At 65.3% G+C, this 225,579-nt stretch carries 223 protein-coding genes, 1 other RNA gene and 1 riboswitch (2 of these 225 cut by a window edge); of the genes, 101 read left to right on the top strand and 123 right to left on the bottom strand.

Annotated features, from left to right (window positions below; all coding sequences use genetic code 11):
- Nucleotides 1-852: the 3' portion of an NADH oxidase gene (locus O9281_RS02155; protein ID WP_298182256.1), read on the top strand. The gene continues 261 nt to the left of window position 1, outside the view; 852 of the gene's 1,113 nt are visible here — the last part of the coding sequence; its start codon lies off the left edge, out of view; the stop codon is at nt 850-852.
- 103 nt (nt 853-955) lie between these two features.
- A complete protein-coding gene (locus O9281_RS02150; protein ID WP_298182593.1) occupies nt 956-4,255 on the top strand; it encodes an amidohydrolase family protein in 3,300 nt (1,099 codons plus the stop codon).
- A gap of 106 nt (nt 4,256-4,361) precedes the next feature.
- On the opposite strand, the gene O9281_RS02145 is transcribed toward O9281_RS02150, so the two are convergent.
- Genes O9281_RS02145 through cobS form a run of 5 tightly spaced genes read right to left on the bottom strand, consistent with a single transcriptional unit; the run spans nt 4,362 to nt 8,583 of the window.
- On the bottom strand, nt 4,362-4,892 hold the full coding sequence (locus O9281_RS02145; RefSeq protein ID WP_298182253.1) for a thioredoxin family protein: 531 nt from the start codon (nt 4,890-4,892) through the stop codon (nt 4,362-4,364).
- 23 nt (nt 4,893-4,915) lie between these two features.
- On the bottom strand, nt 4,916-5,800 hold the full coding sequence (locus O9281_RS02140) for a hypothetical protein (RefSeq protein WP_298182251.1): 885 nt from the start codon (nt 5,798-5,800) through the stop codon (nt 4,916-4,918).
- Nucleotides 5,797-6,195 carry a hypothetical protein gene (locus tag O9281_RS02135; RefSeq protein ID WP_298182249.1) on the bottom strand — a complete coding sequence of 133 codons (399 nt, stop codon included), beginning with the start codon at nt 6,193-6,195 and terminating at the stop codon, nt 5,797-5,799. Before O9281_RS02135 ends, O9281_RS02140 begins: the two co-directional genes overlap by 4 nt.
- Nucleotides 6,117-7,583 (bottom strand): NAD(P)/FAD-dependent oxidoreductase, encoded by a 1,467-nt coding sequence (locus O9281_RS02130; RefSeq protein WP_298182247.1) that lies wholly within the window; start codon nt 7,581-7,583, stop codon nt 6,117-6,119. Before O9281_RS02130 ends, O9281_RS02135 begins: the two co-directional genes overlap by 79 nt.
- Nucleotides 7,584-7,587: 4 nt before the next feature.
- The gene (cobS, locus tag O9281_RS02125) at nt 7,588-8,583 is read right to left on the bottom strand and encodes a cobaltochelatase subunit CobS (protein WP_298182245.1); all 996 of its coding nucleotides are present in this window, start codon (nt 8,581-8,583) and stop codon (nt 7,588-7,590) included.
- Nucleotides 8,584-8,678: 95 nt separating this feature from the next.
- Here cobS and O9281_RS02120 point away from each other — a divergent pair, with 95 nt between their 5' ends.
- Complete coding sequence (locus tag O9281_RS02120; RefSeq protein WP_298182243.1) at nt 8,679-9,326, top strand: glutathione S-transferase family protein; 648 nt, start codon at nt 8,679-8,681, stop codon at nt 9,324-9,326.
- A gap of 36 nt (nt 9,327-9,362) precedes the next feature.
- On the opposite strand, the gene O9281_RS02115 is transcribed toward O9281_RS02120, so the two are convergent.
- Nucleotides 9,363-9,941 carry a DnaJ domain-containing protein gene (locus O9281_RS02115; RefSeq protein WP_298182241.1) on the bottom strand — a complete coding sequence of 193 codons (579 nt, stop codon included), beginning with the start codon at nt 9,939-9,941 and terminating at the stop codon, nt 9,363-9,365.
- A gap of 39 nt (nt 9,942-9,980) precedes the next feature.
- Between O9281_RS02115 and O9281_RS02110 the strand changes: the two genes are divergently transcribed.
- From O9281_RS02110 to O9281_RS02090, 5 genes are read left to right on the top strand one after another with little or no spacing between them, the layout of a single operon-like run.
- Complete coding sequence (locus tag O9281_RS02110) at nt 9,981-10,253, top strand: BolA family transcriptional regulator (RefSeq protein ID WP_298182239.1); 273 nt, start codon at nt 9,981-9,983, stop codon at nt 10,251-10,253.
- Between the two features lie 2 nt (nt 10,254-10,255).
- Nucleotides 10,256-11,137, top strand: a complete 882-nt coding sequence (locus tag O9281_RS02105; protein ID WP_298182592.1) for a pirin family protein — start codon at nt 10,256-10,258, stop codon at nt 11,135-11,137.
- A 23-nt stretch (nt 11,138-11,160) separates the two neighbouring features.
- The gene (locus O9281_RS02100) at nt 11,161-11,985 is read left to right on the top strand and encodes an SDR family NAD(P)-dependent oxidoreductase (protein ID WP_298182237.1); all 825 of its coding nucleotides are present in this window, start codon (nt 11,161-11,163) and stop codon (nt 11,983-11,985) included.
- The gene (locus O9281_RS02095) at nt 11,985-12,890 is read left to right on the top strand and encodes an alpha/beta hydrolase (protein ID WP_298182235.1); all 906 of its coding nucleotides are present in this window, start codon (nt 11,985-11,987) and stop codon (nt 12,888-12,890) included. Before O9281_RS02100 ends, O9281_RS02095 begins: the two co-directional genes overlap by 1 nt.
- Nucleotides 12,883-14,154: a low temperature requirement protein A gene (locus O9281_RS02090; RefSeq protein ID WP_298182233.1), complete on the top strand. Its 1,272-nt coding sequence runs from the start codon at nt 12,883-12,885 to the stop codon at nt 14,152-14,154. Before O9281_RS02095 ends, O9281_RS02090 begins: the two co-directional genes overlap by 8 nt.
- Here the strand turns inward: O9281_RS02090 and O9281_RS02085 are convergent.
- On the bottom strand, nt 14,138-15,220 hold the full coding sequence (locus O9281_RS02085) for a DUF2332 domain-containing protein (protein WP_298182231.1): 1,083 nt from the start codon (nt 15,218-15,220) through the stop codon (nt 14,138-14,140). The two genes, O9281_RS02090 and O9281_RS02085, sit on opposite strands and share 17 nt — an antisense overlap.
- A 47-nt stretch (nt 15,221-15,267) precedes the next feature.
- Here O9281_RS02085 and hisG point away from each other — a divergent pair, with 47 nt between their 5' ends.
- The 4 genes from hisG to thiL are packed head-to-tail and all read left to right on the top strand — an operon-like array spanning nt 15,268 to nt 18,528.
- Nucleotides 15,268-15,921 (top strand): ATP phosphoribosyltransferase, encoded by a 654-nt coding sequence (hisG, locus tag O9281_RS02080; protein ID WP_298182229.1) that lies wholly within the window; start codon nt 15,268-15,270, stop codon nt 15,919-15,921.
- Nucleotides 15,921-17,216 (top strand): histidinol dehydrogenase, encoded by a 1,296-nt coding sequence (gene hisD, locus O9281_RS02075; protein WP_298182227.1) that lies wholly within the window; start codon nt 15,921-15,923, stop codon nt 17,214-17,216. The genes hisG and hisD overlap by 1 nt, the downstream gene beginning before the upstream one ends.
- Nucleotides 17,213-17,656 carry a transcription antitermination factor NusB gene (gene nusB / locus O9281_RS02070; protein WP_298182226.1) on the top strand — a complete coding sequence of 148 codons (444 nt, stop codon included), beginning with the start codon at nt 17,213-17,215 and terminating at the stop codon, nt 17,654-17,656. The genes hisD and nusB overlap by 4 nt, the downstream gene beginning before the upstream one ends.
- Nucleotides 17,653-18,528: a thiamine-phosphate kinase gene (gene thiL / locus O9281_RS02065; protein ID WP_298182591.1), complete on the top strand. Its 876-nt coding sequence runs from the start codon at nt 17,653-17,655 to the stop codon at nt 18,526-18,528. The genes nusB and thiL overlap by 4 nt, the downstream gene beginning before the upstream one ends.
- On the opposite strand, the gene O9281_RS02060 is transcribed toward thiL, so the two are convergent.
- Nucleotides 18,525-19,490, bottom strand: coding sequence for a fatty acid desaturase (locus tag O9281_RS02060; RefSeq protein ID WP_298182224.1), 966 nt, complete (start codon nt 19,488-19,490; stop codon nt 18,525-18,527). The two genes, thiL and O9281_RS02060, sit on opposite strands and share 4 nt — an antisense overlap.
- Nucleotides 19,487-19,681, bottom strand: coding sequence for a hypothetical protein (locus tag O9281_RS02055; RefSeq protein ID WP_298182223.1), 195 nt, complete (start codon nt 19,679-19,681; stop codon nt 19,487-19,489). Before O9281_RS02055 ends, O9281_RS02060 begins: the two co-directional genes overlap by 4 nt.
- 221 nt (nt 19,682-19,902) lie before the next feature.
- On the opposite strand from O9281_RS02055, the gene O9281_RS02050 reads away from it, so the two are divergent.
- The 7 genes from O9281_RS02050 to O9281_RS02020 all read left to right on the top strand — a co-directional run bounded on the left by O9281_RS02050 (nt 19,903) and on the right by O9281_RS02020 (nt 29,295).
- The gene (locus tag O9281_RS02050) at nt 19,903-22,011 is read left to right on the top strand and encodes a sodium-translocating pyrophosphatase (protein ID WP_298182221.1); all 2,109 of its coding nucleotides are present in this window, start codon (nt 19,903-19,905) and stop codon (nt 22,009-22,011) included.
- 169 nt (nt 22,012-22,180) lie between these two features.
- Nucleotides 22,181-24,283 (top strand): prolyl oligopeptidase family serine peptidase, encoded by a 2,103-nt coding sequence (locus tag O9281_RS02045; protein WP_298182220.1) that lies wholly within the window; start codon nt 22,181-22,183, stop codon nt 24,281-24,283.
- An 88-nt stretch (nt 24,284-24,371) separates the two neighbouring features.
- A complete protein-coding gene (locus O9281_RS02040; protein ID WP_298182218.1) occupies nt 24,372-25,547 on the top strand; it encodes a GNAT family N-acetyltransferase in 1,176 nt (391 codons plus the stop codon).
- Nucleotides 25,544-26,383 (top strand): cupin-like domain-containing protein, encoded by an 840-nt coding sequence (locus O9281_RS02035; RefSeq protein WP_298182216.1) that lies wholly within the window; start codon nt 25,544-25,546, stop codon nt 26,381-26,383. The genes O9281_RS02040 and O9281_RS02035 overlap by 4 nt, the downstream gene beginning before the upstream one ends.
- Before the next feature lie 55 nt (nt 26,384-26,438).
- Entirely contained in the window at nt 26,439-27,332 is an 894-nt protein-coding gene (locus tag O9281_RS02030) for an acyl-CoA thioesterase II (RefSeq protein WP_298182215.1), read from the top strand.
- Between the two features lie 29 nt (nt 27,333-27,361).
- Nucleotides 27,362-28,564 carry a serine hydrolase gene (locus tag O9281_RS02025; protein WP_298182213.1) on the top strand — a complete coding sequence of 401 codons (1,203 nt, stop codon included), beginning with the start codon at nt 27,362-27,364 and terminating at the stop codon, nt 28,562-28,564.
- Complete coding sequence (locus tag O9281_RS02020) at nt 28,561-29,295, top strand: methyltransferase domain-containing protein (RefSeq protein ID WP_298182211.1); 735 nt, start codon at nt 28,561-28,563, stop codon at nt 29,293-29,295. Before O9281_RS02025 ends, O9281_RS02020 begins: the two co-directional genes overlap by 4 nt.
- Here the strand turns inward: O9281_RS02020 and uvrC are convergent, their stop codons facing one another.
- A complete protein-coding gene (gene uvrC, locus O9281_RS02015) occupies nt 29,296-31,242 on the bottom strand; it encodes an excinuclease ABC subunit UvrC (protein ID WP_298182209.1) in 1,947 nt (648 codons plus the stop codon).
- Between the two features lie 139 nt (nt 31,243-31,381).
- Between uvrC and O9281_RS02010 the strand changes: the two genes are divergently transcribed.
- Genes O9281_RS02010 through O9281_RS02000 form a run of 3 tightly spaced genes read left to right on the top strand, consistent with a single transcriptional unit; the run spans nt 31,382 to nt 34,781 of the window.
- Nucleotides 31,382-32,959, top strand: coding sequence for a wax ester/triacylglycerol synthase family O-acyltransferase (locus O9281_RS02010; protein WP_298182207.1), 1,578 nt, complete (start codon nt 31,382-31,384; stop codon nt 32,957-32,959).
- Nucleotides 32,960-33,016: 57 nt separating this feature from the next.
- On the top strand, nt 33,017-33,814 hold the full coding sequence (locus O9281_RS02005; RefSeq protein WP_298182205.1) for an alpha/beta hydrolase: 798 nt from the start codon (nt 33,017-33,019) through the stop codon (nt 33,812-33,814).
- A 7-nt stretch (nt 33,815-33,821) separates the two neighbouring features.
- A complete protein-coding gene (locus O9281_RS02000) occupies nt 33,822-34,781 on the top strand; it encodes an alpha/beta hydrolase (protein WP_298182203.1) in 960 nt (319 codons plus the stop codon).
- A 6-nt stretch (nt 34,782-34,787) separates the two neighbouring features.
- Here O9281_RS02000 and O9281_RS01995 read toward each other — a convergent pair whose 3' ends face one another.
- The 36 genes from O9281_RS01995 to O9281_RS01820 form a co-directional block, all read right to left on the bottom strand.
- On the bottom strand, nt 34,788-35,297 hold the full coding sequence (locus O9281_RS01995) for a hypothetical protein (RefSeq protein WP_298182201.1): 510 nt from the start codon (nt 35,295-35,297) through the stop codon (nt 34,788-34,790).
- Nucleotides 35,298-35,402: 105 nt separating this feature from the next.
- Nucleotides 35,403-36,020 carry a hypothetical protein gene (locus O9281_RS01990; protein WP_298182199.1) on the bottom strand — a complete coding sequence of 206 codons (618 nt, stop codon included), beginning with the start codon at nt 36,018-36,020 and terminating at the stop codon, nt 35,403-35,405.
- Nucleotides 36,021-36,130: 110 nt separating this feature from the next.
- The gene (locus O9281_RS01985; RefSeq protein ID WP_298182197.1) at nt 36,131-38,341 is read right to left on the bottom strand and encodes a prolyl oligopeptidase family serine peptidase; all 2,211 of its coding nucleotides are present in this window, start codon (nt 38,339-38,341) and stop codon (nt 36,131-36,133) included.
- A gap of 102 nt (nt 38,342-38,443) precedes the next feature.
- Entirely contained in the window at nt 38,444-38,857 is a 414-nt protein-coding gene (rplQ, locus tag O9281_RS01980; protein ID WP_298182195.1) for a 50S ribosomal protein L17, read from the bottom strand.
- A gap of 108 nt (nt 38,858-38,965) precedes the next feature.
- Entirely contained in the window at nt 38,966-40,024 is a 1,059-nt protein-coding gene (locus tag O9281_RS01975; protein ID WP_298182193.1) for a DNA-directed RNA polymerase subunit alpha, read from the bottom strand.
- Between the two features lie 123 nt (nt 40,025-40,147).
- The gene (rpsK, locus tag O9281_RS01970; RefSeq protein WP_088307824.1) at nt 40,148-40,537 is read right to left on the bottom strand and encodes a 30S ribosomal protein S11; all 390 of its coding nucleotides are present in this window, start codon (nt 40,535-40,537) and stop codon (nt 40,148-40,150) included.
- A 55-nt stretch (nt 40,538-40,592) separates the two neighbouring features.
- The gene (rpsM, locus tag O9281_RS01965) at nt 40,593-40,961 is read right to left on the bottom strand and encodes a 30S ribosomal protein S13 (RefSeq protein ID WP_298182190.1); all 369 of its coding nucleotides are present in this window, start codon (nt 40,959-40,961) and stop codon (nt 40,593-40,595) included.
- Nucleotides 40,962-41,157: 196 nt separating this feature from the next.
- On the bottom strand, nt 41,158-41,748 hold the full coding sequence (locus tag O9281_RS01960; RefSeq protein WP_298182188.1) for an ATPase: 591 nt from the start codon (nt 41,746-41,748) through the stop codon (nt 41,158-41,160).
- Nucleotides 41,749-41,766: 18 nt separating this feature from the next.
- Nucleotides 41,767-42,414, bottom strand: a complete 648-nt coding sequence (locus O9281_RS01955) for an adenylate kinase (RefSeq protein WP_298182186.1) — start codon at nt 42,412-42,414, stop codon at nt 41,767-41,769.
- Nucleotides 42,415-42,435: 21 nt separating this feature from the next.
- Nucleotides 42,436-43,803 carry a preprotein translocase subunit SecY gene (gene secY, locus O9281_RS01950; RefSeq protein ID WP_298182185.1) on the bottom strand — a complete coding sequence of 456 codons (1,368 nt, stop codon included), beginning with the start codon at nt 43,801-43,803 and terminating at the stop codon, nt 42,436-42,438.
- Between the two features lie 121 nt (nt 43,804-43,924).
- Nucleotides 43,925-44,404 carry a 50S ribosomal protein L15 gene (rplO, locus tag O9281_RS01945; protein WP_298182183.1) on the bottom strand — a complete coding sequence of 160 codons (480 nt, stop codon included), beginning with the start codon at nt 44,402-44,404 and terminating at the stop codon, nt 43,925-43,927.
- A gap of 71 nt (nt 44,405-44,475) precedes the next feature.
- Entirely contained in the window at nt 44,476-44,652 is a 177-nt protein-coding gene (gene rpmD / locus O9281_RS01940) for a 50S ribosomal protein L30 (RefSeq protein ID WP_101795881.1), read from the bottom strand.
- A gap of 6 nt (nt 44,653-44,658) precedes the next feature.
- Nucleotides 44,659-45,381 carry a 30S ribosomal protein S5 gene (gene rpsE / locus O9281_RS01935; RefSeq protein ID WP_298182180.1) on the bottom strand — a complete coding sequence of 241 codons (723 nt, stop codon included), beginning with the start codon at nt 45,379-45,381 and terminating at the stop codon, nt 44,659-44,661.
- A 1-nt stretch (nt 45,382) separates the two neighbouring features.
- On the bottom strand, nt 45,383-45,724 hold the full coding sequence (rplR, locus tag O9281_RS01930; RefSeq protein WP_298182178.1) for a 50S ribosomal protein L18: 342 nt from the start codon (nt 45,722-45,724) through the stop codon (nt 45,383-45,385).
- Entirely contained in the window at nt 45,724-46,260 is a 537-nt protein-coding gene (gene rplF, locus O9281_RS01925) for a 50S ribosomal protein L6 (RefSeq protein WP_298182177.1), read from the bottom strand. Before rplF ends, rplR begins: the two co-directional genes overlap by 1 nt.
- Complete coding sequence (gene rpsH, locus O9281_RS01920; protein ID WP_298182175.1) at nt 46,260-46,655, bottom strand: 30S ribosomal protein S8; 396 nt, start codon at nt 46,653-46,655, stop codon at nt 46,260-46,262. The genes rplF and rpsH overlap by 1 nt, the downstream gene beginning before the upstream one ends.
- 9 nt (nt 46,656-46,664) lie before the next feature.
- The gene (rpsN, locus tag O9281_RS01915; RefSeq protein WP_298182173.1) at nt 46,665-46,970 is read right to left on the bottom strand and encodes a 30S ribosomal protein S14; all 306 of its coding nucleotides are present in this window, start codon (nt 46,968-46,970) and stop codon (nt 46,665-46,667) included.
- A gap of 23 nt (nt 46,971-46,993) precedes the next feature.
- Entirely contained in the window at nt 46,994-47,572 is a 579-nt protein-coding gene (gene rplE / locus O9281_RS01910) for a 50S ribosomal protein L5 (RefSeq protein ID WP_298182171.1), read from the bottom strand.
- Nucleotides 47,565-47,885 carry a 50S ribosomal protein L24 gene (gene rplX / locus O9281_RS01905; RefSeq protein ID WP_298182169.1) on the bottom strand — a complete coding sequence of 107 codons (321 nt, stop codon included), beginning with the start codon at nt 47,883-47,885 and terminating at the stop codon, nt 47,565-47,567. The genes rplE and rplX overlap by 8 nt, the downstream gene beginning before the upstream one ends.
- Nucleotides 47,885-48,253, bottom strand: a complete 369-nt coding sequence (gene rplN / locus O9281_RS01900) for a 50S ribosomal protein L14 (RefSeq protein ID WP_147091444.1) — start codon at nt 48,251-48,253, stop codon at nt 47,885-47,887. The genes rplX and rplN overlap by 1 nt, the downstream gene beginning before the upstream one ends.
- Before the next feature lie 64 nt (nt 48,254-48,317).
- Nucleotides 48,318-48,587 (bottom strand): 30S ribosomal protein S17, encoded by a 270-nt coding sequence (gene rpsQ, locus O9281_RS01895; protein WP_298182167.1) that lies wholly within the window; start codon nt 48,585-48,587, stop codon nt 48,318-48,320.
- Between the two features lie 10 nt (nt 48,588-48,597).
- Complete coding sequence (gene rpmC / locus O9281_RS01890) at nt 48,598-48,801, bottom strand: 50S ribosomal protein L29 (protein WP_298182165.1); 204 nt, start codon at nt 48,799-48,801, stop codon at nt 48,598-48,600.
- Complete coding sequence (gene rplP, locus O9281_RS01885; RefSeq protein WP_021233439.1) at nt 48,798-49,232, bottom strand: 50S ribosomal protein L16; 435 nt, start codon at nt 49,230-49,232, stop codon at nt 48,798-48,800. The genes rpmC and rplP overlap by 4 nt, the downstream gene beginning before the upstream one ends.
- A 3-nt stretch (nt 49,233-49,235) precedes the next feature.
- A complete protein-coding gene (gene rpsC, locus O9281_RS01880) occupies nt 49,236-49,946 on the bottom strand; it encodes a 30S ribosomal protein S3 (RefSeq protein ID WP_298182160.1) in 711 nt (236 codons plus the stop codon).
- Between the two features lie 2 nt (nt 49,947-49,948).
- Nucleotides 49,949-50,326: a 50S ribosomal protein L22 gene (gene rplV / locus O9281_RS01875; protein WP_298182158.1), complete on the bottom strand. Its 378-nt coding sequence runs from the start codon at nt 50,324-50,326 to the stop codon at nt 49,949-49,951.
- Nucleotides 50,326-50,604 carry a 30S ribosomal protein S19 gene (gene rpsS, locus O9281_RS01870; RefSeq protein ID WP_147091450.1) on the bottom strand — a complete coding sequence of 93 codons (279 nt, stop codon included), beginning with the start codon at nt 50,602-50,604 and terminating at the stop codon, nt 50,326-50,328. The genes rplV and rpsS overlap by 1 nt, the downstream gene beginning before the upstream one ends.
- 6 nt (nt 50,605-50,610) lie before the next feature.
- Nucleotides 50,611-51,447, bottom strand: a complete 837-nt coding sequence (gene rplB / locus O9281_RS01865; RefSeq protein WP_298182156.1) for a 50S ribosomal protein L2 — start codon at nt 51,445-51,447, stop codon at nt 50,611-50,613.
- 9 nt (nt 51,448-51,456) lie between these two features.
- Nucleotides 51,457-51,762: a 50S ribosomal protein L23 gene (locus O9281_RS01860; protein ID WP_298182154.1), complete on the bottom strand. Its 306-nt coding sequence runs from the start codon at nt 51,760-51,762 to the stop codon at nt 51,457-51,459.
- A complete protein-coding gene (gene rplD / locus O9281_RS01855) occupies nt 51,755-52,381 on the bottom strand; it encodes a 50S ribosomal protein L4 (protein ID WP_298182152.1) in 627 nt (208 codons plus the stop codon). Before rplD ends, O9281_RS01860 begins: the two co-directional genes overlap by 8 nt.
- 3 nt (nt 52,382-52,384) lie before the next feature.
- Nucleotides 52,385-53,143 carry a 50S ribosomal protein L3 gene (gene rplC / locus O9281_RS01850; RefSeq protein ID WP_298182150.1) on the bottom strand — a complete coding sequence of 253 codons (759 nt, stop codon included), beginning with the start codon at nt 53,141-53,143 and terminating at the stop codon, nt 52,385-52,387.
- Nucleotides 53,144-53,375: 232 nt separating this feature from the next.
- Nucleotides 53,376-53,687, bottom strand: coding sequence for a 30S ribosomal protein S10 (gene rpsJ / locus O9281_RS01845; RefSeq protein ID WP_298182149.1), 312 nt, complete (start codon nt 53,685-53,687; stop codon nt 53,376-53,378).
- A 307-nt stretch (nt 53,688-53,994) separates the two neighbouring features.
- A complete protein-coding gene (gene tuf, locus O9281_RS01840; RefSeq protein WP_298182147.1) occupies nt 53,995-55,185 on the bottom strand; it encodes an elongation factor Tu in 1,191 nt (396 codons plus the stop codon).
- A 91-nt stretch (nt 55,186-55,276) separates the two neighbouring features.
- Nucleotides 55,277-57,349 carry an elongation factor G gene (gene fusA / locus O9281_RS01835; protein WP_298182145.1) on the bottom strand — a complete coding sequence of 691 codons (2,073 nt, stop codon included), beginning with the start codon at nt 57,347-57,349 and terminating at the stop codon, nt 55,277-55,279.
- A gap of 81 nt (nt 57,350-57,430) precedes the next feature.
- Complete coding sequence (gene rpsG / locus O9281_RS01830) at nt 57,431-57,901, bottom strand: 30S ribosomal protein S7 (RefSeq protein WP_298182143.1); 471 nt, start codon at nt 57,899-57,901, stop codon at nt 57,431-57,433.
- A 138-nt stretch (nt 57,902-58,039) separates the two neighbouring features.
- Nucleotides 58,040-58,411, bottom strand: a complete 372-nt coding sequence (gene rpsL / locus O9281_RS01825; RefSeq protein ID WP_169492430.1) for a 30S ribosomal protein S12 — start codon at nt 58,409-58,411, stop codon at nt 58,040-58,042.
- Between the two features lie 278 nt (nt 58,412-58,689).
- Nucleotides 58,690-60,315, bottom strand: coding sequence for an MBL fold metallo-hydrolase (locus tag O9281_RS01820; protein ID WP_298182139.1), 1,626 nt, complete (start codon nt 60,313-60,315; stop codon nt 58,690-58,692).
- 113 nt (nt 60,316-60,428) lie between these two features.
- Here O9281_RS01820 and O9281_RS01815 point away from each other — a divergent pair, with 113 nt between their 5' ends.
- Nucleotides 60,429-61,109 (top strand): helix-turn-helix domain-containing protein, encoded by a 681-nt coding sequence (locus O9281_RS01815; RefSeq protein WP_298182137.1) that lies wholly within the window; start codon nt 60,429-60,431, stop codon nt 61,107-61,109.
- A 240-nt stretch (nt 61,110-61,349) separates the two neighbouring features.
- On the top strand, nt 61,350-62,318 hold the full coding sequence (locus O9281_RS01810) for a GGDEF domain-containing protein (RefSeq protein WP_298182135.1): 969 nt from the start codon (nt 61,350-61,352) through the stop codon (nt 62,316-62,318).
- Between the two features lie 22 nt (nt 62,319-62,340).
- Here O9281_RS01810 and O9281_RS01805 read toward each other — a convergent pair whose 3' ends face one another.
- Together O9281_RS01805 and O9281_RS01800 are read right to left on the bottom strand one after the other, a co-directional pair.
- On the bottom strand, nt 62,341-63,609 hold the full coding sequence (locus O9281_RS01805) for a methyl-accepting chemotaxis protein (protein ID WP_298182133.1): 1,269 nt from the start codon (nt 63,607-63,609) through the stop codon (nt 62,341-62,343).
- 12 nt (nt 63,610-63,621) lie between these two features.
- Complete coding sequence (locus O9281_RS01800; protein WP_298182131.1) at nt 63,622-64,029, bottom strand: EAL domain-containing protein; 408 nt, start codon at nt 64,027-64,029, stop codon at nt 63,622-63,624.
- A gap of 37 nt (nt 64,030-64,066) precedes the next feature.
- Here O9281_RS01800 and O9281_RS01795 point away from each other — a divergent pair, with 37 nt between their 5' ends.
- Nucleotides 64,067-64,696 (top strand): hypothetical protein, encoded by a 630-nt coding sequence (locus tag O9281_RS01795; RefSeq protein WP_298182130.1) that lies wholly within the window; start codon nt 64,067-64,069, stop codon nt 64,694-64,696.
- A 20-nt stretch (nt 64,697-64,716) separates the two neighbouring features.
- Here O9281_RS01795 and O9281_RS01790 read toward each other — a convergent pair whose 3' ends face one another.
- The 4 genes from O9281_RS01790 to O9281_RS01775 all read right to left on the bottom strand — a co-directional run bounded on the left by O9281_RS01790 (nt 64,717) and on the right by O9281_RS01775 (nt 69,814).
- Complete coding sequence (locus tag O9281_RS01790; RefSeq protein WP_298182128.1) at nt 64,717-65,808, bottom strand: LLM class flavin-dependent oxidoreductase; 1,092 nt, start codon at nt 65,806-65,808, stop codon at nt 64,717-64,719.
- A gap of 87 nt (nt 65,809-65,895) precedes the next feature.
- Nucleotides 65,896-66,810 (bottom strand): aldo/keto reductase, encoded by a 915-nt coding sequence (locus O9281_RS01785; protein ID WP_298182125.1) that lies wholly within the window; start codon nt 66,808-66,810, stop codon nt 65,896-65,898.
- Entirely contained in the window at nt 66,807-67,820 is a 1,014-nt protein-coding gene (locus tag O9281_RS01780; RefSeq protein ID WP_298182123.1) for a LacI family DNA-binding transcriptional regulator, read from the bottom strand. The genes O9281_RS01785 and O9281_RS01780 overlap by 4 nt, the downstream gene beginning before the upstream one ends.
- Complete coding sequence (locus tag O9281_RS01775; protein ID WP_298182121.1) at nt 67,817-69,814, bottom strand: alpha-glucosidase; 1,998 nt, start codon at nt 69,812-69,814, stop codon at nt 67,817-67,819. Before O9281_RS01775 ends, O9281_RS01780 begins: the two co-directional genes overlap by 4 nt.
- Nucleotides 69,815-69,994: 180 nt before the next feature.
- On the opposite strand from O9281_RS01775, the gene O9281_RS01770 reads away from it, so the two are divergent.
- The 3 genes from O9281_RS01770 (at nt 69,995) to O9281_RS01760 (ending at nt 74,771) form a co-directional block, all read left to right on the top strand.
- On the top strand, nt 69,995-72,331 hold the full coding sequence (locus O9281_RS01770; RefSeq protein WP_298182119.1) for a TonB-dependent receptor: 2,337 nt from the start codon (nt 69,995-69,997) through the stop codon (nt 72,329-72,331).
- 90 nt (nt 72,332-72,421) lie between these two features.
- Complete coding sequence (locus tag O9281_RS01765; protein WP_298182117.1) at nt 72,422-73,654, top strand: MFS transporter; 1,233 nt, start codon at nt 72,422-72,424, stop codon at nt 73,652-73,654.
- 13 nt (nt 73,655-73,667) lie between these two features.
- A complete protein-coding gene (locus O9281_RS01760; RefSeq protein ID WP_298182115.1) occupies nt 73,668-74,771 on the top strand; it encodes a putative sulfate exporter family transporter in 1,104 nt (367 codons plus the stop codon).
- On the opposite strand, the gene O9281_RS01755 is transcribed toward O9281_RS01760, so the two are convergent.
- Entirely contained in the window at nt 74,768-75,064 is a 297-nt protein-coding gene (locus O9281_RS01755; protein ID WP_298182113.1) for a DUF1330 domain-containing protein, read from the bottom strand. The genes O9281_RS01760 and O9281_RS01755 overlap by 4 nt on opposite strands.
- Nucleotides 75,061-75,816, bottom strand: coding sequence for a hypothetical protein (locus O9281_RS01750; protein ID WP_298182111.1), 756 nt, complete (start codon nt 75,814-75,816; stop codon nt 75,061-75,063). Before O9281_RS01750 ends, O9281_RS01755 begins: the two co-directional genes overlap by 4 nt.
- Before the next feature lie 83 nt (nt 75,817-75,899).
- Between O9281_RS01750 and O9281_RS01745 the strand changes: the two genes are divergently transcribed.
- Together O9281_RS01745 and O9281_RS01740 are read left to right on the top strand one after the other, a co-directional pair.
- Complete coding sequence (locus tag O9281_RS01745) at nt 75,900-76,361, top strand: nuclear transport factor 2 family protein (protein ID WP_298182109.1); 462 nt, start codon at nt 75,900-75,902, stop codon at nt 76,359-76,361.
- A 107-nt stretch (nt 76,362-76,468) separates the two neighbouring features.
- Nucleotides 76,469-78,601 carry a S46 family peptidase gene (locus O9281_RS01740; RefSeq protein ID WP_298182107.1) on the top strand — a complete coding sequence of 711 codons (2,133 nt, stop codon included), beginning with the start codon at nt 76,469-76,471 and terminating at the stop codon, nt 78,599-78,601.
- 21 nt (nt 78,602-78,622) lie between these two features.
- Here the strand turns inward: O9281_RS01740 and O9281_RS01735 are convergent, their stop codons facing one another.
- From O9281_RS01735 to O9281_RS01690, 10 genes are read right to left on the bottom strand one after another with little or no spacing between them, the layout of a single operon-like run.
- Nucleotides 78,623-78,931, bottom strand: coding sequence for a YciI family protein (locus O9281_RS01735; protein WP_298182105.1), 309 nt, complete (start codon nt 78,929-78,931; stop codon nt 78,623-78,625).
- A complete protein-coding gene (locus O9281_RS01730) occupies nt 78,931-79,827 on the bottom strand; it encodes a hypothetical protein (RefSeq protein WP_298182103.1) in 897 nt (298 codons plus the stop codon). Before O9281_RS01730 ends, O9281_RS01735 begins: the two co-directional genes overlap by 1 nt.
- On the bottom strand, nt 79,827-80,579 hold the full coding sequence (locus tag O9281_RS01725; protein WP_298182101.1) for an enoyl-CoA hydratase-related protein: 753 nt from the start codon (nt 80,577-80,579) through the stop codon (nt 79,827-79,829). The genes O9281_RS01730 and O9281_RS01725 overlap by 1 nt, the downstream gene beginning before the upstream one ends.
- Nucleotides 80,576-81,442: a polysaccharide deacetylase family protein gene (locus O9281_RS01720; protein ID WP_298182100.1), complete on the bottom strand. Its 867-nt coding sequence runs from the start codon at nt 81,440-81,442 to the stop codon at nt 80,576-80,578. The genes O9281_RS01725 and O9281_RS01720 overlap by 4 nt, the downstream gene beginning before the upstream one ends.
- Nucleotides 81,442-82,254, bottom strand: a complete 813-nt coding sequence (locus O9281_RS01715; protein ID WP_298182098.1) for an SDR family NAD(P)-dependent oxidoreductase — start codon at nt 82,252-82,254, stop codon at nt 81,442-81,444. Before O9281_RS01715 ends, O9281_RS01720 begins: the two co-directional genes overlap by 1 nt.
- A gap of 2 nt (nt 82,255-82,256) precedes the next feature.
- Complete coding sequence (locus O9281_RS01710) at nt 82,257-82,562, bottom strand: REDY-like protein HapK (protein ID WP_298182096.1); 306 nt, start codon at nt 82,560-82,562, stop codon at nt 82,257-82,259.
- A 13-nt stretch (nt 82,563-82,575) separates the two neighbouring features.
- The gene (locus O9281_RS01705) at nt 82,576-83,733 is read right to left on the bottom strand and encodes an amidase (RefSeq protein ID WP_298182095.1); all 1,158 of its coding nucleotides are present in this window, start codon (nt 83,731-83,733) and stop codon (nt 82,576-82,578) included.
- Complete coding sequence (locus tag O9281_RS01700) at nt 83,733-85,091, bottom strand: phenylacetate--CoA ligase family protein (RefSeq protein WP_298182093.1); 1,359 nt, start codon at nt 85,089-85,091, stop codon at nt 83,733-83,735. The genes O9281_RS01705 and O9281_RS01700 overlap by 1 nt, the downstream gene beginning before the upstream one ends.
- Complete coding sequence (locus O9281_RS01695) at nt 85,088-86,365, bottom strand: MmgE/PrpD family protein (RefSeq protein ID WP_298182091.1); 1,278 nt, start codon at nt 86,363-86,365, stop codon at nt 85,088-85,090. The genes O9281_RS01700 and O9281_RS01695 overlap by 4 nt, the downstream gene beginning before the upstream one ends.
- Nucleotides 86,362-87,594, bottom strand: coding sequence for an MmgE/PrpD family protein (locus tag O9281_RS01690; RefSeq protein WP_298182089.1), 1,233 nt, complete (start codon nt 87,592-87,594; stop codon nt 86,362-86,364). Before O9281_RS01690 ends, O9281_RS01695 begins: the two co-directional genes overlap by 4 nt.
- Nucleotides 87,595-87,638: 44 nt before the next feature.
- Here O9281_RS01690 and O9281_RS01685 point away from each other — a divergent pair, with 44 nt between their 5' ends.
- The gene (locus O9281_RS01685; protein ID WP_298182087.1) at nt 87,639-88,382 is read left to right on the top strand and encodes a GntR family transcriptional regulator; all 744 of its coding nucleotides are present in this window, start codon (nt 87,639-87,641) and stop codon (nt 88,380-88,382) included.
- A gap of 6 nt (nt 88,383-88,388) precedes the next feature.
- Here O9281_RS01685 and O9281_RS01680 read toward each other — a convergent pair whose 3' ends face one another.
- The 6 genes from O9281_RS01680 to O9281_RS01655 all read right to left on the bottom strand — a co-directional run bounded on the left by O9281_RS01680 (nt 88,389) and on the right by O9281_RS01655 (nt 95,952).
- On the bottom strand, nt 88,389-89,474 hold the full coding sequence (locus tag O9281_RS01680) for a CoA transferase (protein ID WP_298182086.1): 1,086 nt from the start codon (nt 89,472-89,474) through the stop codon (nt 88,389-88,391).
- Between the two features lie 11 nt (nt 89,475-89,485).
- Nucleotides 89,486-90,697 carry a CoA transferase gene (locus O9281_RS01675; protein WP_298182084.1) on the bottom strand — a complete coding sequence of 404 codons (1,212 nt, stop codon included), beginning with the start codon at nt 90,695-90,697 and terminating at the stop codon, nt 89,486-89,488.
- Nucleotides 90,694-91,881, bottom strand: coding sequence for an acyl-CoA dehydrogenase family protein (locus O9281_RS01670; RefSeq protein WP_298182082.1), 1,188 nt, complete (start codon nt 91,879-91,881; stop codon nt 90,694-90,696). Before O9281_RS01670 ends, O9281_RS01675 begins: the two co-directional genes overlap by 4 nt.
- 11 nt (nt 91,882-91,892) lie before the next feature.
- Nucleotides 91,893-92,402, bottom strand: coding sequence for a MaoC family dehydratase (locus O9281_RS01665; protein ID WP_298182080.1), 510 nt, complete (start codon nt 92,400-92,402; stop codon nt 91,893-91,895).
- Nucleotides 92,403-92,404: 2 nt separating this feature from the next.
- The gene (locus tag O9281_RS01660; RefSeq protein WP_298182077.1) at nt 92,405-93,217 is read right to left on the bottom strand and encodes a CoA ester lyase; all 813 of its coding nucleotides are present in this window, start codon (nt 93,215-93,217) and stop codon (nt 92,405-92,407) included.
- Between the two features lie 209 nt (nt 93,218-93,426).
- Nucleotides 93,427-95,952 carry a TonB-dependent receptor gene (locus O9281_RS01655; protein ID WP_298182075.1) on the bottom strand — a complete coding sequence of 842 codons (2,526 nt, stop codon included), beginning with the start codon at nt 95,950-95,952 and terminating at the stop codon, nt 93,427-93,429.
- 117 nt (nt 95,953-96,069) lie between these two features.
- Here O9281_RS01655 and O9281_RS01650 point away from each other — a divergent pair, with 117 nt between their 5' ends.
- The 11 genes from O9281_RS01650 to O9281_RS01600 all read left to right on the top strand — a co-directional run bounded on the left by O9281_RS01650 (nt 96,070) and on the right by O9281_RS01600 (nt 109,478).
- Nucleotides 96,070-96,729 carry a GntR family transcriptional regulator gene (locus O9281_RS01650; protein WP_298182074.1) on the top strand — a complete coding sequence of 220 codons (660 nt, stop codon included), beginning with the start codon at nt 96,070-96,072 and terminating at the stop codon, nt 96,727-96,729.
- 41 nt (nt 96,730-96,770) lie between these two features.
- Entirely contained in the window at nt 96,771-97,697 is a 927-nt protein-coding gene (locus tag O9281_RS01645; protein ID WP_298182073.1) for a hydroxymethylglutaryl-CoA lyase, read from the top strand.
- A 6-nt stretch (nt 97,698-97,703) separates the two neighbouring features.
- Complete coding sequence (locus O9281_RS01640) at nt 97,704-99,752, top strand: hydantoinase/oxoprolinase family protein (protein WP_298182071.1); 2,049 nt, start codon at nt 97,704-97,706, stop codon at nt 99,750-99,752.
- A 13-nt stretch (nt 99,753-99,765) separates the two neighbouring features.
- Nucleotides 99,766-101,652, top strand: a complete 1,887-nt coding sequence (locus tag O9281_RS01635; protein WP_298182070.1) for a hydantoinase B/oxoprolinase family protein — start codon at nt 99,766-99,768, stop codon at nt 101,650-101,652.
- 3 nt (nt 101,653-101,655) lie between these two features.
- Nucleotides 101,656-102,849: a CaiB/BaiF CoA-transferase family protein gene (locus tag O9281_RS01630; RefSeq protein WP_298182069.1), complete on the top strand. Its 1,194-nt coding sequence runs from the start codon at nt 101,656-101,658 to the stop codon at nt 102,847-102,849.
- A complete protein-coding gene (locus tag O9281_RS01625) occupies nt 102,849-103,484 on the top strand; it encodes an isochorismatase family protein (protein ID WP_298182068.1) in 636 nt (211 codons plus the stop codon). The genes O9281_RS01630 and O9281_RS01625 overlap by 1 nt, the downstream gene beginning before the upstream one ends.
- A 59-nt stretch (nt 103,485-103,543) precedes the next feature.
- Nucleotides 103,544-104,974 (top strand): aldehyde dehydrogenase family protein, encoded by a 1,431-nt coding sequence (locus O9281_RS01620; protein WP_298182067.1) that lies wholly within the window; start codon nt 103,544-103,546, stop codon nt 104,972-104,974.
- A 10-nt stretch (nt 104,975-104,984) separates the two neighbouring features.
- Nucleotides 104,985-107,318 (top strand): transketolase, encoded by a 2,334-nt coding sequence (locus O9281_RS01615; protein ID WP_298182066.1) that lies wholly within the window; start codon nt 104,985-104,987, stop codon nt 107,316-107,318.
- A gap of 70 nt (nt 107,319-107,388) precedes the next feature.
- Entirely contained in the window at nt 107,389-108,309 is a 921-nt protein-coding gene (locus O9281_RS01610) for a DUF1838 family protein (RefSeq protein ID WP_298182064.1), read from the top strand.
- A gap of 3 nt (nt 108,310-108,312) precedes the next feature.
- Complete coding sequence (locus tag O9281_RS01605; RefSeq protein ID WP_298182063.1) at nt 108,313-108,837, top strand: DUF3598 domain-containing protein; 525 nt, start codon at nt 108,313-108,315, stop codon at nt 108,835-108,837.
- A complete protein-coding gene (locus O9281_RS01600; RefSeq protein WP_298182062.1) occupies nt 108,834-109,478 on the top strand; it encodes a hypothetical protein in 645 nt (214 codons plus the stop codon). Before O9281_RS01605 ends, O9281_RS01600 begins: the two co-directional genes overlap by 4 nt.
- A 61-nt stretch (nt 109,479-109,539) precedes the next feature.
- Here O9281_RS01600 and O9281_RS01595 read toward each other — a convergent pair whose 3' ends face one another.
- Together O9281_RS01595 and O9281_RS01590 are read right to left on the bottom strand one after the other, a co-directional pair.
- Nucleotides 109,540-112,083, bottom strand: a complete 2,544-nt coding sequence (locus tag O9281_RS01595) for a TonB-dependent receptor (protein ID WP_298182061.1) — start codon at nt 112,081-112,083, stop codon at nt 109,540-109,542.
- A gap of 144 nt (nt 112,084-112,227) precedes the next feature.
- The gene (locus O9281_RS01590; RefSeq protein WP_298182060.1) at nt 112,228-112,911 is read right to left on the bottom strand and encodes a hypothetical protein; all 684 of its coding nucleotides are present in this window, start codon (nt 112,909-112,911) and stop codon (nt 112,228-112,230) included.
- Between the two features lie 163 nt (nt 112,912-113,074).
- On the opposite strand from O9281_RS01590, the gene O9281_RS01585 reads away from it, so the two are divergent.
- From O9281_RS01585 to O9281_RS01550, 8 genes are read left to right on the top strand one after another with little or no spacing between them, the layout of a single operon-like run.
- Entirely contained in the window at nt 113,075-115,549 is a 2,475-nt protein-coding gene (locus O9281_RS01585) for a TonB-dependent receptor (RefSeq protein ID WP_298182059.1), read from the top strand.
- Nucleotides 115,549-116,577 carry a VOC family protein gene (locus O9281_RS01580; protein ID WP_298182058.1) on the top strand — a complete coding sequence of 343 codons (1,029 nt, stop codon included), beginning with the start codon at nt 115,549-115,551 and terminating at the stop codon, nt 116,575-116,577. The genes O9281_RS01585 and O9281_RS01580 overlap by 1 nt, the downstream gene beginning before the upstream one ends.
- Nucleotides 116,567-117,295 (top strand): hypothetical protein, encoded by a 729-nt coding sequence (locus tag O9281_RS01575; RefSeq protein ID WP_298182057.1) that lies wholly within the window; start codon nt 116,567-116,569, stop codon nt 117,293-117,295. Before O9281_RS01580 ends, O9281_RS01575 begins: the two co-directional genes overlap by 11 nt.
- Complete coding sequence (locus O9281_RS01570; RefSeq protein WP_298182056.1) at nt 117,292-118,527, top strand: MFS transporter; 1,236 nt, start codon at nt 117,292-117,294, stop codon at nt 118,525-118,527. The genes O9281_RS01575 and O9281_RS01570 overlap by 4 nt, the downstream gene beginning before the upstream one ends.
- The gene (locus tag O9281_RS01565) at nt 118,524-120,074 is read left to right on the top strand and encodes an FAD-binding oxidoreductase (protein WP_298182055.1); all 1,551 of its coding nucleotides are present in this window, start codon (nt 118,524-118,526) and stop codon (nt 120,072-120,074) included. Before O9281_RS01570 ends, O9281_RS01565 begins: the two co-directional genes overlap by 4 nt.
- A complete protein-coding gene (locus O9281_RS01560) occupies nt 120,071-121,129 on the top strand; it encodes a nitrilase-related carbon-nitrogen hydrolase (protein WP_298182054.1) in 1,059 nt (352 codons plus the stop codon). The genes O9281_RS01565 and O9281_RS01560 overlap by 4 nt, the downstream gene beginning before the upstream one ends.
- On the top strand, nt 121,129-121,854 hold the full coding sequence (locus tag O9281_RS01555; RefSeq protein WP_298182053.1) for a hypothetical protein: 726 nt from the start codon (nt 121,129-121,131) through the stop codon (nt 121,852-121,854). The genes O9281_RS01560 and O9281_RS01555 overlap by 1 nt, the downstream gene beginning before the upstream one ends.
- Nucleotides 121,854-122,852, top strand: coding sequence for a zinc-binding dehydrogenase (locus O9281_RS01550; protein WP_298182052.1), 999 nt, complete (start codon nt 121,854-121,856; stop codon nt 122,850-122,852). The genes O9281_RS01555 and O9281_RS01550 overlap by 1 nt, the downstream gene beginning before the upstream one ends.
- On the opposite strand, the gene O9281_RS01545 is transcribed toward O9281_RS01550, so the two are convergent.
- Together O9281_RS01545 and O9281_RS01540 are read right to left on the bottom strand one after the other, a co-directional pair.
- Nucleotides 122,849-123,847 carry an aldo/keto reductase gene (locus O9281_RS01545; protein ID WP_298182051.1) on the bottom strand — a complete coding sequence of 333 codons (999 nt, stop codon included), beginning with the start codon at nt 123,845-123,847 and terminating at the stop codon, nt 122,849-122,851. The two genes, O9281_RS01550 and O9281_RS01545, sit on opposite strands and share 4 nt — an antisense overlap.
- A gap of 15 nt (nt 123,848-123,862) precedes the next feature.
- On the bottom strand, nt 123,863-124,882 hold the full coding sequence (locus tag O9281_RS01540; protein ID WP_298182050.1) for an NAD(P)-dependent alcohol dehydrogenase: 1,020 nt from the start codon (nt 124,880-124,882) through the stop codon (nt 123,863-123,865).
- Nucleotides 124,883-124,987: 105 nt separating this feature from the next.
- Between O9281_RS01540 and O9281_RS01535 the strand changes: the two genes are divergently transcribed.
- Nucleotides 124,988-126,154: an FAD-dependent monooxygenase gene (locus O9281_RS01535; protein WP_298182048.1), complete on the top strand. Its 1,167-nt coding sequence runs from the start codon at nt 124,988-124,990 to the stop codon at nt 126,152-126,154.
- Here the strand turns inward: O9281_RS01535 and O9281_RS01530 are convergent.
- Genes O9281_RS01530 through O9281_RS01500 form a run of 7 tightly spaced genes read right to left on the bottom strand, consistent with a single transcriptional unit; the run spans nt 126,151 to nt 131,004 of the window.
- Nucleotides 126,151-126,399 (bottom strand): hypothetical protein, encoded by a 249-nt coding sequence (locus O9281_RS01530; RefSeq protein WP_298182047.1) that lies wholly within the window; start codon nt 126,397-126,399, stop codon nt 126,151-126,153. The genes O9281_RS01535 and O9281_RS01530 overlap by 4 nt on opposite strands.
- Nucleotides 126,396-127,583: a class I SAM-dependent methyltransferase gene (locus O9281_RS01525; protein WP_298182046.1), complete on the bottom strand. Its 1,188-nt coding sequence runs from the start codon at nt 127,581-127,583 to the stop codon at nt 126,396-126,398. Before O9281_RS01525 ends, O9281_RS01530 begins: the two co-directional genes overlap by 4 nt.
- Entirely contained in the window at nt 127,580-128,089 is a 510-nt protein-coding gene (locus O9281_RS01520; protein WP_298182045.1) for a DUF1330 domain-containing protein, read from the bottom strand. The genes O9281_RS01525 and O9281_RS01520 overlap by 4 nt, the downstream gene beginning before the upstream one ends.
- Nucleotides 128,086-128,541 carry a hypothetical protein gene (locus O9281_RS01515; protein WP_298182043.1) on the bottom strand — a complete coding sequence of 152 codons (456 nt, stop codon included), beginning with the start codon at nt 128,539-128,541 and terminating at the stop codon, nt 128,086-128,088. The genes O9281_RS01520 and O9281_RS01515 overlap by 4 nt, the downstream gene beginning before the upstream one ends.
- Nucleotides 128,538-129,449, bottom strand: a complete 912-nt coding sequence (locus O9281_RS01510; RefSeq protein WP_298182041.1) for a polysaccharide deacetylase family protein — start codon at nt 129,447-129,449, stop codon at nt 128,538-128,540. Before O9281_RS01510 ends, O9281_RS01515 begins: the two co-directional genes overlap by 4 nt.
- The gene (locus O9281_RS01505; protein WP_298182039.1) at nt 129,446-130,324 is read right to left on the bottom strand and encodes a polysaccharide deacetylase family protein; all 879 of its coding nucleotides are present in this window, start codon (nt 130,322-130,324) and stop codon (nt 129,446-129,448) included. The genes O9281_RS01510 and O9281_RS01505 overlap by 4 nt, the downstream gene beginning before the upstream one ends.
- Nucleotides 130,324-131,004, bottom strand: coding sequence for an isochorismatase family protein (locus O9281_RS01500; RefSeq protein WP_298182037.1), 681 nt, complete (start codon nt 131,002-131,004; stop codon nt 130,324-130,326). Before O9281_RS01500 ends, O9281_RS01505 begins: the two co-directional genes overlap by 1 nt.
- Before the next feature lie 80 nt (nt 131,005-131,084).
- Here O9281_RS01500 and O9281_RS01495 point away from each other — a divergent pair, with 80 nt between their 5' ends.
- Genes O9281_RS01495 through O9281_RS01465 form a run of 7 tightly spaced genes read left to right on the top strand, consistent with a single transcriptional unit; the run spans nt 131,085 to nt 137,600 of the window.
- Nucleotides 131,085-132,470, top strand: a complete 1,386-nt coding sequence (locus O9281_RS01495) for an alpha/beta fold hydrolase (RefSeq protein WP_298182035.1) — start codon at nt 131,085-131,087, stop codon at nt 132,468-132,470.
- Between the two features lie 10 nt (nt 132,471-132,480).
- Nucleotides 132,481-132,963 (top strand): DUF3598 domain-containing protein, encoded by a 483-nt coding sequence (locus O9281_RS01490; RefSeq protein WP_298182033.1) that lies wholly within the window; start codon nt 132,481-132,483, stop codon nt 132,961-132,963.
- Between the two features lie 9 nt (nt 132,964-132,972).
- Nucleotides 132,973-134,340 (top strand): 3-isopropylmalate dehydratase large subunit, encoded by a 1,368-nt coding sequence (locus O9281_RS01485; protein ID WP_298182031.1) that lies wholly within the window; start codon nt 132,973-132,975, stop codon nt 134,338-134,340.
- Nucleotides 134,337-134,942 (top strand): 3-isopropylmalate dehydratase small subunit, encoded by a 606-nt coding sequence (gene leuD / locus O9281_RS01480; RefSeq protein WP_298182029.1) that lies wholly within the window; start codon nt 134,337-134,339, stop codon nt 134,940-134,942. Before O9281_RS01485 ends, leuD begins: the two co-directional genes overlap by 4 nt.
- A complete protein-coding gene (locus tag O9281_RS01475; RefSeq protein ID WP_298182027.1) occupies nt 134,939-135,856 on the top strand; it encodes a hydroxymethylglutaryl-CoA lyase in 918 nt (305 codons plus the stop codon). Before leuD ends, O9281_RS01475 begins: the two co-directional genes overlap by 4 nt.
- Nucleotides 135,853-137,034, top strand: coding sequence for a CaiB/BaiF CoA-transferase family protein (locus O9281_RS01470; RefSeq protein WP_298182026.1), 1,182 nt, complete (start codon nt 135,853-135,855; stop codon nt 137,032-137,034). The genes O9281_RS01475 and O9281_RS01470 overlap by 4 nt, the downstream gene beginning before the upstream one ends.
- Complete coding sequence (locus tag O9281_RS01465) at nt 137,034-137,600, top strand: VOC family protein (RefSeq protein WP_298182024.1); 567 nt, start codon at nt 137,034-137,036, stop codon at nt 137,598-137,600. The genes O9281_RS01470 and O9281_RS01465 overlap by 1 nt, the downstream gene beginning before the upstream one ends.
- A 49-nt stretch (nt 137,601-137,649) precedes the next feature.
- Here the strand turns inward: O9281_RS01465 and O9281_RS01460 are convergent, their stop codons facing one another.
- The 7 genes from O9281_RS01460 to O9281_RS01430 form a co-directional block, all read right to left on the bottom strand.
- Entirely contained in the window at nt 137,650-138,324 is a 675-nt protein-coding gene (locus tag O9281_RS01460) for a hypothetical protein (RefSeq protein WP_298182023.1), read from the bottom strand.
- Between the two features lie 39 nt (nt 138,325-138,363).
- Entirely contained in the window at nt 138,364-138,720 is a 357-nt protein-coding gene (locus tag O9281_RS01455) for a hypothetical protein (protein WP_298182021.1), read from the bottom strand.
- The gene (locus O9281_RS01450; protein ID WP_298182018.1) at nt 138,717-139,931 is read right to left on the bottom strand and encodes a class I SAM-dependent methyltransferase; all 1,215 of its coding nucleotides are present in this window, start codon (nt 139,929-139,931) and stop codon (nt 138,717-138,719) included. Before O9281_RS01450 ends, O9281_RS01455 begins: the two co-directional genes overlap by 4 nt.
- A gap of 165 nt (nt 139,932-140,096) precedes the next feature.
- Nucleotides 140,097-141,467 (bottom strand): deoxyribodipyrimidine photo-lyase, encoded by a 1,371-nt coding sequence (locus tag O9281_RS01445; RefSeq protein ID WP_298182016.1) that lies wholly within the window; start codon nt 141,465-141,467, stop codon nt 140,097-140,099.
- Nucleotides 141,468-141,525: 58 nt separating this feature from the next.
- Nucleotides 141,526-142,500 carry a metal-dependent hydrolase gene (locus O9281_RS01440; protein WP_298182014.1) on the bottom strand — a complete coding sequence of 325 codons (975 nt, stop codon included), beginning with the start codon at nt 142,498-142,500 and terminating at the stop codon, nt 141,526-141,528.
- Between the two features lie 21 nt (nt 142,501-142,521).
- Complete coding sequence (locus tag O9281_RS01435) at nt 142,522-143,553, bottom strand: 2-oxoacid:ferredoxin oxidoreductase subunit beta (protein WP_298182012.1); 1,032 nt, start codon at nt 143,551-143,553, stop codon at nt 142,522-142,524.
- Complete coding sequence (locus O9281_RS01430; protein WP_298182010.1) at nt 143,550-145,418, bottom strand: 2-oxoacid:acceptor oxidoreductase subunit alpha; 1,869 nt, start codon at nt 145,416-145,418, stop codon at nt 143,550-143,552. Before O9281_RS01430 ends, O9281_RS01435 begins: the two co-directional genes overlap by 4 nt.
- 199 nt (nt 145,419-145,617) lie before the next feature.
- Here O9281_RS01430 and O9281_RS01425 point away from each other — a divergent pair, with 199 nt between their 5' ends.
- The 8 genes from O9281_RS01425 (at nt 145,618) to O9281_RS01390 (ending at nt 151,234) form a co-directional block, all read left to right on the top strand.
- Entirely contained in the window at nt 145,618-146,568 is a 951-nt protein-coding gene (locus O9281_RS01425; RefSeq protein ID WP_363321458.1) for an alpha/beta hydrolase, read from the top strand.
- A 10-nt stretch (nt 146,569-146,578) separates the two neighbouring features.
- The gene (locus O9281_RS01420) at nt 146,579-147,082 is read left to right on the top strand and encodes an RNA pyrophosphohydrolase (RefSeq protein WP_298182008.1); all 504 of its coding nucleotides are present in this window, start codon (nt 146,579-146,581) and stop codon (nt 147,080-147,082) included.
- Between the two features lie 81 nt (nt 147,083-147,163).
- Nucleotides 147,164-147,496, top strand: a complete 333-nt coding sequence (locus O9281_RS01415) for a helix-turn-helix transcriptional regulator (protein ID WP_298182007.1) — start codon at nt 147,164-147,166, stop codon at nt 147,494-147,496.
- A complete protein-coding gene (locus tag O9281_RS01410) occupies nt 147,493-147,981 on the top strand; it encodes an ArsI/CadI family heavy metal resistance metalloenzyme (RefSeq protein ID WP_298182004.1) in 489 nt (162 codons plus the stop codon). Before O9281_RS01415 ends, O9281_RS01410 begins: the two co-directional genes overlap by 4 nt.
- Before the next feature lie 20 nt (nt 147,982-148,001).
- Nucleotides 148,002-148,991 carry a TauD/TfdA family dioxygenase gene (locus tag O9281_RS01405; protein ID WP_298182002.1) on the top strand — a complete coding sequence of 330 codons (990 nt, stop codon included), beginning with the start codon at nt 148,002-148,004 and terminating at the stop codon, nt 148,989-148,991.
- Nucleotides 148,988-150,031, top strand: coding sequence for an NAD(P)-binding domain-containing protein (locus O9281_RS01400; RefSeq protein WP_298182000.1), 1,044 nt, complete (start codon nt 148,988-148,990; stop codon nt 150,029-150,031). Before O9281_RS01405 ends, O9281_RS01400 begins: the two co-directional genes overlap by 4 nt.
- A 13-nt stretch (nt 150,032-150,044) precedes the next feature.
- Nucleotides 150,045-150,554 (top strand): arsenate reductase ArsC, encoded by a 510-nt coding sequence (locus tag O9281_RS01395; protein WP_298182589.1) that lies wholly within the window; start codon nt 150,045-150,047, stop codon nt 150,552-150,554.
- Nucleotides 150,551-151,234, top strand: a complete 684-nt coding sequence (locus tag O9281_RS01390; protein WP_298181998.1) for an MIP/aquaporin family protein — start codon at nt 150,551-150,553, stop codon at nt 151,232-151,234. Before O9281_RS01395 ends, O9281_RS01390 begins: the two co-directional genes overlap by 4 nt.
- A 26-nt stretch (nt 151,235-151,260) precedes the next feature.
- On the opposite strand, the gene O9281_RS01385 is transcribed toward O9281_RS01390, so the two are convergent.
- Nucleotides 151,261-152,304: a phosphotransferase gene (locus tag O9281_RS01385; protein WP_298181996.1), complete on the bottom strand. Its 1,044-nt coding sequence runs from the start codon at nt 152,302-152,304 to the stop codon at nt 151,261-151,263.
- A 298-nt stretch (nt 152,305-152,602) separates the two neighbouring features.
- Here O9281_RS01385 and O9281_RS01380 point away from each other — a divergent pair, with 298 nt between their 5' ends.
- The 3 genes from O9281_RS01380 to purQ all read left to right on the top strand — a co-directional run bounded on the left by O9281_RS01380 (nt 152,603) and on the right by purQ (nt 155,732).
- Nucleotides 152,603-154,654, top strand: a complete 2,052-nt coding sequence (locus O9281_RS01380) for a winged helix-turn-helix domain-containing protein (RefSeq protein WP_298181994.1) — start codon at nt 152,603-152,605, stop codon at nt 154,652-154,654.
- A gap of 167 nt (nt 154,655-154,821) precedes the next feature.
- A complete protein-coding gene (gene purS, locus O9281_RS01375; RefSeq protein WP_298181992.1) occupies nt 154,822-155,058 on the top strand; it encodes a phosphoribosylformylglycinamidine synthase subunit PurS in 237 nt (78 codons plus the stop codon).
- A complete protein-coding gene (gene purQ, locus O9281_RS01370) occupies nt 155,055-155,732 on the top strand; it encodes a phosphoribosylformylglycinamidine synthase subunit PurQ (RefSeq protein ID WP_298181990.1) in 678 nt (225 codons plus the stop codon). The genes purS and purQ overlap by 4 nt, the downstream gene beginning before the upstream one ends.
- 15 nt (nt 155,733-155,747) lie before the next feature.
- Here the strand turns inward: purQ and O9281_RS01365 are convergent, their stop codons facing one another.
- The 5 genes from O9281_RS01365 to glmU all read right to left on the bottom strand — a co-directional run bounded on the left by O9281_RS01365 (nt 155,748) and on the right by glmU (nt 161,943).
- Complete coding sequence (locus O9281_RS01365) at nt 155,748-158,051, bottom strand: EAL domain-containing protein (protein ID WP_298182587.1); 2,304 nt, start codon at nt 158,049-158,051, stop codon at nt 155,748-155,750.
- 108 nt (nt 158,052-158,159) lie between these two features.
- Complete coding sequence (gene glmS / locus O9281_RS01360; RefSeq protein ID WP_298181988.1) at nt 158,160-159,983, bottom strand: glutamine--fructose-6-phosphate transaminase (isomerizing); 1,824 nt, start codon at nt 159,981-159,983, stop codon at nt 158,160-158,162.
- A 15-nt stretch (nt 159,984-159,998) separates the two neighbouring features.
- On the bottom strand, nt 159,999-160,367 hold the full coding sequence (locus O9281_RS01355; protein WP_298181986.1) for a PIN domain-containing protein: 369 nt from the start codon (nt 160,365-160,367) through the stop codon (nt 159,999-160,001).
- Nucleotides 160,364-160,549, bottom strand: a complete 186-nt coding sequence (locus O9281_RS01350; RefSeq protein ID WP_298181985.1) for a ribbon-helix-helix protein, CopG family — start codon at nt 160,547-160,549, stop codon at nt 160,364-160,366. The genes O9281_RS01355 and O9281_RS01350 overlap by 4 nt, the downstream gene beginning before the upstream one ends.
- 41 nt (nt 160,550-160,590) lie before the next feature.
- Complete coding sequence (glmU, locus tag O9281_RS01345) at nt 160,591-161,943, bottom strand: bifunctional UDP-N-acetylglucosamine diphosphorylase/glucosamine-1-phosphate N-acetyltransferase GlmU (protein ID WP_298181983.1); 1,353 nt, start codon at nt 161,941-161,943, stop codon at nt 160,591-160,593.
- Between the two features lie 59 nt (nt 161,944-162,002).
- Here glmU and O9281_RS01340 point away from each other — a divergent pair, with 59 nt between their 5' ends.
- Nucleotides 162,003-162,665: an HAD-IA family hydrolase gene (locus tag O9281_RS01340; protein WP_298181981.1), complete on the top strand. Its 663-nt coding sequence runs from the start codon at nt 162,003-162,005 to the stop codon at nt 162,663-162,665.
- 2 nt (nt 162,666-162,667) lie between these two features.
- On the opposite strand, the gene O9281_RS01335 is transcribed toward O9281_RS01340, so the two are convergent.
- The gene (locus O9281_RS01335) at nt 162,668-164,287 is read right to left on the bottom strand and encodes a porin (RefSeq protein ID WP_298181979.1); all 1,620 of its coding nucleotides are present in this window, start codon (nt 164,285-164,287) and stop codon (nt 162,668-162,670) included.
- Nucleotides 164,288-164,506: 219 nt separating this feature from the next.
- On the opposite strand from O9281_RS01335, the gene O9281_RS01330 reads away from it, so the two are divergent.
- Entirely contained in the window at nt 164,507-165,421 is a 915-nt protein-coding gene (locus O9281_RS01330) for an SDR family NAD(P)-dependent oxidoreductase (RefSeq protein WP_298181977.1), read from the top strand.
- Nucleotides 165,422-165,508: 87 nt separating this feature from the next.
- Here the strand turns inward: O9281_RS01330 and O9281_RS01325 are convergent, their stop codons facing one another.
- From O9281_RS01325 to O9281_RS01310, 4 genes are read right to left on the bottom strand one after another with little or no spacing between them, the layout of a single operon-like run.
- Complete coding sequence (locus O9281_RS01325) at nt 165,509-165,856, bottom strand: DUF2794 domain-containing protein (RefSeq protein ID WP_298181975.1); 348 nt, start codon at nt 165,854-165,856, stop codon at nt 165,509-165,511.
- Entirely contained in the window at nt 165,853-166,584 is a 732-nt protein-coding gene (gene epsC / locus O9281_RS01320) for a serine O-acetyltransferase EpsC (protein ID WP_298181973.1), read from the bottom strand. The genes O9281_RS01325 and epsC overlap by 4 nt, the downstream gene beginning before the upstream one ends.
- Nucleotides 166,585-166,625: 41 nt before the next feature.
- The gene (locus O9281_RS01315; protein ID WP_298181971.1) at nt 166,626-167,240 is read right to left on the bottom strand and encodes an ATPase; all 615 of its coding nucleotides are present in this window, start codon (nt 167,238-167,240) and stop codon (nt 166,626-166,628) included.
- On the bottom strand, nt 167,240-168,514 hold the full coding sequence (locus tag O9281_RS01310; RefSeq protein WP_298181969.1) for a heavy-metal-associated domain-containing protein: 1,275 nt from the start codon (nt 168,512-168,514) through the stop codon (nt 167,240-167,242). Before O9281_RS01310 ends, O9281_RS01315 begins: the two co-directional genes overlap by 1 nt.
- A gap of 71 nt (nt 168,515-168,585) precedes the next feature.
- Between O9281_RS01310 and purM the strand changes: the two genes are divergently transcribed.
- Nucleotides 168,586-169,677: a phosphoribosylformylglycinamidine cyclo-ligase gene (gene purM / locus O9281_RS01305; RefSeq protein WP_298181966.1), complete on the top strand. Its 1,092-nt coding sequence runs from the start codon at nt 168,586-168,588 to the stop codon at nt 169,675-169,677.
- The gene (gene purN, locus O9281_RS01300; protein ID WP_298181965.1) at nt 169,670-170,623 is read left to right on the top strand and encodes a phosphoribosylglycinamide formyltransferase; all 954 of its coding nucleotides are present in this window, start codon (nt 169,670-169,672) and stop codon (nt 170,621-170,623) included. Before purM ends, purN begins: the two co-directional genes overlap by 8 nt.
- On the opposite strand, the gene mddA is transcribed toward purN, so the two are convergent.
- The 7 genes from mddA to O9281_RS01265 all read right to left on the bottom strand — a co-directional run bounded on the left by mddA (nt 170,620) and on the right by O9281_RS01265 (nt 174,739).
- On the bottom strand, nt 170,620-171,351 hold the full coding sequence (mddA, locus tag O9281_RS01295; RefSeq protein ID WP_298181963.1) for a methanethiol S-methyltransferase: 732 nt from the start codon (nt 171,349-171,351) through the stop codon (nt 170,620-170,622). The genes purN and mddA overlap by 4 nt on opposite strands.
- A 120-nt stretch (nt 171,352-171,471) precedes the next feature.
- Nucleotides 171,472-171,717 (bottom strand): hypothetical protein, encoded by a 246-nt coding sequence (locus tag O9281_RS01290; RefSeq protein ID WP_298181961.1) that lies wholly within the window; start codon nt 171,715-171,717, stop codon nt 171,472-171,474.
- 75 nt (nt 171,718-171,792) lie between these two features.
- Nucleotides 171,793-172,044, bottom strand: a complete 252-nt coding sequence (locus tag O9281_RS01285; RefSeq protein WP_298181959.1) for a DUF465 domain-containing protein — start codon at nt 172,042-172,044, stop codon at nt 171,793-171,795.
- Between the two features lie 132 nt (nt 172,045-172,176).
- Nucleotides 172,177-172,599 (bottom strand): nucleoside-diphosphate kinase, encoded by a 423-nt coding sequence (gene ndk / locus O9281_RS01280; protein ID WP_298181957.1) that lies wholly within the window; start codon nt 172,597-172,599, stop codon nt 172,177-172,179.
- Between the two features lie 89 nt (nt 172,600-172,688).
- Nucleotides 172,689-173,123: a DNA polymerase III subunit chi gene (locus O9281_RS01275; protein WP_298181955.1), complete on the bottom strand. Its 435-nt coding sequence runs from the start codon at nt 173,121-173,123 to the stop codon at nt 172,689-172,691.
- Nucleotides 173,123-173,272: a DUF2256 domain-containing protein gene (locus O9281_RS01270; protein ID WP_298181953.1), complete on the bottom strand. Its 150-nt coding sequence runs from the start codon at nt 173,270-173,272 to the stop codon at nt 173,123-173,125. Before O9281_RS01270 ends, O9281_RS01275 begins: the two co-directional genes overlap by 1 nt.
- Nucleotides 173,273-173,275: 3 nt before the next feature.
- Nucleotides 173,276-174,739 (bottom strand): leucyl aminopeptidase, encoded by a 1,464-nt coding sequence (locus tag O9281_RS01265; RefSeq protein ID WP_298181951.1) that lies wholly within the window; start codon nt 174,737-174,739, stop codon nt 173,276-173,278.
- A gap of 104 nt (nt 174,740-174,843) precedes the next feature.
- Here O9281_RS01265 and O9281_RS01260 point away from each other — a divergent pair, with 104 nt between their 5' ends.
- The 4 genes from O9281_RS01260 to rsmA all read left to right on the top strand — a co-directional run bounded on the left by O9281_RS01260 (nt 174,844) and on the right by rsmA (nt 180,434).
- On the top strand, nt 174,844-177,111 hold the full coding sequence (locus O9281_RS01260; RefSeq protein ID WP_298181949.1) for an LPS assembly protein LptD: 2,268 nt from the start codon (nt 174,844-174,846) through the stop codon (nt 177,109-177,111).
- Between the two features lie 153 nt (nt 177,112-177,264).
- On the top strand, nt 177,265-178,602 hold the full coding sequence (locus O9281_RS01255; RefSeq protein ID WP_298181947.1) for a peptidylprolyl isomerase: 1,338 nt from the start codon (nt 177,265-177,267) through the stop codon (nt 178,600-178,602).
- Nucleotides 178,603-178,609: 7 nt separating this feature from the next.
- A complete protein-coding gene (gene pdxA / locus O9281_RS01250) occupies nt 178,610-179,623 on the top strand; it encodes a 4-hydroxythreonine-4-phosphate dehydrogenase PdxA (protein ID WP_298181945.1) in 1,014 nt (337 codons plus the stop codon).
- Nucleotides 179,616-180,434: a 16S rRNA (adenine(1518)-N(6)/adenine(1519)-N(6))-dimethyltransferase RsmA gene (rsmA, locus tag O9281_RS01245; protein WP_298181943.1), complete on the top strand. Its 819-nt coding sequence runs from the start codon at nt 179,616-179,618 to the stop codon at nt 180,432-180,434. Before pdxA ends, rsmA begins: the two co-directional genes overlap by 8 nt.
- On the opposite strand, the gene O9281_RS01240 is transcribed toward rsmA, so the two are convergent.
- The 3 genes from O9281_RS01240 to O9281_RS01230 form a co-directional block, all read right to left on the bottom strand.
- Nucleotides 180,423-180,845, bottom strand: coding sequence for a DUF3703 domain-containing protein (locus O9281_RS01240; RefSeq protein WP_298181941.1), 423 nt, complete (start codon nt 180,843-180,845; stop codon nt 180,423-180,425). The two genes, rsmA and O9281_RS01240, sit on opposite strands and share 12 nt — an antisense overlap.
- A 78-nt stretch (nt 180,846-180,923) precedes the next feature.
- Nucleotides 180,924-181,598 carry an AraC family transcriptional regulator gene (locus O9281_RS01235; RefSeq protein ID WP_298181938.1) on the bottom strand — a complete coding sequence of 225 codons (675 nt, stop codon included), beginning with the start codon at nt 181,596-181,598 and terminating at the stop codon, nt 180,924-180,926.
- 44 nt (nt 181,599-181,642) lie between these two features.
- Nucleotides 181,643-183,703 carry a malate synthase G gene (locus O9281_RS01230; protein WP_298181936.1) on the bottom strand — a complete coding sequence of 687 codons (2,061 nt, stop codon included), beginning with the start codon at nt 183,701-183,703 and terminating at the stop codon, nt 181,643-181,645.
- A gap of 156 nt (nt 183,704-183,859) precedes the next feature.
- Here O9281_RS01230 and O9281_RS01225 point away from each other — a divergent pair, with 156 nt between their 5' ends.
- The 4 genes from O9281_RS01225 (at nt 183,860) to O9281_RS01210 (ending at nt 187,704) form a co-directional block, all read left to right on the top strand.
- A complete protein-coding gene (locus O9281_RS01225; protein ID WP_298181934.1) occupies nt 183,860-185,071 on the top strand; it encodes a hydrolase in 1,212 nt (403 codons plus the stop codon).
- Nucleotides 185,068-186,099 (top strand): arginine N-succinyltransferase, encoded by a 1,032-nt coding sequence (locus tag O9281_RS01220; protein WP_298181932.1) that lies wholly within the window; start codon nt 185,068-185,070, stop codon nt 186,097-186,099. The genes O9281_RS01225 and O9281_RS01220 overlap by 4 nt, the downstream gene beginning before the upstream one ends.
- Nucleotides 186,100-186,102: 3 nt before the next feature.
- A complete protein-coding gene (locus tag O9281_RS01215) occupies nt 186,103-187,353 on the top strand; it encodes an N-succinylarginine dihydrolase (protein WP_298181930.1) in 1,251 nt (416 codons plus the stop codon).
- A 108-nt stretch (nt 187,354-187,461) separates the two neighbouring features.
- Nucleotides 187,462-187,704: a hypothetical protein gene (locus O9281_RS01210; RefSeq protein WP_298181929.1), complete on the top strand. Its 243-nt coding sequence runs from the start codon at nt 187,462-187,464 to the stop codon at nt 187,702-187,704.
- 49 nt (nt 187,705-187,753) lie between these two features.
- Here the strand turns inward: O9281_RS01210 and ssrA are convergent.
- Together ssrA and mscL are read right to left on the bottom strand one after the other, a co-directional pair.
- Nucleotides 187,754-188,118: a transfer-messenger RNA gene (ssrA, locus tag O9281_RS01205) on the bottom strand.
- A 42-nt stretch (nt 188,119-188,160) separates the two neighbouring features.
- Nucleotides 188,161-188,568, bottom strand: a complete 408-nt coding sequence (gene mscL / locus O9281_RS01200) for a large conductance mechanosensitive channel protein MscL (protein ID WP_298181927.1) — start codon at nt 188,566-188,568, stop codon at nt 188,161-188,163.
- Between the two features lie 194 nt (nt 188,569-188,762).
- On the opposite strand from mscL, the gene O9281_RS01195 reads away from it, so the two are divergent.
- From O9281_RS01195 to O9281_RS01170, 6 genes are read left to right on the top strand one after another with little or no spacing between them, the layout of a single operon-like run.
- Nucleotides 188,763-189,443 carry a LemA family protein gene (locus O9281_RS01195; RefSeq protein WP_298181925.1) on the top strand — a complete coding sequence of 227 codons (681 nt, stop codon included), beginning with the start codon at nt 188,763-188,765 and terminating at the stop codon, nt 189,441-189,443.
- Nucleotides 189,444-189,476: 33 nt separating this feature from the next.
- On the top strand, nt 189,477-190,307 hold the full coding sequence (locus O9281_RS01190; RefSeq protein ID WP_298181924.1) for a YgcG family protein: 831 nt from the start codon (nt 189,477-189,479) through the stop codon (nt 190,305-190,307).
- A gap of 3 nt (nt 190,308-190,310) precedes the next feature.
- Nucleotides 190,311-190,994, top strand: coding sequence for a hypothetical protein (locus tag O9281_RS01185; RefSeq protein ID WP_298181922.1), 684 nt, complete (start codon nt 190,311-190,313; stop codon nt 190,992-190,994).
- A gap of 27 nt (nt 190,995-191,021) precedes the next feature.
- Nucleotides 191,022-191,540, top strand: coding sequence for an NUDIX hydrolase (locus O9281_RS01180; protein ID WP_298181920.1), 519 nt, complete (start codon nt 191,022-191,024; stop codon nt 191,538-191,540).
- Nucleotides 191,541-191,572: 32 nt separating this feature from the next.
- Nucleotides 191,573-192,355, top strand: a complete 783-nt coding sequence (locus O9281_RS01175) for an SDR family oxidoreductase (protein ID WP_298181918.1) — start codon at nt 191,573-191,575, stop codon at nt 192,353-192,355.
- Between the two features lie 9 nt (nt 192,356-192,364).
- Nucleotides 192,365-193,432, top strand: coding sequence for a LacI family DNA-binding transcriptional regulator (locus O9281_RS01170; protein WP_298181916.1), 1,068 nt, complete (start codon nt 192,365-192,367; stop codon nt 193,430-193,432).
- A gap of 6 nt (nt 193,433-193,438) precedes the next feature.
- On the opposite strand, the gene O9281_RS01165 is transcribed toward O9281_RS01170, so the two are convergent.
- The 4 genes from O9281_RS01165 to uvrA all read right to left on the bottom strand — a co-directional run bounded on the left by O9281_RS01165 (nt 193,439) and on the right by uvrA (nt 199,009).
- Complete coding sequence (locus tag O9281_RS01165) at nt 193,439-194,578, bottom strand: hypothetical protein (RefSeq protein WP_298181914.1); 1,140 nt, start codon at nt 194,576-194,578, stop codon at nt 193,439-193,441.
- Between the two features lie 98 nt (nt 194,579-194,676).
- On the bottom strand, nt 194,677-195,228 hold the full coding sequence (locus tag O9281_RS01160) for a TIGR02391 family protein (protein WP_298181912.1): 552 nt from the start codon (nt 195,226-195,228) through the stop codon (nt 194,677-194,679).
- A complete protein-coding gene (locus tag O9281_RS01155; RefSeq protein ID WP_298181911.1) occupies nt 195,209-195,919 on the bottom strand; it encodes a hypothetical protein in 711 nt (236 codons plus the stop codon). The genes O9281_RS01160 and O9281_RS01155 overlap by 20 nt, the downstream gene beginning before the upstream one ends.
- A gap of 195 nt (nt 195,920-196,114) precedes the next feature.
- On the bottom strand, nt 196,115-199,009 hold the full coding sequence (uvrA, locus tag O9281_RS01150; RefSeq protein WP_298181909.1) for an excinuclease ABC subunit UvrA: 2,895 nt from the start codon (nt 199,007-199,009) through the stop codon (nt 196,115-196,117).
- 166 nt (nt 199,010-199,175) lie between these two features.
- Between uvrA and O9281_RS01145 the strand changes: the two genes are divergently transcribed.
- Entirely contained in the window at nt 199,176-201,239 is a 2,064-nt protein-coding gene (locus tag O9281_RS01145; protein ID WP_298181907.1) for a M13 family metallopeptidase, read from the top strand.
- Nucleotide 201,240: 1 nt separating this feature from the next.
- Here O9281_RS01145 and O9281_RS01140 read toward each other — a convergent pair whose 3' ends face one another.
- The 4 genes from O9281_RS01140 to O9281_RS01125 are packed head-to-tail and all read right to left on the bottom strand — an operon-like array spanning nt 201,241 to nt 205,668.
- Nucleotides 201,241-201,972, bottom strand: a complete 732-nt coding sequence (locus tag O9281_RS01140; protein WP_298181905.1) for an ABC transporter ATP-binding protein — start codon at nt 201,970-201,972, stop codon at nt 201,241-201,243.
- Complete coding sequence (locus O9281_RS01135; RefSeq protein ID WP_298181903.1) at nt 201,972-202,934, bottom strand: iron ABC transporter permease; 963 nt, start codon at nt 202,932-202,934, stop codon at nt 201,972-201,974. Before O9281_RS01135 ends, O9281_RS01140 begins: the two co-directional genes overlap by 1 nt.
- Nucleotides 202,931-203,803 carry an ABC transporter substrate-binding protein gene (locus O9281_RS01130; RefSeq protein WP_298181901.1) on the bottom strand — a complete coding sequence of 291 codons (873 nt, stop codon included), beginning with the start codon at nt 203,801-203,803 and terminating at the stop codon, nt 202,931-202,933. Before O9281_RS01130 ends, O9281_RS01135 begins: the two co-directional genes overlap by 4 nt.
- Nucleotides 203,800-205,668 (bottom strand): TonB-dependent siderophore receptor, encoded by a 1,869-nt coding sequence (locus tag O9281_RS01125; RefSeq protein WP_298181899.1) that lies wholly within the window; start codon nt 205,666-205,668, stop codon nt 203,800-203,802. Before O9281_RS01125 ends, O9281_RS01130 begins: the two co-directional genes overlap by 4 nt.
- Nucleotides 205,669-205,762: 94 nt before the next feature.
- Nucleotides 205,763-205,952: riboswitch (cobalamin riboswitch) on the bottom strand.
- Nucleotides 205,953-206,110: 158 nt separating this feature from the next.
- Between O9281_RS01125 and O9281_RS01120 the strand changes: the two genes are divergently transcribed.
- The 11 genes from O9281_RS01120 (at nt 206,111) to O9281_RS01070 (ending at nt 219,006) form a co-directional block, all read left to right on the top strand.
- Nucleotides 206,111-207,250 carry a cell wall hydrolase gene (locus O9281_RS01120; protein ID WP_298181897.1) on the top strand — a complete coding sequence of 380 codons (1,140 nt, stop codon included), beginning with the start codon at nt 206,111-206,113 and terminating at the stop codon, nt 207,248-207,250.
- Between the two features lie 114 nt (nt 207,251-207,364).
- Complete coding sequence (locus O9281_RS01115) at nt 207,365-207,685, top strand: hypothetical protein (RefSeq protein ID WP_298181895.1); 321 nt, start codon at nt 207,365-207,367, stop codon at nt 207,683-207,685.
- 109 nt (nt 207,686-207,794) lie between these two features.
- Complete coding sequence (locus tag O9281_RS01110) at nt 207,795-209,711, top strand: EAL domain-containing protein (RefSeq protein ID WP_298182584.1); 1,917 nt, start codon at nt 207,795-207,797, stop codon at nt 209,709-209,711.
- Nucleotides 209,712-209,952: 241 nt separating this feature from the next.
- Nucleotides 209,953-210,915 carry a malate dehydrogenase gene (mdh, locus tag O9281_RS01105; RefSeq protein WP_298181893.1) on the top strand — a complete coding sequence of 321 codons (963 nt, stop codon included), beginning with the start codon at nt 209,953-209,955 and terminating at the stop codon, nt 210,913-210,915.
- A gap of 26 nt (nt 210,916-210,941) precedes the next feature.
- Nucleotides 210,942-211,832, top strand: a complete 891-nt coding sequence (gene sucD / locus O9281_RS01100; protein ID WP_298181891.1) for a succinate--CoA ligase subunit alpha — start codon at nt 210,942-210,944, stop codon at nt 211,830-211,832.
- Nucleotides 211,833-211,898: 66 nt separating this feature from the next.
- Nucleotides 211,899-214,739 (top strand): 2-oxoglutarate dehydrogenase E1 component, encoded by a 2,841-nt coding sequence (locus tag O9281_RS01095; protein ID WP_298181889.1) that lies wholly within the window; start codon nt 211,899-211,901, stop codon nt 214,737-214,739.
- Nucleotides 214,740-214,751: 12 nt separating this feature from the next.
- On the top strand, nt 214,752-215,969 hold the full coding sequence (gene odhB / locus O9281_RS01090; protein WP_298181888.1) for a 2-oxoglutarate dehydrogenase complex dihydrolipoyllysine-residue succinyltransferase: 1,218 nt from the start codon (nt 214,752-214,754) through the stop codon (nt 215,967-215,969).
- 26 nt (nt 215,970-215,995) lie between these two features.
- Entirely contained in the window at nt 215,996-217,396 is a 1,401-nt protein-coding gene (gene lpdA, locus O9281_RS01085; RefSeq protein WP_298181887.1) for a dihydrolipoyl dehydrogenase, read from the top strand.
- 49 nt (nt 217,397-217,445) lie between these two features.
- On the top strand, nt 217,446-218,138 hold the full coding sequence (locus O9281_RS01080) for a PepSY domain-containing protein (protein WP_298181886.1): 693 nt from the start codon (nt 217,446-217,448) through the stop codon (nt 218,136-218,138).
- Nucleotides 218,139-218,168: 30 nt separating this feature from the next.
- Nucleotides 218,169-218,372: a hypothetical protein gene (locus tag O9281_RS01075; protein ID WP_298181885.1), complete on the top strand. Its 204-nt coding sequence runs from the start codon at nt 218,169-218,171 to the stop codon at nt 218,370-218,372.
- Nucleotides 218,373-218,379: 7 nt separating this feature from the next.
- Nucleotides 218,380-219,006, top strand: a complete 627-nt coding sequence (locus O9281_RS01070) for a trimeric intracellular cation channel family protein (protein WP_298181884.1) — start codon at nt 218,380-218,382, stop codon at nt 219,004-219,006.
- Here O9281_RS01070 and O9281_RS01065 read toward each other — a convergent pair.
- From O9281_RS01065 to O9281_RS01055, 3 genes are read right to left on the bottom strand one after another with little or no spacing between them, the layout of a single operon-like run.
- On the bottom strand, nt 219,003-219,848 hold the full coding sequence (locus O9281_RS01065) for an alpha/beta hydrolase (RefSeq protein ID WP_298181883.1): 846 nt from the start codon (nt 219,846-219,848) through the stop codon (nt 219,003-219,005). The genes O9281_RS01070 and O9281_RS01065 overlap by 4 nt on opposite strands.
- A gap of 56 nt (nt 219,849-219,904) precedes the next feature.
- A complete protein-coding gene (locus O9281_RS01060; protein WP_298181881.1) occupies nt 219,905-220,069 on the bottom strand; it encodes a rubredoxin in 165 nt (54 codons plus the stop codon).
- Between the two features lies 1 nt (nt 220,070).
- Complete coding sequence (locus O9281_RS01055) at nt 220,071-221,342, bottom strand: cytochrome P450 (protein WP_298181880.1); 1,272 nt, start codon at nt 221,340-221,342, stop codon at nt 220,071-220,073.
- A 170-nt stretch (nt 221,343-221,512) separates the two neighbouring features.
- Between O9281_RS01055 and O9281_RS01050 the strand changes: the two genes are divergently transcribed.
- Together O9281_RS01050 and O9281_RS01045 are read left to right on the top strand one after the other, a co-directional pair.
- Nucleotides 221,513-222,826 (top strand): amidohydrolase family protein, encoded by a 1,314-nt coding sequence (locus tag O9281_RS01050; RefSeq protein WP_298181879.1) that lies wholly within the window; start codon nt 221,513-221,515, stop codon nt 222,824-222,826.
- Nucleotides 222,827-222,972: 146 nt separating this feature from the next.
- A complete protein-coding gene (locus O9281_RS01045; RefSeq protein WP_298181878.1) occupies nt 222,973-224,946 on the top strand; it encodes an alpha/beta fold hydrolase in 1,974 nt (657 codons plus the stop codon).
- A gap of 19 nt (nt 224,947-224,965) precedes the next feature.
- Here the strand turns inward: O9281_RS01045 and O9281_RS01040 are convergent, their stop codons facing one another.
- On the bottom strand, nt 224,966-225,579 hold the 3' portion of the coding sequence (locus O9281_RS01040; protein ID WP_298181876.1) for a LysR family transcriptional regulator. It continues 172 nt past the right edge of the window; the window shows 614 of its 786 coding nt (coding positions 173-786); the start codon falls outside the window, past its right edge — the gene reads right to left on this strand; it ends in the stop codon at nt 224,966-224,968.

Genomic DNA, 225,579 nt, shown 5'->3' with positions numbered 1-225,579 from the left:
ATGCCGGCCGGCAACGAGTGCGCCGGGATCGTGGTAGCCGCGGGCGAGGATCCGGCCGCGCAAGCCCTGCTCGGCAAGCGCTATGCCTGCGTGCCGGGCAGCGCCTATGCGACCTATGCCTATGCCGATGCCAACATGGGCTTTGCCGTGGATGACAGCGTGACCGCCGAACAGGCCGCCAGCTCGTTCGTCAACCCGATGACCGCGCTCGGTTTTGTCGAGACGATGAAGATGGAAGGCTTCACCGGCATCGTCCACGCCGCCGCCGCTTCGAACCTGGGGCAGATGCTGGTCAAGATCTGCCTTGAGGACAATATCCCGCTGGTCAACGTGGTCCGTTCGGACGCGCAGGTGAAGCTGCTGAAGGACCTGGGCGCGACCCACGTGCTCAACATGACCGACGCCGATTACATGCCCAAGCTGATCGACGCGATTGCCGAAACCAAGGCCATGCTGGGCTTCGATCCGATCGGCGGCGGCACGGTGGCCAGCCAGTTCCTCAGCGCAATGGAAGCCGCTGCCAGCCGCGGTGCTGCCTTCAGCCGCTATGGGTCTTCCGAGCCGAAGAAGGTCTACATCTACGGCGCGCTCGATCTGGGGCCGACGATCCTCAACCGCGCCTTCGGCCTGACCTGGGACCTGGCCGGCTGGCTGCTGACCCCCTTCATGATGAAGGCCGGGCCGGAAGTGACCGGGCGGATGCGCGCGCGGGTGATGAAGGACCTGACCACCACCTTCGCCAGCCACTATGCGAAGAAGGGCAACCTTGAGGACATGCTGACCCGCGAAGCGGTGGCCATGTACAACGCCCGCCGCACTGGCGAGAAGTACCTGGTCACGCCGGGGGCCTGAGCCGCTCGTCCCCTCGGCCAAGTCGTTCGCCGAACCGATGATTGACAGTGCTGGCTCCGGGCGAAACACCCCGGGGCCAGACTGGGGGAGTTTGTCACCGATGATGCTGTTTGCCCGCACCGCCTCGCGCCTGGCCCTTGCCTTGGGCCTGGCCACCACCCTGCCCGCCGCCGCCTTGGCGCAGGATGCCAAGGATGCGCCCAAATGGGACGTGGCGGCACCGCCGGGCGTCAAGATTCGCGAAGTGCCGATCCAGGTCGAGGAAGGCACCTGGATGAACCTCGATGTCAGCCCGGACGGGCGGACCGTGGCCTTCGACCTGCTGGGCGATATCTATACCATGCCGATCACCGGCGGCACGCCCACGCGGATTTCCGAAGGCCTGCCCTATGAAACCCAGCCGCGCTTCTCGCCCGATGGCAAGCGCATCGCCTTCACTTCCGACCGGGGCGGCGGCGACAACATCTGGATCATGAACCGCGATGGCAGCGACAAGCGCCAGCTGACCAACGAGAGCTTCCGGCTGATGAACCAGCCGAGCTGGAGCCCGGACGGCAAGTACATCGTCGCCAAGAAGCACTTCACCACCCAGCGCTCGCTCGGCACGGGCGAGGTGTGGCTCTATCACGTCTCGGGCGGTGACGGGGTGCTGCTGGTCAAGCGGCCCAACGAGGCGCACCAGAAGGAACTGGGCGAACCGATCTTCGCGCCCGATGGCAAGCACATCTACTTCACCCGCAACACCACGCCGGGGCCGATTTTCGAGTATGCCCAGAACTCCAACCAGCAGATCTTCGCGATCGAGCGGTATGAGCTGGAGACCGGCCATACCGAGCGGGTGATCGGCGGTGAAGGCGGCGCCGTGCGCCCCACGCCCTCGCCCGATGGCAAGAAGATGGCCTATGTCCGCCGCGAGGCGACGCAATCGAAGCTCTATGTTCGCGACCTGGCCACTGGCGAGGATCGCAAGGTGTTCGATGCGCTCGACATGGATTCGCAGGAAACCTGGGCCGTTACCGGCGTCTATCCCAACATGGCCTGGACCCCGGATTCGGCCAGCGTGATCGTCTGGGCGCAGGGCAAGCTCAACCGGGTGGACCTGGCTTCGGGCAAGAGCACGGTGATCCCGTTCCGGATCAGCGACAGCCGCGGCGTGATCGATCCGCCGCTGCCGCGGGTCGCCGTGGCCCCGGACAGCTTCGAAACGAAGATGCCGCGCGGCGCGACCGTTTCGCCCGATGGCAAGAGCGTGGTGTTCGAAACGCTGGGCAAGCTCTGGATCAAGCCGATGGCCGGGGGCGAACCGCGCCGCCTGACCAGCGATGAAGCCGCCATGGAGGCCTATCCGGCGTGGTCGGCCGACGGCAAGCGGATCACCTATGTCCGCTGGACCGATGCGGACCTGGGCGAAGTGCGCGTGATCGGGGCAACCGGCGGCAAGGCCACGACGCTCGCCACGGCCGGGCATTACAAGCGCCCGGTCTTCTCCCCCGATGGCAAGACCGTGGTGTTCGAGAAGGATGCCGGCGGATATCTGTCCAGCCCGCGCGGCTCGGTCGAGCCGGGGATCTACCGCGTCGCCAGCAGCGGCGGCGCGGCGGTGCGGATCACCGAAAACGGCAATCGCCCGCAGTTCGGGGCCAGCAATGATCGCCTGTTCTTGATGGAAGGCGATGCGAAGGAAAGCCGCCTGGTCAGCCTTGACCTCAACGGCGAGGCGCGCCGCGTCCATGCCAAGGGCGAACTGGTCAACGACTATCGCGTCTCGCCCGATGGCCAGTACCTCGCCTTCCGCCAGAACTACCAGGCCTTTGTCGTGCCGCTGCTGCCAGGCACGCAGGAAGTCAGCCTTTCGCCCAAGGGCGGCGCCCTGCCCGTGACCAAGGCCAGCGGCGATGGGGCCGACTGGATCCACTGGAGCGAAGGCGGGCGCAAGCTCAACTGGTCGCTCGGGCCCACGGTGTTCAGCGCCGAACGCGCGGCCATGTTCGCCGATGCGCCCGCTGCCAAGGGCGCCAAGCCCGCAAAGTTCGAACCGCCCAAGACCGGCGTTTCGCTGTCGATGAAGGTGACGGCCGAAAAGCCGAAGGGGCGCGTGGCGATCGTCGGCGCGCGGGTCGTGACCATGAAGGGTGCCGATGGCGGCGCGATCGACAATGCGGTGATCCTGATCGAAGGCAACCGCATCGCGGCGGTCGGCCCGGCGGCGGCGGTGACGATCCCGGCGGGCACGCCCACGCTGGACGCCACCGGCAAGACCATCATCCCCGGCCTGATCGATGCCCACGCTCACGGGCCTTATGGGATCGACGAAGTGACGCCGCAGGCCAACTGGGTGGAAATGACCAACCTGGCGCTGGGCGTGACCACCCGCCACGATCCCTCAAGCAGCGCGCGCACCGTCTTCCCGGCCCTGGAAATGGTCCAGGCGGGCAAGGTGATCGGCCCACGCAGCTTCTCCACGGCCGAGATCGTCTATGGCGCCAAGTCGGCCGGGGTCTATGCCCAGATCGACAGCTATGACGATGCTCTGGCCCATGTCCGCCGCTTGAAGGCGCAAGGGGCGCACAGCCTCAAGAATTACAACCAGCCGCGCCGCGACCAGCGCCAGCAGGTGGCGATCGCCGCGATCAACGAGGGGCTGCGCTCGGTGGCCGAGGGCGGTTCGCTGTTCGGCATGGACATGACCCTGGTGGCCGATGGCAACACCACGGTGGAACACAACCTGCCGCTGGGCGTGTTCTATGAAGACGTGCTGCAGTTCTACAGCGGCTCGAAGGTGGGCTACACCCCCACCCTGGTCGTGACCTATGGCGGACCGGCAGGCGATCCCTACTGGCGCGCCCATACCGAGGTGTGGAAGCATCCGCTGCTGCAGAAGCACCAGCCCGCCGCGATCCTGACTGCCGCCAATGCCCGCCGCGAAATCGCCCCCGAAGGCGATTACAAGGACGATGACAGCGCCCGCGAAGCCGCCAAGCTGGCGCGGCGCGGGGTGCCGGTCGCGATCGGCGCGCATGGGCAGGAACCGGGCATCGCCGCGCACTGGGAACTGTGGTCCTTCGTGCGGGGCGGGATGACCCCGGTCGAGGCGCTGCGCGCCGGGACGATCGAGGCGGCCCGCTCGCTCGGCTACGATGCCGATGTCGGCAGCATCGAACCCGGCAAGCTCGCCGACCTGGTCGTGCTGGATGCCGACCCGACCAAGGACATCCGCAATTCGGACAGGGTCAGCAAGGTGATGTTGGGCGGCCGCCTGCTCGACGCCGCGACGCTGAACGAGGAACTGACCGGCACCCGCAAGCGCCCCACTTATTGGTGGGAAGGCAAGGACGGCGCGACCGGCTATACCGGCCCGGCCGGCGGCGGCACCATGGCCCACGCAGACCAGGATGATGGGTAGGGCTGGCTGATACCCACCCGTTCGTGCTGAGCTTGTCGAAGCACTGTTCCGCTTAAAGGCGGTCCTTCGACAGGCTCAGGACGAACGGCGCTTGTGGGGATAGCCCTCAATTCTTGAGCTTCCTGAACCAGTCGAGGATCGCGGCATCGCCCCGGCTGTGGGCGTTCCGCCAGGATAGCGCGTCCTTGCGCTTGTTGCGCAGGGCGCCGTCCGGGCCGACCACGAACATGGCGGGCGTGCCCTTCAGGTCCTTCACCTTGAACCGCGCCAGCAGCTCAAGGTTGCGGCCACTGCCGGTCTGCGGCACGCCGACATCGATGAGGGTTACGGAATAGCCCGTGCCGAATTCGGCCTTGAACGCGTCCGAGGTCAAGAGCTTGGCCAGGGCAACGCTGTCATGGCACCAGTCCCCACCGAAGACGAGGACCGCCGAACGCCCGCTTCGTGCCGCATCGGCCAATGCTGCGTCCATCGCCGCGCGGGCATCGGCGCTCTTGTCATAAAACCCGCTGGCGGGCTTGGCTGCGACGGGCGGCTGCTCGGGCAGGCTGGCCTTGCACCCGGTTTCCGCCGAAGGGGTCGCCGGCGCAGCCTGGGCCAGCAGCAGCGGGGCAAGGCAAGTGGCAAGGATCGACATAGGTACCCTTTCAAAGGCCAGGTTCAGGGCCGGAAGGTCGTGCTGGTCACCGCGGTGACCGCGCCCTGGACCCAGAAATCGACCGATTGCCGCGGAAAGTCAGACTTGAACTCGAAATGGAACGCGCCGTCTTTCGTCAGCGCGGGCGTGATCAGCAAGGTGGCACCCAAGAGGTCAAAAGTCTGCGGGGCGGCGCCCTTCGCGACCTCCAGATGAACCTTCTGCCTGGCGAGGTTGTCCGGCGTGCCGGAACTGAGGCTGACCAGCGGCAGATCGACCCCGGCGATGCGGTAATAGGCCTTGATCGTGCCCCCACCGCGCCGGTTGCCGGAATACCTGAACCGCAGCGCCGTCTGGGTGATGACATCGTTCTCGAAGGCATAGGCCAGTGGCCTGATCGGCTTGATTCCGCGATCTTCCGCCCAACGCGCGCCGACGGCCAGGGCGGCTTCGAATTGGCCGTCGAGATCGCTGTCCAGCAGGCAGAGCGATTGCTCCTTATCGTAGCGCTTGCCGCGCGCGTCCTCCGGGTTGTCGGCGACAGTAGGCCTCGCAAACTGGGTGCAGGCCAGCCGCCGCGACCCGCTTGCCTCAAGGATGCGGAAGCCCGGAATGGGCGTATCCGGCCGTACCACGCGGCGCACCCCGCCAATCTCCAGCGCCTCGACCCGCGCGACACGGGCCGACCAGTCGAGCCGCAGCGGAATCTCGGCGATGACTCCGTCGCTGGGCAGCACCTGCGGTCCGGCAACGCGATCCTGGCTCAGTACTACCAGCGGATAGCGGCTGACGGTGAGAGCGGGCTGCGCTTCGGCGGCGGCGACGGTTTCCGATTGCAGCGGTTCGGGGGCGATCGCAGCCACTGCTGCCGGAACCAGCAGCAGCAAGGCAGCAGCTGGACGGCTCACTGAAAGGCCAGCCCGTCGAACTTTCCGTCGTTTCGCCAACCGTCGATATAGGCAAAATAGGCAACCGCGCCCCACGGATAACCGCGGCCGAGACCGGCACCGGCTTCTTCCCAGCCCTTGCCCTCGTTGTTGTAATAGCCCGGCGTGCAATCGACCGAGCCAAGCATCGGACCAGGCCCGGAATCGAGCAGTTGCAGCCAGGCCTCTTCCGCCTCCGCCGTCACTTCAACCCGGCTCAGCCCCTGGGCCTGCATGTGGGCCAGGATGCGGGCAAAGGTCTTCGCGCTGTCAACGATGTTGTGCGGCACGTTGGAAATCAGGTTCGCGCCCTGCTGCGGCTGGACGATGAACAGGTTCGGAAAGCCGTGAACATGGATCCCGTGCTTGCTCCGCATCCCGTCGGCCCAGGCTTCGGAAAGCAGCCGCCCGTCGCGACCGGCAACGTCGAACCCGCAGCGCCGGCGATAGTCGGTCCCCACCTCGAAGCCGGAGGCATAGACGATGCAATCGACCGGATATTCCTGCCCGCCGACCACAATGCCGTTCTCGGTGATTTCCTCCAGCCCTTGCCATCGGTATCGAGCAGCACGGTATTGGGGTTGTTGAACGATTGCAGATAGGAATCGTGGAAGCACGGCCGCTTGCACAGCTGGCGGTACCAGGCCTTGAGCTTGTCGGCCGTTTCCTTGTCCTTGACCACCGCATCGGTGCGGGCGCGAATCTGCTCCATCTTTTCGTGATCGGCATCCTCGAACGATGCGAACATCGATTCGGGCGTACGCTGATCGAGCGGGATCGCGGCCATCTTGGCGCGCATCATCTTGGCCAGATCGGTCCAGCCGTCGTCCACCAGGTCCACCTCGGGCATGACCATCCCGGTCTGCCAGGCGGCAAAATTGTCCAGCCACTTGTACTGCCAGCCCGGCTCGGCAATCGAAGCGAACCATTCGGGATCGATCGGCGCATTGGCCCGCACATCGACTGAACTGGGAGTGCGCTGGCAGACATATAGCGTGCCAGCGCTGGCCGAAAGATGCGGCACCGCCTGCACGGCCGTGGCCCCGGTACCGATAATCGCCACCCGCTTGTCCGCCAGCTTGCTGAGCGGCGCGCCTTCGGGTGATCCACCGGTATAGTCATAGTCCCAGCGGCTGGTGTGGAAGCTGTGCCCTTTGAAGCGTTCGATGCCCGGAATGCCGGGCAGCTTAGCCACGTGCAGCGGACCGGTGCCGAGCCCGATATGCCGGGTGGTGAAGCGGTCGCCCCGGTCAGTGCTGACGATCCAGACGCCAGCGCCGTCATCCCAGTCAAGACTGGTCACCGCGGTGTGGAACAGCGCATGCTCGTACAGCCCGAATGTCCGCCCGATCCGCCGGCTGTGCTCGAGAATCTCGGGCGCATGGGCGTACTTCTCGCTCGGCATGTGCCCGGTTTCCTCGAGCAGCGGCAGATAGATCATCGAGGCCGTATCGCACTGCGCGCCGGGATAGCGGTTCCAGTACCAGTTGCCGCCGAAATCGCCGGCCTTGTCGATAATCCGGACCTTGCCGATGCCGGCCTCGGTCAGCTTGGCACCGACTACCAGTCCGGCAAAACCACCGCCGATGAACGTGAAATCGACATGATCGGTTACCCCATCGCGGGGGATGACCGGCATGTAGGGATCATCCTTCAGGTGGGCGAACTTGCCGGTAAGTTCCCGATACTGCTCGTTGCCCTCCGCACGAATTCGCTTGTCACGCTCTTCGGCATATTTCGCGCGGATGGCGGCAGTATCGAGCATCGGATCAGGTTCCCTTGGCTACAACGCTTTCCGGCAAGTCGGTACCAAACACGCGCTGGTAGTATTCGGCCACCAACATCCGCTCGGTCTCGTCGCACTTGTTGAGGAACGAGAGGCGGAAGGCGAAGCCCGGATCCTTGAAGATCGCGGTGTTCTGCGCCCAGGTGATCACGGTGCGCGGGCTCATCACGGTCGAGATATCGCCGCCGATGAAGCCCTGGCGGGTGAGGTCCGCCACCTTGACCATCTTGTCGACCGTATCGTCGGGCACGTCGGCAACCTTCTTCAGCACGATCTCGCTCTCCACCGCAGCGGGGAGGTAGTTCAGGCCGACGACGATGTTCCAGCGGTCCATCTGGCCCTGGTTGATCGCCTGGGTGCCGTGATAAAGGCCCGAGGTATCGCCCAGGCCCACGGTGTTGGCCGTGGCGAACAGGCGGAAATGCTTGTTCGGACGGATCACGCGGTTCTGGTCGAGCAGGGTCAGCTTGCCCTCGGTTTCGAGCACGCGCTGGATCACGAACATCACGTCCGGACGGCCCGCGTCATACTCGTCGAACACCAGCGCGACCGGGTGCTGCAGTGCCCAGGGCAGCAGGCCTTCGCGGAATTCGGTAACCTGCAGGCCGTCGCGCAGCACGATCGCATCGCGACCGATCAGGTCGATACGGCTGATATGGGCATCGAGGTTGATGCGGATGCACGGCCATTTGAGGCGCGCGGCGACCTGTTCGATGTGGGTCGACTTACCGGTGCCGTGATAGCCCTGCACCATCACGCGGCGGTTGAAGGCAAAGCCGGCCAGGATCGCCAGCGTGGTGTCCGGATCGAACACATAGGTCGGATCAATATCGGGCACGCGTTCATCGGCCGCCGAGAAGGCCGGAACCTTCATGTCGATATCGATCCCGAAAGTCTCGCGCACGTCGAGTTCGATGTCGGGCGCAGGCAGGATCGTGTTGCCGCTTGTGTCGAGCTGGATGTTGGGAATATCGGTCATGACGGGCCATCGCCTATACGCGCCGCGCCCGCCCTGCAATAAGGAATCCGTTGCAAATCACGACTCGATGTCCGCCAGTCCGAAAGCAGGAGCGCATGCCCATGAAAGTCTATGGCTTCCCCATCTCGCCCTTTGTCCGCAAGGTTCACGTGGTGGCGGCGGAAAAGGGCATTCCGGTGGAACTGGCCATGAGCAACCCCGCCGCCCCGGCCGAGGAATTCCTCGCCGCCAGCCCGTTCCGCAAGATCCCGGCGCTGGTCGATGGTGATTTCACCTGCGCGGATTCAACCGCGATCGTGACCTATTTCGATGCCCTTCAGCCCGTTCCGCCAATGGTCCCTGGCACGCCGCAGCAAAAGGCTCGCGCGATCTGGTTCGAGGAATTTGCCGATACGATCCTCGTCGCCGCCGGCGGCAAGGTCCTGTTCAACCGCTTCGTCGGGCCCAAGCTGATGGGCAAGCCCGGTGATGAGGCTGCGGCCGAACAGGGGCTGAAGGAACTGGAGCCGGTGCTGGCCTATCTTGAAAGCCAGTGCGGCGATGGCTGGCTGGCCGGCGGCGATTTCAGCGTGGGCGATGTCGCCGTGGCGGCCGTGCTGCGCTCGCTCGGCTATGTCGGACTGGAACCCGATCCCGCCACGCACCCGCGCACCGCCGCCTGGTATGCCCGGGTCACGGCGCGGCCGAGCTGGCAGCATTTCGCCGCGATCGAGGACAAGATCCTCAGCCGCGCGCTAGCCTGATCCGACCGGCGCCTGATTGCTCAGGCACCGAATATCTTAAGCAAAGGCCGCCGCCTTGCGCAGCAACTGATAGGCTTCGACCACCGCCTGCAGCTTCGCCTCGAAGCTGCGATCCCCGCCATTGCGATCGGGGTGATAGCGCCGCACCAGGTCGGAATAGCGGCTGCGCAGGTCATGCCGCGTGGCATCGAGCGCCAGCCCCATGGTGTCGAGCGCGCGGCGTTCCTCGGCCGTCACCGGGCGGCCATCCTGGCGCTCGGTCGGTTTCCGAGCCCGGGCGCGGGCAGAGATCGCTTCCAGCGGATCGCTGAAATCGGCCCAGCGCGGTGCGGCATCGATTCCTGCCGTGGGGGAAAAGGCGCGGGTCTGCCGATCCCAGCCGTGGACCGGGTGCTGCGCGGCGAGGATCTCTTCCGGCGTCATCCCGGCGAACCAGTCGTAACCGGCGTTGAATTCGCGCACGTGATCGAGGCAGAACCAGCGGTAATCGCCCGGCCCGTCAAAGCTGGACCCGCGCGGACCGGGCGCGCGGAATTCCCCGGCCAGGTCGCAGCCGGGCCAATCGCAGGGGCGCTGCGTTCCCCGCACCCGGCCATGAAATCGATCGTGCTTCACGGGCTTCCCCATGCCGACAGTTCGGCTAGAAGAAAAGGCATGACCGGTACCATTGCAGCAGAAATCGAAGCCCTTCTCACCACCGCCTTCGCCCCGACGCGGCTGGCAGTGATCAACGACAGCGCGCAGCACAGCGGCCACATGGGCGATGACGGTTCGGGCGAATCGCACTTCACCGTCGAGATCGAGAGCGCCGCCTTTGCCGGCGTCTCGCGGCTCCAGCGCCAACGACTGGTCAACGCCGCGCTGGGCGACATTCCCGGCCAGCGGGTCCACGCCCTGGCGATCAAGGCCAAGGCGCCCGGAGAGTGAGCATCCTGACCACGATCCAGCCGGTCACGCATGACCTGGGCGCCTTCCAGGTGCGCCGGGTCCTGCCCAGCCCGCGCCGGGTCATGGTCGGTCCCTTCGTCTTCGTCGACCAGTTCGGCCCGGCGATCGTGCCGCCCGGCGCGGCGATGGACGTGCGCCCGCATCCGCATATTGGCATCGCCACGGTTACCTGGCTGTTCGAGGGTGCGATCGATCACCGCGACAGCCTGGGCACTTTCGCCACGATCCGTCCCGGCCAGGTCAACCTGATGACCGCCGGATGCGGGATCGTCCATTCCGAGCGCGGCCTGTCGGCCGAGCGCGACCTGCCCAAGCCGCTGTACGGAATGCAGACCTGGCTGGCCCTGCCCGATGGCAAGGAGGAAATCGCCCCGGCTTTCGAAGCGCAGACCGGCCTGCCGCTGGTCGAGGATAGCTGCGTTTCCGCCCGGGTGATCATGGGCAGCCTGTGGGGCCACACGCCCCCCACCACCCAGCATTCGCCGACCATCTATGCCGAGATCGTCCTCGCCCCCGGCGGGGCGATCCCGCTCGACAGCGAGGCCGAGGAACGCGCAGTCATGCTGGTCGGCGGCGAGGCCAGCGTCGCTGGCGTGGCGCTGGGGCTCTATGAACTGGCAGTGCTCGCGCCGGGTCAGGCGATGAAGCTGACCAGCGAGCGCGGCGGGCGGGTAATGCTGCTGGGCGGCGCGGCCATTGGCAGCCCGCGCCATGTCTGGTGGAACTTCGTTTCCTCCAGCCGCGAGCGGATCGAGCAGGCCAAGGATGACTGGCGGCAAGGCCGCTTCCCCACGGTGCCGGGGGATGAGGATGAATTCATCCCGATCCCGCAGGTGCCGCTGACCAACAGCGACAGCGACTGATTCAAGAGAACAGGGAGAGAGAGATGAGCTTTGCAGGACAGACCGCCTGGATCACGGGCGCTTCATCGGGGATCGGCGCGGCCCTGGCCAAGGTACTGGCCGATCAGGGCGCGCGGCTGGTGCTGTCGGGCCGCAAGGTCGATGCGCTGGAAGCCGTGGCTGCCGATTGCGGCGGCGATTGCCTGGTCCTGCCCTTCGAGACCACCGACATCGCGGCCTTGGCCCCGGCCGTGGCCAAGGCCTGGGACTGGTCGGGCGCAGGGATTGACCTGCTGGTCAACAATGCCGGGATTTCGCAGCGCAGCCTGGCGGTGGAAACGGCCTATCCGGTCTATCAGCGGATCATCGATGTCGATCTGCTCGCGCCAATCGCGCTGACGCAGGAGATCCTGCCGCGCATGGCCGCGCGCAAGTGGGGCCGGCTGGCCTATATCTCCTCGATCGCGGGCAAGGTCGGCGTGCCGATGCGCACCGCCTATTGCGCGGCGAAGTTCGGCCTGGCCGGTTATGCCGATGCGCTGCGGGCCGAAACTTCAGTGCTGGGGCTGAAGGTTCACACGATCTACCCCGGATCGATCCGTACCGACGTGTCGCGCAATGCGTTGACTGCCGATGGCTCGGCCCGCGGGGCCAGCGATTCGGTGATCGACAACGGGATCGATCCGCTGGTTGCGGCCAAGTGGATGGCCGATGCCATGCTGGCTGACGAGCGCGAGATCATCGTGGCCGAAGGCGGCGAAGCGAAGATGGGCGAACTGCGCCGCACCCCCGATGCCCTGTTTGATCAGGTCGCGGCGATGATGGCAGCTGGCTATGCCGAAAAGATGAAGTCCGAGGCGCAGCAGTGATGAAGCAGACCCGCGTTACCCTGGCCACCGGGATCGAACTGGACGTGGTCGATGTCGGACCGCGCGATGGGCCGGTGCTGATCTTCCTCCACGGCTTTCCCGACAGCCACCGCACCTGGCGCCACCAGATCGCCCACCTGTCCGGCACCTATCGCTGCATCGCGCCGGACCAGCGCGGCTATCGCGGCTCGTCCAAGCCCAAAGGGGTGGAGAACTACACGCCCGACAAGCTGATTGGCGACGTGTTCCAGCTGGTCGATGCGCTTGGCGTGGGACCGTTCACGATTGTCGGGCACGACTGGGGCGGCGCGATTGCCTGGGGCGTGGCGATCATGGGGCAATTGAATGGCCGGGTGAGCCGGGCCGTGGTCATGAACGCTCCGCATCCGGTCATCTTCCCCAAGCTGCTTTACACCAACCGCCAGCAGCGGCAGGCCAGCCAGTATTTCCGGGTGTTCCGCGATCCCGCGAGCGATGAACTGGTCGACCAGTTCGGCCTTGGCGGCGTGTTGCTCAAGGCCTTTGGCGAGGTGCGCGAGAACCCGAAGATGGAAGCCGAAGAGCGCGCCGCGCTGATGGAGGACTATGCCAACCGCGAAGCCGCCATCGCCATGCTCAACTGGTACCGCGCCAGCCCGATGGAAGTGCTGGACATGGACGCGCCTTATGAAATCCCCGCCGGCTGGCAGCCCCCGGCCCTGCCGAAGCTGACCATCCCGACGCTGGTGATCTGGGCGCTGGACGATATTGCCCTGCCCCCCGCCAATATCGAGGGGCTGGATGAGGTGATCGCCGACCTGACGCTGGTCACAGTGCCGGGCAGCGGCCATTTCGTGCAGTGGGAAGCCCCGGCCGAAGTCAACGGAGCGCTGGACGCCTTCCTGACCCGGACCGGCCATGGCTGAGCCGCGCCGGGGCGGGATCGGCGCGGCGCTGGCCGCCGCCGAGGCGAAGAGCCGCCGCTCGCTGCTGCGCAATCATGGCGGCGGCCACGCTCCGGTCAGTTTCCTCGAACTGTTCTTCGACCTGGTCTTCGTCTTCGCGATCACCCAGCTGTCGCACTTCCTCAAGGACCACCTGACCTGGCTTGGCTTTGCCCAGGCGCTGGTACTGTTCCTGGCGGTGTGGTGGGCCTGGATGTACACCACCTGGGCTACCAACTGGGCCGATCCCGAACGGTTCGAAGTGCGGGTGATGCTATTGGTGCTGATGGCGCTGAGCCTGCTGATGGCGGTGGCCCTGCCCTATGGCTTCAGCAAGTATGCCGGGCTCTTCGCGCTCAGTTACGTCGCCCTGCAGATTGGGCGGACCGTGTTCATGGCCTTGATCCTGCGCACCGAAAACCCGCGCAATGGCCGCAACATGATGCGGATCGGGGTGTGGTTCTGCCTGTCGGCCCTGTTCTGGCTGATCGGCGTGCTGCGGCCCGAGGAAGAGCGGCTTGGCTGGTGGGGGCTGGCCGTGGCGATCGAGTACCTGGGGCCGATCACGCTGTTTCCCGTGCCGTTACTGGGCCGGTCGAGCCCGGCCGACTGGGACATTTCCGGCAGCCACATGGCCGAACGCTGCGGGCTGTTCATCATTATCGCGCTGGGTGAAGGGATCATCATCACCGGGGCAACCTTTGCCAATGCCGACAAGGCACTCGGCCCAGCCCTGGCCTTTGCACTGGCCTTCATGTCATCGGTCCTGATGTGGTGGCTCTATTTCGATCTGGGGCAGAAACGCGGATCGGAGCATATCAGCAGCAATGCCGAGGTCGGCCGGGTGGGCCGCAGCGCCTATACCTATCTGCACATGCCGATCGTGCTGGGCATCGTGGTCACCGCGGTGGCCGATGCCAAGCTGCTGGCCATGTGGGACCAGCCAGCCGATGGCAAGCTGGCGCTCACGCTGTGCGGCGGGGCGGTGGTGTTCCTGAGCGGGCTGGGCCTGTTCAAGCGCCATTCCAACCCGCTCGGCAATTTCCCGCTATCGCACGGGATCGGCGCGATCCTGTTCCTGGCCCTCGGCTATGTCGCCTGGCAGGGCGGGCTGACCACCCTGCAGGTCGGCGGGCTGGGGGTGGCGGCGCTGGCGGCCGTTTCCGGGTGGGAATGGGTGTCCTACCACGGCGGGTGGAAGGAACGGATCGACGATACCCTCGCCTGGATCAGGCTTGCCAGGTAATGCTGGCGCCGTGCGGGTGCGCCGTGGCGAGCTGCACCGGCTCCCCGTCGCCGGGCCAGTAAAGGACGCTCGTCTCGTGCAGGTGCAGAAGCCGGTTAGCCTCCAGCGAAATCCACGCTAGCGGCCGTTCAGCCGTGGCCGCTGCGCCGGCAGCCTCCATCGCCCGAGTGATCCGTTCCTGCTGATCGGCCGGGACATATTGCCAGACGACTGAGTGCATCATGACCCGCGTCGTGCCAGCCGCCTGCGGCTTCGCCAGTTCAAACTCGATGAAATCGGCGGCATTCATCTTGACCAGATTCGGCGGAGTCTGCCCGGCTTCGGCAATCGCGATTGCCATCCGCGCAAACCGCACGGCGTGCTCCGGCCAGATATAAGCTTTCAGCCGCAGCGCCTGGTCCGGGTCGGTCAGGTCAACCGGCGCGACATCACAGCCCTTGGTTGAGACGATTTCGATGGCCCGGGCGGGTGGCGGGCTGCCCTGCCATTCGGGCTTGAACCGCATGGCCGCATGTTCCGGCCCGACCTCAACCCCGGCCAGATCATAGTGATAGCGATCCAGCATCAGGTTGATCCCCGCGCTGGAGCCGATTTCCAGGCATTCAAAGCGCGGCGGCAGGCCCTGATCCGCCAGCCACAGCATGGCGGCGATGAAGTTGCTGGAACGGCCGGCCTCATTGGTCTGCGGCGGACCGTCGAGCCAGGGAAGCAGCCGCGCTTCGTATCGATGGATTGCCGCCGCCACTATCGCCGCATCATCGATGCCCGCCCGATCCTCGTAGATGGCGGCCAGATCGCGCTCCACCCCAGTGAGGTGCAGCGAATGGATGCCGCCCGCCACCCGCAGCGGCAGGGCATCGGCCAGCGGCGCGCTAGGCCAGGCGCGGATGGCTCCGAGCAGCGCCCCGCCCTCGCCCCGATCGAGCAGATCGCGCAGCGCCGCGACCACCCGGGCCGTCACGGTCGCTCCCGAGGCGCGGCAATAGGCTACCTGGTTGTCAAAGGCCGCGACGACGATCCCCTCGCCCTTGGCGTTGATATCGATGAACTCATAACCCTGGACCATAGGCGCTCCTTGCCCTTTCGCCGCGCCCCGCCTAAACGCGCGGCGCTATGCTCAAGCCATTGACCTTCGCCGTGCCCAAGGGGCGCATCCTGGACGAGGCGCTGCCGCTGATGGCCCGCGCCGGTGTGGTGCCGGAGGTGGGCTTTCATGACAAGGGCAACCGCGCCCTGTCCTTCGCCTGCGAAGGCAGCGACATGCGGGTAATCCGCGTCCGCGCCTTCGATGTCGCGACCTTCGTGGCGCACGGCGCGGCGCAGGTGGGCATCGTCGGTTCCGACGTGGTCGAGGAATTCGCTTATCCCGACCTCTACGCCCCGGTCGATCTCGCCATCGGCCACTGCCGCCTGTCGGTGGCCGAGCCAGCGGACCAGATCGGCGCAGCCCTGACCAGCCACCTGCGTGTCGCCAGCAAGTACCCCAGCCTGACCCGCCGCCACTTCGAGCGAATGGGCGTCCAGGCCGAAGTGGTTAAGCTCAACGGCGCGATGGAGCTTGCCCCCGGACTCGGCCTCGCCAGCCGGATTGTCGACCTGGTCTCGACCGGGCGGACGCTGAAGGACAATGGCCTGGCCGAAACCAGCACGATCCTGGAGGTTTCGGCCCGGCTGATCGTCAACCGCGCGGCGTTGAAAACCGATGCCCGCGTCGGCGCGCTGGTCGAGGCCTTCCGGGCGCTGGCCACCCCGGCGGAGGCCGCCTGATGCTGCGCCTCAACACCCGTGACCCCGGCTTTGCAGCCGCTTTCCGCAAGCTGGTGGCCGATCGGCGCGAAAGCGACGAGAATGTCGCCCGCGACGTCCAGATCATCCTCGATGACGTCAAGAACCGGGGCGATGCGGCTCTCGCCGAACTGACCCGCAAGTTCGACCAGCACGAGCTCACCAGCGAGGCGGACTGGCGGATCGATGCCGAAACCTGCCGCGAGGCCTTCGACGACCTGCCGCCGGACCTGCGCGCCGCGTTGGAACTGGCCGCCAAGCGGATCCGCGCCTTCCACCTGGGGCAATTGCCCGCGAACCGCGACGAGACGGACAAGCACGGTGTGCGCATGGGTGCGCGCTGGGGCGCGGTCGATGCCGCCGGGCTTTACGTGCCGGGCGGCCGAGCGGCCTATCCATCCTCGCTGCTGATGAACGCGATCCCGGCCAAGGTCGCGGGCGTTGAACGGCTGGTGGTGGTGACCCCGACGCCCAAGGGGCAAGTCAACCCGCTGGTTCTCGCCGCCGCGCATCTGGCGGGCGTGGACGAGGTCTGGCGGATCGGCGGCGCCCAGGCGGTGGGCGCGCTGGCCTATGGCACCGAACGAATCAAGCCGGTCGACGTGATCGTCGGCCCCGGCAACGCCTGGGTGGCCGAGGCCAAGCGCCAGCTTTACGGCGTCGTGGGCATCGACATGGTCGCCGGGCCGAGCGAAATCCTGCTGATCGCCGATGGCCAGAACTCGCCCGAATGGACCGCCGCCGACCTGCTGAGCCAGGCCGAACACGATCCCTCGGCCCAGTCGATCCTGATCACCGACGATCCGGTCTTCGCCGATACCGTGGCTGACCGGATCGGGGTGGAACTGGCCATGCTGCCGACGGCCCGCGTGGCCAGCGAAAGCTGGAACACCCACGGCACGATTATCGAAGTGGCCGATCTGCTGGCCGAAGCACCGGCGCTGGCCAATGCGCTGGCTGCCGAGCACGTCCAGATCGCCACGGACGACCCGCAAGCCATGTTCGACCGGATCCGTCACGCCGGCTCGGTTTTCATGGGCCGGATGACACCAGAGGCGGTCGGTGACTATGTCGCCGGGCCGAACCACGTGCTGCCCACCGGGCGGCGGGCGCGGTTTTCGTCGGGCCTGTCGGTGCTCGATTTCATGAAGCGCACCAGCTTCATCCAGCTCGATACGAAGGCGCTGAAGGCCATTGGCCCCGCCGCGATCGAACTGGCCAATGCTGAAGGGCTGACAGCCCACGCGCGCTCGATCGAAGTGAGACTGGACATATGAGCAAGACCAAGGCCCGCGCCGCCGCCCGCCTGGCGGCGGTCCAGGCGCTCTATCAGCACGCGATGGAAGGCACGCCGCTGGCGTCCTTGCTGGACGAATTCCACCGCCACCGGCTGGGCGCGGAGATCGAGGGCGACCAGTATGCCGCGGCCGAAGTCGCCTTTTTCGATGCCATCGTCCAGGGGGTGATCGCCCGGTACGAGGAAATCGACGCGCTGCTGGAGGCGCGCCTGGCCGAAGGCTGGAAGCTGGAACGGCTCGACCGCACCATGCTGCAGATCCTGCGTGCCGGGGCCTGGGAGCTGCTGGCGCGCGCTGATGTGCCGACCGGCGCGGCGATCAGCGAATATGTTGATGTGGCCCATGCCTTCTTCGAGGCGCGCGAGGCCAAGTTCGTCAACGGCGTGCTCGATGCCGTAGCCCGGGACGTGCGCGGCTGAGCCGCGAGGCGGCCTTCATTGATGCCTTGCGCGCCCTTGCCGCGCATCCCGCCGCGCGCGGGCTGGCGGATGATTGCGCGGTGCTGGACCTCGGCAGCGAAACGCTGATCCTGACCCATGATGCCATGGCCGAGGGAGTCCATTTCCTTGGCAGTCAGGATCAGGCCGACGTGGCCTGGAAACTGGTCGCCACAAACCTGTCAGACCTGGCCGCCAAGGGGGCCGAGCCGCTGGGCGTGCTGCTGGGCTATCGCTTCGGCCCGGACGATGCGCGGTTCCTCGCTGGCCTGGCCGAAGTGCTGGATCATTATGGCGTGCCGCTGCTGGGCGGCGACACCATTGGCGGTAGCGGGTCGCAGGTGCTGGGCCTGACCGCGCTGGGCCGCGCCACCCACCGCCCCGTGCCTTCACGCGGCGGCGCGCAGGTCAATGACGGACTGTGGCTGACCGGCCCGGTCGGCGCGGCGATGCTGGGTTTCGAGGCACTGCGCGACGGCACCAACGCTGACAGCACCGCCTATCGCCGCCCGCTGCCGTTACTGGCCCAGGGCCAGGCGCTGACCCCGCACGTCACGGCAATGATGGACCTGTCCGACGGCCTGCTGCTTGATGCCAGCCGCATGGCCCGCGCTTCGGGCGTGACCTTCGCGATCGACAGCCTGGCCGTTCCGCTGGCCGCGCCGGAGAACCGACGCGCAGATTCCCTGCGCTGGGGCGAAGATTACCAGTTGCTGTTCACCTTGCCCGCCTCTGCCCACTCGCCAGTCGCCGCCCACCGCATCGGTACGGCGCTGGCGCAAGGGATTTCGCCGATCCTGCTGGATGGGACGCCGCTGACCGAAGCCAGCGGGCTGGGCTACGAGCACGGCTAGAGCGGCGAGACGTCCACCCCGCGCGCCTTCAGGATCGGCTTGAGCGCGTAATAGGCTTCCTTGGTCCGGTGATTGGGGATGCCGGGATAGAGGTGGTGGACCAGGTGATACTGCATTCCCATCGACAGGATGTGGCCCACCCGGCTCTTGAAGATATTGGTGTTCTCGTACCGCCCGGTCTTGCCCTCACGCGGATGGTGCGGCGCCCAGGACAGGAAGAAGCGGATATAGCTGAGGCCGATATGGCGCGGCAGCCACCAGATCAGCGCCGCCTCGATCGCGTAACCGTTCCAGGCCATGGTGAAGAGCGTACCCATGAACACCAGCTGGAGGATCATCGTCTCCACCAGCGCGCGCCGGGCCGCCGGAGTGCCCATTTCGGCGAGGATCCGCTTGTAGTGGTGGATCGAGCCATCGACGCCCGGCTGGCGGTTGTACCAGGTCTTGTACCAGGCGGCCCACATGTTGGGCGCTTCGTCGGTATAGTCCGGGTCCTTCAGCGGATCGTTGCAATGATAGTGATGTTCCAGATGCATCAACCGCGCCATCGAGAACGGGAAGACGATCGGAATGGTCGAAACCGCGCCCACCGCCTCGTTCAGCCAGCGGGTCTTGCTGCCGGGGCGGCCAATGTTCGAATGCATCGCCTCATGGCTGGTGACATAGCCACCGACGCAGAAGAAGCATGACAGCGCGAAGGCCAGCGGCAGGTTCAGCATGCCCATGATCGCCAGCGGGAAGAACGAGAGCCACACGGCAAAGCAACCAAAGGCCGCCACCGCATAGGGCCACATCGTGCCGCCATGAAACTGGCGGGCGATTGCGATCTCTTCCTTGCGAAGGTCGCGGCGGGTGTAGCGATCGAGCCCGTCCGGGCCCAGCGGCATGGCCGGGCGATCACTGGCTGGAGCCGTAGTCTCGGTGCCGGCGCCGGTGCGCAGCAGCAGTTCGTTCTCGCTCACAGCCAGCGCCCCCGGATATTGGCAATCAAGCCCCAGGTGCCACCGAAGATCAGCCCGAAGGCAATCGGACTGAGCCCGAACGGCGCCGGAATTTCCCACAGCTGCATCAGCTGGGCAGTAAGGGGAGCGATGAACCCGATGCCGAAGAAGAACGGCATCCACGCGAGCACTTGTTTGAGAACTGCGGCCATGGGCGTTAACTTCTCACAAACCATCGTGTGGCGCAAGAAACCTTGTTGTCACAATGCTGTGCCATTCGGAAACGGGGTCAGGAAAGCCCCGGGGTGACGCAGGGGAAAAGGGCGCTCGAAAGCGTTGCAAAGCCCGATTTGCGGCCTATACCTTTCGCCGGTCAGCCCCGCATTCCCGCGGGGCTTGTGCTAACTACAATCAACAAAGGGGGAGCGAACTCGTGGATCTCGTCACGCTCGCAATCATCCTGGGCCTGGTAGCCGTAGTGTACGGCTTCATTACCAGTCGCCAGGTGCTCGGCGCATCCGCCGGGAATGCCAAAATGCAGGAAATCGCCGCCGCGATCCAGGAAGGGGCGCAAGCCTACCTGAAGCGGCAGTACACCACCATTGCCATTGTTGGCTTGGTCGTCGCCGTACTGGTCGCCTATTTCCTGGGCACCATCTCGGCCGCCGGCTTCATCATCGGGGCGGTGCTTTCGGGCGTCGCCGGCTTCATCGGCATGAACATTTCGGTTCGCGCCAACGTCCGCACCGCTGCTGCCGCGCAGACCGGCCTGCAGGCAGGCCTGACCATGGCGTTCCGCGCCGGGGCGATCACCGGTCTGCTCGTGGCCGGCCTCGCGCTGCTCGCGATCGCGGTGTTCTTCTGGTACCTGACCGGACCGATGGCGCTGGCCGTTGACAGCCGCACGGTGATCGACGGGCTGGTGGCGCTGGCCTTTGGCGCCTCGCTGATCTCGATCTTCGCGCGTCTGGGCGGCGGCATCTTCACCAAGGCTGCCGACGTCGGCGCGGACCTCGTCGGCAAGGTCGAGGCGGGCATTCCCGAAGACGATCCGCGCAACCCGGCCGTGATTGCCGACAATGTGGGCGACAACGTGGGCGACTGCGCCGGCATGGCTGCCGACCTGTTCGAAACCTATGTCGTTACCGTCGGCGCCACCATGGTGCTGACCGCGCTGCTGATGTCGCAGGCTCCGCAGCTGGCCAACCTGATGGCGCTGCCGCTGCTGATCGGCGGCGTCTGCATCGTCACCAGCATCATCGGCACCTTCTTCGTCCGCCTGGGTGGTGGCACGAACGTGATGGGCGCGATGTACAAGGGCTTCCTGGTTTCGGCCGTGCTGGCCGTGCCGGCGATCTGGTGGGCCACCGATACCGCCCTGGGCGGCATGGCCACCGAAATGACCGTTGGCACCCAGACCTTCAACGGGCGCGAGCTGTTCTATTGCTCGCTGCTGGGCCTGGTCATCACCGGCCTGATCATCTGGATCACCGAGTACTACACCGGCACGAAGTATCGCCCGGTGCGCTCGATCGCCAAGTCGTCGGAAACCGGTCACGGCACTAACGTGATCCAGGGCCTGGCGATCAGCCTTGAATCGACTGCCCTGCCGACGATCGTGATCGTGGCAGGCATCATCATCGCTCACCAGCTCGCCGGTCTGATCGGCATCGCCTATGCCGCCACCGCCATGCTGGCACTGGCCGGGATGGTCGTTGCGCTCGACGCTTACGGTCCGGTGACCGACAATGCCGGCGGGATCGCCGAAATGGCTGGTCTGGACGATAGCGTCCGCGAAAAGACCGACCTGCTCGACGCCGTGGGCAACACCACCAAGGCCGTGACGAAGGGTTACGCGATCGGTTCGGCCGGCCTCGCCGCGCTGGTACTGTTCGCCGCCTATACCGAGGACCTGAAGTTCTTCTCGACCGCACTCGGCCTGACGGGTCCGGTGAACTTCAGTCTCGAAAACCCCTATGTCATCGTCGGCCTGCTGCTCGGCGCGCTGCTGCCCTACCTGTTCGGGGCCATGGGGATGACCGCTGTCGGTCGCGCTGCGGGCGACGTGGTGGTCGACGTGCGTGACCAGTTCAAGAACAACCCGGGCATCATGGCGGGCACTTCCAAGCCCGATTATGCCCGCACGGTCGACCTCGTCACCAAGGCGGCGATCAAGGAAATGATCATTCCTTCGCTGCTGCCGGTGCTTGCGCCGATCGTGGTCTACTTCGTGATCGCCGCTGTGGCGGGCCAGGAGAACGGCTTTGCCGCGCTCGGTGCCCTGCTGCTGGGCGTGATCGTGGGCGGCCTGTTCGTGGCCATCTCGATGACCTCGGGTGGCGGCGCGTGGGACAACGCGAAGAAGTACATCGAAGACGGCCATCACGGCGGCAAGGGCTCTGAAGCCCACAAGGCCGCGGTGACTGGCGATACCGTGGGCGATCCCTACAAGGATACCGCAGGTCCGGCCGTGAACCCGATGATCAAGATCACCAACATCGTCGCGCTGCTGCTGCTCGCGGCGCTGGCCGGGGGGCACTGAGGCGGGTCACACCGCGTCAGCCCAGCCAGGGTGAAGGAAACCCCGTCCGGAGCGATCCGGGCGGGGTTTTCCTTTGTACCGGTACAAAGGCCCATTGCACGCGGGCAGCAGCTTGATAGACTTCCGACGCTCGGGTCGCACTGGTCGCGCCCTGTCGGAGGTATTGAAAGTGCTCGCAAAACCTACTCTGCTCGGCGGGGCGCTGGCCGCTGTGCTGTCCCTCTCACTGTCATCTCCCCTCGCGGCCCAGGGCGCGCCGCAGGCCAAGTCCGAAATCGTGGTCAAGGGAATCAAGGGCCGGGTGCCAACCGAAGTGTTCGGCAAGCGCCCCTTCATGCGCAACCCCGCCATTTCGCCCGATGGCACCAAGATTGCGGTGATGATGAGCCGCAATGGCATCGACAACCTTGGCATCATCGACCTGACCAAGCCCGGCAGCCCGCCGAAGTTCTTTGCCCGGGCCGAGGAGTTCCGCGAAGCCGGTGACCGCACGATCGGGACCTGGTCCTGGGTCGGCAATCGCACGGTGCTCTTCACCGTGCTTTCGCGCGAAATCATCTTCGGCCAGCGTTCGGACCTGCGCCGCCTTGTGGCTTATGATCTGGAATCCGGGTCGATCACGCCGCTGGCCTGGGAAGGCACGACCGGCGATGGCGGCGTGATCCTGCACCGCGACCATGCGAAGGAAACGATCCTGCTGCAACGCTCGTCCTTCCGCAACGAACAGAATGAGTTCCGGCCCGAAGTGATCTCGGTCGATGTCCGTACTGGCAAGTTTTCCACCGTGCAGCGCCCGAACGTCTTCGTGCGCAGCTGGGTCGCTGATGGCACGGGCGTGATCCGCGCCGGGGTGGGCAACAGCGATGACGGCAAGGTGCGGCTGATGTACCGCGCCAATGCCAGTGAACAGTTCCGCACGATCTCGAACGAGAAGGATGCCACCTTCACCGGCACCCAGGTCGTCCCGGATATCTTCACCAGCGATCCCAATGTTGCCTATGCCACCAGCAACCGGGACAACTTCCGCCGGGTCTACCGGATCGATCTCAACACCCTGCAGCCGATCGGCAAGCCCATCTACGAAGTCCCTGGCCACGATGTCGACGATCTGATCCGCGACAAGAGCGGCTCACGTCTGCTGGGTGTGCGCTACACCACCAACAAGCCCTATGTGCGCTGGTACGACGAACGCCTTCGCGCAATCCAGGGTTTCTTCGACGAGGACTTCGGCAAGGGCAACGCCCAGCTGATCTCGGCCAATGACGATTACACCAAGCTGGTGATGTTCATCGCTAAGCCGTCGGAACCGGGCACCTATTACGTCTACGACACTGAAAGCGGCAACCTCGCGGTGCTGGGGCATTTCCATCCCGAGCTCAAGGATGCCGACATGAACCCGACCGAGACGATCCGCTACAAGGCGTCCGACGGGATGGAAATCCCTGCCGTGGTCACCTATCCACGTCACCGCCCGCACCGCAAGAACCTGCCGGTGATCGTCATGCCGCATGGTGGCCCGTTCGGCGTACGTGACGAGGAAGGCTTTGGCTTCTTCCCCTGGCACCAGGCCATGGCTGAACTGGGCTATGTCGTGATCCAGCCTAACTATCGCGGTTCGGGCGGCTATGGCCGCGAGTTCGTGATGGAGGGCCGCAAGCCCAATGGTTACGGCCAGCGGATGCAGGACGATCTGAACGACGCCCTGACCTGGTTCGGCCAGACCGGGCTGATCGATCCCAAGCGCGCCTGTCTGATGGGCTGGTCCTATGGCGGCTATGCCACGGCCCGCGGCGCGCAGCGCGATCCGAGCCTGTGGAAGTGCGCAATTGCCGGCGCCGGCGTCTATGACTTCCCGATGATGAAGGCCTTTGACCAGGGTACCTTCGGCAGCTTCGGTGCCAGCTTCCAGGCTACGGCCGACAACCTGGTGGCGATCTCTTCGGCGCGCAACACCAACGGTCCCTGGTCGCCGATCCTTATCGTCGCCGGCCTGCGCGATGCACGTATCCCGATCGAGCAGTCGCGCACGCTGGTTTCGCGACTGAAGGGCTCGGGCAAGACGGAGGGCGTGGACTTCCGCTATGTCGAACAGCCCAAGGGCACGCACAACCTGCCTTATGAGGACGTCCACATCGAGTGGCTGGTCGAAGCCGAACGCTGGGCCGAACGGTTCAATCCGGCCTATGTCCCAAGCGATGTCGATTATGCCAGGAAACCGACCGTCGATCCGCGTTTCCAGCCAGTTGCGGCAGCCGCAACGGCAGCGAGGTAAGCTGGCCAGGCGTTAGCCAATCCTTGGCAATTCAAGGTTAGACCCCCGGTTGCGGCGATTTCCCGTCGCGCACAACCGGGGGTTTTTCTTGGCAAGCACGGCCGCACTGGTTCCGTCTGTCCAATCACGGCCCGATGTCGTGCCCGCTGCCGCGCCCGGTACACGGCTGATCGCCAGCGACTGGCGCAGCCTCGAAGCGCCCGAGTTGCGCCTCGCCTGGGATGGGCTGGCCCGCAGGGCGAGCGAGCCCAACCCGTTCTTCGAAAGCTGGTACCTGCTGCCCGCACTGCGGGCGTTCGATCCCGCCGGCGCGGTCAAGATCCTGCGATTCGAGCGCGATGGCGTACTGGCCGGCCTCGTTCCGCTGCATCGGGCTTCCCGCTATTACGGTCGCCTGCTCCCGCATTGGAGCGTGTGGTTGCATGGCAACGCTTTCCTCGGCGCGCCGTTGGTCGAACAAGGCGCGGAACCAGGCTTCTGGACCGCGCTGACGAAGTGGCTTGACCGGCAGGGCGGAACGGGCCTTTTCCTGCATTTGCCGCACCTGCCCACCAATGGCCCCTCGTGCCGCGCCCTGGCCGGGATCGCGGCAGCACAAGACCGCCCGCTCGGCCTGGTCTATCGCGAGGAGCGTGCCATGCTGGCCTCTCCGCTCTCGCCCGAAGCCTATCTGGAAGCCAGCCTCAGCGGCAAGAAGCGCAAGGAACTGCGCCGCCAGTTCAACCGCCTTGGCGAACTGGGCGAGCTGATGGTCGAGCGCCGTCGAGACGATCGCGACCTGTCCGGCTGGATCGACCAGTTCCTGGCGCTGGAACATTCGGGATGGAAGGGAGGGGCCGGATCGGCCCTCGCCTCGCACCAGGCCACCACGCATTTGTTCCGCGAGGCGCTGCATGGCGCCGCAGCGCGCGGACGGCTGGAACGACTGACCCTGAGGCTGGACGATGCGCCCATCGCCATGCTGGCCAGCTTCATCACGCCGCCGGGGGCGTTCTCCTACAAGACCGCCTTCGACGAGCGCTTTGCCCGCTTTTCCCCCGGTGTCCTGCTGCAACGCGAGAACCTTTCACTGCTGGACGATCCGCAGGTAGACTGGTGCGACAGCTGTGCCGCCGCCGATCACCCCATGATCGACCATATCTGGCGCGAACGCCGCGCCATCGGCCGCTATTCGCTGGGCCTGGGTGGCCCGGTGCGGCGCGGCCTGTTCAGGGCCCTGCTTCGGCTGGAACGGGGCGAGATTGTGACGGGAGCGGAGCCATGACCGTGTTCACCCAGGCCGCGCGGGCCACCTTTGCCGCGCATTACCCGGAAGTGCCGCACAAGCTGCCGCACGCGCTCGGCTGTCACCCGCTACTGGAGATCGATGCGCTGGCGCAGCTGGCCGAAGCCCTGCCCCGCGCCTCGGTGGAATATAACCAGGCCGACCTGCCGATCGGGATCAGCGAAAAGCCCAATGCCCCCACGTTGCCAATCGGCGAGACAATCCGCCACATAGAGGAAAGCGGGAGCTGGGCGGCATTGAAGAACATCGAGCAGGTCCCCGCCTATGCCGCGCTGCTGGCTGATCTGCTGGCTGAAATCGAGCCGCAGATCGAAGCCAAGACCGGGCGAATGCTCAAGACCCAGGGCTTCATCTTCATCACCAGCCCCAACGGGGTAACGCCCTATCACTTCGATCCGGAACACAACATCCTGCTGCAGATCCGGGGCCGCAAGGTGATGACGCAGTTCCCCGCCGGGGACGCCAATTTCGCCCCTGACGAGGTCCACGAAACCTATCACACCGGCGGCGGGCGCGAGCTGACCTGGCGCGATGAACTGCTGGCCAGGGGCACGGAGTTTCCGCTTGAGCCGGGCGAGGCCCTGTTCGTACCGGTGATGGCGCCGCATTTCGTGCGGAACGGGCCGGAGCCGTCGGTTTCGCTCTCGATTACCTGGCGGTCTGAGTGGTCCTTTGCGGAAGCCGATGCCCGTGCCTTCAACAGCGTGCTGCGACGTATCGGCATCCAGCCGCGCAGCACTGGACGCTGGCCCCATGCCAACCGGGCCAAGGCGCTGGGCTGGCGGGTGATCCGCAAACTGCGCGGCGTGGGTTAAGTACGCATTTAAAACCGGATTGACGCCGCCCCGCCCGCGCCGCAAAGCGCGTCGCATGGACGAACCCGATATCTCTCCCGAACGCCTGGTTTCCGGTCTTGTCCGGCTGCTGACCGTCGAACCCGATGGCGAAGACCACTTCTTCGGCCGCCGCAAGAAAGGCGGCGTTGGCCGCGTGTTTGGCGGAGAAGTAATTGCCCAGGCGCTGAACGCTGCCCAGGCTACCGTTGAAGAAGGCCGCGCAGCCCATTCGCTCCACGCCTATTTCCTGCGCGGGGGCAGCGAAGAATATCCTAGCGATTACCGGGTTGAGCGCGATTTCGATGGTGGTTCGTTTTCGAACCGCCGGGTCGTGGCCAGCCAGCAGGGTCGGCCGATCCTGAACCTGACCGCCTCGTTCCAGAAGCACCAAGCCGGCCTGTCGCACCGTGATGCGCCGATGCCCGATGTCCCGCCGCCCGAGGAACTGGAGCCGGAAGTCGATGTCCGTCGGCGCTATGCCGAACAGGCCCGGCCTGAGGCCCGCCACCATTTCCTTACCCCCCGGCCTGTCGAAATGCGCGCGGTCGAAGGGCGGCACTGGATGAACCCCCAGCCAGCCCCGCCGCGCTCGCATTCCTGGTTTAAGACCGTGGCCCCCCTGCCTGACGATCCGGCGATCCACCGCGCCATCCTGGCCTATGCCAGCGACATGACCTTGCTGGGTACCTGTTCGCTGCCTCACGGCCTGTCGTGGGCACGCGGCGAGGTGGTCAGCGCCAGTCTTGATCACGCGATCTGGTTCCATGATGATTTCCGCGCTGACGAATGGCTGCTTTACGCGACCGACAGTCCGTGGAGCGACCGCGGGCGCGGCTTCAACCGGGGCCGCATCTTCACGCGCGATGGTCGCCTCGTGGCCAGCGTCGCGCAGGAAGGGATGATCCGCAAGGTAACGCCGAAGCAATAGCGGCAACGAACGGGAGTGAGACAAGACTAATGCGCAAGCGGACGATCATTTTGGGGGCGCTCGCCATCGCTCTCGCGGGCACCGGTGGCTGGTATGCCAGCCTCGACAAGGAAACGCGTGGGCTGCTTGCCGCCATGCCGACCGACCGCGACGTGCTGATGTGGTCGATCGGGCAGCGCGATGCGGCCTTCCGGGCGATGGACCGCCTGCCGCTGCTGGCCAAGGCCAGCACCATGGCTCCGGCGGCCAAGCCACTGCCCCTGCCCGCCGGCAAGCCATTGGTGATCCCCGGGATCGACGAATACCTCGCCAAGCAGCGCGCGGCAGGGATCGTGATCCTGCAAGACGGCAAGGTGCGTTTCGAGCGCTATGGCCTCGATTTCGACGCGACCGGGCGCTGGACCAGCTTCTCTGTTGCCAAGTCGTTCACTTCCACCCTGGTCGGGGCGGCAATCCAGGATGGCTATATCAAGAGCCTGGATGACAAGGTCAGCCAGTACATCCCCGGCCTGCGCGGTTCGGCTTACGACGATGTCTCGGTTCGCGAGCTGCTGACCATGAGTTCCGGTGTGAAGTGGAACGAGGATTACGAAGACCCGAACGCCGATGTGGCGAAGTTCAACAATGCCAAACCCGAAGCCGGGATGGATGCGACGGTCAGCTATATGCGCAAGCTGCCGCGCGCCCACCCGCCGGGGCAGGTTTGGCACTACAACACCGGTGAAACCAACCTGATCGGCGTGCTGGTTTCGTCGGCCACCAAGAAGCCACTGGCCCAGTATCTGCAGGAAAAGGTCTGGCAGCCGGCCGGGATGGAAGCACCGGGCACCTGGCTGCTCGGCCAGAGCGGGCACGAGATCGCCGGGTGCTGCATCCAGGCCTCCACCCGGGATTTTGCGCGCTTCGGCCTGTTCGTGCTGGCCAACGGCAAGGCGGGCAACCAGCAGATCGTGCCGGTCGACTGGTTCACCCAGGCTACCACCAAGCAGAAAGACATTGGCGATCCGGGCAAGGGTTATGGCTTCCAATGGTGGACCTATGCAGATGGTTCGATGGAAGCGGAGGGAATTTTCGGCCAGGGCATCTTCATCGATCCACGGCGGAAACTGGTGATCGCCAGCAACGCGAATTGGCCCCGAGCGATCCTGGGGCCTGAACCGGAAGCGCGCGCAGCGTTCTACCGCCAGATCCAGGCGCTGATCGATGCCGAGGCGGCGGCAGCGGGGCGTTGACCGCCGCATACGATACCATCGGGATCGACTATGGCCGCATGCGCCAGCCCGATCCGCGCATCGCCGCGCGGATCGGGGCGGCGCTGGGTGACGCGCGGACGGTCCTGAACGTCGGCGCGGGGACCGGATCCTATGAGCCAGTTGGCCGGGAGGTAACGGCGCTGGAACCTTCGGCGGAGATGATCCGCCAGCGCCCGGTCGGGGCCGCTCCGGCGGTGCAGGGAGTGGCCGAGGCCTTGCCCTTCCCCGATCAGTCCTTTGACGCCGCGATGGCAGTGCTGACCGTTCATCACTGGACCGACCAGCGCAGGGGCCTCGCCGAATTGCGGCGGGTGGCGCGCGGTCCGATCGTGATCCTGACCTATGACCCGGCGTTCCGGGGGTTCTGGCTGGCCGATGACTATCTCCCGGCGCTGACCGCACTCGACGAGGCCAAGATGCCGCCGCTCGACATTTATGGCGATGTTCTGGGCAAGGTCAGGGTTGAACCCGTCCCGATCCCGCACGACTGCCGCGATGGATTCCTCTGCGCCTACTGGCGGCGACCGGCAGCTTATCTCGATCCGCAGCTCCGCGCCGCCATGTCGTCATTCCACCTGATCGGCGATGTTTCGGGGCCGATCGCGCAGCTGGAAGCCGATCTGGCCAGTAGGGTCTGGCAGGCCCGGCACGGCCACTTGCTGGAGCGTGAGGAACTTGACCTTGGCTATCGCCTGGTCGTGGCCAGCTGACTACCCGCCGGGGTGGTAGAAATCGTAAACCGTCTGGGCCACCGCCGCGCTGACACCAGGTGCCCGCTGCAGGTCTTCAAGGCTGGCCGCCCGCACCTTGCTGGCCGTGCCGAAATGCAGCAGCAGCGCACGCTTGCGGGCCGGGCCGATACCAGGGATCTCGTCCAGCGGACTGGCGCTGATCGCCCGGCTGCGCTTCTCGCGGTGCGCGCCGATGGCAAAGCGATGCACTTCGTCGCGCAGCCTCTGAAGGTGGAACAGCAGCGGGGAGTTGACCGGCAGCATCTTCTCCCGCCCGTCGGGAAAGTGGAACACTTCGAGGCCCTCGCGCCCGTGGTGCGGCCCCTTGGCGATGGCGATCAGGGGCACGTCCTCGATCCCCAGCTCCTCCAAGGTATCGCGCGCGGCACTCATCTGTCCCTTGCCGCCATCGATCAGCACCAGGTCGGGCCACATCCCGCTGTCGCGATCGGGGTCCTCGTCCTGGGCGCGGGCGAAGCGGCGCTGGAACACCTCGCGCATCATGGCGAAGTCATCGTTCGTCTGGGCCGTCTTGATGTTCCACTTGCGGTACTGGCCCTTCACGAACCCATCCGGCCCCGCGACGATCATCGCCCCCAGCGCCTGCGCGCCCTGGATATGACTGTTGTCGTAGACCTCGATCCGCTGCGGTGGCTCGGGCAGTTCGAGGAATTCGGCGAGATCCCGGTTGAGCCGGGCCTTGGTGCCGCTTTCGGCCTGCCGCCGGTCAAGCGCCTCGATCGCATTGCGGCTGGCCTGCTCCATCAACCGCCGCCGGTCGCCGCGCTGGGGCACGGAAATCTCGACCTTGCCGCCCGCCGCACCGGCCAGGGCCTCAGCCAGCAAGGCCGCCTCGGGCAGATCGCGATCGACGAGGATCAGCCGTGGCGGCGGTACTTCCTCATAGAACTGGGCCAGGAAGGCGGTCAGCACCTCGGCCTCGTCCAGCCCTTCGGTATGGCCGGGGAAGAATGCCCGATGCCCCCAGTTCTGCCCGCCACGAATAAAGAAGGCCTGGATCGCGAAGTGCCCACTCTTGCAGGCCACGGCAAAGACATCGGCATTGCCAACCCCTTCGGCATTCACCGCCTGGCTGCCCTGGATGAAGGTCGCCGCCCGCAACCGGTCGCGTAGCATCGCCGCCCGCTCGAAATCGAGCGCTCCGGCCGCTGCCGCCATCTGGTCTTCCAGCTTGCGCTGCACCGCGCTGGACCTGCCACCGAGGAAGTCCTTCGCCTCCCCCATCAGTTCGGCATAGCCCGCGGCATCGATCCGACCGACGCAAGGCGCCGAACAGCGCTTGATCTGGTAGAGCAAGCAGGGTCGGTCACGACGGCTGAAAAAACTGTCAGTGCAAGATCTTAGCAGGAACAGTTTTTGCAGGGCATTAATCGTGGTGTTGACCGAACCGGCGCTGGCGAAGGGGCCATAATAGTTCCCCTTGGCCTTGCGCGCCCCGCGATGCTTCATGATCCGCGGGAAGTCGTGATCGGCCCGCAGCAGGATGAAGGGAAAGCTTTTGTCATCGCGCAGCAGCACGTTGTACGGCGGGCGATAGCGCTTGATCAGCTGCGCTTCGAGCAGCAGGGCCTCGGCCTCGGAATTGGTGGTAACGATCACCATCGACCGGGTCTGCGCCACCATCCGCTTCAGTCGCAGCGGCAGGCGCTCGACCTGAACGTAATTGGCGACACGGTTCTTCAGCGCCCGCGCCTTGCCCACGTAAAGCACGTCGCCGCGGGCATCGAGCATGCGGTAGACGCCCGGCTTGGGCTTCAACGTCGCCTGGACCTCGCGGATCGCGGCCACCCCCGCTTCCAGGTCCGGCTGACTGCCCTTGACCACATAGGTCGCCCGCTCCTCGTTGAAGCGTTCTGCGGCCCCAGGAGAAGTTGGGGGTTGGTCGGGGCGTCCGGCGCGGGCCATGCGCCCCCAATAGGCACGATGTGGGCAAGGCAAAAGGCCAATGTTGACGCAAGCCCTTGGTCTGTTAGGCTCCCTTCCCAACGACAGGCCCATCTGGGCCGACTGCAGGAGGGGACTGCGTTTGCGCCAACTTCAGGGGATGGATGCGTCTTTCGTTGCGATGGAAACGCGCAATTCGCCGATGCATATCGGTTCGATCCTGATTTACAACCCGGAAACGGCGCCCGGCGGTTTTGTTCGTTTCAAGGATATCCTGCGCTTTTTCGAGAGCCGGATGCAGCTGTCACGAACCGTGCGTCAACGGCTGGTCCGCGTGCCATTCGATCTCGACTATCCCTATTGGATCGAAGACCCCGATTTCGACCTTGAATACCACGTGCGCCACCTGGCTCTGCCCAAGCCCGGCGACTGGCGGCAGCTGTGCATCCAGGCAGCGCGGATCTTTGCCCGCCCGCTCGACCTGAATCGCCCGCCCTGGGAATTTACCGTGATTGAGGGGCTCGACAACATTCCCGGCATTCCCAAGGGCAGTTACGCGATGGTCACCAAGGTGCACCATGCGGCGATCGACGGGATGAGCGGGATCGATCTGCTCGAAGCCCTGCATACCCTGGTCCCGAATGCGCCGCCGCTGGAAACGCCCGACACCTGGCAGCCCGAGCAGGTTCCCAGCCCGGCCTCGCTGGTCGCGCGGTCATGGCTCAATGCCGTGGCCAACCCGGTCCGCCAGCTGGAAGTTGCGGCCAAGGCCGTGCCTGGCCTCGCCCGCGCGGTGAAGGGCCTCGCGACCAAGGATTTCGCCCTGCATGGCGAGATGCTGGCCCCGCGTACCCGCTTCAACCAGGTGATTTCCGCCAACCGCGTGGTCGAGGGGCGGTCGGTCCCGCTGGCGGCGGTCAAGGCGATCCGCGAAGCGGTGCCCGGCGCCAAGGTCAACGACGTGTTCCTGACGATCATCGGCGGGGCCATGCGCAAGTACCTTGAGGCCAAGGACGACCTGCCGGACAAGACGCTGACCGCCATGGCCCCGATCTCGGTGCGCGGGAAGGACGAGAAGGGCGACATGGGCAACCAGGTGGCCGCGATGATCGCGCCGCTCGGGACCCATATCGAAGACCCGCTGGAACGGCTGGAATACGTCTATTCGCAGACCACCAATTCCAAGGCTATGACCGACGCGCTGGGCGCGCGCAACATGACCGAGATGAGCAAGGTCAGCCCGGCGCTGTTCCTGGCCCTCGCCGCCCAGGCCTATACCCGCCTTGGCCTGGCCAACCGGGTCGCCCTGCCCTTCACCACGGTCGTCACCAATGTACCAGGGCCGCCGGTGCCGATCTATTCGGCCGGGGCGCGGCTCGAAAGCATGATGGGCCTGTTGTGCCTAACTGACGGATTGGGCCTCGGCCACGTGGTGCAAAGCTATGTGAAGGAGGCGACGATCGCCTTCACTGCTTGCCGGAAGCTGCTGCCCGATCCCGAATTCTACGCCCAGTGCATTGAAGACAGCTTCAACGAGCTGCGCGAGGCTGCTGCGAATGCGCCGGAGCATCGCGCCGCGCGGGCAAAGGCAACTCCCAAGGCCGCGCCAAAGGCAAAGCCAGCGCCAAAATCAGCCGCAAAGCCCGCAGCCCGGACCAAAGCCGCAGTTGCCAAACCCAAGGCCACCGGCAAGACCAAGACAACAGCCAAATCAGCCACCAAGGCCAAGAAACATTAAATTGCCAGACCGGCCGCCAAGAAGCCGGCAGCAATAATCGCAGAGGATCGCCACTAAATGACCGCAGCCAGCGCCGCATTTCCGCAGCCGAGCCATGCCCGCCCACCCTCGCGTTTCCTGGCCTTCGCCGAACCGCGCGCCCTGCTGGAACTGGCGGCCTTCTATGCCGTGCGGCCCTATCTTTCCAACCTGCCCAAGGGCGATGGCCACCCCGTGCTGGTCCTGCCGGGGTTTCTGGCCTCGGATTCTTCCACCGCGCCGCTGCGCCGCCTGCTCAAGCAACTGGGCTTTGACGCACGCGGCTGGGGCATGGGGCGCAACGTGCGGATCGATGCGCCCCGCGTGCACGAGATGGAATCGATGCTGCTGCGGATCCACCGCGAAACGGGTCGCAAGGTCTCGATCGTGGGGTGGAGCCTGGGCGGTGTCTTTGCCCGCGAACTGGCCAAGGCCCATCCCGAGGCGGTGCGCCTGGTGATTTCGCTCGGCAGCCCGATCTCGGATGATCGCCGCCATACCAATGCCGCGCGGCTGTTCGAATACCTCAACGGCAAGGATCCCGAACCGATCCGTCATGGCCGGTTCACCGATCTGCACCGCGCGCCGCCCGTCCCCACCACCTCGATCCTGACCAAGACCGATGGCGTGGTGCACTGGCGCGGCTCGGTCCAGAAGCGTTGCGTTCATCCACACACCGAAAACATCGAAGTGCTGGCCAGCCATTGTGGCCTGGGCTTCAACCCCAGCGCGGTGATCGCGATTGTCGACCGGCTGCTGCAGCCGGAGGGTGAATGGCAGCCGTTCGAACCGCGCCTGTCGCAGCGCTGGATGTTCCCGAAGACCAGCCTGCAATAGTACTGGCATGACCCGCCATCTTGTCGATCCGGAGCTGCTGCCGCTGCTCGACCTGATGCCCGGCATCGATTTTGCGCAGGTCGACCTGCCCGAGCTGCGCCAGGCCAGCAACGCGCGCTATGCCTTTCTCGGCAATCCGCCGCTGGCACCCCGGATTGAGACAATCGCCGGGCCCGGCGCACCGCTGGAGCTGTTCATTTACGATCCAGCGCCGGGCACGGACAACCGCGCCGCGCTACTCCACATCCATGGTGGCGGCATGATCATGGGGTCGGCGCGGGCGATGCAGCTTGGCCCGGCCAACATGGCCCGGTCGCTGGGCATCCCGGTGGTCTCGGTCGAATACCGGCTGGCGCCCGAGCACCCCTTCCCCGCCCCGCAGGAAGACTGTTACGCCGCGCTGTGCTGGCTGGCGGAACATGCGGATGAACTGGGCCTCGACCGGCAGCGGATCGGCGTGACGGGCGAAAGCGCCGGTGGCGGGCTGGCTGCGGCAGTCGCGCTGATGGCGCGCGATCGCAAGGGGCCGCCCCTCGCCGGGCAGTTCCTGACCTATCCGATGCTCGATCATCGCACCGGCGGGCCGGACTGCCCCTATGGCAATCCGGTGACCGGCGAATTCGTCTGGACGGCGGCGGCCAACCAATTCGGCTGGGCGGCACTGCGCGGAGATTACCGGGCGGATGATGCATGCAAGGGCTGGTACTCTCCGGCTCTGGCCGAAGACCTCGCCAGATTACCGCCAACCTGGATTGGCACGGGCAGCCTCGACCTGTTCCTGGATGAGGATCTGGCCTATGCCCGCCGCCTGATCGCGGCTGGCGTTCCGGTTGAACTGCATGTCTATCCCGGCGCGATCCACGCCTTCAATGCCGTGGCGGAAAGCCGCCTGGCCAAGGCCTTTGGCCGCGACCTGATGAGCGCGATTGCCCTGGGGCTGGGCGTCACCAGCCAGGCGCAGCCTTAGCCCAGGTCAGATTGCCTGCCCGTCGATGTTGACGTTGCGGATCCGCCCGTCGCGGTCGATCGTGCAACTGAAATTGCCACGGCCGGTGGTGGTACCGCTGACGCGCCAACCATCGGCGTCACGATTGACGCTTTCGACTTCGCCAACCCGTTCGCGTCCGCGATTGACCTCGTCGATGCAGCGATTGACCGCCATGTCGATCCCGCTGCCCTCGCGCCATTCCGGACGATCATCGCTGCGGCCATAGTCGCTGCGGTCCTCGCGATAGGGTTCGTCGGGATAGTCGCGCGGCAGCTGCTCGCGTTCCTTCTTGGCCTTGCTGGCGGCGCTGGCGATGGCGGCAATCCCGCCGATGATCAGGATCCCGGCGAGGATATCGCCGCCGTCGATCCGATCATGGTTGCGATGATGGCCCCAGCCACCACCCCAGCCTCTGGCCAGGGCCGGGCTTGCGGCCATCGAGAAGGAGGCAACCAGTGCCAGGGCTGCGGCGCCACGCTTGAACTTGCCGGTCATTGGCAGGAATCCCATCGCGAGGGACTCGCGGTGAGCCCCGTTGAACCATGCGCTAGGCGGCCCAGTCTTGCTCTCGCCTGAACCGCCCTTCGCCTAGTGGACAGCCTAGAGGCCGCGGATGCCGCTGTAGTCGAGATCGACGACCCGGCCGCGCTCGATCTTGCACTTGAACGAGCCGCTGTCGTAACCGCGCAGGCCGGCATTCCAGCCGCGATAGTCACCGCCCCAACCGCGGCCGTAGTAGCCATCGCCCCGGCGCCAGTCGCGCCCAAGCGTGTTGACGGCAATCCGGCCGCGCACCTCGTAACCCCAGCGGGTTTCGCGGATCTGGCGGATGTCGGTCACATCAGCGCGCCCATAGGAGTAGCGGCCGGCATCGCGTTCGGCGGCATAGACGCACTGTTCAATCGCCCGACGCGGGCTGCCACGCCATGAACGGTCGCGATCATAGCCATAGCCACGATCATAGCCGTAACCCGCCCGACCGTAGCGGTAATCGCGGTCATTGCGATAGTCGCGATCATAGCCGTCATCACGGCTGGCAGCAGCGGCGACTGCCGCGATGCCGCCAATCACCAGGGCCCCGGCAATGATGTCACCAGCGCTGACGCCATCGTTGTCGCGGCGATCGGCAAAGGCCGGGGTGGCTGAGGAAAGCGCCAGCGCGCCAGCGGCAAGGCTGGCAATGGTACCCTTGGCCAGTGCTGTGGAGCGGGTCTTCATCGTCTTCATCCTTCACTCTTGCCCGGCGGAATAGCCCGGCGTCGAGTGAAGGATTAGCGATTCGGCCGTGGCATGAAGCTGAACCCCTCGGTTAGCTTCTGTTCATAAAGCTATTCGCTTTTCTGAACGGACAAGCCACTCCATTGCGCAAGGAAGGCCAGGACATCGGCATTCTCGGCCACCACCTTGTCGGTCGGCTTGCCCGATCCGTGTCCGGCGCGGGTTTCGATCCGGATCAGGTGCGGCTTGCTGCCGGCCTTGGCCGCCTGCAGCGCCGCCGTGTACTTGAACGAGTGGCCCGGCACGACGCGGTCATCGGTATCTGCCGTGGTCACCAGCACGGCCGGATAGTCCACGCCCACCTTGATGTTGTGATAGGGCGAATAGGACCGCAGCACGCGCCAATCGCCCTCGTTGCTGGGATAGCCATAGTCATCGACCCAGTACCGCCCGGCGGTGAAACGATCGAAGCGCAGCATGTCCATCACGCCCACCGCCGGATTGGCGGCAACGAACAGGTCCGGCCGCTGGTTGACCACTGCACCAACCAGCAGACCGCCGTTGGAGCCGCCCTGGATCGACAGGCCTCCCTTGGGGGTGATCCCTTCGGCAATCAGGAATTCGCCCGCGGCGATGAAATCGTCGAACACGTTCTGCTTGTTGCCCAGGCGCCCGGCATCATGCCAGGCCTTGCCGTATTCGCCGCCGCCGCGCAGGTTGGCGAGCGCAAAGGCACCGCCCGCCTCAAGCCAGGCCATCCGCACCGCCGAGAACCCCGGGGTCAGCGCGATATCGAACCCGCCATAGCCATAGAGCAGCGTCGGCACGGCCTTGCGGGCATCGGCCACGGCCTTCTTGCGCACCACGAACATCGGCACCCGCGTGCCATCCTTCGAGGTATAGAAGCGCTGCTCGATCGCGTAGTCGGCGGGATTGAAGGTCAGCTTCGGCAGGGCGAAGGGCGTGCTCTTGCCGGTGCTGGCATCGAACCGGAAGATCCCGGTTGGCTGGTTGAAGCTGGAAAAGGCATAGAAGGTTTCCGGATCGCCGGGGCGCCCTGTGAAGCCCGAAGCGGTGCCGATCGCGTTCAGCGTGATCTGCTGCACCGGCTTGCCATCAAGCGAGCGCACCTCAGCCACGGACTTGGCATCCTTGAGGTAGGCCAAGACGAGGCGGTTGCCGACGATCTGCGCCCGGTCGAGCGTTTCAGCCCGTTCGGGAATCACGTCGACCGGCTCGGGCCGCGGCTCCATGCACACGTCATCCGGCTTGGCCGGGCTTTCGCACTCGGTACGGTAAAGCGCGGTCTTCTTACGAAGATCGAACTTCACCACCTTCATTTTCGGCGCGTCCTTGTTGGTCACGAAGTACAGCGTGTCGCCGATCCCCTCGATCAGGTTCCAGGCATGGTCCAGCCCACCGATCAGGGTCTGCGCCTGCCACTTGCGATCCTTGCCCAGCGGCATCACGTGGATGGCATAACGGCTGTCGGTGCCCTTGGCCGTGGTGATCACCACCCAGCGGTTATCGTGGGTGACTTCGGCCGAATGGCCAAGGTCCGGATCGTTGGGCGTCGAATAGACCATTTGGTCCTCGGCCTGGCTGGTGCCGATCCGGTGGAAATAGATCGCCTGGTTCTTGTTGAGCGACTGGAACTCGTCACCCGGCTTGGGTTCCGGGAAGCGCGAATAGAGGAAACCCTCGTTGCCCACCCAGGCGATGCCGGTGAACTTCGCCCACTTCACCCCGTCACCCAGGTCCTTGCCGGTCGTGGTGTCCAGCACCTTGATCGTGCGCCAGTCCGATCCTCCATCCTGGATCGAATAGGCCAGCAATTTGCCGTTATCCGACGGTACCCAGGCGTCGAGCGCGGTCGCCCCGTCCTTGGCCCAGGCATTGGGATCGATCAGCAGCCGGGGCGTGCCGTTCAGCCCCTTGCGCACGAACAGCTGCGACTGGTTCTGCAAGCCCGAATTGCGCATGTAGAAGTAGTACTGCCCGGCCTTGCGGGGCAGACCGAAGCGTTCGTAATCGAGCAGGCCGCGGATGCGCTGGGCGAACCAGTCCCGCTGCGGCAACTTCGCCAGGTACTGCTGCGTCACCGCATTCTGCCGTGCCACCCAGCCGGCCACTTCGCTGTCGGTGCGGACATCGTTCTCGAGCCAGCGATAGGGATCGGCAACCTTCTCGCCAAACTGCTCCTCGACCAGATCGGTCTGGCGGGTATCCGGATAGGCCAGGGTCATTTTCTCGGCAATCAGCGGGGCAGCGACGGTGGAAAGCAGGGCAGCGGCCAGGATGGCCGGAACGCGGCGCGACATGCGGTTCTCCGAAAAGACTAGAGCGCCCTCAACGAGAAAGGCGGAGACGACCTTAACAGTCACCCCCGCCTTTTCAACCGGACCAAAGGTCGCGGGTAAGACTTATTCGGCGTCTTCGTCGATCATCACCGGACCCGAATCCTGGCCCTTCGCGGCCGGATCGCGGTCAACCAGTTCGATCACCGCGAGCGGGGCGGCGTCCGAAGCGCGGATGCCGGCCTTGAGCACGCGGGTGTAGCCGCCCTGACGGTCGGCGTAACGCGCGGCCAGGACTTCGAACAGCTTCTTTTCCTGCGCTTCGTCGAGCAGGCGGGCATGGGCCAGACGACGGTTCGACAGGCCGCCGCGCTTCGCCAGCGTGATCAGCTTTTCCAGGTAGGGACGCAGTTCGCGGGCCTTGGGCAGCGTGGTGGTGATCTGTTCGTGCTTGATCAGAGCCGCCGACATGTTGCGCAGCAGCGCCTTGCGGTGGCTGGAAGTGCGGTTGAGCTTACGCCCACCAAGCTTGTGACGCATGGGTCTTTCCTTCGTTCGTTAGGGGGCCGTGCCAGGTACCCCATAGCAGGCGGCAGTTCCGGTCGCCGCCGATCACCGGTGGGGCACCCGAAGGTGCCCCGAAAGCCATTAGCCCAGCAGTTCCTGTTCGAGCTTCTTGGCCATTTCCTCGATGTTTTCCGGCGGCCAGCCAGGGATGTCCATGCCGAGGCGCAGGCCCATCGAGCTCAGGACTTCCTTGATCTCGTTGAGGCTCTTGCGGCCGAAGTTCGGCGTGCGGAGCATCTCGGCCTCGGTCTTCTGGACCAGGTCGCCGATGTAGATGATGTTGTCGTTCTTGAGGCAGTTGGCCGAACGGACCGACAGTTCCAGCTCGTCGACCTTCTTGAGGAGGTAACGGTTGAGCTGGCTGGCGTCGCTTTCCTCGACCGGAGCAGCGGCCAGACCGATCATCGGCGAAGCGCCCATCGGCACCGCGTCTTCGAAGTGGACGAAGAGCGAAAGCTGGTCCTGAAGGATGCGGGCGGCATAGGCCACGGCATCTTCCGGAGTGACAGTGCCATCGGTTTCGACGGTCAGGCTCAGCTTGTCGTAGTCAAGCTCCTGGCCGATACGGGCGTTGTCGACCTTGTACGACACCTGGCGCACCGGCGAGTAAAGCGAGTCGACCGGGATCAGGCCGATCGGCGCATCGACCGGACGGTTCGACACGGCCGGGACATAGCCCTTGCCGGTATCGGCGGTCAGTTCCATGTTCAGCGTCGCGCCTTCGTCGAGATGGCAGATCACCAGGTCCTTGTTCATGACCTCGATGTCGCCCGACACGGCGATGTCGCCCGCCTTCACTTCAGCCGGGCCGGTGGCCGACAGCTGCAGACGCTTCGGACCTTCGCCCTGCATCTTGAGCGCGATCTGCTTCACGTTGAGGACGATGTCGGTCACGTCCTCGCGCACACCGGCCAGCGACGAGAATTCGTGCAGGACGTTCTCGATCTTGATCGAGGTGATCGCGGCGCCCTGCAGCGAGGACAGCAGCACGCGGCGCAGCGCGTTGCCCAGCGTAAGGCCGAAGCCGCGCTCAAGCGGTTCGGCAACGAAGGTGGCGCGGCGCTTGGAATCAGTGCCGGACTTCACTTCGAGCGTGTTGGGCTTCTTGAGTTCCTGCCAGTTCTTGATGTTGACAGTCATGGAGGTCCCCTAATGGATCTTTGGCTCTAGGGCCTTGATTTGGCGGATACGGCCGCTGCGCCTTTCAGCACCGCGACCGACCCGTAACTGCAGCGGTGGGGCCCCACCGCCGCAAAAACTCGATCAGACACGGCGACGCTTGGACGGCCGGACCCCGTTGTGCGGGATCGGCGTGACGTCGCGGATCGAGGTGATCGTGAAGCCAACGGCCTGCAGGGCACGCAGCGCGCTTTCGCGGCCCGAACCGGGACCCTTCACTTCGACTTCCAGGGTGCGGACGCCATGCTCGGCGGCCTTCTTGCCGGCGTCGTCCGCAGCCACCTGAGCGGCATAGGGGGTCGACTTGCGGCTACCCTTGAAGCCCATCATGCCGGCGCTGGACCAGGAGATCGCGTTGCCCTGGGCATCGGTGATGGTGATCATGGTGTTATTGAAGCTGGCATTCACATGGGCGATGCCGCTGGTGATGTTCTTCCGCTCGCGGCGCTTGATGCGCTGGGGTTCGCGTGCCATTTTTCGTTCCTACTCGAATATCGGGAAGGGAAAGCTGCTGCCTTGCGGCGGCGGCTTACTTCTTCTTGCCGGCGATCGGCTTGGCCTTGCCCTTGCGGGTGCGGGCGTTGGTGTGCGTGCGCTGACCGCGAACCGGCAGCCCCTTGCGATGGCGCAGGCCGCGATAGCAGGCCAGGTCCATCAGGCGCTTGATGTTCATTGCGGTTTCGCGGCGAAGGTCACCTTCAACCGTGTGCTCGGCGTCGATGGTTTCGCGGATCTGCAGGACTTCCTGGTCAGACAGGTCCGAAACGCGGCGGGTAACATCGATACCCAGCTTGTCGACGATCTGGCGGGCCTTGAACGGGCCGATACCGTGAATGTAGGTGAGCGCGATGATTACGCGCTTGTTGGTGGGGATATTGACCCCGGCAATACGAGCCACTTAATTCTCCATGCTCCACAGAAGGTGGCAGGTTGCCCCACGGCCTTCCATCTCAACGCTCCATCCGTGAGAACGGCAAAAAGCCCGGTTGGCGCGCACAAAGGCCCTCGCCTTCCGGACTTGACGTCGTTCACGGATGGAGGGCGCGCTTACGGCGATTCGCCTCTGCTGTCAACGCCGCTGACGACAGCCGAATTCAGGGCTTGGCCGCCGGCTCGGGCGCTGGCTCCGCCGGAGCGAACTTCGCCGCCAGACGCTTGACCTGTTCGCCCAGCACGCCGTCGACCAGCGGACCGACTTCGGCCGGCTTGCCCTGCCAGACGCCTCCGACGACATAGCGCAGGGTCAGACGCGATCCCTCGCCTTCCGGGCGGATCGCGATCGTCATGACGCCGGTGACCGCCTCAGCCTGGAGCGGGCCGAGCCCGCCCGTCATCCGCAGGACGCCGCGCTGGGGATCGGCATAGACGATGTGCATATGTTCGACACTGCCCATCCGCTGGCTCTCGGGCGCGTCAGCCGGTCGGGGCAGCTTCTCGCAGAAGCAGCCGGTCGCCTGGGCATCGAGATAGAGGTTGTCGGCATTGCCCGAATAGGTGTGATCCGATGACCACCACTTCGCCGGGGCAATCAGCACTTTCCAGACCGCCGAACGGTCGGCCGGAATATCGACGCTGTGATTGATTACGAAGCCGCCGTCCGATGCGGCGATCACTTCGGCCTGTGCCGGACTGGCCAGTGCCGCGATCGCCAGCGATGCGGCGATGAAGATCGATTGATTGCGCATGCCTTCCCCCAAGCAGGATCAGGCAGCCATAATCCCTTCGATCGCCGCCGTCACCTCATCCATCGCCGCCATGCCATCAACCCGCGCGACAATGCCGCGGGCATCGTAGATCGGCAGGATCGGCGCGGTCTTGGCGCGATACTCGGCCATGCGGGTCCGTACGGTTTCCTCGTTGTCGTCGGGGCGACGCTTGAACTCGGTCGAACCGCACTTGTCGCAGACCCCGGCGACCTTGGGCTGCTCGTACTTGTCGTGATAGCCCTTGCCGCAATTGGCGCAGGTGAAGCGGCCGGTGATGCGTTCGACCAGAGCATCCTCATCCACCGCCAGCTCGATCACGCGATCAAGCGTGCGGCCGCGCCCGGCAAGGATCGCATCGAGCGATTCCGCCTGGGCCGCCGTGCGCGGATAGCCATCGAAGATCGCGCCGACCGTCGGCCCCATCGCATCGAGCTCTTCCCCGATCAGGGCAGAGACGATCGCGTCCGAAACCAGCTCGCCCCGCTCCATCACCGCCTTGGCCTCAAGCCCGACCGGCGTACCGGCCTTGACCGCGGCGCGCAGCATGTCGCCGGTGGAGAGCTGGCGCATGCCGTGCCGCTCGACCAGTCGCTGGGCCTGGGTGCCCTTGCCCGCGCCCGGAGGGCCAAGAAGGATGATGTTCACGCGATACCCCCGAATATGCGGTTAGCGGATGCGTCCCTTGAGCTTGGCCTTCTTGATCAGATCGCCATACTGGTGGGCCAGCAGGTGCGACTGGATCTGGGTGATCGTATCCACAGTCACGTTGACCACGATCAGCAGGCTGGTGCCGCCCAGGAACATCATGTTCAGTCCGGTCGTGCCAATCCACCATTCGGGGATCACGCAGACCACGGTGATGTAGAGCGCGCCGATCACGGTGATGCGGGTCAGCACGTAATCAAGATAGGTTGCCGTGCTCTTGCCCGGACGGATGCCTGGGATGAACCCGCCATTGCGCTTCAGGTTATCGGCGGTCTCTTCCGGATTGAACACCACGGCGGTGTAGAAGAAGCAGAAGAAGATAATGCCGATCGCGTAAAGCGTCATGTACAGCGGCTGACCGTGCGCCAGATACTGATTGAGCGTCACGACCGCGCTGCCCATGGGCGTATCGGGCGAAATCGAATTGCCGGCAAACTGGCTGATCGTCAGCGGCAGCAGCAGCAGCGAGCTGGCGAAGATCGGCGGGATCACACCCGCGGTGTTGATCTTCAGCGGCAGGTGGCTGCGGTCGGCCTGCATCATGCCATGCTGGCTGGCGCGCTTGGGATACTGGATCAGCAACCGCCGCGTCGCCCGCTCCATGAAGCAGATGAACAGCACGAGCACAACCAGGACAACGACCACCAGCGCAATCGTGAAGCCGCTGATCGAACCGGTCCGCCCACCTTCGAACAGGTTGGCCACGAAAGTGGGCATCTGCGCCACGATCCCGGCCATGATGATCAGCGAGGTACCGTTGCCGATCCCGCGACTGGTGATCTGCTCACCCAGCCACAACAGGAACATCGTCCCGCCAATCAGGCTGATTACCGCGCCAACCTTAAACATCAGGCCGGGGTTGATCACGGCCTGCAGCCCGCTCGACGCGCCATAGGCTTCCAGCCCCGAGGCGACGAACCAGCCCTGGATCGCCGTGAGGAACACGGTGCCATAGCGGGTATACTGGTTCAGCTTCTTGCGACCGCTTTCGCCTTCCTTCTTGAGCGCCATCAGCGAGGGATGGAGCGAAGCGGCGAGTTGCACCACGATCGAGGCGGTGATGTAGGGCATGATGCCGAGCGCGATGAGGCTCATGCGCTCAAGGCTGCCGCCCGAGAAGGTGTTGAAGATATCGAGGATCCCGCCCCGCGTCTGCTCGTAAAGCTGCTCGAGAACAAGCGGATTGACGCCCGGCAGCGGTACGAAGCTCAGGAAGCGGAAGATGATCAGGGCGCCGAGGGTGAACCAGATACGGTTCTTCAGCTCGGTGGCCTTGGAGAAGTTCGCGAGATTGAGATTGCTCGCAACGTTATCGGCACGTGAAGCCATGGATCAAACAAGCCTTGCTTGGATGCCGGCCCCGCGGCCAGCCATCCCCCTCTATCGGATCACGTCCATATAGTGCGCGGGGCGGGATGCAATAACCCCCGCCCCGCGACAATTGGGGATTTTATTCGGCCGCAGCGGCCTTGGCAGCGATCACTTCGACCGAACCACCAGCCTTTTCGACCGCTGCAACCGCGCCCTTCGAGGCACCGGCAACGGCAAACTTCGCCTTGGCGCTGAAGTCACCCTTGGCCAGCAGACGCACGCCGTCCTTGCCACCACGGGCCAGACCAGCAGCCTTCAGCGCGGCGTGATCGATCACGGCCTTGGCGTCCAGCTTGCCGGCGTCGATGAACTTCTGGACCAGGCCCAGGTTCACTTCGGCATAGTCCTTGGCGAAGATGTTGTTGAAGCCGCGCTTCGGGATCCGCATGTGCAGCGGCATCTGGCCGCCTTCGAAGCCGTTCACCGAGACGCCCGAACGAGCCTTGGCACCCTTCTGGCCGCGGCCAGCAGTCTTGCCCTTGCCCGAACCGATGCCACGGCCGACGCGCATGCGACCCTTGCGGGCGCCCTTGTTGTCAGAGATTTCGTTGAGTTTCATGTCGTTGCACTCGCTTTCGCTTTAGTCGCGCTGAAAGGAAGGCCCGGCACTAAGGCCGGGCCCGTATCTGGTCAATCGACCACTGCCACCATATGCGGCAGCTTGGCGATCGCCCCGCGCACTTCCGGGGTGTCTTCCACCTCGACCACGCGGTGCATCTTGCCCAGACCCAGGCCGACCAGAATCTTCTTCTGGCTTTCCGGGCGACGGATCGGCGAACCGATCTGCTTGATCTTGATCTTGGCCATCTTGGCTTACTCCGTGATCGCGGCAGCTTCGGCTTCCGCCTCGGCTGCGCTGGCACCGCCACGACCCAGCAGGTCGGCAACCTTCTTGCCACGACGCTGCGCAACCGACTTCGGCGAAGTCTGGTTGACCAGCGCGTCGAAGGTGGCGCGGATCATGTTGTAGGGGTTCGAGGTGCCGACCGACTTGGTCACCACATCGGCCACGCCCAGGCTTTCGAACACGGCGCGCATCGGACCACCGGCGATGATGCCGGTCCCGGCCGGAGCGGAACGGACGTTCACCTTGCCGGCGCCAAAGCGGCCCTTGCCGTCATGGTGCAGGGTGCGGCCTTCCTTGAGCGGAACGCGAACCATCTTCTTCTTGGCCGAAGCAGTCGCCTTGGTGATCGCTTCCGGCACTTCGCGGGCCTTGCCATGGCCAAAGCCGACACGGCCCTTGCCATCGCCGACCACGACCAGCGCGGCGAACCCGAAGCGCTTGCCGCCCTTCACGGTCTTCGAGACGCGGTTGATGTGGACGAGCTTTTCGATCAGCTCCTCGCCACCTTCCTCGTCACCGCCACGACCGCGACGATCGTCACGACCACGGCCGCGACCACCACGGTCACCGCCCCGATCGTTGCCACCACGCCCACGGCCGCGACCGCGGCCTTCGCGCTGCTCGCCACCTTCGGTGGGCACTGCCTCGACAGCGACGCCTTCGGCTTCAATGTTGGTTTCGTCAGCCATCTTAGAACTCCAGCCCGCCTTCACGCGCGGCATCAGCCAGCGCCTTCACGCGGCCATGGAAGAGGTACCCGCCGCGATCGAACACGACGGAGGTAACGCCAGCCTTCTTGGCGGCTTCGGCCAGGGTCGCACCGACCTTCGCCGCGGCGTCGACGTTGGAGCCGCCCTTGCTGCCCAGGGTCGAAGCAGCAGCCAGCGTGCGGCCGGCGGCATCGTCGATGATCTGGGCATAGATGTGGCGACCCGAGCGGTGCACCGACAGCCGCGGACGGCCACCGGCACGCGCCTTGAGCGCGGTGCGGACGCGCCGGCGACGGCGCTCGAACAGAGAGATCTTGGCCATTACTTCTTCTTCCCTTCCTTGCGGAAGATGAACTCGCCGCGGTACTTGATACCCTTGCCCTTGTAGGGTTCGGGCTTGCGCCAGCGACGGATCTCGGCCGCAACCTGGCCGACCTTCTGCTTGTCGATGCCCGAGATCTCCACCGTGGTGTTGTCCGGGGTCTTCACTTCGATGCCTTCCGGCACGTCGAAATCGACATCGTGGCTGTAGCCCAGCTGCAGCTTCAGCTTGCGCGGGCCCTGGGCATTGGCGCGATAGCCGACACCGGTGATCTCGAGGACCTTGGTGTAGCCCTGGGTCACACCGGTGACCAGGTTATCGACCAGCGTACGCTGCATGCCCCAGAAGGCGCGCGCCTGCTTGCTGTCGTTGCCCGGCTTCACGATGATGGCGTCGCCATCGACCGTGTAGCTGATCTCGTCGCGCAGGCTCAGGGTCAGGGTGCCCTTGGGACCCTTGACGGTGAGGGTTCCGTTCGCGATCTCGGCGGTGACGCCGCTCGGAATGGCAACCGGACGCTTACCGATGCGGCTCATCAGAACACCTCCGCCAGCACTTCGCCACCGACGTTGGCAGCGCGCGCTTCGGCATCCGAAAGCACGCCCTTCGGCGTCGAGACGATGGTGATGCCCAGGCCGTTGCGGATCACCGGGAGTTCCTTCGAACCCGAGTAGACCCGGCGACCGGGCTTGGAGACGCGGGCCACGTGCTTGATCGCGGGCTCGCCTTCGAAATACTTCAGTTCGATGCGCAGCTGCGGGTGGGCGCCGGTGGCGTCCTCCGAAAAGCCACGGATGTAGCCTTCGCGCTGGAGCACTTCGAGCACATTGGCGCGAAGCTTCGAGGCCGGGGAAAGGACAGAGTCCTTCTTTGCCCGCTGGCCGTTGCGGATACGGGTGAGCATATCACCCAGGGGATCGGTCAGTGCCATCGCTTTTCCTTACCAGCTCGACTTCGTCACGCCCGGGATCATGCCCTTGTTGGCAAGATCACGCAGCTCAACGCGGCAAAGGCCGAACTTGCGATAGTAGCCGCGCGGGCGGCCGGTGGTGGCGCAGCGGTTGCGGACCCGGGTGGGGTTCGCATTGCGCGGGATTTCGGCCAGCTTCAGGCGCGCGATGAGACGTTCGGTCTCATCAAGCGACTTGTCATCGGCCTGCGCCTTGAGCGCGGCATACTTGGCCGCGTACTTCTTGACGAGCTTCTTACGACGCTCGTTCTTGTTCACGGAACTCAGTTTCGCCATGGACTTAAGCTCTCTTCTCTAACTCAGGCCGCCTGGGCGGTTTCGGCTTCAGCCGGGAACGGGAAACCGAAGAGACGCAGCAGTTCGCGCGCTTCCTCGTCGGTCTTGGCTGTGGTGGTGACGATGATGTCCATCCCGCGCACCTTCTCGATCTGGTCGTAGCTGATCTCTGGGAAGATGATCTGTTCCTTCAGGCCCATGGCATAGTTGCCACGGCCATCGAACGACTTGGCGTTCAGGCCACGGAAGTCGCGGATGCGGGGCATCGCCACGGTGATCAGGCGATCGAGGAATTCGTACATGCGTTCGCGGCGCAGGGTGACCTTGCAACCGATCGGCATGCCTTCACGCAGCTTGAACTGCGCGATCGACTTCTTCGCCTTGGTGATCACCGGCTTCTGGCCGGAAATCAGCTCCATTTCCGCTGCGGCGGTCTGGACCTTCTTTTTGTCCTGGCTGCCCTCGCCCACGCCCATGTTGAGCGTGATCTTCTCGATCTTGGGCACTTCCATGACGTTCTTGTAACCGAACTTCTCGGTCATCGCCTTGGCGATCTGCTCGTCGTACTTCTTGCGAAGACGGGGCACGTACTTGTCAGCCATCGATGGTCTCCCCGGACTTCACGGCCACGCGGACCTTCTTGCCGTCCTTCTCTTCGAACCGGACGCGGGTCGCCTTGCCGGTCTTGGGATCGGCCAGGCCAACCTTGGCGATCGCCATCGGCGCTTCGCGGCGCTCGATCCCGCCCTGCGGATTGAGCTGGGTCGGCTTGCGGTGGCGCACGGCGACGTTCACGCCCTGGACCACGACCTTGCCTTCCTTCGGCATGACCTGAAGGACGGTGCCGGTGCGGCCCTTGTCCTTGCCCGAGCGGACAACAACGTTGTCACCCTTCTTGATCTTGGCGGCGGACATTACAGCACCTCCGGCGCGAGAGAGATGATCTTCATGTAACCCTTGCCGCGCAGTTCACGCACGACCGGGCCGAAGATGCGGGTGCCGATCGGTTCGGCGTTCTTGTTGATCAGCACGGCAGCGTTGCTGTCGAAGCGGATAACGCTGCCATCGGCGCGGCGCACATCCTTGCGGGTGCGGACGATGACGGCGCGGTGCACGTCGCCCTTCTTCACCTTGGTGCGGGGCTGCGCTTCCTTGACCGACACCACGATGATGTCGCCCACGCCGGCAGTCCGGCGCTTCGAGCCGCCCAGCACCTTGATGCACTGGACGCGCTTCGCGCCGCTGTTGTCAGCGACGTCGAGGTTTGATTGCATCTGGATCATAGATCCGGTTCCTTCTCACTGGCTTGCCGGAACCAGTCCGGCAGTTCCAAAATGTGGTGTCGACTTAGACGTCGGCTTCGACCGCGGCGGTCTTGCCAGCCTGGACCCGCTCGATGACCTTCCAGGTCTTGAGCTTCGAAATCGGCGCAGTCTCTTCGATGCGCACGGTTTCGCCGGTCTTGTAGGCGTTGTCTTCGTCGTGGGCGTGATACTTCTTCGAGCGGCGGATGATCTTCCCGTACAGCGGGTGCTTCACCTTGCGCTCGACCTTCACGACCACGGTCTTGTCGGTCTTGTCGGATACGACGGTCCCGATCAGGATACGCTTGGGCATCGTCGGCTCCTTACTTCGCGGTGCGGGCGCGTTCGCCCTGCAACGTCTTGATGCGGGCGATATCGCGACGCACTTCCTTGATGCGCGCCGGACGCTCCAGCTGGTTGGTCGCCGCCTGGAAGCGCAGGTTGAACGCTTCCCGCTTCAGATCGGCCAGATCAGCGGTCAGCTGATCGTCGGTCTTGGCGCGCAGGTTATCCACCTTGGCCATCATTCACCTCCGAGGTGCGAGGTGTCACCCAGGCGGGCGACAACCTTGGTCTTGATCGGCAGCTTCATCGCCGCACGGCTGAAGGCTTCAGCGGCCAGCGGGCCAGCCACGCCATCAAGCTCGAACAGGATGCGGCCCGGCTTCACGCGGGCAGCCCAGTATTCCACCGAACCCTTGCCCTTGCCCTGACGGACTTCGGCAGGCTTCTTCGACACCGGCACGTCCGGGAACACGCGGATCCACAGGCGCCCCTGGCGCTTGATGTGGCGCGTGATCGCACGACGGGCGGCTTCGATCTGGCGGGCGGTGATCCGCTCCGGCTCCAGTGCCTTGAGGCCATAGGAGCCAAAGTTCAGATCGGTGCCGCCCTTGGCGTCGCCCTTGATCCGACCCTTGAAGGCCTTGCGGAACTTGGTTTTCTTAGGTTGCAGCATGACTTAGTTCCTGCGGTCATCGCGCGCCGGGCGCACGCCGGAGGTCTGAGCCTCCATCATCAGGCGGTCCTGGGCCATCGGATCGTGACCGAGGATCTCGCCCTTGAAGATCCAGCACTTGATGCCGATGATCCCATAGGCGGTCAGCGCTTCGGCTTCGGCGTAGTCGATGTTGGCGCGCAGGGTGTGCAGCGGCACACGGCCTTCACGGTACCATTCGACGCGGGCGATTTCGGCCCCGCCAAGACGACCCGAGCAGGTGATCTTGATGCCTTCGGCACCCAGACGGAGGGCCGACTGCACCGCACGCTTCATCGCCCGGCGGAACGCCACGCGGCGAACCAACTGGTCGGCGATGCCCTGGGCGACGAGCTTGGCGTCGATTTCCGGCTTGCGGATTTCAACGATGTTCAGCTTGACGTCGCTCGAGGTCATCGCGGCGAGCTGCGAACGCAGCTTCTCGATGTCGGCGCCCTTCTTGCCGATGATCACGCCGGGACGGGCGGCATAGATCGAAACGCGGCACAGCTTGGCCGGACGCTCGATCACCACCTTCGAAATCGCGGCTTGGGGCAGCGTTTCCATGATGAATTTGCGCATCTTGAGGTCTTCCTCAAGCATCTGCGCATAGTTCTTGCCCTCGGCGTACCAGCGGCTGTCCCAGGTGCGGTTGATCTGCAGACGCAGGCCGATCGGGTTGCTCTTGTGACCCATGATCAGGCCTCCTCAACTTCACGGACCACGATCCGCAGCCGCGAGAACGGCTTGAGGATGCGGGTCGACTTGCCGCGGCCACGGGTGTGGAACCGCTTCATGGTGACCGACTTGCCAACCGAGGCTTCAGCCACAACCAGCGCGTCAACGTCGAGGTTGTGGTTGTTTTCCGCGTTGGCGATCGCCGAGGCGAGCACCTTGCGGGCATCGACAGCCATCGCCTTCTTCGAGAAAGCGAGGATGTTCATGGCTTCTTCGGCCTTCTTGCCACGGATCAGCGCGGCGACCAGGTTCAGCTTCTGGGCCGAACCACGGATCGTGGTGCCGACCGACAGCGCTTCCTTATCGCCAACGCGGCGCGGAGCTGCTTGCTTGCCCATTAGCGCTTACCCTTCTTGTCGGCAGCGTGGCCGGGGAAGCTGCGCGTGGGCGCAAATTCACCAAGCTTGTGGCCGACCATGTCTTCGTTGACCGAGACGGGGATGAACTTGTGGCCGTTGTAGACGTTGAACGTCAGACCGACGAACTGCGGCAGGATCGTCGAACGACGCGACCAGGTCTTGATCGGAGCGGCGCGAGTGCCGGCTTCCTGCTGGGCTTCCGCCTTCTTCAGCAGGTGCAGGTCGACGAAGGGGCCTTTCCAGACGGAGCGTGCCATGGTGGCTTACCTCTTCTTCTTGGCGTGACGCGAACGGATAATCATCTTGTCCGTCTGCTTGTTGTGGCGAGTGCGGGCACCCTTGGTCGGCTTGCCCCACGGGGTCACCGGATGGCGACCGCCCGAGGTCCGGCCTTCACCACCACCGTGCGGGTGGTCGACCGGGTTCTTGGCAACGCCGCGGGTCAGCGGGCGACGGCCCAGCCAGCGGTTGCGGCCGGCCTTGCCGAGGTTCTGGTTCTGGTTATCGGGGTTCGAAACCGCACCAACCGTGCCCATGCAGTCACCGCGCAGGTAGCGCTGCTCACCCGAGTTCAGGCGAACGATCACCATCCCGCGGTCACGACCGACGACCTGGACATAGGTCCCGGCCGAACGGGCGATCTGACCACCCTTGCCCGGCTTCATCTCCACGTTGTGGCAGATGGTGCCGACCGGCATCTGGCTGAGCAGCATGGCGTTGCCCGGCTTCACGTCGGTCTTTTCACCAGCGACCACCATGTCACCGACAGCAAGGCGCTGCGGAGCGATGATGTAGGCTTGCTCACCGTCCTCGTACTTGACGAGCGCGATGAAGGCCGTGCGGTTCGGGTCATATTCCAGACGCTCGACCGTGGCCGGCATGTCCCACTTGCGACGCTTGAAGTCGATGAAGCGGTACTTCTGCTTGTGGCCGCCGGCGATCCCGCGCGAGGTCACGTGGCCCTTGTTGTTACGGCCACCGGTCTTGCGCTTGCCTTCGGTCAGAGCCTTGACAGGCTTGCCCTTCCACAGCGCCGACTTGTCGACCAGGATCAGGCCGCGGCGGCCGGGGCTGGTCGGATTATAGTTCTTGAGTGCCATGGTTCAGCCTCAGATCCCGCTGGTGACGTCGATCGACTGGCCAGCAGCCAGGGTCACAACGGCCTTCTTCACGTCCGAGCGGCGGTAGGGCTTGCCCTTCCAGCGCTTGGTCTTGCCCTTCTGGGTCAGCGTATTCACGCTCTTGACCTTCACCCCGAACAGCGCCTCGACGGCAGCCTTGATTTCGGGCTTGGTGGCCTTGTCGGCCACCTTGAAGACCACAGCGTTGTTTTCGCTGAGCAGCGTCGACTTTTCGGTGATGTGGGGAGCCACGATCACGTCGTAGTGACGCGTGTCGATTGCGTCCTTAGCCATTGAAACGCGCCTCCAGCTTTTCGACCGCGGCGCGCGTCAGCACCAGCGTATCATGCTTCAGGATGTCATAGACGTTGGCGCCAATGGCCGGGAGCACGTTGACGCCGACGAGGTTGGCCGAAGCGCGGGCAAAGCCCTCGTTCACGGCTTCACCGTCGATCACCAGCACCTTCTTGCCCCAGTTCGCCTTGGCGAGCTGCGCGGCAACGGCCTTGGTCTTGACGTCCTTGATGTCCAGGCTGTCGACCACGACCAGGCCCTGCTTGGCCTTGGCCGAGAGCGCCATCTTGAGACCGAGCGCACGGACCTTCTTGTTCAGCGAGACGTCAAATTCACGCCGACGCGGACCCATCGCCTTGCCACCGCCGATGAAGATCGGGGCCTTGCGATCACCGTGACGAGCCGTACCGCCGCCCTTCTGACGACCGAACTTCTTGCCGGTGCGGGCAACGTCCGAGCGCTCGCGGGCCGCGCGGGCAATGCCGCGGCGGTTTTCGAGCTGCCAGGTAACGACCCGGTGCAGGATGTCGGCGCGCGGCTCGAGGCCGAACACCGCATCGTTGAGTTCGATGTCGCCCTTGCCGGCGGTACCATCGAGGTTGGAAAGCTTGACCTTCACGACTTAGCCCTCCTGGCCTTCGGTGGCTTCGACAGCCGCGACGTCTTCCGCCGGGGTGTCGGCAGCTGCCGAGTCATTGCTGTTGGCGGCACCCTTGAGGCCAGCCGGATAGGGAGCCTCGGCGTGACGGGCGACCTTGACGGAGTCCTTGACGGTCAACCACGAATTCTTCGCGCCCGGGACCGAGCCCTTGACGAAGATCAGGCCACGCTCGTCATCGACGCGCACGACTTCCAGGTTCTGCTGGGTGCGGTTGCGATCACCCATGTGGCCGGCCATCTTCTTGTTCTTGAAGACGCGACCCGGATCCTGGCGGTTACCGGTCGAACCGTGGGCACGGTGGCTGATCGAAACGCCGTGGGTGGCGCGCATACCGCCGAAACCCCAGCGCTTCATCGCGCCCTGGAAGCCCTTGCCCTGGGTGGTGCCGGCCACATCGACCAGCTGCCCGGGGACAAAGTGCGAGGCAGCGATGGTGCTGCCGACTTCCAGCACGGCATCGTCTGCCACGCGGAATTCGACGACCTGGGCCTTGAGCGGCACCTGAGCCTTGGCGAAGTGTTCACGCTGCGGCTTGGCAACGTTCTTCTGCTTGGCTTCGCCGGCACCCAGCTGAACCGCGACGTAACCATCGCGATCCGCGGTGCGGACCGAAACCACCTGGCAGTCTTCCAGCGCCAGGACGGTAACCGGCACATGCCGACCGTCCTCCTGGAACAGGCGGGTCATCCCCACCTTCTTGGCGATCACGCCGGTACGCATGATCCGTTCTCCTACAGAGGCCTGTGGGGACCATCCCCAAAGGCGTGTTCAGCCCGAAATGTGAAGCGAGCCCCGTCCGGGCTGAGCGCCACCTTGCGGTGACAGACGGGGGACGCTTGCCCGGCCAGATTGCTCAGATGAGCGAAGCCGGAGGTATCCCTATGTCCGCGCGGGGTTTCCCCGGCGTAACCGGCCGAAGCCGGAAGGTTTGGCCCGAAGGCCGAACTGGCGGTTAGGCCAGCTTGATCTCGACGTTCACACCGGCGGCCAGGTCGAGCTTCATCAGCGCGTCCACGGTGGCGGCGTTCGGCTGCACGATGTCCAGCAGCCGCTTGTAGGTGCGCACCTCGAACTGCTCACGCGACTTCTTGTCGATGTGCGGGCCGCGGTTGACGCAGAACTTCTCGATCTGGGTCGGCAGAGGAATGGGGCCCCGGATCAGCGCGCCGGTACGGCGGGCGGTTTCCGCGATTTCGCCGGTCGCCTGGTCAAGCACGCGGTGATCGAATGCCTTCAGGCGAATACGGATATTCTGAGCTTCCATTTTATCCTGCTACCGATGAGAAAGAGCAAAGGGGCTTGCACCCCGACTGAATTCGAGCCGCGCCCCTACACGCGGGTCAGGATTCGTGCAAGCCCCTTTTTCGCGGATTTCCGGCCTTCCCCGCCAGTCCGCCGAGCTCGCCGAAACCGCGCAAGAAAATAACCGAATTGGCCACCCTGGCGACATGATGCGCTTATGGTCGTCAAGCTGCGCTGCCTTGCCCTGTCCGCGCTCCCGGCAACGAAAAAGCCCGGCCTCCTTGCGGAAGCCGGGCCTTTCTTTCCGGTGTCAGCCGAAGATCAGCGAATTACTTCGTGATCTTGGCAACCACGCCCGAACCGACGGTGCGGCCGCCTTCGCGGATGGCGAAGCGCAGACCTTCGTCCATGGCGATCGGGGCGATCAGCTTGACCGACAGGGCAACGTTGTCGCCCGGCATGACCATTTCGGTGCCCTCGGGGAGGATCACTTCACCGGTCACGTCGGTGGTGCGGAAGTAGAACTGCGGGCGATAGTTGGCGAAGAACGGCGTGTGACGGCCACCTTCGTCCTTCGACAGCACGTAGACTTCGGCGCTGAATTCGGTGTGCGGGGTGACCGAGCCGGGCTTGGCCAGAACCTGGCCACGCTCGACGTCTTCACGCTTCAGACCACGAACCAGGGCACCGATGTTGTCGCCGGCTTCACCCTGATCGAGCAGCTTGCGGAACATTTCGACGCCGGTCACGACGGTCTTCTGGGTGTCCTTGAGGCCGATCACTTCGACTTCGTCGCCAACCTTGACGATACCGGTCTCGACGCGGCCGGTCACGACGGTGCCGCGACCCGAGATCGAGAACACGTCTTCCACCGGCATCAGGAACGGCTTGTCGGTCGGACGCGGCGGCTGCGGGATGGCGGTGTCGACGGCGTTCATCAGGGCAACGATCGAGTCCTTGCCGATGTTGTCGTCGCGGCCTTCCAGAGCGGCCAGGGCCGAACCCGGGATCACGGGGATGTTGTCGCCGTCGAAGCCATACGAGCTCAGCAGCTCGCGGATTTCGAGTTCGACGAGCTCGAGGATTTCGGCGTCGTCGACCTGGTCAACCTTGTTCATGTAGACGACCAGGGCGGGCACGCCGACCTGGCGGGCCAGCAGGATGTGCTCGCGGGTCTGCGGCATCGGACCGTCAGCGGCGTTCACCACGAGGATGGCGCCGTCCATCTGCGCCGCGCCGGTGATCATGTTCTTCACATAGTCAGCGTGGCCCGGGCAGTCGACGTGCGCATAGTGACGCGCAGCGGTTTCGTACTCGACGTGAGCGGTCGAGATGGTGATGCCACGCTCGCGCTCTTCGGGAGCCTTGTCGATGTTCGCGAAGTCAACGGCTTCACCGCCGTTGATTTCAGCCATGACCTTCGTGATCGCAGCGGTCAGCGTGGTCTTGCCATGGTCAACGTGACCGATGGTGCCGATGTTGCAGTGCGGCTTGGTCCGCTCAAACTTAGCCTTAGCCATTGTCTCAAACCTTCTTTCGCTTGGAATTGAATCTGCGGGGTTTGGACGGCGCCCGCTGAATCAGGCGCCGCCCCTAGTATCATCTTGCCGGTTAGGCAAGCTTCTCCTTGACCTCGGCCGCGACATTCGCCGGGACCTCGTCATAGTGGTCGAAGAACATGGAGTAGTTCGCCCGGCCCTGCGTGAAGGAACGCAGCTGGTTGACGTACCCGAACATGTTCGCCAGCGGCACCATCGCGGTCACCGCTTGCGCGTTGCCGCGCGAGTCAGTGCCTTGGATCTGGCCACGCCGCGAGTTGATGTCGCCGATCACGTCACCGAGGTATTCCTCGGGGGTGATCACTTCGACCTTCATGATCGGCTCGAGCAGCTTGATGCCCGACTTCTGGGCCACTTCGCGCATCGCGCCGCGGGCACAGATTTCGAAGGCCAGGGCCGACGAGTCGACGTCGTGGTAGGCACCGTCATAAAGCAGCACTTCGAAGTCGATGATCGGGAAGCCGATGAGGCTGCCGGTCTCGGCGGTCTCACGGAAGCCCTTTTCGATCGCCGGGATGTATTCCTTCGGAATGTTGCCGCCCTTGATTTCGTCCTTGAAGACGAAGCCCGAACCGCGCTCACCCGGGGTGACCTTGACCTTCACGCGGCCAAACTGACCGGTACCACCCGACTGCTTCTTGTGGGTGTAGTCGATGTCCACCGGCTTGCCGAGGTATTCGCGGTAAGCCACCTGCGGCGCGCCGACGTTAGCTTCGACCTTGAACTCGCGCTTCATGCGGTCGACGAGGATTTCGAGGTGGAGTTCGCCCATGCCCTTGATGATGGTCTGGCCCGATTCATGGTCGGTCGAGACGCGGAACGAGGGATCTTCGGCGGCCAGGCGATTGAGCGCGAGGCCCATCTTTTCCTGGTCGGCCTTGGTCTTGGGCTCAACCGACAGCTCGATCACCGGCTCGGGGAATTCCATCCGCTCGAGGATGATCGGCGACTTTTCGGCGCAGAGCGTATCCCCGGTGGTGGTTTCCTTCAGGCCCGCCAGCGCAACGATGTCACCCGCGTGGGCTTCATCGATGTCTTCACGGCTGTTGGCATGCATCAGCAGCATGCGGCCAACCTTTTCCTTCTTGCCCTTGACCGAGTTCAGGTAGCTGCCCTTGGTCAGCGTGCCCGAATAGATGCGGGTGAAGGTCAGCGAACCAACGAACGGGTCGTTCATGATCTTGAACGCCAGGGCCGAGAACGGCGCATCGTCAGCCGTGGCGCGGCTGTCCGGCTCGTCGGTGTCGGGGTTGATGCCCTGCACGTCCGCAATGTCGAGCGGCGACGGCAGGTAGTCGACCACGGCGTCGAGCAGCGGCTGGACGCCCTTGTTCTTGAACGCCGAACCGCACAGCACCGGCACGAAGGCGTGGCCCAGCGTGCCCTTGCGGATCAGCGCCTTGAGCGTCGCCACGTCGGGCTCGTTGCCTTCGAGGTAGGCTTCCATCGCGTCATCGTCCTGCTCGACGGCAAGTTCGATCAGCTTGTTGCGATATTCGGCGGCTTCGTCGGCCATGTCGGCCGGGATCGGCTCATAGAAGAATTCGGCGCCGAGCGATTCATCCTTCCAGATGATCGCGCGCTGTTCGACCAGGTCGACCAGGCCCTTGAAATCGCTTTCCGCGCCGATCGGCAGGTACAGCACCGCCGGGGTTGCGCCGAGGCGATCGATGATCGTCTGGACGCAGTACTTGAAGTTGGCGCCGGTGCGGTCGAGCTTGTTGATGAAGCACATCCGCGGCACGCCATACTTGTCAGCCTGGCGCCACACGGTTTCCGACTGCGGCTCAACGCCGGCCACGCCGTCAAAGGCGGCCACGGCACCGTCGAGCACGCGCAGCGAGCGTTCGACTTCGATGGTGAAGTCGACGTGGCCGGGGGTGTCGATGATGTTCAGGCGGTGGTCGTTCCAGAAGCAGGTGGTGGCGGCCGACGTGATCGTGATGCCGCGCTCCTGCTCCTGCTCCATCCAGTCCATCGTGGCGGCGCCTTCGTGCACTTCGCCGATCTTGTAGGACTTGCCGGTGTAATAGAGGATGCGCTCGGTCGTCGTGGTCTTGCCAGCGTCGATGTGCGCCATAATACCGAAATTACGGTATTTTTTGAGGGGATGGCTACGGGCCATGGTCTGGGTGTCCTTAAGTGGGATAGGAGCCGCTTGCTGGCCCCCGCCCCTGGTTCAATTATGTGACCGCGTTGTGACGCCTTACCAGCGATAGTGGCTGAACGCGCGGTTCGCGTCGGCCATGCGGTGGGTGTCTTCGCGCTTCTTCACCGCGTTGCCACGGTTGTTGGCGGCATCCAGCAGCTCGCCCGACAGGCGCGCGGCCATCGTCGTTTCGCTGCGGTTGCGGGCGGCAGTGATCAGCCAGCGGATCGCCAGCGCCTGGGCGCGTTCCGGACGGACTTCGACCGGCACTTGGTAAGTCGCACCACCAACGCGGCGGCTGCGGACTTCGATCTGCGGCTTCACATTGTTCAGCGCATCGTGGAACAGCGCGATCGGATCGCTCTTGGCGCGGGTTTCCATGGTTTCGAGCGCACCATAGACGATGCTTTCGGCAACCGACTTCTTCCCGTCGAGCATGAGGTTGTTCATGAACTTCGACAGCACCTGATCCTTGAACTTCGGATCGGGCAGGATTTCCCGCTTCTCGGGACGACGACGACGTGACATTTGCTTCAACTCCTTCGGAGTGCGGCGATCACTTCCGTGACCGCCTTGCGGCACCGGCCCTCTCCCCCACCCGGCCACCCGATGATCACCTTGGTGCAGGTGCCCGGATGGGGGAGAAGACCGCTGACGCGTGAATCCTTACTTCGGACGCTTTGCGCCGTACTTCGAACGGCTCTGCTTGCGGTCCTTGACACCCTGGGTATCCAGCACGCCGCGCAGCACGTGATAACGCACGCCCGGAAGGTCGCGCACACGGCCGCCGCGGATCAGCACAACGCTGTGCTCCTGCAGGTTGTGGCCTTCACCCGGAATGTACGAAATGACTTCGCGGCTGTTGGTCAGGCGGATCTTCGCCACCTTGCGGAGCGCCGAGTTCGGCTTCTTCGGGGTGGTGGTGTAAACGCGGGTGCAGACACCGCGCTTCTGCGGGTTCTGTTCCATCGCAGGGACCTTGCTCTTGGCCTTCTGCGGTTCGCGACCCTTGCGGATCAGCTGGTTGATCGTAGGCATGAAGTACTCTTCACCTTGGTTATGGCCGCGCCAGCAAGGTGAAGGGAAAACGAATCGCGAATGCGCCAAACGCGGGGCCAGCCCCGCTGCGGCGATCAATCGCGAGCCGAAAACGCTCCACCCGGCTGAAAAGACCGGGTTACTTTGACGGATTACCTGGCAGAACCAGACGCCCCGGCAATGTTCAGCTCAATCCGGAACAGGTCCGGAAGATGCGCGCCGTTAGGGGGAAACAGGCCGAGGGTCAAGGATTAAGCATCCGGCACCACCACGGGAAATCAAGCTCGCCCCTTCCCCTGCCCGCGTCGGATTTCGCGACGGCGCTGCTTGTCCTCGCGGAAATCGGCATAGCTATCGAGCACGGCCCGCATCTGGGCGATGGCTTTCTGGCGCGCCTCGGCATCGCGGATATTGGCCAGGCGGCGCTTCAGGCTGGTCGCAAGATCGGCATATTCGTTCTGCCAGTCGCGCCCCAGCGCGGGGCGCAGTTCGGTGCGGCCGGTCTTGATCCGCTTGGCCGGGGCGCCCGGCGGCAGTTCCCAGGTCTCGCCGATTTCGGGCACGATCAGCGAGCGCGCCAGGCCCTGGCTTTCGGCCAGGCGGCGCAGCTCGGCGATCGATCCGGCCTCGCCATGATCAAGGAACAGGCTGCCGGTGATCGGCGCGCGGGCCGCGATCCAGGCCAGCAGCTCGGTCTGGTCGGCATGGGCGGAATAGCTGTCGATCTCGCGGATCTGGGCGCGCACCTGCACGTCGCGCCCGGAAATCCGGACCCGCTTGGCACCTTCAAGGATCACCCGGCCCAGCGAGCCTTCGGCCTGGAACCCGACAAACAACACGGTCGAATCCCGGCGCGGCAGGTTGTGGAACAGGTGGTGGCGGATGCGCCCGGCTTCGCACATACCCGAAGCGGCGAGGATGATTGCGCCCGAAACACTGTTGAGCCGCATCGATTCCGCCACATCGTTGACATAGCGGATCGAAGGATGGCCAAACGGGTCGCGTCCATCGGTATCCTCCAGTTGGTCTGCATATTTGCGGAAGGCCAGCGTCGCCCGGTTGGCCAGGGGGGAATCGACGAAGACCATCGCCTGGCCGATCCGCCCGCTGGAAGAGAGCGCAGCGATATCCAGCAGCAACTCCTGGGTGCGCTCCAGCGCAAAGACCGGGATTACCAGGTTTCCTCCCCTTGTCCGGGCGGCCAGAATCTCGGCCTCCAGCAGGCGGCGGCGCTCCTCGATCGTCACCCGCTGGCGGGCGCGATCGCCATAGGTGCTCTCGCAGATCACATGGTCCAGCCCGGCCGGGGAATCGGGGTCGGGATGAAAGGCCTTGTTGTTTGGCCCGAGATCGCCCGAAAACAGCAGGCGCGTGCCGCCGGCCTCGACTTCGACCGAGGCGGAGCCCAGGATATGCCCGGCGTTCCACAGCCGCATGCGAAAGCCTTCGCCCGGTTCGAACCAGGTGCACAGCGGGACTGGACGGGTCAGCCGCCAGGCCGCCATGGCATCGGCTTCGGTATAGATCGGCTCGAACGGATCGTCGCCCGCCCGGTCACGCCTGCGGTTGCGACGCTCGGCTTCGGCCTCTTGAATCCGCCCGGCATCGGCCAGCATGAATTCAAGCAGATCGGAGGTTTCCGGCGTGCACCAGATCGCCCCCTGATACCCCTCCTTCGCCAGCCGCGGCAGCTGGCCGCTGTGATCGATATGGGCGTGGCTAACGATCACCGCATCAAGCCCGGCGACATCGAACGGCGGCGGCTCGTGATTAAGCGCCTCGAGCGAGCGCGAGCCCTGGAACAGTCCGCAGTCGAGCAGCACCCGCGACCGGCCATGGCGCAGTTCAAGACAGGACCCGGTCACCGTCTGCGCCGCGCCATGGAACGTGAGCGAAAGCGTCATCCCCGGTACCTCCCTATCCCCGGTTGTGGCGCGATCACTGCTACCTCGCAAGTTCGTAGCATTCCGAGCTGGCGCTAACGCGGAATTAACAGGTCACAGCCAGACCAGACCCCATGGCTATTGCAGGACGGATCGATCCCGCCCCGAACCACGACGGGCGGGCTGAACGCAGGGAACTGCTGCTGGAAACTTCCGGCGAGCTGGGTGGCGTGCCCGCCAATGTGACGGTGCACAACATCTCGGCCACCGGGCTGCTGATCGAGACGGCGCAGGAACTGGCGGTGGGCGAAGGCCTGCGGATCACCCTGCCCGAAGCCGGTGCAGTTGACGCGGAAGTGGTCTGGGCCAGTGGAACGCTGCGCGGCTGCCGCTTCGCCGAGCCGATCGGACGGGCCGTGCTAAGCGCGGCGCAGCTCCGCTCGGTCGTGGCCCCGGTAGTACAGCCGGAAACGGACGCTGCCGAAGGGGCGACGCAGATCGCCGGATCGACCCTTGGGCAGCGGATTGCCGCCGCACGCCAGGCCCGCCACTGGTCGCTAGCGCAGGTTGCTGCCGCACTTGGGGTCAGCCGTCCGACCGTATGGGCCTGGGAGCATGATCGCGCCCGACCCGCCGGCTCGCGGATGACCGCGCTGGCCGCCGTGCTGGGGGTCGAGCCGGAGTCGCTGGCCGGAGCTGGCGATACGGTTGGCGTGTCCGCCGACCTGGCCAAGCTGGTCGATAGCTCGCGGCAGCGAATCGCAATGGCGGCCGGGGTCAGGCCCGAACGGGTGCGCATCCTGATCGAGTTGTAAGCCTGGCCAAGTCGCATAGGGGCCAAGCCCCGCACAATGCCACTGAACTCTGCCACAAAACATGGTAAATGAATCTTAAGTTACTGATTCGCAGTTCTTTTGTTAGCTTACAAAACTAACAAAACTGCATCGACCCGGTAACTTCAAAGGGATCGCAACAAGGACGGTCGGGGCATGCCCGGTCGCCGTGGGTGGCTGCCCGGGATGGCCATGTTACGAGGGGCTGTGCCAGCGATGGCATTGCGTGATGCGACCAGACCGGAGCTGCCCGACAACAGGGGCAGGAAGACGATGGGGGTCCATTTCGTTCCCGGGGGGCAGGACGCGCTCTATCGGCACTGGGAAGCGGCCAGCAGGGAGATCGTACTGGCCTGCGACGCATCCGGACGGATCATTCAGGCGACCGCTGCCGTGGCAAGATTGCGACGCGGGCGGGCCGAAGCCCTGCCCGGACTATTGCTCTGGGAATACCTTGACCAAGGCCATCCTCAGCAACTTAAACCGTTGTTCGAACAGGCGATGATCGACGGACGTCGAACCGGCTGGTTCGAGGTCGAACTGGCTCACCTGCCCCGGCGGCAACGTCACCATGAACTGCGGATCGATCCGGTTCTTCTTGGAGACGGTCACTTGCCTGGCGCTGTATGCATCTTGCGCTCGATCGCCGAGCGGCGCGAGCTTGAGCGCGAGGCCTTTGCCGCCGCGATGACTGATCAGCTGACCGGCTTCACCAACCGCGCGGCGTTTGTGGCCATGCTTGACCACCTGGCGCGGCAGGGCACGAATGGCTGTCTGGTGCTAATCGACCTCGACCGGTTCCGTGCGATCAACCTGCGGCACGGACACGAAGCGGGCGATCGTTTGCTAACAACTTTCGCCGGCCTGCTTCGGCGTATCACGCGCTCGCAACACATCCTGTCCCGGATCGATGGCGAGAGCTTTGCCGTAATCCTGCCGGGGGAAAGCGTTGCGGCAGGCATGCGCCTGGGCGAAGCCATAGGCCTAGCGCTTGCCGAGATCGCCCGAGACGCCATGCCCGAGGAGCTGCCCTTCACCGCCAGCATCGGCGTTGCTGCGCTGGAGCGCAACCGCGATGCGACGCTCCGTACGGCCGAACTTGCCGTGACCGAGGCGAAGGCGCGTGGCCGAGGCCGGGTGGCCACCTGCCCGCCGCGCCGGATGCGATTGTTCTGGCGCTGGCGCGGCTGACGATCGCGCCGGTCAGCTGGGTTCAGGCCGCCTGGCGGACGTGATTGAGGAAATCGTCGACCTGATTGCGCAGCGCGGCCGACTGGTGCTTGAGTTCGCTCGACGAACCCAGCACCTGGCTGGCTTCCGCACCCGTCGCCAGCGCCCCGGACCGGACCTGCCCGATCGAGGTTGAAACCAGCTCGGTGCTGCGCGCGGCGAGGTCAATCGAGCGGGCAAGATCCTGCCCTGCGACCGATTGCTGATCGACCGCGGCGGCAATCGAGACCGAAGTGATCTCCAGATCGTTGATCTGGCGGGCAATCGACTGGAGCGAGGTGACGCTCGTGCCGGTGTCTTCCTGGATCTTCTGGATCAGCACCGCGACGCGCTCGGTCGCCTTGGCTGTCTGGGCAGCCAGTTCCTTCACCTCGGCGGCCACCATGGCAAAACCGCGACCGGCCTCACCCCCGCGCGCCGCCTTGATCGAAGCATTGAGCGCGAGCAGGTTGGTGCGCTGGGCGATCGAGGAAATCAGCTCGACGATCTGGCCCACTTCCGCAGCGGATTCAGCCAGCGCGCCGATGGTGGCATCGGCCTTGCGGGTGGCTTCGGCAGCCTTGCGGGCCAATTCGGCCGAACCGGACGCCTGGCGGCTGATCTCGTTGATCGACAGGGCGAACTCGTCGGTCGCGGCGGCGGCAGCCGTCACCCCGGCGGCGGCATTGTCCATTGCATCGGCCACGGTGCCCGACTGACGAGCCGAGACTTCGGCGCTTTCGGCCATGGCGGTGGCCGTCGATTCAAGCTGCGAGCAAGCGGCGGCGACCCCGTTCACGATCTCGCTGACCTGGCGTTCAAACCGTGCCGCCAGTTCGGCCAGTTGCGCGGCGTGGAGCTCCTGCCGGGCCTGGGCCTGTTTGCGCAGGTCCTTGAGCAGGTAGGAGGCCTTCTTGGCCTTCTCCAGCGAGCGGCACATCATGCCGATTTCATCCTCATGCTCGGTATGCTTGACCTCAAGGTCATAGATCCCCTCGCCGATCTTGTTCATCCCGTCGGCCAGGTCCTCAAATGGCCGGATCACGTGCTCCATCACATACCGGCCGGTAAAGACCGAGTAGATCAGGCTGGCCGCGGCGACCAGCAGCGGCAGGGTGATGATGGTCCACGGTGCATCGAAAGCCAGCAGCGTGGCGGCGCTGACCCCGCTGACCAGCATCGTGACCAGGTTCGATGCAAGCAGCAGCACCCTGAGCTTGCCCGAGACCGACAAATCGACGAACCAGTTCTTGGAATTGGACGTGGCAGACATCGGCATGGATCCCTAGCGTTTGCCAACTCTGGCGCGCCGGGGCGCGTCGGAGGTGGAGGAAAGGTTGGCGGCCAGCGCGCTACTGGCGGCAATATCGGTAGCCAGTTGGCGGGTCAGTTCATCGGCTGGCACGGCGCGCGAATAGAGCCAGCCCTGCATCTGATCGCAGCCGGCGATGCGGGCCATGCTGGCCTGGCCTTCGGTCTCGATGCCTTCGGCGGTAACCTGCATGCCCAGCGCCTTGGCCATGGTCACGCTGGAGGCCATGACGGTCCGCGTCGCGGCATCACCGGTGGCATCGACGATCAATGAGCGGTCCAGCTTGAGCTTTTCAAAGCGGAAGCGGCGCAGAAAGCTGATCGAGGCATAGCCGGTGCCATAATCATCGAGCACGATGCTAACGCCAAAATCGCGCAGCATTTCCAGGTTGCGTCCCGCCAATACCGTGATCGGCTCGGTGCGTCAGAACGCCGTGCTGCTGGATGCCACGCGCGGCAATGTGCTCGACATGGAATCGACCTCGAACAAGCTGTTCAATGCCGTGATCAGCGCCGGGGTCTCGCCGCGCGATACCGAAATCGTCGAGCTGGCCGCCCAGGCCCGCAACGACCTGGTCACGCTGGTCGAGGATGCGATCGAGCGGGGCGAGCTGCGGCTCGACCAGATGTTTGACACCAATTACCGGCTTGTTCCGGGGACCAACCCGGAACTCTACCGCACCCAGTTCAGCGATTGGGCCGATGCCAACTGGCGCCCCCTGTTCGACCGGCTGCGCACCAGCCATCCCAACGTGATCATGTGCAGCGCGGCCGACATGAACGGCTTCCTGCCGACCCATGTGACCGAACATTCACGCAAGCCGATTGGCGACCTGGCCCACGACACGAAGTACTGCCGCAACGGGCGGATCATGCTGGGCGGCGCGGACCACCTGGCCAAGGCCAGCCAGGCCCCGTTCTTCATGTCGGTCTATCGCCAGGAAGGCGATGGCACCAATTACCTGGTGGTCCGCAACGTCTATACCCCGGTGATCGTCCAGGGCCGCCGCTGGGGCGATTTCGAAGTTGCATACCAGATCCGGGGCTAACAACCCCGGACGCCCCTGCCCTAACCCGCGATCGGCGCGTGCTGGATCTGCGGCAGCACGTAACGGGCGAACATGTCGCATTCGTTGACATGCGGATAGCCGGACAGGATGAAGGCCTCCATGCCCGCTTCCTGATAGGCGCGCAGCTTGGCGATCACCTGATCCGGGTTGCCGACGATTGCCGCGCCGCAGCCTGAACGGGCGCGGCCGATGCCGGTCCACAGGTTCTCTTCCACGAAGCCGTCGCCATCGGCAGCGCTGCGCAGTTCCTGCTGGCGCTGGACGCCATAGTTCTGGGCATCGAGGCTCTTTTCGCGGATCGCGCGGCCCATCTCGTCATCCAGCTTGGACAGCAGCCGGTCCGCATAGAGCCGCGCCTCGTCCTCGGTCTCGCGGACGATCACGTGGGCGCGATAGCCGAACTTGAGCGTGCGGCCATAGGCGGTGGCGCGGGCCTTCATGTCGGCCACAACCTCGCGCACGTTCTCCATCTTGTCCGGCCACATCAGGTAGACGTCGGCCGCTTCCGCGGCGCAATCGCGTGCTTCGTGGCTTAGCCCGCCGAAGTAGAAGTTGGGGCACTTGCCCGACAGCGTGGTGATCCGCGCCGGATCGAGCTTGAGATTGTAGAACTCACCCTGGAAATCGAGGTGCTCACCGTTGAGCAGCGTGCGGACGATCTTCATGATCTCGGTGCCGCGGCGATAGCGCGGGCCACTTTCCAGAGTCTCGCCGGGCATCGGCGATGAGATGATGTTGACGTTGAGGCGCCCACCCGTCCCGGCGGCATTGGGGCCAAGGATCCGGTCCAGCGTGGCGATGCGACGGGCCAGCTGCGGCGGCCAGTCCTCACCCATGCGGGTCGCCCACAGCAGCTTGATCCGCCTGACCTGGGTGGCCACCGCCGCGGCAAAGGCGGTGGTATCAAGCCCCAGCTCATAGCCCGAGGGCAGCAGGATATTGTCAAACCCGCCCTCTTCGGCGCGCAGCACGATGTTGCGGCAATGCTCCCAGCTGGATTTCAGGTAGGGATCGGGAACGCCCAGGAACTCGTAATCGTCATCGCAGAGGGCCGAGAACCAGGCGATTTCGGGCGGGTTGTGGGCGGTCATGGCATCTCTCTCCGTCGGGTCAGGTCGTTGGCGGGCCTCTGGCCGATGCCGTCGCGGCCCGCCTTGATCGGTATCAATCCAGTTTGATCAGGGCAGCGGCACACCGCGCGCAGCGACGAGGACAGCGTACCAGTCGGTCCGGGTCCACTGCACCTTGAGCGCGGCCATGCCTTCGGCAATCCGCTCGGCCTGCTGCGAACCGATGATCGGCACGATCCCGGCCGGGTGGGCCATCAGCCAGGAATAGGCCGCGACCGAGCGCGAGACGCCCGCCTCGCCCGCCACCTTGTCGAGCGCGGCGCAGATCGCGTGATCGCGCGGGCTTTCCGGCTTGGCGAGGCGCCCGCCGCCCAGCGGCGACCAGGCCAGCGGGGTCAGGCCCAGCATCATCGCCTGGTCCAGCTCACCATTCTCGAAGCAATCGATCCGCAGCGGGCTGATCTCGGGCTGGGTCGAGACCAGCTTGTGGCCGAGGAACTGGTTGAGCGCGGCGGTCTGGTGAATGGTGAAGTTGGAGACGCCGAGCGTGCGGATCTTGCCGGCGGTCACGGCATCATCGAGCACCCGGGCCACTTCCTGCGGGTGGGCCAGGATGTCCGGGCGGTGGACCTGCCACAGCTCCACGCTGTCGGTCTTGAGCCGGGTCAGCGAGGCATCGATCGCCGCGCGAAGGTAATCGGCGCTCTGGTCATAGGGCAGCGGCGGCATGATCCCGCCCTTGGTGGCCAGCACCATGCGGCCCCGCAGGCCAGGTTCGGCAGCGAGGACTTCGCCAAGCAGCGCCTCGGCATCGCCGAAGCCGCCCGAACCGTTGAACCCGTAAATATCAGCCGTATCGAGGAAATTGATCCCGGCATCGAGCGCGGCGTGGACCAGCTGCGCGGCATCGGTGGCGGTCCGGCCGTTTTCGGCCAGGCGCCACATGCCCCAGGCGATCGGGGAGACCTGAATGCCGCTGGCGCCAAGCTGGCGGGTGGCAGGCGGAAGGGGCAACTGGCTCATGATGGTTTCCTGTATGGCGGCGCGACCGAGGCGCGTTCGATGAGTTGATGGGGCAATCGGCGGTGCGTGATGTCACCGCCGGCAATGAGAATTTCGGCAGCCGTGCGGGCCAGTTCGGCCATCGGCTGGTGGATCGTGGTCAGTGGCGGCCAGACCGTGCGGGCGAGCGTCGTGTCGTCAAACCCGGCTACCGACAGCTGGGCCGGAACCGGAATGGCGCGATCGTGCGCCACAGCCAGCACTCCGGCCGCCATATCGTCGTTCGAAGCGAAGATCGCGGTCGGCGGCTCGGGCAGGTCAAGCAGGCGATTGCCGCCGCGCACGCCGGAATCGAAATCAAACTCGCCCTCGCAGACCAGCACCGGATCATAGGCAATACCCACCCGGTCAAGCGCCCGGCGATAGCCCGCCTGGCGATCGTCCGAGGCCATGTGATTGGGGTGACCCTTGATGAAACCGATCCGGCGATGCCCGGCATTGATCAGATGGGTGGTCATGTCATCCGCTGCCTGGGCATCGTCCATGAAGACCGAGCTGGTCAGCGCGTGGTTGGTACCGGGCGAGATACGGACGAAGGGGATATCCATCGATTCGAGCGCGCGCAGCACCGGTTCGCAATCGGTGACCGGTGAGGAGAGGATGATCCCGTCGACATGGGTTTCGGTAACGAGGCCACGCACCTGTTCTCCAACCATCGGATCGGCCACGTCGACCGGCTGGGCCAGCAGACGGATGCCGTTCTCGCGGCAGAAATCCCAGCACCCTGTCTGGATCTGGAACATGTAATAGGGGCTGTGATTGTCGTAGATCAGGGCAACCTGGTTGCTCTTCGCGCCCGACAGGATCCGGGCGGCGACCGAAGGGCGGAAGTCCAGCGCCTTTATCGCTTCTTCCACCCGCGCCTTGGTATCGGCCGAGACATAGGGATGGCCGTTGAGCACGCGGCTGACGGTCTTCACCGCCACCCCGGCCCGTGCGGCCACATCCCGGATGTTCGACCGTTCGCTCACAGCGCCCGCAGTCCGGCAAAGAGATCGGCAAAGGCGCTGTCCGGACGATAAAACACGGGCGGCGTGCCGATCGGCGCCGCTATGGTATGCGTGCCTGGAGCGTAGGCCGTGCCAGTGAAGGCATGAACCCACTCACCCTCGCCCGGCAGGATCACTTCGCGCGCAATGGCGCCTTCCTCGATCACCGGGGCAACCAGCAGGTCGGCACCATAGAGGTATTGATCCTGCACTGCGTAAAGCGCCGCATCGTTGGCATGGTGCAGGAACAGCGGACGCTGCGCCGGCAGGCCGAATTCTAGTGCCTCATCGCACAGGTGGCGGACATAAGAGGCGAGGTGCCGATGCACCCGGCTCCACCGCGCGAAGCAGGCCAGCAGTTCTGGCGTCGAGTCATACTGCAGGTTGTCGTCCGGCCGGTTGCCCTCATGGCTACGCATGACCGGTGCGAAGGCGGCCAGTTCGCACCACCGCTCCATCAGCTCGGCCGTGCGGATATTGCCGAGGATCGAGGTATAGCCGCCGCAATCGGCATGGCTGTAGGCATTGCCGACCAGCCCCGCCGACAGCGCGGCCGTGATCACCGTACCGATCCCGTCATGCCGGGTAAAGTCGACCGACTGGTCACCCGCCCAGAGCAGCGGGCAATGGGCCTGCACCCCCGAAAAGCCCGCGCGCATGAAGAACACCGCATCTCCGGTCTTGCCCCGGCTCTCGACCGCCTGGGCATTGACCTCGGCCCACAGTACGGGCCAGCGGTTGTGGGCCTCCATCGGATCGGAGCCGTCGGCCAGCCGCACGTCGGTCGGCAGATATTCGCCGAAATCGGCCATCCAGCCGGAAATGCCGATATCCAGCATCTCGCGCCCCAGCACCTTTTCGGCAAACCAGTCACGCGTTTCGGGCCGGGTAAAATCGAGCACGCCGCAGTCGAACTCACCGAAATCGACGAGATAGACTTCGTCGCTGTCCTGCTTGAGGCAGAAATGGCCGCCCTCCAGCGCTTCCTCGTAAAGGATGCCGTCGTTGCAGAGATAGGGGTTGGCATAGGCCAGGAAGCGGATGCCGCGCGCCTCCAGCGCCGCGATCCGCTGCGGCAGGTCGGGGAAGCGCTGGTTGTCGCGCCGCCAGTCCCAGAACAGCCGCCGGCCAAAGCTGGTCTGGCGGATCCCGGCCCAATCCTCGCACCACAGGCCCGACACGGCCGCGCCAGCCTTGATGAAGTCATCCAGCCGCTCAAAACTGCACGCGCCGTCCTTCAGGCCGACAATCGCCCCGCCGATCGCCCAATCGGGCAATGGCGGCTGGCGGCCGAAGCGAGCGGATAGCTGGCCGACGAGCTCCAGCGGGCCATCGGCTGCGAACAGTTCGAAGGCAGCTTCGTTCTTCCACACCTCGAAGGCATGGCTTGTCGGGTCACTGCAATCGATCACGCTGTAACAGGCCGCGTCCAGATGGATCGCCAGCCAGCGGGATGTCAGGAGTGTCGGTTGTGGGTAGTTGGTGTGATAGTAGTCACCCCCTGCCATGCCATCGCGGTCCATCGCTTGTGTCAGTGCAGTGGTCTTGTCGCGGCCCACGCCCGGTTCGCTGGTCCACATCGGGAAGCGGCGACCATTGAGCGCCAGATAGCTCATCTGCTCGCCTCCGCCCCAGGCAGCCTCACCCGGTTCGGCATGCCAGCGCAGGGTGATTCGGTCGTGGCCGGGACGAAGCAGGGAAACGGCGAGGCGATTGCCCTCCAGCGCGATTCGCGCGACTGCCACACCGTCAGAAGAGAGTGTCACACCATCGGCAGAAACCACGCAATCGAGCGGGGTCAGGGCATCTTCCGGAGCATCGTCGATCTGGAAGTTGCCCCGGTACATCTTGACCGAAGCCTTACCGCGGGCACTCGTCAGCACCGGGGCGTCACTGCGATGGCGCAACACCAGACGCCCCGCGAAATGCAGGTCAAACCCGTCATCAACTGCCGAAAATCCGGCCTCCACGTGCATTCCCCCAAGCTTCCCTTGCGGCTGTTGCGCCAAAGCCACAAGCGCCGCAAACCCGTATGACACCGCTTGACATATCGAGCGCTTCGCCGCAATTCAAGCGCCAAGCGGAAGGGTGCATCCCGTCCGCCAGAGGAGAATTGCCGTGGGCAGTGAGGCCCCGGCTCAAGGGAGGACACATCCATGAAGTCGATGCTCCGCGCCTCGTCGGCCCTGCCCCTGGCAGCGCTGGCCATGGTTGCTTTTGCCGCTCCGGCCTATGCCCAGGACGCGGCTGCCGAGGACGAAAGCGTCCCCGGCGAAATCGTAGTTACCGCCCAGAAGCGCGCTGAAAACGTCCAGGACGTGCCGGTCGCCGTGTCGGTCCTTTCGGGTGAGCGCCTGGCCGATGCCTCGCGTCCCAGCATCGAAAGCGCCAGCCAGATGGTGCCTTCGCTCAACTTCCTGAAGTCGGGCACGACGCTGAACCAGACCATCTTCCTGCGCGGCGTTGGTACGGCCACCTTCTCGATCGCGGGTGAGCCCTCGGTTTCGACTGTGGTTGACGGTGTGGTCTATTCGCGTTCGGGCGAAGCCTTCTCCGACCTGGTCGACGTGGCCCAGATGGAAGTGCTGCGTGGCCCCCAGGGCACGCTGTTCGGCAAGAATGCTTCGGCCGGTGTGGTCAACATCACCACCCAGATGCCGAAGATGGAATTCGGCGGTTCGGTGGAAGCTAGCTATTTCGACCGCAACGAGTATCGTCTGAAGGGCGCGGTCAACCTGCCGCTCGGTCAGGACCTGGCCGCCCGCTTCACCGGTTTCTACGGCGAATACGATGGCAACATCCGCAACGTCACCACCAACGAGTGGGTCAACGGTTACAAGCACTGGGGCCTGCGCGGGCAGTTCCTCTATGAGCCGAGCGACGACCTGCGCCTGTACCTCGCCGCCGACTATTACAAGAACGACGACGATTGCTGCGCCGACATAATCGCCACCAGCCCGCTGACCGGTGCCGGCCTGCCGACCACCAGCCTGGGCCACCTGGCCCTGCCCAGCCCGGATGGTGCCAACACCCGCGCCGTTGCCCAGAACCTGGTCACTGCGACCAAGGAAGAAGGCTGGGGTGTGTCGTTCCAGGGTGATTTCGGCCTTGGCGATCACACGATTACCAGCATCACCGCCTATCGCGGCTGGGACAACACCGAAATCCGTGACGGTGACTGGCTCGACCGGGCCTATGTCGGCTTCTCGCAGCTGCACGACACCGGCCCGCAGACCTCGACCACCTTCACCCAGGAACTGCGCCTGACCTCGCCCGCCGACCAGACGCTCTCCTATGTGCTGGGCGCGTTCTATTCGCGCGCGGTTTCGGAACGCACCTTCACCCGCAACGTGATCAGCTGCACCGCCGTGGCCGGCGCTCCGACCACCGTGCTGATCCCGTGCGGCAGCGTGAACGCCAACCCCTCGACCTTCCCGTCGGGCTCGGCGACCTTCGGTTCGACCTTCAACAACTTCGCCCTGTTCGGCCAGGCTACCTACAAGCTGTCCGACACCGCGCGGTTCATTGCCGGTCTGCGCTACACGCATGACAAGCTGTCGGTCTTCCACAGCCGCAACACCACCCTGGCCGGCCCCGGCATCCAGCCGAGTTTCCCGGTCACGCCGAGCGGCACCGGTGCGCCGACTGCGCCGTTCACCGCCGAGACCAGCAACGACAACCTGTCGGGCAAGGCTGCGTTCCAGTTCGACCTGAACGACGACAGCATGGCCTATGCCAGCTACGCTCGTGGCTACAAGGGTCCGGCCTACAACGTCTTCTTCAACCTGACCGCCACCGGCACCAACGTGATCGAGCCGGAAACCTCGGACTCGTTCGAGATCGGCCTGAAGAACACGCTGCTTGACGGTCGCCTGACCTTCAACATCGCGGCCTACTATGCCAAGTACAAGAACTTCCAGGCCAACAACCCTGACCTGGTTGCCGGCGTGGTCGTCACCCGCTTCACCAACGCGGGCGAGATCTCGACCAAGGGTATCGAAATCGACATGAACTGGCGGATTGGTTCGACCACGAACCTGAGCGCCGGTTTGTCGATCAACGATGCCAAGGTCGTGGCATTCAAGGTAGCGCCGGGCGCGGCCGCCACGGCGATCGTCCCGCCGGGCACCAAGCTGGGCTTCGCCCCGACCTGGAAGGGCTCAATGGCGCTCGATCACACGATCGAGACGGGCGGTTTCGCCAACCTCGCCTTCGGCGCCTCGATGAACTTCCAGAGCAAGCAGCTCTCGCTGTTCTCGCCGGATGCGGTCCAGCGCGCGCTGGGCACGATCCCGGCCTATGCCCTGGTCAACGCCCAGGTCGGCATCGTCGATCCGGATGACAAGTGGAAGCTGACCTTCGTGGTCCGCAACCTGTTCGACAAGGCCTATGCCGCGGCGATCGTCAACGGCGGCGTGGGCGGTGCCTATCGCTACCAGATCCCGCGCGATGCGGATCGTTACTGGGGCGTGACCGGCCGGTTCAGCTTCTGATCCGAATGGGTTAAGGCCTGACAATCATGGGGCCTTCGTCTCCGGACGGAGGCCCCACTTGTTTCCAGCCGCGAAGGGGAGATGGCGCGGGTGCAGAAAATCAACAGCCGGCTCAGCTGGACCCTGTTTCTCCTGCTTTGCGTGGCGGGCGTCTTCAACGCGATGGATCGACCGATCATCGCGATCCTCAAGCCCGACATGTCCGCCGACTTCGGCTGGACCGATGCCGATTTCGGTCGCCTCGCTTTCGTGACCCAAATGGCTGCGGCCTTCGCCTTCCTGTTTACCGGCTGGCTGGTGGACAAGCTGGGCGTCTGGCGCTCGATGGTGGTGGGGGTTTCCACCTGGAGCTTTGCAGCCATGGCGCATGGTTGGGCGATGACCGCCTGGCACGTGGTCGCCGCCCGCATCGGCCTCGGCGCGACCGAGGCGGTCCAGACCCCGCTGACAATCAAGACCGTCGCGACCCTGTTCCCGGCCAACCAGCGCAGCTTCGCCTTTGGCGTGGGCACAGCAATCGCGGGCCTTGGCACCCTGTCGCTGCCCTTCTTCATCCCGATCATCGCAGCCGCCTTTGGCTGGCGCGGTGCTTTGATTTTCGGCGGGGTGGCAGGTTTCGTGACCCTTGCGCTGTGGCTGTGGTTCGCCCGCCGCGTCACTTTCGACGATGGCGCGGAGGATGAAAACCGCGACTATTCCGACGATGGCGCGCCCTATGGCCCGATCCTGGCCGACCGGCGAACCTGGGCAATCGTCATTGCCAAGGCGCTGTCCGATGCCACCTGGTGGCTGATCAACTTCTGGCTGCCCGACTTCTACCGCAAGACCTATGGCCTCACTACCGAGGAACTGGCCGTGCCGCTGGCGATCGCCTTCCTGGGATCAGGCAGCGGGGCGTTGTTGGCCGGCTGGATTTCCACCAGGCTGCTCGAAAAGGGCTGGAGCCCCAACCGCGTCCGCAAGACGGTGATGCTCTGTTCGGCACTGGTCGTGCTGCCCTTGCCGCTGGTCCTGCAACTCAATTCGTTCTGGCCGGTCGCGGTGATGATGGGCGTGGTCATGGCGGGCCATCAGGGCTTCTCGCTCTCGATCTTCTCGACCATCACCGATGTGGTGCCTCGCTCGAAGGTTGGCCGGGTTACCGCCTTCGGGGCCTTCATGGGCAACATGGGCGGGGCACTGATCCAGCTGGTAACCGGCGCCGTCCTGACCGCAGGCCTTGGCTTCACCCCGCTGTTCATCTTTGCTGCCTGCTCATATCTGCTGGCGCTTGGCTGGCTGCATCTGCTCCTTCCTCGCATCCGCCGCCCCGGCGAAGCCTGATCCCGCCAGTACGATGAACCAGAGCGACCCCCGCAAGCCCATCTCCACGATCGACTGGGACGCCCTGCCCCATGGCGGCGACCTTTATGGCGAACTCCACCTGGCCGAACAGGTTGCCCAGGCCGATCGGCCAAAGGACAGCCTGTTTCCAGGTCTTGCCATCTGCGGCGTGGCGGCGGCAGCGGCAGCCTGGCTGTCGGAGCATTACGGTTTTCCGATCATCCTGCTGGGCTTGCTGATCGGCTTGTCGCTGAACTTCATCGCCCGCGATCCTCGGACCCATCCTGGCCTGGACTTCGCCTCGCGCACCTGCCTGCGCGTCGGGATCGTGATCCTGGGTCTGCAGGTGACGGTGGGTCAGATCACGGCGCTCGGCGCAGCACCCTTCCTGGCGTTGCTGGTGGTGATGGCCGCGACCTTCTTTGCCGGGATCGCCGGCGCCCGGATGGTAACCCAATCGCGCTATGCCGGGATGCTGGCGGGCGGATCGACCGCGATCTGCGGGGCCAGCGCCGCGCTCGCGCTCTATGGCGTGATCGGTAAGGAACGGCTCAGCCAGGCGCAGTTTGCGCTCACCCTGGTGGGGGTCAGCCTGGCCAGCGCCTTTGCCATGTCGGTCTATCCGGTGCTGGCCGCCGAACTGGCCCTGACCGACCGCCAGGCGGGCTTCCTGATCGGGGCCTCGATCCACGATGTCGCCCAGGCAATTGGTGGCGGCTATGCCTTTTCCGATGCGGCGGGCTCTTACGCCACGATCGTCAAGCTGGCCCGCGTAGCCCTGCTGGCACCGGTGGTCGTGCTGGTCAGCCTGATGTTGCGGGACAGGTCCGCCGGGGGCGCAGCCCAGCCGTTGTGGAAGCGGCTGTCACTCCCGTGGTTCATCACCGCCTTCCTCGCCACCGTGGTGCTCAACAGCCTGATCACCGTACCCGAGCCGGTCAGCCACTATGCCCTGGTCGGCTCCAAGGGGCTGCTGCTGCTGGCGGTGACGGCCACGGCGATGCGCAGCCGCATGGACCTGTTGCTCGACATGGGCTGGCGGGCGACAATTCCGGTGGTGACCGCGACCCTCGCCAGCTTCCTGACCGCGTTGGGCTTCGCCGTTCTGCTGCTCTAACCCGGCTGCTCGATCACCATGATCGAGACATCGGCCAGTCCCTCGCGCAGCTTTCTGACCTCGGCATATTCGGGCGAGTTCCAGAAGGCCATCAGTGCCGCCTTGTCGGGCCATTCGGAGATTACCACCGAAGCGCCCGGCCACCCCTCACCCTCAAGCACCTCGGCCCCCGGTGCACGAACAACGTACTTGCCTCCGAACTGCCCGATCAGCTTCGCAGCGGCCGGACCGTAGCCGGTGATGAACTTTTCGCGGTCATGGATCCGGGCGGTGACGATCATCCAGGCGGTCAAGGCTTTGCTCCATAGCTGACGGGCATGGCGAAGGTCGCGGGATCGATCGGCTGGCCGACCACGACCTTGTCCCAATAGACGGTATTCTGGCGCACGCCGTTGTAGAATAGCGTGACGCTGCGCGCCTGCAGCCAGCGCGGGCTGCGGAAAAACACGAAATCGTCATAAACCCGCTCATGCCAGCCGCGCGGGGTGGCAAAGCCCATGTAGCGGATGTAGCGGCTCTTCGCGTCGATCCCGAACAGCGTCGCCTGGCCGCCAGGATCGACGATCCGGACCATGTCGAGCGCATGGCCATCGATTGTCCGGTTTGGCGCAAGCTCCAGCTTGAAGCCTTGCTTCAAAGCCATGCGGATGATCCCGAAGCCGAAGTTGGCGGCCCAATAGGCGTCGGCCTCGGCCTTGGGCACGACACCGCGCTCGTTCCAGGTAGTCTCGCCATCGTAGCCGACATCGAACAGCAGCCTGCCGCCCGAACGCGCGGTGATCCGCACCTTGCCATCAGGTCCATGCGCAGCGGTGCGGTTCGGATCGAGCACCCGCCACATGACATAACTTTCGGCACGGCGGACCACACCAGGCTTATCTGGCGCATAGAACGCCGCCCGTCCTTCCAGCCGCAGGGTCGCGGGGCTGAGCCAGGCCTCGCCCCCAGCCACTTCGGCTGCGCGGGCAATGATCGTGCGGGCGTCCTCGGCCTGCACCGGGCAGGCGAATGCCATCGCTGCGACGGCAATCAGGGTGAAACGCATGACAGTCCCTCCGATGCCAAGGACTATGGATTTGTCCGGACATCTTTGCAATGCTGCGCGTCTGGCCACCAAGGAGCCCCGAGATGATCCGAACCCTGCTGTTGCTGCTAAGCCTTGCCCTCGCCCAGCCCGCCCTCGCGCGCGACCAGAAGGCGGAGATTGCCGCGCAGGGCGATCTCTGGAACGCAGCCTATTCTGCAGGCGATTGGGCGGCACTGCGCAAGCTTTACACCGACGACGCTTGGCTGATGACCGACAAGGCCCCGGTCGCGAGGGGCGCTGACGCAATCATCGTCTATCTCCGCCGGTTCAAGGACCAGGGTGCAACGGTCGCCTTCCGCTTCGAGCCCGAGGACATTGCGATCGAGGGCAAGCTGGGCGTACTCGTCGCGAAATACTGGATGACCGCGCAACTGCCCGGCAAGCCCGCAATCCACACCGCCGGCCGCTCAATGCTGATCTACAAGCGCAAGGGCAAGGGCTGGTTGCTCTGGCGAGACATGGACAACACCGCACCAGATGTGAAGCCGACCCCCGCGTTCTGACCCTATCCCACGATCCAGCTTGTGCGCGGCGCCAACTTGCGCTTTGTCCCGCACCATTCGCGGCCGGGATGATTCCGCCGCATGACAGACGTGACGTGGAGAGCTGAATGACCTTTCGCATGATTGCCGCTGGCACCTCGCTGCTGGCTCTGGCCGCCCCGGTAGCCGCTGATGAAGGCATGTGGCTGCCAAGCCAGATGGCCGAAGTGGCTGCACAGATGAAGGCTGCCGGGGCCCAGGTTCCGCCCGAACAGCTGGCCGACCTGACCAAGGCGCCGATGAACGCCATTGCTTCGCTGGGGGGCTGCTCGGCCTCGTTCGTCTCGCCCGAAGGGCTGGTGGTTTCGAACCACCACTGCGTCTATGGCTCGATCCAGTACAATTCCAAACCGGGCCAGGATTACCTGACCGATGGCTTCCTGGCCAAGACCAAGGCCGAGGAAGTGCCCGCCGCCCCCGGCACCCGCATTTTCGTCATCGAGGCCCTGCGTAACGTCACGGCCGACATGCTGAAAGGCGTGACGACCAAGCTGACCGGACGGCAGCGGTTCGACCGGATGGACGCCAACCGCAAGGGCCTGATCGCCGCTTGCGAAAAGCAGCCCAACCGCCGCTGCGACGTGCGCAGCTATTTCGGCGGGGAGCGCTACTTCCTGCAGCAGCAGCTCGAGATCAAGGACGTGCGCCTGGTCTATGCCCCGGCTGGCGGAATCGGCAATTTCGGGGGTGAGACCGACAACTGGCAATGGCCACGCCACACCGGCGATTTCGGCTTCTATCGCGCTTACGTTGGCCCCGATGGCAGCTCGGCCGCCTATTCGAAGGACAACGTTCCCTACCAGCCCAAGTCCTGGCTGACGATTGCCAAGGAAGGCCTGAAGGACGGCGATTTCGTGATGCTGGCAGGCTTCCCCGGCAACACCAACCGCTGGCGCATGGCGGCGGAAACCAAGTCGGTCTTTGCCGATCGCTATCCGCTCAACCAGAAGATGCTGTCCGACTATTCGGACCTGGTGAACAAGCTGACCGCCGGCAATCAGGCCGCGGAAATCAAGTACGCCAACAGCGTGCGCGGCGCAGACAACACCAAGAAGAACCTGCTGGGCCAGATGTCGGGGGCCGACGCGATCCGCCTGATCGAAACCAAGGAGGCCGAGGAAACCGCGTTCCGCACCTGGCTTGCGGCCGATCCCAAGCGCCAGGCCACTTATGGCCCGGCCCTCGCCCAGCTCGACGCGCTGATTGCCGAAAGCAACAAGCGCGCTGTGAACGACATCAAGCTGGGCCAAATGGGACGCGCCCAGCTGCTGTCGGCAGCCAGCACGCTGTACCGTTGGGCCAAGGAACGGGCCAAGCCGGATGCCCAGCGCGAAGCCGGTTTCCAGGATCGTGACCGCACCCCGCGCACCGAAGGCCTGAAGCAGATCGAGCGACGGTTCGACGCCATGGTCGATCGCAAGATCATGGAATGGGCGCTTGAGCATTATCGCTCGGTTCCGGCCGGTGAGCGCAACGATGTGCTGCTGGCCAAGCTCGACCAGATCGGCCTCGACAAGCTTTATGCCGAAACGAAGCTGACCGACACGGCCACGCGCTTGGCCTGGCTGGACAAGACCCCGGCCGAATTCGAAGCCTCGACCGATCCGTTCATCCAGCTGGCCGTGGCGGCCTATCCCTATAGCCAGCAGCGGCTGGACGAGGACAAGGAGAACGACGGGAAGCTCAACGCCGCCTCGCGCGCGGTGATGGAGGCCCGGATGGCCTGGACCCGCGAACAGGGGAAGCCCGTCTATCCCGACGCCAACAGCTCGCTGCGGATCACCTGGGGCCATGTGACCGGCCGCAAGCAGGATGGCGTGACCTGGAGCGCCTTCACCACCGCCGAAGGCATGGCCGCCAAGCACACCGGCAAGGGCGAATTCGACGCGCCAGACAAGGCGATCGAACTGGTCAAGGCGCGCGACTATGGCAACTATGTCGCACCGGAGCTGGGCACCCTGCCGGTGAACTACCTGTCAACCGTCGACATCACCGGCGGCAATTCCGGTTCGGCCACGCTTAACGCCAAGGGCGAACTGGTGGGCCTGGCCTTTGACGGCACGCTCGACGGGGTGATTTCCGACTGGCGGTTCAACCCGGCGATCAACCGCACCATCCATGTCGACCACCGCTACATGCTGTGGGTCATGGAAAAGGTCGACGGGGCAACCAACCTGCTGAAGGAAATGGGCGTCAAGTAACCTGGCACGGGACCGGGGCGGCTAGTTCTTCCAGGCCGCCCCGCCCACGCTGGTCCCCGCCACGGCGGCAAAGGCCGCGATATGGATCTGGTTCCACAGCCCTGCCCCAGCATAGGGATCCTGTTCGAGGAAAGCGCGGGCATCGGTTTCGTTGGCAGCCTCAACCACCAGCATCGATCCGATCGTCTCCCCTTCCGCATTCCTGAGCGGTCCGGCAACGAAGTAGCGATCAATATTCGCTTCGACATGAGCGAGGTGTGCGCCGATCAGCCGCGGACGGATTTCTGAACCCCCCGGTCCATCGATCGCGTGAATGCAATAGAGCGCCATCAACCCACCTCCACCAGTTCGATCAATTCACCGGCATAGCCGAGGCAGGTGCCCGCACGACGGCCCTCATACAGCGGCCCTTCGCGCACCACAGGCGGCGCTATCCAGTCCACCTCGCAGGCGTCCAGATCGCGCATCGCCAGTGTCACCAGCGCATTGCCGGGCGGCAGCATCCCGGGATGGCGAGCCCGCGGCCGGGCCTGCTCCGGGTAATCGTCCACCTCGACAATCGGCATCCGTCCGGCCTGGACCATGGTCAGCGCCGAAATGTAGTCCGCCGGCAGGCCGAAGGCGTCGTTGATCATGGCATAGGGCAGTTCGAAGGTATCGACCGGCTCCAGCCCAAGCCGTTCCTGGTACCAGCGGCAAGACTCCGCCCGGCTGGGCGTGCCGAGGATGACGATGAAGATCCGGTCGGTGATTGACTGGGCGCGTGGCAGGTCAACGTTCGCCATGTCGTTGAAGACCTGGTTGAGGTAAACCATCTCGCGCCCGGTGCCGAGCACCTGCATCGGGATGAAAGCATCCATCCCCGGCAGTTCGCGCGGTTCGCCGACGATGGTAAAGCCGCTGCCTTGCAGCCGGTCGGGCCAGCCGAACACGTCTTCGACCGTGCACTCGAAGGCGCCCCAGCCGAAAGTGGTCGTGGGTTTGAAGTCGGGATGGTCTGGCTGCTCAACCAACCGGAACCAGCACGGGTTGCCGCTTTTGGGCCGCAGCACGGCATGGCGCGCGCCGGCGCTGGCCGGACAGCCCCAGCTGGCCGCGAGTTCCGCCGGCAGCGGGCCTTCGTGAACCAGATCAAGCTTCAGCACGCCCTGGTAATCGGCGAGCGCAGCGGACACGTCCGGCACCACCGAGAGCCCGCCCATGATCGTTCCGTGGGGAATGGCCATCACTTGAACTCCGGCTTGCGTTTGGCGACAAAGGCGCTGGTCCCTTCCAGGAAATCCGGCCCGGTAAAGGCCTGCGCGAAGACATCCAGTGTCTCGGCATCATCATCCGCCTGGCCATCGAGCACGCGGCGCACGAAGCGCTTCATGCCACTCGTCGAATGGAGCGAATTGGCCGCGATCACATCCTCAAGGTGGCCGGGGCTATCGGTCACTTCATCCACCAGACCGATCCGCAGTGCCTCCTGCGCATCCAGCAGCATGCCGGTGTAGAGCATTCGCTTGGCCTGCCCCGGTCCGACCAGATCGACCAGCAGCTTGGTATCATGGAGCGGATAGACCAGCCCCAGCTTGGCCGGGGTGATGCCCAGCCGCGCCCGCGGCGTGGCCACGCGAATGTCGGCCGCAAGGGCAATCCCGCAGCCCCCGCCGACACAATCGCCATCGATGAAGGCGATGACCGGCTTCTCCGCCCGCGCCAGCACATGCTGCGCCCGATTGATCGCCGCCTGGTTGGCGCCGCGCCAAAGGGCATCGTCCTTGTTGGCCAGCAGTTCGGCAATATCCGCCCCGGCACAGAACACGCCAGGATGGGCGGATTCGATCGTCAGCACCCGCACCGCCGGATCGGCCATGGCCTGCAGCACCAGTTCGGGTAAAGTCTCCCACATTGCCTGGTTGAAGGCGTTGCGCTTGTCCGCCCGGTCGATGAACAGTCGGGCGACGTGTTCGCCGATGGTCAACCGCAGCGTCATGCCGGCACCGTCGCGGCAAAGTGATCGGCGATCGCCTTGCGCGTCGTCACCCAGACCCCGTCGTGCTGGCGCACATGGCGGAAAAACTCCTCCAGCGCCCAGATCCGTCCGGGCCGACCGATAATTCGCAGGTGAAGCCCCAGGCTCATCATCTTGGGATTGCCTTCCGCACCTTCGCGATAGACCTGGTCGAAGTTGCGCTTGGCATAGGCCAGCCACTGCTCCGGGGTCATGGCCGGATCGGTCCACATCTTCATGTCATTGTTGTCGAGCTGGTAAGGCACGATCACCAGGGGCTTGCCGGGTACCGTCTCGCGATCCCAGAACGGCACGTCGCCGCTGTAATCGTCCATGTGGTAGGAGAAGCCTTCCTCGATCAGCAGGCGGCGGGTGTTGTCAGTCAGCATGTAGCGCGACAGCCAGCCATATGGGCGCACGCCACAGGTCTGTTCGATGCTGGCCACGGCCTTGCGGATGAACTCGCGCTCCTGCTCTTCGTTCAGGCGGAACTGGTGGACCCAGCGCCAACCGTGGCTGACCGGCTCATGGCCCAGCTCGACAATCGCTTCGGCAATCTCAGGATGGTTCTCGAGGGACAGGGCAGCAACGGTCCAGCTCGCCATGATATCGAACTGTTTCAGCAGCTTGACCACACGCGGGGCGCCAGCCTTGATGCCGTACAGGTAGTTGCTCTCGTTCGCATAGTTGCGGATCGGGGCCTTGATGAAGATGCCCAGCTCGTCGACCGGCTCCATCCCCTTGTCACCGCGGGCCACGGTCTGTTCGCTGCCTTCCTCGACATTGACCACGACCGACAGCGCCATCTTCGCGCCGCCGGGCAGGTCCATCCGTTCCTCACGCATCAATGCATCTCCTCGCCGCCCGAGACGTTCAGCGCCTCGCCGGTGACGTAAAAGGCGTCGTCGCTGGCGAGCCAGGCACAGGCGGCCGCCGTGTCGCTGGGCAGGCCGGGGCGCCCCATCGGGTTCTTGGCGGCCATGTTCTTCAAGTAGGCCTCGACCGTGTCGAACCCGAGCAACTTCGAGAAGTACTCGTTCTGCTGCGCGCCAAGGCCGGTGGTGACATGGTTCGGGCAGACCGCGTTGACGGTGATACCGTGCGCGCCCAGTTCCACCGCCGAGGCGCGGGTCAGGCCGACCATGCCGTGCTTCGAGCTGACATAGGCCGGCAGGTGAGGAAAGCCGGTCTTGGCCGCCTGGCTGGCGATGTTGATGATCCGCCCGCCCTTGCCCCCATTTGTTTCGTTGGCGGCGATCATCGCCTTGGCCGCGGCCTGGGTGCAATAGAAGGCACCCGACAGGTTGACCGCGATCACGGTCGCCCAGTCCTTGGGATCAACCTCCAGCATCGGCTTCATCATGAACCCGATCCCGGCATTGTTGACGAAGACATCGACCGAACCCAGCGCCGCAACCGCCCGGTCGACCAGGGCCTGGCACTGCGCCGGATCGGACACGTCGCAGGCAATCGTCGCGACCTTGACGCCGCGGGCGCGCAGGTCTTCGGCCACGCCCTCGGCCTCGGCATCGATCCGCAGGTCGGAAACGACGCAGTTCGCGCCCTCGTCGGCAAAGCGGCGCAGGATGCCCTGGCCCAGGCCCTTTTCCTTGCCCGAGCCGGTGACGACGATGGTCTTGCCCGCGAGCCGGCCCATTGTCAGAGGTCCTCGGTCAGGATGAAGCAGGGGTTGTCGGTGAATTCACCGAACCCGGCGGCGACCTTCTGGAACTCGGGATCGGAAACATCGGCGACGAAGGCATCCATGCCGTGAATGTCGATCACCTCGATATAGTCGTAAGGCGGCTTGGCGTCCGAGCCGAACAGGCCGGTGGCGCGGTGGATCGTGAAGCCGCGGACCGAGCCGAGCGCATTGACACCGGGAATGTCGGTGCCGCGGGCCCAGGCTTCATAGGCTTCGCGGCTGGCGCCTTCCTTCAGGTTGAACAGGCAGACGATGCGCATGATTTCTCTCCCTTCAGATACTGGACTGTGGCGGATGGCGGTAAGCTTGCAACTGATTATCGAGCTGGCGTGCCAGCGCGATCAGGCCCGGCTCGCTGCCCGATGGGCCGACAATCTGGACGCCAGCAGGAAGCCCGTCCTCGCTCGATCCCGAAGGGAGCGAGAGCGCGGGCAGGCCGGCGATATTGGCGAGGCAGGTAAAGTCCGCCTGGTTGGACGGCGCGCGGGTCCCGTGCGGAAAGGCCACCTGCGGCGCGGTCGGCATGATCAGGACGCTGTCGCTGCCCAGCGCTTCTCGCACGGCGGTGCGGGTGCGGGCCAGGACTTCCGGGCGTTGCTTCATCCCGGCGGTGATCTTGAGAATGAACTTGAGTTCGTCTGAAAGACCAAGTTTATTCTCGTGGTATTCAGGGCCCAGATCGGCGATCAGCCACTGCCCCGCACTGACCAGCCCGGCCATCCGGATGTCGGTGAGACTATCCGGGAGGTCAAGCGTTGCACGAGGCAATGGCAGACCACGCAGCGCGGCCTCAAAGCCAGCAGTAACGACCGGTTGAACTTCGACCTCGCTCTGGCGGCCCAGAACGAGCGCCCGCTTGAAGGTTACCGCTTGCCCTGGATCGCTCGCCAGCACCTGCCACGCCCGCTCCAGCAGATCGAGGTTGCGCGCCAGTGGCCCGATGCAGTCGAGGCCCGGCTCAAGATAGGCGAGTCCATCCTCGCTGATCGCGCCATGGGTCGGCTTCAGGCCATAGACCCCGCAATAGGCTGCCGGGATGCGGACCGATCCCATCGTGTCGGTGCCAAGCGCCAGGTCGCAAAGCCCAGCTGCCACCGCAGCGCCGCTGCCGCCTGACGAACCGCCGGGGGTATAGCCATGCCGGAGCGGGTTATGCGTGCGACCATAAAAGGGGTTATCGGTATGCGCGCCCAGCGCCGCCTCGTGCATGTTGACCGTGCCGAGGATCGCCGCCCCGGCGCTGCGCAGACGGGCAACCACTTCGGCATCGCGGCTGGCAATCCGGTCACGGTAGAGCCCCATCCCGCCGGTCCAGGGCAGACCCTTGACCATGATGTTCGACTTCACCCCCACGGTCAGTCCTGCCAGCGGCCCATCGCCGCCTTGCGCCGCGGGATCGAGATCGACGAAGGCGCCCCAGCGGTCGTCCATTACACACCGCGCTCGTCAATCAGGCGGATCGGTTTCTGGCGGGTGTCGATCTGGGTCGCCGCAGCAGTCTCACCCGGCGCGCAGAGCTGGACCGCCACTTCCACGCCAAGACCCCGGCGCAGGACTTCGGCCAATTCGCCGGCATTGCTGCCGCCGCGGCTTTCGATCGTCACCACCATGTCATCACGCTGTGTCGCGGCATCGCGGCGCAGGTGGCAGACATATTCGCCGGTCAGGTCAGGTCGGTTCTCGATCAGCGCGGCGATGGCGTGAGGGAACAGGTTGATGCCGCGAAGCTTCACCATGTTGTCGCTACGGCCCTTGAACCCGGCAATCCGCTTGAAGCCCAGCTCGCCCCGCCCATCCAGCTCATGCGTGATGTCGTGGGTGTTGAAGCGAATGCAGGGGGCAATGTCGTCCTTGAACAGGCAGGTAACGACCATGTCACCCGTCTCGCCCCTGGCCACCGGCGTGCCGCTCTCGATGTCGAGCAGCTCGAGGTACTGCGCGTCCTCCCAGACATAGAGCCCGTCTCGGTCTGGCCCTTCGCCCGCGATCGAGCCGGTATCGCCCACCCCGTACCAGTCATAGGCCCTGGCTCCGTGCCAGGCAGCCTCGGTCGCGGCGCGGTCCTCGGTTCCGAGGTGGCCGATGATCATCCGCAGCTTGATCCGGTCAAAAAGCTTCTCCGCCTCAGCGACTTCGGCCAGCTTCCTGATGTAGTCGACGAAACCGACCATCACCGTGACACCGAAGTCCGCCAGCAGGTTCACCTGGTTCACGGAGCGCGTCTCGATTCCCGTCCCGGCCGAGAGAAACAGCGAATTGGTGAAGTGGATCACGGATTCGCGAATGTAGTGCCCACCGTTGATCATCCCGTGCCCATAGACCGAATGTACCACATCCTCGGGCTTCAGCCCCATCCAGCGGTACATCCGCCCGACCAGCAGGTTGGTCACCTCGCGCCCCTTGGGTCCGAACATCAGCGGCTGGGGGCGTCCGGTCGTGCCGCTGGTGGTGTGGAACACCACCGGATCGGTGCCTCGCCCGTCGAAATCGCCATAGGGCGGGTATTCGTTGACCGATGCCATCAGGTCCGACTTGTCATAGACCGGCAGCTTGGTGATGTCGGCCAGCCCCCTGATGTCACCGGGCTCGATCCCCTGCGCGCCCCACAGCCGCTGGTAGAACGGGATCTGCCACCCGCGCTGCATCAGGCGCCTGAACTGGGCATCCTGGATCGCGAAGATCTCGTCGCGGCTGATGCTGCGATAGCGCGCGGTAAAGGCATCGCCGACCGGATAGTCGGCCAGCATCTGCTTGATGTCGAGGGCTTCAAAATAAGTCGGGAAGCTCATGTCGGGTCCGTGAAATAGGCGAGGGGATCGGTGAACAGGCGCGGATCGTGCCCGGTCGGAGCGAATTCGCGGGCAAGGTCGAGCTTCGCCCGTGCCTGGTCGGACGAAAGCGGCGCATCGGGGCTGCCCAGCGTGTGCGGCACGGCGATAATCTGCGTCACGCCGCCGACAGTGACGCGCAGCTCCTGGGGGAACAAGGCGTTGGGATCGTCATTGCCGTCCGCGACCAGCGCAACCTTGCCCGCCAGCGCGGCCAGCGCAGGATCGGCGAAGTCCTCCGGCGTGAAGCGGCGCGGGTCGATCCGGCCATCGGTCAACATCAGCGCCACCAGGAACGGCAGGCACAGCCGGGCATAAGCCGGGGTCATGTCCGCCTTGTAGGGTCGCCCGACCAAGCGATGGATCAGCGGCGGGCAAGCGAGTTCGATCCTCTCGACCATCTGCCCGGCGAGCCCCTGCAAAGCCCCCAGCGCGGCATGGCTGGCCCGGCCCGAGGGGAACGGCTTGGTGCTGATCTCTGCGATGCGCCAACCCTGCCCCAACTCACTGGTGTAGCGCGACAGATCGCCCCGATCGATCAGCCGGAAGTAGCCGAACGGCCCCTCCAGCGGATCGAGCGGCGCGGTGAAGCCGGCTTTGGCTAGGTCGCTCGCCGTCACCGCTGCGCGGGCCGCATTGGCAACCTGAAACGGCAGGGTGATCGAGCCTTCGACATGGGCCTGCATCGTTCCCGCCGCGCTCGAATAGGCGAGGCCCAGCGCATGCTCCAGCGGTGCGCCGTCAATCCGCGCCACGGCAAGCGCCGCGCCGATCACACCGGCAGTGGCCGGACGAAAGAAGCTGAGCGCAGAGTCTGCGGCAATGCCAAGACCCGAGGCGATATCGACCCCAATGGCGAGCGCCACCAGCGCCTCTTCCGGATCGCAGCCGCCCTTGCGGTCAATCGCGGCGCCAAGTGCGGCGGTCACGACGCTCATGGCGTGCACCACGGCCGGTTCGTGGACCGCGTCCCATTCCAGGCAGTGAATCCGATAGCCGTTCACGAAAGCCGCGCCGGGTGCCGGCAGGCGTTCGGCCGTGCCGATCAGGCGGGCAGCGGCACCGGCACCCATCGCCCGGGCCGCAGTCAGGATGGCATCGGCACCCGGCGCGTTCGCCCCCGCCGCGCCGACCGCCAGGGTATCGCCCAGCAGGCGGATGGCAACCGGCCGGACAGTGGCACCGAGGCAGTGACGAGCACCAGCAAAGGCAAGGAGATCGGCGGTCGCGCTCATCCCAGCCAGTCCTCCAGCAGGTCGGCAATCGCCGCCGCATCGTCGCCATTCAGCGCCAGGGCACAGGCACGCTCGGCCTCATCAGTCGGCAGGCCGCCCCAGGCCGCAAGCGTGTGCATCTTCTGGCGAATGACGGCCTCATCGACCGGCCGTTCCGGATCGCCGCGCGTATCGATCAGTTCAAGGCCATTCAGACGTGCCCCAAAGTGTGTGGGGTATCGCCTTGTAATCAGATCATCTTCTGAAACCGAAACTTTTGCCCGCAGCGGGGCCAGCTCGGCGATCGCCTCGGCTGTGAAGTCCTCGGGCCGCGCCTCCCGTCCGCTGGCGATTACCGCCACAGCGTGCTGCAGGCTGAACTTGGCGTCGACCTCGGTCACCGGGTTCGGCCGATCACAGAAGGCAATGGCATCGGCATAGGTCTCGACCCGGAACGGTGCCGTCAGCTCGCCACGCGCGCGAAGTTCAAGCGCGCAGTCGATCACCGGGTGAGCATGCCGACAAGCCGCCCATGGCTTGAAGCTGACCTCGTGGATGCGCCAGCCCTCGCCTGGTTCGAGCGGCTTCGGCGCATCGCAGGTTGCGGCATAGAGGCCCTGCGGCCCTTCAAGCACTCTCGCCGTGCCGGTCAGCCCGCGCGATGCCATATAGGCGGCGAAGTAGCCATTGTTGCCAGCCATGGCGACGTGCCACTGCTTGGTCATCCCGGCCTCATGCCGCATTTGCCAAAGCCCGCCGGTGGTCGACCCGGCATTGCTAAGCGCTGCGACCAGTTGCCCTTCGTCGAGCCCGAAGACCGATCCGGCCGCTGCCGCAGCACCGAACGGACCGGCGGTCGCCGTGTTGTGGTAATGGGAATAGTGCTTTGCGTCGAAACTCGCGCCGATCGCGATCATCGCCTGGTAGCCAAGCACCGCGCCATTCAGCACTGCGTCCAGATCGGCATTGACATCGCCAGCGGCTTCCAGCGCCGCAGCCCAGATCACCGGCCCCGGATGCAGCAGCGCGGCACGGTGGACATCGTCCATCTCCAGAACGCCGCCCAGCCAGCCCGCACGGCGCGAACCGCCGAGGTCGGCCCGATACAGCACCTTGGCCACTTGCGCCTGCCGCGCCCCTGCGACACAGGCGAGCCAGTCCAGCAAGTGCAGCCGCGCACGCGCCCTATCGCTTTCCGTGATCGGGCGCGCTAGTGTTCGGACAAGCTGGACCAGGAGGGGCTCGCTCATTGCCACCTCCCGGGATCAGACGGGAGCAAGGATTGACTGCCAGCATGACCGTTACGCGTGAGCGCGAAGCCCCTCGCTACCTTCAGGTCGCGGGTGAACTGCGTGCCGAAATCCTCTCTGGCAAATTCGCCGCGCGCGACCAGTTTCCGACCGAAAGCGAACTGTGCCAGCGCTATGGCGTTTCGCGCTTCACGATCCGCGAAGCACTGCGTCGACTGCAGAGCGAGGGGTTGATTGCCCGCAAGCGAGGCTCGGGCACGGTGGTACAGCCGGCCGCCGCGCGCGGCGGCACGCTGCACCAGCCGCTCTCCAACGTTGGCGAAATCCTGCAATATGCCCGCGATACGCATGTGACCTATGAACCGCGCGGCCGGGGCGACCTGCCGCGCGAGATTGCCGAGCAGATCGGCGAGGATACGAGCGGCACCTGGACCTGCTTTCGCGGCGTCCGCAGCCCCCAGCTTGATGGCCAGCCGATCGCCGCGACCGATGCCTATTTCCACGAAAGCGTCGAGGGCGCGGTGGCGCGGCTGGATCTTGGCGCTGGCACCCTGTTCAGCCAGATCGAGCAACTCGCCGGGGTCAGCATCGGCAAGGTCACGCAGGACATCCAGGCGGTTGCCGCCAGCGCCGACATTGCGAAGGCGCTCGATCTCAAGCGCGGCAGCCCGGTATTGCGGATCCTGCGCTGCTACATCGATGCCAGGGGCCAGGTATTTGAGATTTCGGTTAGCCACCACCCGGGCGATCGCTTCGCCTACTCGATGCATATCGACGTGGATGGCTGACATCGCTTAACCCTCGCCAAGCGCGGGCACCTTGCCAGGCACCCACGGCGCCTCGTTGGCAAAGCGGATCGGCGGAGCGATATGATGACGTCCGTCAGCCTCGACCAGTAACCCGCGCTGGCCAACATGCGGCTCGTCCAGCGCTTCGCGGAAATCGAGCACGGGCGCGAAGGCCACGTCCTTGTCGTGGAACCATGCCACCCATTCGTCGCGGGTCTTCGTCCGGAAAGTTTCGCGCAGGAAAGCGATCAGCGGCGCCTGGACCGGGCCCGCATCCTGTTCCGCCAGCGCAATCAGGTCCGGCCGACCCAGCGCGGTCAGCAAGTTGGTGGCGAACTTGATTTCGCGACCCCCTAGCACGACGTGGCGACCGTCGCTGGTCTGATAGACCTGGTAAAATCCGGCCCCGCCGAGCGAACGCTGCTCACTCGATTTCGGTGAAGGTCCCCCGGCGATCGCTGAGCCGGCGGTATGCGCGCACCACGGCAGGAGGCTGTCGAACATGGCAACGTCGATATAGTCGCCCTCCCCTGTCTTCTCACGCCCGACGAGCGCCATCAGCACAGCGGACAATGCGGTCAGACCGGCGGCAAGATCGGCGCTGGGCGCGCCCGGCACCACTGGCGTCCCGTCCGGCCCGTCATTGACACTCATGAATCCGGCCAGGGCCTGGACCGCCATGTCATGGGCCGGGTGGTGGGCCAGTTCGCCCTCCTGCCCAAAGGCCGAGATCGAGCAGTAAACAACACGCGGATTGAGCACGCGGACCACCGGATAATCGAACCCCAGTCGCTTCATCACGCCGGGACGGAAGCCTTCGACAAAGACATCGGCCTCGGCAATCAGCGCACGCAGCGCGGCCTTGCCCTCTTCGCTCTTGAGGTCGAGCACCCGGCTTTCCTTGCCGCGATTGAGGTTGGCAAACCAGACCGACTGCCCATTCTCGAACGGGGCCTGGCTGCGCACCGGCTCACCGCCGCGCGGCTCGATCTTGATGACCCTCGCGCCCTGATCGGCCATCATCACGGTCATGGCCGGGCCCGGCAAAAACTGCGTCAGGTCGACAACGGTGATGCCGCTCAGCTTGCCCATTGCCCCCTCGGTCAGACAACGCCGCCGGAGCGTAGCCGGGCGAAGTCATCCTCGCCATAGCCAAGCTCGGCCAGGATCGCGGCGGAGTCTGCCCCCAGCAGCGGCCCGGCCCGGTTGGGCAGGCGCTGACCATCCAGCTTGATCGGGCTGGCAAGGACCTGGAAATCGGGATTGTCGGGATGGGCCACGCTGTCGCGCATGCCGATTGTCCGGAGCCAAGGGTTATCGAGCGCCTGCTCGAACTGGTAGACCGGGGCAACCGGCACGTGCCCTTCCAACAGGGCCTGCCAGTGGGCCATCGGCTGGCGCGAGAAGATGCCGTCCAGCACTTCGGTCAGCGCGGCGCGATTGGCCAGCCGATCGGGGTTGGTCTTGAAGCGCGGATCCTGGCCCAGTTCGGGATGGCCGATGCGTTCGACCATGATGTCCCAGAACTTGGGCAGCTGGCACATCACGAACATCCAGCCGTCAGCCGCCTTCACCATCTGGCTGGGCGTGGCGCTGGGGTGGGCCGAACGCGGCGTGCGACCCGTGACATCGCCGTTGTTCATGTACCACAGCGCCGGATAGCTGGTCTGGTGCACGGCAGCAGAGAGCAGGTCGGTATCGACATCGCGCCCTTGCCCCGTGCGCTGGGCGTCGATCATTGCCGCCAGCAGGCCGATCGCCATGATCGTACCGGTCATGAAATCGACCATGGAGAGGCCCATTCGTTGCGGTTCGCCATCGGGATCGCCGGTCAGCGCGCAAAACCCTGCCTCTGCCTGCATCAGGTAATCATAACCCGGCCACTTGGCACGCGCATTGTCGCGCCCGTAGGCCGAGAGGTGCGCGCAGACGATCGCCGGGTTGACATCCTTCAGCGCGTCATAGGTCACGCCCAGCTTTGCAGGCAGATCGCCGCGCAGGTTGTTGACCATGGCATGGCTGGTTGCAGCCAGTTCGCGCAAGATCGCCTGCCCTTCGGGCGCATTGAGATCGAGGGTAAGCGAGCGCTTGTTGAGGTTGAAGGCGTGGAAATAGACGCTTTCCCCCGGCCTGGTGAAATGTGGTCCAACTGCGCGCGCGGTATCGCCCCCGCCCTTCCCGTCCTTCTGCGGCGGTTCGATCTTGATCACCTCTGCGCCCAACTGGGCCAGGAACATCGTACCATAGGGCCCCGCGCCGTACTGTTCGGCGCTTATGACCCGGAAGCCCGAGAGGGGAAGGTGCAGCTCGGTCACGCCGGGTTCCGTTTGACCCATTGCTTGGAGATGATCATCCGCTGCATCTCGTTGGTGCCTTCGCCGATGCACATCAGCATGGAATCGCGATAGAATCGTTCGATGTCATACTCCTTGGAATAGGAGTAGCCGCCGTAGATCCGCATGGCTTCCTGACTGTTGGCCACGGCCGCCTCGCTGGCGAAGTACTTGGCCATCCCGGCCTCCAGGTCGCAACGCTCACCCTTGTCATAGGCAATCGCGGCATCAAGGGTCAGCAGCCGGGCGGCGCGGGCACGGGTGACCATCTCACCGATCTTGAGCTGGATCGCCTGGTGCTCCGAAATCGGCTTGCCCATGGTCTGGCGCTGCTGGGCATATTCGGTCGCAAGCCGCAGCGAGCCTTCCGCAAGCCCCACGCCGCGCGCGGCGACGTTGATGCGGCCAAGCTCGAGCCCACCGGTGGCCTGGAAAAAGCCCTGCCCTTCCACGCCGCCGATCAGCTGGTCAGCCGGAATGCGATAGTCTTCGAAAATCAGCTCGGCGCTGTCGATCGACTTGTACCCCAGCTTGTCGAACTTCTTGCCGGTAGTGAAGCCTTCGCGCTTGTCGGCGATGAACAGGCTCATCCCCTTGTAGCGCGGATTGGCATCGGGGTCGGTCTTGACCAGCAGGGCAAAGCACGAGCCGTTCAGCGCGTTCGAAATCCAGGTCTTGGTGCCGTTGATGACGTAATCGTCGCCATCCCGCCGCGCAACCGAGCGGATCGCCTGAAGGTCGGTCCCGGCATTGGGTTCGGTCAGGGCCAGGCCGCCGCGGATCTCGCCACTGGCGAATTTGGGCAGCCACTTGGCTTTCTGCGACGGGGTGCCAAAGCGTTCGACCGCCGCAGCCATGATCAGGTGCGAATTGAAGATGCCGGTCAACGCCATCCAATAGGAACTGATCTTCATCACGATCTTGGCATAGGTTGTCGCCGGCAGACCCAGACCGCCGTATTCCTGGCCGATGGTCGCGCCGAACAGGCCCATATCGACCATCTCGTGCACCAGTTGCTCGGGCCAGATGTCGTTATGGTCGTGATGGAGGATCACCGGTTTGACCGAACGCTCGATCCAGCGGTCGATCGCGTCAAGGAAGGCCTCTTCTTCGGCCGGGTCGATCGTCCGGCCCTGATCGCTCATCATGTCCACGGCGGTTGCCATTCCTGCTCTCCTTAATCGTCGCCGGGGCCGAAACCGCGCTTCCAGATCAGCATGATCCGCACGAAATCGCAGACTACATCGCCGTGCTGGTTCTTGCCCACGGTCTTGATCGTGACGATCCCCTGTTGCGGGCGCTTGTCGGACTCGCGCTTTTCGAGCACTTCGGTTTCGGAATAGATCGTATCGCCAGCGAAGACCGGCTTCAGCAACCGGATTTCCTTCCAGCCGAGGTTGGCGACCGCCTTCTGACTGACGTCGGACACGGACTGGCCGGTCATGATAGCGACGGTCAACGGCGAGGCGACCAGGCACTTACCGAATTCGGTCTTGCTGGCGTACTCGGCGTCACAGTGCGCCGGATGCTGGTTCATCGTCAGCAGGCTGAACCAGGTGTTGTCGGTTTCGCTGATCGTCCGGCCAGGGCGATGCTCATAGACATCGCCGACATTGAAGTCCTCGAAATAGCGGCCGAAGGTCTCCCGGTACCGACCCGGTGCGACTTCGATTGCCCCATTACGCATTGTCAGTTCCCTTTCCGGCTGAGCACGGCCTGGTAGCGCTTGACCAGCGGTGCCTCGAGCATCTTGCCCTTGAAACGGATTACCTTGCCCCCGGCCCCATCGAAAGCCGCGAGCGCAGCCTCGGCTTCGGCCACTTCTGCCGCAGTCGGGGTAAAGGCGGCTTCGATCGCCGCCACCTGCGCAGGGTGGATCGCGGCCTTGGCGGCAAAGCCAAGCGCCTTGGCTTTGCCGCATTCATCGACGAGGCCCACCTCATCATCCAGATTGATCCACGGCACGTCAATGGCCGGCACCCGCGCCTCGGCACAGGCCAGGACCAGCGCCTGCCGGGCCGCGAGCAGCGGTTCCCAGGCAAGGGCCACGCCCAGCTCGCCAGAAAAATCACCGCCGCCGAACATCACCCCTCCTACCTTCGGTGCGGAAGCGATGGCGACCGCGTGGCGAAGGCCCTTGGGCGTTTCGATCAGCGGGATCAGTTCGGGGCACCGTTCACCCAGCGCGGCAGCGATGATCTCGATCTCCGTTGCGCTTTCGACCATCGGCACGAACAGGAATGGGGGAAGGTGCGCAGCCTCGATCAGCGCGGCGAGGTCGGCAATTCCGGCCGCCGTTGTCATGCCGTTCATGCGGATCGCCCAGCCCGCCTCGCCACTGGCAACCTGGGCCAGGGCATGATCGCGCGCGGAAGCCTTTTCTTCGGCTGGAACGGCGTCTTCGAGGTCGATAACCGTCAGCCCCGCCCCGCTGCCGTGGGCCTTCGCGAACCGATCAGGCCGTGAGCCAGGCACGAACAGGAAGGAATTGGCGGCAAACATGCGAACAGGGTGCTCCAGGCGGGGTTCTCTCAATCACCTTGGCATGGATAATTTGTCCGGACAACTTTAAAGTCAAGCAATTCATCCGCCAGATGGACAAACTTCCCGCATGCCCCTTGCTGACTTCGGGATGGGCAGCCCGCACTGGCAAAAAAGGGCCGACGGCTTGCGCCATCGGCCCCTTCGCTCGGTCGTCTTGACCGCTGGGTCTAGAACTTCACGCCCGCTTCCACCCCGATCAGGCGGCGGCCGCCGGGCGAGATGAACGAGCCACCGAACTCGATCGCGGGGATCGCTTCGGCGATGTACTTCTTGTCGAACAGGTTCTCGGCGAAGACGACAACGTGGTAGTTGTCGGTTTCCAGGCCAAGGCGCGCATTGAACACGCCAAAGGTGTCGCGCTGGGCCACGTTGTAACGCGCATCGCCCACCGCCGCCGGGAGCGCCAGTGCCGAAATCGGCAGCAGGCCGCTGAACAGGGTCGGGCGGGTCTGGTCCTGCACGGTGTGGAACCAGGTCGGACCGGTCAGGCGATAGTCCGCGCGGCCGGTGATGCGCAGCCCATCGGTGACCGGCACCTTGAGATCGGCCCCGACGTTGAGCGTCCAGTCGGCGGTGTAAGGCGACTTGTTCCCAACCGTGTAAGGCCGCGAGGCGTTCTTCTTGATCTCGCTATCGGTGACGTTGAAGGAACCGAACACCTTCACGCCATCAACCACCTTGCCGGTCAGGTTGATCTCGGCGCCCTTCACGTCGACCGTGTCGATGTTCGACACGACGCGCAGCAGGCCGAAGCCGCCGACGAAGAATTCGAAGAACTGCATGTCGGTGATGCGGGTGTAGTACCCGGCAAGGTCGAAGGTGATGCGGTCGTCGAACAGGGTGCCCTTGACCCCAGCTTCGAACGCGCTCGACTTTTCCTTGCGGTACTGGTCGTTGATCCGCACATTCGCGTTGATCGTGCCCGGCGTGACGCCATTGTTGAAGTTGGCGTTGATCAGCGCCGACGAGCCCTGGTTGTTGAACCCGCCCGATTTGAAGCCGATGCCCCAGTTGACATAGACGTTGAGCCGGTTGCTGGGGGTCCAGCTAAGCGTCACCTTCGGCTGCAGCTGCTTGAACGAAGCCGACTTGGGGGTCAGCGGGCCAAAGGCCTGACCCGGATTGATCGGGCCGCCGGTGAACGGATCGATCGCGGTCGGCACCAGCGAGCGCGAGGCCCGGTCCTCGATGTCATAGCGCAGCGCCAGACCAGCCTTGAACTGATCGTTGGGCTTGTAATCGAGCGAGCCAAACGCGGCATAGACCTTGGTATCGAACTGGTCTGCCAGCAGCAGCGAGGTCGGGTTCGAGCTCGAGGGGCCGTTGTAGAGGTTCTGGATCACCCCGCGGCCGGTATCTGCGCCCAGGCTGACCCCGGTCTGGCGATCGATCTTGAGGTAATAGGCGCCAACCTGCCAGGCCAGCGGCCCATCCCCGGTCGAAACCAGCCGCACTTCGGCGCTGATGTCTTCCTGGTTGCGAAGCTGGTATTGCGTTCCGTCGCAGGTCGTCGGGCTATATGGGCCGAAGGTCGAGCCATTAGCCGGAGCAAAGATGAATGGCACGGGGATCGCACCAATCCCGCCAGGCTGGTTGACCGGGAAACCGGTGTTGGCCGCAGTCGTGGCGAAGCACGAGTTCACCGCCGTCGCGCCCGAGGGAAGCGCCGCGCTGATGTAACGGGCGAAGTCTGCCGAGGTGCCATCGGCCACCAGGTCCTGCTTGGTGTCCGAGAACAGCGCCCAGGCCACCAGCTTCATGTTTTCGAAGCTGTGCTCGACCTTGATCGAGGCGTCGAAGCTGGTCTGGTCGTTGCTGGCGCGGATGTTGTTGTAGAACCGGAACTCGTGGTCGTCGACGTCCTCGTAGAACTTCGGGTTCACCGCCGCGAAATTGGGCAGGTGGAACGACGCGTTGAACGGCAGCGACGCGCCATGGAACTCGGCCCAGCGCACCTTGACGTCGAACTCGGTATTCTCGCCCAGGGTAAAGACCAGGCGGCCATCGACGTTGTAGGCTTCCTTGTCGTCAACGGTCTTGCTGTTGCCGAGGAAGATGTTGCGGAAGAAGCCGTCGGTGCGCTGGAAGCCACCGCTCAACACCATGCCGGCCCCTTCGCCCAGCGGCAGCGAGGCATAGGCCGAGGCATCCCAGGTGTTGGCATTGGCATAGGACACACGCGCGCCGCCTTCAGCCACGTCCTTGGGCTTGAGCGTCTGCAGCACGATCGCGCCAGCCGCCGCGTTGCGGCCATAAAGCGCGCCCTGCGGACCCTTCAGGATTTCGACCTGGCGCAGGGTCCCCTGCACCTGGTTGAGCTGGGCGGTGTTGGTCTTGAGGATCCCGTCGACCACCAGCGCGACCGAGCTTTCCGCGTCGCGCGCGCCGTTGATCCCGCGGATGTTGATCTGGGTGTCGCCAGCTTCGGCGGTGCCGGTCACGATCGTCACGCCAGGGGTAAGCTGGGCGAAATCGTCAGCATTCTTGGCGCCAGTGCTTTCCAGCGCGGCGGTGGAGAGCACTGCGACCGAGGCCGGAACATCCTGGAGACGCTCGTTCTGGCGGCGGGCGGTTACGATGATCGCATCCTCCTCGCTTGCGCCATCAGCGGCATTGTCCTGGGCGAAGACGGGGGTGGCACCGAGCGCAAGCCCGGCAGCCGAAGCCGAAAGCAGAAGGCGCGTAATCCGCATCATAGATACTCCCTGTTGACCGCTGCCCACCTTTTGATGGCCGATTCCCCGGACAGCTTGTGTCGCGACCCACTTATTGTATACAAATGGCTCAGGTCAAGAGAGCCAGTGGGGATCATGTCGCGCGCATCGGATCATGCCTATACGGTAATTCGGGGAATGATCCTGGCGGGTGAACTGCCACCGGGTTCACAGCTCAGCGAAGAAGCGCTGGCGCTGCGCTGCGCAGTGTCGCGCACCCCGGTTCGTGATGCCCTGCGTCGCCTGGAGGCCGACCTGCTGATCCGTCGCAGCGAAAGCCAGCGCAGCTTTGTGGCAGACTGGTCGGATGACGACATCGAAGACGCGTTCGAACTGCGAGCCATGCTGGAAGCCCAGGCCGCCCGCCGTGCCGCCAGCCGCATCAACGCCGCGCAACTGGAGGCCTTGCGGGTTCACAATCACGGAATCGAGACGGCGATCGCGGCCGACCTGCCGGACATCTCTACCTTCCTCGAGCACAACCGCGCCTTCCACGAAATCATTGTTGAAGCAGCAGGTTCGCCGCGGCTGGCCAGCCTGCTGACCCGCCTGATCGAGCAACCGGTCGTCTGGCGCACGGCCCAGAATTACGATCGCGAGAACCTGCACAGGTCGCACCGAGAGCACGAAGAACTAGTCGCCGCCTTTGCCCGCCGCGATGCCGGCTGGGCCGCCTCGATCATGACCGGCCATATCCGCCGCGCCTATTACGCCTACCTGGATGCCTATGCGGTCCAAAGGCAGGCAGCCGAATAGGCGGCTTGCAGAATTGTATACAGTAATGGCATAGCACCGTCATGAGCACGCCCTCCCACCCCACCGCGATCACGTTCGTCGAGGTCGGTCCGCGCGACGGACTGCAGAACGAGAAGCGGCTGATTTCCGCGGCTGACAAGTTGACGCTGGTCCAGCTGGCGATTGGGGCAGGAGCGCGGCGAATCGAGGTAACCAGCTTCGTCAATCCGCAGAAGGTGCCGCAGATGGCCGATGCCGAAGCGGTTTGCGCCGGACTGCCGCAGCGCGACGACGTGACCTACATCGGCCTGGTCATGAATCTGCGCGGTGCGGAGCGGGCGCTCGCCACTGGGCGGATCGATCAGCTGGGCGCGGTCTGCGTCGCAACCGACCGCTTCGCCATGGCCAACCAGGGCCAGACGAGCGATGAATCCGTCGCAGCCGCCAAGGCGATCATCGCCCTCGCCCGCGAACACGGCCGCACCGCCCAGGCAACCATTGCCGCCTCGTTCGGTTGCCCCTTCGAAGGCGAAGTGGCGGAAGACCGCGTGGTCGCCATGGCCGCGAGCCTCGCCGAAGAGGGGCCGGTCGAAGTCGCGCTGGCCGACACGATTGGGGTCGGCAACCCGGCTCACGTAGCGAGGCTGGTTGAGCGCGTGCGCGGTGCCATCGGCCCGCTGCCGGTACGCGTTCATTTCCACAACACACGCGGCACGGGCCTCGCCAACGTCTGGGCGGCGGTCGCCGCCGGGGCGACGGTGGTGGACGGCGCGCTGGGCGGTCTGGGCGGCTGCCCCTTTGCCCCTGGCGCGGCGGGCAACGTGGCAAGCGAAGACGTGGTCTACATGCTGGAGCGCGCGGGGATCGCGACCGGCATGGACCTGAAACGAATGATCGAGGCGAGCCATTGGCTGGCCAATGTAATGGACCGCAAACTGCCGGGCATGGTGGCGCAGGCCCCCGTGTTTCCCAAGGCCGCTGAGGAGTAGGATCGCATGGGTTATCGCCTGGGTGTGGATGTCGGTGGCACCTTTACCGACCTCCTGCTGTTCAACACCGATACCGGGGCATTCTGGCGGCACAAGACTCCGTCGACCCCGCATGACAGCTCGGAGGGCATCCTCAACGGGGTGACCGCGATCTGCGACAAGGCCGGGATCACGCCGGGCGCGATCGATTACTTCCTGCACGGCACCACCGTGGCGACCAACGCGGTGCTGGAAGGCAAGGGTGCGCGCGTCGGCCTCGTCACCACCGAGGGCTATCGCCACATCATGCAGATCGCCCGCTCGTTCGTGCCGGGTGGTCTGGCGGCCTGGATCATCTGGCCCAAGCCCACCCCCCTCGCCCGGCTGGAAGACACTGTCACGATCAAGGGCCGCGTCGATGCCGCCGGCAACGAGGTGCGCCCGCTTGAAGAGAATGACGTGCGCGAACAGCTGGGCGTGCTGAAGGCGCAGGGCGTCGAGGCGATCACGGTCAGCCTGATCAATGCCTATGTGAACGGATCGCACGAAGCCGTGGTCGGTAGGCTCGCGGCCGAGATCATGCCCGGCGTACCAGTGTCGCTGAGCCACGAAGTCCTGCCCGAAATGCAGGAATACGAGCGCACCCTGACGACTGTCGCCAATGCCGCGGTGCGCCCGGTGGTGGGCAAGTATGTTGCCAACCTGCGCACGCGCCTCGCTAACGCGGGCATGGCTGGCAAGCTCTCCCTGCTGCGTTCGGATGGTGGCCTGATGTCGGCCCAAAAGGCCGAGGAGCACCCGGTCAACATCCTGATGTCCGGCCCGGCCGGCGGCGTGACCGGGGCGCTGTGGGTCGGCAAGAATGCCGGGATCCGCAACATCCTGACCCTCGATGTCGGCGGCACCAGCACCGACGTGGCGCTGATCGAGAACCTCGAACCGCGCCGCCAGCGCACCACCGAGGTCGGCCACCTTTCGGTCCGCGCCTCGGCGCTGGACGTGAAGACCGTGGGCGCCGGCGGCGGCTCGATCGCCTATGTGCCCGACCTGACCAAGGCGCTGCGCGTTGGCCCGCAATCGGCCGGCGCGGTCCCCGGCCCGGTCGCCTATGGCAAGGGCGGCGAACTGCCGACCGTGACTGATGCCAACGTGGTGCTCGGCTATCTGCCGGAAAACCTCCTCGGTGGCACCTTCAACCTCGACCGTGAGGGCGCGAAGAAGGCGGTCCAGACCATCGCCGATGCGCTGGGGATCGACCTGATGGCGGCGGCGCGCGGGATCATCGACATCGTCAACGAGAACATGTTCGGTGCGCTGCGCATGATCTCGGTTCAGCAGGGCTACGATCCGCGCCACTTCGCGCTGATGGGCTTTGGCGGGGCCGGTCCGCTCCATGTCAATGCGGTGGCCCGCCTGATGGGCTCCTGGCCCGCGGTTTCGCCGGTTTCGCCGGGCGTGCTCTGCGCGCTGGGCGATGCGACCACGCGGATGCGGACCGAAACCGCCAGCTCGTTCTCGCGCCTGGCGACCACTACCCAGGCCGAGGAGCTGATCGCGATCCTGGACGAGATGGCCACCCAGACCCGCGCCGAATTGCTGTCAGACGGGGTGCCCGAAAGCGAGCTTACAAGTGAGTTCGAGGTGGACGTAAGGTATGCTGGACAGGCCTTCGAAGTACCCCTCACTATCACACCAGAGGCACTTCGCGCCGACGGCATCGCCGGGATCCTCAAGCGCTTCGATGAAGAGCATCACCGGCTCTTCACCTTCAACATGGATACCCCGCACGAGATCGTGAACCTGCGCGCCGTGGCGCTCGGCAAGGCACTCGACTTGCCCGCGGCCGAACTGCCCAAGGGCGATGGCAATCCGATCGCCGCCAAGATGCGCGACCACACCCTGTGGATGGACGGACGCGAACAGGCGGCGGTGATCTATGACCGGTCGAAGCTGCGACAGGGGGATGTGATCCCCGGCCCGGCGATCGTCGTGGAAATGGATTCCACCACGCTGATCGAAAGCGGCTGTGTCGCCACGGTCGACCATGTCGGCAACATCCTGATCAACCTGGCCTGAGGGGAGACGAGCCATGCCCACGACCATCGTCGAAACCAACCCGACCCCCTTCAAGCAGGTGCCGATCGACCCGGTGACGCTGGACATCATCGAGAACGCGCTGCGCAACGCGCGGATCGAGATGGACGCCACCCTGGTCCGCACTGCCATGTCGCCCGGCATCCGCGAACAGGGCGACGCCTTCCCGCTGATCGCCGATCACACCGGCAAGATGATCGTCGGCCAGTTCGGCAGCTTCATCGGCGGCTTCCTGAAGAGCTGGGACGGCACGCTGGAAGATGGCGACATGATCTTCCTGTCCGACCCCTATTCCTGCGAAGGCGCGATCAGCCACTCGAACGACTGGCTGGTGCTGCTCCCCGTGTTCAAGGATGGTCGCCTGCTGGCCTATACCGCGATGTTCGGCCACCAGAGCGACATCGGCGGCAAGGTGGTCGGCTCGATGCCAATCAACGCCCGCTCGATCTTTGAGGAAGGGGTGCGCATCCCGCCGGTGAAGATCTGGAAAAAGGGCGAATACAACGAAGACCTGATGAAGCTGGTCATGCACCAGACCCGGAAACCCGACTGGTGCCAAGCTGACCTCAACGCCCTGATCGCCTCGTGCCGGGTTGCCTCGCGCCGGGTGATCGAAATGGCCGAACGCTTCGGCGACGATGTCTATGTTTCGGCCACGCAGGAGCTGCTGGCGCGCAACCACCGCGCGATGAAGGCGCTTATCGGCATGGCCATCGCCGAGGAACCGGTCAGCTTCGAGGATTACATTTGCGACGATGGCGTCGGCTATGGCCCCTATCGCATCCGCTGCACCATGTGGCGCGATGGCGAGAAGGTGATCCTGGACTTCGCCGGAACCGATCCGCAATCGGCCGCCTCGATCAACTTCTACCTCAACGAGAACATGTTCAAGATGTTCTTCGGCATCTACATGATCATGGTCTTCGACCCGCAGATCCTGTTCAATGACGGGTTCTATGACCTGATCGACGTGCGGATTCCGGAAGGATCGCTGCTCAAGCCGAAGTTCCCCGCCGCGCTTTCGGGCCGCACCCACGCGCTGGGCCGGATCTTCGATATCCTGGGCGGCCTGCTGGGCCAGAAGACGCCGGAATTCCTCAACGCCGCCGGCTTCAGCTCCAGCCCCCACCTGTTCTATTCGGGCAATGACACGCGGCCTGGCAAGAACGGCGAATGGTTCCAGCTGTTCCAGATCGGCTTCGGCGGCATTCCGGGCCGTCCGCTGGGCGACGGGCCGGATGGCCACTCGCTTTGGCCGGGCTTTACCAACGTGCCGAACGAGTTCCTGGAACGCTACTTCCCGATGCTGATCGAGCGCTATGAAACCGCGCCCGACAGCGGCGGGGCGGGCCTGCATCGTGGCGGCAACGGCATCCACATGACCTACCGCTTCCTCAGCGCGGGCACGATCTCGATCCACGATGACCGCTGGTTCGTGCCGCCATGGGGCGTCAACGGCGGCGAGCCGGGCAAACGCGCGCGCAAGATCCTGGAAAAGGCCGATGGGACCAGCGTGATCGTTGGCAACAAGGTCGAGGACGTCGAGGTGGAAGTGGGCGATCAGTTGCACTTCATCACCTGGGGCGGCGGTGGCTGGGGCGATCCGCTGGAACGCGATCCGGCGCTGGTCGGCCTCGAAATCGTCCAGGGCCTGGTCACGCCGGACGGCGCAAAGGCTTATGGCGTGATCGCCGATGCCAGGGGCGTGGTCGATACCGCCGCGACCGAGGCGCTGCGCGCCGAAATGCGCGGCCAGCGGGGCGATCTGCCGCTGTTCGACTATGGCCCCGGGATCGAAGTACTGCGCGCCAATTGCGCGGCGCAAACGGGGCTTCCGGCGCCGATCCAGCCGGTCTGGCCGTACCTCGAAGCCGCGGAGTAAGTCGTGGCCGAAAACACTGGAGCTTTGAAGGGACTGCGCGTCGTCGAACTGGGCCAGCTGCTGGCTGGCCCGTTCTGCGGGCAATTGCTCGGCGATATGGGCGCGGACGTGATCAAGGTGGAGCCACCCGGCGCAGGCGATCCGTTCCGCGTCTGGGGCATGGGCGATGAAAAGGTCGTCTGGGAAGTGCTGGCCCGCAACAAGAAGTCGGTCTCGTGCAACCTGCGCGTACCCGAGGGGCAAACGCTGGTCCGCAGGCTGATCGCCACGGCCGATGTGCTGGTGGAAAATTTCAAGCCGGGCACGCTCGAAAAGTGGGGCCTTGGCCCGGACGTGCTGCACGCCGAAAATCCGCGCCTGATCATCGCCCGGATGTCGGGCTATGGCCAGGACGGGCCTTACAGCGACCGAGCCGGGTTCGGCGGGATTGGCGAGGCCATGGGCGGCTGGCGCTATATCGTCGGCGATCCCGACCGCCCCCCGGCGCGGATGGGCGTTTCGATCGGCGACACGCTGTGCGCCACCTATGGCACGATGGGCGTGCTGGCAGCGTTGCACCACCGCGAGAAGACCGGCCAGGGCCAGGTCGTCGATACCGCGCTCTACGAAGCCGTGCTGCAGGTCATGGAAGGCCTGGTGCCGGAGTATGACCGCAACGGCTTCATCCGCGAACGGTCGGGCTCGATCCTGCCGGGCATCGCGCCGTCGAACGTCTATCAGTGCAGCGACGGCGTCTACATGATCGGCGCCAACAACGACCAGATCTTCAAGCGGCTGGCCAAGGCCATGGGCCGCCCGGAACTGGGCGACGATCCGCGCTATTCCACCCACCTCGCCCGCGGCGAACGCCAGACCGAGCTGGACGAGCTGATCAACGCCTGGACCCGCACGCTGACGATCGACCAGGTCGATGCGCTGATGATCGAGCATTCGATCCCCGCTGGCCGGGTCTATCGCGCGCGCGACATGCTGGCCGATCCGCACTTTGCCGCGCGCCAGGCGATCATCGAGGTGGAGACCGAGCGGTACGGCAAGCTCAAGATGCAGAATGCCTTCCCCAAGCTGTCCGCCTCGCCTTCGGGGGTACGCTCACCCGCCCCGTCGGTAGTCGGCCAGCATAATGCCGAGATTTATGGCCAATTGCTGGGTATGAGTGCGGCGGAACTCGACGGGCTGAAGGCGGCAGGGGTGATCTGATGGCCAAGGACGAAGGCGACCTTGCAAGCAATTACCAGGGCGCCTTCGATGGCCACTTGCCGTTCGGCCAGCGCCCCGCGCTGCTGATCGTCGATTTCGTCATGGCCTATCTCGATCCCGCCTCGCCGCTTTATGCCGGGGTGGAAGATGCCCTGGCCAGCAACGAACGGCTGCTGGCGGCGGCGCGCGCGGCGGGTGTGCCGGTGCTGTTCACCAATGTCGAATATGCCCCCGGCGGGGTCGATGGCGGGGTGTTCTATCGAAAGGTGCCCGCGCTGAAGGCCTTCGAGCGCGGCTCGCCGCTGGGCGCTTTCCCGCCCAGCCTGACACCGCAGGACGGCGAACTGGTGGTGACCAAGCAATATGCCTCAGCCTTCTTTGGCACCACGCTGGCTTCGACGCTCACCACGCTGGACGTGGATACCGTGCTGATCACCGGGCTTTCGACCTCTGGCTGTGTCCGCGCCACAGCGCTCGATGCCTGCCAACACGGTTTCCTGCCCTTCGTGGTGCGCGAGGCCTGCGGCGACCGCCATCCCGGCCCGCACGAGGCAAATTTGTTCGACCTGCAAGCAAAGTACGCAGAAGTCATTTCCGAAATCGAGGCGATCGCGAGCCTAGGTGCCTTGGCCTAAGAGTTGTCTGGACAACTGTGCGCAGCGCGGCAAAGGTGCGAGCGAACAGGAGCCGCCCCATGACCATCCCCGTCCGCAACCCCCGCACCGGCGAAGTCGACTATGCGATCGAGGCCGTACCGGCCGAGGAGATCGCCGCGATTGCCCGCCGCCTTCGCGCCGCCCAGTCCGACTGGTTGGCCATGGGTGCCGAAGCCCGCGCCGCCATTCTGGTCCGCTGGGCCGAGGCGATCGAAGCGCGCAGCGCTGACCTAGTGACCAAACTCAGCGTCGATACCGGCCGCGTTGCCATCGCCAATGTCGAGGTGTTCAGCGTGGCCGGCACGCTGCGCCGCTGGGCTGCGACGGGCCCGGCCATGATAGCCGCGATGGATCTCAAGGACGTGCCCTCGGCAACTCCGGGCGTGACGATCAGCACCCGTCACGTCCCCTACCAGTTGCTGGGCGTTATCGCGCCGTGGAACTTCCCCTTGCTGCTGGCGCTGATCGATGCGATCCCTGCGCTGCTGGCGGGCTGCGCTGCGCTGATCAAGCCGAGCGAGATCACCCCCCGGTTTATCCCGGTGTTGCGCGAAACGGTTGCCGCCGTACCGGAGCTCGCACAGGTCCTCGCGATTGTCGAAGGCGACGCCGATACCGGCCGCGCGATCGTCGGCAACGTCGATTACGTCTGCTTCACTGGTTCGGTTGCAACCGGACGCAAGGTGGCCGAAGCGGCCGCCGCCGCTTTCATCCCGGCCAATCTTGAGCTCGGCGGCAAGGACCCGATGATCGTCCTGCCCTCGGCCGATCCGGCCAAGGCCGCCAGCATCGCGCTGCGCTCCAGCGTGGCGGCCAATGGCCAGGCCTGCCAGTCGATCGAGCGGCTCTACGTCCACCGCAGCCTGGCCGATGCTTTCCTGGCCTCGCTGGTCGAGCAGGCCAAAGGTGTCGAGTTCAACTATCCTGACATCGGCAAGGGGCATATCGGACCCTTCATCTTCCCGCCCCAGGCGGACAAGGTCCAGGCGCAAATCGACGCTGCCGTGGCCCAGGGCGCCAAGGTTCTCCATGGCGGCAAGGTCGAGACACTGGGCGGCGGCAAGTACCTGCGCCCGACAGTGCTAACCGACGTAACCCCCGACATGGCGATCATCGCGGAAGAGACCTTCGGCCCGGTCATTCCGGTGACGGTCTATGACGATGTCGAAGAGGCGATCCGCCTGGCCAACGATACGATCTATGGCCTTTCCGCCGCCGTGATCGGCGATCCGGCCGAGGCCGAGAAGGTCGGCGAGCGGTTGGAGGCCGGGGCGATCTCGATCAACGACGGCTCGCTCACCGCAGGAGTCTGGGATGCGGAGAACTGCTCGTTCAAGCAATCGGGCATGGGGCCCAGTCGGATGGGCGATGCCGGGCTGTACCGCTATTTCCGGGTCAAGGCGATAATGAGGCAGAACGGCGAAGCTGCCCCTATTGCCGCCTATGCGGAACAGCCCCCGCTCGGCTAAGGCAGCCTTCATGCCGAAAAAGGAATCGCGGGCCGAACTGGTCCGCACGCTTGAAACCATCGACCAGCGGCTGCGCTGGCTGTCATCGTGGATCATCCACAACGCCAACCACCTGCGCGAAAGCCGCGACGGGCTGAAGGTTGGCGGGCATCAGGCCAGTTGCGCCTCGATGACCGCGATCATGGCCGCGCTCTATTTCCACGCCCTGCGCCCGCAGGACAAGGTGGCGGTGAAGCCCCATGCTGGCCCCGTGCTGCACGCGATCCATTATCTGCTGGGCAACCAGAGCCTTGAGCAATTGCAGGCCTTTCGCGGCCTGGGCGGGGCGCAGAGCTATCCCAGCCGGACCAAGGACAAGATCCCCGTCGATTTCTCCACTGGCTCGGTCGGCCTTGGCGTCGCGGTTACCGCCTTTGCCAGCCTGGTGCAGGATTACCTGATCGCCCACGGCCAGCTGCCGGAAGGCGAAGCGGGCCGGATGATCGCGCTGATGGGCGATGCCGAGCTCGACGAGGGCAACATCTATGAGTGCCTGATCGAGGGCTACAAGCACGACATCCGCAATTGCTGGTGGATCGTCGATTACAATCGCCAGTCACTCGACAGCACGACCGCCGACCGGATGTTCCGCCGGTTCGACGATATCTTCGAAACCTGCGGCTGGCGGGTCATCACGATCAAGCACGGCAAGCTGCAGCGCGAGGTGTTCAAGCGCCCCGGCGGCAAGGCGATTGACCAGTGGATCGACGATTGCCCCAATGCCGAGTATGCCGCCCTCACCTATCAGGGCGGGGCCGCCTGGCGGGCGCGCTTGAATGCCGACCTGGCGGGCGATCAGGCCGCGCTGGACCTGGTCGCCAGCTTCGATGACGAGGCGCTTTCCGCCCTTATGCTCAATCTGGGTGGGCACTGCATCGAAACCCTGCTCGACGCCTTCGAACGCGCGCAGGATGAGCGGCCGACCCTGTTCATCGCCTATACGGTGAAGGGTTATGGCCTGCCGTTCCAGGGCCACAAGGACAACCACGCAGGCCTGATGAACCCCACCCAGATGGCCGATTACCGCGCCAGCCTGGGCATCGCCGAAGGGACCGAGTGGGAGCCGTTTGCGGGTCAGGGCGATAACAGCGCCGCCGCGCTCAAGGCCTTCCTCGAACCTTTCCGCACGAAGCTGACCCATCCGGCCCGCACCGCCCCGGCGATTGCCGCACCGGAGCGTCTGCCGGTGCCCGACGGGGCCGAGCAATCGACCCAGGCCGCCTTCGGCCGCATTCTGCTGGACCTCGCCAAGTCGGGCCATCCGCTGGCTGACCGGATTGTCACCACTTCGCCAGACGTGACCGTTTCGACCAACCTCGGCGCTTTCGTGAACCAGCGCGGGCTGTTCCGGCGGCAGGAGCTGAAGGATGTCTTCGCCGGTCACAAGATTCCCAGCCCCCAGAAGTGGGCCGGACACGAGGCAGGCCAGCACATCGAACTGGGCATTGCCGAGCACAACCTGTTCCTGATGCTGGCCGCGCTGGGCCTCTCCGCGCCGCTGTTCGGGGAGCGGCTAATGCCGATCGGCACGGTCTATGATCCGTTCATCGCCCGCGGCCTCGATGCGTTGAACTATGCCTGTTACCAGGATGCACGGTTCCTGCTGGTGGCAACGCCTTCGGGGCTGACGCTGGGGCCGGAAGGCGGGGCGCACCAGTCGATCAACACGCCGCTGATCGGCATGGGCCAGCCAGGCCTCACCCATTACGAACCGGCCTTTGCCGACGAGCTGGGGCTGTTCATGCACCGTGCCTTTGCCGAGATTCAGGCAGCGGATGGTGGTTCGACCTATCTGCGCCTCTCGACCCGCGTCATCGCGCAGGAACCGCGGGGCGATGCCGCCTGGGAAGCCGATGCCCTGGCCGGCGGCTACTGGCTGCGCCAGCCCGCGCCGGGATCGCGCGCGGCGATTGCCTTCTCCGGGGCGATCGCGCCCGAAGCCATCGCCGCCTGGGACATGCTGCGCGACGATTTCCCTGGCCTTGGCCTGCTCAACGTCACCTCGCCCGACCTGCTCCATCGCGGCTGGTCGGCGGCGCGGGCGGCGCGCTGGCAGGGCGGGACGCGCGCGCCCAGCCATGTCGAAACGCTGCTGGCCCCGCTGGCGGCGGATGCCGGGCTCGTCACCCTGCTCGACGGCTCACCCGCCGCGCTGTCATGGCTGGGCGGGGTGCGCGGCCAGCGCGTCAGCCCGCTGGGGATCGACCGCTTCGGCCAGACCGGTGACCTGCCGGATCTCTACCGCACCTACCGGCTCGATGCCGATGCGGTGGTGGAGGCCATGGCTGAGCTGCTGCTGCCCTAGATCAATTCTCCGCTTCACAAGTTGTCCGGACAAATCTATGCTCTGCTCCATAACCGGTATGGAGTGGATCATGCGGGCAATCAAATGGATGATGACAGCGACGGCACTGGCCGTAACGGCCAGCCCGGCCTTGGCAGCAGGCAAGGCCCGGATGCTGGATCTTAGCAAGCCCGAAGATGCGCTTGAAGTGTCCAAGCGCGCCCAGTGCGGCGAGGCGGATGGCAAGCCGGCGGTCTATCACTGGGCCGGCAACATCTATTCCCGCGTCGCTGGTGAGCCGGACCGCCTGCTGTTCAAGGGCGAAGGGATGAATATCCGCACCTGCGTGACCGTGGATGACCCCAAGCGCGGCAAGGGCTGGCGCCTGATCAGCCGCGAAATCATGCTCTATATCGATCCGAAGACCGGCGAAGTGGTGCGCAAGTGGACCAATCCGTGGACCGGCGAGACGGTTGACGTGATGCACATTGCGAACGATCCGGTGAACCAGCGCCCGCTCTTCCCCTATGCCGCCGATGGCACGCCGTTCAAGTTCGCCGGCCGACGAGAAGGCCGCTGGATCTTCGCCCCGTTCGAAGCGCCGCTGTTCTATCACAACGTGCTGGGCGGCGAGTATCAGGACTATATCGGCGGCAAGTACCACGCGATGGAGATCTTCGACTTCGCCTATGACGCGGAGGAGATGCTCAACACCAAGAACCCCACCGCCTATCCGATCGTTTCCTGGGTGCGCATTTCCGACTGGATGCCGTGGATGAAGATGCGCGGCCGCCAGGGCCAGATGGTGTTCAACGCCATGGGCAACAAGCTGAAGAGCTTTGACGAGCTGCCCAAGGTGCTGAAGGACGAGATCGCGCTCAACTATCCGATCTACACCTCGCCGCCGCCGCTTGACGACCAGCGGCCCAACGAGACGACCTGGACCGTGTTCAAGAAGTGGATCGCCGAGAAGGAAGGCGGCAAGAAGCCCGCGCCCACGGCCGGACATTGACCTATGGGAGCGATCGCCGAAGCCATGCCCCTCGTCGCCAGCCAGGCGGGGGTATGGCAGGGCGAATATGTCCACTTCGACGCCGATCACCGCGAGATTGACCGGCACAAGTCGACACTCGCCTGTCGGCTGTTCGACGGGCCGGATGGCGCGGCGCGGCTGGCCCAGACCAATATCTATGACTGGCCCGACGGCACCCGCGAGATCCGCTACTTCGACGGGGTACTGCAGGGCGACCGGATAAACATCTCAAACGTCAATATCGATGGCTGGGTCGCGCCGCTGGCGATGGACGAGACGCAGCGCACGATCATGGTGCTGTGGACCCGCGCCGGGGCACCCGATTTCCGCTATTACGAGATGATCACGGTCGCCGAGGATGGCCGCGCCAAGAACCGCACCTGGCACTGGTATGACAAGGGGCGGCTGTTCCAGCGCACTCTGATCAATGAGGACTATGTGACGGCCGACTGGCGGAGGCATGATGATCCTTCATTCTATGCCTTCCAGTCAAGGGCCCCGCGATGAGCCAGACCATACTGCTGGCGATCCATACCGTGGTCCTGGGCTACTGGCTTGGCTCGGACCTCGTCATCAATAGCGAGTATCGCTTCATCGTCCACCGCCATGACCTGCCGGTCGCGGCACGGCAGGAGATGACCGATCACCTGATGAAGGTCGATCAGCACGTCCGCTATGCCCTGGTCCTGCAGGCCATGCTCGGCACGATGCTGCTCGCCGGGCTGGGTCTGCTGCCCGCTAGCCTGGGCGGGATTGCCCTGGTTGCCGGCCTGAGCTGGCTGGGACTGGTCGAGGCGACCCATCGCACCCGCAAGTCCGCGCTGGGCCTGCGGCTCGCCCTGCTTGATCGCGTGGTGCGGTATGGCCTGGCCCTGGCGCTGCTAGCTCTGGCATTCACGCAGGCGGATTGGCCGGTCTGGCTGCGGCTGAAGCTCGGTCTCTTCGCCGGGGTGATCGGCTGCGGCTTGTTGATCCGGTTCCAGTTGATCCGGCACTTCAGCACCTGGGCCGAAGTGCTGGCAGAGGGCTCCACGCCTAAGCGCGAGGCCAGTCTGCGCGCAACCTATCGCCGCGCCACGTCGATCCTGGCCGGCCTGTGGCTGCAGGTCTTCGCCATCGCCGCGCTGGCCGTTCTGCGGCCGTTTTGACGACAAAGGGAAGGGGCGGCAGCCAGGCTGGCCGCCGCCCCTTCCTGTCATTTGCCCAGCGTCAGAAGTTGACGCTGGCTTCCACGCCAAAGGTGCGGCCCTTGCGCAGCGTGGCAAAGAAGCCGCGCGGCGTGCCGGTTTCGATCTGGGCTGGACGGCCATCGAAAGTGACCGAAGCCGCCGGCGGCAGACCGGTGGTGCCCGCGCCATAGCGCAAGTCGAACCAGCGGGTGGCGAGCGGGATCGAATCCTCGTTGGTCAGATTGCGGCCGAAGACCGCGAAGGTGAACCGTTCGGTCTTGATCCCCAAGCGCGCGTTCAGCAGGAAGGCGTCGCCGGTCTTGGCCAGGTTATCGACCTGGACATACTTCGAGTCTTCATAGCTGAAGTTCGAATTGGCGAAGAACTCCATCCCGTTGGAGCCGATTTCCTTCGACCAGCTGACCGAACCGTTGAAAATGAACGGGCTACCCAGCGGCAGCTTGCGTCTGCTGATGTCGCACAGCGGCTTGCCGGCAGCGGTCGGGTTGCGGGTATCGAAGTTTGGACGCAGGCCACCTGAATTGAGGATGAACTCGTCCGCATCGCAGCCTTCGGTGAACTTGGCATCAACATAAGACAGGCCGATGTTCAAAAGGAGATTTTCAGCCGGGGCAGCGGTGATTTCCAGCTCGAGGCCCTTAGTCTGCGCCTTGCCAGCGTTCGAGACGATCGAGGTGACCGCCCCGGTACCCGCTGGATTGGGGATGGCGGTGGTCAGCTGGTAGTCGGTCAGCTCATTGTAGAAGCCGGTGACGTTGACCCGCAAGCGGCGGTCCAGCGCATCGAACTTCACGCCTAGTTCCCCGCCCTTCGACTTTTCGGGCAGGTAATTGACGAACTGCGAACCCGGGTACTGTGTTTCGGCCGTGACCCCGGCTGTGCCGTTGAAACCACCCGGCTTGCGGCCGGTAGCCAAGACGGCATAAATGAGCGTTCCGCCCGGCGTGGTGTAATTCACAGTGATGCGCGGGTCGGTGCCCGAGAACGAGCCAGCTGGACGGCAGGTGCCGGCAAAGCCAAAGAGGGCCGCGCGCCCGGCTTCACCGGCGCAAAAGATCGAGGCGGCCGAGGCCCGGTCGATCAGGGTCTTGGTTTCCTTGGCATGGCGCAGTTCGGCGGTAATCGACAGGGCATTGGTAATGTCCCATTCAATCATGCCGAAGATGGCCTTGTTCTCGACCGAGGCGTATTGTGATAGGTCGGTCCCCAGCGCGAGCCCTGTCTTGCCGCTGGCGAAGGTGATGTCGGTCGTTTGGAAGTTCTGCTTATAATAGAACCCGCCGATCATGGCCCGGATCGGTTTGTCTTCGGGAGAGCTGATCCGCAGTTCGGCGCTAACGTCTTTCTGCTCGTCGCGGTTGGTATTGGCAAAGGCTGGTTCGGTATTCAGCGTCGAAGCCGCAGTACCGGCAAAATAGGCGAAGCCGTCTGAATGGTCGGAGTCGGTGCCAAAGTAGTTGTAGTTCTTGCGCCAGCCGCCCGAGGCATGGAGCACCCAGCCCGAACCACCGAGGTCCCAATCCAAGATGCTGGTGACCAGCACCTGCTTGTTCTCGATCCCGTCAAAGGCGGTGCCATCGCGGACACCGAGCGTGGGGTTGATCAGCAAGGGATCGGTGTTCAGCCGTACGTTGTTCGGCTGTGGCTGAATGACGCCGCAAAAAAACTGGTTCGTATTGGTGGAGGTCAGCACCGCCGGGGCCAGCGGCACAAACGGCGAAGCTGTGCGATAGCGAGCCGATCGATAGCCTGGCTTACAGTTGTTGTCTGCCGCCCCCTGAAGGAAAATCGCCAGCGGTCCATCCTCGTCGTGCTGCCAGTTGACGCGGGTGCGCCACTTGATGTCGCTCGACGGTTCAAGCTGCAGCGTGAGGTAAGCCGAGGTAGTCTTTTCATTGCCGACCTTCTTGCCGGTCAGCTGGTTGGTATACTCGCCGCCGTACTTGTAGAACCGACCACCAGCGCGGAAGCCGAAGACATCGGGCACGATCTGCCCGCTGACCGATCCGGAGAATTCGTACTCGTCATGCTCGGCCACGCGACCGCGCGCCGAAACGGTCAAATCCTTGCTGGGATCCTTGGTGATATAGTTGATCGCGCCGGCATAGGTGTTGCGACCATAGAGCGCCGACTGTGGGCCCTTGATCACTTCGACCCGCTCGATCGACTGCGGATCGAAGCCCTGAATATCACCCTGGTAATAGACACCATCGACGAAATAGGCCGCGCCCGTCTCCACGCCGGCCTGCACGCCGGCCAAAACGTTCGATTGCCCGCGAATCACCGGACGGTCGGTGCTGCGCCCGAAGGCCTGGCTGAAGCTGATGCCAGTCGACTGCTTTGCGAAGTCGTCGATCGAGGTGAGCCCCAATTCGTTGATCTTCTCGGATGTCACCACCGAAACCGCGACCGGCGCCTCGGACAGCGTTTCGGCGGTCTTGCGGGCCGTCACGACGATATCCTTGATCCCGCCTTCGTCATTTGGCGAGGCATTCTGGGCCATGGCCACACTTGGCGTGAACACTGTGGCCGTTAGCAACATCAAACGCAGCGAACGCTTCATAAAACTCACCTCCCCATTGGCGGCAAATTCCCACCGGTGGGAAGGCATCGTCAATTAGTCAAAAGTTGTCCAGACAATTTACACAGCGAACAAAGGTTGTCGAGACAACTGTGGCATGTCAGCAACTGCGGTTTGGACATAGGATCAGGGGGTTGGCTTGACCGCTCCTAGGTAGGAAGTGACCACCAGCAGCAGATAGGTTAGCCAGACCCACCAGCGGGTCTTGTCCATCGTCCGCCGCAAAGGCACTTCGGTTTCATCGCTTGATCCTTCGGCCAGCAGCCGGCCGAGCTGGGCACCGACCGGCTTGAATGAGACGTCGATCATGATTGCAGCGGCAAAGATCGCCCCGAACAGCAGCGCCTTCCAGGCCAGCCAGGTTGGCGCAATCGGGTGGCCGGTCAGCACCGATTCCAGCCCCAGCCAGAGATACCCGGCGCAGAGCAGGTAGCGGATCCAGCCTTCGATCCGCCGGTTTCGCGCTGCCCGCGGGGTCATGTCATGGGCGTGGGCATCGAACACCAGCCACAGCCAGATCGACGCAATGATCCAGCCGAACCAGACAATCGCGACCGGCAGGTTCCACCAGTTGCCCACGTAGGACAAGGTCAGCGACAAGGGCACCATCAGCGCCCAGGCCGCGCGCGGGGTCAGGTCAACGATCACCAGCAGCTTCAGCAGCGCGATCCGCTGGTCAAGCGAGTAAAGCTCGCGCTTGCGGAAGTGTTGCCCCAGCAGGAATACGCCGACATCCGCCCCCAGCCACATCACGAACAGCAGCAGGTGGACATAGACCAGGGTCGGATAGGCAAGATCGGCAAGGCTCATGGCTCGGTTCCCCCGTAATGTTGTCCGGACATCACCACATTTCGCGGCTTGACAAAAGCACAAATGTCCGGACAACTTTGGACCTGCGGGATAAACACCCCTCTGATGCGACCCGGTAAGGATAATCGGGCGCTGGGATCGAGCTAACAGGGAAGGACCGACGATGACCCGTACCGCACTGCTGAGCGCCGTTTCGCTTGCCGCCATGCTGGCCTCGCCGGCATATGCCCAGAATACCCCCACCGATGACCAGGGGCTTGAGGACATCGTGGTCACCGCCCAGCGCCGTGCCGAAAGCGTCCAGGACGTGCCGATCGCGATTACCGCTTTCAACGCCGAAACGCTCGAAACGCGCGGCATCAACACCGCCCTGGATGTGACCCAGTTCGTCCCGAATCTGGTGGGCCTCAACAACACCGGCCTCGGAACGGCGAATTCCTATTACCTCCGCGGCGTCGGCAACACCGAATCGATCGCAACTTTCGATCCGCCGATCGGCACCTATATCAATGACGTCTACATCAGCCGCCAGAATGCCAACAATTTCAGCTTCTTCGATGTCGAGCGCGTCGAAGTGCTGCGTGGCCCCCAGGGCACGCTGTTCGGTCGCAACACCACGGGCGGCGCAATCGCCGTGGTGATGAAGGACCCGGGCGATGAGATCGGCGGCTATATCGAGGCTGGCTATGGCTCCTACCAGCGCAAGCTGGCGCGCGGCTCGATCGACCTCCCGGTTTCGCCGCAGTTTGCGATCAAGCTGTCAGGATACTGGCAGAACGACAACGGTTACGCCAAGAACACCACGACTGGCGAACGCACTAACGAGAATGACGGCTGGGGCCTGCGTCTGGGCGTGAAAGGTGAGCTCTCCGACAGCATCACCTGGCGTGCCAGCTACATGCACACCTATGCCGACGCCTCGAACGTCGCCAACTTCGATTGCGACCCGGCCAACCCGACCAATTGCGATGGCCGCTTCGTCACGACCGGCCTGAGGAAGGTCAACGACTTCGGGGGACGCTTCACCGGGCGCAAGGACGATTTCGGTCTGGGCAACCAGGCTGAAATGGACATGATCACCTCGAACCTCGAGTTTGGCCTCGGCGGGGATACCAAGCTCAACCTGATCACCGGCTATCTCGACATGCGACAGACCTTCGCGCTGGACTTTGCCGATGGTCGTGCGCTGCCAAGCCTGGCCGTGCCCAGCCCGGCGGTGCGCGGTTACACGCTGGGCGGCTTCGTGATCGCCAACGATGGCAAGCACAAGCAGTTCACCCAGGAAGTGAAGCTGTCCGGCTCGCTGGGCGACGGGCTGGTCGATTACGTCACGGGCGTCTTCTACATCAACGAAAAGAACGACACGGACTTTGCCGACCTGTTCAACCTTGGCCTTGCCCCGCCGCCGGCCGGATTTCCGTTCCTGCTGGCTGACCGCCGCCTGAAGAACAACACCAAAGCCTGGGCCGGCTATGCCCAGGCCGACATCAACGTGAGTGATGCGCTGACGCTGACCGCCGGCATCCGCTACACCGACGAGGAAAAGACCTTCGACATCAGCGACAACCGTGCCAGCTGCAACGATGGTACGGTTGAGGCGACCTGCTTGGTCAACGCCAACCTGCGGGCAACAAACGGCGTGGCGATCCCGACCGTGATCAGGACCAAGGTCTGGACCCCACGCTTTGCGCTGAACTACAAGATGAACGACGATGTCCTGATGTTCCTCAGCGCAACCAAGGGCTTCAAGTCGGGCGGCTGGAACGCCCGCGCGACTGCCCCGTCCGAAGCCCTGCCGTTCGGTCCGGAAACCGCCTGGTCATATGAAGCAGGCGTCAAGGCGGACCTATTGGACAACCGTCTGCGGGTCAACCTGACGGGCTTCCTGCTGGATATCGAAGGACTGCAGACCCCTTCGGCCTTTACCCGCGCTAACGGTTCGATCGCCTTCATTACCCGCAACTTTGCGAACTATCGCAACAAGGGCGTGGAACTGGAAGTGACCGCGCGCCCGGCTGACGGTTTCACCGTCTTCGGCTCGATCGGCTACATGGACGACGAGTACCGGCTTGATCCGAACGCCCCGGCGTTTGACCTCTACGGGGTGCAGGCTGTTGCTGGTCAGCTCGCGGCATGCGCCACACAGCTGGCGGCTGGCCGGACCCCGGTGGGCAGCGGGGCTGACAATGCCACGGCTTGCGGCGTCGGCATCGTTGCACCCGATGGCTCCCTTGCCGAACCGGTGAGGAGCCCGGCCTGGACCATGGCCTTCGGTGCCAGCTACGAAGCCCAGCTGGGCGGCGGCATGACGCTGACCCCGGCGGTCAATGCCAGCTGGCGGGCCGACAGCGAAACCGGCACCAGCGGGGTCAGCTTCTACAGCCAACCCTACACCAGCCCCGGCGGCACTGCCTATGGCGGCAACCTGCGGGGCCTTGGCAACTTTGTCACCGGTTCGTTCAGCGAATCGCGCTGGATCGCCAATGCCTCGCTCACGCTGAAGTCCGAATCCGGCTGGTCCCTGGTGGCAGAATGCAAGAACTGCTTCGATCAGGAAGCAGTCGAAAGCACCCTGGCCAACGTCCTCTACCTGAACCCGCCCCGCACCTGGACCCTGCGGGCCAAGTTCGACTTCTGATGAAACGCCGGGCCGCGGCGGCGGCGATCCTGCTTGCCGCTGCGGTCCATTCCCCGGTCTCGGCCGGGGTCGCCGCCGATCACGGCGTCGCTCCCTGGAGCGAGGCAGTGGTCGGCGTCGCCGCATTCAGGCCCTTTACCGACCTGCTTGAAGGACAAGGCGGATGGACCCGTACCGCCGCCGGCAAGGTTCAGCGCGCCGAGCTGGCGACGTGGAACGTGCCGGCCAAGGCCAGCGCCAGCTTCGAGCGCTGGTGCGCCCCGCAGGCCAGCAGTGGCTGCATCCGCTTCGTGCGCTTTACAGGCGTGCCCCAGCGTCCGGTGCGGCTGGCCGCACGGGCCTGGGATCCGGGCGGAATCTATTCTCTGATGGTCCGCTCCGACGATGTCCCGGCGCTGTTCGATGCGGCAATCAAGGCCGGCTGGTGGGCGGAAAGCGAGCCGGTGCGCTTCACCTTCGGCGCCTCGGACCTGCGCAACGTGGTGCTGACTGGCCCGCACGGGATCAACATCGCGGTCTACCAGCGCGTCAGCCCGCCCTTCACCGCCTTTCCGGTCGGGCGGATCAGCCACGCCTTCAACTCGATGCGGATGGTCAAGAACAAGGCCCGCGCCCGCGATTTCTACCTGAACAACCTGGGCTTCGAGCTGGTGTTCGACAGCGACCGCGAGCCACCCGAGCCGGCGCGATCGAACTTCGGCATACCGCTCAATCATACCCCCCGGATCCCTCGTGCAGCTGCCGCACTCCAGCCGGTGCCAGGTGAAACCGGCCGGGTCGAAGTGATGGAGATGCAGGGCTTCACCGGCACCGACCAGTCGGCCCATGCCAGCCCACCCAACCTGGGCTTGCTGCTGTTGCGCTTCCCGGTGCGCGATCTCGCCGCCTATCGCCGCTCGGTCGAGGCAAAGGGGACGACGATAGCCTACGCCGCGCAAGGGGTTAGGATCGCCAATCTTGGCACAGTCGATCTCTTTGCGGTTCGCGATCCCGATGGGAACCTGACCGAATTCTACCATGCGCACTGAGCTCGTTCCCCTCCCCCGCCGCCGCGGCCGCATCTCGTACCGCCACCGTAGCGACGAAGCCGAATGGGGCTTTGAGGAGTTTACGCTGACCCGCGATGCGAGCGGCGGCCGCTGCCTGTCGGTCCATTGCGAGATGGCTTTCGACGCCGAGCAGGTGGTCCGCAAAACCGTGCTGAACGTCGACGCCGCGTTCCAGCCGCTCGACGCCTATGTCCGCATTCTCAACCACGGCGTGCCGACCGGCTCCGGGTGGTTCCGCTTTGGCGATGATGAGGCCGAAGGTGAAAGCTTCACCCGCGACCAGGGCCGAATCAGCCAGCGCCTGCCGATCGAGAGACCGATGCGTGGCTTCGGGGTTCATGCGCTGATGGGCGATGGCTGGCTCGCCGCCAGCTTCCCCTTCGAATGCGGCGCCGGGCACACGCATTTCCTTGGTGGACGCAACCTGCTGCACAGCCTGCATCACTTTGGCGCCACCGGTCCACGGCTCGAAGTATCCGCCAGTGGACTAACCTGCATTGGCCGCGAGACAATCACCGTGCCTGCTGGCAGCTTCGATTGCCATCGCCTGGCCTTCACCGGCATGACCAATGCTCACCCGCCCTACCACATGTGGATCAGCGCGGATGGGGATTTCCTCTACGTGCAAGGGGTGGTCGAAGGGTACATGGATGCGCTGTTCGTGCTCGAACAGCTTGAGGGAGAACCATTGGGATGAGCGAGCAGAAGTCCGAATTCGCGATGGGCTGGAAGGTCCTGCTGGCTGGCCTGGTCGGCGTCGCCTGCGGTGCCTCGCCGCTTCCGTTCAACACCATCGGCTTCGTCCTTGCTCCGCTGAAGGAGGAATACGGCTGGTCCTATGCCCAGACCTCGCTGTCGATGACGGTTTACGGGCTCACGGCAGCCCTGCTTGCCCCGTACTTCGGCTCGCTCGCGGACCGCCACGGGGTGCGCAAGGTGGCGCTGCTTTCCACCCTCGCCTTCGGGCTGATCTTTGCGGCGCTGGGGGCCACCCCCGCCTCGATCTTCGCCTTCTATCTGCTGTGGTTCCTGATCGGCCTGGTCGGGATCGGTTCAACCCCCGTCACCTTCAGCCGCGCGATCAACATGTGGTTCTTCAAGAACCGCGGGCTGGCGCTGGGTATCCTGCTACTCGGCACCTCGTTCGCCGCACTGATCGTGCCCAAGGTTGCGGTCTGGGCGATCGGCCAGTGGGGCTGGCGCGGGATGTATCCGGCGGTCGCCCTGTTCCCGCTGCTGCTGTCGCTGCCGGTAATCTACTTCCTGTTCCGCGAGCCCACCCGCGAGGAAATGCCTGCAGGCATCGCCGTAGGTGGCAGCCTGACCGGAGTAACCTTGTCCGAGGCCATGCGTGACCGCCGGTTCTGGACGATCTGGCTATCGATCGCCCTGGTTGCCCTGGCCTATGGCGGTGCGCATATCCACATGCCCGAGATCATCAAGCAACACGGCATGGGTGCGGCCGAAGGGGCCAGCATCATGGGGATGATCGGTCTGGCGCTGATGGCCGGGCGAATCGTGACCGGCTGGCTGCTCGACCGAATCTGGGCACCGATCGTCTGCGTGCCGATCCTGCTGATCCCGGCACTCGCTTGCTGGTGGCTGATGGGCACCAGCACCGATGTGCAGACGATCTATATCGCTGCCTTCATGCTAGGGTTTGCCGCGGGCGCGGAAAGCGACCTGATCGCCTATCTGGCCAGCCGCTATTTCGGCATGGCCAGCTACGGCAAGATCTATGGCATGCTTTACATGCCTTTCGGGATCGCCTCAGCCATTTCCCCGGTGCTTTACGGCCGTGTGCGCGATGTCACAGGCAGCTATGATCAGATGCTTTACGCGGCGATGTTCCTGTTTGCTGCCGGGGCCGCTCTGCTGATCACCCTGGGTCGCTACCCCACTTTCGGTTCGAAGGAACAAGCCGCATGAACGCCATTGTCGCCAACCCGCTCGCCGCGCTGGAGGGCAAGGTTGCCTCCGCCTCGCTGCTGACCGACGAGGCAACGCGCGAGCTCTTCCGTCATGACGTCTATTCGGCCGGACCCGCTCCCCTCGCGGTGTTTCGCCCCGGCTCGGTCGAAGAACTGGCGGCCGGGATCGGTGCAGCCACTGCTGTCGGCATCGCCATCGTTCCGCGCGGCGGGGGCATGAGCTACACCGGCGGCTACCTCTCGCCCACGGCGAACTTCATCCTGATCGATACCGCCAGCCTCAACCGCGTGATCGAGGTCAACGAGACCGACATGACCGCGACGGTTGAATGCGGCATCACCTGGGAAGAGCTGCGCCGCGCGCTGCAGCCGCGCGGGCTGCGCACCAAGACCTGGGGCACGCTTTCGGGCATCAATGCCACGGTTGGCGGGGGGATGAGCCAGAACGGCGTATTCTGGGGTGCGGGCGGCGGCACGGTGGTCGATTCCGCGCTTAGCTTTGACGTGGTCCTGGCCGATGGTTCGGTCGTCTCCACTGGCTCCAGCTTCTTCCGCCCCTATGGCCCGGACCTGACCGGCCTGTTCGCCGCCGATTGCGGCGCCTTCGGGGTCAAAGCCCGCGCCACGCTGCGGCTGGTGCGCGAAGGCGCGGCCTTTGCCTATGGCAGCTTCTCTTTCGACACCTCGGACCAGCTCTTCGCCGGGATGAGCGCCGTCGCGCGCGAAGGCCTTGCCAGCGAAAGCTTCGGCTTCGATCCGTTCCTCCAGGCCCAGCGGATGAAGCGAGATAGCCTGGCGAGCGACGCCAAGAGCCTGGTCAACATGATGAAGGCGCAAGGCTCGCTGCTGAAGGGGCTCAAGGAGGGCGCGAAGGTTGCGCTCGCCGGGCGCAGCTTCCTCGATGACGTGCCGTTCAGCCTGCACTGCATCAGCGAGCGCCGCCGCCAGAATGAGGCCGATGCCGACATGGCCGAGATCACCCGGCTGATCGAGCAGGCGGGCGGCAAGGCGATCGAGAACACGATCCCAAAGATCCTGCGCGCCACCCCCTTTCCGCCGGTCAATTCGATGGTCGGACCGGAAGGCGAGCGCTGGGTCCCGGTGCACGGCTTCCTGCCGCATTCGAAGCTGGCGGAAGGCTGGAACGCAGTCCAGGTCCTGTTCGCTGCGCGCGCTGACGAAATGGCGGCGCTGGGCGTCAATGCCGGGGCGATGCTGGCTGCGGTCAGTCCGCAGGTCTGCCTGATCGAGCCGGTGTTCTTCTGGCCGGAGGAACTGAACCCGCTGCACCGCCATGCGGTCGAACCGGGCCATCTCGCCAAGCTCAAGGGCTTTCCGGCCAATGCGGCCAGTACGGCGCTGGTGACCGAATTGCGCGCCGGTGTCATCGCCGAGTTCCAGAAGCTGGGTGCCGTCCACCTGCAGATTGCGCGCACCTATCCGCTCAGCAACAGCCATTCACCCACCACCTGGGGCCTGCTCAGGGAGCTCAAGGCCAAGGTCGACCCGAAGGGCCTGATGAACCCCGGGAGCCTCGGGCTGTGACCGCACCCGCGCCCTACGCCGCCGTGGCAATGCAGTTGATGGCCAGGTCCGTCGAACGCTGTGCCGATGCGGCGGCGGCGCGGGCGCAGATTCTCGCTCATATTGGGGAGATCGAGGGCCAAATTCGCGGCGCGAAGATCTTCATCGAACAGTTCCAGGGCCGCCCGGTGAAGCTCGCGGTGCTGCCGGAGTACCTGTTCACCTCTTACCCTGGCCGGATCTCGATTCCGGACTTCGCCGGGCGGGCCGCATTTGCCGCCGATGGCCCGGAATATGCCGCGCTCGGTGCGATGGCCCAGCGGCTGGGATTGTTCGTGGCTGGCAATGCCTACGAAAGTGACCCGCACTTTCCCGGCTTCTACTTCCAGACCAGCTTCGTGATCGACCCGGCGGGCAGCGTGGTGCTGCGCTATCGCCGGCTACTGTCGATGTTCGCGCCCAGCCCGCATGACGTGTGGGACCGCTATCTCGATCACTATGGGCTGGATGGCGTCTTCCCGGTCGCCGATACCGAGATCGGGCGACTGGCCGCGATCGCCTCGGAAGAGATCCTCTATCCCGAGATTGCCCGCGCCCTGGCCTTCCGCGGGGCCGAGGTTTTCGTGCACTCCTCGAGCGAGATCGGCTCGCCGCTCGGCACGGCGAAGGACGTGGCCAAGCGCGCCCGCGCCTGGGAGAACATGGCCTATGTCGTCTCGGCCAACACGGCGGGAATTGCTGACTGCTCGCTGCCGCTGGCCAGCGCCGACGGCAACAGCCAGGTGGTCGGCCCCAACGGCAAGATTCTGGCCCAGTCGATGAGCGGCGAAACCTTCACCGCCTTTGCCGAGATCGACATTGCCCTCTTGCGTCAAACCCGCCGCGTGCCGGCCATGACCAACAGCCTCGCGCGCCAGCGCCCCGCGCTGTTCGCTGCGGCCTATGGCGCTGCAGCCGGCCAGGATGGGAACGCGATGCTGGATGCCGCTGGCGCGCCGCAGGTGCCGGAGCGCGAGCATTTCCTGCGCGCCCAGGCCGACGTAATCGAGAAATTGTCAAAAGCCGGAGTGATCTGATGAAGCACCGCACCGTATCGGGGAAAATCCGTTACACCTCTGTCAAGCCCGGCATGGAAGGACAGGAGCGCGGACGGGAGTGGTTCACCTTCACCCACCACACCGACGGCAGCACGATCCTGCGTGCCCAGTGCGAGATCGAGGAACCCGATCCGACCGTGCTGCGCGACATCACCTATCACCTCGCCCCCGGCATGGTGCCACAGAACCTTCACGTTCACCTGACCGTTGGCGATGCTTTCATGGGTTCGGGCTGGATGCACCATGATGCAGAGACCGGCACGGTCACCTGCGAAAGCTTCGGCCCCTCGATCGGACGGCTGTCGCAAGAGATGAAGGTCGGCGCCTTCGATGCCTTTGGCACCCACCCTGTCGTGGCCGATGCCTACCTCGGCCGCAAGATGGACGTCAGCAAGGGGCCGCACCGCCGCAACATGCGTTGCTTCCTGCCCTCGCCCGATCATCGCGGCGCCACCCCGCCGATGATTGCCGAGGTCAACATCGCGCTCGAATATGTCGGTGACGAGGAAAAAACCGTAGCCGCCGGCACCTTTGCCTGCCGTCATTTCCGCTTCGTTGACGAGAGCGAGCACGGCATGGGCGGCGTTCAGCACCCGGCCTATGACATCTGGGCGATGGCCGACGATGACTGCATCCTCGTCTATGCATCGATCGATGGCTACATGATGAACCGGTACGAGCTGGTCGAATTCCATCGTAACTGATGGGCTACCGCGCGATCGAGCAGTACCGCTTTGCGGACAGCTTCCGCGCGGCGACCCGGATCATCGACTTGCCGCCGACCCAGCCGGGTCCGGGTGAAGTGCTGGTGCGCAACAAGTGGTGCGGGATCAACGGCATTTTCGACACGCAACTGGCCCGCAATGCCGTCGGGACCATCCGGATGGAGCCGCCGTTCCTGACCGGCGTGGAGGCGGTCGGCACCGTTACGGCTGTCGGATCGGGCGTGACCGATCTCGCGGTCGGTGATGCGGTTGCTGCAACCCGCTTTCGCGGTGGCTATCGTGAAGCCAATTCCGCCCCGGCGAGCGATTTTGTCCGCCTGCCCGAAGCCAGCGCCGAGGCCCTTGCCCTTGCTTCGAGCGGGGTCGCAGCCTGGCTCGCCCTGACCCTGACCGGGCAGATGCAACGCGGCGAAACCGTGGTGATCAGCGCGGCGGCAGGCGGCCTTGGCCACCTCGCCGTGCAGATTGCCAAGCTGCACGATTGCCATGTGGTGGCCATCTGCGGGGGCGGCTCCAAGGCTGCATTCGCAAGATCGCTCGGCGCGGATCGGGTAATCGACCACCACAGCGAGAATGTCGGCGAAGTGCTGGCGAGCGACTATGCCGACCGGATCGACCTGGCGCTTGATACGGTCGGCGGCAAACTCTTCGATGCCATGATCGACAACCTTGCCAATCACGGCCGCCTGGTCATCAGCGGCTGGGCCAGCGACATGGTCAACGATCGGCCAAGCCCGGTCACCGCGCCACGGATCGGCCACAAGCTCTATTACAAGGGCGCCTCGGTGCGGGCCTTCATGAACGCGCTGCACACCGCGCACTGGCCAGCGGCGCGAGCCCAACTGTTCGAGCTTTTTGCCAAGGGTTCGCTCCGTCCCTACGCCGCAGTGCTGGGCCAGGGCCTTGAGACTGTCCCCGATGCGGTCGAGGCTCTGCTGTCCGGCCAGACGATGGGCAAGGCTGTAGTCCAGCTCTAGAGCCGGACCGTTGCCATCCCCGCCGGACGGTAGCGGGGCCCGCTGGTGCCGCCGACAGGAGCGACGACCGAAATCTCACCCACCTCCTCAGCCGTCAGTTCAAGGTCGGCAGCGGCCATGGAATCTTCCAGCGTGACGCGCCGCTTGGCTCCGGGGATCGGCACTACGTCCGGCCCCTGCGCCAGCAGCCAGGCCAGCGCAACTTGCGCAGGCGAAACACCGCGCCGCTCCGCCACGGCCTTCACCGTTTCGACGATGCGCATGTTCGCGTCGTAATTGTCCTGCTGATAGCGCGGATCGTTACGGCGATAGTCACCTTCAGGCAGCTCTTCTGCACGAGTCACCGTGCCGGTGAGGAATCCCCGGCCAAGGGGCGAATAGGGCACCAGCCCAATGCCGAACTCACGGCAGGTCGGCAGGATCTCGCCCTCGATCTCGCGCTCCCAGATCGAATACTCGCTCTGCAGGGCCGCAATCGGCGCGATGGCAGCGGCCCGACGGACCGTGGCTGCGGCTGCTTCGGACAGGCCGATATGCTTGATCTTGCCCTGAGCCTGAAGGTCGGCCAGCACGCCGACCACGTCCTCGATCGGCACCTGCGGATCGACGCGATGCTGGTAATAGAGGTCGATGCAGTCGATCCCCAGTCGCTGGAGCGAACCTTCAACCGCGCGACGGATGTTCGCCTCGCTGCTGTCGATCCCGGCGATCTGCCCTGCCTCGTTATAGCGGAAGCCGAACTTGGTGGCGATCACGAGCCCGTCGCGCTTGCCCTTGATCGCCTTGCCCAGCAGCTCTTCATTGGCGCGCGGACCATAAATCTCGGCCGTGTCGAAGAAGGTAACGCCCAGGTCGATCGCGCGGTGGATCGTGCGCACCGCCTCGTCGAGATCGGCATCGCCGCCATAGCTGAAGTTACCACCCTTCAGCATGCCCATGCAGCCCAGGCCAATCGCGGAAACGGTCAGGCCTTGGCCCAGTTGGCGATACTTCATCGACAAATCCTCTCGTCAGAGCGTGATCGCAATCTTGCCCAGATGCGCGCCTGCGGCAAGATGACGATAGGCCTCCCGAGCATCGGCAAAGTCAAAGCTGGCATCGACCACCGGCTCGACCCCGACCTTGCCAATCACTTCAAGCGCCGCAGCCAGCATGGCGCGGCTGCCCGAGGCTATTCCCTTGATCGCGATATTGCGGGCTATCAGCATGCCCTGGCTAACCCCCGCATGGGCTTGCGGTGTTCCCGACAAGGCACCGACCGTACCGATCCGCGCGCTGACGGCGCAGGCCGCGACCGTCTCACCCAGCTCGTCGAAGCCCAGCGTATCGACCACCACATCGGCGCCGCGCCCGCCGGTCTGCTCAAGGAGAGCGGCGGCCCAGTCAGGGCGTTCGCGATAGTTGACGGTGAAATCGGCGCCCAGCTCGCGGCAACGGGCAAGCTTTTCATCACTCGAAGAGGTAATCGCCACCTGTGCGCCCAATGCCTTGGCGAGCTGCAGGGCAAACACCGATACGCCGCCCGTCCCCTGAGCCAATACCAACTCTCCCGGCTGGACCTGCCCGAAGGTGACCATCGCATGCCACACCGTTGCAGCGACCACGGACACTGTGGCTGCGCCAAGATCGCTCATGGCATCCGGCGCGCGGACCAAGGCATTGGCGGGCAGCACGATCTGTTCGGCCAGCCAGCCATCAGCGCTCGAACCCAGGTCCTTTGCAAAGACGGCGAGTGAATAGGGCCCATCGATCCAGGTCGCGAAATGCGGGGCGATCACCCGCTCGCCGACCGACCAGCCGGTCACGCCCTCGCCCAGGGCGGCAATCCGGCCAACCCCGTCGGCCAGCGGAATTCGCTCGGGCGGCTTGGGCGCGCCATAGCGACCTTCCAGCACCATCAGGTCGCGGAAATTGAGGCCAGCCGCGATCACGTCGACCAGCACTTCGCCCGGCCCTGGCACCAGGTTTGCCCGCTCCGCCAACCGCATCCCGTCGATCCCGGTAATCGTCCCGATTTCCCACGCCTTCATGCCAAGCACGTCCTTTCCAGATACTGCGCGAGGCTAGCAGGGTTGTCCGGACATTTCCAAGTGGGAATCCTTGTCGCGGTCGCGGATTTGCGCCAGCTTCCCGCCATGCGAACAAATGATCCGGTGCTGGTGATCGGGGCGGGCCTGGGCGGGCTGACAGCAGCCATTGCCCTTGCCCGCGCCGGCATTGCGGTAGAGGTCCATGAAGCCGCCAGCGAACTGCGAGAGACCGGGGCGGGCCTGACCTTGGGGCGCGGTGCGCAACACGTGTTCCGTGACCTGGGTATCCAGCGCGAAGTGGCGGCGATAGCCTGCCCGGCTGGAAGCCTGCCGTTCCTGCACTATCGGAACGCGCGCCTGCTGATGGGCGCAGCGGACCTTGGCGACGGACTGGCCGATGATGGCGCAAGCGATATCGTCCGCCATTGCTACCGAGCTGATTTGCAGAGCGTGTTGATCACCGCAGCGGAGCGCCTGGGCGTGCTGATCCACACCGGTCGCCGCCTGATCGGGCTGGAACAGGAGCCGAACCAGGTGACCGCGCGCTTTGCCGATGGTTCCAGCACGGCCGGATCGGTCCTCGTTGGCGCCGATGGCGTCCGCTCGGCCGCGCGCGCGCTTCTCTTCCCTGGCGATGTGCCACGCTACACCAGCCATCTCGCCTATCGCTTCCTGGTTCCCGCTCAGCAGGCGGGGCCGTTCATGGGCCTTGGCCGCAGCGCAATCTTCATCGGGCCGCGCCGGACGTTCAACCGCTACACCATGGCCGGCGGCGAGGTGATCAACTGCGCCGGACTGGTCGAGACTGACGAGGTGGTCGGTGAAGGCTGGTCAATCGGTGCCAGCCGCGATGAAGTGGCGCGGGCCTTCGCTGGATGGCATCCGGACGTGCTCGGCCTGATCGAGCAAGCCGGCCCGATCATAAAATGGGGGCTCTACGACCGCGCGCCGCTTCCGCGCTGGTCCGTGGGCCGGGTAACCCTGCTGGGCGATGCGGCCCATGCCATGCTGCCCTTCCTGGGTGCCGGCGCGGCCATGGCGATCGAAGATGGCTGGGCACTGGCCCGGGCGCTGCAGCTTGAGCCCGAGATAGCGACTGCCCTTGCCCGCTACGAAGCCGCCCGCCGCCCGCGCACGGAACTGCTCCATGCCATGTCCAAGCGACAGGGCGAAGTGACGCAGGCAATCGATCCCGATACCTTCGTCCCGTCGACCGCGCCGCTCTCGAACGAAGCGGTGATGGGTTTCAACCCGGTTGACGCGGGCGTCTAGGCCCCGCGCACTGGCTCGAACACACGGTCGATAAAGGCCTTAAGCTTGGCCTCGCGGTCCGCCGGGGCGGCGCCCTTGTCCTCTTCCAACGCCAGCAGCCGCTCTTCCTGGACCCAGACTTCCTGGGCCAGGTTCATGACCACTGCGACGAACCGGTCCATCCCAGGATCGGCAAAGAACCGCGCGCGGCCCAGCGCGTCATAGATTTCGGTCGGGGCGTCTTCGGGGCGCAGGTCGTCCTTCACTGCTTCCACGCTCCATAGCCGAACCACATCACCCCTTCGGCCAGCCGCCCGGTGGTGGCCTGGCCCACTGCCTCGGCCTGGTCACTGTCAACCATGTCGGCAATCGCCTGTTCGCCGTAGATGCCGACCGAAGGCACCACGAACTGGAAGTAGTTTTGCTTGGCGAACCCGGCACGGGCGCAGAGCTCGGGCGGGCTTTCGTCGCGGTAGCCTTTGTAGAAGGGCTCCTCGTTGTAGTAGCTGTCCCAATCGAGGTAGAACCCGTCAAAGGCGCTCATCTCGCCATTGGGCGGCAGTTCCATATGCAGCATCAGCCCGCCGGGCTTGAGCACGCGGAACGCCTCGGCAAAGGCGGCGGCGCGGGTCTTCTTTGACAACTCGTGCAGGAACATCGAGCTCCACACCATGTCGAAGCTGGCATCCGGGAAATCGAGACTGTCAGCGCACATCTGCTGGAAGTGGACTTCCAGGCCCTGCATCTTGGCGCGGGCCGAGCCATAGACCAGCCCGCCCGGCGCGGCGTCGATCGCGATGACTTCGGCCTCCGGATAAGTCTGCTTCCATGGCAGGGTGTTGTGACCGATGGTGCAGCCGGTATCGAGGATCCGCTGCGGCTGGAAATCGGGGTAGCGCAGCGCTATGTACTTCGCCATCGACAGGCCGATATCATCCAGGTTCGCGCCCATCAGCCCCATCGAAAAGACGGCCAGCCCGCGGTCATAGATCGCGCCGGCCTCTAGGCTGTCATCCCCGCGGGTATAGCTGCCGGGCATCAGGTGGACATCGATCGCCGAGACATTGCGCGGCACCTCAAGGTTCGGATTGAGCGTGACGGAGCCCGGCTGGTTCGAAACCTTCGCCGCTTCGGCGGCCAGCTTGTCGCTTTCACGGGCGACGCTATCGCCCACGCTTGCCCACACCATCTTCTGCGCCTGGACCCGCATTGCGGAATAGATGTTGAAGGCCGGATCGCCGCGCAGCGCCATGTGGGCATCGCGGCTCGAGACCGGCTCGCGCCCCTCACGCTTCCTGAAGGCCGGGGCAGCGCGCTTGTCGTATGCCGTCTTGAGATCGCCCGCGAGGTCATTGAGGATCAGGCTGCGGATGCCCGACACGAACCGGCCACGGGCCAGTTCCTCGGGCGTCTTGTCCGGGTTCATCGGGTGGTTGAGCGCAAGCGTCATTGTCCGGTTCCTTTCACCTGGGGCACTGCGGCAGCATCGAATTCGGCGCGATAGCCATTGTCGCCCACCTTGCCGACCAGATCATCGCGCAATGGGGCTTCGGGGTAAACTGTCACAAAATAGTCCCCTGCCGAAGGGTTTTGTCGAAGCGGCAGGATCTGCTGCTGGTACGCCTCGCTGTTCCAGAAAGCGCGGGCGTTCTCCAGGCACGGAAACCGCACCATCAGCGTGGTATAGCCGGCGGGCGGGCTGCCCTCGAAACTGGCCAGGGCCTGTGGGGCGTTGAGGTAGTAACCGCCAAGCTGCTGGTAGAGTCGGCTTTCGGCGATCGCCTTGCCATAGGCCTGCATCCGCGCCCGATCACGAGTCGGTCCGGCCACGACCATTATCACCGGCTGGTCGCAGGTGCTGGATGATGGAGCCGCAGCGCGGGGCGCTTCCAGCGGCCTTTCCTTGGTTACCGCCGGATCGACCGCCTGAGCGAGGAACAGCAGCGCCGATATCACCCGGTCTTCTCCTCGTTGCACAGCGTCCATTTCCATGGGCGACCTTGATGGAACCACTCCCAGGTGCGCGAGCGGGTCTGCCCGTCCTCGGCAATGGCAATCATTTCGATGTAATAGGCATCGGGCACATCCTGCCGCTCCAGCCGCAGCATCAGCACGTCCTCGTGTGTTTGCCAGCCGTAGCCGCTGAAGCGATCGGTTTGCCAGACCAGCCGGTCACCCTCCAGTCGCCCCCCGAATTCGTAAGTGGCCTTGCGGCCGTCTTCCCACTCCAGCCAGTTGTGCTGGATGTAGTGCCATTCACCGGCGTCGGGAAACTCGCACCAGGTTTTCACCCTGTGCGAGTCGATCATCTTCCCCTCGCCGTCGAAGTGGCGATACCAGCCATTCCACCAGCCTTCGTGACGCAGCATGGCGGGCATCGCCCGGGCAAGCTCGGCGCGATTGCTCATTGCTGGGCCTCCCAACTCGATACGATCTCGTCACCGCGCGCGAACCAGCATTCGCTGCGCTGGCCTAGCCGCTGCAGCAGGCGCTCGAATGCGGCGATGCGATAAGGCAGGCCCATAATGTAGGGCGTGACATGGATCGGCAGCATCCGCCCGCTACCTGTGGTGGCTGCCTCAGCCGTCAGCCAGTCGAAGGCGTCCTCGAGGCTCTGGGCCCAGCTATCCGCCGACTGTTGCTGGACGGCGATGATCGTCCTGTCTGACAGCTCATGGTTCAGTGGCAGGTCGACCAGCCCATTGCCGAAGCGATAGGGCAACTCATCATTAACCCAGTCACAGCAATAGGTTAGGCCAGCTTCTTTCAGCAGCTCCAAGGTGTTGAAACTCTGCGAGCGGGCAATCGAAAGCCATCCCTTGGGCCGCACCCCGCTGGCCACCTCGATGCGGTGCATCGCCTCGCTGATCAGGTCTCGCTCGGCACTCGCCGCCAACGAGGAATCGATCGTGCCGTTCATGTCGGTCGAATGGGCGATCAGCTCGTGCCCGCCATCCAGCACGGCGCGGACCAGTTCCGGATAGCGTTCAGCCACGGCGGCATTGGTTGCGAAACTGGCCCTGGCGCCGACCTTGGCCAGGGCATCTAGGAAGCGCCAGGCCCCCACCCGGTTGCCATAGTCTCGCGCCGTATAGTGGCGGTAATCGGGATAGGCCGTCTGCATATGCCCCGGCGCGGCAAAGGCTCCGCCGGGAATGATCGGGAACCATTCCAGGCTGACGCAAATCCACACCGCGACCGAACCCTGCGGCCATTGGACCGGGGCACGCTGGTGAAGCGCCGACCACGAATAGAGATCGTGGTCATAGCCATGGCGGCGCCTGGGATACTCCAGATAGACGGGGTCCAGAGTCATTGCTGAGCCCTCCAGGCATCGACAATCTCTCCCGCCCGCGCGATCCAGGCGCGGCCATCGGCGGCAATGTGCCGCAGCGCCTCCTCGAACGGGCCGATCCGGTGCGGCTGCCCGATCAGGTAGGCATGCAAGGGGATGCACATGACTGTGCCGGACTCTTCACCCTCGACCGCCAGGCGCTCGAACTGGCGGATCAGGGTTTCGGCATATTCACGGCCGGACATGTTATAGACGAAGAAACCATAGTGATCGTTGACCTCCAGGCTGTAGGGGATCGAGGCAAGCCGTCCGGAGCGAACCTTGACCTCCTGAACCTGGTCATCGTGGTAGAGATCGCAGGTGTAATCGAGCCCCATCTCGGCAATCAGGTCGAGCGTGCGCGGCGTATGCGTCAGCGCCGGTGCGAGCCAGCCACGGATCGTCTGTCCGGTTGCCTCGCGCACAGTGTGGATCGAATCCGCGATGATCGCTCGCTCCTGATCTTCTGACATTTCATAGGTGTAACGGGTATTATAGATGCCGTGACTGAAGAATTCCCAACCCCGCGCCGCGCCATCGGCGACCACTTCCGGATGATGCTGGGACAACGCGACCGAGAGGCTGACCGAACCGGGAAAGCCATGCTTGCTCATCACCTCGGCCATGCGCCAATGGCTGACGCGGTTTGAATGATCACGGTGGGAATAGCCCACCACGTCGGGATGCGGCCGCGCCCAGGCCTTGCGCTTGGGATGCGCCGGCGGGTCGATTTCGTAATACTCGAGGTTCGGCGCGACCCAGACCGCGACTGTCTTCCCCCCCGGCCAGATCACCTTCTGCCGCCCGCGATAAGGCGCGTAATCGTAAAGCTGCGGGTCGCCAGCGCCCTCCTTCATCAGCGCGCCTCCAGCCAGTCGATCACCGTCTGGACGGGTTCGACATCGGCGTACTTGAGTTGCAAGTCGGTGAGGTTGGCGAAGTGATAGGACTCGTGCTTGTCGGCGCAGGTCTCGATCGGCACGATCGTGCGATAGCCGTGGCTGAGCGCATCAACCGCTGTGGCGCGGACACAGCCAGAGGTCGATCCGCCGGTCACCACCACCGTATCGACCTTGTGCCACACCAGATAGCTGGCCAGCGGGGTTTCGAAAAAGGCGCTGGGCATCCGCTTGGTATACTGCAGGTCATCCGGCCCGATCTCGACCCGCGGATCGTACTGGTGCCGTTCGCTGTCATACTTGATGTTCTGGAGCGAATCCGGCGTGTCGGTGCGCGTACCCCAGACCCCGGCATCGCCGGCATCGGCCTTGTAGGCAACGCGGGTCCAGATCACTGGCATCCCCCTGGCACGGGCCAGGTGGCTGATCGTGTTGGCATATTCGATCTGGCGCGGATCGGTTTCATAGGCGGTCGCGAACTTGTCGATCGCGGTGTAGGCCTGCTGAAAATCGACATTGACGATCGCCAGCTTGCTGCCGAACCCGAATTTCTTGCGCGCCGGGTTGGCCATCACCTCTCCGAAGATCTGGCGGGCGGTCTTGCCGTCGCTCACCATCCGCGTACCGATCAGACTCATTAATCGCGTCTCCTTCGCTTGCGCTGACTTTGCCGCCGCACTATGGCATTGTCGAGCACAATTTGTCCGGACAACTTGCCATGGCTGCAGCGATCACCCGCCACTACCTGACCCTGGGCAGCGGAGCGAACAAGCGCCGTGTGCATTACCGCAGGGCGGGCACTGGTCCGGCGCTCCTGCTGGTCCATCAGAGCCCCCGTTCAGGCGGCGAATATGAGGAGCTGATGCAGCGCTGGGGTGCGCACTTCACCTGCATCGCCCCGGATACTCCCGGCTTTGGCCAGTCGGAACCACTCGCCAAGGCCGCCCCCGACATCAACGATTATGCCGATGCCATTGTCGAGTTCATCGCCGCCTTGGGACTGGAGCGGGTCCCGGCCTATGGCTTCCACTCGGGTGCGATCATCCTGATCACCGCGCTGAAGCGCAACCCGGACCGGTTCAGCGGGATCGCCGCCGGGGGCTATGGTGTCTGGACCGAAGCGGAAAAGGCCGCCTTTGGTGCCAATTACACTCCGCCCTTCCTGCCACTGCCCTATGGCGAGCACCTGGTATGGGCCTGGAACCGGATCCTGGAGCAGGCCTGGTTCTTCCCCTGGTACGATGCCCGCAACGAGACCCGGATGCGCAACGCGCACGACGATCCGGCGCGGGTCCATGACATCATCATGGAGATCCTCGACGCCGGGGACAGCTTCCGCCACGGCTACGCCGCCGTTCTTGCCGCCCCGCGCGACATTCCCGCGCCCGACAGCACGACGGCCCCTGTCCTGATCACCGCCTATGATGGTGATCCAATGCAGGCCCATATCGACCGGCTGGGCGCAATGCCGGCGAGCTGGTCGGCCCGCAAGGTCCGCACGCCCAATGACCAGGCCGCTGCCAGCCTCGAATTCCTCCAGACCCTGCCGACCGGCCCCCGCTTCGAACTGAAGGCGGATGATCACCAGGGCTTCATCACCGTCAGTACACCCGCCTTCAATGGCCAAATCCACTGGCGCCGCGCCCAGAGCGACGCGCGGGACGTGCTGCAGGTCCACGGTCCCGGTGAAGCGCTGGACTGCCTGACGATAAGCGGCACGGCGATTGATCTTCCCGGCCACGGCCTGTCCAGCCCGTGGCCGGCTGCGCCCCCGACCGACTGGGCGCCATGGGGCGAGGTGATCGAGGCGGCGCGGCAGGCGCTCGGCATCGGCACCGTTGCCTTGCCGCCCATGCCGGTGGGCGACCCAGCGCGACTGTTCCCCGATTTCACACCCGACCGCTTTGGCGCTTACCTGACCCGCGCCTGGGCGATCGCCCGCGCCCGACACTTCTTCACGCCCTGGTACGAAGGCAATGCCGCCCACGCTGTGCCTTTCGCGCTCGAGGACATCGCGCTGGAACGCCTCGCCGTTGAATGCCGCGAGCTGGTCCGCGCCAGTGCCGCCCGCCAACTGGCCATTGCCCTCCAGAACAAAGGATAAGTCCCTCCCCATGACCAGTATCCGTGAAGCCATGCCGCTCCTCGCCCGCCACGAAGGTGTCTGGGAAGGTACCTACTCGTACTTCAACGCCGCCAATGAAAAGATCGACGAGCACGCCAGTCGGCTGCTCTGCCGCTTTCCGGACGACGGCCCCTACCCCTACCACCAGACCAACCACTACACCTGGGCCGACGGCCGCACCGAAGTGCGCGAGTTTCCGGCCGAGTACCGCGATGGCCGGGTCTGGTGGGACAACGAACTGATCAAGGGTTGGGCCGCGGAGGTGCCGCTCGACGAATACAATCGCACCGTGATGCTCTACTGGCAGCGCCAGGGCGATCCCTCGCTTTACCTCTATGAGATGATTCAGCTCTCCGACGATGGACAGAACCGCTGTCGCACCTGGCACTGGATCAGGAATGGCCTGCTCGAAACGCGCACCGCGATCCAGGAAAAGCTGGTAACGCGGGACTGGCGGAGCTTTGAGGGCTAGGACAGGGCAATGGGCCGGACACTGTTCGACAAGATCTGGGACACGCACCGGGTAGCGGAGGCCACTGCCGGAGTGGCGCTGATCGCAATCGATCGGATCTTCCTGCACGAACGAACCGGCGCCGCCGCGCTCAAATCGATGGCCGCTGCCGGTCGACCGGTCCACGATCCGGCGCGAGTCTTCGCGGTGATGGACCACATTGTCGATACCCGGATCGGCCGCGACGACCAAACGCTGATGCCCGGTGGACAGGCCTTCATCACCGAGACCCGCGAAGCGGCGCTGGCGGCAGGGATCACCCTGTTCGACGTGACCGACCGTGACCAGGGCATAGTTCACGTGATCAGCCCGGAGCAGGGCATTGTCCTGCCCGGCGTCACGCTGGTTGCGCCCGACAGCCATACCTGCACGCAAGGGGCCTTTGGCGCGCTCGCCTGGGGGATTGGCTCAAGCGAGGCGGAACATGCCATGGCAACCGGCGTGCTGCGGCTGGTCCGCCCCGGCACCATGCGAGTGACCTTTACCGGCGCGACGCAACAGGGTGTGACCGCCAAGGACATGGCACTCGCGCTGATCTCTCGCCACGGCGCGGGCGGCGGCGCCGGTCATGTCGTCGAATTCGCCGGCGAGGCCGTGCGCGGCCTTGACATGGAAGGGCGCATGACCCTGTGCAACATGGCAACCGAGTTTTCGGCCATGACCGGGATCATCGCGCCCGACGCCGCAACCTATGCCTACCTTGCCGGGCGGCCCTATGCGCCGGCCAGCTTCGATGCACCCCACTGGTCAGGCCTGGCAAGCGATCCTGGCGCCCGCTTCGACCGAGAAATCGAGATTGAAGGTTCGACCCTCGCGCCGATGATTTCCTGGGGCACCAGCCCGGAGCAGGCCATCCCCGTCGATGCCCGCATTCCGCAGGGACCGCCGCGGGTGCATGAATACATCGGGCTCGAAGCCGGACAGTTCATTGCTGGAACCCCGATCGACGCAGCGTTCATCGGCTCGTGCACAAACAGCCGCCTATCCGATCTGCGCCGTGCCGCCGCCCTGCTCAAGGGCAAGCGGATCGCCCCCTCGATCAGGAAGGCGCTGGTCGTGCCCGGATCGATGGCGGTCAAGCGTGCTGCCGAGGCCGAAGGGCTGGACCAGACCTTTATCGCCGCCGGATTCGAGTGGCGCAATTCGGGCTGCTCGCTATGTTTCTACGCCGGCGGCGAAGGATTTGAACCCGGCAGCCGCACGATCAGCAGCACCAACCGCAATTTTGAAGGCCGCCAGGGCCCGGGCATCCGCACCCATATCGCGAGCCCGGAAGTGGTCGCCGCCTCGGCGCTGGCCGGGGCGATTGCGGATCCACGCAAGGTGATTGCGGCATGAAGCCTGTTTCCACCATTACGAGCCCGGGCGTGCCACTGCTGATCGACAATATCGATACCGATACGATCATCCCCAGCCGCGAAATGCGCAGCACCGGGCGCACGGGCCTGGCCGACGGGCTGTTCGCGCCCTGGCGTTACACAGATGCCGACAAGCGGATCAACGATCCGTCGTTCGTGCTCAACCAGCGCGATGCGATCGGCACCCGGTTGCTGCTGGGCGGCGCCAATTTCGGCTGCGGATCAAGCCGCGAGCACGCCGTCTGGGCGCTGGCCGAATTCGGGATCGAGGCGATCATCGCGCCCAGCTTTGCCCCGATCTTCAAGAGCAACTGCCTGCGCAACGGCCTGCTGCCGGTCGAACTGCCCGAAGAGGTGGTGCGCGAACTGCAGTGGGCGATGGTAACTATCGACCTGCCAACGCAAACCGTCTCGGCCAGCGGCAAGACCTGGCATTTCGCGCTGGACGCGGAGGCCAAGGCCATGCTGCTCGAAGGGCTGGATGCCATCGACCTGACGCTAAAGCACCGCGAAGCCATCGCCGCCTGGACCGAGGCGGATCGCGCGGCGCGGCCGTGGGTCTATTTGGAGAAGCGTGCATGACCGAAATCCTCGTCTCCGAAGTCGGCCCGCGCGATGGGCTCCAGTCGATTGACCGGGTCATGCCACTCGAGGCCAAGAAGGCCTGGATCGCTGCCGAGGCGGCAGCCGGGGTAAAGGAGATCGAGGTCGGCTCATTCGTCCCGCCCAGCCTGCTGCCGCAGATGGCCGATACGGCAGAACTGGTGGCTTTCGCCCGGACCTTTCCGGGGCTGAACGTCGTCGCGCTGGTCCCAAATGCCAAGGGGGCGGCGCGCGCGGTGGAAGCCGGGGTCCACGCCATGTCGATCCCCTTCTCGATGAGCGAGACCCATTCACTGCGCAATGTCCGCAAGGACCATCCGGCGATGCTGGCGGAGATCGCCGAAGTGGCCCAGATCGCCAAGACAGGCGGCGTCCATTTCGCCGTGGGCCTTTCCACCGCCTTTGGCTGCACGATCGAAGGCGCGGTCAGCGAGGAGCAGGTTGTCCGCCTGGCCGCCGCCGCCGCCGAGGCCGGGGCACAGGAATTCAGCCTGTCCGACACGACGGGCTATGCCGATCCGGCCCAGGTCAAACGCCTGATCCGGAAGGTGCGCGGCGCAGTGGGGGACAAGCTCACCACGCTCCACCTCCACAACACCCGCGGCCTTGGTCTCGCCAATGCACTGGCGGGGCTGGAGGAAGGGATCACCACGCTCGATGCCTCGCTCGGCGGTCTGGGCGGGTGCCCCTATGCGCCCGGCGCTTCGGGCAACCTGGTGACCGAGGATCTGGTGCTGATGCTCAATTCGATGGGCCTCAAGACCGGGATCGACCTCGCCAAGCTGCTGGAAGTCCGCCAGATCCTCACCGAAGCACTCCCCGGTGAGCCGCTCTATGGTTTCACGCCTGATGCCGGACCGATGCTCGATTACAACGAAAGGCTCGCCCGATGAGCGCACCCACCCCTCTCGCCGGGATCAAGGTGGTCGAGTTTACCCACATGGTGATGGGGCCGACGGTCGGTCATATTCTGGCCGGACTTGGCGCCGAAGTGGTACGGGTCGAGCCAATCGGTGGCGACCAGACCCGGCGGCTGCTCGGCTCGGGGGCGGGCTATTTCCCGATGTACAACCGCGGCAAGCAGTCGATCTGCCTCGACCTCAAGTCAACCGATGGTCTTGCCGTTGCCAAGGACCTCTGCGCCCAGGCCGACGTGCTGGTCGAAAACTTCCGTCCCGGCGCGCTTGACCGGCTGGGGCTGGATTACAGCAGCCTTGCCAAGAGCAACCCCCGGCTGATCTACTGCTCCGAAAAGGGCTTCCTCCCCGGCCCCTATGAACAGCGGACCGCGCTGGACGAGGTCGCGCAGATGATGGGCGGGCTTGCATACATGACCGGGCCACCGGGTCGCCCCCTGCGCGCCGGGGCCAGCGTGATCGACGTGACCGGCGGGATGTTTGGCGTGATCGGGATTCTCGCCGCGCTGGAGGAACGCCACCGCACCGGACGCGGGCAGAAGGTGGTTGCCAGCCTGTTCGAGACCACCGCCTATCTTGTTGGCCAGCACATGGCGCAGTTCGCGGTAACCGGCAAACCGGCAGCGCCGATGCCGGCACGGGTCTCGGCCTGGGCGATCTATGACGTGTTCGAGACGAAGGACGATCCGGTCTTCATTGGCGTCGTCACCGATGCCCTGTGGCAGAAGTTCTGCGCGCTGTTCGGGCTCGACGACCTCTGGGCCGACGAGAGTATCCGCGCCAACAACCAGCGTGTCCTTGCCCGTGAGCGGATCCTGCCACGCATCCGCGATCTGGTCGGCCAGATGACCCGCGCAGAAGTCATTGCGAAGCTTGACGGAACCGGCATGCCCTTTGCCCCGATCGGCAAGCCGGAAGAGCTGTTCGACGATCCCCACCTCAACGCCGGGGGGATGGAGCCGGTCAGGCTCGACACGGGCGCGGAGACCAAATTGCCGACAATCCCGCTGGAAATGGACGGCAAGCGTCCGGGCGCTCCAAGTGCCTTGCCGAAGCCAGGTGCCGATGCCCGCGCCGTGCTGGAAAGCCTCGGCTATCCAGCCGAACGGATCGCGACATTGATCGAAACCGGTGCGGTCGAGGAAAGCCAGTGATGCGCATAGCCCTGCCCCTGCTGGCACTCGTTGCCGCCGCTTGTGTTCAGGCCCAGGACAAGCCGACCGCGCCGGGAGTGACAGCCCCGGCAGAGCGGGTGCCAACCGATGTCCGGCGAACCACGCTGATCGTCCGCGACATGGAAGCCAGCCTCAAGCTTTACCGCGATGTCGTGGGGATGAAGGTCAACTATGATACCGTGGTTGAAACCAGCGGCGTTGCCCTGCCCGCTGGCCCGCCCGGCGCCAGCGCGCGGCTAGTGCTGCTCAATGCCAACGATGGCTGGGTCGGCTGGATCGGACTGATGCAATGGATCGAGCCAAAGTTGCCGGCCGCGCCCTATCCCACCCGGATGGGCCCGGGCGGCGTGGTGATCGTAATGAACACTGATGATGTCGAAGGCCGCTGCAAGGCGGCCAAGGCAGTGCCGGGGGTAACCTTCACCGCCGAACCGCGCCTGCAGATCTATCCGGGGCGCAATGGCGGACCGGATATCCGGGTGATGGGCTGCAATTTCTTCGATCCCGACGGCATCCTGATCGAGATGAACCAGATCCTGAAATGAAAAGGGCTCCCCGACCGGGGAGCCCCTTGGTGTTCCGGTTTGGCCTTCCTCAGAGCGGCTTCACCGTCCCCAGGAAGCAGATCCCCGAAATGGTGATCCAGTAAATATAGGCCAGCATCCGGCCCCAGCCGATCTCCCGCTCCAGCGCAGCCTCGGCGGCCGGGTTCGGTCCTTCGGCGAGCTGACGGAAACGCGTGGTCCAGGCCCGCATGATCCAGCGCAGGCCCAGGCCGATGCACAATGCAAACCCATAGAGCGTGAACTTCCAGGCATACCAGCGCGTCCCTTCGTCTGCGACGAATGGCCCATTGCCCATCAGCGAGGAAATGCCGACCACGAAGATGGTGGGAATGAGCACCCAGCGCACCATCTCGTCCAGCTTGGTCAGCTTGATGCCAAGATCAGTTTCGCGCTTGAAGAAGGCGGCCCAGCATAGCCCCAGCCACACTGCGACAAAAATCCACATTCCAGTCAGGAAGGAGCCGCCATAAGGCTGCAGGCCATAAATGTTGCCCATGTGCAGCCCCAGCGGTAACAGGGTGATGATGCCAGTCCGCGCAAGGATATCAATACGATAAGCGGTTTCCATGTGCCGTCGGCGCTCATCGAGCGACAGGTTGCGGTTGATCACGTTGTAGCTCGTCTGGAACACACCCCATTCGCCGCCCAGCCAATAGACCATGGCGATGATGTGCAGCCAGCGCAGCACCAGCACTTCTTCCATTCGCCTTCCCCCCTTCGCGCCGCCGCCAGCGGTCGATCCTTACTTCGAGAACTTTTCCACCCAGTCCATGATTGGCGGATCCGGATTTTCAAGCGCTTCGACCTCCTGTTGGAAGCCGCGCATTACCCGGGCGATATAGGCGCGGGTCATTTCGCCACGCTCTTCGCCAGCCGTCCGGTCCGGGGCATAGGCCTCGATGTCGGCGCGGCTGATCGTGCCCTTGGCGTCGAGCAGACGCTCGACCGTGTCGAGCCGCTCGCGCAGCACCGAGACCTCACCCACAACGGCCATGGTCAAAGACAACAGGCGGTCAACCGCCGGGTCATCGAAAAAGGCGGGGCGTCGTCCCTTGGGCTTGGCACCTGCGCGGGCGATCCAGTCGATCCCTTCGGTCATGCCGCCATCTCCTTCGCGACGGGCTTCCAGGCGCCATAAGCGTTCCAGACCGCCGCGCGGCCATAGTCTTCCTGTTCCTCGCTTTCGGCAGCCGGGAAGATCGAGCGATCGACCACCGCCCGCACACCCACCACGAACTGATCGGCCTTGGCAAAGCCGGCGCCAGCCATCACATCCTTCAGGTCCTTCCCATGCATCGCCGACCAGAACGGCTCGTTGTTGTTGAAGGCGTCCCAATCGCGCATGAACTGCTCGAACAGCGGCATTTCCGGCGAGTATTGCGGCTGCTCGACATGCAGAATGAGCCCGCCCGGGGCCAGCACGCGGTTGCACTCGGCCAAGAGGCGCGGCATCGATTCGGCCGACAGTTCGTGCAGGAACATGGTGGTCTGCACCCAGTCGAAATGGCCGTCCGGATAGCGTGAGAGGTCCTCACCACTGGCCTGGACGAACTTGATGTTCTTGACCCCCAACCCGGCCGCACGCGCTGCGCCATAGCGCAGCGACGGGCCGGCAGTATCGATCGCGATCACTTCGGCTTCGGGATAGGCCGCGGCGATCGGCACGGCATTGTGACCTACCGTGCAGCCGACATCGAGAATGCGCCGCGGCTGCCAGTCCGGCCGCTCCTTCTTGGCCCAGGCAACAACGGCCTGGCCACCACCATCATTGAGACCGCCTAGCGCGCCGCCGGTCGTGGCGAAGATACCGACGTCATAGTTGGCACCGGCCGAGACATCACCTGGACGTTCCTCCCCGTGGTAGCCGCCCGGCTGGCAATGAATGTCCACCGCAGTCTGGTAGATCGGCTGCTCGATCTTCGGATCAAGCTCAAGCTGGCCGGAATGCTCGTTGAACTGGCGAGCCTGGGCATCGAGCTCATCAAGCTGGCGCAACACGGTCGAACGGCCATTCTGCTGGCGCATTTCCATGGAATTCCGCTTCAACGCCGACCACATCCGGTGGAACGGGTCCTCGTTCATCCAGTCGCGGATTTCGTACCGGTGCTCGGGATCACGGCCATGCTCTTCGCGGAAGGCTGGCAGGACGCGCCTTTCATAGGCCAGCTTGTTGCCCGGCCCGAGCGTACCCGAGAGATAGCGGTTCAGGTGTGTCAGGAAATTGAACCGCGCGGATTCATCGTGGTTTGTGCGCGCCAGCATCGGGTGCTTGGTAAGCGCGGTATAGGGGGGCGGCAGTTCGGCACTCATGACCACTCTCCAATCCGGCGGTGTCGCCAAATTTGTCCGGACAACTTTTCATGCGACCGCAACACTGTCAAGCTAGTTGCGTCCCATTTGCTGACCTAACCGTACCACAAATGGCTCGCTTTGACCGAGGTCAAAGGAATGGTGCGTCAGTTCACCGCTGTGCGATCAAACCGCTTTCAGCTTGGCATGGGCGGCCAGCGCTCTGGCGCGACCCAGGGTGTGCTCGACGAGCTTGGCGGGATAGCCGCGCGGGCGCAGCAGGCCGGGATCGTGGATCTCGGCATCGCCCAGCTTCGCCAGTTCGGGCACCCATTGGCGGATATAGCCAGCCGCATCGAACTTGGGGCTTTGCGTCAACGGAGCCATGATCCGCACGAACATGTTGGCATCGACGCCGGACCCGGCGCTCCACTGCCAGTTGACTGCGTTCTGGCCATAGTCGGCGTCCACCAGCGTATCCCAGAACCATTCCTCGCCGCGCCGCCAGTCGATCAGCAGGTGCTTGATCAGGAAGCTGGCGACGATCATCCGCACCCGGTTGTGCATCCAGCCGGTGGCCCAGAGCTCGCGCATTCCCGCATCGACGATCGGATAGCCGGTGCGGCCCTGCTGCCAGGCCGCAAGGTCCGCCTCGGCTTCAGGCCCGGTCCGCCATGCCAGCCGGTCATACTCCTCCTTGTAGGAGCGCGCGCCATAGTCCGGGAATTGGTGGATCACGTTGGCGGCATAGTCACGCCAGCCCAGTTCCCCCAGGAAGGTTGCGACCGAGCCACCCGCCCCGGCCAGCGCGTGCCAGACCTGCGCGGGCGAAACCTCGCCAAAATGGAGATGCGGGGAGAGGCGCGAAGTGCCCAGCATCGCGGGCAGGTTGCGGCGCTCGGCATAGCGGGCAGCGCGGCGGGTGAAGGTTTCCAGCCGCTCGGCCGCCCCGCCCTCGCCCGGCGTCCATTCGGCGCGCAGGCCCCCGGCCCAATCAGGCCTGGTGGGGAGCAGCTGCCAGTCTTCCAGCTTGTCACTGGTGGGCCAAGCATCCGGCGCGGTCAGCTTTGGCGCGGGGAGCGGCGGCGCGGGCGGCATCCGTTCCTGCAAGGCGCGCCAGAACGGGGTGTAGATCTTGAAGGGCGTGCCCCCGCCGGTCAGCACCGAACCCGGCGGGGCGAGGTAGAGGCCATGGTGCAGCGTCAGGTCCAGCCCCTTGCCCACCGCCCGCTCGGCATTGCGCCACCACGGCTCGACATGGTGCAGGCCGTGGACTTCGCGCGCGCCGGTCTCCGCCGCCAGCGCCGCCAGCACCTCCTCGCTCTTGCCGCGGCGCAGGATCAGGCGCGATCCGGCTGCCCGCAGATCGGCAGCCAGGCTGGCGAGCGAATGGTGCAGCCACCAGCGCGAAGCCGCGCCCATCCGGCGATGCTTTGCGCCCTCGTCATCCAGCACATAGACCGGGATCACCGGGCCTTTGGACGCAGCAGCACGGAAGGCAGGCTGATCGGCCAGCCGCAGGTCGCGGCGCAGCCAGACGATGATGGGCGTGGTCATGCCTCAGCCCTTCGTGCAGGCCGGGCCGGGCAGCAAGCTGGCCTTTCGGCCTGCCCGCCTAACCAGCTGCTCGCGGCAGGCACTTCACCCCCGGCAGCGGCACGGCAAACCGGTCCCGCGCGCGCGGATCATAAAACCGGGCATCGCGCAGGATCACCGAGCCATCGGTGGCCCGCTCGGCAAAGGGCGCGCGGCTCCAGAACAGGAAGGCTTCGGCCTGCGACCCGCCGCTGGCGAGCTGTGCTGGCGATGGCCAGGCGCAGGGCTGGTCGGTGATCGGCCGCGCATTGCGAGGCGAAGGCACCTCGCCCGGTGCAACACGGTACCAATGGTTGGGCGCACCAACGATGAATTCGCGCTCCCAGAAGGCCAGCGGCACTGGCGAGGCAATCCGCACCGGATCGGCAATCGGCACGCCAACGGAAGGCCCCTTGGTGTTGATCGCCCAATTCAGGACCGTCGATGCGGACAGCAGATAGTTGTGCCCCAGGTAGAGCAGACTGGCCGCGAGCGTCGCGATCGCTGGCCAGCGCCAGGTCTTCCCGGCCCGCTCACGCCGCAGCGAGAACCACAGGCCAAAGCCTAACAGCGCCCACCACCAGACATCGATGATGAACAGGGTATCGCCGTAGGCCCACTGGCTGGAAAACGGCTCAAGGAAGCGGATGCCATAGACATTGAGCCAATCGAGCGCCGGATGGCTGAGGCAACCGATCAGGCCGAGGAGGTAAAGCCACTTGAAGCTGACCGGCAGCCGCTCCTCGGGCCGCGTCCCGCGCCGGGCCTGCCAGCGATCATACCCCCACAGCAGGCCCGCCAGGATCAGCGGCAGCAGCACCATTGCCGGCGGCCCATGCGTGATCCCGCGCCGGAAACCGAGGTGCTCGGTCCCTTCCAGCCAAAAGAAGCAGGCCGCATCGACATCGGGCAGGTTCGCCCCGATGATCAGCGCCGGCATGGCAAGGCCGGTAGGGCGCTTGAGCCCCGTTTGCCCCAGAACAGCGCCAAACAGGCTGTGAGTCAGGTTGTCCATGCTGGCGCAGGCCAGGCCAGATTACAGGTCCGGCCCGCCCTCGGTAACTGTCCAGGTCTGGCCCTTGGCCAGCAACTTGGCCAAGTTCGGTTCCTTGCCCGCGCTGGCCTTTTCGCGTTCGGCCATGACCGCCGCCTCGAAGGTCGGGCGGGGATCGTCATAGAGCACGCCCAGGGCCATCGGGAACGGACCGAACGGCATTTCGACCAGCATGTGCGCGATCGAGCGGTTGGTCACGTCGTGAACGATCACGCCCGCCGCCTGCCAATCGCCATCGACGACATCGACCACCTTGAGCGTCAGCTTCTCGGTGTCGAGGGCAATGCCCTTCTCGCCCTTCGCGAACAGCATCGGTTCGCCATTGGCGAGCCACAACTGCCGGTCTTCGGCGCCCTTGGGCGCGGCGAAGTCCTCGAACCGGTCCTTGTTGTAGACGATGCAGTTCTGGAAGATCTCGACGAAGGCCGCACCCTTGTGGTGATAGGCGGCCTTGAGCACTTCGGGCAGGTGCTTCGACACGTCGAAGCCGCGGGCGATGAAGCGCGCACCGGCACCCAGCGCAAAGGCGCAGGGGCTGGCCGGGCGGTCAACCGAACCGAGCGGGGTCGACGGGCTGGTCGTGCCTTCGCGGCTGGTCGGCGAGTACTGGCCCTTGGTCAGGCCATAGATCTCGTTGTTGAACAGCAGGATCTGGCAATCGAGGTTGCGGCGCAGCACGTGCATCGTGTGGTTGCCGCCGATCGACATGCCATCGCCGTCGCCCGTCACCAGCCAGACATCGAGCGCCGGATTGGCCAGCTTGATGCCGGTGGCAAAGGCCGGGGCGCGGCCATGGATCGTGTGGAAGCCATAGCTTTCCACGTAGTACGGGAAGCGGCTGGAGCAGCCGATGCCCGATACGAACACGGTGTTGGCCGGGTCCGCGCCCAGTTCGGGCAGGGTGCGCTGCACGGCCTTGAGGATCGCATAGTCCCCGCAACCGGGGCACCAGCGGACTTCCTGGTCGGTTTCCCAGTCCTTGATCGAGGTGGTGATGGGCGTAATCGCGTTCATGCCAGTGCCTCCTCAATCGCGGCTTCAATTTCGGCAATGGTGAAAGGCTGGCCGCTGGTCTTGGTCAGCGGCTTGGCATCGACCAGGAACTGGTCGCGCAGCACGGTCTTGAACTGGCCGGTGTTCATTTCGGGCACCAGCACCCTGTCATAGCCGCGCAGCAGATCACCCAGGTTTTCCGGCAGCGGCCAGATGTGGCGGACGTGAATGTGACTGACATCCAGCCCCTTGTTGCGGGCGCGGCCCACTGCCTGGTGAATCGGGCCATAGGTGCTGCCCCAGCCGACAACGGCCAGCTTGCCACCTTCGGTGCCCAGGCACACGTCCTGCGCCGGGATCGACCTGGCAATGCCATCGACCTTGGCCTTGCGGGCATCGGTCATCGCCTGGTGGTTGGCGGGCGAATAGTCGAGGTGGCCGGTATCGACCTGCTTTTCGATCCCGCCGATGCGGTGCATCAGGCCGGGCGTGCCGGGCTTGATCCACGGCCGCGCGCCCTTGGCATCGCGCTTGTAGGGCAACAGGGTATCGCCCGCGTTCTTTTCGGCGAGGAACGAAACCGGGAATTCGGCATAGTCGGCCGGGTCCGGCACCTTCCACGGCTCGGCCGCGTTGGCGATATAGCCATCTGTCAGCAGGATCACCGGGGTCATGTACTGCACGGCAATCCGGCAGGCCTCGATCGCGCAGTCAAAGGCATCGCCGGGGCTGCGTGCGGAGATCACCGGGATCGGGGTGTCGCCGTTGCGGCCATAGACCGCCTGGTAGAGGTCGGACTGTTCGGTCTTGGTCGGTAGGCCGGTCGATGGCCCGCCGCGCTGCGAATTGACGATCACCAGCGGCAGCTCGGTCATGACGGCGAGGCCCATCGCCTCGGTCTTGAGCGCAATGCCCGGGCCGGACGAAGAGGTAACGCCCAGCTGCCCCGCATAGCTGGCGCCAATGGCGGCGCAGATTGCGGCGATTTCGTCTTCCGCCTGGAAGGTGGTGACATTGAATTCCTTCAGCCGCACCAGCGCATGCAGGATCGAGCTGGCGGGCGTGATCGGATAGCCACCAAAGAACATCGGTAGGTGCGCGAGCTGCGCGCCCGCGACCAGCCCCAGCGCCACGGCATCGGCGCCGGTCACGGTGCGGTAGAGCCCCGCCGGGGTCGGCACCGGACCCAGGTGCAGCTTCTTGACATGGCCGCCCAGTTCCGCCGTCTCGCCATAGGCATGGCCGGCGTTGAGCGCGGCAATGTTGGCATCGGCCAGCACCTTGTTCTTGGCGAACTTGGCATTGAGCCAGTCGATCAGCGGCTGGCGATCGCGGTCGAACATCCAGAGCGACAGCCCCAGCGTCCACATGTTCTTGCAGCGCAGGGCTTCCTTGTTGCCGAGGCCGAAGGGCTTGACCGATTCCAGCGTCAGCGCCGAAATATCGAAGGCCAGCACCTGCCACTTGGAGAGCGAGCCGTCCTCCAGCGGGTTGACCTCGTACTTGGCCTTTTCAAGGTTGCGCTTGGTGAACTCGCCGGTGTCGGCAATGATCAGCCCGCCGGGCTTCAAGGCGCCGACATTGGTTTTCAGCGCCGCCGGGTTCATCGCCACCAGCACGTCGGGCGCATCGCCCGCCGTATCGATGCTGGTCGAGCCGAAGTTGATCTGGAACGCCGAGACGCCGAACAGCGTGCCCTGCGGCGCGCGGATTTCCGCCGGGAAATCCGGGAAGGTGGCAAAATCGTTGCCCGCCAGCGCGCTCGACAGGGTGAACTGCCCGCCGGTCAGCTGCATCCCATCACCTGAGTCGCCCGCAAAGCGGACAACTACGGCTTCGGGAGCATTGGTGGAGCGTGCTTCGGGATCGGCCAATTGCGTTGCCATGCGTCTTCCTCATCAGGCGGACCGGTCCGCCTCGTCCTCGCGAAGCGCCCTAGTCCCCTCCCCGCCTGCCCGGCAATCAAGAAAAACTGCATGCCGGACAACCAGTACAACAAGACGGGCGCCAAGGCGGCTAGTCAAGTGGCAATTCGCGACTTAACCTGTCGATTAAACCAGACGATAACGAGAGGATTCCTGACCTGTGAGCGCCGCCACCCCCTATGTTCGCCCCGATGTGAAGATGCTGCTGGATATGCTGGCGGCGATGGGCGGGCCGAAGATGAACGAGATCCCGCTGGCCGATGCCCGCGCATCCTATGTCCAGATGGCCGCGCTGGTCGAGGCGGATCCCGTGCCGCTGGCGACGATCAAGGATCTGTCCTGCCCCGGCCCGCGCGGTGACATTCCGCTGCGGCTCTATGATGCGCGGGCCGAGCGCGCGCCCGGGCCCGTGGTGATGTTCTATCACGGCGGCGGCTTCGTGATCGGCGATCTGGATTCGCACCACGCGCTGTGCACCACGATTGCCGCCGAACTCGACCTGCCGGTGGTCGCGGTCCACTATGCCCTGGCGCCCGAACACCCCTTCCCCGCCTCGGACGAGGATTCGATCGCCGCAACCCGCTGGGTGGCCGAAAACGGCGCTGCGCTCGGCCGTGAGGCGACCGGCCTCATCACCATGGGCGACAGCGCCGGGGGGCACCTGGCCATTGTCGTGGCGCAGGACCTGGCCAAGGCGCCCGCCAAGGTGCCGGTGATCCTGCAAGTGCCGATCTATCCCGCGACCGACGAATCGAGCGACGGTTCGATGGCCGAATTTGCCGAAGGCTTCCTGCTGACCAAGGAAACGATGGACTGGTTCATGGCTTGCTACGCCCCGGTCCCGGGCGATCCGCGAGCCTATCCGATTCACGGCGATCAGGCCGGATCGCCGCCGACCCTGCTGGTCACCGCCAGCCTCGATCCGCTGCGCGACCAGGGCCGCCGCTATGCCGCTGCGCTGGCTGCCGCCGGGGTGGAATGCCACTTCATGGAAATGAAGGGTTCGATCCATGGCTTCGTCAACCTGCGCAAGGCCGTGCCCAGCGCCCAAGCGGACATGCTGGCCATTCTGGCGCAAGCAAAGTTGATGCTGGGGCGCATTTGCGCCTAAAGGCGCGGGGATGAGCGAAAATCCTTATGCAAACCTGCCCTACCGCCCCTGCGTGGGGGTAATGCTGGTCAATTCCGCCGGCCTGGCCTTCGTCGGCAAGCGGATCGATACGCGCGGCCAGCCAGATGAGGGCGGAGTCTACTGGCAGATGCCACAGGGCGGGATCGACGAGGGCGAGGACGTGCGCGAAGCCGCCCTGCGCGAGCTGTGGGAGGAAACCGGCGTGCACGAGGCGCACGTCACGCTTCTCGCCCAGACCCGCGAGGAAGTGCTCTACGACCTGCCTGACGAGCTGATCGGCAAGCTGTGGGGCGGTGCCTATCGCGGCCAGCGCCAGCACTGGGTGCTGGCCCGCTTCACCGGCGAGGATCACCACATCCAGCTCGACGCGCATGATCCGGCCGAATTCTGCGAATGGCAGTGGCTCGATCCGGTCCAACTGCCCGAGGTGATCGTACCCTTCAAGAAGCGCGTCTACCGCGCCGTGCTGGATGAGTTCCGCCACCTGATCTAGGCCGATCCAGAGGCAGGCATCGGGCTTGACATCCCTCACCGATTCGATATTTCGATACTTATCGAATCATCGGAGAGTGAGATGCAAGCCGATCTGGTAATCCGCGCCCTGGGTGCGCTAGCGCAGGAACACCGCCTCGCGACCTTTCGCCTGCTGGTCCAGGCCGGTGCGGAAGGCATGGCGGCAGGTACATTGGCAGAGCGGCTTGGTCTTCCAGCTTCGTCAATGAGCTTTCATCTGGCCCAGTTGAGCAATGCCGGGCTTGTCACCCAGCGCCGCCAGAGCCGCTCGATCATTTATGCCGCCGATTACGCTGCAATGGGCGCGCTGATGGCCTATCTCACCGAAAACTGCTGCGGCGGCGCTTCCTGCGCGCCCGCCAGCCCATCCAGCAATGAAAGGAATGTCGCATGAAGCGCTTTCATGTCCATGTCGGGGTCAACAACCTCGACGCCTCGATCGCGTTCTATTCCGGCCTGTTCGGCCAGCAGCCCAGTGTGGTTAAGCCCGACTATGCCAAGTGGATGCTGGATGATCCGCGCGTGAACTTCGCGATCTCCCGCAATCAGACCGCCGCCAAGGGCATCGAACACCTTGGCCTGCAAGTCGATGACGAAGCCGAACTGGCCGAAGTCTATGGTCGGCTTGAAGCCGCCGGTCGCCCGGTACTGGAAGAAGGCGCCACCACCTGCTGCTATGCCAAGAGCGAGAAGAGTTGGATCGCCGACCCCGATGGCGTGGTCTGGGAAGCCTTTCTGACCCACGGCGAGGCCACGGTATATGGCGCCGGGCCGGATATGGCCGCCGTAGCTTCGGCCAATGCAGCGGCGAATGCCTGCTGCGCCCCCCAGATCGCGGCGCCCCAGATCGCAACGTCCCAGCCAACCGGCTGCTGCTGACCACCAAAGGACCACCGCACATGACCAGCCTGGTAACATCGCCCGCCCCCTGGCGGGGCGAAACCCTGCGACACGCCCCCGGCGAATGGCTTTATCACCTGTCCGCCGAAGAAATCGCCGCGCTCACCACGGCTGCCCAGGCGATCGTCGGCTCGGGACAGCCGCTGGCCGAGGTGGACCGCGACGACTATCCGCTGCCGGGCCTTGCCAGCGCCCTGGCTGACTGGCGGCGACGGATCGGTAGCGGCCACGGCATGGTCCTGGTGCGCGGCCTTCCGGTGCGCGAAATTGGCGATGAGCTGGCGACAGCGGCCTATTGGCTGATCGGCCTGCACCTTGGCCAGCCAACCGGCCAGAATGCCGACCGGCAGACCCTGGTCGACATTCGCGATACCGGCGCGGCGCCAAGCGATCACCAGGTTCGGCTTTACAAGACTCGCGCCGAACTGACCTTCCATACCGACGGGGCCGACATCATCGGCCTGCTCTGCCTGCGGGGCGCAAAGTCGGGTGGAGTCAGCCGGATCTGTTCCTCGGTCGAGGTTTATAACCAGATCGTGCAACGGCGTCCGGACCTGGCCCCGCTGCTAGAGCTGGACTATCATCACCACGCCCACGGCCAGTTCGGACCCGATGGCCCGCGAACCTTCACTTATCCGATTGTCAGCCGCACTGGCGGCGTGTTCCGGATGCTCCTGCTGCTCTGGTACATCCGCAACGCGGCCGAAGATTTTCCGGATATCGCCTCGCTCACCCCGGCCCAGCACGAATTGCTGGACCTGCTGGAACAGATCCCGTTCGAACCCGGCGTGGCGCTCGACATGTCGTTTCGCGAAGGGGACATGCAATTCCTCAAGAACTCGGTCGTGCTGCATGCCCGCACGGAATATGAAGACTGGGATGCACCAGAGGACAAGCGCCACCTGTTGCGGCTGTGGCTGAATGTTCCCGAATTTGCCGATGGCGACGATCTGCTGCGCCACGGCTTTGAACAATCGGCCGCATCGTGACCAGAACCGACTTTATCGTGATCGGCGCAGGTCAAGCTGGCCTCGCCGCGGGCTATTTCTTGCAGCAGGCCGGTGCCGACTTCCAGATCTTGGATGGGGCAGCCGAAGTGGGCGGATCATGGCCGCGCTATTATGACAGTCTCGAGCTGTTTTCGCCCTTCCGCTATTCCGCCCTGCCAGGCCTGCCGATGCCTGGCGCGCCGATGGCCTATCCCCGGCGCGACGAGGTGGTGCGCTATCTGCATGACTATGCGGCCCACTTCGACCTGCCGGTCCGTCTGAACACGCGCATCACCGCTGTTGAGCGCAGCGATGCGGCCTTTGTCCTGCGTGCTAAACAGGGCGATCCCATGGTGGCGCGAAACCTGATTGTGGCAACGGGGGCCTTCGGCGCGCCGGTCATTCCGCAGATCGAAGGCCAGGGGCAGTTTGGAGGAAGGATTCTCCATTCGGCCGACTATCGCAATCCTGATCCCTTTCGCGGCCAGCGCGTGATCGTGGTTGGAGCCGGCAATTCAGCCGTGCAGATCGCGGTGGAACTGGCCGATCATGCCGCTGTGACCCTGGCCGTGCGCGACAAGGTGCGCTTCCTCTCGCAAAAGGTGCTGGGCAAGGATGTGCACTGGTGGTTCGACAAGCTGCGGCTCAATCGCACCAACCTGTTTTCCGACCATGGTGTGCCGGTGATTGACGATGGCCGTTACCGCGCCGCTCTCGCCGCCAACCACCCGCCAACCCGCGCCATGTTTACCGCTTTCACACCAGACGGGGTGCAATGGGCGGATGGCGAGCGTGAACGGATCGATCAGGTAATCTTTGCCACCGGGTTCAAGGCTGACCTGGGCCTCTTGTCCGAAATGGGCGCGCTGGGCGGGGACGGTCGACCGCTGCACCGCAAGGGGATCTCCACCACGGTTCCCGGGCTCGGCTATGTCGGCCTGTCGGGCCAGTCCGGCTTTGCTTCGGCCACGCTGCGCGGTACGGGCGGCGATGCAGAACATGTGATCAAGTGCTTGCTGCAGGGCAAGGGAAAGGGATGAAACCGTGTCCTTGATGCCGATTGACCGACCGTTTGCGGTCCTGGTGCTCTGCACCGGCAATTCCGCCCGTTCGATCCTGGGCGAGGCGTTGTTCCGCCGCCATGGCGCGGGCCTGCTCTCGGCCTACTCCGCCGGCAGCAAGCCCAAGGGTGTGCCCCACCCAGGCGCGCTGCGGTTGCTGGCGCGCGAGGGGTTCGATCCGGGGAGCTTCCGTTCGAAAAGCTGGAACGAGTTCACCGGTCCGGAAGCGCCGCCGATCGACCTTGCCATTACCGTCTGCGGCAATGCCGCGGGCGAGGCCTGCCCGGTGTTCCCTGGCAGTCCGCTGCGCGCCCACTGGGGGCTGCCCGATCCTGCCGATGTCGAGGGCGACGAGGCGACGGTCGACGCTGCCTTTGCGGAAACCTGGCGCTTGCTGACCATCCGGGTCGAAGCCTTCTTCGTGCTCGACTTCGCGGCGCTGGACGCCAGGGCGCTGCAAGCAGAACTCGCGCGGATCGGCACGATGGAGGGTGCAGCATGAGCGCCTTTACCCGCAAGTTGCTGGGCGAGGCGGTTGGCAGCATCTTGCTCTTCGCCACCGTGGTCGGCTCCGGGATCATGGCCGAGCGACTGGCGGGCGGGAACGTGGCCGTCGCCCTGCTTGGCAATACCCTGGCGACCGGCGCGATCCTCTATGTGTTGATTACCATGCTGGGACCGGTTTCGGGCGCGCAGTTCAACCCGGCGGTGACGCTGGTCATGCGATTGCGCGGCGAGTGCTGCTGGAGAGGCGCGGCACTGGTAGTGCTGGCGCAGGTCGCAGCGGGTGTGCTGGGCGTCTGGCTGGCCCACGCGATGTTCGATCTGTCGATCCTGCAAGTCTCGACCAAGTCGCGGACCGGCATGGGCCAATGGCTGGGCGAATTCGTCGCGACCTTCGGCCTGGTCCTGACGATCCTTGGCACCCTGCGCCACAAGCCAGATGCGGTGCCCGTAAGCGTCGCGCTCTACATCGTCGCCGGCTACTGGTTCACCAGTTCCACCAGCTTTGCCAACCCGGCGATCACGCTTGCCCGCAGCCTGAGTGACAGCTTTGCCGGGATCGCGCCGGCGGACGTGCCCGGCTTCATCGCTGCGCAGCTGGCCGGGGCAATCGCGGCCCATGGCCTGGCAAAGCTAATGTTTGCGGATGACAAAAAGACTGGCGGCACGCGGAACTGATCCGGGCCGCCAGCAGTTGGGCTAACCTAGAGTGCCCGCAGGAAACCCGGGACGTTCAGCTCGCGGATCATCCGTTCGCCGCGCAGCAGCCAGACCTCGCGCCAATCGAGACCGAAATCGTCGCACTCGCGCTGGAGGACCGAGATGTCGGTCTGGTCGACTGCGACAAAGTTGATCAGCTGGGTCATCATCAGCCCCAGCTTGAAATCGGCAGCGAAGTCATCCCAGCCATAATCGCGCACGCCGCAATCCGCGAGCACGGCAAGGTAATGGGCAAACAAGTCTGCCTGGCAGGAAGGGCTTGATTCAGTTGATGGCGACATGTGCAGCAAGCGGGCGATATCCCAGGCGCCAGACCCCGCGATCGAGAACTGGAAGTCGATGATCGCAAACCGGCCCTGCCCGTCCGCATCGGGGAAGAACAGCTGCTTGGGATGAAAATCGGCATGCTGAAGCGTGAAGGGACGTGAGCGCAGGTAGCGCATGATTGCATCAAAATTGGCGGCCCAGGCCTCGGCGACGGCAATGCTTTCCTGGCAGGCATCGCCGAGCAGGGCCTTGATCTTGGGAATTGCCGCCGTGGTGGCCTTGACGGAGTTGGGCCAGTATTCGGGGTCGGTCATCTGGATCAGGCCGGGATGTTCCTGCACGAAAGGATCGTTCCAGAAGCGCGCGTGCAGCCGCGCCGCTTCGCCGACTGCCAGCCGGACCTGCCCGGGCGAAATGTTGAACGACGGGCAATAGGATGGTGCAAGGTGTTCCAGCAGCAGCACTGCATCATAGCTGGCCGGATCGAAGTCGGCATGAAAGCACCGTGCGATCGGCAAATCATCACCGGTGACCGAACCGTAGAACGCTGTTTCGCGCTCATAGAGCCGGAAGGTCCGCGCCAGGTCGCGCGTGGTCTGATCGGTTGCACCCAGCTTCGCGATCATCCGCACCGGCAGCGGGCATTGCGCACGATCATAGTGCAGCCAGAGCTCTACGATGTCGGCAGTCTGCCCCGGCACGGCGTGCGGCTTCGTCTGGCAGCCGATCACCGCGTATCCTGCCAGGTGCGGCGCCAGCACCTGGTTCAGCCATGCAGTCGTTATGTGGGCGGCGCAAAGCGGGATGGCAGGCTTGGCGTCCCTATCAGGTCTGGTGCCAGCTGGCTTGTCCATCGCTGAATATGCCGGGTCCCAGATAGGACCGGTTGCAGCATGATTGGTGATCGGGTTGTCGAACATCATGATCCGTCCTCCGCAGTCCGGCAGTCGGCGCCGGAATGCAGGCGTGATCAAACGAAGCGCCCCACAAAGTCCTGTGGCGGGAATGAGGAATGTCTTAGTTTTTTCTTAGGGGGTGGAATTCGCTGCTTTTGCTGTATTGTCTGCCCAGCGGATCCTCGCGTTCAAGACAGGGCAATTGCTGCGCATGGACCAGGTTCGGATCGGCACGGCGACGGTAAACTTCTCGCGCCAGACGATCGAGGGAGATGCTGGAAGCTTTTCGGTCGAGCCGATGGTGCTCGAGGTATTGCGCGCGCTGATGGCGCGGCCGGGCGAAGTCGTTCCGCGGGAAGCGTTGATCGACCAGGTCTGGGGCGTGTCCTTTGGCGGCGACGAGCGACTGTCGCGGGCGATTTCGCTGCTCCGCAAGGCGCTGGGCGAGGACGCGCGGCATAACCGCTGTATCGAAACCATCCCCAAGCGCGGCTATCGCCTGCTGGTCACTCCCGTCGAGACCGGCGCGATCGATCAAGCCGTCAGCGACACTGCCGAGCCACCCACCAGCACCGCCGCACCACCCAAGCCGCTCTCAAGGCGGGTGATGGCGGCCATTGGCGCCCTGCTCATCCTGGCGACGGTCGCGCTGATCCATTCGCTTGCCGGAGCGGGCTGGCTCGGACCGGCCATGCAAGGCCTTGTACCAATCGGCGCAGGCACCGATGATGCAAGCAATCGCAATTCGATCGCTGTCCTGCCCTTCACCGATCTCAGTCCCACCGGGGACCAGGGCTACCTCGCCGATGGCCTGACCGAGGAAATTCTCGACGCGATCATGAAGTTTCCCGAACTGCGGGTAGTCGGCCGGACCTCGTCATTCCGGTACCAGGCGAGGGATATCGATCCGCGCCGAATCGGTGCCGATCTCAACAGCCAGTTCCTGCTGGTCGGCTCGCTCAGAAAGCAGGATGCGCGGCTGCGCGTGGCTGCCCAGCTGATTGAAGCCGAAGGCGGGCGCATCGTCTGGTCCCAGACGTTCGAAGGGTCGATCGAGCGGATCTTCGAATTTCAGGAAAGCATCGCCCGCTCGATCGCATCGGAACTGGGTGTCGCCATCGCCGCCAAGGATCGCGTGTTGCCCAGCGTGACGGGCAACCAGGAGGCCTATGAACTGTTCCTGCAAGGTCGCGACCTGTCGCGACGGTTCGGGCGCGACAACAAGCGGTCGAGCATCAGGCTGCTCGAACAGGCCGTCGAACGGGATCCCACCTTTGCCCTGGCCTGGGCCTGGCTGGGCCAGACCAAGCTGCTAATGGCGATCACCGAAGAGCCTGTCGCAGCAAGGGCCCTGGTCAATCAGGCGAGGTCTGCGGTTGACAAGGCCAAGGCGATCGATCCGGGCATCGCCATGGGGCACTTCCTCGAAGCGGTCCTGCACGATTACGACCTTGATTTTGCCGCATCGATCGACGCCATGGAGCGCGCCTATGCGGCCGATCCGAACCAGCCCTACCTGATCATTCGCCGGGGCAGGAGTTATGCGATGCTGGGCCAGCTCGACAAGGCCGAGCGACTGATCGAGGACGGCCTGAGGCGTGACCCCACCGATGCCACCGGCATCTTCAATCTGTCCCGGATCAAGCTGGCGCAGGGCAAGCTTGACGAGGCTTACCGGTTGGCGATCCGCAGCCGGGACCTGGGCTTTGTTCCGGCCACGCCGACAATCTGCATGATACGGAAGCTCCAGGGCAAGGATCAGGCCGCGCGCGAATGCTGGATGGCCTTGCCCGACGAAATCGTTGATCGGTACCGTCCACCATTCAACGACAGGGAGGCCTGGGGTCAGATCGGCGCCACATTCACGGATCGGGATGAGCGCTCCCGCCAACTGGTTCTGGCGATCCTGCAGGACCACTTCGGCCAGCCTGATCCGAAGGTGAACAACTATCTTATGGACCTCTATCTGCGCGCTGGGCCTCCCGAGCTGTTCATGGGGGAGTTCATCGAGCATCCCTATTCGGGCAGCTCATCAATGGTGGCGTCGATGTGGATCAACGAACCACACTATACAAACCTGCGCCGCCACCCGGCCTTTCCGGCCTTTGCCGAACGGCTTGGACTGGTTCGGGCCTGGGAAAAGTATGGCTGGCCACCGCAATGCCGCAAGACCGGCAACAATAGTCCGGGCCAGATCACGTTCAATTGCTCGTGAATGGCGATCAGCATGACCGAGCCCGGCCGGATGCCCCCCGAATTGCGCCACGGATTTGTGCAAAGCGGAACGTTTCATGACGGATTCAGGGCGCATCGGGCTTGTCCGGCGCCCGCCGAAGCGCCATAGGCGCGGCGAGCGAATCCCCCTGTCCGAAAGGCTCCGCGATGAAGGTCCGCGTATTCGTTTCCCTCAAGAACGGCGTGCTCGACCCGCAGGGCCGGGCGATCCACCACGCGATCGAGGGCCTTGGCATCCACGGCGTGCAGGACGTGCGCGCCGGCAAGATGATCGAGCTGGAGGTCGATGCCAGCGTCACCGATGCCCAGCTTGAGGAAATGGCCAGCAAGCTGCTGACCAACACCGTAATCGAAAACTACCGCATCGAACGGGTGCAGCCGTGAGCTTTCGTTCGGCCGTGATCACCTTTCCCGGCTCGAACTGCGACCGGGACATGGCCGATGCGCTGGAAAAGGTTTCCGGCACCGCGCCGCACCGGGTGTGGCACGGCGATGCCGCCCTGCCCGATGGGCTGGACTTCATCGCCCTGCCCGGCGGCTTCTCCTATGGCGATTACCTGCGCTCTGGCGCCATGGCCGCGCGCAGCCCGATCATGCAGGCGGTGATCGCCGCCGCCAACCGGGGCGTGCCGGTGCTGGGCGTCTGCAACGGCTTCCAGGTGCTGACCGAAGCGGGCCTGCTGCCCGGTGCGCTGATGCGCAATGCCGGGATCCGCTTTGTCTGCCGCGAAGTGAAGCTGAAGGTGGAAAACGCGCAAAGCCTGTTCACCGCCGGTTACAGCGCCAGGCAGGAAATCGTGATCCCCGTGGCGCACCACGATGGCAACTATTTCGCCGATGCCGAAACGCTCGATCGGCTCGAAGGCGAAGGCCGGGTGGCGTTCCGCTATGCCGAGCAGGTGAACGGTTCGGCCCGCGATATCGCCGGGGTGCTCAATGCCGCTGGTAACGTCCTGGGCATGATGCCGCACCCCGAACGGGTGATCGAACCGGCCCAGGGCGGCACCGATGGCCGCGCGCTGTTCGAAAGCGCCGTGCGTGGTCTGGTCGCAGCCTGATTTATCGGGCTTGCGTTAGACAGCCTGACGCAGGTCCGATCGGGCGAACAACCCGCGCGCGTCGAGGGAGGACATCGGTCGGCCGAAGTAGTAACCCTGGATCTTGCGGCACCCCAGGCCACGGATGATCTCGAGCTCGCGCTCGGTCTCCACGCCCTCGGCCGTGGTCGACATGTCGAGGCTTTCCGCCATCGCCACCACGGCGCGAATGATCGCAAGGCTTTCCGGGCTGCCCGCCGAAGCGCCCTGCACGAAGCTGCGGTCGATCTTGATCGTCGAGAAGCGCAGGTTGCGGATATAGGCGAGCGAGGAATAGCCGGTGCCGAAATCGTCGAGCGCGATCCCGCAGCCCAGGGCCATGATCTGTTCCAGCGCGCGGCGGGCCAGGTTGGCATCACGCACGAAGATCGATTCGGTGACCTCGATCTCCAGCCGCTGCGGCGGCAGGCCCGAGGTCGACAGCGCGGTCACCACACTGGGGACGAAGCCCGGGTCGAGCAGCTGTTCGCCCGAAACGTTGACCGCCACCTTGACCTGGCCCGGCCAGTTCACGGCCTCGCGGCAAGCCTGGCGCAGCACCCATTCGCCGATCGGCACGATCAGCCGGGTATCCTCGGCCAGCGGGATGAACTTGGCAGGGCTGACCATGCCATGCTCTTCGCTCTTCCAGCGCAGCAGCGCCTCGAAGCTGACGATGGTTTCCTCGCGGGCATCGACCACCGGCTGGTAATTGAGGATGAACTCGTCGTTCTCCAGCGCCCGGCGCAGCGAGAACTCGAGCTTGCGGCGCTCTTCTGCGCTGGCGTGGAGTGAAGGCTCGTAATTGCAGTGCTGGCCGCCGCCCTCTTCCTTGGCGCGATACAGCGCCAGGTCGGCATTGCGCATCAGGGTCTCGACCGTGTTGCCATCACGCGGGCCGACTGCGGAACCGATACTGGCGCCGATGAAAAGGGTATGGTGGTCCACTTCGTAGGGCTGCGACAGCAGGTGAATCACCTGCTCGGCCACTTGCTGCATCCGCTGCTTATCGGACGCATCACGCACCACGATCGCGAATTCGTCACCGCCCAGGCGGCCGATCAGCTCATTGTCTGTCACAATCGACTTGAGACGCTCGGAAACGCGGGCCAGCAACTGGTCGCCGACCAGGTGGCCAAGCGTATCGTTGACCGCCTTGAACCGGTCGAGGTCGATCATCATGAAGGCGCACCTGGTGCGCCACTGGGCCGCATAGCGCAGGGCCTCGCCCAGCGCCTCGGTCAGCATCATGCGGTTGGGCAGGCTGGTCAGCGTATCGAAGCGCGCCATGTGGGCGATCTTCTCGGAGCTTTCGCGCTGCGCCGTGACATCCGAACCGACCCCGCGGAACCCGTCGAAGGCGCCCTTGTCATCGAACTTGGGCGTGCCGGACAGCTCCCACCAGCGCTTTTCGCCGTTGATGACAACGCGCACGATCAGGTTGGAGAAGCTTTCGCGCCGCTTCAACCGTTCGGCCAGATCGTGCAGGCTGGCCGGGAACTGGCCGGTTTCCCAGGCCGGACCGGCAATCAGCTGGACGAATGGCTTGCCGTCGATTTCTTCCGCCGTCTTGCCCAGGGCAAAGGCAAAGCGCGGGCTGACCGAACGGACCCGGCGGGTCGTATCGATCTGCCACAGCCAGTCGGCCTCGCCTTCCTCGAACTCGCGCAGCAGCAGCGAGACGACCTCGTTCTTTTCCGCCATGGCCGCTTCGGCCACCCGCGCGGTCAGGAACGAGCGGGCATTCTCGATCGAGCCGATCGCGATGACCGCCAGCCAGGCCAGGGTAACAAAGGCCATTTCGAACATGCCCGACCAAAGCAGGCTGACGATCGAAGCTGCGCCCACCACCCCTGCAAACAGCAGGTTGGCGAGGGGGACGGCCGGCAGGACCACGGCCGAGGCCGTCAGCAGCATGGCGGTGATCGCCCACATCTCCAGATGGGTGGTCACATCGCCGAAGGGCGCGAAGCCGATCATCGGCACGACCCAGGCCAGGGCATTGAGGATTGCCCCGAGCGACTGCCGCTTCACCTCGTCGCGCGACATCCGGCGCTGATCGGCATCGGCCAATGTGCTGTCGATCCGGATGCCGTGGTAAAGACTTGCACCGAGCACCAGAGCCCATGCAGCCAGCACGGCCGGATGAATCACCCCGGCATAAAGCCAAACCACGCCAAGCGCGGCAATGACCTGAGCCAGCACCCGTGCCTTGGCGACAGTCGCCAGGTTCGAATACTGAACGCCGCGCAGCCGGGCCCAATCCGCATCACCGGGGTCGGCGAGGCCAAGGACTGCCATCACCGGCAGTTCGCGGGGCAGGTTCGAAGTGGATGGACTGTTCTTGCTCACCCTTCCGGACATACCGGACAAATGTTAGCGTCGCGTAAACCCTGCCCTGTCGGATCGCTATTCCACCGTCACCGACTTCGCCAGGTTGCGGGGCTGGTCGACATCGGTGCCTTTCACACAGGCTACGTGATAGGCCAGCAGTTGCACCGGCACGGCATAGACCAGCGGCGCGATCAGTGGGTGGACCTTGGGCATCTCGATCGTGGCCAGGCACCCCTCGCCCGCCTCGTCCAGCCCTTCTCGGTCGGAAACCAGCACGATCTTGCCCCCCCGGGCGCGTACTTCCTGCATGTTCGAAACGGTCTTTTCGAACAAGGGACCGGACGGCGCGAGGACGATCACCGGCACGGCTTCGTCGATCAACGCGATCGGGCCGTGCTTCATCTCGCCCGAGGCATAGCCTTCGGCATGGATATAGCTGATTTCCTTGAGCTTCAGCGCGCCTTCCAGCGCCAACGGATAGTCCGGCCCGCGTCCCAGGTAGAGCACGTCGCGCGCCGGCGCGATCAGGTGGGCCATGGCCGCAATATCGGCATCGTGCGACAGGGCGGCATTGAGGCTGGCCGGGGCCTGCAGCAGGTGGTCGACCACCTCGGCCTCTTCCGCCCGGGCCATCCGCCCGCGCTTCACCGCCATGTGCGCGGCCAGCGCGGCCAGCACGGCCAGCTGACAGGTAAAGGCCTTGGTGCTGGCCACGCCGATTTCCGGCCCGGCATGGGTGGGCAGCAACAGGTCCGCCTCGCGGGCCATGGAGCTGGTCGGCACATTGACCACCACGGCGATGGTCTGTCCGGCGGCCTTGCAGTGGCGCAGCGCGGCCAGGGTATCGGCGGTCTCGCCGCTCTGCGAGATGAACAGCGCCAGCCCGCCCGGCTCCAGCACAGGGTCGCGATAGCGAAACTCGCTGGCGACATCGATGTCGACCGGCAGGCGCGCAAATTGCTCGAACCAGTACTTGGCGACCATCCCGGCATAGTAGCTGGTGCCGCAGGCCACGATCGTCACGCGGTTGATGCTGGACAGGTCGAAATCGAACTGTGGCAGGGCCACCGACTGATCGACCTGACGGATATAGCTCTTCAGCGTCTGCGCCACGACGGTGGGCTGCTCAAAGATTTCCTTCTGCATGAAGTGCTTGAAATTGCCCTTCTCCACCGCTGCCGCGGTCGCGCCGGACTGGGTGACAGGGCGCTCGACGGGCTGGTTCGCAGAGTCGAAAATCTGCGCGCCTTCACGCGTGATCACGACCCAGTCGCCTTCTTCAAGGTAGGTGATCTGCTGGGTCAGCGGGGCCAGCGCCAGTGCGTCCGAACCCAGATAGGTCTCGCCATCGGCATGCCCGACCACCAGCGGTGAGCCGAGCCGCGCGCCGATCAGCATGTCGGGATGATCCTTGAAGGCGATCGCCAGGGCAAAGGCTCCGCGCAGCTGCGGCAGGGTGGCCTTGACCGCCTCTTCCGGGCTGGCCCCCGCCTCGACCGCTTCCGACAGCAGGTGAGCGACAACTTCGGTATCGGTATCGCTCTCGAACTTGCGGCCGCGCGCGGTCAGCGCCTCGCGCAGTGGTTTGAAGTTCTCGATGATGCCGTTGTGAACCAGCGCCAGCACGTCGGTGGCGTGCGGGTGGGCATTCGCCGCGGTCGGCGCACCATGGGTGGCCCAGCGGGTGTGGGCGATCCCGACCGAGCCGGGCGCAGGATCGCGGGCCAGTTCCTTGACCAGGTTGAACAGCTTACCCGGGGCGCGGCGGCGGATCAGCTCACCATCGTGCAGGGTGCAGACCCCGGCGCTGTCATAGCCGCGGTATTCCATCCGCCGCAGGCCGTCGACCAGCCGCTCTGCCACCTCTTCCTTGCCGACGATGCCGATAATGCCGCACATGGGAACTTGCTTTCACTAGAGGGTATAGGGAACCCGGATGCCCGGCATGGTCGCTGGGAAATCGTGGGTATTGCGTGTCACGAGGATCCTGCCGGCTACTTGCGCCGAAGCCAGGATGACCGCGTTATCAATCGAAAGCCCGGGCCGCTGGCCGCGCAGCTGGGCGGCGCAGCGGGCGATCTCGTCGCTCACCTCGACCACGCCGAAATGCGAGAGGAACCCTTCGGCCCGCTGGACGTCATCGGGCTGGGCGCGCGACATGATCTCAATCCAGCTGAGGCGGCTGATGAAGCGCTGGCGATAGCGCTGCAACTCGGCGCCAGCCCCGCCATGGCCTTGCAAGGCATCCAGCAGGATCGCCGTGTCGAAGGCGGCAATCGTCACGATCCGCGCTCCTGCCCGGCCCAGATGCCGAAATAGCGCTCGATCCCCTGCTGCTCGGCCTGGGTGCGATAGGCCTGCACCGCCTCGCGCAGCACTGCTGCACGCGACTTGCCCTGCTCCGCTGCGCGGGCATCAAGCCACCGGATATCGTCTTCGGGCAGATCGGCGAGGATTCGAGTCATTGATATCTTGATATCATATCACGATATCATGTCAAGGCGTCCTAACCTTTCTTTTCGGCCTTCTTCTTTTTCATCGCGTCGTGGAACCGGTCGGCCCAGCCCGGCTTGACCAGCTGTTCGCCCCGCACGATCCGCAGTTCGCCGTCCATCACGTCGCGGGTCACCGCACTGCCAGCGGCGACGATCGCGTCGCGGCCGATCTTGACCGGGGCGACCAGCGCAGAGTTGGAGCCGATGAAGGCCCCTTCGCCAATCACGGTCTTGTACTTGAAATACCCATCGTAATTGCAGGTGATGGTCCCCGCGCCGATGTTCGCCCCCGCTCCTACCTCGGCATCGCCAATGTAGGACAGGTGGTTGGCCTTGGCGCCCTTGCCCATCGTGGCCTTCTTGACCTCGACGAAATTGCCGATCTTGACCTTTTCTTCCAGCACCGTGCCGGGCCGCAGGCGGGCATAGGGGCCGACTTCGACCCCGCTGGCCAGGTGCGCGCCCTCGATGTGGCAAAAGGCCCGGATCTTCACGCCATCGGCCACCTTCACGCCGGGGCCGAAGATCACGTTCGGCTCGACCAAAACGTCTCGGCCAAGCTTGGTATCCCAGGCGAACCACACCGCTTCCGGGGCGATCAGCGAGGCGCCATCGTCCATCGCCTGCCTGCGGCGGCGCTGCTGCCAGCGCAGTTCCGCCTCGGCCAGTTCGGCGCGGCTGTTGATGCCCATGACCTCGGATTCGGGGGCTTCGACCACCACGACCCGGCCGCCTTCGGCAATGGCATTGGTGGCGACGTCAGGGAGGTAGTATTCGCCCGCCGCGTTTTCGTTGCCGACCGCCTCGAGCAGCCGCCACATGTCCTTGCTGTGCGCGACAATAACGCCTGAATTACAGAGATTTACAGAACGCTCCTCAGGCGAGGCATCCTTGTGCTCGACCATCTTGCGGACAGTGCCATCGGCCTCGGCGATGATCCGACCATAGGCGGCGGTCGCGGCCGGGCGGAAGCCGAGTACGGCGACCTGCGCACCGCCAGTCACGGCATCGCAAAGGCGCCTTACAGTGTCACCCAGCAGGAATGGAACGTCACCAAAGCACACCACCACATGCCCTGAAAAGGCACTCAAGGCACCCTTGGCATGTAGCGCGGCGTGGGCCGTGCCGAGTTGCGGTTCCTGGACCACCACTTCGGCCCCGCTGCCCGCCAGGGCCGCCTCGATCTGCTCGCGCCGGTCCCCCGCAACGATCACCTGGCGGCTCGCGCCCGCCTCGCCGATCGACGCCAGCAGGTGGAGCAGCATCGGCCGCCCGGCGATCGGGTGCAGCACCTTGTGCAGGTCGCTTTTCATGCGGGTGCCCTTGCCCGCGGCAAGGACGATGACGGCAATCGGTTCGCTCATGCGCAAGCAATGCCACCAAACGCTTGCCGATTCCAGCAGGCTCCGCCACGGCACCGCAGATGACCACGATCCGCTTTGCCACCGTCGGTTTCGATCTTGACGGCACCCTGCTCGATACCTCGCGCGATCTGGGCGTCGCGCTCAACCATGCGCTGGCCGCGATCGACCGCCCGCCGGTGCCGGACGAGTCCGTGCAGAACCTGATCGGCGGCGGTTCCGGGCTGATGCTGCGCCGGGCTCTTGCGCTGACCGGCGGCGACGAGGGCATCGATTTCGAAGCATTGCGCCAGGTCCTGCTCGCCCATTACGAAGCGAACATTGCTGCCCACACCGCGCTTTATCCCGGCGGCGTGGCGATGCTCGACGCGCTGGACGAGCGCGGCGTGAAGATCGCGATGGTGACGAACAAGCCCCAGCACCTCGCGGTCAAGCTGCTCGGCGAGCTGGGCCTGCTGGACCGCTTTGCCTGCGTCATCGGCGGCGGGGCGGGTTTCCCGCTGAAGCCCGCGCCCGACGCGCTGCACGCGATGGTCGCGCGGTCAGGCGGCGGCGCGGCGGCCTATGTCGGCGATACCACCTTCGATACCGGCGCGGCGCTGGCGGCGGGCCTGCCCTGCGTGGCGGTCAGCTTCGGGTTCAACGACAAGCCGGTGAGGGAGCTGGGCGCCGCCGCGGTGATCGACCACTTCGACGCCCTGCTCCCCGCCCTCGCTGAACTCTGATCCTAGAAGTCGAACTGCAGGCGGCTCTGCAGCACGTTGACGCCGTAATTGCGCTGGTTGACCGGCAGGGTCGAAGCCGGATCAACGATCGCCGCCTGCGGCCCGCCTTCGACCTCGACCCGGCCATAGTTCAGCATCAGGCGCAGATAGTCGTTGAGGTACCAGTTCACGCCGACGATGTAGCTGGACTGGGTCCCGCCCCGGCCTAGGCGGCTGTTGAGCGCGGCCAGGGCGCTGGTGCCGGTGGTGAAATTGTTGGTCGGCCCGCCCACCAGGTCCTCGTCGGACAGGTCGAGGTGCTCATAGCGCGCGATCACCTGGATGCCGCCAGCCCCGCCCTTGCTTATAGGATCGAGCACCTTGGTCCGCGCCCAGGTGCCATCGCCGCGCTTGTAGCCGCGGGTTTCGCCGGTAAGGAAATAGCCCACTTCGCCATAGGCCCCGAAGAAGCCGGGGTTGGCGACCGGCACCACCGCCGAATTGCCGCCCGCGAAGGCATCGCTGCCGGTGGCCAGGTCGCCCGCACGATAGCCGCGCGCCTTCAGCCACTGCGCCTCGCTCGCGACGTGGAGCGGGCCGAAGATCCCGGCCGCTTCCACGCCCAGGATCGAATCCCCCTTGGCGGCAAAGCTGCCGGTATCGACAAACCGCACGTCGGTCAGCTGGCTGCCCGGCCGGGCCCGGTACCGGGCCAGCTGGTTGGTCGACGGCATGTTGACCCCGGTCGAGGTGCCGCCCGAGATGTTCGAGGCGAAATCGCGGTACTGGTAATTGACCCCCAGGTGCAGCTGGCCGCCCAGCGCCTTGGGCATCCAGGTCAGACGGCCCGCGCCGATCCAGCCATCGTTGTCGAGGCTGCTGTCCAGCGCATGGGCCGCGAACACGGCCACTTCGGCGCGCCAGTCATCGTTCTTGCCCCTGTAGGCCAGCGACGCGCCCAGGCGGCGCGAATTGAGGAAGGCATCGTTAAAGGTGGCGCGCTCGATCGTCGAGATATTGTTCGAGCTGGTGATCTGCTCGATCCCGTTGAGCGTTTCGAAATTGCCGACCCGCAGCACCAGGGGGGCATTACCCGGGCTGTAGGAGACAAAGAAGTCCGCCATGGCCACGCTACCATTGGCGAAATCGAGCTCGGCCTTGTAGCCGAGGCCACCCGGCATCGTGCCTTCGGCGCCAAGACGGGCACGGCGCACGCGCAGGTTGCCGCCCAGACTCGGGTTGGTCAGCGCGCCCGGCGAAGAGATGGTCCCGGCATCCAGATGCAGGCGGCCGCGCGGCTTGAAGCTCCAGCCATCCTTGGTGGCGATTTCGGGCGCGCCCTTCCAGTTGACGGCAAAGGCCGGTTCGGCCGGCTTCACGGGCTTGGCAGCCTCGGCCTTGACGGCTTCGGCCTGGGCCAGGGCAGTGGCGGCGCGGGCCTCGGCGCTTTCGGCGCGGGCCTTGGCCTGATCCAGCTGGCCTTCCAGCGTATCCACGCGGGCGGCCAGCGCCGCCATCTGGGCGCGCATGGCGGCCAGTTCCTCGCGCATGGCCGCATCTTCCTTGGCCCCTGCCAGCGCCGGGCTGGCCCAACCCAGCGAAACTGCCACCGCGATTGCCGAAATGCGCAGACCTGAATTCATCACGAAGTCCTTCCCTGACCTCAAATGTTACGATTCGCAGACTCACCTAGGACGGCCGGATGACAGGTTTGTGACAGTCGTCTGTCACCTGCCGCTACGGCACCCGTTACCACCGATCTACCCGGTTGAAAGGCAAGGCAAGCCGTGCCAGTGCAACCGCCGCCTCCCCGGCGGGACTCGACCAGTTTTCTGCCCAACCTTTTATCCGGAGCTAAGCCAATGACCATTTCTTTCAAGGATCGCGTTGCGATCGTTACCGGGGCCGGTGGCGGCCTGGGCCGCGCCTATGCGCTTGATCTTGCCCGCCGCGGCGCGAAGGTCGTCGTCAATGACCTGGGCGGTTCGCGCGATGGCACCGGCCATTCCGATGCCGCGCTGGCCGTAGTGGCCGAGATCGAGGCCATGGGCGGCGAAGCCATGTCGAACGGTGGCTCGGTCACTGAATACGAACAGATGGTCGAAATGGTCGCCAAGGCGAAGGAAAAGTGGGGCGGCGTCCACATCCTGATCAACAACGCCGGCATCCTGCGCGACAAGAGTTTCGCCAAGATGACCATGGATGACTGGAAGCTGGTGGTGGACGTTCACCTGAACGGCAGCGCCAACTGCACCAAGGCGGTGTGGGACCTGATGCGCGAGCAGGCCTATGGCCGCATCCTGATGACCGCCAGCAGCACCGGCCTGTTCGGCAACTTCGGCCAGGCCAATTATGGCGCGGCCAAGCTGGGTCTGGCTGGTTTCACCAAGACCCTGGCGCTGGAAGGTGCGAAGTACAACGTGCGGATCAACACCCTGGCCCCGGTGGCCGGCACCCGCATGACCGAAGACCTCGGCATGCCCGAAGCCTTCTTCAAGATGCTGGCGCCCGAGAACGTCGCCCCGATGGCGCTCTACCTCGTCAGCGAAGACGCACCGACCAACATGATCTGCGGCGCGGGCGCCGGTGCCTATCACGCGGCCTATGTCACCCTGACCCCGGGCGTGGCCCTGCCCGCGGACGAGCGCACCCCCGAAGGGATCGCCGCGCACTGGGACCAGATCATCGACCGCACTGGCGAAATCGTCCCCCAGTCGGGCGGCGAACAGAGCCAGGTGGTGATGGCCGCCCTCGGCAAGCTGGGCCCGATCGGCTGACCCCAGCCCTCCGGCTGCACCAAAGACCCGCGCGGAAGGCCCCGGCTTTCCGCGCGGTTTTTTGTTCTGGGGGGAATGGGCGGGAGGCTAGCTCTCCACCACTTTCAGCAGTCGCCGTTCCAGCGGGAAAAGCACGCTGGTCAGTTCGTGGCCGCGTTTCAGCACCTGGCCGCCTTCGCCATAAAGCGTCCACATGCCCTGCTTGGCGCGCAGCGCGGGGCGTTTCTCGATCCGGGCCTCGGGGCGTTCGGCTGTGCGGCGAAAGGCGCTGAAGCTGGCGGCATCCTTCGCGAAATCCATCGCATAGTCGCGCCACAGCCCGGCCGCGACCATCCGGCCATAGAGATCAAGGATCCGTTGCAGTTCGTCCCGTTCGAACCCGACCTGCGCGGGACGGACCGCGTGGAGGGGAAAGGGGGTGACGGTGCCGCTCAAGCCGTCTTGGCCTCATCCGATCCGGGTTTGGCCCGTTTGCGACCGGCCTCTTCCTTGGCGGCGCGGGCATCGCGCTCTTCCAGCAATTGCGCCACCCGCTTTTGCAGGGTCTCGATCTCGCACTGGAGAATCTCGAGCTTCTGCGTTGCCGGATCGAACCGTTCGCTGCACGGCGTGCCATAGGGGACAAAGGCCTGGGTTTCGGGCTTCACTTCCACCGGGGTGGGCTTGGCCGGGATGCCCAGCATGGTCGCGCCTTCGGGCACGTCCTTAGTCACCACCGCATTGGCCCCGATCCGCGCCCCGTTGCCGACATGGATCGGGCCGAGAATGGCCGCGCCCAAGCTGATGATCACGCCATCGCCGATGGTCGGATGGCGCTTACCACCGACGCCATTGGTGGGGTTGGTGCCGCCCAGGGTCGAACCCTGGTACATGGTCACATTGTCACCAATCTCGGCCGTCTCGCCGATCACCACGAAGCCGTGGTCGATGAAGAAATTGCGCCCGATCTTCGCACCAGGGTGAATGTCGATCGCGGTCAGGAAGCGGCCGAAGTGGTTCACCAGCCGGGCTGGGAAGAACAGCCGCGCGTTGAACAAGGCGTGCGCCACGCGGTGGAACCCCAGCGCCCAGACGCCCGGATAAAGCAGGATTTCCCACCGCGAACGGACAGCCGGATCGCGGGCCCGGATCGAATCGAGGTAAGTAATGAAACGTCCCGGCATGATCTTCCCCATCCGCCGTTAAATCTCCCACAGGGCACCGCTCAAAGCAAGCGGGGCTCCTGCGGGCCAAGGATTTCCTCCAGCGCGGCCCGCCAGATGGCTGGTCCGGGGGCCTGCTTGCGCTCGAGGCTGAGCCGGTCGATCGTGCTGACCACCTGCTCGGCGCCCATGTGGGTACGCTCGATCCGCGGGACAAGATAGGCCGCCGCATCGGGCCCCAGCGGCAGGTCGCGCTGCTCGGCATGGACCGCAATCAGCTCGGCCAGCATGGCATCGTCGGGCGCGCCGATTTCGAGCTGGAGCGCGGCGCCGAGGCGCGAGGCAAGGTCCGGCAGGGCGATGTGCCAGCCCCCGGGGGCAGCGCTGCCGACCACCAGCAAAGGCCGCCCGCTTTCCTGCGCGCGATTCCAGCGGTGGAACAGTTCGGTCTCGTCGATCCGGTCGGCATCGTCGACCGCCTCCCCGGCCCCGCTCTCCTCGAACCAGCGTGCGATCAGCGACTTGCCCGAACGCGGCGGGCCGAGCAGCACGGCGGTGCGGAAGGGCCAGCCGTCGGCCGCCGCGCAGGCTTCGAGCACGGCCAGGTTGGCGGAACCAACGACAATGCGGCTGGGGCCCGCCCCGGCGGAGTGGAGAGGCAGCGCGATCTGGCTCATCAGCGGCGGATCGACAGCGCGTTCGGGCCCATCGTCACGCGCCAGCCGCGGGCGCGCAGGGCATCGGCCAGCGCGGCCAGCTCGCCCGCATAGGTCACCCGCATGACCGAGGTGCCGCCCATCGCGATGCTGGTGGTCGCCGCCCCCTGCACCCCCGGCGCGCCGCGCACCGCCGCCAGGGCGGCATCGACCGCCGCCGCATCGGGCGAGGCGAACTGGACGGTGAAGGTGGAGATGACCGCCGGCGTGGTTGGCGCGGCGCTGGGCGTGGCGGTGGGCTCGCCCTCGGTCGCGGTGGCAGCCTGTTCGGCCTGGCGCGCCGCCTCGATCAGCGCGGCAAGGCCCGCATCCATCGCCCCACCGTGGTTGAGCGTGGCATCGGGCTTCAGCAGCCCCTGCGACAGCGCGCGGGCATAGATCGCGTCAATCCGCTGCACCGCCGTGGTGAGCATGGCAGGAACGCCCGCCTCGTCATTGGCGGTCAGCGTGAAGCTTTCGAGGAACTTGTTGTCCGGGCCGTAGCGCGCGGTGAAGGTGCCGCGTACCGGGCCGCCAGGCCATTGCCGCTCCAGCCGGGCCTCGGGCACGATCACGTCTGCGGCGCGGAACTGGTCCAGCACGTTGCGCCACCAGGCGCGGCTGCGGCGCTGGGGCTGGCCGGCGGTGATCAGCAGCGAATCGCCCCCCGATCCGGTGGGACGGACATAGTCGATCGGGCTGTTCCCGGCCTGGAACGCGGCCCAGGCGGCCTGCCAGGGGCCACGCACTTCGTAGACCTGGCTGGCCCCGCCCGAGCGCAGCACCGGGATCACCAGCAGCGGGGCGGAGCTTTGCCCGACGGTGCCGCGGCTGGCGCCAAGGTATTGCCCGGCCCGGGCGCGATCGAACACTACGCCCAGCGTCGCGATATAGCGGCGGGGGCCGACCTGCTCGCGCTCGATCACCACGGCCGAGACCATGCTTTCGATCGTGGCCTCGTCCATCGACGGACCACCGGCCTTCTCCCAGGCCTTTTTCTGCGCCTGTTTCCAGCCGTTAAGCCTGGCTTCGGCTGCCGAACTGCCCGTCGCCTCGACCGCGATACCGCTGACCTGGATGTCGGTCGTGGCTGCGACTGGCGTGATCCCACGATCGCCCTCGACCTGCGCGATCAGCCGCTCCGGCCCGATCGCTACAAGTGCGACAGCCAGCAGGGAGCCGAGCCCGCCCAGCAGGGTGGCGGCGGGGCCGGGACGCCAGCGGCGCGGCAAGGTTGGGGTGAATGCGACAGCCATCGGGGAAAACCGCTGGCCTTTTGCCCAATCATCCGTGGAAATCCAAGCCGGAAAGCGTTAGGCGCCTGCGCATGGCGGAAAAGTCCTACACTTATGAAACGGCCGGCGTCTCGATCGCGGCAGGAAACGCGTTGGTAAAGGCCATTGGCCCGCTGGTGAAAGCCACCGCGCGGCCCGGCGCCGATGCCGAGATCGGGGGCTTCGGCGGCTTCTTCGATCCCAAGGCGGCCGGCTACAAGGACCCGCTGCTGGTCGCCGCCAACGATGGTGTCGGCACCAAGGTCAAGCTGGCGATCGACCATGACCGGCATGACCGGATCGGCGAGGACCTGGTCGCCATGTGCGTCAACGACCTGATCGTCCAGGGCGCCGAACCGCTGTTCTTCCTCGACTACTTCGCGACCGGCAAGCTGGAGAACGGCGTGGCCGAGCGCGTCGTTGCCGGGATTGCCGAGGGCTGCAAGATCGCCGGCTGCGCACTGATCGGCGGCGAGACGGCGGAAATGCCGGGGATGTATGCCGCCGGTGATTATGACCTTGCCGGTTTCTGCGTCGGCGCGGTCGAGCGCGGCGAGCAACTGACCGGAGACAAGGTGGCGGCTGGCGACGTGCTGCTGGGCCTCGCCTCGTCGGGCGTCCATTCCAACGGCTATTCGCTGGTCCGGCGTCTGGCGGCGGACAAGGGCTGGAAGCTGGACCGCCCCGCCCTGTTCGATCCCGACCGCCTGCTGATCGACCATCTGATCGAGCCGACCCGGATTTACGTGAAGAGCCTGCTGCCGGTGATCCGCAGTGGCCGGATCCACGCCCTCGCCCACATCACCGGCGGCGGCCTCCTCGAAAACGTCCCGCGCGTGCTGCCCGAGGGGCTCCATGCCCGGATCGACGCCGATGCCTGGGCCCAGCCGCGGCTGATGGCCTTCCTGCAAGCCCAGGGCAATATCGAGCCCGCGGAAATGGCCCGCACCTTCAACTGCGGGATCGGCATGGTCCTGGCCGTCAGCGCCGACGATGTGCCGGGCCTGATCGCCGAGCTGCAGGCCGCGGGTGAGACGGTCCACGTGATCGGCGCGATCGAGCCGGGCCAGCGCGGCTGCACCGTGCAGGGTTCGGACGAGGCCTGGTCGGCCCGCACCGCCTGGGAAGCGGTGCATCTTGCCTGAACGGGCTAAAGTCGCCGTCCTGATTTCGGGCAGCGGCACCAATATGGCCGCGCTGCTCTATGCTGCCCGCGCGGCGGACTGCCCCTATGAGATCGTGCTGGTCGCTTCCAACAACCCGGATGCGGGCGGGCTGACCTTGGCCGCGGCCGAGGGCGTGCCGACCTTTGCTCTACCCCACAAGGGCATGGAACGGGCGGCGCATGATCAGGCGATGGATGCAGCGATCCGCGCGAGCGGCGCGCAGTTCGTGGCGCTGGCCGGTTACATGCGGATCCTCACGCCCGAATTCGTCAGCGGCTGGGAAGGCCGGATGGTCAATATCCACCCCAGCCTGCTGCCAAAGTACAAGGGCCTTCACACCCATGAACGTGCGATCGAGGCTGGCGACAGCCACGGCGGCTGCACTGTCCACCTGGTCACGGCCGAACTCGATGACGGGCCGATCCTGGGCCAGACCCCGGTGGCGATCCTGCCGGGCGATACGGCGGACAGCCTCGCCGCGCGGGTGCTGATTGCCGAACACCAGCTCTATTCGCGCTGCCTGGCCGCACTGGTCAGCCGCGAGACTGCGCCGGAATACCTGGTCCAGCAAGTGCGCGAACGCGCCCTCACCCTGCCCGAAGCGGACGAGGTGGTCAGCCACGGCATGCCCTGCTTCGGGATCATCAAGGGCAAGAAGTTCGCCTATGTCAGCCTCGATCACCACGGCGATGGCAAGACCGCGCTGCTGGTCAAGATCAGCGGGCCCGACGAACAGGCCCAGCTGATCGAAAACGACCCCGCACGCTATTACCGCCCGGCCTACTTCGGCGATGGCTGGATCGCCATGCGGCTCGACCTTGGCCGCAACGACTGGGACGAGATCGGCGAATGGCTGGCGCGTTCATGGCGCAGCGTGGCGCCGAAGAAGCTGACCAGCCTGATCGACGCCGCCGACGCGTTCTAGCCCTTGCCCATTCCCGGGATCACCTTGCCGACCTTTTGGCGGTAAGCCGCATAGTCCGCGCCGAAGGTACCGATCAGGTCGCGCTCTTCATGGTGAATGCCGATGAAGATGTAGACCGTCATGCCCGCAGCAAACAGCAAGTGTCCGGCGGTCATCGTTGGCGCGGCCCAGAAGGCAATCAGGAAGCCGGTGTAGATGGGATGGCGCACCAGCTTGTAGAACAAAGGCGTGCGCATCGTCGGCGCGGCCGGATTGCTCCCCGGCCCGCTGTTCCAAGCCTGCGCCAGACCAAACAGTTCGAAGTGGTTGATCAGCCAGGTGCTGATGAACACGATGCCGAACCCGGCGAGGAACAGGGCCCAGATCAGGTTTCGGCCAAGCGGATTGGCAATGTCCCAGATCACGGTCGGGATCGGGTGCCAGAACCTGTAAAGCAGACCCAGCACGACCGCTGATGCGAGGCAGTAGATACTGCGCTCAAGCGGTTCGGGGACAAGCCGCGTCAGGCCAGCCTTGAAACCCTTGCGGGCCATGACGCTGTGCTGGATGCCGAACAAGGCGATCAGACCGACGTTCCAGACCATCGCCATGGCTGGAGCGGCTGCCATGCCTTTATCGACATGGGTGGGCAGCAGCGGGATACCCGCCAGAAACCCAACGAGATAGACGAAGGCGAGGAAGAAGGCCGTGTAACAGGCCAAAGCCACCAGCATATAGATTGCGCGCATTGTCGTTCCTCCTGTCTTCACGACCCGGAGGGGCAAGAGCTGGCGAGTCTTGGCTGCCCCAAAGATGGCTCGCCAGCATGGAGGGATGATCGGCCTGCCAGGCTGGATAGTCAAACGTTCTTATATCTCGCTGCCATCCACCATCGGGCGGCTTTCGCGGGTGCCCTTGTAGCGGGCATCGGGTTCGGTCGGGCCGGGGCTGATCACCACGTGATCGGCATGGACTTCGAGCAGGGTGCCGACGAAGGGCCAGTCTTCCATCGTCGAGACGCGGTAACTGACCGTATCGCCAACCTTGAAGGTGGCGGGATCGAAATTGAACTGGAACGGGCAATCCTCGCCGCCGTCTCCGCCCATGCCTTTCATGCCGTGCTCTCCTTTGCGGGCGAGCCTAGGCGATCCGCGTCATTTTGCGAAGAGCAATGACGCGGATCGGCGCAATCAGGCCGCAGCCCTGGCCTTCGCCAGCATTGCGGAAATCTCGTCGACCAGGGCCAGTCGCTGCTTCTTCAGCGTTTCGGCATATTCGTCAGAGGTGTTCTCGATTCCCGCCTCGATCCGATGAATCTCGCCGTTTACCGCATGGTAGCGGTCCGCAAGGGTCACGAAATGGGGATTGTTCAGCTTCAGGTCGTGGAGCAGCGCGTGATCGTTCGGGAACTCGGCGGCCAGCTCGTGCGGGGTATTCGACATGGAGGCTCCTCTCTTGGATGAGGGAACTATAGCCTGCTGCGGCTTGCCGCCGCCTTGCGCTGGGTCAAATCGCCAAAGAAAAAGGGCCGTCGGATCGCTCCGGCGGCCCTTTTCAAGCGGCAGCCCTACAGCTTAGCCGACGATTTCTTCTGGCTTGAAGAAGAACGCGATTTCGATCGCGGCGTTCTCGTCCGAGTCCGAGCCGTGGACGGTGTTCTCACCGATCGACAGGGCATAGGTCTTGCGAATGGTGCCTTCGGCGGCATCGGCCGGGTTGGTGGCGCCCATCACTTCGCGGTTACGAGCGACGGCGTCTTCGCCTTCCAGAACCTGCACGACAACCGGCTCGCTCATCATGAAATCGCACAGTTCGCCGAAGAAGGGACGCTCGCGGTGAACGCCGTAAAAGCCTTCGGCCTGTTCGCGGGTCATGTGGATGCGCTTCGAAGCGACGACGCGCAGGCCGGCTTCTTCCAGCATCTTGGTGACCGCCCCGGTCAGGTTGCGGCGGGTGGCATCGGGCTTGATGATCGAAAAGGTGCGGGTAACCGCCATGGTGTTCGTCCTTGGAAAACTGAGGGGCAATATTATGCGTTTGGAAAAGCTGGCGCGCCCCTAGCGGGGAAAATGCTGCTCTGCAAGAATCACAGGACCTTGGTCCAGCGGCCCTCGTCCTGCCGCCAAAAATTGCGCACCACGCTGTCGCGTCCGTCGAGCGCGCGCCAGGTGCCACGAGCGGCCTCGATGGTCGCACCGTCGAACAGCAGGAAGGCACGGGCAAAGCCCAGCGCGGCTTCGTGCCACACCCCATCGGCCAGGATGACATAGCGCGCGCCATTCGCGGGCTGCGGCTGGTCGGCCAGCAGGATCGGCTGGCGGGCATCGTGCGCCCCGCCGGACAGACCGTGGGCGAGGAAGATTTCCGCCCCGGCCCACAGCCGTTCGCTGATCCGGCCGGTCAGGGCGTCGTCGGCCGAGACCACCAGTAGCCGCTCGCCCGCCTTGAGCGTATTGCGCGCCAGCAGCGGCACCACCACTTCGGCGGGATCGCGGCTCAGCTGGTAGAAATCGACCTGCATCAGACGCCACCCTTAGAGCGCCGGCAGCGATCGGAACAGTACTTCACATTGTCCCAATCGCGTTCCCACTTCTTGCGCCAGGCGAACGGGAGGCCGCAAGCGGCGCAGATCTTGGTCGGCAGGTCTGCCTTGCGCCGCATGCGCGGCATGGCTCAGCCTTCCAGGTTGTCGCGCACGAAGCGGTCAAGCACGCGCACGCCATAGCCGGTCGCGCCCTTGTCCCAGGTCTGGCCCGGCTTGTTGGCCCAGACCATCCCGGCGATGTCGAGGTGCGCCCAGGGCATGCCCTTGTCGACATAGCGACCGATGAACTGCGCGGCGGTGATCGAGCCGCCTTCGCGCGGGCCGACATTCTTCATGTCGGCAATCGGGCTATCGATCAGCTTGTCATAGGCCGGGCCCAGCGGCTGGCGCCACAGCTTGTCACCCGAGGCCTCACCGGCGGCGAGGAGCTTGGCGGCCAGATCATCATCGTTGGCGAACATGCCGCCATATTCGTGGCCCAGCGCAATGATCATCGCCCCGGTCAGGGTGGCAAGATCGATGATAGCGGCGGGGGCAAATTCCTTCTGCGTCCAGGTGATCGCATCGCACAGCACCAGTCGCCCTTCGGCATCGGTATTGATCACTTCAACCGTCTGGCCCGACATGGTGGTGACCACGTCACCGGGGCGCTGGGCATTGCCATCGGGCATGTTCTCAACCAGGCCGCAGATGCCGACGACGTTGGCCTTGGCCTTGCGCTTGGCCAGGGCCAGCATGACGCCCGCGACGGCGCCTGCGCCGCCCATGTCCCACTTCATGTCTTCCATGCCGGCCGGCGGCTTCAGGCTGATCCCGCCGGTATCGAAAGTCACGCCCTTGCCGACGAAGGCAGTGGGCTTGCCGCCCGCCGGGCCGCCGTTCCATTCCATCACCAGCAGCTTGGGTTCGCGCACCGAGCCCTGCGCCACGCCCAGCAGCGCGCCCATGCCCAGCGCGGCCATCTCGTCGCGGTCAAGCACGCGGATCTTCACGCCGGTGCCATCCAGCCGCTTATGGGCGCGCTCGACGAAGCTGGCGGGGTAGATCACGTTGGCCGGTTCGGTCACCAGCTCGCGGGTGAACTCCACTCCTTCGGCCAGCGCCGCTTCCACGGCCCAGGCAGCTTCGGTGCCGTCGGGCGCACCGGCAACGCGGATCGTCTTGAGGCTGGGCTTCTGCTCCTCGCTCAGCTTGGTGCGATAAAGGTCATAGCGCCAGGCCCGCAGCCGTGCCCCCAGCAGCACGGCGGCCACTTCGACGGGGGCCAGGCGGGTGCCGGTGAAGTCGATCGTCAGAACCGCCGCGCCCGAAGTCAGGAAGCGGGCGGTCAGCGCCGCCCCGGCGCGCTCCAGCGCGGCGATGCGGTCCTTGGCCTTGGCATCCCCGGCCCCGGCCAGCGCGGCCCGGACGACAGCGCCATCACGCGCCACGAAGGCATCGCAGGCCTGCCCGGCCTTGCCGGTAAACCGTGCCGCCTTGGCCGCTTCCAGCACCACTGCCTCGAGATCGGCGGGCAAGGCATCCTGATCGACAATACGGGCAACGGGGGAGACGGTAGCGGCAAGGGGACCGGCGACGAATTCGATCTGCATGAAGGCTCCGGAAGAAGGATCTTGCGGCAGGGCGATTGTCTGCCCCGGTCCGCTGTTGGTTAGCGTGGATTGCAGTTAGGCGCGGGCGGTGCGATAGGCAACCCATGCCTCGTTCCGCGCGGTTGCGCCTGCCCTGCCCGAATTCCGCGTCGCTGCGCTGGAAATCCAGCGCCCTTGCGGCGGCCCTGACGCTGGGCGCGCCCGCCGTTTACGCGCAGGAGGCGAATCCGCCCGCACCGCCGGCCGACGAGCGGGGCGATGAGCAAGACGGGGCGCCGATTGCCTTCGAAGCCGATGGTGTCAGCTATGATGACGCCAGCGACAGCGTGACCGCCTTCGGCAATGTGGTGATGCGCCGCAATGGTCAGTCGGTCCGCGCGGACAAGCTCGTCTGGAACCGCAAGACCGGCGAGGTCGAGGCCAGCGGCAGCATCCGATTCGTCGATAACGATGGCAACCAGCTGTTCAGCGACAAGCTTACCCTTGATGATGACCTGCGCGCCGGGGCGATGGAAAACATGCTGCTGGCCCTGCGCGAAGGCGGGCGGCTGGCCGCCGCCAGCGGTCAGCGCGCGCCCGATGGCACAGTGGTGCTGTCCAACGCGGTTTATTCCGCCTGCGCGGTGGAGGATAGCGAAGGCTGCCCGGTCAGGCCCAGCTGGCGGATCACTGCCGAGCGGGTGATCTATGACGATGCCAAGAAGCTGATCCGCTTCAAGGGCGCGCGGCTGGAACTGTTCGGAGCGCGGCTGCTGCCGCTGCCGGGGCTGATGCTGGCGAGCGACGGGCGGCCGATTTCGGGCCTGCTGATTCCGGACGTGCGCCTGTCGGCGTCGAACGGGGTGGAGTTTTCGCAGACCTATTACAAGCGCCTGGGCAACAACCGTGACCTGGCCGTCACCGGCTATGTCTACACCGAGGCGCTGCCGATGGTCTCGGCGCAGTACCGGCAGCTGACCAGCACGGGCGCATTCCAGGTTACCGGTTATGCCACCCGCGGTTCGCGCATCCCGATCGGCGTGGGCGGCGGCGGCAGCCAGAACGATTTCCGCGGCTACCTGGGCGCCAATGGCAAGCTGCAGTTCGATCCCAACTGGAGCCTGACCGTTTCGGGACGCCTGGCCTCCGACCGCACTTTCCTGCGCCGCTATGACATCAGCCGCGACGATCGGCTGCGCAGCGTGATCGAGGCCGAGCGCATCGATGAGAATTCCTATCTCTCGATCTCTGGCTGGGCCACCCAGACGCTGCGAGTGGCCGATGCCCAGGGACAGGTGCCGATCGCCCTGCCGGTGATCGACTATCGCCGCCGGTTGAGTGACCCGGTACTGGGCGGCAAGGTCGAACTGCAGTTCAACAGTCTCGCGATCACCCGGACCAGCGGGCAGGATACCCAGCGCGCCTTCGCCAGCGCGCGGTGGGACCTGCGGCGGATCACCAGCATGGGTCAGGAAATCACGCTGACCGCCCTGGCGCGCGGCGATGTCTACAATTCGGACGAGAACGGCCTGACCGCGACGGCGATCTATCGCGGCAATCCCGGCTGGCAGCACCGCGCTATCGGCATGGCCGCAGTCGATGTGAAATGGCCGCTGATCGGCGGGTTCCTGGGCGGCAATCAGGTGCTGACCCCACGCTTCCAGGTCGTCGCCAGCCCGACGCTGCGCAACCTGGCGATCCCGAACGAGGATGCCCGCGCGATCGATCTCGAGGATTCGAACCTGTTCGCGCTCAACCGCTTCCCCGGCTATGACCGGGTCGAGGACGGGGTGCGCTTTACCTATGGGTTCGACTGGCAGTGGGAACGGCCCGGCTGGCGGGTGGCAACCACGATCGGCCAGTCCTATCGCCTGACCAACCGGCCGACACTGCTGCCGGATGGAACCGGGCTGTCCAGCCGCCTGTCCGACATCGTCGGGCGGACCGAGATCCGCTACAAGGATTTCGTCAAGCTCACGCACCGGTTCCGGCTCGACAAGGACAACTTCGCCGTCCGCCGCAACGAGATCGATGCGACTATCGGCAACGAGCGGACCTATGCCGAGGTCGGCTATCTGCGGCTCAACCGCAATATCGCGACGGTGGAAGACCTCAAGGACCGCGAGGAACTGCGCGTGGCCGGCCGCGTCGCCTTTGCCCGCTACTGGTCGCTGTTCGGCTCGGGTGTGTTCAACCTGACCGGCAAGAACGAGGATCCGGCCTCGACCGACGATGGCTTCCAGGCGCTGCGCACGCGGCTTGGTGTGGCCTATGCGGATGACTGCCTGGAACTGGCATTCACCTGGCGGCGCGATTTCGTGGCAACGGGCGATGCGCGGCGCGGCAATACCTTCCAGGTCAGCATTGCCGTGCGTAACCTTGGATTCCGCTGATCGGGGATTTGCGGGCTGACGGCAAACGCGCTATCCGCCGCGGCGGTAGTAGCCCGATCAGCTTGGGTTAAGCCAGCCGGCGGCACATGCGCCGGCAAGTTCGGCGCAGAACAGGTCCGCGCCGCTAAGGGGATTGAAGACACGGTGACACGCATGTCCATTTCGCGCCGACCGTTCCGCATCGCTCTGGCCGCCGGGGTACTCGCCCTGGCCGGCGGAGCTATCGCGCAGGATATCGCAGGCGGCTCGGGCGGGCTGGTCCTGCCGGACAACCCGAATTTCTTCGGCAAGAACGATCCCAACAACCGCAAAGCCACCGTGGTGATCAATGGCGAGATCATCACCGGCACCGACATCGACCAGCGCGTGGCCCTGCTCGTGGCGGCCAGCGGTGGCAAGATCGAGGAAGAGGAACTCAAGCGCCTGAAGCTGCAGGTGCTGCGCAACCTGATGGACGAAACGCTCCAGATCCAGGAAGCCGCCGCCCAGAAGGTCGAGGTTGAGCCCGAAGAGGTCGAGCAGACCTATGCCCGCATCGCCTCGCAGAACTTTGGCCAGGATCCCAAGGCGATGGACGCCTACCTGGCGCGGATTGGCTCCTCGCCGGCTTCGCTCAAGCGGCAGATCCGGGGCGAATTGTCGTGGCAGCGGCTACTACGCCGCAATGTCCAGCCCTTCGTCAACGTGTCCGACGAGGAAGTGCGTGAAGTGCTGAAGCGGATGCAGGAAGCCAAGGGCACCGAGGAATATCGCGTCGGCGAAATCTTCCTCTCGGCCACGGCCGAAAACCGCGAGGCGGTGTTGGCCAATGCCACCCGCATCGTTGAACAGCTGCGCCAGGGCGGCAGCTTTGTCGGCTATGCCCGCCAGTTTTCCGAAGCCTCGACCGCGTCGGTCGGCGGCGATCTTGGCTGGGTCCGGCTCGGCCAGCTGCCGGTCGAACTGGGCGCGGCCCTTCAGGGCCTGCCGACTGGCCAGCTCGCCGGTCCGATCGAGATCCGCGGCGGCTTTTCGATCGTGGCGCTGATCGACAAGCGCCAGGTGCTGACTGCCGATCCGCGCGACGCCTTGCTCAGCCTCAAGCAGATCTCGATCGCCTTTGCCCCTGGCACGACCGAGGCCCAGGCCAATGCCCGCGCCAGGACCTTCGCCGAAGCGATGAGCGGGGCGCGCGGTTGCGGCGCAGCCGATGAAATCGCCGCCGCGCAAGGCGCCGAAGTGGTCAACAATGACCAGATCAAGGCGCGCGACCTGCCCGGGCCGCTCCAGAACCTGGTGCTGGGCATGACGCTGGGCGAAGTGACCCCGCCATTCGGTTCGATCCAGGATGGCGTGCGCGTGCTGATGCTGTGCGGCCGCGACGATCCCAAGGATGCCTCCGCGCCGAACTTCGAACAGATCCAGGGCCAGATTGAGGACGAACGCGTCAACAAGCGCGCCCAGGCCTATCTGCGGGATCTGCGGCGCGATGCCGTGATCGATTACGACTGATCGCGCGATGAGCGAACTGCCGCTCGTCGTGTCGCTGGGCGATCCGGCGGGCGTCGGCCCCGAACTGATCGCTGCGGCCTGGGCCGCACGCGAGATAGAACTGCTGCCCCCTTTTGTCGTTGCGGGCGGAGCCTCGGTGCTGACTGCCGCGGCCGAAGCGCGCGGACTGTCGGTGCCGGTGCGCGAGGTGTTCCATCCGGCCGAAGCGCTCGACCTGTTCGACCTGGTGCTGCCGGTGCTGGCCGGAGCCGATGGCGATTACACCCCTGGCGCACCCGACCGGGCCGGCGCCGAACTGGCGCTCGCCTCGCTGAGCGAGGCGACCGAACTGACCCGCGCAGGCGACTGCTCCGGGCTGGTCACGGGTCCGATTGCCAAGGCCCTGCTGGCCGAGGTCGGCTTCGATCATCCCGGCCAGACCGAATTTGTCGCGGCGGCCTGCGGCGTGGATGCCGAAGATGCCGTGATGATGCTGGCCGGGCCGTCCTTGCGGACTGTGCCGCTCACCGTACACGTCGCGCTCTCGACCGTACCCGGCCTGATCACGACCGACCTGATCGTGGCCAAGGCCCGGATCGTCGCCCGCGCGCTGGCCCAGGATTTCGGCCTTGCCGCCCCGCGCCTGGCGATTGCCGCGCTTAACCCCCATGCCGGCGAAAACGGGCGGATGGGGGATGAGGACCAGGCCGTGATCGCCCCGGCGATTGCGATCTTGCGGGCCGAAGGGATCGACGCGAGCGGCCCGCACCCAGCCGACGCGCTGTTCACGCCGCGCGCGCGGGCCACTTACGATGCAGCCCTGTGCATGTATCACGACCAGGCGCTGGTACCGCTGAAAGCGCTCGATTTCGACGCGGGCGTAAACGTCACGCTGGGCCTGCCGATCGTCCGCACCAGCCCCGATCACGGGACCGCTTTTGGAATTGCCGGCCGGGGTGTCGCCGATCCCGGCGCGACCATCGCCGCGATCCGCATGGCTGGCGAAATCGCTGCGCGGCGGGCAGGCGCAGACCTTGGCTGACCTGCCGCCCCTGCGCGATGTCATCAATCGCCACGGCCTGTTCGCCTCCAAGGCGCTGGGCCAAAATTTCCTGTTCGACGAGCAATTGCTGGACCGGATCGCGGCAATCCCCGGCAAGCTCAAGGGACAACAGGTCCTCGAAGTCGGCCCCGGCCCCGGCGGCCTGACCCGCGCGCTCTTGCGGGCCGGGGCGCAGGTCACCGCGATTGAGATGGACCGGCGCTGCCTGCCCGCGCTGGCCGAACTGGCCGAGGCCTTTCCGGGCCAGCTCACGGTGATCGAGGGCGATGCGACCAAGGTCGCTCACGGGATCGAAGGTCCGTTCCATATCGTTGCCAACCTGCCCTACAATGTCGGCACGGCCCTGTTCACCGGCTGGCTGGGGGGTGAGGCTTGGCCCCCGCAATGGGCCAGCCTGACGCTGATGTTCCAGCTTGAAGTCGCGCAGCGGATCGTCGCCGAGGCTGGCAGCGATGCCTATGGCCGCCTGGCCGTGCTGGCCCAGTGGCGTTCGAGCTCGAAGATCGCGATGAAGGTCCACCGCAGCGCCTTCACCCCGCCGCCCAAGGTGATGAGCGCCATTGTCCACGTGACACCGGCCGACATGCCCGAGGGTGTTTCCGCCCGCACGCTCGAACGCCTGACCGAAGCTGCCTTCGGCCAGCGCCGCAAGATGCTGCGCCAGAGCCTCAAGGGCCTGCCCGGCGCGCTCGCTGCGCTGGATGCGCTCGGCATTGACCCGGCCCGCCGCGCTGAAACGCTGAGTGTGGCGGAATTCGTGGCAATCGCCCGGTCGCTGTCAGCGACCTAGGAACCATAGGCCGCCAAAGGCCAGGGCGGCGATACCGAACCGCATCGCCACATCGCGCCATACGCTGTAACCGGCCAGTTCGACCGCCAGATCGCCTTGCAGCGGCACCGGCTTGACCGGGCTGATATTGGCACCGCCGGGATTGCCCTTGGGCAGCCAGCCAACCAGCCAAAACAGCGGCGAGCCGATCAGCCGGGTAATCTGGCCTCGCGCCTCGCGCCAGTCCCCCGTTTTGCGCGCGATCCGCAACATGCCCCAATGCGATCGCAGGTGCCGGATCAGCCAGCGCTGCCCCAGGATATGCGCTCGCTCCAGTTCGGCAAAGGCCTGGGCATAGTCACCCTTCCGTTCGGCCAACCAGGCCCGGTCCATGGCCTGTTCGAACAGGTCCCTCAACCGCTTGCGATCCATTCAATCCTCCGATGCGACACGTCTGGCGGGACATTAAGGTAGTCTGCCCGCCAGCGTCTTGAACGGAACGGTCGCCCCTCAGGCCACAACCTGGGCCAGCGCTGCCGGGGTAATCCCTAGCATCGACCGGGTGGTGCGAGTGAAATGCGCCTGGTCCGAAAACCCCCCCAGAAGTGCAGCCTCGGCCGGGGTGGCTCCATCGATCATGGCCTCGCAGGCGCGGCGGACCGCTGCCCAGCGGCGCCAGCCAGCCAAGGTCATGCCCAGCTGGCGGGCGGCAATGGCCCGCAGCCGTTCGGGCGACAGGCCGACTTTCCGCGCGATCCCGGCGAGGTCATTTCGCAGAGCAGCCGGACCGCTGAGCAGGTTGATTGCCGCCTGCAATCGTGGATCGATCGGCTCCGCCAGGCGTGCATCAAGCAGGCGATCAAGCCGCCGCTGGATATCATCAACCAGTTGGACCGGTTCGTCCGGCAGGCTGGCCAGCAAGGCCGCGCCGATATCGCTGGTCGGCTCAACCAGATAGACACGTCCTTGCGCCAGCGGCAGCAGACGGTGGGGAACATGCGGTCGCACCACGATCCCAGGCCCGACGAACTGCCGGCCATTCGCCAGTTCGACCCGGCAATCGGCCCCGATCACAACCTGGATGGCAACGTGGCTGTGCGGCCGATTATCCCCCGTGCCGCCATCGAACCGGACGTACCTGTCTTCGAAGGTTACCCGTCCCTGCCAGTGATCCGCGCTGCCCATACCCGGCACCCTATCAGATGCCGGGGGCAATCGGCCAGTGGCGCTCAGCCGCCCTTCTTCACCCGCCGCCACTGGTGGAGCAGCGGTTCGGTATAGCCGCTCGGCTGCTCGACACCCTTGAACACCAGGTCCAGCGCGGCGCGGAAAGCCGGGGCCTCTTCGTTGCTAACCAGCGGCTCATACAGCGGATCGCCCGCGTTCTGGGCATCGACCTTGGCCGCCATGCGCCGGAGCGAGTCCATGATCTGCTCCTGCGTGCAGACACCGTGCAGCAGCCAGTTGGCCATGTGTTGCGATGAAATGCGCAGCGTCGCGCGGTCTTCCATCAGGCCAACGTCGTTGATGTCCGGCACCTTGGAGCAGCCAACGCCCTGGTCGATCCAGCGCACCACATAGCCCAGCAAGCCCTGCGCGTTGTTGTCCAGCTCGGCGCGGACTTCCTCATCCGACCAGTTGGTCCCGGCGGCGAGCGGCACGGTCAGCAGCGGTTCGAGGCCCGGCGTGGGCTTGTCCGCCAGCTCGCGCTGCACGGCAAAGACATCGACCGCGTGGTAATGCATCGCGTGGAGCGTCGCGGCGGTGGGCGATGGCACCCAGGCGGTGTTGGCGCCAGACTTCGGGTGGCCGATCTTTTGGACCATCATCTCGCCCATCAGATCGGGCGCGGCCCACATGCCTTTGCCGATCTGCGCCTTGCCCGAAAGCCCGCAGGACAGGCCGATCTGGACGTTGCGGGCTTCATAGGCGGCGATCCAGGAAGAGGCCTTCATGTCGGCCTTGCGGATCATCGCCCCGGCCCGCATCGAGGTGTGGATTTCATCCCCGGTGCGGTCAAGGAAGCCGGTGTTGATGAAGACAATCCGGTCCTTCACCGCATGGATGCAGGCGGCGAGGTTGGCGGAAGTGCGGCGTTCCTCGTCCATCACGCCCACCTTCACGGTGTGGCGCGGCAGGCCCAGCAGGTCTTCGACCGCATCGAACAGGTCATTGGTAAAGGCGCATTCCTCAGGCCCATGCTGCTTGGGCTTGACGATGTAGATCGAGCCATGACGGCTGTTACCAAACCGGCACAGCCCACGCACATCGTGCGCACCAATCGCGCTGGTCACCACCGCATCCATGATCCCTTCCGGGATCTCGCTGCCATCGGCCAGCAGGATCGCCGGGTTGGTCATCAGGTGGCCGACATTGCGAACGAACAGCAGGCTGCGGCCCGGCAGGGTCAGGTCGCCCCAGACCCGGTCACCATTGAGCGTGCGGGTCATCGTCCGCCCGCCCTTCTCGAAGGTTTCGGCGAGGTCGCCCCGGATCACGCCCAGCCAGTTGCGATAGGCATTGAGCTTGTCCTCGCCATCGACCGCGGCGACCGAATCCTCGAGGTCGCAGATCGTGGTCAGCGCTGATTCCAGGATCACGTCGGCGATGCTGAGCGGATCGGTCTTGCCGACCGGGTGCGCCGGATCGACCACCACTTCGATGTGCAGGCCATTGTTGCGGAACAGGTAGCCGCCGGGCTTGCTGGCCACGAGGTATTCACAGGCCTCGCCGGCCAGCGCCGCTTCCCAGCCGGGAATGGCGCTGTTCAGGAACTTGCGCGCCGCTGCGATCACGGCTGCGCCGCGGTCCTCGTCATAGCCGCCCGGGCGGGCCGGCGGGGCATCGAGCGCGTCGGTGCCGTAATAGGCGTCATAGAGGCTGCCCCAGCGGGCATTGGCGGCGTTAAGCAGGAAGCGCGCGTTGAGCACCGGCACCACCAGCTGCGGACCCGCCATGGTGGCGATCTCCGGATCGACGTTCTGTGTGCCGACCTGGAACGGTGCCGGTTCGGGCACCAGGTAGCCGATCTCGCGCAGGAAGGCCTGGTATTCGGCCGCATCGATCGGCTGGTCGGCGCGGGCCGTGTGCCAGGCATCGATCTGCGCCTGCAGGTCATCGCGCTTGGCCAGCAGCGCACGGTTTACCGGCACGAAGCGGTCGGTCAGCGCGGCGAAACCGGCCCAGAACTGCGCCACATCGCGGCCCAACGGGGCAACCACTTCGTTCTCGATGAAGGCGGCCAGCGCCGCGTCAACCTTCAGCCCGGACCGTTCAACCCTGTCGCTCATCTTTCCTCGCACGCATGGAATCGCACAGCGCATGAGCGCGCTGCCGATAGGTTCATCAACGATCCCGGGGAGGAAGTCACGCGCCTATGCCGCAGTTGCGAAGGGAAGGCAACGGGGGTTGGACTGCCCGCCCGCCTCGGCTAGAGGTGGTAACACATGCAACAACTTACCCCCGCCGAAGCCGCGCTGGTCGCCAGCGTCGATGCCGCGCCGATGCTGAACCAGGTCCTGGCCTGGAGCGCGATCAACACCGGCACGGGCAACCTTGGTGGGCTGGCGCAATATGTCGCGCTGCTGGCCGATGCATTTGCCGAGTTGCCCGGAGAAATCACGCTGGTCGATCCCGCGCCGGTCAAGGCCGTCGCCGCCGATGGGCGCGAGATCGATGTCACCTATGGCAAGCACCTGGTCCTGCGGGTCCGCCCCGGCGCCAACCGCCGCCTGCTGCTGACGGGGCATATGGATACTGTCTTCCCGGCCGATCATTCGTTCCAGGCTACCCGCTGGCTGGACGAGCAGACGTTGAACGGCCCCGGCGTGGCCGACATGAAGGGCGGCATCGCGGTGATCCTGGCCGCTCTCAAGGCCTTTGAAGGCAGCGCGGCCGCCTCGGGCGTGGGCTATGACGTGCTGCTGAATTCCGACGAGGAAACCGGCAGCCTGTCCTCCGCGCCGCTGATCGCACAGCTGGCGGCGGGCAAGCTCGCAGCGCTGACTTACGAACCAGCGGCCCTGCCCGATGGCACCCTGGCCGGTGCGCGCGGCGGCAGCGGAAACTACAGCCTGATCGTGACCGGCAGGTCGGCCCATGCCGGGCGCAACCCGCAGGACGGGCGCAACGCGATCGTCGCCGCCGCCGCCTTGGCGCTGGGGCTGAAGGCGCTGGAGCGACCCGGTCTGTCGATCAATCCGGCCAAGATCGACGGTGGCAGCGCAAACAATGTGGTGCCCGATCATGCCGTGCTGCGCTTCAACATCCGCCCGATGGAAACCGAGCTGGCGGAATGGTTCGAACTGCAGATCAAGCAGTTGATAGCCACTGTTGCGGCGGAACATGACGTTTCGATCCATCGCCACGGCGGGATCAGCCGCCCGCCCAAGCCGCTCACCCCACCAGCCGAGCGCCTGTTCGAACTGGTCCGGGATTGCGGAGCGGCGCTGGGCCAGTCGATCCGCTGGCAAAGCTCCGGCGGTGTCTGCGATGGCAACAATATCGCCGCATGCGGGGTGCCCGTGGTCGATACCATGGGCGTGCGCGGCGGTTCGATCCATTCGCCTGACGAGTTCCTGATCGTCCCCAGCCTGGCCGAGCGCGCGCAATTGTCCGCGCTGGTCCTGCATCGCCTTGCTTCCGGAGTTTCCCTGTGACGTTCGTAATCCGCGCGGCCAATGCCGACGATCTGCAGCACCTCTATGAAATGGCGAAACGCACCGGCGGGGGCTTCACCAACCTGCCGCCCGATCGCAAGGCGCTGACTGCCAAGCTGGAGCGCGGGGCCGCCGCCTTTGCCCGCACCGAAGAGGCCGTGGGCGATGACCTGTTCGTCTTCGTGCTGGAAAACACCGCCACCGGCGAAGTGCGCGGTACTTGCCAGATCTTTTCGGCAGTCGGCCTGAAGTGGCCGTTCTATTCCTACCGGATCGGCGCGCTGACCCAGCACAGCGAGGAATTGGGACGAACTTTCCGGGCCGATATCCTGAACTTGTCGACCGATCTTGAGGGCGCCTCAGAAGTCGGCGGGCTGTTCCTGCACCCCGGTGAACGCGCCGGTGGGCTGGGCATGCTGATCGCCCGCAGCCGCTATCTCTTCATCCGCAACCACCGCGCCCGCTTTGCCGACCGGTGTCTGGCCGAACTGCGCGGCGTGATCGACGAGGCCGGTGGATCGCCTTTCTGGGACGGGGTGGCCGGGCGCTTCTTCGGGATGAATTTCCAGGACGCGGACGAGTTCAACGCCAAGTTCGGCAACCAGTTCATCGCCGACCTAATGCCCAAGCACCCGGTCTATATCGCCATGCTGTCCGACGCGGCCAAGGCGGTGATCGGCGTGCCGCACCCTTCGGGCCGCGCCGCGATGCGGATGCTGGAGGAAGAGGGCTTCGCCTGGGAGAATTACATCGACATCTTCGATGGCGGCCCGACCATGACCGTGAGGACCGACCAGATCCGCTCGATCCGCGAGGCTAAGGATGATGTCGTGGTTGCGATCGAACCTGCGCTGGGAGATCACAAGACTGGCGAAAAGCGGCTGCTGGCCACCGGCAAGCTGGCCGAATTCCGCACCGCCTATGGCTGGGTTGACCAGCGTGACGGCGGGATCGCGCTCGATCCTGCCAGCGCCGCACTGCTGGGGGTGGAGCCCGGCATGACTGTCACTCATGTTGCGCGGGGTTGAGCCATGAGCCTGGTTGAAATCAACTTCGACGGGATCGTCGGCCCCAGCCACAATTACGCCGGCCTCAGCCTGGGCAATATCGCCTCGGCCAGCAATGCCGGTGACACTTCCTATCCCCGTGCGGCAGCGCTGCAGGGGCTGGGCAAGATGCGTCACAACCTGGGGCTGGGCCTGACGCAAGGCTTCCTGCTGCCCCTGCCCCGGCCGAATGGCGCATTCCTTGCGGCAATCGGCGCCGACGGGACCGAGGACCGGCGACTGCTGGCCGCTGCCTGGTCAGCCAGCTCGATGTGGACCGCCAATGCCGCCACCGTTTCGCCCGCGCCCGATACGGCGGACGGGCGCTGCCACCTGACGGCGGCCAACCTGGTCACCATGCCGCATCGCAGCCAGGAATGGCCAGATACGGTCAAGCAGCTGCGGATCGCTTTTGCCGATGCGACGCACTTTGCCGTGCACGACGCTGTCCCCACCTGCTTCGGCGATGAAGGCGCGGCCAATCACATGCGCATGGGCAGTGCCCACGGCGCACCGGGCATTGAGATCTTCGTCTATGGCAAGAGTGGCGGCCCCTTCCCCGCCCGCCAGCACGAACAGGCCAGCCGTGCGGTCGCCCGGCTGCACGGGCTAGACCCAGCACGAACCCTGTTCGTCGAGCAGAACCCCGAGGCGATTGCCGCCGGCGCTTTCCACAATGACGTGGTGGCCGTGGCCAACGAGCGGGTGCTGTTCACCCACGAACAGGCCTTTGCCGATCCTGAGGGTACTTACGCGGCGATCCGCGCCGCGCTGCCCGAAGCGGAAATCGTGGTGGTTCCGGCCGACGCCGTCAGCCTGGCTGATGCGATCAAGTCCTATCTGTTCAACGCCCAGCTCCTGACCCTGCCCTCTGGCGAGCAGGCACTGGTGATCCCGCTGGAAGCCTGGGAGCATCCGCGCGTTCGGGCCTGGCTCGACGGCATGCTGGCCAGCAATGGCCCGATCCGCCGGGTCCTGCCGGTCGATGTGCGCCAGTCGATGGCCAATGGCGGCGGACCGGCCTGCCTGCGGCTGCGGGTGGTGGCCGATCCGGCCACGGTCGATCCGCGTTTCCTGCTCGATGAGGCGAAGATCGCCCGGATCGAGGCAGTGGTCGCCGCGCACTGGCCCGAGGCGATCCGGCCCGATCAGCTGGGCGATCCGGCTCTGGCGGAACAGATCATCGCCGCGCGGCTGGCGCTGCTGGAAGCGCTCGACCTCGGCGAACTCGCCTGATCGTCGGAACCGTTTACATTCGGGACAGTCGTTAACCAGCGACTTGCGCGGACTTGCAATGCTGGCATGATGGTTGCTCAGCATCCTGTTAAGGAAATGCGAGGACCCATGCTCAGCAAGATCGGCCGCCTGTTTGTGATCAAGTCGCCGATCGAGGCCTACCTCATCATCTATGCCCTGGCCCTGGGTGCGGTTGAACGCGGCACGATCTATCTGTCGAAGTTCCCCGGCTGGGGCGGCAAGCTGCTGTTTCTGGCCTGCACCGGCGCGGTGTTCATGGCCGGGGCCAAGATCCTCGACTGCCTCAAGCACGAACAGCGCCTGAAAGCGCAATCCGAACCGGCTTCCTGATGGTGGGAGAGGTGGAGGGATTCTGTTGCTAGGCTCCCTCCGGGCCCCCGGTTTCCGATTCTGTTACCCGGTTCGGTCCGAACCGTGCTTTCGCTTTATAACTTCAGGGCGTTAGCCCCTAGAATTACGCGGCGAGAGCAAGTGCTTCGTTGTCGTTGGCACTTGTGCGTTTTGAGCCTTTAACGGGTTACTCAGCCCGGACGAAAACAGCGCTTTTCAACACACGTCGATCCTAGTTCGGCCCCATCAACACCTCTGCGACAACAGAGCCCCGCGGATGCGGGATGGTGATGGTGGAGCCGCCGGGTACCGCCCCCGGGTCCGCTGCGCCTATTGCACGCCGCAATTTATCGCCATAGCCGGGCGAACCCGGCAGAGCCGTATATAGGTGCGCCCGGCCCAAATGAAAAGGGCGGGAGGATCGCCCCCGCCCTTTCCGATCGGCTGTACCTCTGCCTACTTCTTCAGCGCGTCGCGGATTTCGGCCAGCAGTTCCACCTCGCTCGGCCCGGTCGGCGCAGCGGGCGGCGGCGGCATCAGCTTGTTGGCCTGGCGCACGATCAGAAAGATCACGAAGGCCAGGATCAGGAAGTTGATCACCGCAGTGATGAAGCTGCCCCAGGCGATCACCGTTGCCCCGGCCGCCTTGGCTGCGGCAAGCGTGGCCCCGGCCGGGGCCTCTCCCGCCAGAACGGTATACTTGTTCGAGAAATCGACCCCGCCGGTAATGAAGCCGATCACCGGCATGATCACGTCATCGGTCAGCGACGAAACGATCTTGCCGAAGGCCGCGCCGATGATCACCCCGACCGCCAGGTCCAGCACATTGCCACGGGCAATGAACGCCTTGAATTCACTAAGCATTTCGCCTCCCCTTTGCTTCATCCAGCGAAGGGGAAAGCCTGCCATGAAAGTCATGACGTCACAACAATCAATTGCCGCACACAATTGTCGCATAACGATTTTCGACGAGCGGTGCTTGAACCCCCCGCCCCCTGCGCTACATCTCTGCCTTGTCGCGGCAGGATCTGCCGTATCTGGAAGAGGAAGCGCATCGCATGACTGTTGCCATCCATCGCCGTTTCGGTCGTTTCGCCCTCGTTGCCGCTGCCGCCGCCGCGCTAGCCGGCTGCGGGATCAACTCGGTTCCCACCGCCGAGGAAAACGCCAAAGCCAAGTGGGCTGACGTGGAAAGCGCCTATCAGCGCCGCGCCGACCTGGTCCCGGCCCTGGTCGAAACCACCAAGGGTGCCGCCGCTTCGGAAACCCAGATCCTGACCAACGTGACTAACGCCCGCGCCGCGGCGACCTCGATCAACGTGCGGACCGAGGACCTCTCGGACCCGGCCACTTTCGAGAAGTTCCAGAGCGCGCAAAACCAGCTGACCCAGGCGCTGGGCCAGCTGCGCACCGTGGTGGAGAACTATCCACAGCTGCAAAGCCAGGCCCGCTTTGCCGACCTGATGGTGCAGCTGGAAGGGACGGAAAACCGGATCAACGTCGCCCGCACCCGCTACAACGAGGCGGTGCAGGAGTATAACACCACGATCCGCACCTTCCCTGACGCGATCGGTGCAAAGCTGATCCACGGGGCAAAGCCGATGGTGCCGTTCAAGGCCGATCCGGGCGCCTCCGCCGCGCCGAAGGTCGACTTCGGCACCACCCCGGCCGCGCCTGCCGCCGCCCCAGCCAACGACAACGCCGCCACCCCGGCCTCACCCGCCGCGGCGGCGCAGTAAGCCGAAAGGCCGCACGGCAAGGCAGAGCGCGCCATGCGCCAGATCGTCCTGTGGCTTTGCGCCGTGCTGGCGCCGCTGTTCCTGGCGGTGTCCGGCACGAGCGCAAGCGCCGCCATGCCGGCTCGTCCGGACGGGCCGGTGCTCGATGCCGCCGGGATCATTCCCGATGCGGACGAGGCGCAGCTCGATGCCAGGCTGCGCGCCTATAACCGCGACACCGGCCGGGCAATCGTTGTCGCCACGGTCCCCTCGCTCGATGACCAGCCGGTCGATGCCTATGCCCAGTCACTGGCCGAGGCCTGGGACATCGGCGGGGCGGAGACCGAACAGGGCGTGCTGTTCCTGATCGCGCCGACCGAACGCCGCATGCGCATCCACACCGCACGCGGCGTGCAGGAACGCCTGCCCGACGTGCTGGCCGGGCGGATCATCCGCGACACGGTGACGCCCCGGTTCAAGGCCAAGGACTTTCCCGGCGGGATCGCGGCCGGGGTCGATGCCATCATCGCCCAGCTCAACCGCGATCCTGCCGATACCAAGGCGATCGCCGAAGCCGCGGCAGCAGCCCAACGCAAGGGTGCGGACGACGGCGTCAGCGTCGGGGCGGTGATCTTCTGGATCGTCCTCATCGTCTTCCTGATTGCCCTGTTCAGCCGGGGACGACGGCGGCGCGGCTATCGCCGCCATTCCGACGCCGGGATCGTTCTGTGGGAAGTCGGCAACCTCGCCGCCAACATCGCCGCCAACGTGGCCATCAATGCCGCGTTTGGCGGCAATGGCGACAGCGGCGGAGACAGCGGGTTTGGTGGTTTTGGCGGCGGCGGCAGCGGCTTTGACGGCGGCGGCGCCTCGGGAGACTGGTAAGCCATGGCCAAGCCGATCCACCTTACCCCTGCCGAGCATGCGCGTGTTTCCGCCGCCGTTGCCGCGGCCGAAGCGCGCAGCGCGGGCGAGATCGTGACCATCGTGACCGACCGCTCCGATGGCTATGCCGACATCGCGCTGGCCTGGGCGGGGTTCGCGGCGCTGACCGTGCTGACCGCCTTCTCGGTCTTCACGGACGTCTTCCTTGGCATCTACGACCGGGTGCTGGGCGATTGGGGCAGCGAGTGGACCCACCAGGGCATCGCCACCCTGGCCGCCAGCCTTGCCATCGCCAAGTTCATCGCCGTCGTCCTGCTGCAATTCTGGCCGCCGCTGAAGTGGTTCCTGATCCCCCGCTTCATCAAGGCCAGCCGCACCCGCGCCCGCGCGATCACCTGCTTCAAGGTCGGCGCCGAGCGCCGCACCCACGGTCGCACCGGCATCCTGATCTATGTCAGCCTGCGCGAGCATCATGCCGAAATCCTGGCCGATGCCGCCATCGCCTCAAAGGTCAGCCCCGAGGTCTGGGGCGAGGCCATGGCCGCGCTGCTTGCCGGCATCCGCGCGGGTGACCTCGCGACCGGGCTGGCCGGCGCGGTCGAACGGGTCGGCGCGGTTCTCGCCGAACACTTCCCCCGCGCCGCCGACGACCAGAACGAGCTGCCCGACCGGGTGATCGAGGTATGATCCTTCGACAAGCTCAGGACAGACGGCATGGATGAGCCCGAAGAGATCCGCTGGGCCGGCAAGTACATCGTCGCCAAGACCCGTGGCCGGTGGGAGTATGTCAGCCGCGCCCGTGGCATCCGGGCTGCGGTGATCCTGGCGATCGACCCGGAGGACCACGTCATCCTCGTCGAACAGTTCCGCGTGCCCCTCGGCCGTCCCTGCATCGAGCTCCCCGCCGGGCTGATCGGCGATGAGACCGAGGGCGAAGACCCGGTCGAGGCCGCCGCCCGCGAGCTGGAGGAGGAGACCGGCTACCGCGCCGGGCGGATGGAGAACCTTGGCGAGTACCACTCCTCCCCCGGCATGGTGAGCGAGAGCTTCACCCTACTGCGCGCGCATGACCTGGTCCGCACCGGCCCCGGCGGCGGCACGGCGGGCGAGGACATCACCGTCCACCGCGTGGCCCGCGCCGATCTGCCCGCCTTCATCGCCGCGCGCCGGGCCGGGGGCGATGCGATCGACGTCAAGCTGCTGCTCTTGCTAGGTCCGGAACTACTGGGCTAGAGCCTCCCTCATAACAGGAGAGGACAAGGCAGATGGCAGGACGTGTTGCGGGCAAGAAGGCCCTGGTCACCGGCGCAGCACAAGGCCTGGGCGCGGCCCATGCCTGGACGCTGGCGCGCGAGGGTGCGCAGGTCCTGCTGACCGACCTCAACGCCGCCGGAGCTGCCGACCAGGCCGCCGCGATCAACGCCGAACTTGGCGCCGGCACCGCCTTCGCCATGGGCCACGACGTGACCAGCGAAGACCAGTGGATCGCCGCGATTGACGCCGCCGCGCAGCACATGGGCGGGCTCTCGGTGCTGGTCAACAACGCGGGCCTGGGCGTTCCCGGCAATATCGAGACCTGCACCCTGGCCGACTTCCACAAGGCCTTTCACGTCAACGTCGATTCGGTCTTCCTCGGCTGCCAGAAGGCGCTGCCGCTGATGAAGGACAACCAGCCCGGCTCGATCATCAACATCTCCTCGATCGCCGGCCTGATCGCGTCTGACACCATGCCCGCCTACAACGCCAGCAAGGCGGCGGTCTGGCTGCTGTCCAAGTCGGTTGCGCTCTATTGCGCCAAGCGCGGGTGGGACATTCGCTCCAACTCGGTCCACCCCACCTTTGTCGACACCCCGATCCTCGATGGCATGGCCAGCAACCACGGGATGGACAAGGCGGTCCTGCTGGGCAAGCTCGCCCGCCAGGTCCCGCTCGGCCGGGTGGGTGAGCCTTCCGACATCGCCAATGCCGTCCTCTACCTCGCCAGCGACGAAAGCCGCTTCATGACCGGCGCCGAGCTCAAGCTCGACGGCGGCATCTCGGCGATGTAACCGCCGCCCATGGCCGACGGCACCACCACCACCAAGCCCCGCACCTTCCGCGTCACCTCCTTCGATGTCGCGGCCGAGGCGGGCGTCAGCCAGTCCACGGTCAGCCGCGCGCTGGCCGGTGACCCGGTGGTGAGCGAGGCAACCCGCCAGCGCGTGTTCGAGGCCGCCCGCCGCCTCAACTACGCGGTGGACGAGAATGCCGCCCGCCTCCGCTCGGGCCGCACCGCCACGCTGGCCGTGGTGGTGATCTGCCGCCCGGACGAGGACCGCAAGGACCTCAACCCCTTTACCTATGCCCTGCTCGGCACGGTCTGCGCCGCCGCCTCGGCCCGCGGGTACGAGACGCTGGTCAGCTTCCAGGACGGGCCGGAGAACCTCTCGGGCCGCTATGAAGACCGCCGCCGCGCCGATGGCCTGATCCTGATCGGCACCACCCAGAACCTCCCCGCCTGGACCTATTACCGCGACCTGGGCCTGTCCGGCACGCGGATGGTCTGCTGGGGCAGCCCGTTCGACGAGCTGGACTGGATCCGCAGCGACAACCACGCCGGCGCCCGCCTTGCCACCCGCCACCTGCTTGACGCCGGGTTCACGGCCCCGGCCTGCATCGGCTCGGTCACCTCGCTCCAGCACCAGTTCAAGGAACGGTACGATGGGTACGCAGAGGTCATGGCCGAAGCCGGCCTGACCCCGCGCCTCGTCGCGATCGAGGAAGGCCTGTCCCGCGAGGAGCAAGGCCGCCGCGCCGCCCGCCAGCTCATCGCGGAAGGTCTCCCCTGCGACGCGATTTTCGCCGTGTGCGACGAGATCGCGCTCGGCACCCTGCGCGAACTGACCGAGGCCGGGATCGACGTGCCCGGCCGGATCGGCCTGATCGGCTTCGATGGCATCCGCGCCAGCGCCCACGCCATGCCGCCGCTGTCCAGCATCCAGCCCGATTTCGCCGCCGCCGGGGCCATGCTGGTCGACAAGCTGCTGGCGACGATCAACGGAGACGAGAGCGCCGAGGCGACTGCCGCAGAGCGTCGCGTCCCCGTCCGCCTGCTCGCCCGCCAGAGCACGCGCAAGGGCGGCTGAGCCCGCCTAGCCCCCCTCCTCCAGTTCCAGCACTTCGGCCAGCCAGGGGCCGGGCTGGTCCGGATTGGCCCGGGCCAGCGCCACCAGCTCGGCCGGGCTGGCCAGGCCAAAGGCGGCGCGGTGGTAAAGGTCGCGGCGCGCCACGCGGGCTTCCTCCTGCGCCGCCGCCACCGCCTCCAGCCCGGCTTCCTCCGCCTCGGTCAGGGTCCGCAGCCAGCCCGCTTCGGCCCGCGCCTCGTCGCTCATTTCGGCAAGGTCCGCCGCAAGGGCGGGATCCTCGGCCAGTGGCACCAGCTCGCCATGGGGCGGCTGGCGGGCAAATTGCTCGCCGTCCCAGTCCGCCGGGGCCGGCCAGTTGGTCAGCAGGCAGCCCTCCCCGTCGTGCCACCACACGCCGTACAGCCCGATATGCAGCCGCTGCGCCTCGCTGAACGCCGCACCGTCGCGGTCAAGCACGGCGGGCAGCGGCGGCGGAATTGCCGCCCCGTCCTCCGCCTCATCGGCGCGCGTGGACCACATGGACCACAGTCCAGGCGACAAAAAACCGTCCCCCTCTGAATCCACCCCAACCCCCGCTCGCCCTGAGCCTGTCGAAGGACCGTCCTCCTCCACCTCCGGCGCAGGTTCAGGGGCGGGTTCAGGTGGGCGGGCCGGGCGATCCTCGCCCGCTTCATAGCGCGCCAGCACCTCGTCGAACCGGTCGGCGAACTCGGCCACCTCGGCATCGCCGCACAGCCGGTCGAGCCGGGCGAGGTGCGCCAGCAGCAGCCGGTCCGAAAAGCGGCGGCGGCTCGCCACCACCTCGCCATGATAGACCACGTCCTCCTCCCAGCCCTCCAGCGCGCGGCAGGCCAGCACCTCCTCGGCCTGGGCCCGCGCGGCCAGCAAGGCCGCATCCCAGCCCCGCCGAAACCCCGGCGAAGCCAGCCGCGCGCGATAGGCCGTCTGGTGCGAGATACCAGCGGTGGCCGAGGCCGACCGCACCGACCCCGTCGCCGCCAACGCCGCCAGGAACGCCACCTGGCGCGGCCGGGTGAAGAGGCTGCGCACGTCGCCTGCATCGGGGGCGGTGTCGGGATCGGGGGTGGCCCCTTTGTCAGCAAGATGCAGATCGGTGAGAACGGGCAGCGCGGATAAATGCGACATGGGCGGTTGCTCCTTGGCTCAAGGCAAACCGACCATGTTGCAGATTTGGGGGGAGTAGGAAAACTCGTAGTCATGGGCGGCCTTTGAGCCCCCAGCGCTCATGGATCTCCTTTGGCTGTCGCCTCAGCTTGTTTCGCTTTTCTAATAAGATGTTGAGCAAAAACTATAAGCTCCAAAGCTACATCTGGCTCATCAACCCAATCAAATTCATGAGTCGTTGGATTTCTTATGCCAAGCATAGACCCCGAAAACAGCCTCTGATAACCTTTTTGTTCATCGATTTCTGAATTTGTCAGTAAATCTGACCAACGTAAAGCTGGGTTACTTGGAGAAAATGCTTGATCCATTAGAGTTGTTCCATTTTGTCTAATTTCTGGAACTCTCGACTGTATATATTTCTCAACTGCCTTGAATGCCTCGCATACTGAAATATTGTAGTATCCAGAGGCAAACAAATCACCAGAAACGCTGTAAATCTCCGGCTCAGTTACAACTTTTTCAAAAACACTAACTGGTTCTGCACCTTCGGCAGTCGGAGATGGCAAGCTAAGCATTCGAGGAGCTGGCAACGCCAACACTGCTCTCGCCAATCCAATCTCGAGAAGATGTTCTTGGAACTTCTTAATTCCATCAATTATCCGAAGCGTCATACAGATACCGCCTCATAGCTTTGAAAATCGATTCTATCTGCTCTGATCCGGCATCAGCACTGATGTGTATTTGAACATTGATATTCAAAGGCATCTGCTGAGAATGACTGATTTCATTGCTACCGTTAGAAATCCTAGGACGATCTTTCTTCGAATCGGCAGCCTTGGGAGCGGATGCCCGCACTCTGTCTGCAACGCCAACCGCTTTCTCTTTTATTGGACGTTCGTTTGCTTGAGAACCGGTTTGACCGGATTTTGCAGAAGTCTTCGGAGCTTCATTCGGCGAAGGACTCGAGATCAGCAAATATGTTGCTGCCTTGTTGCCAGCTGCACCTAACCCCAATCCCTCTCTTTGAAACCAAGATACAACCTTTTGTCGCTCTGCCGCTCCGGGCGGAGCGACATGGAGCAAGCCTTCGGGATAATTAGCAGAGACAATTTCCTGAACAGCATCGCTGTAGGTTTCATCGAGGCGCCATTTGTCAGCAACCTCTGTTGCTTTACCCTCTTCGCCTATGATCCCCACGTTCTTGAGTTCAGTGATGTATGCTCTAGCGGCAGCCTCCTGCACACTAAGCTGCACTCCAAGTAAACGTTCGTCGATCGTAGCCTTTGGCGTGCGCTGTAGGATCGACCTCAATCCCCACCAAACGGCGCTTGGAATCTGGGGGTACCGGTTCTTCTCCGCCATCCTTCGCATCCTCAAATTACGGATTTGGAATGCTAAATCTGCAGTGATCAGTTTGCTTCGTCTACAAGAAACATCGGCAATCTTATACTTTACCCCAACAATAGCCCCAGATACCGCCCGGCAAACGACCGCTCCACCGTCACAACCTGTTCCGGAGCCCCCTCCGCCACCGAGGAACAAATCCGGGGCAGGCTGTCATTGCCGGTCGAGCAGCGGAGCAAGGTACTTGCCGGTAAAACTCCGCTCCACCTCCACCACCTGCTCCGGTTTCCCCTCGGCAACAATCTCCCCGCCCCGCACGCCGCCTTCCGGCCCAAGGTCGATGATCCAGTCCGCCGTTTTGATCACATCGAGGTTGTGTTCGATCACCACCACGGAATTGCCCTGATCGACCAGGCGGTGGAGCACTTCGAGGAGTTTGCGGACGTCTTCGAAGTGGAGGCCGGTGGTCGGCTCATCAAGGATGTAGAGCGTCTGCCCGGTTGAGCGGCGGCTGAGTTCCTTGGCCAGTTTCACCCGCTGCGCCTCCCCGCCGGAGAGGGTGGTCGCCTGCTGGCCGACCTTGACGTAGCCGAGGCCGACCTCGTTCAGCATGTGCATCTTGTCGCGGATCGGGGGGACGGCCTTGAAGAATTCCTCCGCGTCCTCGATCGTCATGTCGAGCACGTCGGCGATCGAGTGGCCCTTGAACTTCACTTCCAGCGTTTCGCGGTTGTAGCGCTTGCCGCCGCATTCCTCGCAGGTGACGTAAACGTCGGGCAGGAAGTGCATCTCGATCTTGATCAGGCCATCGCCCTGGCACTTTTCGCAGCGGCCACCCTTGACGTTGAACGAGAACCGCCCGGCCTTGTAGCCGCGCGCCTCAGATTCCGGCAGGCCGGCGAACCAGTCCCGGATCTGGGTGAAGGCGCCGGTATAGGTGGCGGGGTTGCTGCGCGGGGTGCGGCCGATCGGGCTCTGGTCGATCTCGATCACCTTGTCGCACATCTCGAGGCCCGTGATCCGGTCATGCGCCCCGGCAATCACCCGCGCGCCGTTGAGCGCACGGGCCGCGCCGGCGTGGAGCGTGTCGAGCGTGAGCGAGCTTTTGCCGCTGCCCGAAACGCCGGTGATGCAGGTGAAGGTGCCGAGCGGGATTTTCGCCGTCACCCCCTTCAGGTTGTTGGCGCGGGCATTGTGGACCGTGACGAAGTGGCCGTTGCCCGTGCGGCGCGTCTTCGGCACCGCGATCCGGCGCGCGCCGGAGAGGTATTGGCCGGTGAGGCTGTCCGGGCTGTTCAGGATATCCGCGAGGGTGCCCTGGGCCACGATCTCGCCCCCGTGGACCCCCGCGCCCGGCCCCAGATCGACCACGTGATCGGCGGCGCGGATCGCGTCCTCGTCATGTTCGACCACGATCACCGTATTGCCCAGGTCGCGCAGCCGCTTGAGCGTGGCGAGCAGCATGTCGTTATCGCGCTGGTGGAGGCCGATGGAGGGCTCGTCCAGCACGTAGAGCACGCCGGAGAGGCCCGAGCCGATCTGGCTGGCGAGGCGGATGCGCTGGCTCTCCCCGCCCGACAGGGTGCCGCTGGTCCGATCGAGGTTGAGGTAATCGAGCCCGACGTTGTTGAGGAAGCCCAGCCGCTCGTTGATCTCCTTGAGGATCGCGCGGGCGATCTGGCTCCGCTGGCTGGTCAGCTGGCCATCGAGCGCGCCGAACCATTCGACCGCATCGGAGACGGAGAGCCGGGTGATCGAGGAGATATCCGCGCCGCCAACCTTGACCGAGAGCGCCTCGGGCTTGAGCCGCTTGCCCTCGCACACCTCGCAGGGTTGCGCGGTCTGAAACTTGCCCAGCTCCTCGCGCATCCAGGCGCTTTCGGTTTGCAGCATGCGGCGGTTGAGGTTGCCGATCACGCCTTCGAAGGCCTTCTTGACCGTGTAGCTCTTTTTCCCGTCGATGAAGGTGAGGTTGACCGGGCGGCCGGCGGTGCCGTGGAGGATCACGATCCGCACCTCGACCGGCAGGTCCTGCCACGGGGTATCGAGGCTGAAGCCGAATTCGGCGGCCAGGCTGGCCAGCACCTGCATGTAATAGGGGCTGGGCGGGTTGCTCTTGGCCCAGGGCACGACCGCGCCCTGCTTGAGGCTGAGCGCCTCGTTCGGCACGACCAAGGCGGAATCGAACAGCAGCTTTTCGCCCAGGCCATCGCAGGCCGGACAAGCGCCCATCGGCGCGTTGAACGAGAACAGCCGCGGCTCAAGGCTTTCGATGGTGAAGCCGGAGATCGGGCAGGCGAACTTTTCGGAGAAGACGATGCGGTTGTCCGGCAGGCCGGCGCCTTTCATCGCGCCGCCTTTGTCTTCCTCGCGCCCCGGCACCTTGCCATCCGCGAGGTCGATATAGGCGAGGCCATCGGCCAGCTTCAGCGCCTGTTCGAAGGAGTCCGCCAGCCGGGTCTCGATCCCTTCCCGGACGGCGATGCGATCAACCACCACCTCGATGTCGTGCTTGTACTTCTTGTCGAGCGCGGGGGCCTCTTCGATCAGATAGAACTCTCCGTCGATCCGCACGCGGGTGAAGCCGGCCTTCTGCCATTCGGCCAGCTCCTTGCGGTATTCGCCCTTGCGCCCGCGCACGACAGGGGCGAGCAGGTAGGCGCGGGTGCCTTCGGGCAGGGCCATCACCCGGTCGACCATCTGGCTGACGGTCTGCGCGGAGATCGGCTCGCCGGTCGCCGGGCTATAGGGCACGCCGGTGCGCGCCCAGAGCAGGCGCATGTAGTCATAGATCTCGGTCACCGTCGCCACGGTCGAGCGCGGGTTGCGGCTGGTGGTCTTCTGCTCGATCGAGATCGCGGGGCTGAGCCCGTCGATATGCTCGACATCGGGCTTCTGCATCATCTCGAGGAACTGGCGGGCATAGGCCGAGAGACTCTCGACATAGCGGCGCTGCCCCTCGGCATAGATCGTGTCGAAGGCGAGGCTCGACTTGCCGGAACCCGACAGGCCGGTGATCACGATCAGGCTGTCGCGCGGCAGCTCGACATCGAAGCCCTTGAGGTTGTGCTCGCGCGCCCCGCGCACGACGATTTTCGACAGCGACATGGTCAGCGCTGTTCCAGATATGTTCGATTCAGGCAAGGGGGACGGAAGGCCATGTCCCCCAGCCCCGTCGAACCGCTGACCCGGTTCGATAACGGACATTGACACACCCCACCCCTGCGCGCGAGGCTCCGGCTATCGGCGTTGTGGCGCCAGGAAGGGGAACATCATGAAGATCAAGCTGCGGCACCGGCCGCTCATCGCTGCTGCTGCGCTGGCGCTTACGCCGGCGCTCGGCCTGTCCGCCCATGCCCAGAGCGCGCCAGCCCCTGACGCGGCCGCGCCGGCCACCACCGCGGTTCCGGGCAAGGCGGTCTATGGCACCTGGGGGGTGGACCTCGGCTTCCGCGACCTGTCGGTCAAGCCCGGCGATGCGTTTGACCGTTATGCCTGGGGCGCCTGGGCCGACCGGACCCCAATCCCGGCCGACCGCCCGGTGACCGGCAGCTGGATCGAAGTGATCGACCGCACCCAGAATGACCTGAAGGACATGCTGAGCGGCGGCGCGGGGACCAAGTATGGCGCCATCTACGCCAGCTTCATGGACGAGGCGCGGATCGAGCAGGTCGGCCTCAAGCCGCTGCTGGAGGACGTTGCCGCCGTGCGCGCGATCCAGACCAAGCGCGATTTCGCGCGCTTTATGGGCGCCACCAATGGCCGGTTCGGCGTGACGCTGATCGAGGCCTTCGTCTATGCCGACACGGCCGATCCGACGATGAATTCGCTCTACCTCAGCCAGGGCGGGCTGGGCCTGCCGGATCGCGAATACTACCTCGCCAAGCAGTTCGAGCCGCAGCGCAAGGCCTATCGCGACTATGTCGAGCGGACCCTGCGCAAGCTCGGCGTCGCCAATCCGGGCAAGGCGGCCGACCAGGTCATGGCCTTTGAAACGGCGGTGGCCGAAAAGAGCTGGGCTGCGGCCGAACGGCGCGACATCACCAGGCTCAACAACCCGCTGAGCAGCCCCGAACTGGCGATGTTCGCCCCGGGGATCGAGTGGGTGGCGCTGTTCGAAGGGGCAAGGATTCCCCCGCAACAGCGGTTGATCGCCGCGGAGAAGACCGCGATCCGCGATCTGGCCGCGATTTACGAGAAGACCCCGCTCGACGTGCTGAAGCTGTGGCAGGAATTCCACCTGACGCACCAGGCCTCGCCCTATCTCAACAAGGCGATGGTCGAGAGCCGGTTCGAATTCACCCGCACGCTCTCCGGCGTCAGCGCGATCCAGCCGCGCTGGAAGCGGGCGACCACGCTGGTCGACAACTCGCTGGGCGAGCTGGTCGGGCAGGATTACGTGAAACTGCACTTCCCGCCCGAAGCCAAGGCCAAGATGGAAGCGCTGGTCGCCAACCTCAAGCTGGCGATGGGCGACCGGATCCGCAGCAATGACTGGATGAGCGCCAGGACCAAGGAAGCCGCGCTGGAAAAGCTGGCGCGGATGGACGTGATGGTCGGCTATCCCGACAAGTTCCGCGATTACTCGGCCTTGCAGATCGACGCGGGCGACCTTTACGGCAACGTCCAGCGCGCCGGTGTGTTCAATGCCGACTATGCCATGGCCGACCTTGGCAAGAAGGTCGATCGCAAGAAGTGGGGCATGAACCCGCAGACCGTGAACGCCTATAACGGCGGGCTGGAAAACAAGATCGTCTTCCCGGCCGGCATCCTGCAGGCCCCGTTCTTCGATCCCAATGCCGACGATGCGGTCAACTATGGGGCGATCGGGGCCGTGATCGGGCACGAGATCACCCACGGTTTCGACGATGAAGGCCGCAAGATCGACGCCAATGGCGCGGTGCGCGACTGGTGGGCCGAAGGCGATGGCGAACGCTTCGAAGCTCAGGCGAAGATCTTTGGCGCGCAATATGCCAAGTACGAGGCGGCCCCCGGCGCCTTCGTCAACCCGGACCTGACCATGGGCGAGAACATCGCCGATTTCGCCGGTCTGCTGGTGGCCTATGATGGCTATCGCAAGTCGCTGAATGGCAAGGACGCGCCGGTGATCGACGGACTGACCGGCGACCAGCGGTTCTTCCTGGCCTGGGCCAATGCCTGGCGCACCAAGGCCCGCGAGGACGCGATCCGCCAGCAGGTGACCGCCGATCCGCACAGCCCCGACCGCTTCCGCGCGATCGGTCCGCTCCGCAATATCGAGGCCTGGTACAAGGCCTTCGATGTGAAGCCGGGCGACAAGATGTACATCCCGCCCGAGCAGCGACCCAAGCTCTGGTAAGTTAAACTGCCAGCGCGCGCTGGCCAGGTTCGCCGAGCCAGCGCGCGTTTACGCCCCAGACCTGGGCCAGCACCGGCTCGGACAGGGCCAGGTCCGGCGGGCCATCGGCAACCAGGTTGCCGTGATCGAGCACCACCACCCGGTCGGCATGGTTCATCGCCAGGGCGAGGTCATGCAGCACCAGCACCACCCCCATGCCCGCTGCGGCGCAGGCGCGCAGGTGGGCCAGTAGGGCGAGCTGGTGGGCGAGGTCAAGGCTGGCCAGTGGCTCGTCCGCCAGCAGCCAGCGCGGGGTTCCGGCAAGGACGCGGGCGAGCAGCGCGCGGGCGCGCTCGCCGCCGGACAGCTGCGTGACCGGGCGATAGGCGAGCGGCAACAGGTCGAGCGCGGTGAGCGCGGCATCGACCGCGGCGGCATCTTCGGTGGCGCCGGTGCGCCAAGGCAGGCGGCCGAGGCCAGCGAGGGTCTGCACGCTGACATCCCAGGCCACTTCGGCGACTTGCGGCAGATAGCCGATGGCCCGCGCCCGCGCTTCGGGGGGCATGGCGGCCAGCAGCGCGCCATCCAGCAGAGCCGCGCCCGATTGCGGCAGAGTCAGCCCCGCCAGGCAGGCCAGCAACGTTGACTTGCCCGCACCGTTCGGCCCGCAGATCGCGGTCACCTCGCCGGGGCGCAAGCGTAGCGAGACGCCGTGGAGGCGGCCGGGCAGGACCAGGCTTTCCGCCGCCAGCATCACACCAGCTCCCGCCGCAAGCGCAGCAGCAGGTGGAGGAAGAACGGCGCGCCCAGCAGGCTGAGCGCGATGCCCAGCCGCAGCTCGCCCCCGGCCAACGGCAGGACGCGGCAGAGGCAATCGGCCACCAGCACCAGCAGCGCGCCCGCCAGTGCGGAGGGCACGATCAGGCGGCTGGGGCGGCCATCGGTAAAAGGCCGCACGAAATGCGGCACCATCAGCCCGACAAAGCCGATGATCCCGGCCACGGCCACCCCGCCGCCCACGGTCAGCCCCACCCCCAGCACCAGCAGCAATTGCAGACGGCGCGGGTCGAGCCCCAGCGAGCGGGCCGCCGCCTCGCCCAGCGTCAGGGCATCAAGGCCCCTTCCGGCGGCGCGCAGCACGGCAATCCCGGCAAGGGTCAGCGGCGCGGCGATCCACACCTCGCGCCACGACCGGTCAGTCAGCGCGCCCATCAGCCAGGTGACGATCTCGCTCATGGCAAAGGGCGTGGGCGAAAGGCTGATCGCGAGGCTCATCAGCGCGCCCGCCAGGCTGGCGATCATCATGCCCGCGAGGGTGAACAGCACGACCCCGCCGTTACGCCCGGCAATAAGCGTCAGCAGCAGCATGGCTCCGGCCGCTCCGGCGAGGGCAAAGGCGGGCAGCGCCCAACCAGCGCTCGCCCAGCCGGTCCAGAAGCTCAGCACCGCGCCCAGCGCCGCGCTGGGGGCAATGCCGAACAACCCCGGATCGGCCAGTGGATTGCGCAGATAGCCCTGCATCGCCGCCCCGGCAGCACCAAGCCCCGCCCCCAGCAGCACGGCCAGCACGGCGCGCGGCAGGCGCAGTTCGGCAAGGATCAGTGCCGCCTCGCTGCCCAGTGGCGCCGTTGGATCGATCCACACCCGCCCGGCCAGCAGCGAGAGCGGCAGGGCCAGCGCCAGTGCGGCGAGGAGGAGCGGGATCGGGCGGGTCATCGGACCGTGCGCCGCACTTCGGCCAGGCGGGCCAGGGTTTGCGGAATGGTCGGCCCGCCGCACCACAGCAGCGCGGGATCGAGCGGGGCACGGGTCGTGCCCGTGAGCCGCGCGAGCGCGGGATGGCCCAGCAGGCGATCCTCCTCGCCATGACTATTCCCCGCGGCCAGGATCACGCACGGCGGGTTGGCCAGCATGTCCTCCAGCGGCAGGTGGCTGGCCTGGGCGAGGCCGCGCGCGGCGGCGGCGTTGCGGAAGCCGGTATGGCTCAGGAGGTCGGAAATCAGCGTCCCCTCCCCCGCCACGATCCCGCCGCCCTGCCAGACGATCGCGGGTACCGGTGCCCCGGCCGGAGCCTTGCTGGCTGCCAGTGCGGTCTCGATCCGCCGGACCAGCGCCTCGCCGCGTTCGGGATGCCCGGCCAGCGCGGCCAGGCGGCGGATCTGGGCAAAGCTGTCGGGCACGGTCGCGGCAATCGGCACCTGTTCCAGCTTCAGCCCGAGCCGCGCCAGTGCCGCGCGGGTCGCGGGCGGGGTGAAATTGCCATCGACCACCAGCGCGGGCTTCAGCGCCAGCACTTCCTCCACGCTGCCGCCAGTCGAGCGGAACTGCCCCGCCGCCGCCACGCCCATCGAGCTGCCGGCGGGATCGTGGCTGTAGTGCGAGATCGCCAGCAGCTGCGCCGGATCGGCCACTTCGGCCAGGATCGCGTCGGTACAGGGGTTGAGGCTGACGATGGTCGGTCCTTCACCTGATGGTGACTTCGTTCCGACAAGCTCAGGACGAACGGACGGCGGGGCAGCCTCACGCGCTGGGGCGGCGGTGCAGCCTGCCGCCACCAGCGCAAGAAGGCTGCCCCAGCGCTTCACAGCTTCAGCCGCAGCCCGACATAGGCCGAGCGGCCATAGGTGCCGTAACCGGCGACCGTCTGGTAAGCTTCATCGAACAGGTTCTCGACGCGGCCATACAGCTCCAGCCGCTCGCCCAGCGGCAGGGAGGCACGCAGCGTGACCACTTCATAGCCAGCGAGCCGGGTGAAATTGCCGCGATCGTCGAAGCTGCTCCCCGCCACGCGCAAGTCTGCGCCCAGCTTCAACCCGCCCAGCGGCGTTTCCAAGTCGAACCCGGCGCTCAGCGTGTCGCGCGGGCGGCGGGCGAGGTCCTTGCCGGTCACCCGGTCGGTCGCCTTGAGATGGGTATAGGCCGCGCGCAGGGCGAGCTTTTCGCTGAGCCTCCAGCCTGCCTCCACCTCGATCCCCTCGGCGCGCGTGCGGCCGGTGTTGAAGTACCCGGCGGGCCAGACATAGTCGATCAGGTTGCGGCTGTCGCGGCGGAACAGGGTGACCGCCAGGTGCCGCCAGCCATTGCGGTCGCCATATTCTAGGCCCGCGTCATAGGCCCGGCTGGTTTCGGGCCGGAGCGCCACGTTCCCGCCATAGCCATAGAGCTGGTACAGCGTCGGCGCCTTGAACCCCTCGCCATAGGAAGCGCGCAGGCGCAGGTTTTCGCTCAGTTCGACCGAGCCATTGGCGCCGAAGGTCCAATGCGTGCCGAACCGGTCGTGATCGTCGATCCGCAGCCCAGCGGAGAGGTTCACCCGCTCGCTGCCATAGCCGAGTAGCAAGTGCGCCGAGGACAGGCGGGCATCCTTTTCCGCATCGAAGCTGGTCGAAAAGCGGGTCCATTCGCTGTCCGCGCCAAAGTTGAGCGTGAAATCGCGGCTCAGGTCGACCTTGCCACCGAAATCGGCCCGCCAGGAGCGGCCGGCCGTGGCGAAATTGGGTGCCGTGCTGGCCGGCGCGTCGGAATAGTCGCGCTGGGTATCGGCATAGGCCAGGCCCAGCCGCAGCCCGGTGGTACCCGCCGTGTAGTCCAGCCAGACCCGGCCCGAGCCCTGCCGCGTGGTCTGGTATTCCGGCGTATCGGCAAAGCTGTAGCTCGGCGGCGGGAAACCGTCGAACTCGACCCGGCTATCGGCATAGCGGGCCACGGCCTTCAGCGTCAGGTCGCTGGTCAGGTCGACAAAGCCGTTGAGGCTGCCCTGCCACTGGCGGAACCCATCCGGCTCGGTGCCGCCGGCATAGGCCGAAATCCCATCGCTGCGGACATGGCTGCCGATGAAAGTTATGCCCCGGCCATCGGAGCTGGTGCCCAATGCTAGATCGGCGCTCAGCGTATCGTTGGCGCCATATTCGATCCCGCCGCGCACGCCGTCGACCCCGGCGCTGGTCAGGGCGAGCACTCCGCCGATGGCATCGCTGCCCCAGACCACCGAGTTCGATCCTCGCAGCAGCTCGATCTTGCCGATCCCCGCGGGCACCAGGGTGCCAAGGTCGAACCCGCCCGAGGGTGCGGCCACATCGGCCAGCCGCACGCCGTCCAGCGTCACCACCACCTGCTGCGAATTGGCCCCGCGCACGAACAGGCTGGTCTGGCTGCCGAGCGGGCCGGAGCGGGCCAGCGAAACGCCGGGCAGGCGTTCCAGCACGCGGGTCAGGTCCGGCCCCTGCACGGCGGCAATCTCGTCCGGCCCGACAATGCTGATCGACTGGCCGCTGGTCACGATCCGGTCGCGCCAGCCGGTGCCCAGCACGGTGATGTAGTCTTCCCGGATCGGATGGGTCAGGATGATGACCTTCGAGCCATCATCGGCGACGCCGGCCTCCTGCACCTCCTGCGCCATTGCCGGAGCGGCAATGGTGAGTGAACAACCCAGCAGAAACAGATATTTCACACGCAATACTCCCGTCATGAACGACTGCCGTTCATGGCGGAAGGGCCCGCACCATTGCGGGTCCTCTGCTGCATTCCGGTACACCCCGCCCGGCTGCGGAACGACCGTCTCAGGCAGGTCTCCTGGCTCCCGGATCATCGCCTTGCCCCGCCTTCCCAGCTCGAAAGCCAGTGGCATGTGGAGGTTCGGCTCCCCGGTCACAGTTGCGGGGGCAGCGCGGCATTTCCAACCGCTTCCCTCTTAGGTCTGGCGCTAACCAGACAACCCGTGACGTGCCGCTTCCCTAGTCCCAGAGCCAATCCGTGGCAAGCCTGCCGCCTTTTCTTAACCGCTTAAGGCTATGCCCGTGACCCGTCCCGCTTCGGCACGGCGAGATCTGCGCGGTGGCGGGCTGGCACCAGTCTTGGCTACGCGCTTTGCGCGTAACCGAACCAGGAAAGCGATGCTGAGCACTCTGTCCCTGTCCCTTGAGCCCCGCCCGCGCGATTTCGGCGCGCGGCTGAACCGTCGGCGCGTGCCGACGCTGGCCGGGCGGATGCGGCGGCGGCATCGCGGGCGGCGGGCGCTGGTGTTGCTGGCGGCCTTCGGCGTGCCGGCCTTTGCCGCACCGGCTGACTGGTCGGGGCTGGCGATCGGCAATGCCGGATCGGCCGAGGTCACGGTCGAGCCCATGCCGTTCGAGCGCGCGGGCGAGAGCTTTCCCGGCTCGGCTTTCTATTACCTCGCCACGGACGAGGAGCTGCCGCCGCTGGTGCCGGGCCTGCAAAGCGACGCCGATGGTGGACGCGTGTTCATCGATGAGCGCGCGGGGCCGATTGCCCGTTCGCTGCGGATCGACAATTCCGGGGTGGATCGCACCCGCGCGCTGCAATGCCTGACCGCGGCAATCTATTACGAGGCGCGCAGCGAAAGCGACCAGGGCCAGCGCGCCGTGGCCCAGGTGGTGCTGAACCGCGTGGCCCATCCCAGCTATCCCAACACGGTCTGCGGCGTGGTCTATCAGGGATCGGAACGGACCACCGGCTGCCAGTTCAGCTTTACCTGCGACGGATCGCTGGCCAAGGCGCCCAACCGGATGTTCTGGCTGCGCGCGGAGAATGTCGCCCGCGCGGCGCTGGCCGGTTATGTCGAGCGCACGGTCGGCCTTGCCACCCATTATCACACCATCGCGATCTATCCCTATTGGGCACCCAGCCTGCGCCATATCATCACCGTGGGGGCGCACCGGTTCTATCGCTTCACCGGCCGCGCGGGCGAGCCGGGGGCGTTCCGCTTTGCCTATGCCGGGGGTGAGCCGCTTGCCGCGCCCCATGCCCGCAGCGCCGCCGCCGATCGCCAGCCCGAAACCGCGCTCGATCCGCTGGCCCTGCAACGCGCCTTCGAAGCCGGGCTGGTTTCGGCCCGCGGTGCGGAAGCGATCCCGGCGGGCCAGAGCCGCCCCGCCCCGGCCCCAGCCTATGCCCCGGACGTGCAGCAGCGCGGCGGCGAGGCGCTCTATCGCGGCGAAAACCTGCCGCAGGACAATGGTGTAAGGCCCGAATACCAGAATTCCGGCCGCTGGATTGCCCAGCCGGGCACCTGATCCGCAGCAGCACCGGCGCCGCTGGTTAAGCTTTGGCAACCATAGTGTCACACCAAGCCTTAGGTCGGCCTCGCTAGAGCAGGGGTTCCGTCGAACCACCGCAGGGCCGTTGCCATGACCATTCATTTCGCCGCTGCCCGTCCCGCGCTGGCCCGGGTGCTCAGCCCGCGCTTTACCGCGCGGGTCCTGGGCCGCGCCGCCAACGACAATGGTTCGCACCCCGCCGACCTCAGCCACAGTGCCGAACTGCGCGCCGCGCTGAAGCACTTTGCCCAGCATGGCCTGGGCGCCGCGCGGGTGGCCCAGGCCAATGCCGAGCAGGCCTTCTTCCGCGGCGACCGGAGCGCCTACCGGCACTGGCTGGGAATCTGCCGCACGCTTGACCGGCGGCTGGCCGGAGCGCTTGCCGCCCGGGTCGAACCCACCAACGACTGAAGTAACCTTCCGGTAAGCCAGCCTTAACCATTCGGTGACCTCTGCGCGCTATGCCGCATCTTGGTACCAAGAGGAGCATGCCATCAGGCGCTGGCGAACCGTGTTGCGGGTGCTGTTTCGCACCAATGCCCTAGACGACCGGGTCGGCAAGACCCTGGTCGACAACCTCTATACAAATCCCGGATCGCTGACCGCCGGTGCCGCCAACGGCATCATCGCCGCCCTCGTCGCGGCGACTTACGCGGCGAATCCGGTCATCTGGAACGTCGCGATCCTGCTATCGCTGATCGGCGTGGCGCGCGTGGCCATGGCCTATGGCCTGCCCCGCCTGCAAGTGCGCGACACCCGCTGGCTGGAACTGCTCTACGAATTGGGCGCCTTCAGCTTCACCGCGACCGTCGGGGTCTTTGCCGCCCTGACGATCTGGTACGAAATCCCGCTGATCGCGCAAATGCTGATGCTGTGCTTCGCGATCGGCTATGGCGCCGGCATGGCCACGCGCAATGCCGGCCGTCCGGTGATCTCGGTGACCGGCATGGTGCTGACCTTCACGCCGATCTGCGTCGCCCTGTGGTCGACCGGGGATCTGGCCGCGCGCACGCTCGCCGTGGCAATCCTGATCTGCTTCCTGGGGATGGTCTCGATCTCGATGCAGATCTTCCGGACGCTGCGCGATTCAATCGGAGCGGCCGAAACCAGCGCGCGGCTGGCCGAAAAGATGCAGCAGCTGGCCCGCACCGACGTGGTCACCGGGCTGCATAACCGCGCGGGCCTCAACCATTACCTGGTCGATCACCTCTCGCGCCGCCGCGACGAGACGCGTACCGCGCTGTTCTGGTTCGACCTTGACCGGTTCAAGGAAGTGAACGACGCGCTGGGCCACCAGATCGGCGACCGGGTGCTGAACGAAGTGGCGCAGCGACTGCGAAGCCAGGCCAAGGTCCATTCGGTGATCGGCCGGTTCGGCGGCGACGAATTCATCCTGGCCTGCGACGTGCGCGACCGGCGCGAGGTGGAAACAATTGCCCTCGCGCTGCTGGCCGAAGTGACCCGGCCGATGCGGCTGGACGAGGACCGGCTGGAAATCTCGTGCTCGATGGGCGTGGCGATCCTGCCCGACGATGGTCCGGATCTGGAAAGCGTGATGCAGGGCGCGGACCTGGCGCTCTATCACGCCAAGGTCAACGGCCGGAACCAGGTCAGCTTCTACGATCCGTCGATGAGCCGCGACCTGGTGCGTCGCCGCGAGATCGAGGCGGAACTGCGCGTGGCCCTGCAACGCGACGAGCTGTCGATCTTCTTCCAGCCGATCGTCGATCTGGCGACCGGCCGGATCCGCGCCTTCGAGGCCCTGGTGCGCTGGTTCCACCCCGAAAAGGGCGAACTGCGCCCTGACGAATTCATCCCCGTGGCCGAGGAAACCGGCGCGATCATCACGCTGGGCAACTGGATCACCGCCCAGGCCGCCAAGGCTGCCGCGGCCTGGCCCGACGATGTGACCGTGGCGGTCAACCTCTCGCCGCTGCAACTGAAGGCCCCGGGCGCGGCGCTGGGCATCCTCAATGCCCTGCGCGAGGCGCGCCTGCCGCCGCACCGGCTGGAGCTGGAAATCACCGAGACCGTGCTGCTCGACCACTCGCAGCAGACCGAGGACTTCATGGCCGAGCTGTCGGCCGCCGGGGTCAAGTTCGCGCTGGACGATTTCGGGACGGGCTATTCCTCGCTCGGCTATCTCAACAAGTATCCGTTCGGGAAGATCAAGGTCGACCGCAGCTTCGTGTCCGGCCCCAATGTCGGCAAGAAGAGCGATGCGATCATCCGCGCCGTTTCGGGTATTGCCGCCTCGCTCGACATGGAGATCGTCGCCGAGGGCCTCGAAACGATCGAGCAGGTCGATGCGGTCAAGGCCGCGGGTTGTACCTTGGGCCAGGGCTATTACTTCAGCCGCGCCGTGCCCGATTACCTTGCCGCGATGCTGCTGGCGCAGGAACGCGACGCGACCGAACCCAACCGCGCGGCGGGCTGATCCACCAGCACCGGGCGGGCGCTTGCCGCTACGGCACTTGTTGCTCACAGGGTCAAATGCTATTGCGAACCAATTGCAAAGATAATTGGGCGACACGCTTTTTCCTGCCTTGCAATCGCCAATTCACCGGCTTAGGGCACCCCTAACCCGCCGGCCGGCCCCTTGCGCCTAGCGGGATGGTGGGGGCCGTGCCGAACGTCAGACGCTGATCCCGCGAATACGGACAAGGACAGGTCTCACTATGGCTCGCAAGAAGATCGCCCTCATCGGTGCCGGCATGATCGGTGGCACGCTCGCCCACCTCGCCGCGAAGAAGGAAATGGGCGACATCGTCCTGTTCGACATTGCCGAAGGCATGCCCCAGGGCAAGGCGCTGGACCTGGCGCAGTGCGGCCCGATCGAAGGCTTTGACGCCAATATCAAGGGCACCAACGACTATGCCGACATCGCCGGCGCCGATGTGGTGATCGTCACCGCCGGCGTGCCGCGCAAGCCGGGCATGAGCCGCGATGACCTGCTGGGCATCAACCTCGGCGTGATGAAGGCCGTGGGTGAAGGCATCAAGCAGCACGCGCCCGACGCCTTCGTGATCTGCATCACCAACCCGCTCGACGCGATGGTCTGGGCGCTGCGCGAATTTTCGGGGCTCCCCGCCAACAAGGTGGTCGGCATGGCCGGCGTGCTCGATTCGGCCCGCTTCGCCACTTTCCTCGCCTGGGAATTCGGCGTTTCGGTCAAGGACGTGAACGCTTTCGTGCTGGGCGGCCACGGCGATACCATGGTGCCGGTGCTCGAATATTCGACCATCAGCGGCATTCCCGTCACCGACCTGGTGAAGATGGGCAAGTCGACCAAGGAAAAGCTCGACGCGATCGTCGCCCGCACCCGTTCGGGCGGCGGCGAGATCGTTGGCCTGCTCAAGACCGGCTCGGCCTATTACGCCCCGGCCACCAGCGCCATCGCCATGGCCGAAGCCTATCTGGGTGACCAGAAGCGCATCCTGCCCTGCGCGGTCCACGTTGACGGCAAGTACGGCCTCGACGGCCTCTATGTCGGCGTGCCGGTGGTGATCGGCGCGAACGGCGCCGAGGAAGTGATCGAAATCGCCCTCGACGACGAAGCCAAGGCCAATTTCCAGGTCTCGGTCGACGCGGTCAAGGAACTGCTGGTCGCCTGCAAGGCGATCGAGCCCTCGCTGGCTTAAGGACAACTCCCCGGGAGAGCTGAATCATGTCGATCCTCATCAACAAGCACACCAAGGTCATCACCCAGGGGATGACCGGCGCCACCGGTACCTTCCACACCGAACAGGCGCTGGCCTATGGCACGCAGATGGTTGCGGGCGTGACCCCCGGCAAGGGCGGCACCACCCACATCGGCCTGCCGCAGTATGACACTGTGCACGAAGCCAAGGCCGCGACCGGCGCCACCGCTTCTTGCATCTATGTCCCGCCGCCGGGCGCAGCCGATGCGATCCTTGAGGCGATCGACGCCGAGATCGAGCTGATCGTCTGCATCACCGAAGGCATTCCGGTGCTCGACATGGTCAAGGTGAAGCGCGCCCTGTCGGGCTCCAAGTCGCGCCTGATCGGCCCGAACTGCCCCGGCGTGCTGACGCCCGACGAGTGCAAGATCGGCATCATGCCCGGCTCGATCTTCAAGAAGGGTTCGGTCGGCGTGGTCAGCCGCTCGGGCACCCTCACCTATGAAGCCGTGTTCCAGACCAGCAACATTGGCCTGGGCCAGACCACCGCGGTCGGCATCGGCGGTGACCCGGTCAACGGCACCAACTTCATCGACGTGCTGGAACTGTTCCTGGCCGACGACGAGACCAAGTCGATCATCATGATCGGCGAAATCGGCGGCGATGCCGAAGAGCAGGCCGCCCAGTTCCTGATCGACGAGGCCAAGCGCGGCCGCAAGAAGCCGATGGCCGGCTTCATTGCCGGGCGCACCGCCCCTCCGGGCCGCCGCATGGGCCACGCCGGGGCGATCGTCTCGGGCGGCAAGGGCGATGCCGAAAGCAAGATCGCGGCGATGGAAGCCGCCGGCATCCGCGTCTCGGCCTCGCCCAGCCTGCTGGGCGAAACGCTGGCCGAAGTGCTCAAGGAACGCGTCTGACCTGATCAGCCACCCCGCGCGGCCACGGTCGTGCGGGTGGCTTGTCCTCCCCGGGATCAAGCTCAAATGGGTAACGAACTCCACGATTTCCTCCCCGACGACCCTCAACCCGGGCCGTCGTGGGCCAAGCCCGACTGGCGTTCCGCGTCGGACGACCTGACCGCCGCGCTCGATCCCACACAGATGCAGGTGGCGATCAAGGCCGCCGCCGCGAAAGCCGGTGCGGCGATGGACCCGCGCGCGATCGAGGAAGCTGCGGCGGATTCGATCCGGGCGATGATGCTGGTGCGCACCTATCGTGTGCGCGGCCACCTGGGCGCGGACCTCGATCCGCTGGGCCTCAGCCACCAGAACCTGCCGGCCGATCTCGATCCGGCCTATCACGGTTTTGCCGGCGCGGCGCTGGACCGCAAGGTCTACCTCGGCGGCACGCTCGGCCTCGAATGGGCGACCGTGCGCGAGCTGGTCGATATCCTGAAGCGCAATTACTGCGGCAAGGTCGGCTATGAATACATGCACATCGCCGACGTGGAGGAGCGCCGCTTCATCCAGGAGCGGATCGAGGGCGGTGACAAGTCGATCGACTTCAGCCCAGAAGGCAAGAAGGCGATCCTGGGCGCGGTGATCCGCGGCGAACAGTACGAGCGCTTCCTCGGCAAGAAGTATGTCGGCACCAAGCGCTTCGGCCTTGATGGCGGCGAAGCCATGATCCCGGCGCTGGAAGCCGTGATCAAGTATGGCGGCAGCCGCGGCGTGCGCGAGATTGTCTATGGCATGGCCCACCGCGGCCGCCTCAACGTGCTCGCCAACGTGATGGCCAAGCCCTATCGCGTGATCTTCCACGAATTCTCGGGCGGCACGGCCAACCCGGAAGACGTCGGCGGATCGGGCGACGTGAAGTATCACCTCGGCACCAGCACCGACCGCGAGTTCGACGGGATCAAGGTGCACATGAGCCTGGTGCCGAACCCCTCGCACCTCGAAACGGTGGACCCGGTGGTCCTCGGCAAGGTCCGCGCCCAGCAGGCCTTCCGCGACGACATCGGCCGCGACGAAAACGGCAACCTCAAGCACAAGCAGGTGCTGCCCGTCCTGATCCACGGCGACGCCGCCTTTGCGGGGCAAGGCATCGTCTGGGAATGCTTCGGCTTCTCAGGCGTCAAGGGCTACAACACCGGCGGCTGCATCCATTTCATCATCAACAACCAGATCGGCTTCACCACCAGCCCGCAGTTCTCGCGCGGCTCGCCCTATCCCTCGGACGTCGCCAAGGGCGTCCAGGCGCCGATCCTGCACGTCAACGGCGATGATCCCGAAGCCGTGACCTTCGCCTGCAAGCTGGCGATCGACTATCGCCAGACCTTCGGCCGCGACATCGTGGTCGACATGTGGTGCTATCGCCGCTTCGGCCACAACGAGGGCGACGAGCCGGGCTTCACCCAGCCGCTGATGTACCAGAAGATCCGCCAGCATCCCGGCGTCAGCACGATCTATGCGAACCGTCTGATCGAACAGGGCGTGATCGACAAGGCCTGGGCGCCTGAAAACGAGATGCGCTTCACCCAGGTGCTGGAGCAGGAGTTCGAGGCGGCCAAGGGCTACAAGGCCAACGAGGCGGACTGGTTCGCCGGGCGCTGGACCGGCCTCAACAAGCCGGCCGATCCCGAAACCGCGCGCCGCAACGTGGCCACCGGCATCGAACAAAAGCTGTTCGACAGCCTGGGCCGCACGCTGACCACGGTTCCCGAAGGCCTGACGATCCACAAGACGCTGGCCCGCGTGCTCGATGCCAAGCGCGAGATGTTCGCCACCGGCCAGGGCTTTGACTGGGCCACCGGCGAGGCACTGGCTTTCGGCAGTCTGGCTTCCGAAGGCTACAACATCCGCCTGTCGGGCCAGGATTCGGGGCGCGGCACTTTCAGCCAGCGTCACGCCGTCTGGGTCGACCAGACCGACGAGCACAAGTACGTGCCGCTCTCGACTGTGCCGCATGGCAAGTTCGAGGTTCATGACAGCCCGCTGTCCGAATACGGCGTGCTTGGCTTCGAATATGGCTATGCCAGCGCCGACCCGAAGACCCTGGTGCTGTGGGAAGCGCAGTTCGGCGATTTCGCCAACGGCGCGCAGATCATGATCGACCAGTATGTCGCTTCGTCGGAATCGAAGTGGCTGCGGGCCAACGGCCTCGTCATGCTGCTGCCGCACGGCTACGAAGGCCAGGGTCCAGAACACTCCTCGGCCCGGCTTGAGCGGTTCCTGCAGCTCTGCGCGCAGGACAACATCCAGGTCTGCAACATCACCACCCCGGCGAATTACTTCCACGTGCTGCGCCGGCAGATGCACCGTCCGTTCCGCAAGCCGCTGATCATCATGACGCCCAAGTCGCTGCTGCGGCACCCGCTGGCCAAGAGCCAGGCCTCGGACTTCATCGGCGACGGGCACTTCATGCGGATCCTGTCCGACGTGAACGGGGCGGCCGATGCCAAGACCCGCAAGGTCATCCTGTGTTCCGGCAAGGTCGCCTATGACCTGATGGAAGCCCGCGATGCCGCTGGGATCGACGATGTCCAGATCATCCGCCTTGAACAGCTCTACCCCTTCCCGGGCGAGCCCCTGGCCCTGCGCCTGTCGCGGATGAAGAACCTGGAGGAAGTGGTCTGGTGCCAGGAAGAGCCGAAGAACAACGGTTCGTGGTTCTTCGTCGAACCCCTGATCGAGGAAGCCCTGGCCGCCGCCAAGAGCCCAAAGAACAATGGGGTGGCGCGCGCGCGTTATGCTGGCCGCAATGCCAGCGCCTCGCCCGCCACGGGCCTCGCCAGCCGCCACGCCAGCGAGCAGGGCGCGCTGATCGGCCACGCGCTGGGCACCTCGGTCCGCTCCGAAATCCGCCGGCAGAAGAAAGCCTGAGGAAACAGAATCATGTCTACCGAAGTCAAAGTTCCGACCCTGGGCGAATCCGTGGCCGAGGCCACTATCGGCGAATGGCTGAAGAAGCCCGGCGAAGCCGTCGCGCTGGACGAGCCGATTGCCAGCCTTGAGACCGACAAGGTCGCGGTCGAGGTGCCGAGCCCCGTTGCCGGGGTGATGGGCAATTACCTGGCCCAGGTGGGTGACAATGTCGCCGTCGGCGCCGTGATCGCCACGATCGAGGCTGGCAGCGGCGCGCCTGCCGCACCCGCACCCGCCGCTGCGCCGGCCCCGGCCCCTGCACCGGCTGCCGCTCCGGCCCCGGCCATTGCTGCGGACGCCGCGGTGCTGTCCCCCGCCGTGCGCCGCGCCGTGCTGGAACACGGGGTCGATCCGACCGCGATCAAGGGCACCGGCAAGGATGGCCGCCTGACCAAGGAAGACGTGCTGGCCGCCGCCGCCGCGAAGAGCGCCGCCCCGGCTGCTGCTGCGGCACCGGCTGCCGCCGCCGCCCCGGCCCCGTCCGGTGATCGCGGCGAAGAGCGCGTCAAGATGACCCGCCTGCGCCAGACGGTCGCCCGCCGCCTGAAGGACGCGCAGGATACCGCCGCGCTGCTGACCACCTTCAACGATTGCGACATGTCGGCGGTGATCGCCGCCCGCAACACCTACAAGGACGCCTTCGAAAAGAAGCACGGCGTGCGCCTGGGCTTCATGGGCTTCTTCGCCAAGGCCGCCTGCCTGGCGCTGAAGGACATTCCGGCGGTCAACGCCCGGATCGAGGGCGACGAGATCGTCTATCACCCCTATGTCGACATGTCGGTGGCGGTTTCGGCCCCCAACGGCCTGGTCGTGCCGGTGGTGCGCGACGTGCAGGACATGTCCTTCGCCCAGATCGAGAAGGCGATTGCCGACTATGGCAAGAAGGCCAAGGACGGCGCGCTGACCATGGCCGACATGACCGGCGGCACCTTCACCATCTCCAACGGCGGCGTGTTCGGCTCGCTGATGAGCACCCCGATCATCAACCCGCCGCAGAGCGCCGTGCTGGGCCTGCACCGGATCGAGGATCGCCCCGTGGTCCGCGATGGCCAGATCGTGATCCGCCCGATGATGTACCTCGCCCTGTCCTATGACCACCGCCTGATCGACGGGCGCGAGGCCGTGACCGCGCTGAAGATCATCAAGGAAGCGATCGAAGATCCCACCCGCCTGCTGATCGACCTGTAAGGCCGGATCTCCAAGGGAAGCGAACCATGGCTGAATACGATTACGACGTGATCTTCATCGGGGCCGGCCCGGGCGGCTATGTCGGCGCGATCCGCGCGGCGCAGCTGGGGCTGAAGACGGCCTGTGTGGAAAGCCGCGAAACGCTGGGCGGAACCTGCCTCAACGTCGGCTGCATTCCTTCCAAGGCGCTGCTGCACGGCTCGGAAAAGTTTGCCGAAGCCGCCAATGGCACGCTCGCGCGCTATGGCGTTAAGCTGGGCAAGGTCGAGCTCGACCTCGCCGCGCTGCAGGCCGACAAGGCCGATGCCGTGAAGGGCCTGACCGGCGGCATCGAATTCCTGTTCAAGAAGAACAAGGTCGATTGGCTGAAGGGCCACGGCACGTTCAAGGACGCCCACACCGTGACCGTCGCGGGCAAGGACTACACCGCGAAGGAAGTGGTGATCGCCACCGGTTCCAGCGTCACTCCGCTGCCCGGCGTCGAAGTCGATAACGACAAGGGCGTGATCGTCGACAGCACCGGCGCGCTGGCGCTGAGCAAGGTGCCGGGCCACCTGGTGGTGATCGGCGGCGGCGTGATTGGCCTCGAAATGGGTTCGGTCTGGCGGCGGCTGGGCGCGAAGGTCACCGTGGTCGAATTCCTCGACCAGCTGCTGCCCGGCATGGATGGCGACATCCGCAAGGAAGCCGCGAAGATCTTCAAGAAGCAGGGCATGGACCTGAAGCTTGGCACCAAGGTGACCGGCGCGAGCGTCAAGGGCAAGAAGGCCACGCTGACGCTGGAACCCGCGAAGGGCGGCGCGGCGGAAACGCTGGAGGCTGACTGCGTGCTGGTGGCGATCGGTCGCCGTCCCAACGTGGCGGGCCTTGGCCTTGAGAACATCGGGCTGGAACTGAACGCGCGCGGACAGATCGAAACCGGCCACGACTTCCGCACCAAGGTCGACGGCGTCCGCGCGATCGGCGACGTGATCCCCGGCCCAATGCTGGCCCACAAGGCCGAGGACGAAGGCATCGCCGTGGCCGAATACATTGCCACCGGCACCGGCATCGTGAACCACGATGTGATCCCCGGCGTGGTCTACACCCTGCCCGAATTCGCCGGCGTCGGTCTGACCGAAGAGCAGGCCCGCGAAAAGGGCGAGATCAAGGTTGGCAAGTTCCCGATGATGGCCAACAGCCGCGCCAAGACCAATCACGAGCCCGATGGCTTTGTGAAGGTGATCGCAGACGCGAAGACCGACAAGGTGCTGGGCGTCTGGGCGATCGCCACGGTCGCCGGCACGATGATCTCCGAGGCCGCGCTGGCGATGGAATTCGGCGCAACCAGCGAAGACATCGCCTATACCTGCCACGCCCACCCGACCCACAGCGAAGCGGTGAAGGAAGCGGCGATGGCGGTGACCGGCAAGCCGATCCACATCTGATCGCCGTTCCGGCTTGCGATAGACCTGCACGGCGGGCCATAGGCTGACCATGGCCCGCCGCACTCCCATGCAGAAACTTGCCCGCTGGCACATCTGGCTCGGCTGGCTGGTCGGCGTGCCCTTGCTGCTGTGGACGCTCTCGGGCCTGGTCATGGTCGCCCGCCCGATCGAGGAAGTGCGCGGCAATCACTTGCGGATCGAGCCGCCGCCCGGGGCAATGACGGTCGATTTTGGAGGCAAGGGTGCGGCGATCAAGCTGCGCGAAGGGCACATCGTCCAGCAGCGCGGGCGCGCGGTCCTGCTCGCCACCCTGCCCGATGGCCAGACAGCCCGCTTTGACCTGGCCAATCCCGCCGCCGGCCCGCTGCCGCCGCTGCGCGAGGCCGAAGCCCGCGCCGCCGTCGCCGCCGAAATCGTTGGTGGCAAACAGGTGGCCTCGGTCCGGCTGTTCCCAGCTGGTCAGGCGCCGCTGGATTTCCGCCGGCCCGTCGCCGCCTGGCAGGTAGTGCTGGCCGACGGCACCCATGTTTACGTCGGGCAGGCCAGCGGCGAGATCGAGGCGGTGCGGACCCGCTGGTGGCGGACCTTCGATTTCATGTGGGGGCTCCACATCATGGACCTCGAGACCCGCGAGGATACCCACCATCCGCTGCTGATCGGCTTTGCCGCGCTGGCCCTGATCGGCTGCCTGCTCGGCACGGTGCTGCTGTTCCGCCGTCGACGCCGGCCGATTTCCCGCTAAAACTCTCCCTCCCGCTACAAGGAAACTCCCATGTCCAAGGCCCACACCGTCAAGCTGACGAGCGACGAGATCGAAATGCTGGTCGATGCGCTGGAAGCCGACATGGAAGGCTATGTCGAAGCCGCCAAGGAGGCCCGCGCCAACAACAAGCGGGATGACGTAGCGATGTTCACCGAAGCGGCAACGCGGATCCAGGCGCTGCTTTCACGCCTGCAGGAACTTGTAGAGGACTGAGCGAGCCATGCCGGGCGAGGCGATCCCCACCCTGCCCCCGCTGCTTGATCTGCTGGGCATCGCGGTCTTCGCGCTGTCCGGTGCCTTGCTGGCGGCCCGGCTGCGGCAGACTTTCGTTACGCTCGCGTTCTTCGCGCTGGTCACCGGGGTTGGCGGCGGCACGGTGCGCGACTTGCTGATCGGCGCGCCGGTGTTCTGGGTGCGCGATCCCTGGGTGGCGCCGGTCTGCCTGGGCATTGCCCTCCTCGCCTGGTTCACCCCGCGGCGCTGGTGGGAAGGGCAATTGCTGGAATGGGCCGATGCGGCGGGGCTGGCGGTCTATGCTGTGCTCGGCACCGCCAAGGCGCTGGCCTGGGGCCTGCCGCCGGTCCCGGCGGTGCTGATGGGCGTGATTACCGGCTGCGTCGGCGGGATCATCCGCGACGTGCTGGCCGGCCGGCCCTCGATCCTGATGCGGCCCGAACTTTACGTGACCGCCGCAGCCCTCGCCGCCAGCCTCTGCGCACTGGGCGAGATGCTGGCCCTGCCGCGCGAACTGGCCTGGACCGGCGCGGCGCTGGCGGGCTTTGGCCTGCGCGGCTGGGCGATCCGGTTCGGCCTCGCCCTGCCCGCCTATGGGTGGGACAAGTCCTAGCGCGGGGGCATTACCCGGCTGAGGAATTCGATCACGGCGCCGTTGAACTCGTCGTTCTTGTCCCCCGCGACCATGTGACCGGCTCCGCGGATGTCGGCGATCTCCAGCGCGGGGATGCGGCGGCGCAGGTCGTCGACGCCATCGTCATCGACAATGTCGCTCTTCATGCCGCGCACCAGCAGGGTCGGCACCCGGTCGGTCCAGTCGGCCGCATCCATCATCTTGAGCAGGAACCGCGGATCGCCGCGCGGCGATTGCATCCAGCTGGGGTCCCAGTGCCAGCGCCAGCGCCCGTCATCGCCCTGCCGCAGGTTCTTTTTCAGGCCAGAGAGGTCCTTGGGCCGAGGGCGTTCGGGGTAATAGGCGCTGATCGCGTCGGCGGCCTCCTCAAGGCTGGCAAAGCCGTTGGGATTGGCGGTCATGAAGCTGGTGATCCGGGCGACGCCCTTCTGGCTCATCTTGGGGACGATATCGACCAGCACCAGCGCCGCCGGATCGAGCCCGCGCGACGCGGCGACCATTGCCGTGATCCCGCCCAGCGAGGCCCCGACCAGCGCGTAGGGTCGACTACCCTGCGCCGCCACCGCCGCCAGGTCGTCGGCCCGGGCTTCCAGGCTGTAATCCCCGTCGGTCGACCAGTCGCTGTCACCATGGCCGCGCAGGTCGTAATTGATCGCGAAGTAGCCGGCAGCGGCCAGCTGCTGTTCGGCCTTGTCCCACGAATGGCGGGTCTGCCCGCCGCCGTGGCCCAGGATCACGGTTGGCGCGCCGCGCGGCCCGGCGATATCGGCGGCGAGGGTCAGGCCCCCGGCGATCGGAATGCGAATGGTTTCCCCCGTCATGGCCAAGGGGATGCCCGCGCCACGCGACCGGGTCAATTGGCAATTTAACCGAGCGATTAATAATCCATCAGCTCGAAGTCCTGCTTCTCGGTCCCGCAGTCCGGACAGTACCAGTCCTCCGGGATATCCTCGAACCGGGTGCCCGGCGCGATGCCCTCGTCCGGCAGGCCCAGCGCCTCGTCATAAATGAAGCCACAATTGCGGCAGCGCCACTTGCGCATCTCAGTTCACCGTGAAGCGGATCGGTACGTGCTTGGGGCCGCAGACGAAGTTGGAGATCGTCCGCTCGCCCGCGCCGTTCATTTCAACCGACTTCAGCCGCTTGAACAGCTCCTCCCACAGGATCCGCATTTCCATCCGCGCCAAGTGCTGGCCCAGGCAGACATGGACGCCATAGCCAAAGGCGATCTGCGGGTTCTGCTCGCGGTCGATCCGGAATTCGAAGGGATCGGCCCAGACGGTCTCGTCGCGGTTGGCGGATTGATAGGACAGCATCAGCCAGTCCCCGGCCCTGATCTGCCGCCCATCGATCTCGCAATCTTCCACCGCGCTTCGCATGAAGTGCTTCACCGGCACTTCCCAGCGGATCGATTCCTCGACGAAGGCGTTGATCCGGTCGGGGCTGTCCTGCATCGCCTTCAGCAGTTCGGGCCGCTCGGCCAGCGCCCACATCGCGCCCGCCGTGGTGTTGCTGGTGGTATCGTGCCCGGCCGTGGCGGCGATGATGTAATAGCCCATCAACTGCCGGTGGTTGAGGTATTCGTCCCCGATCTTCGCATTGGCGATCAGGCTGTTGATCGCCCCGGTCGGCTGGGCGCGGAACTTCTTCGTCACTTCGGCGAAGTAGTTTTCCAGCTCCATCGTCGTTTCCCAGAGCGACTTCAGCATCTCGTCCGGTGAGAGTTCGGCCCGCCGCCGGTTGAGCTCCGGATCGGCATTGTTGAACAGTTCCTGGGTCAGCTTGAGCATGAAGGGCTCGTCCTCCTGCGGCACACCCAGCACGGTCATGATCACCCGCAGCGGATAGAGGAAGGCCACGTCGGCGGCGAAATCGCACTGGCCATCGAAGGCCAGCATGTGATCGACGAATTCGCGGGCGATGGCGCGGATCTGGTCCTCCAGTGGCTTGATCGCGCGCGGGGTGACATGAGGAAAGACCACGCTGCGCAGCGCCTTGTGCTCGTCCCCATCGACCGAGACGAGGCTGCGGATCAGGTTCGGCTCGCCCCCGGTCAGCATCTTCACCCGTTCCTGCCCGTCGCGCGGGGACAGGAAGGTGGACTTGTCGCCGTTGTGAAAGATGTTCGGCTGGCGCTCGATTTCCTTGATGTCGGCATGGCGCGTGACCACCCAGAACGGATCGAATTCTTCAAGCACCGCCTGATCGAGCGGGGCTTCGGCGCGCAGCCGGGCAAAGGCGGCATCGGCCAGTTCGCGCTTGGCATAGGACTTGGGATCGATGATCGTGCGGGCCAGGTCTTCGGCGATGGTCAAGGCGGCTCTCCCCTCTATCACGGCAGTCGAGGCTGACTGGCAGGATCGGCCGGGACAGTCTTTGCCCTCGATCAAAATACTTACACCGATGTCAGCTAGATCATGGCGATTGCAGTGGTCGGCACCGAACGCTAGGCCCCGGGCAACTTGCCATTCGGGGAGAGCAATCCGTGTCCGTCCGCACCCTTTATCTGGCCGCACTGGCGGCTGGCACCGCCCTCGTCGCCCTGCCCGCAGCGGCGCAGACGGGCGAGAGTGCCCAGACCTTCATTCACGCCGGGACCCTGATCGCCGTGCCCGGCCAGGCCCCGCGCGGGCCTTCGACCATTGTCGTGGCGGATGGCCGGATCGTGGCGGTGCAGGACGGCTTTGTCACCGCCCCCGCGGGTGCTGTGACGATCGACCTCAAGGACAAGACCGTGCTGCCGGGCCTGATCGACAGCCACACCCACCTCGACAGCGACCGGGCCGGCAATGAAGGCCTGCTTTCCCAGTTCACCGAGAACACCTCGCTCCACGCCCTTGAGACCTATTGGAACGGGATGAAGACCCTGCGTGCCGGCTTCACCACCGTACGCAACCTCGGCGATAGCGAAGGCAAGGTGCTGGCGCTCAAAGAAGCGATCAGGCGCGGTTGGGTCCGGGGCCCGCGGATCATCGATGCCGGGGCGTCGATTTCCACCACCGGTGGTCATATGGACGAGCGCGTCGGCCTGGCTGACGAGGTCCACGGCCTGGTCAACACCGAAAACCTTTGCGACGGGCCCGACGATTGCCGCCGCGCCGTGCGGCGCCAGATCGGCCGGGGCGCCGATGTGATCAAATTTGCCACCACCGGCGGGGTCAATTCGGGCACGGGCCTGGCCACCCGCATGGTTGACGAGGAAGCCAGGGCCCTGGTTGAAACCGCCCATGCCTATGGGCGCAAGGTGGCGGTCCATGCCCACGGGCTGGAGGGGATCAAGCTGGCGGTCCGCGCCGGGGCGGATTCGATCGAACACGGCACCACCATCGACGAGGAAACCGCGAAGATGATGGCCAAGGCCGGGACTTACTACGTGCCGACCCTCAGCACCGTGAACGGTTACATCGAGCGGCTGGCCGCCAATCCCGATGCCTATTCCCCGGCCGTGCGCAAGCAGATCGACTGGCGCATCGGCATCACCGGCAAGAGCCTGCAGATCGCCTATCCGCTGGGGGTGAAGATCGCCTATGGCACCGACGCCGGGGTTTCAAAGCACGGCCGCAATGCCGATGAGTTCGAACTGCTGGTCAAGTTCGGCATGCCCCCGGCCGAGGCGATCAAGGCCGCCACGGTCAATGCCGCAGCGCTGCTGGGCGTCGACAAGGAAACCGGCACGATCGAAGCGGGCAAGGCCGCCGACATCGTCGCGGTCAGCGGCAATCCGCTGGCCGACGTGAAGGTGCTGAAAGCGATGAAGTTCGTCATGGCGCGCGGCCAGGTGGTGGTGGCGCCGCAGTAACCGGGCGGCGGATCGCAATTTAGCGGCAATTAGCACCGGGACCTTCCGGGAACCTTGCAAACGGCTTGGATTTCAATAGCCTCTGCGATCGATAATTGTTCGGCGGGGGTATGCCAATGAAGTGCTCGGGGGGCTTGGGAAGGATTTTGGCGCTGTCGCTGGTGGCAGCGGCGGCAGTTGGCATGGTCCAGCCCGCGCTGGCCCAATCCCCGGCGGCGGCGCCCGTCGTTCCGGCACCGGCCCAGGCCGAAGCCCGCCCCGCGACGATCCCCGTTGCCGCGCTGACCAAGTCCACCGGGATCAGCGACCTCAAGCTATCCCCGGATGGCAAGTGGATCGCCTTCCGCTCGACCTCCAAGGACGGCCTGGTCCTGGCCGTGCTCGATGTCGATACGCGCCAGCTGGCGCACAAGATCAACCTGCCGAAGAAAAGCGAGCTGGAATGGTATCGCTGGGCCGGTTCGGGCAAGCTGCTGATCTCGTTCTCGGCCGAGACGGTGTTCTTTGGCGAGGATGCCCGAATTTCGCGCCTGTTCCACTATGACCTCGCCACGCGGGCCATGCCCTTCGTCGGCAAGCCCGAGATGGGGCTGGATGGGGACGACGTGCTCTATGTCGACCCGGCGGGCGAATTCGTGCTGCTGGCGATGCAGCGGACGATCTACGATTATCCGTCGGTCTGGCGGTTCCAGCTATCCGACAAGCCTGAGCGCGGCGCCAGCGAGGTGCAGCGCGCCACCCAGGGGATCTGGGAATGGTATGCCGACGATGCCGGTGCGGTGCGGATGGGCATGGCCTTCCTGTCGGGCGGCAAGGTGCGGGTGCTCTATCGCAGCAAGCCCGGCGATCCGTTGCGCGAGATTGCCAAGATCACCGAGGACAATTTCGACGACACCATCTGGGATGTGCTGCGCATCACCCAGGGATCGGACGAAGGGCTGGTGCTGAAGCCGGGGCCGGACGGCTGGATGGCGGTGCGCAAGTTCAACTATGCCACCCGCGAGGTCGGCGAAGTGGTGTTCTCGGTTCCCGGCTGGGATGTCGACGAGGCCACGGTCGACGACAAGGGGCAACTCATTGCCGCCTTTCATACCGACGATCGTGACCGGGTGACCTGGTTCGACCCCAAGATGAAGGCGCTCTACGCCCGGCTGGGCAAGGCACTGGCCGGGCAGCAGGTGTGGGTCACTTCGCGCGCCAAGGACGACTCGCGGATGCTGGTCTGGGCCGGCAGCGAATCCAACCCGGGCCAGACCTTCCTTTACGATGCCGCCAAACGGACGATGGACGGGTTCGACACGGCCCTGCCGGATCTAGATGCGGCGCTGACCGTCGCCCCGAAGCCGGTCAGCTATACCACCCGCGACAAGCACACCATCTTTGCCTACCTGACCCTGCCGCGCGGCCGCCAGCCCAAGGGCCTGCCGCTGATCATCATGCCGCACGGCGGCCCCTACGGCGTGCGCGACAAGCTGGAATTCGACAGCCTGGTCCAGTTGCTGGCCAATCGCGGCTATGCCGTGCTCCAGCCCAATTACCGGGGCTCGGGCGGCTATGGCAAAGCCTTCTCGGAGCTGGGCGCGGGCCAGATCGGCCGGGCCATGCAGGATGACCTCGACGATGCGATGGACTGGGCCGTGGCCCAGGGGATCGCCGATCCGAAGCGGGTCTGCATGGCTGGCGCCAGTTATGGCGGCTATGCGGCACTGTGGGCGGTGATCCGCAACCCTGAGCGCTATCGCTGCGCGGTCAGCTTTGCCGGGGTGACCGACTGGAAGCGCCAGCTGAAGTACGATGCCAACTTCTTCACCCGCAAGGGGGCCAAGAAATGGATGGCCCGCGTGCAGGGCGAGGATCCGAACTTCAGCCTCGACCTCGTCTCACCCGTGCCGCAGATCGCGCGGCTGACCCGGCCGGTCCTCCTCTCGCATGGCGATGAAGACACCAACGTGCCGTTCAAGCAGTTCACCCTGCTGCGCGATGCCGCGGCCAAGGCAGGCAAGCCGATCGAGACGATGGTCTTTGCCGGCGAAGGTCACGGGTTCGACAAGGACGAGAACCAGGCACGCTGGTACGCGGCGATCGAGGCGTTCCTGGCAAAGCATAACCCGGCCGATTGAGGCGGCCGGCTGGGCCGGGTCAGGCAGTCAGGAAGGCGACCAGCGCCTTGACCTTCTTCTGCCGCCACTGCGGCAGCGGGGCGACCAGCCAGTAACCGTGGCGGCCGGGCACGAAGTCACCCAGCTCGGCAATCCGGCCGTTATCGCGCCACGATTGCGCCAATAGCGCGGGCACGCGGGCCTGGCCCATCCCGGCGGCGGCGGCGGCAATCGCCTGGCCGGCATCGCCAACGCTGAGCGGCGGGCTTTCGCAATCGTCGCCTTCGGGGCTGGCATCGCCCGGCCAGGCAATCCAGCAGCCCGAGCCGACCGTCACCCGGCCCGGTTCGCCCAGGGCCACGCCTTCCAGCTCGCCCGGCCCTTCGGCCCAGCGCACCGCGAGGTCGAGATTGGCCTCGGTGAAATCGGCTTCCTCGTTCGCGACCAGCGAGAAGCGCACTTCGGGATTGGCCGCGCGGAACGCGGCAAGGCGCGGGGCCAGCCAGGCAGCAAAGAACTCGCGCGGGGCGGCGATGGTATAGACGTGGCTTGATTGCCCGGCCTGCATGGCGCGGACCGCATCCTCGAAATGGAGGAACCCGGTGCGCAGCGATTCGAGACCGGCTGTCGCCTCGTCGGTCAGCTCGAGCCCCT

It is taken from the genome of Novosphingobium sp. (assembly GCF_027531025.1).
Classification (GTDB): domain Bacteria; phylum Pseudomonadota; class Alphaproteobacteria; order Sphingomonadales; family Sphingomonadaceae; genus Novosphingobium.
Note: the sequence above shows the minus strand (reverse complement) of the source record. Positions and strands in the feature narration are given on the sequence as shown.

Coding starts and splice junctions, on each gene's coding strand:
- O9281_RS02150 (WP_298182593.1), top strand. CDS start 956: ATGCTGTTTGCCCGCACCGCCTCGCGCCTGGCCCTTGCCTTGGGCCTG.
- O9281_RS02145 (WP_298182253.1), bottom strand. CDS start 4,892: ATGTCGATCCTTGCCACTTGCCTTGCCCCGCTGCTGCTGGCCCAGGCT.
- O9281_RS02135 (WP_298182249.1), bottom strand. CDS start 6,195: ATGCGGAGCAAGCACGGGATCCATGTTCACGGCTTTCCGAACCTGTTC.
- O9281_RS02130 (WP_298182247.1), bottom strand. CDS start 7,583: ATGCTCGATACTGCCGCCATCCGCGCGAAATATGCCGAAGAGCGTGAC.
- cobS (WP_298182245.1), bottom strand. CDS start 8,583: ATGACCGATATTCCCAACATCCAGCTCGACACAAGCGGCAACACGATC.
- O9281_RS02120 (WP_298182243.1), top strand. CDS start 8,679: ATGCCCATGAAAGTCTATGGCTTCCCCATCTCGCCCTTTGTCCGCAAG.
- O9281_RS02110 (WP_298182239.1), top strand. CDS start 9,981: ATGACCGGTACCATTGCAGCAGAAATCGAAGCCCTTCTCACCACCGCC.
- O9281_RS02100 (WP_298182237.1), top strand. CDS start 11,161: ATGAGCTTTGCAGGACAGACCGCCTGGATCACGGGCGCTTCATCGGGG.
- O9281_RS02095 (WP_298182235.1), top strand. CDS start 11,985: ATGAAGCAGACCCGCGTTACCCTGGCCACCGGGATCGAACTGGACGTG.
- O9281_RS02090 (WP_298182233.1), top strand. CDS start 12,883: ATGGCTGAGCCGCGCCGGGGCGGGATCGGCGCGGCGCTGGCCGCCGCC.
- O9281_RS02085 (WP_298182231.1), bottom strand. CDS start 15,220: ATGGTCCAGGGTTATGAGTTCATCGATATCAACGCCAAGGGCGAGGGG.
- hisG (WP_298182229.1), top strand. CDS start 15,268: ATGCTCAAGCCATTGACCTTCGCCGTGCCCAAGGGGCGCATCCTGGAC.
- hisD (WP_298182227.1), top strand. CDS start 15,921: ATGCTGCGCCTCAACACCCGTGACCCCGGCTTTGCAGCCGCTTTCCGC.
- nusB (WP_298182226.1), top strand. CDS start 17,213: ATGAGCAAGACCAAGGCCCGCGCCGCCGCCCGCCTGGCGGCGGTCCAG.
- O9281_RS02055 (WP_298182223.1), bottom strand. CDS start 19,681: ATGGCCGCAGTTCTCAAACAAGTGCTCGCGTGGATGCCGTTCTTCTTC.
- O9281_RS02035 (WP_298182216.1), top strand. CDS start 25,544: ATGACCGTGTTCACCCAGGCCGCGCGGGCCACCTTTGCCGCGCATTAC.
- O9281_RS02030 (WP_298182215.1), top strand. CDS start 26,439: ATGGACGAACCCGATATCTCTCCCGAACGCCTGGTTTCCGGTCTTGTC.
- O9281_RS02025 (WP_298182213.1), top strand. CDS start 27,362: ATGCGCAAGCGGACGATCATTTTGGGGGCGCTCGCCATCGCTCTCGCG.
- uvrC (WP_298182209.1), bottom strand. CDS start 31,242: ATGGCCCGCGCCGGACGCCCCGACCAACCCCCAACTTCTCCTGGGGCC.
- O9281_RS02010 (WP_298182207.1), top strand. CDS start 31,382: ATGGATGCGTCTTTCGTTGCGATGGAAACGCGCAATTCGCCGATGCAT.
- O9281_RS02005 (WP_298182205.1), top strand. CDS start 33,017: ATGACCGCAGCCAGCGCCGCATTTCCGCAGCCGAGCCATGCCCGCCCA.
- O9281_RS02000 (WP_298182203.1), top strand. CDS start 33,822: ATGACCCGCCATCTTGTCGATCCGGAGCTGCTGCCGCTGCTCGACCTG.
- O9281_RS01995 (WP_298182201.1), bottom strand. CDS start 35,297: ATGACCGGCAAGTTCAAGCGTGGCGCCGCAGCCCTGGCACTGGTTGCC.
- O9281_RS01990 (WP_298182199.1), bottom strand. CDS start 36,020: ATGAAGACCCGCTCCACAGCACTGGCCAAGGGTACCATTGCCAGCCTT.
- O9281_RS01985 (WP_298182197.1), bottom strand. CDS start 38,341: ATGTCGCGCCGCGTTCCGGCCATCCTGGCCGCTGCCCTGCTTTCCACC.
- rplQ (WP_298182195.1), bottom strand. CDS start 38,857: ATGCGTCACAAGCTTGGTGGGCGTAAGCTCAACCGCACTTCCAGCCAC.
- O9281_RS01975 (WP_298182193.1), bottom strand. CDS start 40,024: ATGACTGTCAACATCAAGAACTGGCAGGAACTCAAGAAGCCCAACACG.
- rpsK (WP_088307824.1), bottom strand. CDS start 40,537: ATGGCACGCGAACCCCAGCGCATCAAGCGCCGCGAGCGGAAGAACATC.
- O9281_RS01960 (WP_298182188.1), bottom strand. CDS start 41,748: ATGCGCAATCAATCGATCTTCATCGCCGCATCGCTGGCGATCGCGGCA.
- secY (WP_298182185.1), bottom strand. CDS start 43,803: ATGGCTTCACGTGCCGATAACGTTGCGAGCAATCTCAATCTCGCGAAC.
- rplO (WP_298182183.1), bottom strand. CDS start 44,404: ATGAAACTCAACGAAATCTCTGACAACAAGGGCGCCCGCAAGGGTCGC.
- rpmD (WP_101795881.1), bottom strand. CDS start 44,652: ATGGCCAAGATCAAGATCAAGCAGATCGGTTCGCCGATCCGTCGCCCG.
- rpsE (WP_298182180.1), bottom strand. CDS start 45,381: ATGGCTGACGAAACCAACATTGAAGCCGAAGGCGTCGCTGTCGAGGCA.
- rplR (WP_298182178.1), bottom strand. CDS start 45,724: ATGGCCAAGATCTCTCTGTTCGAGCGCCGTCGCCGGCGCGTCCGCACC.
- rplF (WP_298182177.1), bottom strand. CDS start 46,260: ATGAGCCGCATCGGTAAGCGTCCGGTTGCCATTCCGAGCGGCGTCACC.
- rpsH (WP_298182175.1), bottom strand. CDS start 46,655: ATGGCACTGACCGATCCCCTGGGTGATATGCTCACCCGTATCCGCAAC.
- rpsN (WP_298182173.1), bottom strand. CDS start 46,970: ATGGCGAAACTGAGTTCCGTGAACAAGAACGAGCGTCGTAAGAAGCTC.
- rplE (WP_298182171.1), bottom strand. CDS start 47,572: ATGGCTGACAAGTACGTGCCCCGTCTTCGCAAGAAGTACGACGAGCAG.
- rplX (WP_298182169.1), bottom strand. CDS start 47,885: ATGTCCGCCGCCAAGATCAAGAAGGGTGACAACGTTGTTGTCCGCTCG.
- rplN (WP_147091444.1), bottom strand. CDS start 48,253: ATGATCCAGATGCAATCAAACCTCGACGTCGCTGACAACAGCGGCGCG.
- rpsQ (WP_298182167.1), bottom strand. CDS start 48,587: ATGCCCAAGCGTATCCTGATCGGGACCGTCGTATCCGACAAGACCGAC.
- rpmC (WP_298182165.1), bottom strand. CDS start 48,801: ATGATGGCCAAGGTGGATAACCTGCGCGCCAAGACCGACGATCAGCTG.
- rplP (WP_021233439.1), bottom strand. CDS start 49,232: ATGCTGCAACCTAAGAAAACCAAGTTCCGCAAGGCCTTCAAGGGTCGG.
- rpsC (WP_298182160.1), bottom strand. CDS start 49,946: ATGGGTCACAAGAGCAACCCGATCGGCCTGCGTCTGCAGATCAACCGC.
- rplV (WP_298182158.1), bottom strand. CDS start 50,326: ATGGGCAAGCAAGCAGCTCCGCGCCGCGTTGGCGATAAGGAAGCGCTG.
- rpsS (WP_147091450.1), bottom strand. CDS start 50,604: ATGGCACGCTCCGTCTGGAAAGGCCCCTTCGTCGACCTGCACCTGCTG.
- rplB (WP_298182156.1), bottom strand. CDS start 51,447: ATGGCACTCAAGAACTATAATCCGACCAGCCCCGGCCGCCGCGGCCTG.
- O9281_RS01860 (WP_298182154.1), bottom strand. CDS start 51,762: ATGGCTAAGGACGCAATCGACACGCGTCACTACGACGTGATCGTGGCT.
- rplC (WP_298182150.1), bottom strand. CDS start 53,143: ATGCGTACCGGCGTGATCGCCAAGAAGGTGGGGATGACCCGCCTGTTC.
- rpsJ (WP_298182149.1), bottom strand. CDS start 53,687: ATGGAAGCTCAGAATATCCGTATTCGCCTGAAGGCATTCGATCACCGC.
- tuf (WP_298182147.1), bottom strand. CDS start 55,185: ATGGCTAAGGCTAAGTTTGAGCGGACCAAGCCGCACTGCAACATCGGC.
- fusA (WP_298182145.1), bottom strand. CDS start 57,349: ATGGCCCGTAGCCATCCCCTCAAAAAATACCGTAATTTCGGTATTATG.
- rpsG (WP_298182143.1), bottom strand. CDS start 57,901: ATGTCACGTCGTCGTCGTCCCGAGAAGCGGGAAATCCTGCCCGATCCG.
- rpsL (WP_169492430.1), bottom strand. CDS start 58,411: ATGCCTACGATCAACCAGCTGATCCGCAAGGGTCGCGAACCGCAGAAG.
- O9281_RS01820 (WP_298182139.1), bottom strand. CDS start 60,315: ATGACGCTTTCGCTCACGTTCCATGGCGCGGCGCAGACGGTGACCGGG.
- O9281_RS01815 (WP_298182137.1), top strand. CDS start 60,429: ATGGCTATTGCAGGACGGATCGATCCCGCCCCGAACCACGACGGGCGG.
- O9281_RS01805 (WP_298182133.1), bottom strand. CDS start 63,609: ATGTCTGCCACGTCCAATTCCAAGAACTGGTTCGTCGATTTGTCGGTC.
- O9281_RS01800 (WP_298182131.1), bottom strand. CDS start 64,029: ATGCTGCGCGATTTTGGCGTTAGCATCGTGCTCGATGATTATGGCACC.
- O9281_RS01790 (WP_298182128.1), bottom strand. CDS start 65,808: ATGACCGCCCACAACCCGCCCGAAATCGCCTGGTTCTCGGCCCTCTGC.
- O9281_RS01785 (WP_298182125.1), bottom strand. CDS start 66,810: ATGAGCCAGTTGCCCCTTCCGCCTGCCACCCGCCAGCTTGGCGCCAGC.
- O9281_RS01775 (WP_298182121.1), bottom strand. CDS start 69,814: ATGCACGTGGAGGCCGGATTTTCGGCAGTTGATGACGGGTTTGACCTG.
- O9281_RS01770 (WP_298182119.1), top strand. CDS start 69,995: ATGAAGTCGATGCTCCGCGCCTCGTCGGCCCTGCCCCTGGCAGCGCTG.
- O9281_RS01760 (WP_298182115.1), top strand. CDS start 73,668: ATGAACCAGAGCGACCCCCGCAAGCCCATCTCCACGATCGACTGGGAC.
- O9281_RS01750 (WP_298182111.1), bottom strand. CDS start 75,816: ATGCGTTTCACCCTGATTGCCGTCGCAGCGATGGCATTCGCCTGCCCG.
- O9281_RS01745 (WP_298182109.1), top strand. CDS start 75,900: ATGATCCGAACCCTGCTGTTGCTGCTAAGCCTTGCCCTCGCCCAGCCC.
- O9281_RS01740 (WP_298182107.1), top strand. CDS start 76,469: ATGACCTTTCGCATGATTGCCGCTGGCACCTCGCTGCTGGCTCTGGCC.
- O9281_RS01735 (WP_298182105.1), bottom strand. CDS start 78,931: ATGGCGCTCTATTGCATTCACGCGATCGATGGACCGGGGGGTTCAGAA.
- O9281_RS01730 (WP_298182103.1), bottom strand. CDS start 79,827: ATGGCCATTCCCCACGGAACGATCATGGGCGGGCTCTCGGTGGTGCCG.
- O9281_RS01725 (WP_298182101.1), bottom strand. CDS start 80,579: ATGACGCTGCGGTTGACCATCGGCGAACACGTCGCCCGACTGTTCATC.
- O9281_RS01720 (WP_298182100.1), bottom strand. CDS start 81,442: ATGCGTGAGGAACGGATGGACCTGCCCGGCGGCGCGAAGATGGCGCTG.
- O9281_RS01715 (WP_298182098.1), bottom strand. CDS start 82,254: ATGGGCCGGCTCGCGGGCAAGACCATCGTCGTCACCGGCTCGGGCAAG.
- O9281_RS01710 (WP_298182096.1), bottom strand. CDS start 82,562: ATGCGCATCGTCTGCCTGTTCAACCTGAAGGAAGGCGCCAGCCGCGAA.
- O9281_RS01705 (WP_298182095.1), bottom strand. CDS start 83,733: ATGGACGACCGCTGGGGCGCCTTCGTCGATCTCGATCCCGCGGCGCAA.
- O9281_RS01700 (WP_298182093.1), bottom strand. CDS start 85,091: ATGAGCTTCCCGACTTATTTTGAAGCCCTCGACATCAAGCAGATGCTG.
- O9281_RS01695 (WP_298182091.1), bottom strand. CDS start 86,365: ATGAGCGCGACCGCCGATCTCCTTGCCTTTGCTGGTGCTCGTCACTGC.
- O9281_RS01690 (WP_298182089.1), bottom strand. CDS start 87,594: ATGAGCGAGCCCCTCCTGGTCCAGCTTGTCCGAACACTAGCGCGCCCG.
- O9281_RS01685 (WP_298182087.1), top strand. CDS start 87,639: ATGACCGTTACGCGTGAGCGCGAAGCCCCTCGCTACCTTCAGGTCGCG.
- O9281_RS01680 (WP_298182086.1), bottom strand. CDS start 89,474: ATGGGCAAGCTGAGCGGCATCACCGTTGTCGACCTGACGCAGTTTTTG.
- O9281_RS01670 (WP_298182082.1), bottom strand. CDS start 91,881: ATGGCAACCGCCGTGGACATGATGAGCGATCAGGGCCGGACGATCGAC.
- O9281_RS01665 (WP_298182080.1), bottom strand. CDS start 92,402: ATGCGTAATGGGGCAATCGAAGTCGCACCGGGTCGGTACCGGGAGACC.
- O9281_RS01660 (WP_298182077.1), bottom strand. CDS start 93,217: ATGTTTGCCGCCAATTCCTTCCTGTTCGTGCCTGGCTCACGGCCTGAT.
- O9281_RS01655 (WP_298182075.1), bottom strand. CDS start 95,952: ATGCGGATTACGCGCCTTCTGCTTTCGGCTTCGGCTGCCGGGCTTGCG.
- O9281_RS01650 (WP_298182074.1), top strand. CDS start 96,070: ATGTCGCGCGCATCGGATCATGCCTATACGGTAATTCGGGGAATGATC.
- O9281_RS01645 (WP_298182073.1), top strand. CDS start 96,771: ATGAGCACGCCCTCCCACCCCACCGCGATCACGTTCGTCGAGGTCGGT.
- O9281_RS01640 (WP_298182071.1), top strand. CDS start 97,704: ATGGGTTATCGCCTGGGTGTGGATGTCGGTGGCACCTTTACCGACCTC.
- O9281_RS01635 (WP_298182070.1), top strand. CDS start 99,766: ATGCCCACGACCATCGTCGAAACCAACCCGACCCCCTTCAAGCAGGTG.
- O9281_RS01625 (WP_298182068.1), top strand. CDS start 102,849: ATGGCCAAGGACGAAGGCGACCTTGCAAGCAATTACCAGGGCGCCTTC.
- O9281_RS01620 (WP_298182067.1), top strand. CDS start 103,544: ATGACCATCCCCGTCCGCAACCCCCGCACCGGCGAAGTCGACTATGCG.
- O9281_RS01615 (WP_298182066.1), top strand. CDS start 104,985: ATGCCGAAAAAGGAATCGCGGGCCGAACTGGTCCGCACGCTTGAAACC.
- O9281_RS01610 (WP_298182064.1), top strand. CDS start 107,389: ATGCGGGCAATCAAATGGATGATGACAGCGACGGCACTGGCCGTAACG.
- O9281_RS01605 (WP_298182063.1), top strand. CDS start 108,313: ATGGGAGCGATCGCCGAAGCCATGCCCCTCGTCGCCAGCCAGGCGGGG.
- O9281_RS01600 (WP_298182062.1), top strand. CDS start 108,834: ATGAGCCAGACCATACTGCTGGCGATCCATACCGTGGTCCTGGGCTAC.
- O9281_RS01595 (WP_298182061.1), bottom strand. CDS start 112,083: ATGAAGCGTTCGCTGCGTTTGATGTTGCTAACGGCCACAGTGTTCACG.
- O9281_RS01590 (WP_298182060.1), bottom strand. CDS start 112,911: ATGAGCCTTGCCGATCTTGCCTATCCGACCCTGGTCTATGTCCACCTG.
- O9281_RS01585 (WP_298182059.1), top strand. CDS start 113,075: ATGACCCGTACCGCACTGCTGAGCGCCGTTTCGCTTGCCGCCATGCTG.
- O9281_RS01580 (WP_298182058.1), top strand. CDS start 115,549: ATGAAACGCCGGGCCGCGGCGGCGGCGATCCTGCTTGCCGCTGCGGTC.
- O9281_RS01575 (WP_298182057.1), top strand. CDS start 116,567: ATGCGCACTGAGCTCGTTCCCCTCCCCCGCCGCCGCGGCCGCATCTCG.
- O9281_RS01570 (WP_298182056.1), top strand. CDS start 117,292: ATGAGCGAGCAGAAGTCCGAATTCGCGATGGGCTGGAAGGTCCTGCTG.
- O9281_RS01565 (WP_298182055.1), top strand. CDS start 118,524: ATGAACGCCATTGTCGCCAACCCGCTCGCCGCGCTGGAGGGCAAGGTT.
- O9281_RS01555 (WP_298182053.1), top strand. CDS start 121,129: ATGAAGCACCGCACCGTATCGGGGAAAATCCGTTACACCTCTGTCAAG.
- O9281_RS01550 (WP_298182052.1), top strand. CDS start 121,854: ATGGGCTACCGCGCGATCGAGCAGTACCGCTTTGCGGACAGCTTCCGC.
- O9281_RS01545 (WP_298182051.1), bottom strand. CDS start 123,847: ATGAAGTATCGCCAACTGGGCCAAGGCCTGACCGTTTCCGCGATTGGC.
- O9281_RS01540 (WP_298182050.1), bottom strand. CDS start 124,882: ATGAAGGCGTGGGAAATCGGGACGATTACCGGGATCGACGGGATGCGG.
- O9281_RS01535 (WP_298182048.1), top strand. CDS start 124,988: ATGCGAACAAATGATCCGGTGCTGGTGATCGGGGCGGGCCTGGGCGGG.
- O9281_RS01525 (WP_298182046.1), bottom strand. CDS start 127,583: ATGACGCTTGCGCTCAACCACCCGATGAACCCGGACAAGACGCCCGAG.
- O9281_RS01515 (WP_298182043.1), bottom strand. CDS start 128,541: ATGAGCAATCGCGCCGAGCTTGCCCGGGCGATGCCCGCCATGCTGCGT.
- O9281_RS01510 (WP_298182041.1), bottom strand. CDS start 129,449: ATGACTCTGGACCCCGTCTATCTGGAGTATCCCAGGCGCCGCCATGGC.
- O9281_RS01505 (WP_298182039.1), bottom strand. CDS start 130,324: ATGAAGGAGGGCGCTGGCGACCCGCAGCTTTACGATTACGCGCCTTAT.
- O9281_RS01500 (WP_298182037.1), bottom strand. CDS start 131,004: ATGAGTCTGATCGGTACGCGGATGGTGAGCGACGGCAAGACCGCCCGC.
- O9281_RS01495 (WP_298182035.1), top strand. CDS start 131,085: ATGGCTGCAGCGATCACCCGCCACTACCTGACCCTGGGCAGCGGAGCG.
- O9281_RS01490 (WP_298182033.1), top strand. CDS start 132,481: ATGACCAGTATCCGTGAAGCCATGCCGCTCCTCGCCCGCCACGAAGGT.
- O9281_RS01485 (WP_298182031.1), top strand. CDS start 132,973: ATGGGCCGGACACTGTTCGACAAGATCTGGGACACGCACCGGGTAGCG.
- leuD (WP_298182029.1), top strand. CDS start 134,337: ATGAAGCCTGTTTCCACCATTACGAGCCCGGGCGTGCCACTGCTGATC.
- O9281_RS01475 (WP_298182027.1), top strand. CDS start 134,939: ATGACCGAAATCCTCGTCTCCGAAGTCGGCCCGCGCGATGGGCTCCAG.
- O9281_RS01470 (WP_298182026.1), top strand. CDS start 135,853: ATGAGCGCACCCACCCCTCTCGCCGGGATCAAGGTGGTCGAGTTTACC.
- O9281_RS01465 (WP_298182024.1), top strand. CDS start 137,034: ATGCGCATAGCCCTGCCCCTGCTGGCACTCGTTGCCGCCGCTTGTGTT.
- O9281_RS01460 (WP_298182023.1), bottom strand. CDS start 138,324: ATGGAAGAAGTGCTGGTGCTGCGCTGGCTGCACATCATCGCCATGGTC.
- O9281_RS01455 (WP_298182021.1), bottom strand. CDS start 138,720: ATGACCGAAGGGATCGACTGGATCGCCCGCGCAGGTGCCAAGCCCAAG.
- O9281_RS01450 (WP_298182018.1), bottom strand. CDS start 139,931: ATGAGTGCCGAACTGCCGCCCCCCTATACCGCGCTTACCAAGCACCCG.
- O9281_RS01445 (WP_298182016.1), bottom strand. CDS start 141,467: ATGACCACGCCCATCATCGTCTGGCTGCGCCGCGACCTGCGGCTGGCC.
- O9281_RS01440 (WP_298182014.1), bottom strand. CDS start 142,500: ATGGACAACCTGACTCACAGCCTGTTTGGCGCTGTTCTGGGGCAAACG.
- O9281_RS01435 (WP_298182012.1), bottom strand. CDS start 143,553: ATGAACGCGATTACGCCCATCACCACCTCGATCAAGGACTGGGAAACC.
- O9281_RS01430 (WP_298182010.1), bottom strand. CDS start 145,418: ATGGCAACGCAATTGGCCGATCCCGAAGCACGCTCCACCAATGCTCCC.
- O9281_RS01420 (WP_298182008.1), top strand. CDS start 146,579: ATGAGCGAAAATCCTTATGCAAACCTGCCCTACCGCCCCTGCGTGGGG.
- O9281_RS01415 (WP_298182007.1), top strand. CDS start 147,164: ATGCAAGCCGATCTGGTAATCCGCGCCCTGGGTGCGCTAGCGCAGGAA.
- O9281_RS01410 (WP_298182004.1), top strand. CDS start 147,493: ATGAAGCGCTTTCATGTCCATGTCGGGGTCAACAACCTCGACGCCTCG.
- O9281_RS01405 (WP_298182002.1), top strand. CDS start 148,002: ATGACCAGCCTGGTAACATCGCCCGCCCCCTGGCGGGGCGAAACCCTG.
- O9281_RS01395 (WP_298182589.1), top strand. CDS start 150,045: ATGCCGATTGACCGACCGTTTGCGGTCCTGGTGCTCTGCACCGGCAAT.
- O9281_RS01390 (WP_298181998.1), top strand. CDS start 150,551: ATGAGCGCCTTTACCCGCAAGTTGCTGGGCGAGGCGGTTGGCAGCATC.
- purS (WP_298181992.1), top strand. CDS start 154,822: ATGAAGGTCCGCGTATTCGTTTCCCTCAAGAACGGCGTGCTCGACCCG.
- O9281_RS01365 (WP_298182587.1), bottom strand. CDS start 158,051: ATGGCAGTCCTTGGCCTCGCCGACCCCGGTGATGCGGATTGGGCCCGG.
- glmS (WP_298181988.1), bottom strand. CDS start 159,983: ATGTGCGGCATTATCGGCATCGTCGGCAAGGAAGAGGTGGCAGAGCGG.
- O9281_RS01350 (WP_298181985.1), bottom strand. CDS start 160,549: ATGACTCGAATCCTCGCCGATCTGCCCGAAGACGATATCCGGTGGCTT.
- glmU (WP_298181983.1), bottom strand. CDS start 161,943: ATGAGCGAACCGATTGCCGTCATCGTCCTTGCCGCGGGCAAGGGCACC.
- O9281_RS01340 (WP_298181981.1), top strand. CDS start 162,003: ATGACCACGATCCGCTTTGCCACCGTCGGTTTCGATCTTGACGGCACC.
- O9281_RS01335 (WP_298181979.1), bottom strand. CDS start 164,287: ATGAATTCAGGTCTGCGCATTTCGGCAATCGCGGTGGCAGTTTCGCTG.
- O9281_RS01330 (WP_298181977.1), top strand. CDS start 164,507: ATGACCATTTCTTTCAAGGATCGCGTTGCGATCGTTACCGGGGCCGGT.
- epsC (WP_298181973.1), bottom strand. CDS start 166,584: ATGCCGGGACGTTTCATTACTTACCTCGATTCGATCCGGGCCCGCGAT.
- O9281_RS01315 (WP_298181971.1), bottom strand. CDS start 167,240: ATGAGCCAGATCGCGCTGCCTCTCCACTCCGCCGGGGCGGGCCCCAGC.
- O9281_RS01310 (WP_298181969.1), bottom strand. CDS start 168,514: ATGGCTGTCGCATTCACCCCAACCTTGCCGCGCCGCTGGCGTCCCGGC.
- purM (WP_298181966.1), top strand. CDS start 168,586: ATGGCGGAAAAGTCCTACACTTATGAAACGGCCGGCGTCTCGATCGCG.
- mddA (WP_298181963.1), bottom strand. CDS start 171,351: ATGCGCGCAATCTATATGCTGGTGGCTTTGGCCTGTTACACGGCCTTC.
- O9281_RS01290 (WP_298181961.1), bottom strand. CDS start 171,717: ATGAAAGGCATGGGCGGAGACGGCGGCGAGGATTGCCCGTTCCAGTTC.
- O9281_RS01285 (WP_298181959.1), bottom strand. CDS start 172,044: ATGTCGAATACCCCGCACGAGCTGGCCGCCGAGTTCCCGAACGATCAC.
- ndk (WP_298181957.1), bottom strand. CDS start 172,599: ATGGCGGTTACCCGCACCTTTTCGATCATCAAGCCCGATGCCACCCGC.
- O9281_RS01275 (WP_298181955.1), bottom strand. CDS start 173,123: ATGCAGGTCGATTTCTACCAGCTGAGCCGCGATCCCGCCGAAGTGGTG.
- O9281_RS01270 (WP_298181953.1), bottom strand. CDS start 173,272: ATGCCGCGCATGCGGCGCAAGGCAGACCTGCCGACCAAGATCTGCGCC.
- O9281_RS01265 (WP_298181951.1), bottom strand. CDS start 174,739: ATGCAGATCGAATTCGTCGCCGGTCCCCTTGCCGCTACCGTCTCCCCC.
- O9281_RS01260 (WP_298181949.1), top strand. CDS start 174,844: ATGCCTCGTTCCGCGCGGTTGCGCCTGCCCTGCCCGAATTCCGCGTCG.
- O9281_RS01255 (WP_298181947.1), top strand. CDS start 177,265: ATGTCCATTTCGCGCCGACCGTTCCGCATCGCTCTGGCCGCCGGGGTA.
- pdxA (WP_298181945.1), top strand. CDS start 178,610: ATGAGCGAACTGCCGCTCGTCGTGTCGCTGGGCGATCCGGCGGGCGTC.
- O9281_RS01240 (WP_298181941.1), bottom strand. CDS start 180,845: ATGGATCGCAAGCGGTTGAGGGACCTGTTCGAACAGGCCATGGACCGG.
- O9281_RS01235 (WP_298181938.1), bottom strand. CDS start 181,598: ATGGGCAGCGCGGATCACTGGCAGGGACGGGTAACCTTCGAAGACAGG.
- O9281_RS01230 (WP_298181936.1), bottom strand. CDS start 183,703: ATGAGCGACAGGGTTGAACGGTCCGGGCTGAAGGTTGACGCGGCGCTG.
- O9281_RS01225 (WP_298181934.1), top strand. CDS start 183,860: ATGCAACAACTTACCCCCGCCGAAGCCGCGCTGGTCGCCAGCGTCGAT.
- O9281_RS01215 (WP_298181930.1), top strand. CDS start 186,103: ATGAGCCTGGTTGAAATCAACTTCGACGGGATCGTCGGCCCCAGCCAC.
- O9281_RS01210 (WP_298181929.1), top strand. CDS start 187,462: ATGCTCAGCAAGATCGGCCGCCTGTTTGTGATCAAGTCGCCGATCGAG.
- mscL (WP_298181927.1), bottom strand. CDS start 188,568: ATGCTTAGTGAATTCAAGGCGTTCATTGCCCGTGGCAATGTGCTGGAC.
- O9281_RS01195 (WP_298181925.1), top strand. CDS start 188,763: ATGACTGTTGCCATCCATCGCCGTTTCGGTCGTTTCGCCCTCGTTGCC.
- O9281_RS01190 (WP_298181924.1), top strand. CDS start 189,477: ATGCGCCAGATCGTCCTGTGGCTTTGCGCCGTGCTGGCGCCGCTGTTC.
- O9281_RS01185 (WP_298181922.1), top strand. CDS start 190,311: ATGGCCAAGCCGATCCACCTTACCCCTGCCGAGCATGCGCGTGTTTCC.
- O9281_RS01180 (WP_298181920.1), top strand. CDS start 191,022: ATGGATGAGCCCGAAGAGATCCGCTGGGCCGGCAAGTACATCGTCGCC.
- O9281_RS01175 (WP_298181918.1), top strand. CDS start 191,573: ATGGCAGGACGTGTTGCGGGCAAGAAGGCCCTGGTCACCGGCGCAGCA.
- O9281_RS01170 (WP_298181916.1), top strand. CDS start 192,365: ATGGCCGACGGCACCACCACCACCAAGCCCCGCACCTTCCGCGTCACC.
- O9281_RS01165 (WP_298181914.1), bottom strand. CDS start 194,578: ATGTCGCATTTATCCGCGCTGCCCGTTCTCACCGATCTGCATCTTGCT.
- O9281_RS01160 (WP_298181912.1), bottom strand. CDS start 195,228: ATGACGCTTCGGATAATTGATGGAATTAAGAAGTTCCAAGAACATCTT.
- O9281_RS01155 (WP_298181911.1), bottom strand. CDS start 195,919: ATGGCGGAGAAGAACCGGTACCCCCAGATTCCAAGCGCCGTTTGGTGG.
- uvrA (WP_298181909.1), bottom strand. CDS start 199,009: ATGTCGCTGTCGAAAATCGTCGTGCGCGGGGCGCGCGAGCACAACCTC.
- O9281_RS01145 (WP_298181907.1), top strand. CDS start 199,176: ATGAAGATCAAGCTGCGGCACCGGCCGCTCATCGCTGCTGCTGCGCTG.
- O9281_RS01140 (WP_298181905.1), bottom strand. CDS start 201,972: ATGCTGGCGGCGGAAAGCCTGGTCCTGCCCGGCCGCCTCCACGGCGTC.
- O9281_RS01135 (WP_298181903.1), bottom strand. CDS start 202,934: ATGACCCGCCCGATCCCGCTCCTCCTCGCCGCACTGGCGCTGGCCCTG.
- O9281_RS01120 (WP_298181897.1), top strand. CDS start 206,111: ATGCTGAGCACTCTGTCCCTGTCCCTTGAGCCCCGCCCGCGCGATTTC.
- O9281_RS01115 (WP_298181895.1), top strand. CDS start 207,365: ATGACCATTCATTTCGCCGCTGCCCGTCCCGCGCTGGCCCGGGTGCTC.
- mdh (WP_298181893.1), top strand. CDS start 209,953: ATGGCTCGCAAGAAGATCGCCCTCATCGGTGCCGGCATGATCGGTGGC.
- sucD (WP_298181891.1), top strand. CDS start 210,942: ATGTCGATCCTCATCAACAAGCACACCAAGGTCATCACCCAGGGGATG.
- O9281_RS01095 (WP_298181889.1), top strand. CDS start 211,899: ATGGGTAACGAACTCCACGATTTCCTCCCCGACGACCCTCAACCCGGG.
- odhB (WP_298181888.1), top strand. CDS start 214,752: ATGTCTACCGAAGTCAAAGTTCCGACCCTGGGCGAATCCGTGGCCGAG.
- lpdA (WP_298181887.1), top strand. CDS start 215,996: ATGGCTGAATACGATTACGACGTGATCTTCATCGGGGCCGGCCCGGGC.
- O9281_RS01080 (WP_298181886.1), top strand. CDS start 217,446: ATGGCCCGCCGCACTCCCATGCAGAAACTTGCCCGCTGGCACATCTGG.
- O9281_RS01075 (WP_298181885.1), top strand. CDS start 218,169: ATGTCCAAGGCCCACACCGTCAAGCTGACGAGCGACGAGATCGAAATG.
- O9281_RS01070 (WP_298181884.1), top strand. CDS start 218,380: ATGCCGGGCGAGGCGATCCCCACCCTGCCCCCGCTGCTTGATCTGCTG.
- O9281_RS01065 (WP_298181883.1), bottom strand. CDS start 219,848: ATGACGGGGGAAACCATTCGCATTCCGATCGCCGGGGGCCTGACCCTC.
- O9281_RS01060 (WP_298181881.1), bottom strand. CDS start 220,069: ATGCGCAAGTGGCGCTGCCGCAATTGTGGCTTCATTTATGACGAGGCG.